This window comes from Pseudomonas saudiphocaensis (assembly GCF_000756775.1).
GTDB lineage: Bacteria > Pseudomonadota > Gammaproteobacteria > Pseudomonadales > Pseudomonadaceae > Stutzerimonas > Stutzerimonas saudiphocaensis.
In genome coordinates this window covers 1,477,816-1,706,922 of sequence record NZ_CCSF01000001.1, presented here as the reverse complement: position 1 = coordinate 1,706,922, position 229,107 = coordinate 1,477,816, and the positions used below count along the sequence as shown (strand labels likewise).

Here is a 229,107-nt window from a genome sequence, read left to right as displayed (position 1 = left end):
TAGTTCTTCAGCTCTTCGCTGTACAACGGGTTGAGCGGCAGCAGCTCCTTGATCGCATTGATCAGCGCCATGCCGTAGGCCTTTACCTCGTCGCGCGGATCCTCGTCGCTCTGGGGATAGTCCACTTCCACCAGATAAGGCGGCTTGCGTCGCAACCAGCCGCGGATACGCACGCGGGCCATGCCCTGGGCCACGAACTGCAGCTTGCCGCCCTCGCGCGAGGCGTGATGTACGCGCACCATGGTGCCGTGTTCTGGCAGGCTGTCGGGGTCGAAGCTGGCCGCGTCTTGTGCCGGGTTTTCCATGTAGAACAGCGCCAGACGCTGGTGTGGCGTCTTGCCAACCAGCTCCAGCGTCTGCGCCCAAGGCTCTTCATTGACGATGACCGGCAATACCTGGGCAGGGAAGAAAGGCCGGTTGTGGATCGGAATGATGTAGAGCTTATCTGGCAGGTTTTGGTCAGGCAGCACCAAGCCGGTGGCGTTCTGCTCGAAGTCCTGAGTGATCTCGTCGTTCATGCGGCACCTAATCTCAATACATGACCCTTAGATAGGTCTTGTACGAATGATTTCAATCTTCGTCCTTGAGAGGTGGCCGCCCGCATGCTGATCCGTGCTGGCGAATCAGGCGCCAAGACTGTCAGTCGTCAGCGATGATGTTCTCGCGCTCATCAATGGCGCCGGCTGCAATCAGGTGCTCGGCCTGGTCCTCTGGCAGGTGAACACTGACGCTGTCGATATGCGCAACCGACATGCGTGCCTGCGGGTCGGTGGTGATTCGCACATCCATGATGGCGCTGCGATAGGTGGTGCCGTCGTGGGTGGCGGAGCAGGTGCCGGTGGCGGTGTCGATACTGACTGTCATGGTGCCTCCTGATGGTGTTCTAACAGCGTAGGCGAGTGAGCGAGACTGGCGGCAGCCGCAGGCGGCTGGCCAGGCCCTTGTCCGTACACGCGATGAGCGAATACACCCGACTTCATTCATCTGACCCGTTTCTGCCTCATACGTTGCTCAGCTAACGGCTCAAGCTCACGGGTTTCCGGCGAAAACTCGGTTGAGGCGCTATGCTTCGCAAACAGGCCGCTGAAAAACACCTGTGGTTTTTCAGCGGCTTGCCAATTTTTGATCACTCGTTGCAAGGGCTTGCCCGCATTTGGCCAGTGGATGCGTGATGCCAGGCAACATGAGGAAAGCCCCAATGAACACGAGCAACCCGACCCTGATCACTTTTGTGGTCTACATCCTGGCGATGATCCTCATCGGCTTCATCGCCTACCGCGCCACCAAGAATTTCGATGATTACATCCTTGGCGGTCGTAGCCTCGGAAGCCTGGTGACGGCTTTATCGGCAGGGGCTTCGGATATGAGCGGGTGGCTGCTGATGGGCCTGCCAGGTGCGATTTTTATCGCCGGACTCTCGGAAAGCTGGATTGCCATAGGCCTGATCATTGGCGCCTGGCTCAACTGGCTGTTCGTCGCCGGACGTCTTCGCGTGCACACCGAGCACAACCATAACGCGCTGACGCTGCCGGACTATTTCTCCCATCGCTTTGAAGACAACAGCCGCCTGTTGCGCATCTTCTCGGCGCTGGTGATCCTGGTGTTCTTCACCATTTACTGCGCCTCGGGCGTGGTAGCGGGGGCGCGGTTGTTCGAGTCGACCTTCGGCCTGGAGTACGGGACGGCGCTCTGGGTCGGGGCGGCTGCGACCATTCTCTACGTGTTTATCGGGGGCTTCCTTGCGGTGAGCTGGACCGACACCGTTCAGGCCACGCTGATGATCTTCGCGCTGCTGGTCACCCCCGTGTTCGTGATACTCGCCCTCGGCGACGTCGGCACGACGCTGGCCACCATCGAGGCGCAGAACCCGGCCAACTTCGACATGTTCCGCGGCCTGTCCTTTGTAGCGATCATCTCGCTGCTGGCCTGGGGGCTGGGCTATTTTGGCCAGCCACACATCCTGGTGCGCTTTATGGCGGCGGATTCGGTCAGGACAATTCCCAACGCGCGCCGTATCGGCATGACCTGGATGATTCTCTGCCTGGCCGGTGCCGTGGCCGTAGGTTTCTTTGGCATCGCCTACTTCGCCGATCACCCGGATGTGGCAGGACCCGTTCGAGAAAACGGCGAGCGGGTGTTTCTGGAGCTGGTGAAAATCCTCTTCAACCCCTGGGTCGCCGGCTTGATTCTTTCAGGTATTTTGGCAGCAGTAATGAGCACCCTCAGCGCTCAGCTGCTGGTGAGTTCCAGTGCGCTGACCCAGGATTTCTACAAAGCCATCCTGCGCAAGAATGCATCGCAGAGTGAGCTGGTTTGGGTCGGCCGCGGCATGGTGCTGTTGATTGCGTTGATTGCCATCAGCATCGCTTCCAACCCCGACAGCAAAGTGCTGGGGCTGGTGTCCTATGCCTGGGCCGGCTTCGGCGCAGCCTTTGGCCCGGTGGTGCTGATCTCGCTGCTGTGGAAGCGCATGACCCGCAACGGCGCCCTGGTGGGCATGCTGGTCGGGGCCATCACCGTGGTGGTCTGGAAGGAATTCATCGGCCTCGGTCTGTACGAGATCATCCCCGGCTTCCTATTCGGAAGCATCGCCATCTATGTCGTCAGCTTGATGGGCAAGGAGCCCAGTGCAAGCATTCAGCAGCGCTTCGAGAAGGCGGATGCGGAATATCGCGCGGGCTGATAGCTAGCCGCGACCAACTGCATTAGCCGGATCGTTGACGTCCGGCTGACTCCGACAAGGCCCCTCGCGGGCCTTGTTTCGTTGTACTCATACATCGTGAACCTGGGCCGGGTCACTGCTATGCGGGGCCGGGTGAATCTCAAATCAAGTATTTAATTGTTATGATATAACATGATAGATTCTCCGCCGCTTTTTCGGATCGCCTTTTTTGCGCGGTCGTCATTTTTGGAGAATCACATGACACAGAAGCCTCATTCCCTGGCCTGGGCCGTCAGCCTGGCATTGATCCCGAGCGCCTGGGCCGCCGACCCTGTGGAGCTCGATTCGGTAGTGGTCAGCTCCAGCGCCCTTGGTCGGCAAAGTCACGAGATGACGCTGCCGGTGTCCGTTCTGGAAGGCGACGAGCTGGTGCAGCGTCGCGAAGCAACCCTTGGTGAAACCTTGCAAAACTTGCCTGGCGTACATGCCAGCGGCTTCGGTGCGGGTGCTTCACGGCCAGTGATTCGCGGCCTCGATGGCGCCCGGGTGAAGGTGTTGAGCGATGGCGTGGAATTGCTCGATGCATCGACCATTAGCCCGGACCACGCGGTGGCCAGCGAGCCTCTGCTGGCCGAACGTATCGAGGTGTTAAAGGGCCCGGCGACATTGCTGTACGGCGGTGGTGCCATTGGCGGAGTGGTCAATGTGATCGACCGCAAGGTGCCGACTCGGGTACCCGAGAAGGGCTATGAGGGTGAACTGGAGCTGCGTGCCAACAGTGCCGCCAACGAAGGCGCAGGCCTGTTTGGTCTTACAGCGGGCAGCGGCAACTTTGCCGTGCGTGCTGAAGGCGTGAAGCGCCAGGCCGACGAATACGAGATCCCCGGCTCGCCGGACAAGCAGGTCGGCTCCTATAACGACACAGATACCTTCACCCTCGGTGCCAGTTTCATCGGTGAGCGCGGTTACCTCGGCGCAGCCTATACCGAGCAGAACAATCGCTACGGGCTGCTGGCCCATGAACATGCCGACTGCCACACCCATGGCAGCGACTGGCACTGCGGCGGCCACGGCCATGCTCACGACCATGACCACGAAGACGAAGGTGTGCCCTATGTGGATATGCAGCAGAAACGCTGGGATTTGCGCGGGGAGCTGAACGATCCGCTGCCGGGCTTCGAGCTGGCGCGCTTGCGCGTGGGGCACAGCAACTATCAGCACCAGGAAATCGAAGGCGGCGAGGTAGGGACGCGCTTCGACAACGATGCCACCGACGCCCGCCTGGAAATGACTCACCAGCCGCTGTTCGGCTGGCGTGGCCTGCTCGGTGCGCAAACCCTGCGTCGCGATTTCGAGGCGACCGGCGAAGAGGCCTATGTACCACCGACCCTGACCCGCAACCACGGCCTGTTTCTGCTGGAGGAATACACCGCAGGCGCCTGGCGTTATGAGATAGGGCTGCGCCACGAATGGCAGGATATCGACGCCGACGGCCCGCGCGATACCAGCCACAGCGGTACTTCGGTTTCCGCTGGTGCAGTCTGGACCTTCGCCCCGCAATACTCGATTGGCTTCTCGCTGTCACGCTCCCAGCGCCTGCCCACCGCCGAAGAGTTGTACGCCTACGGCCCCCACGCCGCCAGCCGCACGGTGGAACTGGGCAACATCGAACTGGACGAGGAAACCTCGCACAACGCCGAGCTCACCCTGCGCAAATTCGCCGGCCGCACGACATTTACCTTCAGCCTGTTCCGCAATCAGGTCGATGACTTCATCTACGCCGCAGACACCGGCAACGATATTGGTGGCGGCTATCGGGAAATCGAATACCGCCAGCAGGACGCGGTACTTACCGGAGCCGAGGGTGAAGTACGCTTCCAGGTGACCGACGCCACCGCCTTTACTCTGTTCGGTGACCACGTGCGCGGCAAACTGCGCAATGGCGGCGGCGATCTTCCCCGGATTCCGGCGGACCGTCTGGGCGTGCGCCTCGATCAGAGCTTCTCACCTGCGCTCAACGGCCAACTCGAGTTCTACCGGGTACAGCGCCAGGACGAACTGGCCGTCTACGAAACCGAAACCGGTGGCTACAACATGCTTGGCGCGGGGCTGAGCTATGCCGGCTCGCTGAAGCAGACGGATTACCTGATCTACCTCAAGGGCAACAACCTGCTGGATGAGAAGGCTCGTCAGCACACCTCCTTTATCAAGGATGAAGTGTTGCTGCCGGGGCGTAATCTGACGGTGGGGGTGCGGCTGGCGTTCTGATAGCGCGTGCGTAGGGTGGACAACGCGAAGCTTGTCCACCGTTTATAACCGGACGACCAGCTGCGCCACGGTGGATGTAAAAAACGACATCCACCCTACGACGGCACACCGACAATTACGCTGGAGGCCTTGAAGATCGCCGTGACGCTTTCCCCCTCGGCCAATTCAAGCGTGCGGCGGCTTTCATTGGTAACGATGGCCGCCAGCGTGGCGCCGCCGGGCAGATCCAGCACCACCTCGGTATTCACCGCGCCGGGGTGGATACGTGCGATGCGGCCGGTGAGGCGGTTGCGTGCGGAGAAACGCACGCCGTCTCCGTCGCGGACAAGGATGACCGATGACGACTTCACCAAGGCCAAGGCTTCCGCACCGGGCTGCAAGCCCAGCTCCAGCGTGCTTTCGTGGGTAACGGTAGCGATGACGGTTTGTCCGCCGGCAATCTCCAGCTCGATCTCATCGTTGACCGCCCCGGTTGTCACCCGGACCACTTGGCCGTGGAACTGGTTACGTGCGCTGGTCTTCATAGCCATCCTGCGGATCAATAGGTAGTCATCGGCAATGCCCGTGGCCTGCCGGCTCAGTTGCTCGACGAAGCGCAGATGCTCGCGCTCGATCAGGCGAAAGTTCTCCACCAACTGTTCTCCGCGCCGGGTCAGCCGTGTGCCGCCGCCGCCCTTGCCACCGGCAAGGCGCTCCATCAGCGGTTCGCCGGCCAGGTTGTTCATCGCGTCGATGGCATCCCAGGCGGCCTTGTAACTCATGCCGATGGCCTTGGCGGCCCGGGTGATGGAACCGCATTCGGCGATCTTGGCGAGCAGGGCGATACGCTGTTCACCGCCGAAGCGTTCACCATCGACGCTCAGCCAGAGCGAGCCGTGCAGTTCCATGGAATGGTTGGTCGGTGTCATCGCTTCAGCTCCCGCTCAGGTTGTCGAGGCGGCCCTCGTTGATATGAAGCACCTGGTCGCCAAAGACCTCGGCGTCCTCCCGATCATGGGTGATCAGCAGCATGGGTACCTGCAGGCGTCGCTGTAACTCGTCCAGTTCGCGGCGCATATGGCTGCGCAGCATGGAGTCCAGCGCGGAGAAGGGTTCATCCAGTAATAGCGCTCTAGGCTTTGCAACCAGAGCCCGGGCGAGGGCGGTGCGCTGGCGCTGGCCACCGGAGAGCTCTTCGGGCAACTGGTCGGCGACCGGGCGCAGCTGGAAGGCATCCAGCCAGTAGTCAACCTTGTCGTTATGCTGGCTTGCACGTGGATTGAACAGTCCGTGGTTCAGGCCAAACGCAATGTTCTGCCGCACGCTCAGGTGCGGGAACAGCGCGTAATCCTGAAACACGTAAGCCATTTTGCGTTGCTGTGGCGCCAGGTTGATCTTCGCGGTGGTATCGAACATCGTCGTGCCATCCAGGCGGATATGCCCGCGATCAGGCCGCATCAGGCCCGCAATGGATTTCAGCAGCAGGCTCTTGCCCGAGCCGGACGGCCCGAGGATGACCAGCCGCTGGCTGCTGCTGCGAAAGCCCAGCTTCAGCTCAAAGCTGCGCTTGCCGGAGGTCAGGGTCTTGGCGATATCGATATCAAGCAGCACGGGCAGCCTCCGTCAGCGATTGGCAATACGGCCGGGTGCAAGGCGACCGGCTGCCAGCAGGACGGTCACGCAGACCAGTGAAGTAATCAGCACCAGGGTGTTGGCCACATCGTCCTGACCGGCCTGTACGGCTTCGTATACGGCAATCGACAGTGTCTGCGTCTTGCCGGGAATACTGCCCGCTACCATCAGGGTTGCGCCAAACTCGCCCAGCGCACGGGCGAACGCGAGCAGTACGCCGGCCAGAATCCCGCGCCAGGCCAGCGGCAAGGTCACCCGAAAGAAGATCGCCAGCTCCGAAACCCCCAGCACTCGTGCGGCGTTTTCCAGTTGCCCGTCCACGCCCTCGAACGCAGCGCGCGCGGGCTTGAACACCAACGGAAAGGCCACGATGGCAGCGGCGACCACCGCCCCCTGCCAGGTGAAGATCAGGCTGATGCCGAATGTGTCCTGCAGCCATGCGCCGAAGGCGCTGCGCCGTCCCAGCAATACCAGCAGGTAATAGCCGAGCACGGTGGGCGGCAGCACCATTGGCAGCGTCAGCAGGGTGTCGAGCAGATCCCGACCGGGAAAGCGCACACGCGCCAGCAAAAAGCCGGTGGCGGTGCCTAGTATCAGGCTGATCACCGTGGCAAAGCCGGCCACCTTGAGCGAGAGGGCGAGTGCGATCCAGGCCTGTTCCATCCGTTATCTCGTCTCGTGCTCAGGGTTTCAGAAAGCCGTGCCGGGCCAGGATTGCCTGGCCGGCGGCGGACTGCACGTAGGCGATAAAGCGCTGGGCTTCCTGGCTGTTGTCGCTGTCGCTCAGCTGCGCGATGGGATAGGCGATGGCGCTCTTCAGCGGAACGCTGAAGGCAAGCTTAACCTTGTCTTTCATCAGCTGAGCATCGGTGGCGTAAACAAGTGCTGCTTCGACTTCACCCCGCGCCACATAATCCAGAGCCTGGCGAACGCTCTGGGTGGTGATCGCCTTGGCCTGCACAACCTGCCACAGGCTGGCCGCTTCCAGCGCCTCCCGGCTGTAGCGCCCCACGGGCACGCTGGCCGGATTGCCAATGGCGACCCGCTCGACGCCAGGCTGCTGCAAGTCAGTTAGCTGCTTGAGCTTGATATCGCTGTCATGTGGCGTGATCACCACCAGCGTGTTGCGCGCAAAATCCTGGCGGCTGCCTGTCTCGATCAGTTGGCGCTCGGCGGCAATATCCATCGTCTGTTGATCGGCCGAGGCAAACACATCCACCGGCGCACCCTTGGTCATCTGTTGGAGCAGGGCACCCGAAGCCCCGAAGTTCAGCAGGACTGTCGCGCCCGCATGTTCGGCTTCGTAAGCACGCGCGACTTCCTGGAAAGCGTTAGTCAGGCTGGATGCAGCTGAAACCGTCACCTCGCCCGCCTGGGCCATGCTGGAGAGCAGAAAGAAAAGAGCGCTGAGTCGCTTGATCAGTGAAAGGCGCATAAGCGCTCCGAAGTGAAGAAAAGCTCGCGTTATATAAGCATGTATATAGCGCAATGGAAATCAGGCTCTGGAGGGCGGTTTGGCATGGCTTGCGCGATTTTGAGCGTGCAGAACTCCACGTCTGAAACGAAAAAGCCCTGTCAGGGACAGGGCTTTACTTGCGATCTGGAGCGGGCGATGGGAATCGAACCCACGGCTCTAGCTTGGGAAGCTAGGGTATTACCATTATACGACGCCCGCGCAGGGAGGCTTTGTACCAGAAGGTCGGTCGGAACTGAAGCGCTTTCCGATTGGGCGGCGAAGATTCAGATCATGGCGGTTTCGGCTGAGGTCAGTGAGCGGTAGCGGCCGGGCTGCAGATCGTCATCCAGGATCAGTGGCCCCATGCGCTCGCGGTGCAAGCGGGTGACCTTGTTGTTGAAGTGGCCGAACATCCGTTTGACCTGATGGTAGCGGCCTTCGTGCAGGGTCAGTCGGGCCTGGCGCGGGCCGAGCAGCTCGAGCTGGGCAGGGCGAGTGGTGAGGTTTTCGAAGCGGAAATACAGACCTTCGGCGAAACGTTCGACGCAGGCGGGATCGATCGGGCCTTCGGTTTCCACATGATAGGTCTTGCCCAGCAGGCTTTCGGGTTGGGTCAGGCGACGGGACCATAGGCCGTCGTTGGTGATGATCAACAAACCTGTGGTGTTGAAGTCCAGGCGGCCGGCGATGTGCAGTTCGTCCTTGTCGGGTTCGTCGAGCAGATCCAGGACGGTGGGGTGCTGCGGATCGGAAGTGGCGCTGACGCAACCGGCGGGTTTGTGCAGCATAAAGAAGCGTGCGGGTTTGCCGGCCTGCAGCGTCTGGCCATCAAGCGCCACATGGTCGAACACGCGGATATCGCAGGTGCCGTCACGCACCATCTGGCCATTCACCTCGACCCGGCCTGACGCGACCAGCAGGCGTGCCTGGCGATGGCTACGGTCGGGCAGGCTGGCGATAAAGCGGTCGAGGCGCATCAGGTAGTTTCAGGTGGCTCGGCGCGAGCGCAACGGGCGCAAAGGCAGGCTTTGCCCCGTTCACTGGATGGAATGCGTTCCAGGCTTTGCGTGTCGATCTCGACCCCGAAGCACCAGCACGGCTGATCGGCGGTTGTCGGATCGCTCTGCCCGCACTGGTTTGACTGCCAGCAGAGCGGGCAGCGTGTCGGGTCGAGAGCATCGCTCATGGCGGACGTTACTTGACCCGCTGGCCCGGTTTGGCACCGCTGTCCGGGCTGAGCAGGTAGATTTCTTCGCCGCCGGGGCCGGCTGCCAGCACCATCCCTTCGGATACGCCAAACTTCATCTTGCGTGCCGCCAAGTTGGCGACATACAGGGTCAGGCGGCCTTCCAGCTTGCTCGGGTCGGGGTAGGCACTCTTGATGCCGGAGAAGACGTTGCGCTTGGCGTCGCCGATATCCAGGGTCAGACGCAGCAGCTTGTCAGCGCCTTCGACGAATTCGCACTTCTCGATCAGGGCGATACGCAGATCGACCGCTGCGAACTGGTCGAAGGTGATCTCGGCAGCCAATGGCTCTTTGGTCAATTCGCCATTCCCCGCGGGTGCTGTGCTTTCGCTGGCGGCCAGGTCTTCCTTGGAGGCTTCCACCATGGCTTCGATCTTGGCTGGCTCGATACGGGTCAGCAGTGGGGTGAATGCGTTCAGCTGATGGTTGCTCAGCAGCGTCTGGTGATCATTCCAGCGCAGCGGTTCGACATTGAGGAAACGCTCGGCATCTGCCGCAAGGTTCGGCAGTACCGGCTTGAGGAAAATCACCAACTGGCGGAACAGGTTGATGCCGGTGGCGCAGATCGCCTGAACCTCGGCCTGCTTGCCTTCCTGCTTGTTCAGCGCCCAGGGCGCCTTGTCGGCGATCCAGGCGTTGGCGCGGTCGGCCAGGGCCATGATTTCACGCATGGCGCGGGCGAAGTCGCGGCTCTCGTAGGCTTCGGCGATGGACGGCGCGGCGGCGCGGAAGGCCTCGGTCAGCTCCGGCGCAGCGTTATCCGCAACCATCACGCCAGCGTTGCCCTTGTGGATGAATCCGGCGCAACGGCTGGCGATATTGACCACCTTGCCGACCAGGTCCGAGTTGACCTTCTGCACGAAGTCTTCGAGATTGAGGTCCAGGTCATCGACGCCGCGGCCCAGCTTGGCTGCATAGTAGTAGCGCAGGTACTCGGGGTTCAGGTGATCGAGATAGGTGCGCGCCTTGATAAATGTGCCGCGCGACTTGGACATCTTCTGCCCGTTCACCGTCAGGTAGCCGTGCACGTTCACCGCAGTGGGCTTGCGGTAGCCGGCGCCTTCGAGCATCGCCGGCCAGAACAGGGTGTGGAAGTTGATGATGTCCTTGCCGATGAAGTGGTACAGCTCGGCACTGGAATCCTTGTTCCAGAACGCATCGAAGTCCAGCTCCGGGCGGCGTGAGCAAAGGTTCTTGAAACTGGCCATGTAGCCGATGGGCGCGTCCAGCCACACGTAGAAATACTTGCCCGGCTCGTCGGGAATTTCGAAGCCGAAGTAGGGCGCATCGCGGGAGATGTCCCACTCGTGCAGGCCGCCGTCGAGCCATTCGGCGATCTTGTTGGCCACCGAGTCCTGCAGGGTACCGCTGCGGGTCCACTCCTTGAGCATGGCCTCGAAGTCAGGCAGCTTGAAGAAGAAGTGCTTGGAGTCGCGCAGCACCGGAGTCGCGCCGGAGATGGCCGAGCGCGGGTCCTTGAGGTCCGTGGGCTCGTAGGTGGCGCCGCATTTCTCGCAGTTGTCGCCGTACTGATCCTCGGCGGCGCATTTCGGGCAGGTGCCCTTGATGAACCGGTCGGCCAGGAACATGCCTTTCTCGGGATCGTAATACTGGGTCACCGAGCGAGTGGCGATATGGCCGGCGTCACGCAGCTTGCCGTAGATCAGTTCCGACAGTTCGCGGTTCTCTTCCGAATGGGTGGAGTGGAAATTGTCGAAATCCACCAGGAAATCGGCGAAGTCGGCGCTGTGTTCGGCCTGTACATTGGCGATCAGCTGCTCGGGCGTGATGCCTTCTTTTTCCGCGCGCAGCATGATCGCCGAGCCGTGGGCATCGTCGGCGCAGACGTAGATGCACTGGTTGCCGCGCAGCTTCTGGAAGCGCACCCACATGTCGGTCTGGATATATTCCAGCATGTGGCCAAGGTGAATAGATCCATTGGCATACGGCAGGGCGCTGGTAACTAGAATCTGACGAACTTCGGACATGGGAATGGCTGCACCGGTAAAACGAGGGTCCGCAACTATAAAGGATGCGACCTCATGCAGGCCACCGCCGGCGGTACGGTACGAGTTGTCGCAAGGCGCGCGCCGCTCATGTCCCTGCTGTTAACATAGCCGCCTGTTTTACTCGGTCTTTCCTGTGGAGTAGTCATGTCCGTCACCCGTGAAGCTGTGGAAGCGGTACTGCGTCAATACACCGATCCCCATTTGAACCAGGATCCGGTCAGTGCCGGATGCGTGCGTTCGGTCGAAATCCAGGGCGAGCGCGTCAGTGTGCAGCTCGAACTTGGCTATGCGGCCGGGCTGTTTCGCGGTGGCTGGGCGCAGACGCTGGCTATGGCCATTGAGCAGCTCGACGGCGTGAGCCGCGCGGACGTGCAGGTCGATTGCGTGATCAGGGCGCACAAGGCGCAGGATCAGGTTCCTGCGCTGGCCAACGTGAAGAACATCATCGCGGTCTCTTCAGGCAAGGGCGGCGTGGGCAAGTCCACCACGGCCGCCAACCTGGCGCTGGCGCTGGCCCGTGAAGGCGCCCGAGTGGGCGTGCTGGATGCCGATATCTACGGGCCGAGCCAGGGCATCATGTTCGGCATTCCCGAGGGCACCAAGCCGGAGATCCGTGACCAGAAGTGGTTCGTGCCGCTGGAAGCGCACGGCGTGCAGCTGATGTCCATGGCATTCCTGGCTGACGACAAGACCCCCATGGTCTGGCGTGGGCCAATGGTGTCGGGTGCCTTGCTGCAGCTGATCACCCAAACCGCGTGGAAGGATCTCGACTATCTGGTTGTGGACATGCCGCCGGGCACTGGTGATATCCAGCTGACCCTGGCGCAGAAAGTGCCGGTGACCGGCTCGGTAATTGTCACCACGCCGCAAGACATCGCGCTGCTGGACGCCAAAAAAGGCGTCGAGATGTTCCGCAAGGTGAACATTCCGGTATTGGGTGTGGTGGAGAACATGGCCGTGCACATCTGCTCCAACTGCGGCCATGCCGAGCACCTGTTCGGCGAAGGCGGCGGAGAGAAGCTGGCGGATCAGTACAACGTTGAGCTGCTGGCATCGCTGCCGCTGTCCATGGCCATCCGCAGCCAGGCCGATGCGGGCAAGCCGACGGCGATTGCCGATCCGGAAAGCCAGATTGCCATGATCTATCAGGAAGTGGCTCGTACCGTTGGGGCGCGGATCTCCCAGAGCGGGCAGATCATCGCCCAGTCGATGCCGAATATCGTGGTGTCCGACGACTGATCGAGACACGTTGGCGTAGGGTGGATAACGCGAAGCTTATCCACCGCTTCATCGGGCCCCGATACTGTGAGGGGCTCACGCCCGGCTGGAGCGTGCTGCAAGGCTCCGCTGAACCCAAATCGCAGACACAAAAAACCCCGCCGAAGCGGGGTTTTTTCAGAGAAGACTCAGGTTAGATAACCTGAACTTCCTCAGCTTGCATGCCTTTCTGGCCGCGGGTAGCGACGAAGGAGACTTGCTGGCCTTCTTTCAGGCTCTTGAAGCCGTCACCTTGAATGGCACGGAAGTGAACGAAGAGGTCGTCACCGGATTGCGGAGTGATGAAGCCGAAGCCTTTTTCATCGTTGAACCACTTAACGGTACCGGTTTGGCGATTGGACATTTGAAATGTCTCCTTGAACAAGGTGTAGAGATAATTTGAACGGGCAAATACCCCGAACGGTGACTGTGTGCAAGGAGTTAAAGGAGTCGTAGCAATGATCGGATCGAAATCTAAACATGTAGCGATTCACGGTGACACATGCAGCAGCAGCCAATGCAAGATACCGCATTTACGTAGCAATGCGAGGATTATTTTCAGTTTCTGCCCAACGCCCGGCGCAAGCGGTGTACGGACATGGCTTGCGGGCTTGGAACCAGCTGCGCAGGGCCGGTAATATGCACGCCTTTACTCATTGATCAATCAGCACAGTCAGGACGCCCGCCATGAGCATCAAATCGGACAAGTGGATACGCCGGATGGCCCTTGAGCAGGGCATGATCGAGCCCTTCGTCGAGCGCCAGGTGCGCAACGAAGGCAATGAACGCCTGATTTCCTACGGCGTCTCCAGCTATGGCTACGACGTACGCTGCGCCGATGAATTCAAGGTGTTCACCAATATCAACTCGGCGACAGTCGACCCGAAGAACTTCGACGAAAAGAGCTTCGTCGACATCAAGAGCGACGTTTGCATCATTCCGCCGAACTCCTTCGCCTTGGCGCGCACGGTCGAGTACTTCCGGATTCCGCGCAACGTGCTGACCGTCTGCCTGGGCAAGAGCACCTATGCCCGTTGCGGCATCATCGTAAACGTCACGCCGCTGGAGCCGGAATGGGAAGGGCACGTGACGCTGGAGTTCTCCAATACCACCACGCTGCCAGCCAAGATTTACGCCAACGAGGGCGTCGCGCAGATGCTGTTCTTCGAATCGGACGAGGAATGCGAAGTGTCCTACCGCGACCGGGGCGGCAAGTATCAGGGTCAGCGCGGCGTGACCTTGCCCAGAGCCTGATTGGCGATCTGATCACTATCGATGCGGGTGGCTGCCGAAGGGCACCACCCGCATCGTCGTTTCAGGGCCTCTTACCAGGGAAGTGCTTCGCCCTGATAGTCGATAAAACGATGCCCGCGTTGGCCGGCTGCTTTTGTAACCTGTTCAACCATTCCTCGGCAGCTGGTCTCGACATCCAGCGGTGCCTGGTCGCCGCCCATCTCGGTCCTTACCCAGCCCGGATGCATCGAGAGCACCGTCAGGCCGGTTTCTTCGCCAAGGCTGGCGACAAAGTTGCGAGTCAGGTGGTTTAGCGCTGCCTTGCTGGCGCCATACAGCGGCATGCCCATTGCGGGTCCAGTCTCGACGCTGCCCATGATCGAACTCATAAAGGTGATTACGCCATTACGCGGCTCTACCAGCGGTAGCAGGCGTTCGGCCAGGCGAATCGGTGCCACGCTGTTGGTCAGGAAGAGCGCGGTGATGTCTTCCGCTGCTGCGTTACTGGCCGAGGCATCGCGCGGGCCGGAAATGCCGGCGTTGACGAAGAGCAGATCCAGTCGGCTGCCAGCCAGACGCTGATTCAGCGCATCGACGCTTGCCATATCGTCGATATCCAATGTTTCGACGCGAACGCCAGCCAGGCTGGTGAGCGTCTCGGCGCGTTGCGGATCACGGACCGTGGCGATTACCTGCCAGCCTTCGGCCTGTAGCTGTTTGACCAGCCCGAGACCAAGGCCACGGGATGCGCCAATCACAAGTGCGGTTTTGGACATGGAAGTGGACTCCATACGCGTTGCAGAAACAAAAATGCCCGACTCACGAGGAGTCGGGCATTGCGATACATGCGGCACGGGGGATGGCCAGGCCTTCTACCCGTGCGGTGCATGAGGCGACTTAGCCGGCGAAGTTCTTCGCGACGAAGTCCCAGTTGACGACGTTCCAGAACGCCTCAACGAACTTCGGACGAGCGTTGCGGTAGTCGATGTAGTAAGCGTGCTCCCAGACGTCGCAGGTCAGCAGCGGCTTGTCACCAGCGGTCATCGGGTTGCCGGCACCGATGGTGCTGGCCAGACCGACGCTACCGTCGGATTTCTTCACCAGCCAGGCCCAGCCGGAGCCGAAGGTGCCGATGGCGGTCTTGGTGAACTCTTCCTTGAACTTGTCGAAGTCGCCGAAGGCGGCGTTAATGGCGTCAGCCAGAGCGCCGGTCGGCTGGCCACCGGCGTTCGGCGCCATGCAGTTCCAGAAGAAGGTGTGGTTCCAGACTTGCGCGGCATTGTTGAAGATGCCACCGGAGGAAGTCTTGATGATGGTTTCCAGATCCTTGCCTTCGAACTCGGTGCCCGGAATCAGGTTGTTCAGGTTGGTCACGTAGGCCTGGTGATGCTTGCCGTGGTGATACTCGAAGGTCTCTGCGGAAATGTGCGGTTCGAGGGCGTTCTTTTCAAACGGAAGCGGCGGCAATTCGAAAGCCATGATGTATCTCCTGCTCAGGTGTCGAGGTTGCTGCAGCTCGCGAAAACGATCTACGCCGGAGTCTGGCGTCTGATGCTGCGGCAGGACCGCAAGGCTGTTCGTCCTGCCTGTCTCGCCTTTCGCTCACTGCAACGTGCGTAATTTCTGGCCGTTCACGGGCGGCCGGGTGGCGGACTGCAACATTCCACTGCATGCCCGCGAACCGAGGATCATAGCACACAGATCCTGCGGCAAAACCACGCGGCATTTGTATGGAAAAGCCCGTCGCAAGGCCTTTTTAAGCCATGTTTTTTACAGGGGTATGCCACTGGCGCTTTCCATTGACCGCAGGCGAAGTCGGCTGTTCCTCAGGCGCTGAGAACCAGCTGGGCAGCAATGGCGAACATCATGCCGGCGACGCCCAGATCGATCAGGCGCCAAGTGAGTGGGCGGGCCAGCCAAGGAGCCAGCCAGGCGCCGCCGAGCGCCAATAGCATGAACCACAAAGTCGATGCGCTGGCTGCCCCCAGCGTATAGGCGCCGGGTTCGGGTTGCTGTGCGCCGACCGAGCCGATTAGTAGCACGGTGTCGAGGTACACGTGCGGGTTGAGCAGGGTGACGGCCAGTGCCGCCAGCAACACGCTGCCCACGGAGCGCGGGCTGCGTTGCGCATCTTCGTGTAGCGCCTGCGGATTGGCAGCACGGCGCAGGGCGACGACGCCATAGAAGGTCAGAAAGGCCACGCCACCCCAGCGGGTAATGGATAGAAGCAGCGGGTTGGCGACCAGTACCGCCGCCAGGCCGAACACGCCAACCGTTATCAGCACGATATCGCAGAGGATGCACAGCGCGGCGACTGGCAGATGGTGTTCGCGACGCAAACTCTGGGCGAGCACGAACGCATTCTGCGCGCCGATGGCGATGATCAGGCCCGCTGTTACCAGCAGCCCGTTGAAATAGCTTTGCCACATGGCGTTGCACCTGTTTGCGCCGCGGAAGTGGTCGCAGTTTCGGCTGTCTCCGCGTATAAGAAAAACGAAATATTGTAATGCTGCATAAGGAAAAGTGATGTTCGATTACAAATTGCTGTCGGCTTTGGCGGCAGTGGTCGAGCAGGCCGGTTTCGACCGGGCGGCGCAGGCGTTGGGGTTGTCTCAGTCGGCGATCTCGCAGCGCATCAAGCTGCTGGAAGCGCGACTGGGGCAGCCGGTTCTGTTACGTGCGAGCCCGCCGCAACCGACCGAGGTCGGCCGGCGTCTGCTCAACCATGTGCAGCAGGTGCGCTTGCTGGAGCGTGACCTGCAGACTCAGGTACCGGGGATGAATGCTAGTCGACTGCCCGAGAGGCTGCGCATTGCGCTCAATGCCGACAGCCTGTCGACCTGGTGGGCGCCTGCGGTGGCGCCGTTCTGTGCCGAGTATGGAGTGGTGCTCGATCATGTGCTGGAGGATCAGGCCGTCGGCCTCAAGCGTATGCGTGCTGGCGAAGTGGCCGCCTGCGTGTGTGCCGTTGAGCGGCCTTTGGCGGGCGCGCGCAGTGAGTTTCTTGGGGCGATGCGCTATCGCGCACTGGCCAGCCCGACGTTCATCGAGCGGCATTTGAGCAGCGGTTCGATCGAGGACTTGTTGCGTGCGCCGGCAATCGTCTTTGGCCCGGATGATCAACTGCAGCATCGCTATCTGGCCTCGCTGGGTCTGAATGGCGCCTTCAGTCACCACCTGTGCCCGTCATCCGAGGGTTTTGTACGTCTGTTGCAGAGCAACCTCGGCTGGGGGCTGGTGCCGGAGTTGCAGGTGCGTGCAGAACTGGCCAGTGGTGCGCTGGTCGACGTGGCCGGCGGCCCGCCCATTGATGTACCGCTTTACTGGCATCACTGGCGCAACGGCGGTGAATTGCTGGCTGAGTTGACCCGGGCGCTGGGGCAGTCGGCACGGCAGTGGCTGGTGGTTTAGGTTGTTTTCAACCCGTTACTCGCTGGCCACGATAGATACGCACCGAGCTAAGGTTTTCTTTAGCTGCGGGGGGAGGCGGCGTATTAATGGTGGCAGGTGCGCTATCGCTGTAGGCTGCCAGCTGTTTGCCCAGGTCCCGAGTCAGTTCGTCGCTGGAAGACAGGCATGCAGCCAACATGGCCGGAATGGCGTCAGGCTGGCTGAGCCGAATATGAAGCTGTTGTTCCTCACGCAGACGACGGCGCAGGGTCTGCATGCAGTCGAGCAGCGCCTTGTTGAACTCCATGTCGATCCACTCCTCTGAGGCGTTGATCAGGCCCGACATCCATGTCGGAGATGCCATCCGGGCTGCCAAGGCTTTCAAAGCAACAGCCGTACCAATTATGTGAACTGGGTGGCAAAGCGCGGTAGCACTGGCGTTGATCACGTAGACGCGCTCCCGAGGCACCGCTGTACACATTGAGAAACGCACGAGCTTGGGGCGCAAGCGGCACATTTGTTTGATGGTGGTGCGCTCTGAAGCAGTTTCACCGAATCGTTATACTGCGCGATATTTCCCGATACGCGCCTTTGAAGGTATGCCATGCGCAACGACGCTCACGACGAACTGGACGATATCCCCAGTCTGACCGCCACTCGCGAAAGACCCTATCCGGAGCCGGAGTTGGAGCCCCTGCATAAGCCGGCTGACAGCAGCCTGGCGCCCGAGCGTGTCCGTAAGAAACGCCGCAGCGCCAATGTCGCGCCGCTGTGGATCATGATTGTGCTGCTGTGCGGCGCCTTGCTGGCGCTGGGCTGGTGGGGCAAGGGGCAGATCGAGCGGCTGGAGGCTCAACTGGTGGCCACTCAGGATAGCTTTGCCCGCATCAGTGAAGATGCGGCGGGACGGTTGCAGGATATCTCCGGAAAAATGGTCGCGACCGAATCCAATGTCACCACCGAGGGTGAAGCGCTGAAGTTGCGCATCAAGCAGCTGGAGGGGCAGGTTCTTGAGCTGCTCGAGCAACAGCGCGCCTTGGCTACTCAGCAGCAAAGCCTGGTGGGCAGGCAGGGTAACCAGGATCAGCGTCTGCAGGAGCAGGCCGGGCGTGTCGAAACTGTGGCGGGCGAGCTGAGCAAGCAGCAGGCCGCGACGGCCACGCTTACCCAGAGCCTGGAGGGGCTGAGCAGCGAGCAGAGCAGGTTGAATACTGCAGTGAATGGCCTGAAAGGCTCGCTCGATGGTCTGGATAAGGTTCCTGCCCGTATCGATGGCATCGACAAGGAGATCGCTGCGCTGAAGCGTCAGAGCGACCCCGCCCAGGCCATCAGCCGTCTGGAGCAGGATATATTGATTCTACGCAGCGAACTGGATAATCGTCCTGCCCCCGCGCCAGGTGTAAAAACCGCCGAATTCGATACCTTCCGCGCGCAGATGACACGCAGCTTCAATACCTTGCAAAGCCAGATTGCCAATCTCCAGGAACAGATCGACCGCCGCTAGCCGGTCGTGAAGCCATCGGTTACAAAGCCGTGCTTGGAGTGAGCGCGGCTTTCCTGGCTGAGAGACTGGCGCGCTGCGGCGACTGCAGCGTATTGCAGAGAAGCCAGCGATGATGCAGATGCTTGCTCTCAGTCAATTAAATTCGCTGGTGTCAAGGTGCTACCATCCGGCCGATTGAGACAAGGGCGGGATGTCCACCACCCTTCAAGTTCGGATGACAACAATAAATGCCATCGTTGATCGATCTTCTTCTGAGCCGCCTGGCTACTTTGTTGCCCAGTGAACTGAAGGCAAGCGAGCTTAAGCAACTCCTGTTACCGCACCGCCATTCAATGCTGCTGACACAGCGCCGGGCGACGATGATCGTCAATCGCGTGCGCCTGTTCGCCTTTCTCTTTGCAGTGCTTACGCCGGTATGGGGCATCATTGACCTGGTGGTGTTCAGCTATCCCTTGTGGCTGGGGCTGGCATCGTTTCGCCTTCTTGCGTGCGCGGCCTTTGCCTGCCTGTTGCTGCTGTATAGGCCTAGCGGCAACCTCTTCGATGCCTACCGGGCGATTGCCATCCTGTTTGCGATTCCCACGGTGTTCTACATCGCCTCGCACACATTGCTGGGTGGCTACCAGCTGACCCAGTTATCGGCGGTGGTGGCCACGGGATACGCCTTTCTGCCTTTCGTATTGATGGCCGGTCTGGCGATCTTTCCGCTTACGCTGGTGGAGAATCTGGTCCTGGCCAGCATTCTCTTGCTGGCCCAGGGGCTGGCGGGTTATCTGAGCTGGTCGACCTTGAACTGGCCTTCGTTTGCCGGCGCTTTCTGGCTGCTGATTCTGATTGCCGGAGTTACCGCCCTGGCCAGCCTTAGTCAGCTGGCATTTATGATTGCGCTGGTGCGCCAAGCTATTCGTGATCCGCTGACAGGGGTTTTCTCCCGTGGCAGTGGTCAGGAAATCATGCAGCTGCAATGGGACACCTCGTGGCGTCATGAGAGCGGCCTGGCTGTAGCTTTCGTCGATCTGGATCACTTCAAGTCAATCAACGATGCCTTCGGCCACGATGCGGGCGACCAGGCGCTGCGCGACTGTGCTCGGCATATTCTGGACAACCTGCGTAGCACCGATAGCCTGGTGCGCTGGGGCGGAGAGGAGTTCGTGGTGATCATGCCCGACACCGACAAGGAGCAGGCACGCCTGGCGCTGGGGCGAATGGTTCAGAAAGGCTTCGGCATGCGCCCGGACGGTTTGCCGCTTACGGCCAGCATTGGTCTGGCCGAGCGCTTCGCCGATCACATCGAAAGTCCCCAGCAGCTGTTGGAGTTGGCTGATAAACGCATGTATCTGGCCAAAACCAGCGGTCGTAACCGGCTCTGTGCCGAGGCGGGCGATGAGCTTGATACCTTCACAGTGAGGCAGGAAAGGTCGTCAGGCCGTGGAAATCGGGTAGGCCGCAGCCGCTCTAAGTTTTCTGTCTGAAACTTTGGAAGAGAATAATAACCTTCGGTCGGGTTAGGGCTCTTTCCCTTCTCTTGAGTGTTGTTCAGAAGGCGCAAGAAAATTGCGGCGCAGAACATTGGCTGTTGATGGAAAGTTGAAAGTGAATATATAAAGTGCTGGTTGCGCCTTTTAATCCGTGTATTCGTTTTTAGTGCCTTGGGTAAAAGAAAAAGGGCAAGGGTTGTAAGCCCTTGCCCTTCTCGGCACACCGCATCAGCTGTTGCTGCTGCGACCACCGCCATGGCTGTTCTGACCGCCCTTGCGGCCTGCTTCCGAGGCCTTCTCACGGTCGTTGGCGAAGTTGCCGCCGCTGTTCTGACCGCCTTTCTTGCCTGCTTCCGAGGCCTTCTCGCGATCGTTTGCAAAGTTGCCGGGATTCTTGTTTGCCATCTTCACTTCTCCTGAATGGAAATTGAGACTGCTAAAGGGCTGAACGACTTCATCAGCCTTCAGAGTTTCAGAGCCGGGCGACTGTCAGGAGTTTCCCTTTAATACAAGCGGCAGACGAGTGGTTTCCAATAGTAATAGTAAGGCTATGGCTAAATGAAAGCACAACGAAGCGGTAGTTATAAAATCATACTCCTGCCGTAATAACCGCTTGTATTAAAGGGCGAGCCTGCTTACAGGCTCGCCCCGGCTCACTGCAGCGCCGAGGCCGGGCCGAAGAATTCGTGGCGCAGCTGTTGCTCCGGTACGCCCAGAGCTTTCAGCTGCCGACGGATTGCCGCCATGAAGGGCTTGGGGCCGAGGTAATAGGCGTCCAAATCGCGATTTTCCGGTAGCCAGGAATCGAGCTGCTCGGCGGTCATCAGACCAACGGCGTCCGGCTGGGCTTCGCTGTCGTCATGTTCGTCGTAGCAATAAAAGCGTTTGAGCTGAGTATGACGCTCGGCCAATCCGTCAACCCATTCGCGGAAGGCGTGGACCCCGGCGTTGCGTGCGCAGTGGATGAAATGCACGGGACGTGAGGTTTGCAGCGCTTCTTCGAGCATGGCCAGGGTCGGTGTGATGCCCACGCCGCCGCTGATCAGCACCAGCGGCTTGTCGCTCGGCTCCAGGGTGAAATCGCCGGCCGGTGCGAACAGCTCCAGGATTTCGCCCTCACTCATGCCGTGCAGGGTATTGGAGGCCACGCCACCTTCCTCGCGCTTGACGCTGATGCGGTACTCGCTGCCGTTGCTGGCGGCGGAAAGGGAATAGTTGCGGCGCACCTCTTCGCCATCGACGAGCAGGCGCAGGCCGATGTACTGGCCGGGCTTGTGAGCGACTACCGGGCCGCCGTCTTCAGGTTGCAGGTAGAAAGAGGTGATTTCATCGCTTTCGGCCACCTTGCGGGCGATACGGAAGCGTCTTGCGCCACGCCAGCCTCCAGTGGCTTCTGCGGTGGTGCGGTAGGTCTGCTCTTCGGCGTCGATAAGAATGTCTGCCAGTTGCTGGTAGGCGGCGGCCCAGGCGGCGATCACCTCATCGGTGGCGATCTCGGTACCGAGCACTTCGCGGATGGCGCGCAACAGGCAGGAACCTACGATGGGGTAATGCTCCGGCAGTACCTGCAGGGCAACATGCTTGTTGACGATTTGCGATACCAACCCGCCGAGCTGCTCCAGCTGGTCGATATGTTTGGCGTACATCAGCACGCCGTTGGCCAATGCCCGTGGCTGGTCGCCACTGGCCTGGTGGGCCTGGTTGAAAAGCGGGCGAACCTCGGGGTGCTCGGCCAGCATCAGACGATAGAAATGAGTGGTCAGGGCTTCGCCACCGCTTTCCAGCAGGGGGACGGTGGCTTTGATCAGGGCACGTTGTTCAGCGCAAAGCATGGATTACTCCGTTGGTTATAGATCCGTCTCTGATGCGACTCGCTGAGGGCGAGTCGTCGGACAGCTGCTTTCTGTACTTCAATAATCGTTCCAGCCTGTTATTGACCGAAATCAAGGGCGTACAGCAGAGGCCGGGTAGATAGAACCCTGGAAAAAAGGGTCTTTTTGACTATTTTGGGTGATAGCTACCGTGGTGGTTCTGGTAGAAGCGGCGAACCACGGCGCTGGCGATAACTCCAAGACATACCATTTGATTCGGCCCAGGAGGCAGCATGGAGAACTACCACATCACTCATGAAGATGATCGCTGGGTTTTGCGCGAGGAAGGCGACAAACGCGCGTTGCTTGAGGCGCTGACTCGAGAAGATATCCTCAGCGAGACCCGGGACTACATGAAGCTGCGCACCGCTTCGGTAAAGATCCACAACGAGAACGGGGCAGTGGAGGAGGAGCGTCGTTACCCGCGTGATCAGGATCCGCGGGCGACGGGGGGCTAAGCGCGCTCCAGGCGATACCAGCGACTGCCCAGCGCAACCAGCCAGCAGGCGAGGATGAACGGCATGGTCAGTGGCGGCAGGCCCAACTGGTCGAATATCAGCCTGAGCACTGCGGCCGTGATGATTGCCAACAAGGGTGCCAGCCAGGAGCGCTGCACCTGGCTGACCGCCAGTGCAGCCAGTGCCGGGTTATAGCCGGTCAGCCCGGCCAGTACCTGTTGTTCTGGCGCGCCTGTCGCCAACCCAATCGCCACGCCGGCCACCGAGCCGCAGAGCATCCAGGCGGCCCCCTTGCGGTCTGCCAGCCACACGGCGGCCAACAGCAGAAGACCAGCCAGCGGTTGCGCGAGAAAGATTACCTGCCCAATGCCGGAGCCGACTGCCAAGAGCAGTCCCGTGCCATTCAATGCCAGCGGCGTTTCAGACCACACCGGCGCTGCAGGGGCCAGCGCGCCAACCAAGGCCAATGCAAACCAGCCGAAGAGTATGAACGGCAGGGTAAATCCGGGCAGCCAGTTGCGTTCGCGCATGGCGGTTAAAAGGCGGACCTGCAGTAGGTTGGAGATGGCGGCACCAAGCGCGATCAGCCCTAGCGAAAGCGCCGACAGCCCCAGCAGCAAACTCAGCAGCAGGCCCAGTAGTGCCCCGTTGTAACCGTAGAGGCCGATATCGATATCGGCCTGAGGATAGCCCAGTGCCGCGGCGCCTAAGGTGCTGGCTAACACCCCGAGCATCGCTCCGATCATCAGCTCGGGGGCATGCAGTCCCATGGCCAGCAGGATCAGAAATCCACAGACGGGGTGAGCCTGGAGAAGTATCTGACTGAAGCCGTTCAGAGCGGCAATGGCATAGCGCGGTGGCTTAAGACTGGGCATGTACGGCAGAAGTGGCTGCGCTGCTTAGATCAACGAGAAACGGCGAGCCTGGGCTCGCCGTACGGGGGGATCGCAACCGCCATATGCGGTGGCAACAGTCAGTGCAGTGTTTCGATCCGCAGCGAGTTGGTGCTTCCCGGCTGGCCCAGGGGCACGCCGGCGGTGACGATGACCGTATCGCCGGTACCGGCCATGCCTTGTGCGCGGGCCAGTTCCAGTGCGTTGGCGCAGACCTGCTCCATATCGTACATACGCGCATCGACTACTGAGTAGACGCCCCAGGCCACCGTCAGCTTGCGTGCCGTGGTAATGCTCGGTGTGAGGCTGAGGATCGGCGTGCTTGGCCGCTCGCGCGAGGCGCGTAGGCTGGAGCGACCGGATTCGGTGTAGTTGACCAGCACGGCCACCGGCAGGATGCCGCTGATCCGGCGGATCGCACAGCTGATGGCATCGGACAACGTCGCCTCGGCGGTTGGACGATTCACATCCAGTTGCGCCTGGAAGTCCGGGCCGCTTTCCACCTGACGGATGATCTTGCTCATCATGCTCACGGCTTCCAGCGGGTAGTCGCCCGAGGCGGTTTCCGCCGAGAGCATCACCGCATCCGCGCCTTCGGCCACCGCGTTGGCCACGTCGGTCACTTCGGCGCGGGTCGGGGCAGGGGAGAAGCGCATGGATTCCAGCATCTGCGTGGCCACCACCACCGGCCGACCCAGCTCGCGGCAGGTGCGGACAATGTTTTTCTGGATGCGCGGTACGTTTTCCGCAGGTACCTCCACACCCAGGTCGCCGCGGGCCACCATGATCGCGTCGCTTAGACGGGCGATCTCGCGCAGGTGCTGCACCGCGGACGGCTTCTCGATCTTCGCCATAAGGAATGCGCGGTCGCCGATCAGCTCGCGGGCTTCGTGGATGTCCTGCGGGCGCTGGACGAACGACAGCGCCACCCAGTCGACGCCCAGCTCCAGGCCGAAGGTCAGGTCGCGGCGGTCCTTCTCGGTCAGCGGGCTTAGCTCCAGCACCGCCTCAGGCACGTTCACTCCCTTGCGATCGGACAGCTCGCCGCCAGCAACCACGCGTGTTTCGATGGCGTCGGCATGCTTGGCGATCACGCTCAGGTGCAGGCGGCCGTCATCCACCAGCAGGCTCATGCCCGGCTCCAGCGCCTTGATGATCTCCGGGTGCGGCAGGTTGACCCGCGTGCTGTCACCCGGTGTCGGGTCGAGATCCAGGCGCAGGGTCTGGCCACGCTCCAGCTGCACCTTGCCCTCGGAAAACCGACCGACACGTAGCTTCGGACCCTGCAGATCCATCAGGATCCCGATGGGCTGGTTCAGCTCGTGCTCGACCTGGCGAATCCAGTTGAAGCGCTCGGCGTGGTCGGCATGCTCGCCGTGGCTGAAGTTAAGGCGAAACAGGTTGACGCCGTTCTCCACCAGCTGACGCACATCATCGATGGTGCGCGTGGCAGGGCCCAGCGTGGCGAGAATCTTGACCTTCTTGTCGGGTGTCATGGCAGCCTCTGTTGGCGGTTATCGTTATAAATGGCAGGCATCGGCAACGAGTGTCAGGTCGCGCTTCAGGCCGGCGGCAACACCAGAATTGCGCGGAAGTCGTTGACGTTGGTGCGAGTCGGGCCGGTCATCAGCAGGGCATCGAGCGCCTGGAAATAGCCGTAGCCGTTATTGTTGGCCAGCTCCCCGGCAGCGCTCAGGCCCAGGGCTTCGGCGCGGGCGTAGCTGTCCGGCGTCATCAGGGCGCCGGCATTGTCTTCGGAGCCGTCGATGCCATCGGTGTCGCCCGCCAGCGCATAGACGCCAGGCAGGCCCTTGAGGCTTTCGGTCAGGCTCAGGAGGAATTCAGCGTTGCGTCCGCCGCGGCCATCTCCGCGTACCGTTACCGTGGTTTCACCACCGGAAAGGATCACGCAGGGCGCTGCGAGGGGCTGGCCGTGCTGGGCAATCTGCCGTGCAATGCCGGCGTGCACTTTGGCCACTTCCCGCGCCTCGCCTTCCAGGTCGCCGAGGATCAGCGGCGAGAATCCGGCAGCGCGGGCTTTTACCGCGGCGGCTTCCAGCGATTGCTGCGGCTTGGCGATCAGCTGGAAATGACTGCGCGACAGGCAGGGGTCATCGGCCTTGACCGTCTCAGAACGCGGATCTTCCAGCCAGGCGCGTACGTTGGCCGGGATCTCGATGTTGTAGCGGGTAAGGATTTCCAGCGCCTGGGCGGAGGTGGTCGGGTCCGCTACCGTCGGCCCGGAGGCAATTACTGTGGCTTCATCGCCGGGTACATCGGAAATTGCGTAGGTGTAGACGCTGGCCGGCCAGCAGGCCTTGGCCAGGCGACCGCCCTTGATAGCGGAAAGGTGCTTACGCACGCAGTTCATCTCGCCGATATGGGCGCCGGAGCGCAGCAGCGCCTTGTTGATCGCCTGCTTGTCCGCCAGGCTGATGCCTTCGGCCGGCAGCGCCAGCAGGGAGGATCCGCCGCCGGACAGCAGGAAAATCACCCGATCGCTTTCATTGAGGTTGCTGACCATCTCCAGCACGCGGCGGGCGACGCGTTCGCCGGCATCGTCCGGGACCGGGTGCGCGGCTTCCACTACCTCGATCTTGCGGCAGTCGGCACCGTGGCCGTAGCGGGTGACCACCAGACCGGATATCTCGCCTTCCCAGGCGGCTTCGATGGCTTCGGCCATGGCCGCCGCGGCTTTGCCGGCACCAATGACGATGGCGCGGCCCGTGCGGTCGGCGGGCAGGTGATCGGCCAGTACCTGGCGGGGGTGGGCGGCGTCGATGGCGGCGCTGAACAGTTCGCGCAGGAGCGCTTGGGGATCGCGGTTCATGTGGGGCTCCTTGTATGAGGAATGGCGCCGATTTCAGACCTTAGACCTCGCGGGGGCAAGCGCTAAGGTATGAAATCGACCCACCCGGCTGTCGGGCCGTGACTCCTTTTGCCGGGTGAATCGAAAAGGGTGCCGCCCTGAGGCGACCGTTGAATCAGCGAATAGCCAGACCCGGTCGTGGGGGACTTGATGATTCCAGCCTGGCTATCCGTGACTCAACTCTCGTAGCGTCGCTGCGCAAAACGCCCTGGTTGCCCACCACCCTGGGTCTGTCTGTCCTGAAGGTGGGCGTGGACGTTGTGCTCAGCGAGCTCGGAGCTTTTCACAGGCCGCTGAAAACACGTTGGCGGTTTCAGCGGCCTGCTGTTTTTCTTATTTCTTGCGGATCGAGAAGTTGGCCATGTGCTCCAACCCCTTGATCAGCGCCGAGTGGTCCCAGCCGCTGCCGCCGAGGGAGGCGCAGGTGCTGAATACCTGCTGCGCGTTGGCGGTGTTGGGCAGGTTCAGGCCCAGCTCGCGCGCGCCGGTCAGGGCCAGGTTGAGGTCCTTCTGGTGCAGGTTGATACGGAAGCCAGGATCGAAGGTGCCCTTGATCATGCGCTCGCCGTGTACTTCGAGGATCTTCGAGCCGGCGAAGCCGCCCATCAGTGCTTCACGCACCTTGGCTGGATCTGCGCCGTTCTTGGCTGCGAACAGCAGGGCCTCGGCCACCGCCTGGATGTTCAGCGCAACGATGATCTGGTTGGCCACCTTGGCGGTCTGGCCGTCGCCGTTGCCGCCGACGCGGGTGATGTTCTTGCCCATGGCTTCGAACAGCGGCAGGGCGCGGGCGAAGCTCTCTTCGCTGCCGCCGACCATGATCGACAGGGTGCCGGCCTTGGCGCCGACCTCACCGCCGGAAACCGGGGCGTCGAGGTACTGCGCGCCAGTGGCGTTGATCTTCTCGGCGAACTGCTTGGTAGCCGAGGGGGAGATCGAGCTCATGTCGATCACGATCTTGTTCTGGCCGACACCTTCGGCAACGCCGTTAACGCGGAACAGGACGTCTTCGACCTGGGGCGTATCCGGCACCATGATGATGATGAACTCGGCTTCCTGAGCGACTTCCTTCGGGTTGGCCAGGGCGACGGCGCCGCCTTCCAGCAATGCGGCCGGGGCCTTGTCGTGGTGCTCGGACAGGAAGATGTCGTGACCGGCTTTCTGCAGGTTCTGAGCCATGGGCAGGCCCATGATGCCGGTGCCGATAAATCCGATTTTAGCCATGAGTTTTCTCCTCTTAATTCTTCTGGTTCGCGTCAGTTCAGATCGCGTTATGTGCTTTCATCCAGCCCAGGCCGGCTTCGGTGGTGGTGGCCGGCTTGTATTCGCAGCCGACCCAGCCCTGGTAGCCGATGCGGTCCAGATGCTCGAACAGGAAGCGGTAGTTGATCTCGCCAGTGCCCGGCTCGTTGCGGCCGGGGTTGTCGGCCAGCTGCACGTGGTTGATCACCGCCAGGTTGCTTTCCATGGTGCGGGCCAGATCACCCTCCATGATCTGCATGTGATAGATGTCGTATTGCAGGTACAGGTTGCTGCTACCGACCTTTTCGCGAATTTCCAGGGCCTGAGCGGTGTTATTCAGGAAGAAACGCGGGATGTCGCGGGTGTTGATCATCTCCATGACCAGACGGATGCCCGCTTCCTCGAGCTTGGCCGCGGCGTAACGCAGGTTCTCCACCAGAGTCGCTTCCAGCTTGGAGAGGTCGGCGCCCTTGGGTGCGATCCCCGCCAGGCAGTTGACTTGGGTATTGCCCAGCACCTTGGCATAGGCGATGGCCTTGTCGACGCCGGCGCGGAATTCCTCGACCCGCTCGGGATCGCAGGCGATACCACGGTCACCACCCGCCCAGTCACCGGCCGGCAGGTTGAACAGCACCTGGGTCAGGCCGTTGGCGTCCAGTTGCGCCTTGATCTCCTCGGCCGGGTAGTCGTAGGGGAAGAGGTACTCGACCCCGGCGAAGCCGGCCTTGGCGGCAGCGGCGAAACGGTCCATGAAGTCCAGCTCGGTGAAGAGCATGGAGAGGTTGGCGGCAAAACGTGGCATGGGTTACTCCTGTGTCTGTACGGACAGTTGGTGTTGCATGTGGTGGTGCGATACCACCCGCGGTGTTGCGTTGTGGTGGATATGCTTCGCGATATCCACCCTACGTTCAGTTCGGTGCCGTCGCGGATTTCGCCGACGGTTGGCCTTGCGTAGGACGGGTGGCCGCCCCGTGGAAGACCGCGAAGCGTCTTCCACGCGTTTGGTTACGGTTGCCTCAATCCAACAATGCGACAGCCGTCGGTGCATCTTCCCGGCCTTCGGCCAGCGGTTCGAACTCGTTGATGGCATCGATCTCGGTGCCCATGGCGATGTTGGTCACGCGCTCCAGGATCACTTCGATCACCACCGGTACCTGGTGCTCGGCCATCCAGGCCTGGGCCTGTTCGATGGCCGGGCGCAGATCTTCCTGCTTGAACACGCGGATCGCCTTGCAGCCCAGGCCCTCGACCACCGCGACGTGGTCGACGCCGTAGCCTTCCATGCCGCTCTGGTCGGCATTGATGTTCTCGAAGCCCAGCTGCACGCAGTAATCCATCTCGAAGCCGCGCTGCGCCTGGCGAATCAGGCCCAGGTAGGCGTTGTTCACCAGGATGTGGATGTAGGGCAGCTTGAACTGCGCACCCACCGCCAGCTCCTCGATCATGAACTGGAAGTCATAGTCGCCCGAGAGCGCCACGACCTTGCGCGACGGGTCCGCCGCAACCACGCCGAGCGCCGCCGGAATGGTCCAGCCGAGCGGGCCGGCCTGGCCGCAGTTGATCCAGTGGCGCGGCTTGTAGACGTGCAGGAACTGCGCGGCGGCGATCTGCGACAGGCCGATGGTGCTGACGTAGCAGGCATCGCGACCGAACGCATTGTTCATGCACTGATACACCCGCTGCGGCTTCATCGGCACGCTGTCGAAGTGGGTCTTGCGCAGCATGGTGCGCTTGCGCTCATGGCAGTCGGCAGCCCAGCTGCTGCGATCCGGCAGCTGGCCGGCAGCCTTGCGCTCCTTGGCGACTTCAACGAACAGCTTCAGCGCCGCGCCCGCATCGGAGGTGATGCCGTAGTCTGGCGAGAACACCCGGCCGATCTGGGTCGGTTCGATATCCACGTGTACGAACTTGCGGTCCTTGGTGTAGACATCGATCGAACCGGTGTGGCGGTTGGCCCAGCGGTTGCCGATGCCGAGCACGAAGTCCGAAGCCAGCATGTTGGCATTGCCATAGCGGTGGCTGGTCTGCAGACCGCACATGCCCGCCATCAGCGGATGGTCATCGGGAATCGAGCCCCAGCCCATCAGCGTTGGGATCACCGGCACGCCGACGGTCTCGGCGAACTCCACCAGCAACTCTTCGGCACCGGCGTTGTAGATGCCGCCACCGGCGACGATCAGCGGACGCTCAGCGGCGCAGAGCATGTCGATGGCTTTCTCGATCTGCTTGCGGCTGGCCGTAGGCTTGTAGACGGAGAGCGGTTCGTAGGTCTCGATATCGAACTCGATCTCGGCCATCTGCACGTCGAACGGCAGGTCGATCAGCACCGGGCCGGGGCGGCCGGAGCGCATTACGTGGAAGGCCTGCTGGAATACGCGCGGTACCAGCGCCGGCTCAAGTACGGTGACCGCCCACTTGGTGACCGGCTTGGCGATGGATTCGATATCCACCGCCTGGAAGTCTTCCTTGTGCAGACGGGCGCGGGGCGCCTGGCCGGTGATGCAGAGTATCGGAATGGAGTCAGCCCAGGCCGAGTAGAGGCCGGTGATCATGTCGGTACCGGCCGGGCCCGAGGTGCCGATGCACACGCCGATGTTGCCTGCCTTGGTGCGGGTGTAGCCCTCGGCCATGTGCGAAGCGCCTTCGACGTGGCGCGCCAGGATGTGACGGATGCCGCCGTCAGCACGCAGGGCGGAATACAGTGGATTGATCGCGGCACCGGGGATGCCGAAGGCGGTGTCGATGCCTTCTTTGCGCATTACCGCCACAGCGGCATCGATTGCTCTCATTCGTGCCATGGGTGATTCCTCCTGACGCTTAGAAATTTTGTCCGCGATCTGCTGCGCGTCGGCCCGCTGCGTTAGAAGCAGTTTCCTGGCTCGCTAGATCGTGGCTCTTTTGTTGTTCGATAGTTTTTATACGTGGCCCAAGGATGCAGGGCTGGAATCGAAGGGGGAATTGGTCGAAACTTCATTTCTGTCGATATCAGGAGTATCGAATGGATCGTTACACCGCTGTACATAGCTTCGTTTTGGTAGCGGAAGCGGGCAGTTTCGCTGCCGCTGCATTGAAGGAAGGGGTGACGCCCGTAGTGATGGGGCGCCGCCTGGATGCCCTGGAGCGTCACCTGGGCGTCAAGCTGATGCATCGCTCCACCCGCGGGCTGGCGCTGACCGACCTCGGTGAGCAGTACCTGGAGCGCGCCCGCGCCTTGCTCAAGGATTTCGATGAGGCCGATGCCAGCATCGCCAAGGATCGCACCTCGGTACGCGGCCATCTGGTGATCTCGGCGCCCGCAGCCTTCGGTCGCAAGCACATCGGCCCCCATGCGCCGGCCTTCCAGGCGCGCTTCCCGGACCTGCAGCTGTCGTTCAACTTCACCGACAGCGTGGTCGATCTGGTGCGCCATGGCTACGACATGGGCATCCGCATCGGCGAGGTGACCGACCCCAACTACGTGGCGGTCAAGCTGTTCCCCAATCGTCGGGTAGTCTGCGGCGCGCCGGACTATTTCGAACGGCAGGGCGTACCGCGGGTGCTGGAAGACCTGGCGCGGCACAACTGCCTGGCGTTCAACCTGCAGGGCGGGCAGCAGCGTGGCTGGACCTTTCTGCGCGACGGCAAGCAGGTGGCAGTGCGGGTGGCCGGCAATCTCGACTGCAACGATGGCGAGCTGCTGTTCGACTGGGTCAAGCAGGGCCTGGGCATCGGCTGGCGCTCCACCTGGGAAATCCAGGCCGAGCTCAAGCGCGGCGAGCTGGTGACCGTGCTCGACGAGTACGCGCTGCCTGCCTACGACATCCAGGCGGTTTACCCGCAGCAGCGTTACCTGCCGGCCAAAGTGCGTTTCTTCATCGACTACCTGAAGGGTATCTACAACGCGCCCGGTTACTGGGAAAACCGCTGAGCCGAACCACGTGATGTCGCTGCAGGTCGTACGGTAGATGTCGCGCAGCACATCCACGTGCGGCGGCTACTGCAAACGCAGCCTTCGCACATGAGGTGTCTCGTGGATCGTCTGAAAATCGCCACCTTCAACATCAACGGCATCCGCGCACGTCGGACCAACCTGCTCGAATGGCTGGAGCGTGAGCAGCCCGACGTGGTGTGTCTGCAGGAACTCAAGGCACAGAACGCGGACTTTCCCATCGACGACATTCGTGCGCTTGGCTACGGCGCGATCTGGCATGGTCAGAAGTCCTGGAACGGCGTGGCGATCCTGGCCAAGGGCAACGACCCGCTGGAAATCCGCCGCGGTCTGCCGGGCGATCCCGACGAAAGCCAAAGTCGCTACATCGAGGCAGCGGCCCATGGGGTGATCGTCGCCTGTCTCTACCTGCCCAACGGCAACCCGCAGCCGGGGCCGAAGTTCGATTACAAACTGACCTGGTTCGAGCGACTGATCGAGCACGCCGAGGGCCTGCTTGCCAGCGGCCACCCGGTGGTGCTGGCTGGCGACTACAACGTGATACCCACCGATGAGGACATCTACAACCCGCGCTCCTGGCAAAAGGATGCGCTACTGCAGCCGGAGAGCCGCGAGTGCTATCGACGTTGCTCGCCCAAGGCTGGACCGATGCGCTGCGCGCCCTGTACCCCGAGGAGCGCATCTACACATTCTGGGACTATTTCCGCCAGCACTGGCAGAAGAATTCCGGCCTGCGCATCGATCATCTGTTGCTTAGCCGGGACCTGGCTCCGCGCCTGAAGGAGGCGGGCGTGGACCGTTGGGTGCGAGGGCAGGAGCACGCCAGCGACCATGCGCCAACCTGGATCGAGCTGGATATGACCTCCGCTCAGCGGAACGGCTGAACCTTCGTTCCTGCGGTGCAGTCGACTTTGACGGGAGGCAGCGCGCATGCACTGCCGTTAATTCGATTGCCAGGAGAGCAGAATGGACACGAAAGAAACGATTTCGGTACTCAACGATTTGATCGAAACCAGCAAAGACGGCGAGAAAGGCTTTCGCGAATGCGCTGAAGACCTCAAGAATCCGCAGCTGAAAACCACCATGGTCCAGCGTGCGCAGGATTGCGCGACCGCAGTGGCCGAATTGCAGCAACTGGTGCGCTCCTTGGGCGGTGATCCTGAAACCAGCGGCAGCGTGGCCGGCGATCTGCATCGGCGCTGGGTCGATCTCAAATCTCTGGTTACTGGCAAGGATGATGAAGCCATCCTCAACGAGTGCGAGCGTGGCGAGGATGTGGCCTTGAAGAGCTATCGCAAGGCGCTCGACAAAGACTTGCCGGCCGATATCCGCGTGGTGGTCCAGCGCCAGTTCCAGGGCGTGCAGCGCAACCATGACCAGGTCAAGGCACTGCGCGATGCAGAGCGTGCCCGCAGCTGATAGTTGATAGCTGATAGCTGATAGCTGAAGCTTGAACGAACAAACGCCAGCGTGATGCTGGCGTTTTTTTTGTGCGTGCCGAATAGGCAGATGCTCTGGAGTTGGGGGGATGGTCGGAGCTTTCCAGGCACTCGGTTTGGCTCGATACGGACGCGTGGAAGATGCTTCGCAGTCTTCCACCCTACGCCGGGTTCTGCCCCGGTGTTTACCGCTGCGTCTTGAGATACGCGGCAGCATTTTCGTGGGGTGGATGTCGCTTTCTACATCCACCGCGTCTCCGTGCGTTGGGACGCGGCGCGCCATGATCCAGCCTACGCCGGTTCCTGCACCTCGCAGCCCTTGAGCACCATGCGGATGATGGTCTCGGCCGCTGCCTCGTAGTCAGCGTCATCCAGTTTGTCCTTTCCGGTCACGACTGATATCTGCCAATCGAAGTCGGCGTAGGTCTGGGTCGCCGCCCAGATGCTGAACAGCAGATGGCTGGGGTCGACCTTGGCCATCAGGCCCTGATCGATCCAGCTCTGGATGCAGGCGATGTTATGTGCGGCCTGGGCGTTGAGCTGCTCGGTGCGCTCGGCGGACAGGTGCGGGGCGCCGTGCATGATTTCGCTGGCGAATACCTTTGAGGCACAGGCGTGCTCGCGCGAGATACGGATCTTGGTGCGGATATAAGCGCGCAGCACCTCGGCAGGGTGGCCCGGCTGATTGAACGGCGCCGAAGCTTCGAGCAGGGGTTCGACGATGCTTTCCAGCACCTCTCGATAGAGGTTTTCCTTGCTCTTGAAGTAGTAGTAGACGTTGGGCTTGGGTAGGCCTGCACGGTCGGCGATATCGCTGGTCTTGCAGGCGGCGAAGCCCTTTTCGGCAAACTCTTCGCTGGCAGCGCGCAGAATCAACTCTTTGTTGCGCTCTCGGATGCTGGACATTGGGCCTATTCGATTTGCTACGAGGAGGCCGGCTGGCCTGGTCCGGAATGCTAGCACCTGCGTCAGATGCCGCTCAAGCCGAGGCCGTGGGCTCAAGGGCGCTACCGAGCCGGCCGGTTCAGCCGCGCCGAATCAGCCATACGCCGACGAACACCAGCACGATGCCGCCAACCTTGCTCAGGCTGATCGACGCCTGGCGATAGCCAGCCCAGCCGTAGTGATCGAGCATCAGCGCCATCAGCAATTGCCCGGCCAGCAACAGGGCCATAAACAGCGAAGCTCCCACACGCGGAGCCGCGAAAGCCGCGGTAGCGATCAGGAAGACGCCAAGCAGGCCACTGCTCCAGTGCCACCAGGTAATTCCGCGCAGGCCCTGCAGGCTCGGCAGATCACGCTGGACCAGCACGATAACGAGCAGCGCCAGCGTGCCGACTGCGAAGGAGACCAGCGCGGCATTCATCACGCTGGACAGATGGCGCGCGACTTCGCCATTCATGCCGGCCTGCAGGGGCAACATCGCTCCGGCAATCAGGGGTAATGCGAGCAACCACCAGGCAACTGTGGGCATGAATTCCTCCGTTAAGACAGGTATGCAGGCGGCACCTGCGAATGTGCCGGAATTCTTCCCATTGTATACAAGATTGAACTAATTTTTGTTCCATGGGACCGGGTGATCAGGTTCTCGGCGCTGCAGGTCAGCCAATCGAAAGACGCGGCTGTAGCGGAAAGCCGCCGCGCCGACGGATGGAATTAAGGATATTTTTAAGCCTGCCGATAGCGATCTGGCTGTTCCCGTTTTGTATACAAAAAATAATCGACAAGACCGAGGTAAGCACCATGGGCTTTATGAATCGCAGCATCCAGTGGCAGCTGATTGTCAGCATGGGCGCAGCCCTGTTGACCAGCATCCTGATTGTCATCCTGGTGTATTCCTCGGCGGTCAATCGCCTGGCTGAGCGATATCTGGTCGGCGAAGCGTTGCCGGCCAATGTCACCGCCATCCGCAACGATATCGAGCGCACCTTGACCGCTCCGATCACGGCCGCGGCGGGAATAGCCGGAAATACGCTGGTCCAAGACTGGCTGCTCAATGGCGAGAGTGCTGAGCAGGCGGAAACCATGAGCCGTTATCTTGAGGGGGTGCGCGCGCAGCAGGGGGCGCTGACTACCTCCATCGCCGTTCTCGCCAGCGGTCATTACCACACCGAAAGTGGACTGACGCGGGTGCTCGACCGCAGCAACCCGAGCGAGGGCTGGTTCTATAGCTTGATCGATGGCAACCGGGACAGCCGTGTCGACATCGATATCGACAAAGCCACGCGCCAGCCGACGATGTTCATCAACCAGCGCATCGTCGCCGACGGTCGCAAGCTGGGTGCCGTCGGGCTGGGCTACAGCCTGCAGACGATGTCCGAGCTGATCAGCGGGTTTCGCTTCGGCGAGCGGGGTGAGGTCTATCTCGTCAATGCCGCCGGACGCGTCATGGTCCACCCGAACAGCGACTACAACGACAGCGCGGAACTGGCCAGGCTTATGGGCGGCGAGGCGGCCGGACGACTGCTGGGCGGCGAGAAGCAGACGGTTCGTTTTGAGCGCGACGGCGAAGCTTTCATGGCGCTGGCACAGCCGATACAGAGTCTCGGTTGGATGCTTGTCAGCGAAGTGCCGGAAACTCAGATCTTTGGTGAAGCGCGGCAGACGCTGTGGAGCACCAGCCTGATCGGTCTGGGGGTGGCGCTGTTTTTCCTCTTCCTGGTGGTGTTGCTGGCGCGCGGACTGGTCAGACCGATCCGCCAGGTCACCAGCGCCCTGGTGGAGATCGGTGGCGGCGGTGGTGATCTCACTCGGCGGCTGGACGAGAGCAGGGCCGATGAGCTGGGTGATCTTGCCCGTGGGTTCAATCGTTTTATCGCCAGCCTGCGCGTTTTGATTGGCGATGTGCTGACCACCAGCGAGCAGCTGCGCGAGGCGGTGGTACAGGTGTCTCAGGTGGTGGACAACACTGCCGGGCGCGCTGGCCGGCAGAATGAGATGACCGACATGGTCGCTACGGCTGTGCATGAGATGGGGCTGACCGTACAGGAGATCGCCCGTAATGCCAGCAACGCGGCGCAGGCATCCCAGGGCGCGCGTGGAGAAGCGCTGCAGGCGCGCACGGTGGTGGGTGAGTCCATCGCGCATATAGAGCGCATGTCCGGCGACATCGGCGATGCCGCAGAGGCCGTGACAGATCTGGCGCAACAGGTGGCTGATATCGACAAGGTGCTGGCAGTGATTCGCAGCATTTCCGAACAGACCAACCTGCTGGCGCTCAACGCTGCCATCGAGGCGGCCCGAGCCGGTGAAATGGGGCGTGGTTTTGCGGTGGTGGCCGATGAAGTCCGCACACTCGCCAGCCGGACCCAGGCCTCCACCGACGAGATTCAGCAGATGATCCAGGGGCTCAAGAGTGGCGCGGAGAACGCGGTCACCTCGATGCATGCCGGGCAGGCGGCAACCGGCACCGGTGTGCAGGCCAGCCAGCGCACCGGCACCTCTTTGGCGACCATCACCGAGCAGATCGAAGCGATCAGCGATATGAACACCCAGGTGGCGGCCGCGACCGAGGAGCAAAGCAGCGTTACCGAAGAGATCACTCACAACGTCCAGGGAATCGCCGATCTGGCCCAGAGCACAGCGAGCGAAGTCCAGGGTTGCCTGGAGCGATGCCGGGAGCTGAGCCGCTTGGCCGAGGATCTGCAGCGCAAGATGGGTAGTTTCCGGCTGTAGGAAACCTAGGACGACCACGGAGGCCGAGCAGTTGCTCGGCCTCCGTGGGGGTGGGCCTTGGCCGCGAGCCTGCTCTTGTGGTTCTGCGCTGTGGTTGGCCTGCGAGAGTTCGCGAACAAGTTCGCTCCTACAGAAAAGCTGGGCACTCGGCTGGACTGTATAGGAGTAGCCCTGGTCACGAGCTTTTATGCGGGCTCGTGAAAAGCTCGCAAATAAATTCGGTTTTACAAAAAGCGCAGATCTGCCCTGACTAGAGGACAAACAAAAATGCCAGTCAGGTTGACTGACTGGCATTAGGCCTAACGGCTTTTTCTCATCTCCGGCGCGATGAAAACTTAGAAGTAGTGCGCCTTGACGATAAAGTTGACGACGTTGTTATCGGTGTTGAAGGCGCTGCTGTCTTCGATGCCGTACTTGTTGCTCCAGTAGTCGTATTCGATACCGACGTAGAGCATGCCCGCCTTCTTGTCCAGGGCCTTGCCCAGGTCGTACTTGATCTGCGGGTTGATGTGCAGGTTCTTCGCCACGTAGTCGGGGCTGTTCTTCGAGCCGGCGTCGTTGACCACCCAGTCGATGTAGCCGTCGAAGAGGATGTCGGACTTGCCTACCGGAATGGTCATGGCCCAGGTCGGGGTGATCTGCCATTGGCCGCTGGCCTTGCCGGTGGCGCCGTCGGGCTTGCGGTAGTAAGTGTTGATGGCGAAGCGGTCGAAGCCGGGCACTTCCAGGTCCACCGCCGGGCCGAGCAGGTAATTCTGGTTCGGCGTGCCGTCGGCCTGGCTTTCACCGCGCTCATAGGTGGCGGAGATCAGCACATCCTTGATCGGGCCGAAGGACAGATCCTTGCCGGTGACCTTGCCCAGCGACAGGCGCGGGCTGAACTCGCCGTAGTAAGTACGGCCGTCCTTGCCCGAATGGCCGTTGAACCACTTGTGATCGACGAACAGGAACATGTCGCCCCAGTTCCAGCCACTGGCGTGCTCGAAGGTAATGGTCTGCTGAATGTCGGCTTCACGGCCGTCCTGGCCAGAGTCAACGGCGAAGTTCTTGCCGTACAGATAGGTCAGGCTGTTGTTCTGCCAATGCATTTCAGCAAAGGCCGGAGCAGCGAGCAGAGAGCCGGCCAGGGCGAGGGAGAGCGGAGCGAGTTTGAAGTTCATCTGAGTACCCTTGGTTTTTTATTGTGGCTTTGACGGTAATTTCACTGCGCAGTCACATGCCGCAGCAAAAGGGGGCGGGGTCAGCCTGATCGGGCAATGAAAACAGTGAAGACGCCGGCGTAGGCTCGGTGCAGGCCCGTCTTGTTATCGCTGATGAGGGAGGAGTCAGAAGACTCCGGAATTCGCTTGGGAGCATGGTTCAGCCTGCCTGTTATTTATTGTTCGTCATGGCTTAGGACTGGTGCCTGATCTGCCGAATTGTTGTCCGGGCGGTCAGTTATTTTAACTATAGCAATTGTAGACAAGTTGCCAAACAAATAATTTTCCTATTGTACACAATGTCTGGAACTGTCGATTGGCCATCAGATAGCAAGCAGCCCGCACATGGCGGGCTGCAGTTGCAGCGTTCAGAGCGCTGCTGGCGAAGGCCTTCAGCCCTCAGTTGATCTGCGCTCCCTGAGCAATCCAGGTGGCCAGCAGATCACGCTCTTCCTGAGTCATCTGCGTGATGTTGCCCAGCGGCATGATCTGGCTGGCAATCGTCTGCGCATGGATCTTGGCCGCCATCTGCTGGATCTGTTCGGGGGTGTCGAACATCACGCCGGCTGGCGCTGCGCTGAACAGAGGGCTGGTGGGCTTGGCCGAATGGCACACCGTGCAACGTTCTTCGATCACGCTGCTGACCTTGCTGAACTGGCTATGGCTTTCAGCGTTGTTCTGCTGCTCGCTGATGCTGGCTTGCTCCGGTGTGGTCGGCGCAAGGTTCTGCGGCACCGGCTGGCGGTTCGGCGACAGCACGAAGGCCAGGCAGATCATGCCGACCGCTGCGGCAGGCAGCGCCCAGGCGAAGCGGTTGCTGTCGTGGCGGGTGTTGAAGTAGTGACGTACCAGTACCGACAACGCGCCGAGTGCAGCCAGGATCAGCCAGTTGTATTCGCTGCCGTAGGTGCTCGGGAAGTGGTTGCTGATCATGATGAACAGCACCGGCAGGGTGAAGTAGTTGTTGTGGCGCGAGCGCAGCAGGCCCTTGGCCGGCAGTACCGGGTCCGGGGTACGGTTCTCTTCGATCGCCTTCACCAGCGCACGCTGGGCCGGCATGATGATGCGGAACACGTTGCCGACCATGATGGTGCCGATCAGCGCACCGGTATGGATGTAGGCAGCACGGCCGCTGAAGATCTGCGAATAGCCCCAGCAAGCGGCGATTACCAGAACGAACAGGACCAGGCCGAGCAGCGCCGGGGTCTTGCCCAGACCGGAGTCGCAAAGCAGGTCATAGACGAACCAGCCGACGATCAGCGAACCGAAGCCGATGGCCACCGCGGCTGCAGGGGACAGGTCACTGCCCGGCAGGACAAGGTACAGGCCGGGATTGAGGTAGTAGACCACCATCAGTAGGGCGACGCCCGACAGCCAGGTGGTGTAGGCCTCCCACTTGAACCAGTGCAGGTTTTCCGGCATTTGCGGCGGGGCGAGCTTGTACTTCTCCAGGTGGTAGATGCCGCCACCGTGAATTGCCCATAGATCGCCCGACAGGCCTTCCCGCGGATTGCTGCGGTTGAGGTTGTTCTCCAGCCAGACGAAGTAGAAGGAGGCACCGATCCAGGCGATGCCGACGATCATGTGAATCCAGCGAATACCCAGGTTCAGCCATTCGGTGAGATGTGCGTCCACGATTTTTACCTCTCGCGCGGTCGGCGAACCGACCGTTGTTTCTTGTTATTCGACTCGTAGCGGAAAGCCTGTGTTGCGCTCACTGCGAGTCCCGGTGGGGGTCGAGGTACAGCTCATCCTCGCTAAAGAAATGCTCGTCGCAGTTGTTGCCAGAACCGCTGCGATCGACCACCAGGAATTCATCCCGCTTTTCGATCGTCAGCACCGGGTGGTGCCAGACGCCGCGGTGGTAATTGACGCCCTGCCTTCCGTTGCTACGGAAGGCGCGGACAGCACCTGGTACAGGTTCATCGCCAGCAGGCGCGACCACGACCAGAAAGGGATGGCCGAGCAGCGGGATAAACGCCTGGCTGCCCAGCGGATGACGTTCCAGCATCTTGATCACACGCGGCATTTCCAGGGCGTCAGCCGCGAAAATGCTGATGATGGCCTGATCTTCCGGCTGCGCCGTCTCGACCGTCGCCAGCTTGTGATAGCGGCGGGTGGAGCCGTTGTTGATCATGAAATACTCACTGCCTTCGGTTTCGATCACGTCACCGAACGGGGCGAAAGCTTCCTTGGTCAACGGCTCTATCTTGAGTGTGCGCATGGCTGGTTACTCTTCAATTCGTTGTTATTAGATGACCGGCTTACATCGCCTGCAGGCGGAACAGCGCGATCTTGTTGATCTCGTTTACAGCGCGGGTGAATTCCTCTTCCGGGGTGTTGTGCAGGCGTTCCTCGAAGGCCGCGAGGATCTGGTGCCGGTTGCTGCCCTTTACCGCCATGATGAAGATGAAGCCGAACTTCTCCTTGTAGGCCGCGTTGAGTTCGGTGAAGCGGGCGAATTCTTCGGCAGTGCATTCGTGAATGCCGGCGCCGGCCTGCTCCGAGGTGCTGGACGCAGTCAGTTCGCCGCGTACGGCAGCCTTGCCGGCCAGGTCCGGGTGCGCGTTGATCAGCGCCAGCTGGGTTTCGCGCGGTGCCTTGAGCAGGATCTGCGACATGCGCTGGTGCAGTACCTCGATGATGTCCAGGGTCTCATCGACGCCCAGGTCATAGGCCTGCTCCGCGACCCAGGGCGAATGCTCGTAGATGTCGGCGAAGGCGGCGACAAAGGTGTCGCGGTCCATGCTGGACGGCTTGATCGTCTGGAAGCGGCTCATTTCGCGCTCTCCTGCTTGAAGGGGTGGGTGGCATGCCAGTGGCGGGCGATATCGACGCGGCGGGCGAACCATACCTGCTCATGACCCTGCACGTATTCGATGAATCGCTGCAGTGATGCCAAGCGCGCAGGGCGGCCGAGCAGGCGGCAGTGCATGCCGATGGTGAGCATCTTCGGCGCTTCGGCGCCCTCGGCGTAGAGCACGTCAAAGGCGTCTTTCAGGTAGGTGAAGAAGTCGTCGCCGCTGTTGAAGCCCTGCACCTGGGTAAAGCGCATGTCGTTGGTGTCCAGGGTGTAGGGGATCACCAGGTGCGGCTTTTTCGGGGTGCTTTCCGGGTCCCAATAGGGCAGGTCGTCGTCGTAGGTGTCGCTGTCGTAGAGGAAGCCGCCTTCCTCGCGCACCAGCCGGCGGGTGTTCGGGCCGGTGCGGCCGGTGTACCAGCCCAGCGGACGCTCACCGGTGATCTCGGTGAGGATGCGGATGGCTTCGAGCATGTGCTCGCGTTCCTGCGCCTCGTCCATGTACTGGTAGTCGATCCAGCGATAGCCGTGGCTGCAGATCTCATGACCTTCGGCGACCATCGTCTTGATCACTTCAGGATGGCGCTGTGCAGCCATGGCGACGGCGAAGATGGTCAGCGGAATATCGTGTTTCTTGAACAGCTTGAGCAGGCGCCAGACGCCGGCGCGACTGCCATATTCGTAGAGCGATTCCATGCTCATGTTGCGCACGCCCTGCAGTGGCTGGGCGGCGACCATCTCGGAGAGAAACGCCTCCGACTCTTTGTCGCCATGCAGAATGCAGCGCTCGCCGCCTTCTTCATAGTTGAGGACGAACGACAACGCGATGCGCGCATTGCCCGGCCACTTGGGATGGGGTGGGTTGCCGGCATAGCCGATGAGGTCACGAGGATAGTCGGCGCTCATTTATTGTTCTTTTCCTTCGGTTGTTTACGAGGTCGCTGGTAGCTGATTGAAACTGGCAACCTGATGATTTGATTGTATACAAAAGCTTTTTCGGTTTGTAAATCAAAACCCCATGAAAAAGTGATGGGTGGTACGCCTGCTATCTTGTCGATCCGTGGCGCCAGCCCTCTATGCCGCGGTTTACGTGGGTCGAGTAAGCATCAATCGCCGACCCGGAACAACCGCTTGTAAGTTTGTGTACAATTTTGCTTGTAAACTGTCTTTAAAGCTTTGGTGCACATGCTATGCTCCAGGCAGTCCACAACATCGAATAAGAGGAGGCGGGCGCCTGCGGCCGTTGGTTACCGCGGTGCCGGAAAACTATGGGACGTTTGACTACTCACGTACTGGACGCCGCTCATGGCTGTCCTGGCAGCGACATCAAGATCGAACTCTATCGCGTGGAGGGCGAGCAGCTTGAGCTGGTAGCCAGCCAGCAAACCAATTCCGATGGCCGCTGCAATACTCCGTTGCTCGAGGGCGACGACTACCGTTCCGGCGTTTACCAACTGCAGTTCAGTGCGGGCGACTACTACCGCGCACGGGGCGTGAAGCTGGCCGAGCCGGCTTTCCTCGATGTGGTTGTGTTGCGCTTTGGTATCGACGCTGAGCAGGATCATTACCATGTACCCCTGCTGATTTCTCCGTACAGCTATTCGACGTATCGCGGCAGCTAAGAACGCTCGGCCAGAGCCTGCTCTGGCTCCGCTGGTAATCCCACCACCCGCCCTTAGAGGCGGGTGTTTTTTTGCCTGGAGAAAGACGGCCTTGTTGAGGTGTGCCCCGTATAGGATCGGTATGGCGTCTGATCCTGATGCCGCCGGCTAGAAGGCTTCGCGTCCGGTGCGCCCACAAAGAAGCCCCCGAGGCATACGCATCGGGGGCTTTGAGTGGCCGCCTGCTATCTATTTATAGAAAGGCGAACTTGGCGATGAACACGATGCACAGCACATAGAGGCTGACCGACACCTTGCTGGCCTGGCCGGTCAGCAGTTTCAGCGTCGCGTAGGTCAGGAAGCCCAGCGCGATGCCGTTGGCGATAGAGAAGGTCAGCGGCATCATCACCACGGTGACGATGGCGGGGATGGTATCGGTGTGGTCCTTCCAGTCGATATGCGCCATGCCGCTCATCATCAGCATCGCTACATAGATCAAGGCGCCGGCGGTGGCGTAGGCGGGGATCATCCCGGCCAGTGGGGCGAAGAACATGGCAGCGAGGAACAGCACGCCGACGGTGATGGCGGTGAGGCCGGTACGGCCACCGGCGGCCACACCCGAAGCACTTTCCACGTAGCTGGTCACGGGCGGGCAGCCGACGAAGGCACCGACCACGCTCGAGGTACTGTCGGCTTTCAGAGCGCGGGAAAGGTTCTGGATCTTGCCATCCTCATCCACCAGGTTCGCGCGGTGTGCGACGCCCATCAGGGTGCCGGCGGTGTCGAACATGTTGACGAAGAGGAAGGCCAGGATGACGCTGATCATCGCCACGTTGAAGGCGCCGGCGACGTCCATGGCAAGAAAGGTGGGTGCCAGGCTCGGCGGCATCGATACCATGCCGTTGTATTCCACCAGTCCCATGGCCAGGCCGATGCCGGTAACGACGAGCATGCTTACCAGAATGGCGCCGAACACGTTGCGATGGCTGAGCACGGCAATCATCAGGAAGCAGATCGCCGCCAGCAGTGCATTGGGTTCACCGAAGGAGCCCATGGACAGCAGCGTGGCCGGATTGTCGACGACGATGCCGGCGGTTTTCAGACCGATCAGCCCGAGGAATAACCCGACCCCGGCGCCCATGGCAAAGCGCAGGCTCATGGGAATGCTGTTGAGCAGCCATTCGCGTAGCCGCGACAGGCTCATGATCATGAACAGGATGCCCGAGAGGAACACCGCGCCCAGCGCGACCTCCCAGCTGTAGCCCATTTCACCAACGACTGTATAGGTGAAGAAGGCGTTCAACCCCATGCCGGGCGCCAGACCGACCGGCCAGTTGGCGTACAGCCCCATGAGCATGCAGCCCAGCGCGGCGCCGACGCAGGTCGCGACGAAGGCAGCGCCGTGGTCGATACCGGCGGCGGCCATGATGTTCGGGTTGACGAAGATGATGTAGGCCATGGTGACGAATGTCGTCAGGCCGGCGAGCAGTTCCGTTCTAACGCTGGTGCGGTGTTCGCTTAGTTTGAAGAATCGATCGAGCAGTCCGGGTTTGTCCGGCTGCACGGCAAGGGCCTGTTGTTCCTGCTTGGTGCTTTCCAAGGGATGTTCCTCATCGTTCTTGTTGTCGATCACCCAGAGTCGGGACAACTCTCGAGGCAGGTGACGGTTAAGGGCTCAGGCTGCCTCATTTTTGACTTCGAGGTCAGGATGGCCTGGCCCGATTATGCTTTTGTATACAAGAAATGCAACTGCGTTTTGTGGCGAAGCATCAAATAACTGCGTCATTACGACGCATGGTCATCTGAAGTGCAGGAAATTCACGGGAAAGCGCGCTTTAATTGCTTAGCTAAGCAACGGTTTGTACACAATTCTTGGCGAAATATTGCGTCTATAACCAATGGCTACTCCAGTCAGATAGCGAAACCAAGTACAGTTCGCTGTGCCGAAACCTCCGATGCGAGCCATCATGAACGAACAGCTGCAGCCTCTGAAAAAGCCGTCCCGCAATGGCAAGGTGCGTACTGGGACGCAGGACGACATCGTCTACGCCCACATCTTCGACGCCATCCTCGAGCAACGTCTGGCGCCAAGCACCAAGCTCAGCGAAGAAGCCTTGGGGGAAATCTTCGGAGTCAGTCGCACCATCATTCGCCGCGCATTGTCACGGTTGGCCCATGAGGGGGTGGTGTTGCTGCGACCGAATCGTGGTGCGGTGGTCGCATGTCCAAGCGTTGAGGAGGCTCGGCAGGTCTTTTTTGCACGGCGCCTGGTAGAGCGTGCGATCACCGAATTGGCGGTGCAGCACGCCACAGATGAGCAACTGGCCGAGTTGCGGCAGATGGTGCAGGACGAGCAGGACTGCTTTGCCCGTGGCGATCGTGGCGCCGGCATCCGACTGTCCGGCGAGTTTCACCTGAAACTGGCAGAGACCGCGAAGAATGCACCTCTGGTAAGTTTCCAGCGCAGCCTGGTCTCCCAGACCTCACTGATCATCGCCCAATATGAAAGCAGCAACCGCTCCCATTGTTCTTACGATGAACACAACCAGCTGATTGACGCCATCGCCGCCCGTGACAGTGACAAGGCGGTAAGTCTGATGATGCATCACATGGACCACGTCGACAGCAAGCTCGACCTCGACGAAGACAGCGCCTCGCGCGACCTGCACGCGGTGTTTTCCCACATCTTGGGCAAGAATGGAAAGAGCGCGAAAAAGCGCTGACGCCGTAGGGTGGATGGCCGAAGCCATCCACGCGGATGTTTGTTCAGGCTATAGCTGGGCGTATCCCGCCAAAGTCGCTGGGTTCCCATACGAAGCGTAGGAACGGTCAAAGTACGTCGGGGTTGAGTCCGAGTGTGCGATCAGGAATGACCCAAGACCTGTGGGAGCGAGTCATGCTCGCGAAAACCTGGTTTTGGCAAGCTTCGCGGGCATGGCCCGCTCCCACGAAGCGGTGACGTTACGCTTCCTTCCTGTGCACCGAAACGCCGCCGCGTAGGTTTCCTTCACCGCGCGGTCGTCGCCGAGGATGGTCAGTGCGAAGAGTTTTTCCGCTAGCGTCGTGGCGATGCTCAGGCGGTAGTCGGTCAGCAACGTGGCCTTGTAGCACCGTAGGGTGGATGGCCGAAGCCATCCACGCGGATGTTTGCTCAGGTTATAGCTGGGCGTATCCAGGCGAGATCGCTGGGTTCCCATGCGAAGCGTAGGTACGGTCAAAGTACGTCGGGGTTAAGTCCGAGTGTTTGATCTGGAATGACCCAGGACCTGTGGGAGCGAGCCATGCTCGCGAAAACCCTGGTTATGCCATGCTTCGCGGGCATGGCCCGCTCCCACGAAGCTGTGACGTTACGCTTCCTTCCTGTGCACCGAAACGCCGGCGGCGTAGGTTTCCTTCACCGCACGGTCGTCGCCGAGGATCGTCAGCGCGAAGAGTTTTTCTTCCAGCGTCGTAGCCTGGCTCAGGCGGAAGTCGATCAGCGGCGTCGCCTTGTAATCAAGCACCACGAAGTCCGCTTCCTTGCCCGGCTGCAGGTTGCCGATCCGGTCGTCCAGGTAGAGCGCGCGGGCGCCGCCCAGGGTGGCCAGGTACAGCGACTTGAACGGGTCGAGCTTCTTGCCCTGCAGCTGCATCACCTTGTACGCCTCGTTCAGCGACTGCAGCTGGGAAAAACTGGTGCCCGCGCCGACGTCGGTGCCCAGGCCAACCCGCACACCATAGCCTTCCACTTTTTCCAGGTCGAACAGACCGCTGCCCAGGAACAGGTTGGACGTCGGGCAGAAGGCCACCGCCGAACCGGTTTCGCCCAGGCGCTGGCATTCGTCGTCACACAGGTGCACGCCGTGGGCGAATACCGAGCGTGCGCCGATCAGGCCGTGGTGGTCGTAGACGTCCAAGTAGCCCTTGCGCTCGGGGAACAGCTCGCGCACCCATTCGATCTCCTGGCGGTTCTCCGACAGGTGCGTGTGCATGTAGAGGTCCGGGTATTCCTGAAACAGCTTGCCGGCCAGGGTCAGCTGCTCGGGCGTGCTGGTCGGCGCAAAGCGTGGGGTGACGGCGTAATGCAGGCGGCCCTTGCCGTGCCAGCGCTCGATCAGCGCCTTGCTGTCGGCGTAGCCGGATTCGGCGGTGTCGGTCAGGTAGCCCGGCGCGTTGCGGTCCATCAGTACCTTGCCGGCGATCATCCGCAGGTTGCGCTTTTCGCAGGCTTCGAAGAAGGCGTCCACCGATTCCTTGTGCACGCTGCCGAACACCAGCGCGGTAGTGGTGCCGTTGCGAAGCAGTTCCTTGAGGAACACCTCGGCGACTTCGCCGGCGTGCGCTGCGTCGCCGAAGGCGCGCTCGGTGGGGAAGGTGTAGGTATTGAGCCAGTCCAGCAGCTGCTCGCCATAGGAGGCGATCATGCCGGTCTGCGGATAGTGGATATGGGTATCGATGAAACCGGGCGTGATCAGCGCGTCCGGGTACTCGGTCACCTCGGTGCCCGCCGGCAGGCTGGCCAGCAGCTCGGCCGCCGCGCCGATCTGCGCGACCTTGCCGTCCTCGACGACCAGCAGGCCGTCTTCGAAGTATTCGTAGGACGCCTCGATGCCCACCTCGCGAGGGTCGGCAAGGCTGTGGAGCAGGGCGGCACGGAAGGCTTTGGCTTGGGGCATGACAGTTCTCGGAATCGTTGTATGAGTGCGGTGCAGCACTGTGGGAGGCCCGACCTCGGGGCGAGCTTTTCAGCCCGTTTCGCCGCGAGGGCACGCCTCCCACAGGAAGGAGAATGGCCGGGTGATCAGCTGGCCTGCGAGCGACGCGAGGCAGGCACCAGCATCGGTACCGGCTTTTCGCCGTCGGCGCTCTTCTCACCGAAGTTGGCGTTATAGGTGGCGATCACCTCGCCGGCAATGGAAACCGCAATTTCCACCGGCAGTTTGCCCTTCACTTCGGCGATGCCCATGGGGCAGCGCATGCGTTGCACGGTTTCCGGCTTGAAGCCGCGGTCGCGCAGGCGATGCTCGAACTTGGCGCGCTTGCTCTGCGAGCCGATCAGGCCGTAGTAGGTGAAATCGTTGCGTTCGAGGATCGCCGCGGTGAGCTCCAGATCCAGCTGGTGATTATGCGTCATCACGATGAAGTAGCTGCCGGCTGGCATGTTATCCACTTCATCGACCACATCATCATTGACCACCTTTTCCACGCCAGCGGGAATCTGCTCGGGGAATTCGTTATCCCGCGAATCGATCCAGCGCACCTTGCACGGCAGGCTGGCCAGCAGGGGCACCAGCGCGCGGCCGACGTGACCGGCGCCGAATACGGCGATGTGCGCCTGGGGCTGGCCCATGGGCTCGAACAGCAGCACCGTGGCGCCACCGCAGCATTGACCCAGGCTGGCGCCGAGGGAGAAGCGCTCCAGGCGGGTTTCGCGCACGCGGTTCTCCAACATCTCGCGAGCGATGGCCTGCGCCTTGTATTCCAGGTGGCCGCCGCCGATGGTGTCGTACAGGCGCTCGCGGCTGACGACCATCTTCGAGCCGGCATTACGCGGCGTCGAGCCACGTTCCTCGATGATGGTCACCAGCACGCAGGGTTCGCCTTGCTGTTGCAGCTCGGCGAGTGCGTTGATCCAGACCGTGTTGCTCATGTTCAGTCCTCGCAGCTGGAAGACCGTGAAGCGTCTTCCACCAATACGTTCGTGTTGCGCCAATGGTGCACAAGCGGAGCGTTGTCCACCCTACGTCAGGCCGGTGTCGTTTCTGTTGCTGTAGGCGCAGCGGCCTGTTGTTTCAGCTTGCGCATCTGCTCGACGCCCCAAAGCACGCGCTCCGGTGTCGCCGGCGCGTCGATCTTCGGCTGCACCTTGTAGTCAGCGAGGCTGGCCACGGCATCCTTGATCGCACACCACACCGAGATGCCGAGCATGAACGGCGGCTCGCCCACGGCCTTGGAGTGGAACACCGTGTCCTCGGGGTTCTTGCGGTTCTCCACCAGCTTGACCCGCAGATCCAGGGGCATGTCGGCCACCGCCGGCACCTTGTAGCTGGCCGGGCCGCTGGTCATCAGCTTGCCCTTGTCGTTCCACACCAGCTCTTCCATGGTCAGCCAGCCCATGCCCTGGACGAAGCCGCCCTCGACCTGGCCGATGTCGATGGCCGGGTTCAGCGAGGCGCCGACGTCATGCAGGATGTCGCTGCGCAGCATGCGGTATTCGCCGGTTAGGGTGTCAACCAGCACTTCCGAGCAGGCTGCGCCGTAGGCGTAGTAGTAGAAGGGCCGGCCGCGCGCCTGATCGCGGTCGTAGTAGATCTTCGGCGTACGGTAGAAGCCGGTGGACGACAGCGACACCTGGCCGAAGTAGGCTTGCTGGATCAGCTCCTCGAAGGTGATAAAGCGATCGCGGATACGCACCTGACCATTCTTGAACTGCACGTCTTCTTCGGTGACGTTGTAGTGCCGGGCAGCGAATTCGATCAAACGCTGTTTGATGGTCAGCGCCGCATTCTGCGCTGCCTTGCCGTTGAGGTCGGTGCCGCTGGACGCCGCAGTCGGCGAGGTGTTGGGTACCTTGTCGGTGTTGGTGGCGGTGATCTGGATGCGTTCGATATCCACTTGGAACACCTCGGCCACCACTTGGGCAACCTTGATGTTCAAGCCCTGGCCCATCTCGGTGCCGCCGTGGTTGAGGTGGATGCTGCCGTCGGTATAGACGTGCACCAGCGCACCGGCCTGGTTCAGGAAGCTGGCGGTGAAGCTGATGCCGAACTTAACCGGCGTCAGCGACAGGCCCTTCTTCAGAATCGGGCTGCTGGCGTTGAACGCGCGGATTTCTTCGCGGCGGCGGGCGTACTCGCTGCTGGCCTCCAGTTCGGCAGTCATCTCGGCGAGCATGTTGTGCTCCACGGTCTGATAGTACGGCGTGACGTTGCACTCGGTCTTGCCGTAGTAGTTGCGCTTGCGGATCTCCAGCGGGTCCTTGCCCAGCTCGCGGGCGATGGCGTCCATGATCTCTTCGATGGCAACCATGCCCTGTGGGCCGCCGAAACCGCGGTAGGCGGTGTTGGAAGCGGTGTTGGTCTTGCAGCGATGGCCGTTGATGGTGACGTCGCCCAGGTAATAGGCATTGTCGGAGTGGAACATGGCGCGGTCGACGATGGAGCCTGACAGGTCCGGCGAATAGCCGCAGTTGCCGGCCAGGTCGATCTGAATGCCATGGAGCATGCCGTCGTCATCGAAGCCCACGTCGTATTCGACGTAAAAGGGGTGGCGCTTGCCGGTCATGGTCATGTCTTCCATGCGCGGCAGGCGCATCTTGGTCGGCCGGCCGGTCAGATGCGCGATCACCGCGCACATGCAGGCCGGGCCCGCGGCCTGGGTTTCCTTGCCGCCGAAACCACCGCCCATGCGGCGCATGTCGATGACGATCTTGTTCATCGAAACGCCCAGCACCTCGGCCACCAGCTTCTGCACCTCGGTGGGGTTCTGCGTGGAGGTGTAAACGATCATGCCGCCGTCTTCGGTGGGCATTACCGAGCTGATCTGGGTTTCCAGGTAGAAGTGTTCCTGGCCACCGATATGCAGCGTGCCCTGCAGGCGGCGCGGTGCCGTCGCCAGCGCGCCGGCGGAGTCGCCGCGCTTGTGGGTGTGGCTGTCGAGCACGAAATGCTGCTTGCGCAGCGCCTCGACCACGTCGAGTACCGGCTCCAGATCCTCGTATTCGATGATCGCGGCCATCGCCGCCTTGCGGGCGGTTTCCAGGCTGTCGGCGGCGACGGCGATCACCGGCTGGCCAACGAACTCCACCTTGCCGTCTGCCAGCAGCGGGTCGCCGGGCATGACGGCACCGATGTCCAGCTGGCCGGGTACGTCCTTGGCCGTGATGGCGATGGCCACGCCGGGAATTTGGTAGCACGGCGAGGTATCGATGCTGACAATACGGGCATGGGCGCGGTCGCTCATACGGGCGTAAACGTGCAGTTGGTTGGGAAATTCCAGACGGTCGTCGACGTAGACCGCTTCGCCGGACACATGCTTGTCCGCGCTGTCGTGCTTGACGCTGCGACCGACGCCGGTGACCAGGTCCTGCGTGAACAGGGCGGCGATTTCGTCCTGGGTCTTGGCAAGGCTGTGGTTAGACATAAGCGGTCACCCTCGTTTCGGTTTTCGGCGCGTGCTGCTCCAGGAAGCACTTGCGCAGCAGGTTCTGTGCAACCAGCAGGCGGTATTCGCGGCTGGCGCGGAAGTCGGTCAATGGCGTGAAGTCATCGGCCAGGGCCTCGCAGGCGCGTTCGGCCGTTTCCAGCGTGAAGGCCTTGCCCACCAGGGCGGCCTCGCAGGCGGCCGCCCGCTTGGGGATGGCGGCCATGCCGCCAAAGGCGACGCGCGCCTGCTGGATGGTGCCGTTGGCAACACGCAGGTCGAAGGCTGCACACACCGCGGAGATATCGTCGTCCAGTCGCTTGGACACCTTGTAGGCGCGGAACACCTGATCCGGTTGCGCGCGTGGGACCAGGACTTTCTCGATGAACTCGCCGGGCTCGCGGGCGGTGACCTTGTAATCGATGAAGTAATCCTGCAGGGGCAGGGTGCGGCTGCGTTCGCCCTTGCGCAGCACCAGCTCGGCACCAAGTGCGATCAGCAGCGGCGGCGAGTCGCCGATGGGCGAGGCGTTGCCGATGTTGCCGCCCAGGGTGCCCTGGTTGCGGATCTGCAGGGAGGCGAAGCGGTGCAGCAGCTCGCCGAAGTCGGGGTATTCGGCGGCCAGTGCTTCGTAGCAGTCGGTCAGCGCGGCGGCGGCACCGAGCTCGATGTGGCTGTCGCTGACTTCTACTTTCTTCATCTCGGCGATCTGGCCGACGTAAATCATCATCGGCAATTCGCGGTGGAACTGGGTGACTTCCAAGGCCAGGTCGGTGCCACCGGCCAGCAGGCGGGCGTCTGGGTTGGCAATGTAGATATCGGCAAGATCGGCCACTGTCAGCGGCGACAGGCAGCGTTTGATGCCGTCGTTCAGCTCGGCGGTTTCACGCGGCGTGATGGCTTTCAACTGGGCGATGGTTTCCGCTTCGCGGGCGTCGAACTGATCCGGCTGCTTGTCGCCACAGGCCTGTTCGGCGGCTTCGAGAATCGGCCGGTAGCCGGTGCAGCGGCAGAGGTTGCCAGCCAGGGCTTCGTGGGTCTGGGCGGGATCGTATTCCTGGACGGCGCTGGCGGCGCGATTTTTTTGCAGGGCGAACAGGCTCATGACGAAGCCCGGCGTGCAGAAACCGCATTGCGAGCCGTGGCAGTCAACCATCGCCTGCTGGACGCTGTGCAGCTGGCCGCGATCTTTCAGGTCTTCGACGGCGATCAGCTGCTTGCCGTGCAGTGCGGAGACGAAGGTCAGGCAGGAGTTCAGGGTGCGATAGCGCAGCCGGTCGCCAACCAGTTCGCCTACCACCACGGTGCAGGCACCGCAGTCGCCGGAGGCACAACCTTCTTTGGTACCGGTCTTGCCACGGTGCTCGCGCAGGTACTGCAGTACCGTGGTGTTGGGGTCGAGATTCTGCTCGCTGCGCAGCTCTCGATTCAGTAGGAACTGGATCACGGGGCCTCCTGGGATTCTTGTTCTGGGCTCTGACGTCAGAAGCTAGCGGTATTTGACTTTATGGTCAAGAAATAGCTGACTCAAAAGTCAGGGGCGCCGACAAGCGTATTCGCCGACGGACCCCAGCGCTCCGTCGGCAAGGGCATGTGTAATAAGTAAAGCCTGTTCAGGTCGCCTTGGCGTCGGCTTCGCGGCGGTAGGCGTAGGTTTCGGCAAAGCGCGACAGCATGTAGGCCTCGCAGGTGGTTGCCGGATACTTAGGCGGGTTGCTTGCGTCGTGGCAGCCGGGCAGGCAGCTGATGACGGTATCCGGATGCGGTTCGGCGAAGAACGGCATGGAGTAGCGATCCACGCCCAGCGGGCTGATGACGCGGTGCGGGGTGGACTTGTAGCGGTCGTTGCTCCAGCGCGCCATCATGTCGCCGATGTTGACCACGAAGGTGCCCTCGATAGGCGGTGCGTCGATCCACTCGCCACGCACGTTCTGCACTTGCAGGCCACCGGCCTGATCCTGATGCAGCAGGGTGATGCAACCGTAGTCGGTATGCGCGCCGGCACCCTGCTGATCGGGTCGGGTTGCCGTCAGCCGTGGCGGGTAATGGATCATGCGGAACACGCTGATAGGCTCGGCGAAACAGCGATCAAAAAAATCCCGCTCGATGCCTAGGGCCAGTGCAATGGCACGCAGCAGCGTGCTGGCCAGGTCATGCATGTCGCGGTAATGGCCTTCCATTAGCTCGGCCCAGCCGGGAATTTGCGGCGGGTGCCGATTGGGGCCTCGCAAGGGCTTGCCGGCGAGAACGTCCGGATGTTCGGCGCTCATATGGAAGCCCATGTCGAAGGTTTCCTTGAGGTCGGCCGGCTGCTGCGGGTCCAGCTGCTCGGTGGCAATGGCGCCGTAGCCGCGGTGATGCCGGCTGCGGGTGATGTCGATCTCCAGCTTTTGCTCGGCCGGCAACGCGAAGAAGCGCCGGGCATGGTCGCTCAGCTTGGCGACGCGCGCTGCGCTGATGGGGTGCCCTTCGATATAGAAGAAGCCCCATTCGCGGCAGGCGCTGTCGATCTGCCGGGCGACCTCCAGATGCGCGTGCTCGTGGCCCGAGTAAAGCGGGGAAATGTCGATGATGGGTAATTGATTCATCTGTGATCTCATTCGATGACTGGAAGCCGTGGCCCATGCGAGGCCCGCGGTGCGCTATCCGACTTCCAGCGCTTTTGTTACTTCGGCAACTCGGCCTTCACGCCTTCGACGTAGAAGTTCATCGACGCCAAGTCCTTGATGGTCGCGGTCTGGCCTTCGGCGATGCGCACCTGACCGGACTGGTCCTTGATTGGGCCGGTGAAGGGGTGGAAGGCACCGCTGCGAATGCTGGCGATGATTTCCTCGGCTTCGCTCTTGACTTCAGCGGGCACCAGGTCGCTGATCGGCAGGCTGATGCTGTCCTCGGCCAGGCCACCCCAGAAATCCTCGGACTTCCAGGTGCCGGCGGCGACGGCTTCGGCAGCCTTCACGTAGTGCGGGCCCCAGTCGTTGACGATGGAGGTCAGCACGGCCTTGGGCCCGAAGTGCTGCATGTCCGAGGCGTAACCGATGGAGTAGACACCTCGGCGCTCAGCGGCCTGGATGGGGGCCGGGCTGTCGGTGTGCTGGAATACCACGTCGACACCCTGATCGATCAGCGCGTTGGCAGCGTCGGCTTCCTTGCCCGGATCGAACCAGGTGTTGACCCAGACGACCTTGATTTCGGTGCCAGGGTTGTACTTGTCCAAGGCCAGCTGGATCGCGTTGATGTCGCGGATCACTTCCGGAATCGGGAAGGAGGCGATGTAGCCGACCTTCTTGGTCTTGGTCATTTTTGCGGCGAGGAAGCCACCGACGTAGCGGCCCTCGTACGAGCGGGAAAGATAGGTGCCGACGTTGTCGGCCTGCTTGTAACCCGTGGCATGCTCGAAAGTGACCTTCGGGTGCTGCTTGGCGACCTTCAGCGTGGGGTTCATGTAACCGAAGGATGTGGTGAAGATCAGATCGTAGCCACCCTTGGCCATGTTGCGGATCACGCGCTCAGAGTCGGCGCCTTCGGCCACGTTCTCGACGAAGCTGGTCTGCACCTTGTCGCCGAGCTTGTCCACCAGGTACTGGCGGCCCTGCTCGTGTTGGTAGGTCCAGCCGTGATCGCCGATTGGGCCGATGTAGACGAATCCGACCTTCAGCGGATCGGCCGCAGAAGCGCAGAACGCGGTGGTCAGGCCGATGGCTGCGGCCAGGGTACGCAGTAGGGGTTTCCTTCTCTTGACTTGCATGGGTGAAGCTCCTTTTGTCGTGATGCGAAAAGCCCGTATGGCTGGGGCGGAAAGTGCAAAAAGCTGACCAAGTGGACAGTTCGCCTTGGGCAACGCTAGAAACCTGAGGGCGCGAGCCGCGCGCCCGGAAAACCGGGGCGCGACTGGTGCGTGCTGGGCGGCGAATGCTCCGTGACAGTGCAGTTCGTCGAACGTGATCGCGCTTGTATTGGCGGACCTGCTCAATGGCCGGCTTTCCAGGGCTGCCCCAGCGACACCGGCGCGTACAGGCGGGTGCGGATGGCGTCGCGCGACAGCAGCACCAGCACCAGGATGGTTGCGACATAAGGCAGCATTGCCAGCAGGTTGCCGGGAATCGCCAGGCCGACGCCCTGGACCACCAGATGCAGGATGCTGGCGAGTCCGAACAGATAGGCGCCAAGCAATACACGGCAGACCCGCCAGCTGGCGAATACCACCAGCGCCAGGGCGATCCAGCCGCGCCCGGCTGTCATGTTTTCCGCCCACATCGGCGTGTAGGCCAGCGACAGGTAGCCACCGGCCAGGCCGGCCATGGCGCCACCGAACATCACCGCCAGGGTGCGCACGCGCATCACTGGCAAACCCATGGCGCTGGCGGCGCTCGGGTTTTCGCCGACGGCCTGGATGATCAGGCCGATGCGGCTTTTCAGCAGCACCCAGGCAATCGCGGCGAACAGCGCGAACGACAGGTAGACCAGCAGGTCCTGGGCGAACAGCATGCGACCAATGATCGGGATATCCGCCAGCAACGGGATGGCGATGGGCTCGAAACCGGCCAGCGGCTTGCCGACCCAGGTGGAGCCGATGAAGGACGACAGGCCAACCCCGAAAATGGTCAACGCCAACCCGGTAGCGACCTGATTGGCCGCCAGCCCCAGGGCGACGAAGGCGAACAGCAGCGAAAGCAGCACGCCGGCCAGGCAGGCCAGCAGCACGCCCAGCCAGAGGTTGCCGGTGGCGTAGGCGACGATGAAGCCGATCACCGCGCCGAACAGCATCATGCCTTCCTGGCCGAGGTTGAGTACGCCGGTCTTCTCGCAGACCAGCTCGCCGAGCGCGACCAGCAGCAGCGGCGTGCCGGTACGGATCATGGCGTAGAAGATGTTGGTGAGCAGATCGATGTCCATCAGCGGGGATCCTTGGCTGTCATTCGGGTGCTGGAAGAAGAAGCGCTCATGGCTGCGCCGACGGCTTGAGGCTTGCCACGCCTGGCTTCGCGCGGCGCGCCAGATGTGGCCGGTAGTAAATCAGCACGTCGCAGGCCAGCAGGAAGAACAGCACCATGCCTTGGAACAACATGGTGATGGACTGCGGCAGGTTGGCAGCCATCTGCGCGTTCTCCCCGCCCAGGTAGAGCAGCGCCATCAACAGGCTGGCAAAGAGGATGCCGACCGGGTGCAGGCGCCCCAGGAAGGCGACGGTGATCGCCGCATAGCCATAGCCCGGTGATATCTGCGGCACCAGTTGGCCGATAGGGCCGGTAACTTCCGCTACGCCGGCGAGCCCGGCCAGGCCACCGCTGATCAGCAGCGCGACCCAGACCAGCCGGCGCTCGCGAAAGCCGACCAGGCCGGCGGCGCGGCGGTCCAGGCCGAGCACCTTGATCTGGAAGCCCAGGAAGCTACGCTGCAGCAGTACCCAGACGGCTACCAGTGCCAGCAGCGCGAACCAGAAGCCGGCATGCACGCGCAGCCCCTCGAGCAGCTCCGGCAGGCGGCTAGCATCGCCGAACATCGCCGACTCGGGGAAGTTGTAGCCTTCCGGATCCTTCAGCGGGCCATGTACGGCGAACAGCAGCAGGTTCAACGCGATGTAGTTGAGCATGATGCTGGTGAGGATTTCGTTGGCATTGAAGGCCGTTTTCAGCCATGCACAGAGGCCGGCCCAGGCGGCGCCGCCTAGAATGCCTGCGCCCAGGACCAGCAGCAGTGCCAGACGAGAATCCCAGTCGATCAGGTTGATCGCCAGTGCACTGCCGGCCAGAGCGCCGACCAGCAGCTGGCCTTCGGCGCCGATGTTCCAGATGCGGGCGTGGTAGACCACCGCCAGCCCCAAGGCGCACAGCAGGATGGGCAGGGCTTTGACCATCAGCTCGGACAGCCCGTAGAGGTCGCTGACCGGGTCGATCAGCAGCACCTTCAGCGTTTGCAGTGGCGGATGGCCGAGCAGGGCGAAGAGCATGGCGCCGCTGATCAGCGTCAGCAGCGCGGCGAGTACTGGCGAAAGCCAGAGCATTGCGCGGGACTCGGCCCCGCGAGGTTTCAGTGTGAACAGCATGGCGAGGCTCGTCAGGCAGCGGTGGAAAGGGAGGGGGCATCGAACTGGCCAGCCATCCAGCGGCCAACATCGCTGGCGGCACAGGCCTCGGTCCGGTGCTGCGGCGAGAGCCGACCGTCACAGAGCGCAGCGAGGCGGTCACTGATTTGGAACAGCTCGTCCAGGTCTTCAGAAATCACCAAGATCGCCGCGCCCGCGTCACGCAGCTCGATCAGCGCCCGGTGAATGGCCGCCGCCGCGCCGACATCCACGCCCCATGTGGGGTGCGCCGCCACCAGCAGCCGGGGTTGCTGCAGAATTTCGCGGCCCAGGATGAATTTCTGCAGGTTGCCGCCGGAAAGGCTGGCCGCGGCTGCCGCGGTACCTGGGGTTTTCACTGCGAAACGGCGGATCACGTCCGCTGCGAAGGCTTCCACGCGGCTGCGCTGGATTAGGCGGCCACGAAGCATGCCCGGCTGCTGATAGGCGGTGAGCAAGCCATTGTTGGCCAGGCTCATGTCGGGCACCGCGCCATGGCCGAGGCGTTCGGCGGGCACGAAGGCCAATCCGAGCCGACGGCGCGCGTCAGGGCGCAGGTTCGCTACCGGCTCGCCGAGAAAGCGGATGCGCTCGGCGTCGTGCCCCTGCAGGGTGCGTTCGCCCGAGAGCAGCGCCAGCAGCTCGTCCTGCCCGTTGCCGGCCACCCCGGCGATGCCGACAATCTCGCCGGCTCGCACCTCAAGATTGAGATTCTCGAGCGAAACGCCAAACGGATCGGCATTGCGCCAGGACAAGCCCTCGACCTGTAGGAAGGGCGTACCGCCCTCGGCTTTGTCGTATCGGGCTTCCAGGCCTTCGGCGTCCCCCACCATCAGCTGCGCCAGTTCAAGGTCACTGCACTGGCTGGGCACGCAGGTGCCGGACACCTTGCCCGCACGCAGCACTGTGGCCTTCTGGCACAGAGCACGGACTTCGTTCAGCTTGTGGCTGATGAACAGCACGCTGCAGCCCTCGTCCGCGAGGCGGCGCAGCACCGCGAACAGCTCGTCGGCCTCCTGAGGGGTCAGCACCGAGGTGGGTTCGTCGAGAATCAGCAGGCGGATGTCCTGCATCAGGCACCGCACGATCTCCACCCGCTGACGCTCACCGATGGAAAGGCTGTGCACCAGGCGCTGCGGCTCGAGCGGCATGCCGTAGCGCTGGGAAACCTCGCGGATGCGCGGCTCCAGCTGCTTTGGCGTGCCGGCGCCGGCGCCCAGTGCCAGGGCGATGTTCTCCGCTACCGAAAGCGTTTCGAACAGCGAGAAGTGCTGAAACACCATGCCTACGCCGCGCTCGCGGGCCTGGGCCGGGTCGCGCATCTGCACCGGCCGTCCTTCCCAGATGATGCGCCCGGCATCGGGCTGGACCACACCGAAGATGATCTTCATCAGCGTGCTCTTGCCCGCACCGTTCTCGCCGAGCAGCGCGTGTATTTCGCCAGGGGCGATGGTCAGGTCGATGCCATCGTTGGCGACGGTTCCGGCGTAGCGCTTGGTGATGCCGCGCAATGCAAGACGGGTATGAGGAGAGGGTGTGGCCATGGCAATCGCTCATCGGTAGGTTGCCCGTGAGGTAGCAAAAATCTGGCCACTTGGTCAGGAATACCCTGGGAATCCGCCTTTCCCGCCTTTGTCTGCCAAGGCTTGCGCATGCGACGGGCGCGCGCTGCGGTGTAGTGGTGCATGAAGGCGCGCTGCGCTGAGGACGGTGCACTGAGAAGGTGCCGTCTGTGGGGCATGGAAAGGAGTAGGTTTTCGCTTGGCGCGCCGTCAGATGGCTTTTTCAGTGGCGCGCCACGGCATTTGCAGCGGGTCAGCGCACGTGTGCAGGACGAAGGGAGGCAGTGCTAGCTGGGGTGAGCAGAATTTGCTGGGGGCTTCAGCCCGCACCCTTTGAGGATGATCCGCACCAGGTTATCGCTTGCCTGGGCGAATTCGACCTTGGTCATGCGCTTGCCGTTGATGCGCAGGATCTGGTCGGAGAAGTCGGCGTAGTGCTGGGTGCCCGCCCAGATGAGGAAGATCAGGTGCATCGGGTCGACCGGGTCCATTTTGCCGGCGGCGATCCATGCCCCGAACACTGCGGCACGGCCCTGGAACCAGCTGCGGTAGTCCTGATTGAAATGCTCAGACAGACACTCGCAACCGCTGATGACCTCCATCGCGAAGATCTTCGAGGCCTGCGGGTGGCGCCGGGAAAATTCCATCTTCAGCCGGATGTAGCGCGCCAGCGCCGCCGCCGGATCGTCTTCCACCGTCACGTCATCGAACGCCGTATCCCAGAGTTCGAGCATGTGCCGCATTACCTCGACGTAGAGACCAAGCTTGCTGGCGAAGTAGTAGTGCAGGTTCGCCTTGGGCAGGCCGGCGCGCTGTGCGATGGCATTCATGCTGGTGCCTTTGAAACCGTAGCGGGCGAATTCCTCGGCTGCAGCAGTGAGGATAATTTCCTCATTCTTCTGGCGAATGCGCCCGGTGGGTTTGCCATCGGCATTGTAGAGCGGCGCGTAAGCGTTGCTGTGGCTCATCGGTCCTTGCTCCCAGAACCGGCAGGGCCGGCCCGTCAATGTGAAAAAACCGCCAGCCCAACGGGCATGGCGGTCGACTTCAACAGGCTTCGCCCGTCACGCTCGTTGGATCGGCGCTTTTCTCGACTCAGAAATGCGCCTTGACGATGAAGTTGGTCACGTTGTTGTCGGTGTTGAAGGCGCTGCTGTCTTCGATACCGTACTTGTTCGACCAGTAGTCGTACTCGATACCCACATAGAGCTTGCCGGGGGTGTAGTCCAGCGCCTTGCCCAGGTCGTACTTCACCTGCGGGTTGATATGCAGGTTTTTGGCGATGTAATCGCCTCGGGACTTGGAACCGGCGTCATTGACCACCCAGTCGATGAAACCGTCGAAGAGGATGTCCGACTTGCCTACCGGAATGGTAATAGCCCAGGTTGGAGTGATCTGCCACTGGCCACCGGGTTGGCCAGTGATGCCGTCGGGTTTGCGGTAGTAGGTATTGATGGACATCCGGTCGAAGCCGGGCACCTTGAGGTCGACCGCGGGGCCGAGCAGGTAGTTGCGGTTGCGACCTTCGCCACGCTCGTAGGTGGCGGACAGCAGTACATCGGTCACCGGGCCAAACGACAGGTCCTTGCCGGTGATCTTGCCCAGCGACAGGCGCGGGCTGAACTCGCCGTAGTAGGTGTGACCGTCGCTGCCAGAGATGCCGTTGTACCACTTGTTGTCGACGAACAGGAACATGTCGCCCCAGGTCCAGCCGCTGGCATGCTCGAAGGTGATGGTCTGCTGAATTTCACCAGCATCGACGGCGAAATTCTTGCCGTACAGATAGGTCAGGCTGTTGTCCTGCCACAGCATCGGGGACGCCAGGGTCTGGCCGGCAAACAACAGGCCGGTGGCAAGGCCAGCCAGGGTAGGGCTTACTTTCATTGATCTCTCCTTGAGGTGTGTCCGCCGCCTTGGAAAAGTTGGCCGAGCGGTCAGGCAAGGATGCTTAGCAAAGGATGAGCCAGCTTCTCGTCGGCTCATTTATCCATTGCTAAATCATTGAAAGTAAGAACATATTTATGATTGTGGAGGCTGCTTTAAGCTCCGCCCGAGCCCGGCAAGCTGACCAGTTGATCAGACTTTCCCATCTGCGGCGCGCCGTTGCGGTGCGCTGGCGCAGGTCGGTGCTGCGGCGGTGCACAGGAGGAAGGCACACAGAATGCGCCTTCCTCCCACGGGTGCTTCAGCCGGCGATCAACTGCGCCGCTGCCTGACGGTGATCGGCGATCAGGCCGGCCACATCCAGACCTTCGATCTGGCCATCGATCACCTGCCAGCGTCCGCCGATCATCACGCGGTCGGCCCGATCAGCGCCGCAGAGCAGCATTGCCGAGAGTGGGTCATGGCTGCCGGAAAAGCGCAGCTCGTCCAGTTTGAACAACGCCAGGTCGGCTTGCATGCCGACTGCCAGCTGGCCGAGGTCGTCGCGCCCAAGCAGCTTGGCCGAACCTTTGGTGGCCCAGCCCAGCGCCAGCTCCGGGGTGATCTTCTCCGCGCCGTAGCGCAGACGCTGCAGATAAAGTGCCTGACGAGCTTCGAGAATCATGTTGGAGGCATCGTTGGAAGCCGAGCCATCCACGCCCAGACCGATGGGCGCGCCGGCGGCTTCCAGCTCCAGCGTCGGGCAGATGCCGGAGGCCAGACGCATGTTGGAGCTTGGGCAATGGGTAATGCCGGTGCCGGCCTGGCCGAGGCGGGCGATCTCGTCTTCGTTGAAGTGGATGCCGTGGGCCAGCCAGGTGCGGTCGGACAGCCAGCCGACGCTGTCGAGGTAATCCACGGTGCGCAGGCCGAAGCGCTGCAGGCAGAAGTCTTCCTCATCGAGGGTTTCCGCCAGGTGGGTGTGCAGACGCACATCCAGCCGTTCGGCCATGGCAGCGCTGGCGCGCATGATTTCCGGGGTGACCGAGAAGGGCGAGCAGGGCGCCAGGGCTATCTGAATCTGCGCGCCGGCGCCGCGTTCATGGTAGCGGCCGATCAGGCGCTCACTGTCAGTCAGGATCACTTCGGCTTCCTGCACCGTCTGTTGCGGCGGCAGGCCGCCATCGGCCTCGCCAAGGCTCATGGAGCCGCGGGTGAGCATGGCGCGCATGCCCAGTTCGCGCACGGCGTGAACCTGCACGTCGATGGCTTCTTCCAGCCCTTGCGGGAACAGGTAGTGGTGATCAGCGGCGGTGGTGCAGCCCGACAGCAGCAGCTCGGCCAGCGCGACCTTGCTCGCCAGTTCGAGCTTTTCCGGCGTCAGCCGTGCCCAGACCGGATACAGCGTCTTCAACCAGGGAAACAGCGGCTGGTTGACCACCGGGCCCCAGGCGCGGGTAAGGGTCTGGTAGAAATGATGATGGGTGTTGATCAGCCCCGGCAGCACCACGTGCTCGCGGGCGTCGAAGGTGCTGTCGACGGGCGAGGCGGGCGCCTGGCCGGCAGCGAGCAGTTCGGTAATCACGCCGTTTTCGATAACCAGCCCGCCGGAAGCGTCCTGATCATTGGCAGTGAAGATGGCGAGGGGAGTTTTAATCCAAGTGCGGGTGACAGCCATTGCCGGCTCCTCCTGAAGGACCCGTTGAAAACTGGCTGCGTTGCCTTCGCTGCGTTGAAAGCAGGCTCAAAATGCTCATTTACAACTTGTAAACTGCGCTTTTTCGCCTGATTCGCCTTGCGCTGGCTGCCTCGCCTACGTTTTCAGAAGTGTCCTGAAATGTTGGGTTCAGAAAAGCCAGCTCAGTTATGCCCTGTCTGCTGATCCAGGGGCGTTCTCGCGAGGGGCAACATACGACTTCGGCGCGGCGCTGTCACCCCTGAAGAAAGCGTATGTAGTTTCAGCCGCCTCGGAGTGGGGCGGCTGAAGTGGTTCGTTACGAGCGGTGGTTGTACTTGCCCAGATCCATATGACGATTCACATCCTTGTACAGCAAGTAACGGAACTTGCCGGGGCCACCGGAATAGCAGGCCTGCGGGCAGAAAGCGCGCAGCCACATATAGTCGCCGGCTTCCACTTCAACCCAGTCCTGGTTCAGGCGATACACCGCCTTGCCTTCCAGCACATACAGGCCGTGTTCCATCACGTGGGTTTCGGCGAAGGGAATCACGCCGCCCGGCTCGAAGGTCACGATGTTGACATGCATGTCGTGGCGCATGTCGCTCATGTCGACGAAGCGGGTAGTGACCCAGGCGCCGTTGGTGCCCGGCATCGGAATCGGCTCGATGTCCTGCTCGTTGGTGACGAAGGCTTCCGGATGCGCCAGCCCTTCGACGGCCTGGTAGTACTTGCGGATCCAGTGGAAGCGGGCGACCTGGCCGCTGTTGTTGCGCACCTTCCACTCCGAAGCTGGGGGGATGAAGGCATAGCTGCCGGGGCGCAGTTCATGGGTGCTGCCGTTGAGGGTCAGGGTGAACTCGCCTTCTACGACGAACAGCACCGCCTCGGCATTCTTGTCCTGCTCGGGCTTGTCGCTGCCGCCGCCGTCAGCCAGCTCCACGATGTACTGGGAGAAGGTCTCGGAGAAGCCGGACAGCGGACGGGACAGGACCCACATGCGCATGCTGTCCCAGAACGGCAGATGGCTGGTGACGATGTCACGCATCACGCCCTTGGGAATGACGGCATAGGCCTCGGTGAACATTGCGCGGTCGGTCAGCAGTTCGGTCTGCGCCGGATGCCCGCCCGTGGGGGCATAGTATTTGGTGTTTGCCATATAACTCCCGTCATCGGTTGTTGTTGCCGGTCGTCCTTGGGCCAGATCGCATGATGTCTGACTGGCGTTTTGGAGCGGCTGTTAGAGGAGCTGCTGATGTATTGTATACAGAATTGCTGATTGCATCCATAGATTGTATCCAATCTGAAGCTGAAGCGATCATCGGCGCTTCTGCGCCTCGCGATGGCCGGGTCAGGCTGAGGGAAGGCTTGTCGGCGCGTTGCGCTGCATGGCCCCTATCAATGCCTCGGCCAGTTCTTCAAGGTAATAAGGCTTGGCCAGGATGCTTACGCCCTGAGCTTGCGCGGTCGATTTCACCGCCTCGGCGTAGCCGCTGGTGAGCAGTACGGGAACGCCGAATTGTCGTAGACGGATTTCGCGCGCGAGATCCACGCCGTTCATCCCTCCAGGCATCATTACATCGGAGAAGACGAGGTTTGCCCGACCCCCGCTGGCCAGCCATTCCAGAGCCGCGGCAGCACTGGCGCAACGGCTTACCTGATAGCCAAGGTGCTCGAGCATCTGGGCAACCGTTGCAGCAACTTTTTCGTCGTCATCGACCAGCAGAATATGGCCGGCCGCTTTCTGCCGAGGGGCCTCCACAGGGCTGCGCTCGCTGGGCAGCTGGGCCGGGACCTGTTGTGAACGTGGCAGCAACATGACCACGCTGGTACCGCGCTCGCATTGTCCGTCGATCCATACCGTACCGCCGGACTGTCGGGCGAAACCGTAGACCTGAGCCAGTCCCAGCCCCGAACCTTTGCCAACTTCCTTGGTGGTGAAGAAGGGATCGAACACCCGTTCGCGCAGCTCGTCCGGAATGCCAGGCCCCGAGTCGGTCACCGTCAAGCGGACAAAATCACCTTCGCGGCCCAGTACCTGCTCGTTCGGTGCGTTGGCCGCCTGGAACAGAATGGAGCCGCCTTCAGGCATGGCATCACGGGCATTTACGGCGAGGTTGAGGATCACCAGCTCCAGTTCGCCGGGGTCGACCTCGACCGGCCACAGATCCGCAGCAAACTGCATCTGCACGTGAATATCGCCACGAAGGCTACGCTCGAGTAGCTCGTGCATTTGCCTGATGCGCTGGGCCAGGTCCACCGTTTCGGGCGCCAGTGACTGCCGGCGGGAAAACGCCAGGAGTTGACGGGTCAGGGCAGCACCGCGCTGTGTAGCCTGGCGCATGCCGTTCATCAGGCGTTGGCGGCGGGCCGGGTCGTCATGCCGATCGAGCATGTCGAGCCCGCCGGAAATGACCATCAGCAGGTTGTTGAAGTCATGCGCGACGCCGCCGGTGAGCTGGCCAAGGGCTTCGATCTTTTGCGCCTGACGCAGGGTTTCCTCGATACGGGCGCGTTCGGCAATCTGCGTGCGTAACTCGAGGTTGGTCTTTTCCAGTTCGCTGGTGCGCTCGATCACCAAGGCTTCGAGTTCCTGAGCAGCTTGCTCGCGCGCCTGTACCAGGGCGCGCACCTCGTACTGACGCAGGCGTCCGCGCACCGCCGCTTGCAAGGCACTGGTCAGGGTGATGCCCTGCACCGGGCGTTCGAGCAGTGAGACGTTACGCAGTGCCGCCACCATGCGCTTACGCCAGGTGACGACTGCCGGTTGCTGATGTTTGCTGGTCAGTATCACAAAAGGGAAATCGGACCAGGGCGGCTGTCGCGCCACCCAGCTGGCCAGCGAGTCGAGGTTTTCCCCGAAGAGGCCTTCTTCGGCGATGAGTACCGCGTCGGCATTGTTCTGCGCCTGCTTCAACACTTCATCGAGGTTATGACAGACGACGGCGTGCATGCCGCTGCGGCGGAGCAGGTCGGCGGAGGCGGGGCCGTCCCGGCCGATGGGGGCGTAGATGGCTACCAGCGGCTGTTGCTCAGACGGGGTCATGCGCGTCCATAAGGAGTGTGGCATCGCCGATGAACTCTGGAGTGCCTGAAAGGATGCCGCTGAACATCGTCAGAGGTGCTCCAACTCTGATGCCCGAGGCGCTGAGCTGAAACTCCCTGATGGCGTTTTCATGATAGCCGCTGCGTTTCTTGATCACTGACAGCGCGCGCCGCACGGTACCAGCGTGTTCGAAATAGCGCAGCATAATGACCGCGTCACTTAGATAGCTGAGGTCCAACGGCGTTTCCATCTGCTCGAGCAGGCCATGTTGTGCCAGGACCATGATACTGACCACGCCCTGCTGTCCCAGATAACTGAGCAGCTCATGCATTTGCAATGTCAGAAAGCGACCGTCCGGCATGGCGTTCAGGTAGCCGTTGAGGCTGTCCAACAACACCATTCGGGCGCCTTGTACCTCGACGCAATGGCGTACCGCAGCGGTGAACTCGCCAGGCGAAAGCTCGGCTGGGTCGATCTGGCGCAGGTGCAGCAGCCCCTTTTCCAGCCAGGGTTCGATATCCAGTCCCAGTGCTTTACCGCGTGCGAGAAGCGTACTGACGCCTTCATCAAATACGAACAAGCCGACCTGCTCGCCGCGTTTGCAAGCCGCTATGGCGTAACCCAGCACCAGCGACGACTTGCCCACCCCGGCAGCTCCGACCAGCAGCGCACTGCTGCCGCGTTCAAGTCCGCCGCCAAGCAGCCTGTCCAGCCCCTCGTTGCCGCTGGAGATCAGCTCATCGGAAAATGCGGTGTGATGCTCGGCAGCAATCAGACGTGGGTAAATCGACAATCCGCCTTTTCTGATACTGAAATCGTGATAGCCACCGCGGAACTTGATGCCGCGCATCTTGATCACCCGCAAGCGCCTTCTCTCGGCGCCATAGTCGACGGCTAGCTGCTCAAGCATCACCACGCCGTGGCAAATGGAGTGCAGCTGAAGGTCACCACTTTCCGAGGTCTGGTCGTCGATCAGGATGACGGTACTGTGCCGGGTAGTGAAAAAGTGCTTGAGCGCCAGCACCTGCCGGCGATAGCGCAGCGCGCTTTGGGCCAGCAGGCGCATCTCTGAAAGGCTATCGAAGACGATGCGGGTCGGATTGGTTTCACTGACGCGATCAAGCACCTGCCGGGTGGTCTCGCTCAGTTCCATCTCGGCCGGGTGCAGTACCGTCAGCTCCAGTTCCGGGTCCAGGCTTGTTTCGGGCGTCACCAGTTCAAATACATCAATGCCATCAAGCGTCCAGCCGTGGCGCTTGGCAACGAGCTCCAGTTCCTGGCTGGTTTCCGAAAGCGTCACAAAAAGTACACGCTCGCCCAGACGCACGCCTTCCAGCAGAAACTGCATGGCGAGGGTGGTTTTGCCCGAGCCGGGGCTGCCTTCGTACAGGTACATCCGATTGGAGTCCAGGCCGCCACCGAGGATGTCATCCAGGCCTTCGCTGCCGGTTGAGATGCGTGGTGATGAGCCGTCATCTGAAATTGTGTCGGGATGGGAGGAATCGGTCATTTCATACTCCGTGTGCTGTGATGGGCGAAATCGCCGCTTTCCCCTTTGTTGCAGTCCTGGCCTGCAAGAGCTCCCCGAGGGCAGTACGCTCGGGTTGCCTAAGCCCGGGCGTTTCCTCTGTGCAATCTGAGCAGCCGGGTCGGGCCTGATTTGGCTGACGGTTTCCAGCGGTGCGGTCATCCCATCCGACTCGGTTTTTATTCGGCTGTTCACATTGCAGCCTGTCGCTGCTCTTCTCTAGTGGCCTTTGGTCAAGCGAGTGCCTGGTCTGCGGCCTTTTCAAAACGCGTTTAGAATCCAGCGCCTTTTTAAATGCAAGACAACTCTATGCACCCTGAAGCCCTCGCTACGCTGCAGCAACACCTGACCATTGCGCTGGCGCAGCCTCCTGCCGAGGCGCGCAGGCTGTTCCATGGCCGTGGCCGCTGTTGGCCAGGGCTTGAACATGTCACCGTGGACTGGTTGCAGGGCGTGCTGCTGGTTTCGCTGTTTCGTGAGCCTGAAGCTGCGCAGCTGGATGCGCTGAGAGCAGTTCTGTTGGAGATCAGCCGCGGCGCCGAATGGCAGGCAAGCGGCGCTCACAGCCTTTTGCTGCAGCACCGCTACCTGCCGGACAGCCATATGGAACAGCTGCTGGGCGAGCCTGTGGAAGAGTGGACGATCAGCGAGAACGGACTGCGCTACAAGCTCGACCTGGGTACCAAGCAGAACAACGGACTGTTTCTCGACATGCGCTATGGCCGGCGCTGGGTACAGGAACAGGCGCAGGGCTTGCGCGTGCTCAATCTGTTTGCCTACACCTGCGGGTTTTCCGTGGCGGCGATTGCCGGTGGTGCCGAACATGTGGTCAATCTGGACATGGCTCGTGCAGCGCTCAATCGCGGGCGGGACAACCATCGACTCAATGACCATGATATGCGCAAGGTCAGCTTCCTTGGTCATGAGCTGTTCAAGTCATGGGGCCGGGTTCGCAAGAGCGGCCCCTACGATCTGGTAATCGTCGACCCGCCGTCCTTTCAGAAAGGCAGCTTCGCCCTGAATCGCGACTACCAGAAGATCCTCCGCCGCCTGCCCGAGTTGCTGACGCCAACTGGCAGGGTGCTGGCGTGCATCAACGATCCGGATACGGGGCCGGACTTTCTGATCGAAGGTGTCGCCGCCGAGGCGCCCGAACTGGTGTACTTGCAGCGCCTGGAAAACCCGCCGGAATTTCCCGACGTCAGCGCCGACAGCGGGTTGAAGGCACTGGTATTCGAGCGTGTGGCCCAGAACGGCGAAAAAACCTGAGCAGGCCGCCAGCAATCTGGATCCGCATATCGTGCGGGCGCTGGCCCTTTTTGCTCATGCCGGGGGCGCAGGCAGGCAGTCCAGTGAGCCCAGGTCGTTGCCCAGGCGTTGCAGGCGGTTGTCCAGATGGCGCCGCTGCTGTGCATCGGACAGCGCATACAGGTCACTGATCAGGGCGATGGTTGCGTTCTCGCTGTGGGCAAGGGCTGCCCGATAAGCGTCCGTTTCCATGGATTCCCGCTCCTGCAGCAGGCGGACGATATGCTGTTCGAATTCCGCCTCATGGCGATCGCTCAGGGCCTCCAACAGCGCCAGCTGCCAATGCCTGCGGTTTTCCAGCCAGAGGCGGTTCTGCTCACCCAGCGTATGGGCCCAAACCCGAATGCGTTGCCGCTGTGCAGCATCGAGCTTGCCAAGCCACTGCTCTACACGTTCGCCCATGCGCTCGGCGCGCTCACGAATCTGCTGCGGCAGTGGCGCGGCCAGGTATTTTTCCAGGTGTTCCTGATGGTCGCGAGCCAGGGCTTCGGCAAGCTGGCTCACCTGCCGCTCATCCAGCTCGCGCAACAGCTGCACGGTGGTCGGAGTGATCTCCACGGCCACCGATTGGATGGCTTGGCGGATATCCTCATAGTGGCTGCGGATGGCGCGCTCATCGAGTTCGCCCTGGCGGATCTGTTGGCGCACGCGCTGAAGGGCGTCGAGGTCGTCTGGCAACTGGGTACGACAGTGCCAGGCCAGATGCTCACGCAAGCGTTCCCGCAGGCGGGCCTGCTGTTGGCGGTTCAGGTCCAGATAATCGTCCAGCGACCAGGCCACCAACAGGTCGAGGTTGCGGTAGGCGAGGTTGATACGGCTGCAGCCGGCCAGCACCACGGCCATTGCCAGCAGCAATAGCCAAGTTTTGAGGCCGAGTGTCAGATTGATCCGCATTGCGCTCCCTCGTTGGTGATTCCGCGCTTCCGGTAGAGCCTATGGCGCTCTGCCAGTTCGGTCGGAAAAACTTCCTGTTAAACACTTGGCGCTGGCCGGTACGAGAACAACCCGGTTTGGTGTGGTCCCAAGACCATGGGCTGCGTCGCCCCATTGGCGGCGCAGCGGATCATGACTTCAGGCGAGGGAATCCATCATGCAGACCAGTATCAAACACCTGAGCGGAGACGAGGTACCCAAGAGCTGGCGCCCGACCTGGGTCACCTGCTGGGTTGTGGAGATGGACGGTACGACCATCGCCGGCCCCTACGCCACGCGAGAGGAAGCCCAGGCGGTTGTTGATGGCAAGCAGGAGCCGAAGATTTCCCAATCCCCCGCGCCTCGTTAGTCGAGGCTACCGACAATGACTGGGGCAGGGTGCAGGCCGTTCTTCGAGAGGAGGAGGCTCGATGAGATGTGAAACCAGCTCCAGAGCCTTTTCGAAGGAGGGATAACCACTCTGTGCGACGTCTAGCTGAGCATAGGCCCGGCGATAGGACTCGGCCTTTTCGGGTTGCTGCTCATCGACCAGAAAGGGTTGCTGGTAGATCGTGTAGAGCAGGGCTACCGCATGTGGATGGCCCTTGTCGGCGGCCCGTTCCAGCAGCTTCAGGACCTCATCCTGTTGCGGCCCCTGGCGTATCAGCAAGAGCGCTCGGTAAAACTCGGTTTCGCCCCGCTTATCCAGGCGGGCACTGCGCTTGAGCAGCGCGTGGGCGAGTTCGTAGCCGTCTTCGTTGGCCTGGGAAATGAGTATCTTGGCTTGCAGCAGATCGTTCTGATACAGCAGCCGCTCGGCCCTGCAGGCGCTGCCCGGCTCATCGTTACATGAGTACGAGGCGCAGCCACCCACGGCAAGCAGCATTCCGACCAGCAGTGCGTTCTTAATCAATTGCCTTGTTCTCTTCTCGTAGCAGTGCGTCGTGGTGTCAGGCCTGGGTTTCGGTGTTTCGTTCAATCATGGGCAGCCATGGACTGAAGGCCGTAGTGATTCAGGATGATCTGCCAGTGCGGATTGCTCGGCAAGGCAGCAAGAAAGCCATCCAGATAGTCGGAAGCGGCCTTGCCGAGATTGTTCGTGATCAGCAGGTGGCGAGTGAATTGATACAGCGGCTTTTCGGAAATGTACAGATCGCCGAGCTTTTCACTCTGACGGTAGTAGAGCAGCGTCGATTGCGCGATAAGCAGGGTATGGATGCGCCCGGACAAAAGCTTCTGCAGATTCTGCAGGTCGGTATGGACGTTCTGCCGGCGAATTGCGCCGCTGGCGATTTCCTTTTCCAGGCCTTCATAGCGATAGCCCAGCACACCTCCGAGGATGAGCCCCTTGAGTGAGCGTGGGCGGTCGTATTCGAATGCCAGGTCAGGCAGTGAGACGAAACTTTGTTGGTCGTGCAGAAGGGCTTGTGTCCATCGTGCGTTGGCGGTCAGCTCGGCGGTAAAAAACTGCGGCGTGGCCCAGAGCAGAACGCCGGGCGAGCCGCGCTCAAGTTGCAGGTCGAGGCGCTTTCGTGGCAGTTCAGTCAGCTGAAAGCGAAAGCGCCCGGCGTTGGCTGGATCGTTGTTGAGCAGGTCGACGAAGTCTTGGGAAAGCCCCTGTGAAGCATTGACCTTGAATGGTGGGGTGAGGTGATAGGTCCATACCTCGACAGGTTGTTGAGCAAGGCACAGCACGGGCAGCAGGCTGAGGAAGACCACCAGAAGGAATCTCGGCATGGCGCACCCTTTTCAGAGCAGGAAGGTGGCCGAGATTCGGCCCAGCCATGCCCGGTCGCGCAGGCGACAACTCAAGCATAGTGCGGCGCCGGGCCCGAAGCGAATTCGGCAGCGGCGATGTCGATGGCTGGAATCAGGTTGAGAAACCGCGATTCAAAAACGCTCGTGTTCGCCGAGAAAACGCCACTCGCCCAGTGGGAGCTTGGCCATGGACAGGCGGCCGATGCGGATACGCTTGGCGCTCAGCATGCGCAGCCCGATGGACTCGCAAAGCTGGCGCAGGTCACCGGGCTGCGGCGCCTTGATGACGATTCGCAGGCGGGTTTCGTTCTGCCAGCTGGCTTTGGCCTTGGGCAGAATCTTGCCGCGATGGCCGATGCCTCGGGCCAGCAGTTCAAGCCCGCCTTCCTCGGCATCGCCGGAGACTTCAACGACGAATTCCTGTTCGAGCTTGTCGCGTGGATCGCCCAGCTTGCGAATTACCTCGCGCTGCTGGCTGAACACCACCAGGCCGCTGTCGTCCGCTTCCAGCGGTAGCAGTGCCGTTTGCTGAACCAAGTGTCGCGCGCGGGGTTGCAGGCGTGCATCGTCGGCGCTCCAGTGCGTGGCCTGTGCAAGCTGTGCCTGGATGGTCGAAGGGTCTTCGGCAGGCAGTTGGCCGGCGGGTTTGTGCAGCAGCAGCGTGACCGGTGGCACCTCGGTAGCGGTGGCGCCGGGCAGTAGCTGGACCTGTTGTTCGGTGACCTTGAACCAGGGCGTTTCGATGACTTGGCCATCGACGCTAACCCAGCCGCCTTCGATATACAGCTCGGCTTCGCGCCGGGAGCAGCCGAGCTGTTCGGCGAGGTATTTAGACAGGCGTACGGGGTCGGTCATCGGGTGCTCGAGTGGCGCGGGAGGGGAGGTAACCTGGCGAGCCGCTGCGTTAGGGTGGCAGCTTAGGCTCGCTATGTAGGTTGGATGCTGCGGGTATTACTTCTTGCTGATGGTGATCTGGCGCGAAGGGCCCTGAGTCTGGCCGCTAACGCCGTTGGGGATCTTCTGCACTTCGCCGCCGGCCTTGATGAAGGCGGCCATTTGAGCGGCCAGGGACTGGCTGGTTTCGGTAGCAGGTTCAGGCTTGCGCTTGGCGGAGGTGGTCTTGGTAGCCATCGTCTTTCGGTTCCTTTAGTCAGTCGAACCGGGCATTGTACAGATTTTTTAAGACTTTTGTTGACTTTACCGGCGTGAAGGTATGGGGCATGGCTTATGGCTATTGAATCGGCCGGCTGGCACGAGCTTTTATTGAAGCGTTTTGCCGAGTCCATGGTCTTTTCTGAAAGCCTGTTCATCTGGAGGATACCCCATGCCGCACCTTGCTCCCCGCGCCCTGCTCTGTGGTTTGGCGCTTGCCTGTTCGTCCCTGGCTTTGGGCCAGGTGAACTACTACGACAGCGAGCTGGGCCGAATCAGCGTGGAGGAGGTTGCCAAGGGTCTGAAGTACCCCTGGGCGCTGGCATTCCTGCCTGGCGACGGCGGCATGCTGGTGACCGAACGGCCCGGCCGACTGCGTTTGATTGATGCCCAGGGGCGACTGTCCGAACCGCTCGAAGGTGTGCCGCAGGTGTTTGCTGAAGGCCAAGGTGGCCTGCTCGATGTGCAGTTGTCGCCCGATTTCGACAGCGACCGGCTGGTCTATCTCAGCTATGCGCAGAAAGGTGACGAGGGCAAGGCCGGCACGGCTGTGGGGCGAGGGTGGCTGGCGGATGACCGGCGCTCGCTGGAAGATTTCACTGTGATCTTCGAGCAGCAGCCGAAGCTTTCCACCGGTCTGCATTTCGGCGCGCGCCTGGTGTTTGACCGCGAGGGCCGGCTGTTCATTGCGCTCGGTGAGAACAACCAGCGACCTACCTCGCAAGACCTGGACAAGCACCAGGGCAAGGTGGTGCGGATCGAGCCTGACGGCAAGGTGCCACAGGACAACCCATTCGTGAACACCGACGGGGCGCTTCCGGAAATCTGGTCCTATGGCCACCGCAACCAGCAGGGTGCGGCGCTCAATCCCTGGAGCGGTGCCGTTTGGACCCACGAGCATGGCCCGCGTGGCGGCGATGAAATCAACATCCCACAACCAGGGCGAAATTACGGTTGGCCCCTGGCGACCCACGGCATCGACTACAGCGGGCGCGCCATTTCTGAGGCGGTAGGAGAGTCCGCCCCGAATACCGAGCCTCCGCATCATGTCTGGCGTCAGTCGCCGGCCGTAAGCGGAATGGCCTTCTATGACGCCGAGCGTTTCGAACCCTGGCAGCACAACCTGTTTGTTGGAGCCATGCTTGATCGCTCGCTGATTCGCCTGCAGCTTGACGGCGACAAGGTGGTTCACGATGAGCGCCTGCTCAAGGATATGGAGGAGCGCATTCGCGATGTGCGCCTTGGGCCGGACGGTTATCTCTATCTGCTGACGGATTCGTCGAAAGGCCGGTTGTTAAAGGTCGGCCTGGCAGACCGCTGAGTCTCAGCCGATACCGCGGCGGCCTGTTAGAATCGGCCGCCTCGACTCACAGGATACTTTTCACCATGGCCGCAATCGGGCGCTACAACAGCCTGCAAATCGTCAAACACACCGGCTTCGGTCTTTATCTGGACGGCGGCCCGGATGGCGAAATCCTGCTGCCCAATCGTTACATCCCCAAGGATACGTCTACCGAGGTAGACGACTGGCTCAACGTCTTCGTGTACCTCGACAGCGATGACAAGCTGATCGCCACCACCGAAAAGCCCAAGGTTCAAGTTGGTGAGTTTGCCAGCCTGAAGGTGGTGCAGATCAACCGCATCGGGCTGTTCCTCGACTGGGGTCTGCCCAAGGATCTTCTGCTGCCGCACTCCGAGGAAAAGCGCCCACTGCAGGAAGGAGACTACTGCGTCGTCTACGTCTACCTCGACAAGCACACCCGGCGCATTACCGCCACGGCGCGGCTGGACCGCTACCTGGACAAGACCCCGCCGCGTTATCAGGTAGGCGAGGCGGTCGATCTGCTGGTGGTGGAACGCACCGATCTGGGCCACAAGGCGATTATCAATGGCCAGCATTGGGGGCTGATTCACAAAAACGAGGCCTTCAAGTTTCTGCGCGGCGGTATGCGCGAGAAGGGCTACATCCGCGAGCTGCGTGCCGACGGCAAGATCAGCCTGAGTCTGCAGCCGCTGGGCAGCGAAGCCGTCGACAGCTTGCAGGCCCTGATCATGCAGAAGCTGCAGGAAAACCAGGGCAGTCTGCCGGTCAGCGACAAGACCCCCGCCGAGGAAATCGCACAGCTGTTCGGGGTCAGCAAGGGCAACTTCAAAAAGGCTATCGGCGGGCTCTACAAGCAGGGTCGCATTCTGATTCACCCGGACCGTATCGAACGCGTTTGAGCCCCTGCTTACCCCCGCGTGATTGAGGCCGACTCCGATCGGCCACTGCTGCCATCTCACTAAAACTCTCCGCAAGGCCGAGGCTGCTTGGCTTTGCGCGTATTCCCCTGCGGCCCCCCTTCTCCGAATTTCCCCCAGATCGATTGTGCAACTGTCACGGATATTTGCGGTCTGTTGCGTGTCTATGACTCCTCACAAGCCAAGTGAAGCGTAGCGGCTGGAATCGAGGCATGAACCAAAAATTCATCTCCGGGAAGGGATTCGTTATGAGGAAAATCACGCTCGCGGGGGCATCGCTTGTTTGCCTCGCAACCACTCAGGCATTGGCGGCGAACGATCCGCGATACGTTCGCATCGGTGGTTTCGAGTTCACGCCCACACTGGTGGTGCGCGAGAGCTACGACGACAACTACCGTGGTCTGTCGGAGAACGAACAGGCGTCCTGGGTTACGGGGATCAATCCGACCTTTCTACTCGCAACCGGCAACCGCAACAGCGAGTACGAGCTGGAGTACTCCCTCAATCACGACCACTTTCATTCCGACTCCGAAGCCACCAACACCGATCACCACCTGAGCTTTCGCAGCGCCATGGAGTTCAGTTCGCGGCATCGCCTGAACTGGGGCCTGGCCTACCACCGTGTCGAAGAGACAGCCGACACCGACGATATAACCGAGAACGACAAGTACAGCACCAAGGTTGCCCGTGCCGCCTACCGTTTCGGCGCCCGCACCGCTCGCAACCAGCTGGAGTTCGGCACTCGCTACGAAGAGCGGCGCTACCACAACAGCGGCACTCTGAACGAGTCGGAAGAGCGCGACAGCCTGATGTTCAACACCATCTGGTTCCATCGCCTCGGCGGCACTACCCATTCGCTGCTGGAACTGCGGCATACCGACCACGACTACGTCCAGTCCACCGCGCTGCGCGATAGCACCAACAAGGCGCTGCTCGGTGGGATTTCATGGGAAGCCGGCGGCAAGACTTCCGGCTCGGTCAAGCTGGGTGTGGAACGCAAGGATTTCGACAGCAGCCAGCGTGATGACTTCACCAGCCCAATGTGGGAGGCCGGTGTCACCTGGGAACCGCGCAGCTACTCCGTGTTCAAGCTCAACACCCGTCGGGCTTTCGACGAGGGCGACGACGGCGCCAGCACCATCAATGACTGGACCACCCTGGCAACCTGGGAACACGCCTGGACCTCCCGTGTCTCCACCGAGCTGCTCTATCGCTACTCCGATCGTGAGTACAAAGGATTGAACCGCGACGACGAGCGCACCTCTTATGGCGTGGGAATGACCTGGTCGCCGGATCGCTGGATCGACGTGACCCTGTCCTACCTGCGCACGGAAAACGATTCCACCTTCAGTTGGGAAACTTACGACAGAAATGTCTATCTGCTGAGTTTCGACATGAGCCTTTAAGGCCGGTCAGGAGTGCATTAGTGTCCAAGGAGAAGCAAAGCATGACCTTTCAGAACATCTTCAAATACCTCTCGCTTCTGGCGCTGCTGGCGTTCAGCGCCGTGGCCAGCGCCGCCCAGTATCAGCTGGGTTCGGGTGATGTAATCCGCGTCAGCGTCCACGGTGAGCCGGATCTTTCATTCGACGAAATACGCCTGACCGACGCCGGCACTTTCACTTTTCCCTTTATTGGTGAGGTGGACGCCAACGGGAAAACGCCGGGCCAGGTACGCAGCCTGCTGACCGATGCACTCAAGGACGGCTACCTGGTCGACCCGCGGGTGTCGGTGTCGGTGGTCAACTACCGCGAGTTCTACATCTCCGGCGAGGTCAAGCTGCCCGGCGGTTATCCCTATCAACCCGGTCTAACCCTGGACCGCGCGATTGCCCTGGCGGGCGGGCTGACCGAGCGCGCCTCGACCAAACGCATGACCATCGTGCGCGGCTCCGAGAATGGACGCAGCGCGGAAAAAGCCACGATGGATACCCTGGTTCGCCCCGGCGATACGATCAATATCGATGAAGGATTCTTCTGATCATGAATAGCCCCGTTCGCCCGGATCGACCATGGCAGCGCCCTGCCAATACTGCCGATAGCGATTTCATCGACCTCAAGAAAATCTGGCACGCCATCTGGTCGCGCAAGTGGGGCATCGCCCTGCTGGTGGCTGTGGTCGGGCTGCTGACCCTTGTTCTGGTCATGCGCATGACGCCCATCTACAAGGCCGTTGCTTCCGTGCTCATCGAGAACAAGGCCGCGCCCGTCGTTTCTTTCCAGCCCATGGTCGAGTCGCCGGAGCTCAGTGAATACCTGCAGACCCAGCTCAGCCTGATGCAGAGCCGTGGTGTTGCCGAGCGCGTGGTGCGCGACCTGAACCTGACCGAACATCCCGAGTTCGATCTGCGTCAGCAGCCCGGTCCGCTGATCGATTTCAGCGCTTTGATTGCAAAACTGACTGGTGAAGAGGTCGAACCGATCAGCGAAGCGCAAGTCATGGACTACGCCACCCAGCTGTTCATGGAGCGTACTTCGGTGTGGGTCGAGGGCAAGAGCCAGCTGGTCTACCTGTCGGTTGCCATGGCTGACAACTATACCGCCGCACAAGCCACCAATCAGTTGGCCCAGGCTTATATCGAGGCGCAGCTGGAAGCCAAGGTCGACATGTCGATGACGGCGGCCAGCTGGATGAATGATCGTCTGGTATCGCTGCGGGAGAAGCTGCAGGCTTCCGAGGATCAGCTGCAGGCCTACCTGGATGCCGAAGGTCTGGTGGACCTCAACGGTGTCGGCACCATCAGTGCCAGCGAACTGTCGCTCACCGGTGACCGCATGATCGATGCGCGCCGCCAGCGTGCCGAAGCCGAGAGCCAGTTCCGTCAGGTTGAGTCGATGCGCAGCCAGGGCTGGGAGCGTCTGTCCAGCGTGCCGGCCGTTCTGGGCCATCCATTGATCCAGCAATTCAAGGCCGACCAGGCGCATGCCCGCGCTCGTGTCGAGGACCTTTCACGTCGTTATGGCGACCGTCACCCCGCCATGGTTTCGGCGCGTTCGGACCTGAACGCTGCAACCGCCAGCCTGCGTCAGCAAGTTGAGCAGGTAGTGGCGAGCATCGAGCGCAACTATCAGCTGGCGGTAGCCAATGAGAACTCGCTGCGCTCCTCGTTCAACGAGAACAAGGACCGCATCCAGGATATTTCGCGCAAGGAGTTCAAGGTTCGTGACCTGCAGCGTCAGGTTGAAAGCGACCGCGCCCTGTACGACACCTTCATGACCCGTCTGCAGGAAACCACGGCGACGTCCGACCTGAGTTCCACCAATGCGCGGGTAGTCGACGCGGCGATTCCGCCGACCGAGCCCAGTGCACCCAACGTCAAGCTGATCATGGTGGTGGCCTTGTTCCTGGCGCTGGTGCTGGGCATCGCCCAGGCAATCATCCGCGAGATTCTCGACAACACCTTCAAGAGCTCCGAGGAGGTGGAAAACAAGCTGAACCTGCCGGTCATGGGCATCGTGCCGCAGGTGCCTCGCAAGCTCCGCAAGGAGGTCAGCCATCTGTTCGAGCGCAGCGGCGACAAGCGCTTCTGCGAGGCCGTGCGAACCATTCGTACCAACCTGCTGCTCAGCGAAGCCAACCATCCACGCCAGGTTCTCGTGGTTACCTCCACCGCACCGGGCGAGGGCAAGAGTTCGGTCTCGGCCAACCTGGCGTTCGCCATGGGGCAGCTGCATCGCGTCCTGTTGATCGACGCCGACCTGCGCCGCGCAACTCTGGAAAAGGCCTTCGAGCTGAAGCCCGGTACGCCAGGCCTGGTGAACCTGATCGGTGGCAATGCCCGTCTCGAAGACTGCATTCACAGCGTAGGCAACGTCGACATGATCGCCGCTGGCCCGGTGCCTTCCAATCCGCTGGAGCTGCTGTCATCGCCGCGCTTCGCCAAGTTGCTGGAAGTGCTCAAGGGGCGTTACGAGCGGATCATCATCGATTCGCCTCCGAGCCAGGCGGTCAGTGATGCGGCCGTTCTGTCGACCTTGGCTGATGCGGTGATCTATGTGGTCAAGTCCGACAGCACCCTGATCCCGCATGTCCAGAAGGGCGTGAGCCAGCTGCAGAACAGCAGCGCACCCGTCGCAGGTGTGGTGCTCAACCATGTGGACATCGAGAAGGCCAAGAAGAACGGCCAGTTCCGTGGCTACTACGACCACTACGGTTATAGCGAGCAAACGGTCTAACCGGCTCGCTCTTACCCTGTCCGGCCAGACGAGTCTGGCCGGACTCTTAATTTGCCAGCAAGACGATGTGCCAACGGCTCTTTATCAGGGGCGGGCACTGGCACGCCTGCATGAATGACTTTTCGAGGAAGCTGCTATGAACATCACCGTGGTTGGAAGCGGTTACGTGGGCCTGGTAACCGGCGCCTGTATCGCCGAGATGGGCAACCAGGTCTATTGCGTCGACGTCGATCAGACAAAGATCGAGAACCTGAAGCAGGGGATTCTGCCGATCTACGAACCGGGCCTTGAAGACATCGTACGCGACAACCATGCGTCCGAGCGGTTGATCTTCACTACTTCGCTGGCCGAGGCCGTGGAGCAGTCCGAGGTATTTTTCATCGCCGTCGGCACACCTCCTGGTGAGGATGGTTCAGCGGATCTGCGCTACGTGCTGGAGGTTGCCCGGCAGATTGGCGACACCCTGAGGGCTCCGGCGATCATCGTAAACAAGTCCACTGTGCCGGTGGGCACCGCCGATCTGGTGCGCGAGGCCATCAGCGAGCGGCTTGAAGCACGCGGTGTAGAGATCGAGTTTTCGGTGGTGTCGAATCCCGAATTCCTCAAGGAAGGCGCTGCAGTCAACGACTTCATGCACCCGGACCGTATCGTCATCGGTGCCGACAACGAGCATGCGCGACAGGTGATGAGCGCGCTCTATGCACCCTTTATCCGCAACCGCCCACGGACCCTGTTCATGGGGATCCGCGATGCGGAAATGACCAAATACGCCGCCAACGCGATGCTGGCAACGAAGATTTCCTTCATGAACGAAATCGCCGGCTTGTGCGAGCGGCTCGATGTGGACGTGGAGAACGTACGCGTGGGCATCGGCTCGGACGAGCGCATCGGTTACCACTTCATTTATGCCGGTTGCGGTTACGGCGGCTCCTGCTTCCCCAAGGACGTCAAGGCGCTGATCAGGATCGCCCATCAGAGCGACTTCGAGCCCAAACTGCTGCAAGCGGTCGAAGCGCGTAACGAGCAACAGAAGCACACGCTGTTCAACAAGCTGTCCAGCCATTTCAATGGCGATCTTGCCGGTCGCACCATTGCGGTCTGGGGCCTGGCGTTCAAGCCGGGCACCGATGATATGCGCGAGGCGCCCAGCGTGGTCCTGATCAACAGCCTGATCAATGCAGGCGCCAAGGTTCGCGCCTTCGACCCCATAGCCCGTGAGACAGCCCGCCGTGAATTCCCCGAGGCCTGGTTTGCAGACGGTCGTTTGGAGATCGTGGAAGGCCAGTACGAGGCAGCCATTGATGCCGATGCGCTGTGCCTGGTGACCGAGTGGAAGCCTTTCCGCCGTCCTGACTTCCGAGCTTTGAAGCGCCTGCTCAACACCCCGCTGATCGTCGACGGCCGCAATCAATACGACCGCGAGCAGCTCCAGCGTGAAGGCTTTGCCTACTACGGCATCGGCCGCCAGCCGGTGGCGGCGTAAGTGAGGATCGCTGAGTGAGCGTCATCGAGCAGAGCGGCGGCTCTTCCATGTTCCGTGAACGGCTGGCGGCGCTGGTGCAGGGCGGCCGCAACAGCCGGCTGCTGCGCAATATTCTCACCGTGGTCAGCGGTACTGCGGGTGCGCAGGCGCTGACGCTGGCGTTTATGCCGGTGATCACGCGCATTTACGGGCCGGAAGCTTACGGTGTTCTGGGCACTTTTCTCAGCGTAACCCTGATGTTGATCCCGGTTGCCGCGCTGACCTATCCCATCGCCATCGTACTGCCTCGGCGGGATGGCGATGCGCGAGGACTGGTGCGTCTGTCGCTGCTCACCGCTTTGCTGATGGCGCTACTTGTGGCGCTGCTGTTCTCTCTATTTGGTGATGCGCTGACGACCCGGCTGCAGATGCAGATCATCCAGCCCTACCTGATGCTGGTGCCGCTGGTCATGTTCAGTGGCGCTGCGCTGGAAATCTCTCAGCAGTGGCTGTTTCGTACCCAGCGTTTTCACATCACCGCCAGCGTTGCGGTAGGCCATTCGCTGCTGTTCAACTCGATTCGCACCCTGGCCGGACTGGTGCAGCCCTCGGCTCTGGTGCTGGTTTGCAGTACCGCGCTGCAGCAGGCGCTGCACGCGGCAATGCTTGGTCTGGCCATGCTGCGGGCCAAACCCCATGTCGACAATCACGAGCAGAGTACAGGCTCGGGCGAGAGTGTCGCAGCGCAGCCCGGCCTGCTTGCGCTGGCGCAGCGGCATCGCGACTTTCCGCTGTTCCGGGCGCCGGTGATGCTGATCAATGCGATGTCCCAGCATCTCCCGACCCTGGTCCTGGCGGTCTATTTCGGGCCAGCGGCGGCAGGCTTCTTCGCCTTGTGCCGGCAGGCGATGAGCATGCCCACCAACCTTATCGGCAAGTCAGTAGCCGACGTTTATTACCCGCGTATCAGTCGGGCGATCCATGACGGTGAACCAGTTGCCTCAATGTTGATCAAAGCGACTGCGGCGCTGGCCCTGGTCGGGTTGGTGCCGTTCAGCCTGGTGGTGGCGTTTGGCCCATGGCTGTTCGCGCTGGTGTTCGGCGAGCAGTGGCAGGTGGCTGGTGAGTTCGCCCGCTGGCTGGCATTGGCTGAGTATCTGGTGTTCGTCTCGCGGCCTTGCGTAGTGGCAGTGCCGGCGTTGTCGCTGCAGGGGCGGTTTCTGATATTCGAAATCTTTAGCACCAGCTTGCGAGTGCTGGCGCTGTTTGGCGGAGCGGTATTGATCGGAGATGCGCTGGCCACGGTCCAGGCATTTTCCGCCGCTGGCGTGCTGATTTATCTGAGCCTGGTAGTGATCGTGGTCTTCCAGGCACGGCGCTGGCATACGCGGCAAGGAGCTGCGGCATGAGCCAGTACGTAAATTCTTTGAGCGCTATGGATGCACACATGACAGCAAAGCTGCCCACCATCATCGTCATCGGCTACAACCGACCGAAGAGCCTGCAGCGCCTGCTGACCTCACTGAGCAAGGCACATTACCCCGAGGGCAATATCCGTCTGGTAATCAGCCTGGACAACTCCGGAACCCTGGAGCCGTTGCGCCTCGCCGAAGCCTATGACTGGCCCTATGGCGAAAAACGGGTGATTCACCACGAGCAGCGTCTCGGCTTGCGCAACCATGTGCTGGCCTGTGGGGATCTGACCGAGGAGTACGGTGACGTTCTGGTGCTCGAAGACGATCTGTTCGTCTCGCCATATTTCTACGAATACACTGCCCGGGCGCTGGCCTTCTACGAGAATGAACCGCGTGTGGCCGGCATCAGCCTCTACAGCCAGCAGTTCAACCAGACCGCCAACCTTCCGTTTACGCCCATCGACGATGGCAACTCGGATGTGTATTTCATGCAGCTGGCAGCATCCTGGGGGCAGGCCTGGTCACGCCGGCACTGGCAGGGTTTCCGTGAGTGGCTGTTGGGCAATGGGACCGATATCAGTCGTATCGACAACATTCCAGGTGATATCCGCAGCTGGCCGGAATCCTCGTGGTTGAAGCTGTACAACGCCTGGATCATCAGCAGCGACCGCTATTTCGTCTATCCCTACCGCTCGCTGACTACCAACTTCGGCGATCCCGGCCAGCATTTCTACATCGCCTCGTCGCGTTTCCAGGTTGCCATTCAGCAACAGCGGATCGACTACCATTTCCGCCATTTCGATGACAGCCTGGCGCGTTACGACGCTTTCTGCGAACTCTCTCCGCAGACCTTGAAAAAACTCAATCCAAAGCTGGCCGGGCATGACTTCCAGGTCAACCTGTTCGGTTGCAAGGACTGTCGCAGCGGCCTGCAGCTGACTCGCACCGACAAGCCGGGCCTGCACAGCTTCAGCCTGTCGATGAAGCCCATGGAGCTGAGCGTGCTGCATGACGTGGCGGGGCAGGGCATCGCTCTGATCGATACGGCCGAGGTCGACAGCGCCTCGTTGCGTGCGCCGCGAACTCAGTACGACACCTTCCGCTTCTTCTACAAATTTCCCTCCTTGCCGGTGATTTGTGTCGGCTTTTTCGAGCGAGTGCAAATGCTCCTTAAAAGCGCTCGTTCGAGCTGACTCACTGGATTGACTCAACCCCTCACTCATTCATGGAAAAGGTGAACACTATGGAACGTAAGAAAGCGTTGATCACAGGCGTCACAGGTCAGGACGGCTCCTATCTGGCAGAGCTGCTGCTGGAAAAAGGTTATGAGGTGCATGGCATCAAGCGCCGTGCATCGCTGTTCAATACCCAGCGGGTCGACCACCTCTATCAACACCATCAAGTAGAGGACAAGAACTTCGTCCTGCACTACGGCGACCTGACCGACTCCTCCAACCTGACCCGCATCATCCAGGAAGTGCAGCCCGACGAGGTCTACAACCTGGGCGCGCAATCCCATGTGGCGGTGAGCTTCGAGTCGCCCGAGTACACGGCTGATGTCGACGGCATGGGCACGCTGCGCATTCTCGAAGCCATCCGTCTGCTGGGGCTGGAGAAGAAGACCCGCTTCTACCAGGCCTCCACTTCCGAGCTCTACGGCCTGGTGCAGGAAATTCCGCAGAAGGAAACCACTCCATTCTACCCGCGCTCGCCCTACGCGGTGGCCAAGCTCTACGCCTACTGGATCACGGTGAACTACCGCGAGGCCTATGGCATGTACGCCTGCAACGGCATTCTCTTCAACCACGAGTCGCCGCGCCGGGGCGAAACCTTCGTTACCCGCAAGATCACCCGCGGCCTGGCCAATATTGCCCAGGGCCTGGAGCAGTGCCTGCATATGGGCAACCTGGACGCGCTGCGCGACTGGGGACACGCCAAGGATTACGTGCGCATGCAGTGGATGATGCTGCAGCAGGAGCAGGCCGAGGACTTCGTTATCGCCACCGGCGTGCAGTACTCGGTGCGTGAATTCATCCGCTGGTCGGCCGCCGAGTTGGGCGTTCAGCTGCGCTTCGAGGGCAGCGGCGTGGATGAGCGCGGCATTGTTGAAAGCATCGAAGGCGACATGGCACCGGCGTTGAAAGTCGGTGATGTGGTGGTGCGTGTCGATCCGCGTTATTTCCGCCCCGCCGAAGTGGAAACCCTGCTGGGTGACCCGTCCAAGGCCAAGGAAAAGCTCGGCTGGACGCCGGAAATCAGCGTGCAGGAGATGTGCGCCGAGATGGTCCGCGAAGACCTCAAGGTCGCCAGGCGCCACGCCTTGCTCAAAGAGCACGGCTTCGAGATCCCCGTTACGCTGGAGAGTTGAACCATGAATCGTGACGCTCGAGTTTTCGTCGCGGGGCACCGGGGGATGGTCGGCTCGGCCATCGTCCGGCGTCTACAAGCACTGGGTTACAAGAACATCCTCACGCGCGGGCGTGAGGATCTTGATCTGATCGACCAGGCGGCGGTGAATGGCTTCTTCGCCGAGAATCAGATCGATCAGGTCTATATGGCATCGGCCAAGGTCGGCGGTATACACGCGAACAACACCTACCCGGCCGAGTTCATCTACCAGAACCTCATGGTGCAGGCGAACATCATCCATGCGGCGCACTGCAACGATGTTCAGAAGCTGCTGTTTCTGGGTTCATCCTGTATTTACCCGAAGTTTGCTGCGCAGCCAATGAAGGAGGAGGCGTTGGTGACCGGTGTGCTGGAACCCACCAATGAACCCTACGCGGTGGCCAAGATTGCCGGGATCAAGCTTTGTGAAAGCTACAACCGGCAGTACGGCCGCGACTACCGTAGCGTGATGCCGACCAATCTCTACGGCCCCAACGACAACTTCCACCCGGAAAACAGCCATGTGGTGCCGGCTCTGCTCAAGCGCTTCCACGAAGCGACCCTGCGCGGTGATGACGAGGTGGTGATCTGGGGCAGTGGCAAGCCGCAGCGCGAGTTTCTTCACGTGGACGATATGGCTGCGGCCAGCGTGCACGTGATGGAGCTGGACGAGGCCACCTACCAGGCGCACACCCAGCCGATGCTGTCGCATATCAACGTCGGCACCGGCGTCGATTGCAGCATCCGCGAGCTGGCCGAGACCATCGCTCGGGTCACCGAGTACCAGGGACGGCTGATCTTCGACAGCAGCAAGCCGGACGGCACGCCACGCAAGCTAATGGATGTGTCTCGTCTGAAGGCGCTGGGCTGGCAGGCCAGCATCAGCCTGGAAGACGGTCTGCGGGATGCCTATCGCTGGTTCGTCGACAACCAGCACCAGATACGCCAGTAGCGGCACGTTTGCCATGCAGTGCCGTCGGACCTTCCCTTTTGCGCAACGCAGCGGCCGTGGGAGCGAATCATTCGCGCGCTCCTCACGGGCTGCGCAAGGCTGGTGAGCGTCAGAGGCTAGTTCATGCGTCATCGATCCGCTGAAGGGGAGATGGCGATATGCACCTATGGAAATGGACCTTTTCGCCGCAAGCGTTGTCCATCCATGGCACGTTTCCTCGTCGAGGTGTTCGTTCGCCGAGCCACGCCGGCTCGATTTTTGTGTCCGCCATCATTGGATATTGGGGATAGCGCTTGTTAAGGAAAGTTCTGGCGTACAAGAATCTGCTGATCGTCCTGTTGTTGCTGAATTCCGGGTGCTTCTTCCTGACGGATGACAAGCGTGCCGGTATTCCCTACTTCAGGGAGATGTTCCTGCTGCTGGTCGTGGCGTCCACCGTGTGCCTGTTCGTTGCCTGGAAGTGGGTCTATCAGTCGCGAACCAGCCTGTGGATCATCTTCATGGGCACCATGCTGCCCTTGATGTCAGCCGTGCTGGCCAACCTCAACTTCGGCCAGCCATTGGCCTTTGGCCTGTTCGAGGAGCGCCGTTTCCTCGAATACCTGGTGTTCTTCCCGGTGCTGTTCCTGCTGCTCATGGCGCAGCCCACCCAGGAAGAACTGGGCCGTTACTTCCTTTATATCGCGCTGTTCTGCGCCACCTTCGGCTTCTGCTACTACCTGGGCATCATCCCGCAGAACACCGTGGCCTCGTTCACCGTGGACGACTGGACGCAATACGAGGATCTGCTGCGGCCCGACCGGTATCGGATCGGCTCGGCATTCGTCAGCCTTGCGGCGTTCATGGTCATGTACAACATGCGCGACCGTGTAACCCTGCGCGGGTTGCTGATCCTGCTGTACTTCGTGGCCTATCTCTGGCTGGTCATGCAGACCCGGCAGACCATGCTGATCTGGGCCTTTGCCGGTCTGTGGATTTTCCGCAAGCGCATCGACTCGCTGATGAAGATGTCCGTGCTGGGCATCCTGATTCTCGGTGTGTCTTGGTTTCTCGTGCCGGAGTTCTATATCGAGCAGTACGAACGCTTCTACGCGCTGTTGTTCGAGGCCACTTCAGGGCCAGGTGTCCGGGAACGAACCGTCGACACCATCATCGAAGCGGTGAGTGCCAACAACTACATCGGTATGGGCGCGTTGTCGCTGCAGTGGAACGGCGGTTTCTCGAGAATATACAACTCGCACTTCTATCTTTCCGATGTCGGCATATTTGGCGTGTATTACCGCTACGGCTTTCTGATGCCGGTAGTGGTGCTGATCTTCTATGGCGGCTTTATCTGGATCATGCGCCAATGCCGGGACAAGGGCAGTTTGTTGGCAGCCATGCAGCTGTCATTCGTGTTCGGCATGATGAATTTCATGCTTTCCAATGCGTTGACGTTTGCCGGCGATGTGTATGGCATGGCGGCGGCCTTCTTCATTTATTACGCCAAGGTACAGTCGGCACATTCCTTTCACGCAGAAAATCCGGGGCAGATGAGTTATGGTCAACTTCAGTATCGTCACCATTAACTGGAATAATCTGGATGGACTCAAAGATACTTATCGGAGTCTGGTCGGGCAGACTTTCAGGAACTTCCGCTGGATTGTCATTGATGGCAATTCAACCGATGGCAGCGGTGAATGGCTGCGCAAACTGGATGACAAGCAGGCCGAAATAACCATAGAGCCAGACAGAGGTATCTATGACGCCATGGATAAAGGCCGGCAACGTGCAGTTCAAACCGAAGGTTATACACTGTTCCTCAATAGCGGGGACGCACTTGCCAGCCCTCATGTTCTGGCCAGAATCAATGACGAGTTATCAAAGGCTGCTATTGCGCCCAAGTTTATCTATGGCGACTTTTATCGTAAGGACGCCGGCGGCAGTCTAAAACCCGTAAATGCCCACCCAATCGAGCGTGCTCCGCTTGGTTTGCCGGCCAGTCACCAGACCATGTATTTTGAGAACGAACGGCTGCGCCAATACAAGTTTCGTCTTGATTACAAACTGTCTGCCGATTATTGCCTGTTATTGGAGTTCTTGCAGGGGCTGGATTTGCAGCGTGATGTCATGCAGTTGTCATTTCCCTTGTGCATCTTCGATACGACCGGCGTTTCTCATAAACGTCGATTTGAAGCAATCCGTGAGGATATGGATATTCGCAAACGCTTCCTGAACTTCTCGAGCCCCAATGCTTTTGCTCTGTATGTATTGCACTACCTGCATACGCACAGCAAGCAATTGCGCGCTGCTCTTGGGCGTTAATGAATGCAGGAAGAATGGTCGCAGGAGAGGATTCGATGAATTACCGCAGTTTGAGTCATCTATCGCAACTGAGCAACGAGTGTGCCGGCAAGATTCCCCATGATGTCGACCTGGTTGTCGGCATCCCCCGAAGTGGCATGCTGGTCGCCAGTATCGTTGCTCTGAAGCAGAACCTGCCGTTGACCGATCTGTATTCGTTCCTGCGCAACGACGACTTGAAGAAGGGCAGCACGCGCACTTACAAACATGCCGATTTGTGCAAGCCGAGAGATGCAAAGAAAGTGCTGCTGGTGGACGACAGTATCGCCAGCGCCAAGTCGATGCACGCCGCCTTAAAGCAAGTTAGGGCCGTGTATCAGGGCGAGGTGGTGACCATGGCTGCGTTCGCCGAAAAGAATAACTGCCATCTGGTGGATATGTATCTGGAGCTGGTCGAACAGCCCCGGGTGTTCGAGTGGAACATCATGCATCATCCATTCATGGCGCAGGCCTGCCTGGATATCGATGGCGTGCTCTGCCTCGACCCGACGGTTGAGCAGAACGATGACGGGCCGAACTACCGGGACTTTCTAAGTTGTACACGCCCGCTGTTCATTCCTTCACTCAAGGTCGCGCACCTGGTGACCAGCCGGCTGGAGAAATATCGCCCCGAAACCGAAGAGTGGCTGCAGAGAAACGGCGTGCAATACGGCACCCTGCATATGCTCGATCTGCCCTCGGCAGAGGAGCGGCGGCGGTTGAAGATCCATCACAAGTTCAAGGCCGAGGTCTATAGCAGGTATCCGCAGACTCGACTCTTCGTCGAGAGTGAGGAGCGCCAGGCTATCGAGATCATGAGGCTCAGCGGCAAGCCGGTGTTCTGCATCGAAACCAATGAGATGTATGTCCCGGGACACGTGCACAATCTGAAGGCCAGCACCTTGCGCAAGACCCATAGTTTGAAAGAGCGGCTGATCGGCAAGGCAAAGTCGATGGCCAAGTGGATGCCAATGCCGCAATCCAAAAGCTGAGCGCATAGCGCCCCGACAAGACGCCGGGGCGCAACGCAGGTGAATTCATGGACCGATACGCTTGCAGTCTCCCTTACCGACATACTTTTCGAGCACAGCCCACTGCGGACGTTCTTGGCCGTCGCGAGTCGGTTCGACCGATAACTTGTAATTTCCCCAGGAAGGGCCTGCGGCCCAATACGTCATGGGTATGCAGTGTTTCTGCAGATAAGCCAGCAGATTGTCCATCGCTTCCAGCAGGCGCGGATCCCCGGCCGGTATGCCGAATTCGCCAATATGGCCCTGCCTGTCATGTTTGATCAGCCAATCGATAAAGGGCTTGACCCGCTCCACACCCAGCATGGTGTCGAAGTCCTCTGCCAAAGGCTCGCGATATTGCCCGTTGCCATGTTTGTCGAGATAAAGATGTGCGGAGAATATCAACTTGTCGGCGGGGTCCTGCAGATTGAGAAGTGGGTCGTTGTATTTGGGCCAGAGATAACTGCTGGACCAAAAGTTGCCTTCGATAAGCAGCGGACGCTCATGGTCGTGTTTACGAATGGCATCGATTCCTGCTTGAGCGGCGGCAGGCCAGTATTTATCGACGCCATGGGGTTCATTCATGATGTCGTAAGCCCAGAGTCCTTCGTGGTCTTTCCAGCGCTTGGCAACGCGCTCCAGAAAGTCCGCATAGGCGGATATTGGAACAGCATCGGAGCCTATTTTCTTTTTTCGGTAACGGGCGTAATTGTGGATATCGAGGATGACGCGCATATCGTGGTCCGCAGCCTGTTGCATGAAATCTTCGATGCGTTGTGCATATTCCTCTTGCAGCTCGCCATTGAGTTCGGCTTGCAGGCGCTCCCACATGATCGGGAATCGGATGGTACGAATGCCGCGTTCTTTCCAGGTGGCAAGGTAATCTGGGGCGGGGAAGAAATAATTTGTATTGTATTTTCCAGGGATGGAATTGCCGGAAAATGCGGCTCCACCGATGTTCAGCCCGATCAAGTCGATTTTTTCTGCCGCATTTACGGCACTACCGAGCATAACTACGAGTCCGAGAAGTATTCCTTTCACCCGTTGCGATTTGCCGCGTGTCCCCATCATCTCCATCTCCTCTTTTTGCCATCGGAAAAAGTCGCAGCAGCGACTGCTTACTTTGGTCCGACGCTGACACGCATTGTTCAGTTTTTCTACGAATTGAGCCTGGGAAATAAATGCCCGGTTGGATGGCCTGCAAATCCAATAGCCCCAGAATTGAATGACAGACAGAGAAGATATTTATGAAAAAACCCCGCACCAGAAGGATGGATCCTTTGATCGGGAAGCTGAAGCTCCTGAATGAGGCCGAGACGGGCCCCTTCATCAGCACACTTCGGCAGCGCAAGTCGCCGACGATTCTTGGATTTCTAAATCAGCACGGCTACAACATTGCCCAGCGGCATGCCTCGGTCCGGGACAGCTTCATGCATGTGGACCATCTGCTGCGTGACGGCATTGGAATCAAGATTGCCTGCTTGTTCAACGGGCGAGAACCAAAGGCCAACCTGAACGGATCGGACTTCATACCCAGGCTGATCGAAGAGTTGGTGAGCGGCTCGGGCGACAATCATGAGCTTTTCGCCATGGGCACTCGTGAGCCTTGGCTAAGCGAGGGGGCGCGCAGTCTGTTCGGGGACCGTGACTTCCATGCAATCGATGGTTTCAAGAGTAGCGAGGAGTACCTGGAGTTCTACCGGAAGCACCATGTCCCAGGGCGCTATCCGATTATTGTGCTTGCCATGGGCATGCCAAAGCAGGAGCAGGTCGCTTTATATCTGCAGAACGAAATGGAGACGCCGGCGTTGCTGATCTGCGGCGGCGCCATTCTGGACTTTGCTGCCGAACGCTTTCCCCGCGCACCGTTGCTCTTCCGGCGCTTTGGTCTGGAATGGGCGTTCCGCATGCTGATAGAGCCAAGGCGCCTGTTCAAACGCTATGCGGTAGGGATCCCACTGTTTTTCTATTACCTGTCGCGCAGCCTTCTTGCACGCCCCCGCCATATAAGCAGTGCAAGCCGCAGCGGCAAGCGGCAGGCTACTAGTTACAAGTAAACGTACATCCTTCAACCCCGCCGCAAAGGCGGGGTCCAGCTCCTAAAACTCCCTTTTCCTTCCTCTGCGGTATTGCCTCCCTGGCAAGGCCCGAATTCGGCTTTTTTATTTTGCTTCGCCTCGGCAAATTCCCTCAATGCTTGATAGCCATTCGTCGGGAATGAAGGCCGCTTCGCTTGTTTGTGTGACTTGCCAGAATTCAAAAAAATGGCGCCGATTTCTATTGTTTTGAAGCATTAAGCACCGCTCTTTCAATAGCATTTAGCCATGTTCTAATAGCATATTACTGGCGATGCCAAAAAAGTGCCGATTATTTGGCGATGCTATTTCGTCGGCGGCGTTTTGACTAAATTTTGAAACCTATTATAAAGGCGCCACGCAACGGATTGCCGGATTCTCAAATGGTGATCCGGCCCTTGCATGCGGTTCGTTCGGTTGCGCGTCATGAGTGCTTCAGCTCCATAAAGCGCCGCACGAAAATCCTTTAACTCCCGCTACTTTTTTAAAGGCTCCGGCCTTTAGAAGTATTAAGTTCCGGAGAGACTGAATGTCTATGAATGTACTCACAAGTGCTCCCAAGGCGCTTGTACGCTCTATCGCTATGGCTGCGGTATTGAGTTCGCTGGTTGTCGGTGGCGAAGCCACAGCGGCCATCGATATCAGCGCAACTTCCGCGACCGCTTTCACTTCAGATATCAATCGCTTTACCAGTAATGACTGGCTCAATGGCGTCTGGCGCCGCGAAGCCGGCATCTCCGTACCGTTCTCGGCTGCCGCTCGTGATGCCTTCAAGCCGGGCGTGCAGATCAAGTTTGCTGACGGTCAAGTGCGCAAGATCACCAAGGTCTTCGTCGTTGGTGAACACCTCAGCGTCTATGTCGATGGGCCTCTGCTCGACGGCAACAAGGTTGGTGCGCCGAACAAGGTCAGCACCGTCGTTGCTTCCAGCACTGCGCCGGAAACTTCCGCGCCGGCGCCGACGCCTGCTCCGGAAACGGCTGTTGGCTTCACCAGCCAGATCAACCGCTTTACCAGCAGCGACTGGCTCAATGGCGTATGGCGCCGTGAAGCCGGTATCTCCGTGCCGAACTCCTCTGCTGCCCGCGATGCCTTCAAGCCGGGTGTTCAGGTGCGCTTTGCCGATGGTCAGGTGCGCAAGATCACCAAGGTCTTCAGCGTTGGCCAGCATCTCAGCGTCTATTTCGACGGACCTCTGCTTGATGGCGCCAAGGTCGGTGCGCCGAACACCGTCAGCACTGTGACCGTCTCCAATACTGCGCCGGGTACTTCTGCACCGAAGCCGACGCCGACTCCAGAGCCAACTCCAGAGCCAGCGCCCGCTCCCGAAGCATCAGTAGGCTTCACCAGCCAGATCAACCGCTTCACCAGCGGCGACTGGCTCAATGGTGTATGGCGTCGTGAGGCTGGCGTTTCGATCCCGCTTACCAATGGTGCCCGTGACGCCTTCAAGCCAGGCGTGCAAGTACGTTTTGCTGACGGCCAGGTACGCAAGATCAGCAAGGTCTTTGTAGTGGGCAGCAACCTCAGCGTCTACTTCGACGGCGGTCTGCTCGATGGCAACAAGGTCGGTGCTCCGCGCACCATCAGCACTTTGGGCAGCACCAGCAAGCCGAGCACGCCGACACCTGCACCACAGCCGAAGCCGGAACCTCAGCCGGACACCAAGCCTGCGCCAGAGGCTCCGAGCGAGAGCACCTATAGCACCGGCATGAACAGCTTCACCAACGAAGACTGGGAGAACGGCATCTATCGCAAGCAGGCCGGTTTCTCCATCCGCAACACGGCGGGTAACAAGGCAGCCTTCAAGCAGGGTGCCTCGGTACGCCTGGCCGATGGTCAGGTTCGCCAAGTCATCGCGGTCTATGACATCGGTGAGCACCTGACAGTCCTGCTCAGCGGCGACAAGCTGTCGCCAAGCAACGTCGGCTATCCGAAGACCCTGACCGTGGTTTCCAGCAGCACCGGTGGCCAGCCGCAGAACCCTGCGCCGACTCCGACTCCGACTCCGAAGCCGGGCAATGGCAAGGGTATCGATCTGGTGGGCGTGAACTTTGCGTCCGGCGTGTTCGACCCGGGCAGGGTTCCAGGTATCTACAACCAGGGCTACACCTATGCCGACGAGTCCTACTATAAGCGTCATAGTGAGCTGGGCTTCAAGCTGATCCGTCTGGGCTTCCTCTGGGAGCGTATCCAGCCCAAACTTGGCACCCCGCTGGATGCCGCCGAACTGTCGCGCATCAAGAAGTCGCTGGACCTGGCGCACAAGTACGGCATGAAAGTCGTCCTGGATATGCACAACTACTACCGTTACTACGGCAAGGTGATTAACTCTCCAGAGGTTCCGCGTTCCGCGTTTACCGAGACCTGGCGCAAGATCGCTCTGGAAGTTCACAACCACCCGGCTCTGTGGGGCTATGGTCTGATGAACGAGCCGTACAACACCGGTAACAACCTCTGGCCTGAGACTGCTCTGGAAGCGAGCAAGGCGATCCGCAAGATCGATCCGGAGACCTGGATCATGATCGCCGGCGACCGTTACTCCAGCGCGCTGTTCTGGGAGCAGGTCAACACCAAGCTGATCAGCGATCCGTGGATGCGCGATCCGAAGAACAACCTGGTCTTCGAAGCACACCAGTATTGGGATCACGACTACTCGGGCTCGTACCGCAACCGCAACGAAACCTTTGCACCGATGCGTGGTGTGGATCTGGTCAAGCCTTGGGTTGAGTGGCTGAAGAAGCACAAGCTGCGTGGCTACCTGGGTGAGCACGGTATCCCTGACTTCGCCCCCTCGGGTGTGGTCGCCACCGACAACATGCTGGCGTATCTGGCCGAGAACTGCATCCCGAGCACCTACTGGGCAGCCGGTCCTCGCTGGGGTGAAGACAGCATGTCGCTGGACGTACAGAGCGGCAAGTTCCGTCCGCAACTGGCGATGCTGCAGAAGCACGCAGCCACGAAGAAAACCTGCTCCACCATCGGTCCGATCCAGTAACGGAAACCGATAACAGAAAAACGGGCTGCGGCCCGTTTTTTTGTGCCCGCAAATTGATACGACTGTTCGTCGGTTGTGCCTGCCTCAGCCGTCCTCCAGCGGTTTCAAAACCCGGCGATGCAACACGACAGAGTGCCGTTTCGCTTGGCATTCATGGCGCTTCGCTTAAGGCCAGGGCATCCGCGGCTTGGGCGCCATTAGTGGGCAAGCCGCCATCACGCGAAGCGTCTAGCACAAGCCTTGGGGCCTGGGTTTTCGTGCCGGGAGGCGCTGGGCCGGTGAGGGGAACTCAAAAAATTGGCCCCGGTCACCTTACATGAGTGCTGCAACTTCAGCCTCGGCGAATCCCCGCCTTGACTGCCTCCGCAAGGCCTCGGCCCTGCGGCCAAGCCATATGAAAGGTGAACCCGATGACGACACCCGACGAAGAAATCACAGGTTACGGTGGCATGGGTAAAGCCAGCCCCGACTTTACCTCCCAGCCCGATAACACGACGGCTTCCGACTCGGTGGCACATCCGACTGCCGAAGATGTTCGTGCTACTGCCCGGCAGGCTACTGAAGAGATCAAGGCCAAAGGCAAGAGCCAGCTCGACGGCTACCGGGAAACCGCTGCTGACGAACTTGAAAAGGTCGCGCACAGTGCCGAAGCCGCTGCCCGGGAACTGGAAGGTCAGGACACACTGGGACTATCAGGCTATGTCTCCGATATGGCCCAGAGCATGGTTCGGCTCTCGGATAACTTGCGTGGCAAGAGCGTGGATGAACTCATCCACGACGTGAATCGACTCGCCCGCGACAACCCCGCGCTGTTCATTGCCGGGAGTATCGCGCTGGGCTTTGGGCTGACCCGTTTTGCCAAGGCTTCGGCCAGGCACAGCGAGGACGACTATCGGCACCGCCAGGCCTCCAGCAGCGCTGCCTCGCCGGATGCAAGCTCGTCCAGCCGCCATATCAGCGATCAGCAAGAGCTCAATCGGCGGCTCGACACTGGCGAACCCGGCACCGTTGGCAGCATCAGTAACGCCGGGGTTTCCTCAACCACTCAAACTGCCGGCATAGGTGCAACGGGCAGCGCTACTTCCCAGGTTGGCCACAACGGTAGAGGCACTGACGGAGGGCTCCATCCATGAGCGAGGCACATAAGACAACCACGACCATTAGCCCCGACACAGGCAAGCGTGCCGACTATGACGGCTCCGTAGGCGGGCTCCTGCGACAGCTGACCCATGAAGTTCCTGATCTGATCACCAAGGAGCTGGCGCTGGCCAAGGCGGAACTGAGCGAATCCATCCGCGCGACCAAGGCCGGCGCGGCGAGCGTCGCCACCGGCGGAGCGGTGCTGCTGGGTGGTTTTATTGTTCTGCTTATGTCAGCGGTATACGGCCTCAGCGAAATCATGGCGCCCTGGCTTGCGGCGCTGATCGTTGGCGGGGTGGTGGTGGTGATCGGCCTGATCATGGTCTCGGCCGGCAAGAAAAAGTTCGAGGCATCGTCGTTCAAGCCTGAACGCACCCTTCATTCCATGCATAAGGATAAAGAAGCCGTCAGGGGGCATACGTCATGAGCACAGGCAGCCAGATAAATATCGAAGCGCAGAAAGACCCCGCAGAGCTGGAGCGCGAGATCGATCAGAAGCGCGCCGAGATCGGCGATATCGTCCATGCACTGGAAAACAAGCTGTCACCCGGTGAACTCATCGATACCGCGCTGAGCTACGTGAAAGGCGGCGGTGGCGAGTTCTTCACCAACCTTAGCAACACCGCCAAAGCCAACCCGGTGCCTACCGTGCTGACGTCTATCGGTTTGCTTTGGCTGATGGCTGGGCAGAATCGTCAGCCGCCGGCGCCATCCAGCAGCAGTGGTCCATCGCTGGGCGACAAGCTTTCCAGCAAGGCTTCCGGCCTGAAACAGCAGGGTAGCGATTTACGTAACCGAACCAGTCAGGTGGGGCATGACGTATCCGCTTCCCTGGCCGATGCTCGACATCGTGTCAGCGATACCAGCCGGCATGCCGCAGAAAGCCTGCGCCAGCAGAGCGAGCGCGCACGTGGCGGCTTCAATCATCTGCTTAATGAGCAGCCACTGGCGCTGGGCGCGATTGGTATTGCGTTGGGTGCATTGCTGGCGGCCTCCGTTCCGCCTACACGTAAGGAAGATGAAATGCTGGGCCGAGCCAGCGACAGCGTGACCGACAGCCTTCGCCATAAGGCAGAGGAGGGATACCAGAAAGCTTCAGATATCGGCCAGCAGGTCGCCAGCGACGTCCGGCATGAGATCAAGCGTGATTCTGGCGAAAGCCGGCCGGAACCGACGCCGGGGCTATAAGCAAGCGACTGCCGGCCGTGCGGATTGTCGGGGGGCTTGAGCCTGGGACAGCAAGCCCCCGATAATCCGCTTATCGCCGGAGTAGCTCAGTCGGTAGAGCAGCGCACTCGTAACGCGAAGGTCGCAGGTTCGATTCCTGTCTCCGGCACCAATGATCAAGGCCCGCAAATGCGGGCCTTTTGTTTTCCGGGTCGATATTGGCTGCAAACAGCTGCCGAATGCAGATCGCCGCGCTGACTCAGGTGCGCGCCTGATGGGTCGGCCGGGGCATTCCCCCGGCGCGGCCTGGCTTGAGGGGGCTGCGCATGGGGTGCCGTCGATGGAACCGGTAGATGTCTGCGCCTCTTTTTATCGACGCTTTTTCGTACAGCCCGATCATGTGGTCGAGGTTGTCGCGTACGCGCTCCTTCAGCAGCGCCACCACTGTCTGTAGTTCCTTCTTCTGAGGCTCGCCGAACGAGGCGAGCAGGGCACTGGCTGTGTGGCTGATCTGATCGATTTCGGCGAACCCCGACGAGCGTCTGGGCGCCCAGGTTTCGAGGAAGCTGGACAGTTTGATCACCCGCTTGGGCAGCAGAGCGATCTGCGGAACCGCATAGGTCAAGGCAGTAATGGCGCCGTGCAGACTGGTACCGCAGTAGAGCTTGCTGGTGGCGATGCAGCGGATGATGTCCTGGATATGCCCGCTATCGACGCGAAAGGCGCGTTCGCCCAGTAGCGTCTGCAGCTTGTCCAATGGCGTGTCGTCAGAGTGGCCAGGGGCCTTGCCGATTGTGAGCAGGGCGATTTTCAGACCGGTGCTGTCGCTGAGTTCGCTCAGCTGTTCGGCAATGGCTTCGATGCGCCGTCTGGAATGGTGCTCGGAGATGTGGAAGACAATATGGCCGGCTTCACTCGGGGTCGGCTGCTGGGGAAATATGTCGGAAATCAACACGGCGCTGTCCGGTACCAGCCGGTGCTCGACGCCGAGTTTTTCCAGCTCGGCGGAAGTCTCGCGGTCGCGCACCGAAATGTAGGTGCAGTCCTTGAGGTTGCGTTTGATGGCGGCGTGGATCAGGGGTTTTTTGCGGCTGATTTCGTTACCGCCGACACTGTTGTACATCACCTGATAACCCGGCAGCTCGCGTTCGCCCAGCACCATGGGCATGTCGGATGGGATAGAGGTGAATTTGCGGCTCAGACGGATGAACTGATGATGGCCGATCACATAGGGGCTCGCCTTGATCGGGTAGTAGATGGCCTGAGGCGCCAGGTAGCCGATGATGCTTTCCCATTGCGCGGTCAGGCATTCGCCGCCAGCGACCACCAGCATGGTATTGCGCTGTTGGCGCGTGGCCCTTAGCGCCTCCTTCAGAGAAATGGTTGGTAGAGCGCCGAAGCGGGAGAGATCGGACTTCTTGGTAGCCGCGATCAGAACGTGAAAGCCTTTGTTGGCTTCCAGGTAGTGCTTGAGGACGATGGCGAAAAGCAGGTCGCCGTAGTTGTGTCTGTCGTAGGCGCCGTAGGCGATAACCTTCATCTTGTTGCTGGTTTCGTGCGAAGGCCCGTTGATGCGGATATTCATGAGAGCGAACTCCTTTCTATTTTCTTGAACTGCACATAGAGCAGGATGTTTTTCATGGCCAGCGCCACGGCAGTGGCGAAGCAGGCGCCGTTGACGCCGTAGCGCGGGATCAGAAGCAGGTTCAAAAGCACGTTGAGCGCACAGGTCGCGATGTTGTTGTGTAGGTATTGGCGATGGTGGCCGGTCATGGTCATGAAGATGCCCAGCGGTCCGGCGGCCAGGACAAAGAAGTAGCCGCTGGCCAGAACCAGTAGCGCGAATGCACCCTGTTCGCGGTATTGCTCGCCGAAGACAGCCAGGATGTAGTCATGCAGCAGGCCAATGCCGAGCAAAATCAGTGCAGCCAGACCCAGCATGAAGCGTGAGTACTTTCTAACCACGGCAAAGGCGCCCGCATGATCCTGGTGCGCCCAGCGTCGGGAAATTTCCGGTGCGACGGTGCCGTTGATGATGAACAGCAGGGTGGTGGACAGGGCAGCGACCTTGGCGCAGACGTAATAGATGCTGACCTCGCCAGCCGAACGCAGCATGCCCAGCAACAGGGTGTCGGATAGCTCGATCACGCTGTTCATCACTGCGATCAGCATCAGCGGTGTGCCCAGCATCAGCATGTCGCGCCAGGCGACTCGAGCCCGGCCCGTAGCTGGTTGCAGGCGCATCCGCGCCCGGCACGTCGAGCCCAGCATCGCCAGTACATGGCTAGCCGCGAAGCAGGCCACCACGATTTGCAGCTCACTGCCGAGCAATACGATCAGCGCCAGGGTCAAGGCTGGCTGGAAGACGGTCTGCCAGAACAGGCCCTCGCCGGTCCGGTGCCGCGCCTTGAGAGTTTCGCTGGCGATGTTGGTCAGCGACAGGCTCAGCGCGGCGATTGCGAATAGGGCAGTGGCGGCAGTGAGATCAGCCTGGGTGCTGGGGGAAAACTGCACCACCAGCGCCCCGATGATGATCGTCGGGATGTTCGCCAGCAGGGTGAGGATCAGAGCACGGTCGAGATAGCTGCGCTGCTGTTCTTCCGGCAGTGCGGAAATGTTCTTCAGACAGGCCACATCCAGCCCCATCCGCGAAACCAGCGAAGCAAAGGTGGCCAGTGCGATGCAGAAGAACAGCAGGCCTGAAAGGTCAGGTACCAGCAGGCGTGCCAGGAGGATGTTCAGGCCCAGCGCGGCTCCTGCACCACTACCCTTGGTGAGGATTAGTCGGACGTATTTGAGCAGATCGGTCTTCAGCCCAGCCTGCGGCACGCCCGTCGCGAAGGCGGATTTGAGTGTCATAAGCGGCGCGTTTCGTCCAAGGCCGATTGAATCGGGACTTCCTCAAGAGCCCAGGACAGGCCGTAAAGTTCCGGAAAAGGCGCCTAAGGATTAATTCACGTTGCTGCCTGGCGATGCATCGGTGTGCTCTGGACGAACTCTTGCTAAGGTCGGTCGTCACATTTTTATCGACTTCGATCTAGGGTGGGGATAAGCATGGCATTGCTGAATTTGCAGGGCGTTGGGGCTTTCGATCTGCTGAAACGCACCGTGAAGGAGTTCAGCAAAAATGACATGACTACCTACGCTTCGGCGCTGGCCTACCGCGCCATCTTCTCGCTATTTCCCTTCCTGTTGTTTCTCATCGCAATGCTGGGGATGTTGGATCTGCAGGAGTTCTTCACCTGGCTGCGTGAGCAGGTTTCGATGATGCTGCCGCCCGACGCGCTGAACCTGGTCAACCCGGTGATCGACGAGATGCAACACCAGAAAAGCGGACTGCTTTCGGTAGGTATCCTCGTGGCTCTGTGGTCGGCTTCCATCGGCGTGCGCTCACTGATGAACGCGATGAACAAGGCTTACCGGGTCGAGGAGGGGCGTCCGGCGTGGAAGCTGATGCTCCTTTCGGTGCTCTACACCATCGGCCTGGCAGTTATTTTGCTGATGCTGGCTGGGCTGATGATCATGGGCCCGCAGGTGATCGAGTGGCTGGCTTCCCAAGTGGGGCTGAAAGACATCGTGGTCATTCTCTGGACCTGGTTGCGCCTGCCGCTGGTGGTCTTTCTGATGATGCTGGTAGTAGCGGTGCTGTACTACGTCACCCCGGATGTGGAGCAGGATTTTCGCTTCATTACGCCTGGTTCGGTGCTCGCGGTGATCGTCTGGATCGCAGCTTCGATAGGCTTCGGCATCTACGTGAACAACTTTGGCAACTACGATGCCACCTACGGCAGTATCGGTGCGGTTATCGTGCTGCTGCTGTATTTCTATATTTCCGCAGCAGTCCTGCTGTTTGGCGCGGAGATGAATGCGGTGATCGAGCACGCCTCTCGCGAGGGCAAGGACGCCGGTGACAAGCGCATCGAAGAAACTGCCAACGACCGTTCCTCGGGCCAGTGAAACTAACTGCCGGTCTGTTTGCTCAACAGAATGTAACCCATGGAGAGTGAGAGGAAATCCTTATGAGCAGTACTACCGACAAGATGAAAGGCAACCTCAATGAAGCCGCCGGCAAGGCCAAGCAGGGCTTGGGCGAAGCGACTGACAACCAGCGCATGAAGAACGAAGGCAAGCGCCAGGAAGTCAAAGGCGAAGCGCAACAGGTCAAAGGTGATGTGAAAGACGCAGTCAAGCGCGGCGTCGACAAGGCCTGATGGCACGACACAAATAAAAATGCCCGTCTCGTGAGAGGCGGGCATTTTTTCAGCCATGGATTGGCTACTTGGCAGCGTTCGGAAAAACGCAATGGTTTTTCAGCAAACTGTTAACGCTCCAGGTACTGCAGCTTGTCCTTAACGCCATCCCACTCCTCGGCGTCGGGAAGCGCGTCCTTCTTCTCGGTGATGTTCGGCCAGACTTCAGCCAGGTCGGCGTTGAGCTCGATGTATTCCTGCTGATCGTCAGGCACTTCGTCTTCGGAGAAAATTGCCTGGGCTGGGCATTCCGGCTCGCAAAGGGCGCAGTCAATGCACTCGTCCGGGTGGATGACCAGGAAGTTGGGGCCTTCATAGAAACAGTCCACCGGACAGACTTCTACGCAATCGGTGTATTTGCACTTGATGCAGTTGTCGGTGACGACGAAGGTCATTTCTATTATCTCCTCAGGCGTTTCAGGTGGCGTTGCAATGACGCCTTGGCTCGGCAGGCTTCAGCGGCACCAGGCAAATGCCGCATCTGTCCAAAAATGCGCGCGATTCTAGCAGCTTTTTGCGGCTCGTCAGATCTGCGTTTTCAGCTTATATAGCAGTTCCAGCGCCTGACGCGGTGTCAGATCGTCTGGCTGGACCTTGCCCAGCGCCTCGATGACCGGGTGCGGCAGGCTGGCGAACAGGTCGTTCTGCATGGGCGGAGCCGGTTGGCCGGGTTCCATTTTCGGCATTTCATGGGGCAGGCTGGTGGTTTCCAGGCGCGACAGATGGTCGCGGGCACGCTGGATCACTTCGCCGGGCACGCCCGCCAGTTGCGCCACTGCCAGGCCGTAGCTCTGGCTGGCCGGGCCCGGTAGCACATGGTGCAGAAAGACGATGCGCTCGTTGTGCTCGGTGGCCGACAGGTGCACGTTGGCCACCACCGGCTCGCTTTCCGGCAACACCGTCAGCTCGAAGTAGTGGGTGGCGAACAGGGTGAAGGCCCGCAGCTTGGCCAGATGCTCGGCGGCGGCCCAGGCCAGCGATAGGCCATCGAAGGTGCTGGTGCCACGGCCGACTTCGTCCATCAGCACCAGGCTGCGATCACTGGCGTTATGCAGGATATTGGCGGTTTCGCTCATCTCCACCATAAAGGTGGAGCGGCCACCGGCCAGGTCATCGCTCGAGCCGATGCGGGTGAAGATGCGGTCCACCAGCGACAGCTCGCAGGCCTTGGCCGGCACGAAGCTGCCGATCTGCGCCAGCAGCACGATCAGCGCGGTCTGGCGCATATAGGTGGATTTACCGCCCATGTTCGGCCCGGTGATCACCAGCATGCGGGTGTCGTTGTCGAGGCTCAGGTCGTTGGCCACGAAAGGCGTCTGCAGCACCTGCTCCACCACCGGGTGGCGACCCTGCTCGATACGCAGGCAAGGCTGCTCGACGAAGCGTGGACGGTTCAGGTCGAGGGTCAGGGCGCGTTCGGCAAGGTTGCTCAGTACATCCAGTTCGGCCAGGGCCGCGGCGGATTCCTGCAATGGCGCCAGGTGGCCGATCAGCAACTCCAGCAGCTCGTCGTAGAGCTGCTTCTCGCGAGCCAGGGCGCGGCTCTTGGCCGACAGGGCCTTGTCTTCGAACTCCTTGAGCTCCGGGGTGATAAAACGCTCGGCGCCCTTCAGCGTCTGCCGGCGAATGTAGTCGGCCGGTGCTGACTCGGCCTGCTTGCTGGGCAGCTCGATGAAATAGCCGTGCACGCGGTTGTAGCCGACCTTGAGGTTGGCCAGCCCGGTGCGCGCCTTCTCGCGGGTTTCCAGGTCCATCAGGTACTGGCCGGCGTTTTCCGAGAGCGACTGCAGCTCGTCCAGCTCGGCGTCGTAGCCGGTCTTCAGCACGCCACCGTCGCGAATTACCGCCGGCGGGTTGTCGATGATCGCCCTGGCCAGAAGGTCGGCCAGCTCCGGATAGGTGCGGATGCTGGTGGCCAGCTCGATCAGGTGCGGTGCCACCAGCTCCTGCATGCCGGTCTGCAGTTGGGGCAGGGCGGCCAGGGCATCCCGCAGGCGCGCCAGGTCCCGTGGGCGGGCGTTGCGCAGGCCGATCCGGGCCAGGATGCGCTCCAGATCGCCGATCTCCTTGAGCTGCGGCTGGATTTGCTCGAAGCGGTAATGCTCCAGCAGACAGGTGATCGAGTCCTGGCGCGCTTCCAGCACCTGACGGTCACGCAGCGGGCGGTTCAGCCAGCGACTCAGCAAACGCGAACCCATGGCGGTCTGGCAGCGGTCGACCACCGACTGCAGGGTGTTGTCGCGGCCGCCGCCGAGGTTGATGTCCAGCTCCAGGTTGCGCCGGGTGGCGCCGTCGAGCACCACGCTGTCGTCGAGGCGCTCATGGCGCAGGCTGCGCAGGTGATGCAGGGCGGTGCGCTGGGTTTCCTTGGCGTAGGCCAGCAGGCAGCCCGCGGCGCCGATGGCCAGAGTCAGTTTCTCGCAGCCGAAGCCTTTCAGGTCCTGGGTCGCGAACTGCTGGCAGAGACTTTTGAAGGCGCTGTCACGATCGAAATCCCAGGGCGCACGCCGCCGCACGCCACGGCGTTTTTCCAGCGGTAACCCGGCTGGCCAGTCGTCGGGGATCATCAGCTCAGCGGGGTTCAGACGCTCGACTTCGGCCAGCAGGGTTTCCCAGCCGCCGAACTCCTGAACTGTAAAACGGCCACTGGTGATATCCAGTACCGAAAGGCCGAAGAGTTTTTCATCGCCCACCACGGCGGCCAGGAGATTGTCGCGGTGCTCGTCAAGCAGCGCTTCGTCGCTTACCGTGCCCGGGGTGATGATGCGCACCACCTGGCGTTCCACCGGCCCCTTGCTGGTAGCCGGGTCGCCGATCTGTTCGCAGATCACCACCGATTCGCCCAGCTTCACCAGGCGGCTGAGATAGCCTTCGGCCGAATGAAACGGAATTCCGGCCATGGGAACCGCATTCCCACCGGACTGGCCGCGGGCGGTAAGGGTGATATCCAGCAGTTTGGCGGCCTTCTTGGCGTCCTCGTAGAACAGCTCGTAGAAGTCCCCCATGCGGTAGAACATCAGCTGGTCCGGATGCTCGCGCTTGAGCCTCCAGTATTGCTGCATCATTGGCGTATGTTTGGAGAGGTCTTGAGTGTCTTTGGGCATGAGGCTGGTGTAATTCGACGTGGAGGTAGCCCGGGAAGCGGGGGCGGAAAAGAGCGCAAGGTTAGCATGCAGCCCGAACATCTCGCAGGCGGATAAGGATGGGGCGCACAACGACTCGATCCGGTGCCCCGCAAAACCGTCAGCGTCTGCGGTAGTCTCGGTTTCTGGAAATGAAAGGGAGTGGCGATCTTGAATCTCACCGAATTGGCTGCGCAGCTTGGCGAGCGGCTGTTACGACTGAATCAGCAGGTGACCACCGCCGAATCCTGTACCGGTGGTGGTATTGCTGAAGCCATTACTCGCATCGCCGGCAGTTCGGCATGGTTCGAGGCGGGCTTCGTCACCTATTCCAATGCACAGAAAACCAGTCAGCTGGGTGTGCCGGAGTATCTGTTCGAAGAAGTCGGGGCGGTCAGCCGGGAGGTGGTCGAGGCCATGGCCCGCGGCGCGCAACAAGGCAGTGGTGCGCGTTTTGCCGTGGCGGTCAGCGGCGTGGCGGGGCCGGGTGGCGGCTCGCCGCAGAAGCCGGTCGGCACCGTCTGGCTGGCCTGGGCGGCAGGCGGCCAGTTGTTTGCCCACTGTTTTCACTTCGCTGGCGACCGCCAGGCAGTGCGTGAACAGAGCGTGGAAGCGGCGTTGGTCGGATTGATCCGCCTGACGGATGGAGAAAATCCCTTCCAGGGCTAGGCGATCAAATTTGCCTATGCTCTAATACTGTCTACTTATACAGTTGTTGCGGCCTTTGGCCCTCTTGATCAAGTGAGGATTGTAATGGACGAGAACAAGAAGCGTGCCTTGGCCGCTGCCCTGGGCCAGATCGAAAAGCAGTTTGGCAAAGGCGCTGTCATGCGCATGGGCGACCATGATCGCCAGGCGATTCCTTCCATCTCCACCGGCTCACTCGGGCTGGATATCGCGCTGGGCATAGGTGGTCTGCCGAAAGGCCGGATTGTCGAAATCTACGGTCCGGAATCTTCGGGCAAGACCACCATGACCCTGTCGGTGATTGCAGAAGCGCAGAAGATGGGCGCCACCTGTGCCTTCGTCGATGCCGAGCATGCGCTGGACCCCGACTACGCCGGCAAGCTGGGCGTCAATGTCGACGACCTGCTGGTTTCCCAGCCCGACACCGGCGAGCAGGCACTGGAAATCACCGACATGCTGGTGCGCTCCAACGCGGTGGACGTGATTATTGTCGACTCCGTAGCGGCGCTGGTGCCCAAGGCGGAAATCGAAGGCGAAATGGGCGATGCCCACGTCGGCCTGCAGGCCCGCCTGATGTCTCAGGCGCTGCGCAAGATCACCGGTAACATCAAGAACGCCAACTGCCTGGTGATCTTCATCAACCAGATCCGCATGAAGATCGGTGTGATGTTCGGCTCGCCTGAAACCACCACCGGCGGTAATGCGCTGAAGTTCTACGCTTCGGTCCGTCTGGACATCCGCCGTACCGGCGCGGTGAAGGAAGGCGACGAGGTGGTGGGCAGCGAAACCCGCGTCAAGGTGGTGAAGAACAAGGTGGCCCCTCCGTTCCGCCAGGCCGAGTTCCAGATCCTTTATGGCAAGGGCATCTACCGCAACGGCGAGATCATCGACCTTGGCGTGCAGCAGGGCCTGGTCGAAAAATCTGGCGCCTGGTATGCCTACAAGGGCAGCAAGATCGGTCAGGGCAAGGCCAATGCAGCCAAGTACCTGGAAGAGAATCCGGAGATCGGTCGTGAGATCGAACAGCAGATTCGCGACAAGCTGCTGGTCACTTCTCCAGATACCAAAGCCAACCCGGCGGTAGAAAAGGATCTGGCTGACGCCGACCTTTGAGCCCATGGCCGCCGTGCTGGATAACCCCACCGCCGTGCGTCGGGCTGCAATGGATCTGCTGGCTCGGCGCGAGCACGGGCGCGTTGAGCTGACACGCAAGCTGCGCCAGCGTGGCGCCTCGCTCGAGCTGATCGAGCCGGCGCTCGATCGGCTTGCCGAGGAAGGGTTGCTCAGCGAGGCGCGTTATCTCGAAAGCTACGTTCGGATGCGTGCCAACGCCGGCTACGGTCCCCTGCGAATTCGCGAAGAGCTGTCCCAGCGCGGGTTGGCGCGTGGGGAAATAGAACAGGCATTGCGCGACAGCGGCTTCGATTGGAGCGAGCAGTTGCGCGAGGTCTGGCAGCGCAAGTTTTCCGGCATGCTGCCCAGCGAGCCGCGGGAGCGGGCCAAGCAGGGCCGCTTTCTCAGTTATCGTGGCTATCCGTTGGACATGATCGGTCGGTTGCTGCGTGGCGGCTCGCTCGACGACTGAACCCACCACGCTTTCTCTCTTCTCTCTCCTCTCTACAACGAAGCCAGTGTGCGGCCCGTTGCCTAGTCCTGAGGCCCCAATGGTGCAGCCCAGTTGCTGCTGTCGTTGATGAAGTCGATCAGTTCGCGTAGGCGGCCATGATCACGTCCATTGAATGCAAAGCTCAGGCGCGGCAGCGGCTGCAATTCGGGTTCATCGAGCTCCAGTTCACAGCAGGCCTGCTGTTCGAAGCCGTCTTGCAGGTATAGGTCGGCGAATTCCTGGTTCATGTGATCGAGCGCGGCATCGGTCAGCACATGGTTCATGCGCATGATGAAGCGGCTTTTCACCCAGCGGCTTGAGTGAAAGTTGCTGTAGAAGGTGTCGATCTCCTTGGCGGCATCCTCGGCATTGTCGACCAGGCGTACCAGGTTCAGGTCGCTGGGCAGGATGTAGCGGTTGTCCTGCAGCTGATGGCGCATGAAGCTCAGCGCGTCCTTCCAGAATGTACCGCCGGGTTCGTCCAGCAGCACGATAGGTACCAGCGGGCTCTTGCCAGTCTGAATCAGAGTCAGCACTTCCAGCGCTTCATCCAGCGTGCCGAAGCCGCCCGGGCAGAGAACCAGGGCATCGGCCTCCTTGATGAAGAAGAGCTTGCGAACGAAGAAGAAGTGAAAGGACAACAGGCGCTCGGTTCCGCCGACGATGGGGTTGGCGTGCTGCTCGAAGGGCAGGGTGATGTTCAATCCCAGGCTGTTGTCCGTGCCGGCTCCTTCATGCGCGGCGGCCATGATGCCTCCGCCTGCCCCCGTGATGACCATCAGTTCGTGGCGTGCCAGATGCGCGCCCAGCTCCCGCGCCAGCGCGTACATCGGATGTTCCACAGGCGTGCGCGCCGAGCCGAAGACGGTGACCTTGCGGCGTCGTTTGTAGCGGTCGAGCACGGCGAAGGCATGTTCCATTTCGCGCATGGTCTGCAGCAGGATCTTGGCGTCCCAGCGATTGCGATCGGCCTGTGCCATACGGATCACGGTGACCAGCATTTCCCGGTAAAGGGAAAGATTCTGGCTGGTGCTCGGGATGACCATCTCGACCAGTTCATCGATCTTCTTCGACAGGTCGGCGCCGCTGGTCTTGAAGTGGCGTGAGAGGTAATCGTCCGTTTCGAACGGCATGCAGGGCTCCTATACGTGCGCCGGCCCAATCAAGCCAGGCGGCTGGTTGCGAATGTTGGAGCGCTGCCCGAGTGGCATGCGCTCTGCGGTAATGGCGATGGGTCCGGCGCTCGGTCAGAGCGCGATGCGGTCGCCGGGTTCAGGAATATTGGCTTTCCAGCCCAGACGCTCGTCCAGCACTTTCTGCAGCACCTGCATTTTCTCCAGTTCGCCGTGAACCAGATACAGCTCGGGGCGGGACTTGAAATGGCTGACCCAATCGATCAGTTGGGATTGGCCCGCATGTGCGGAGAAGCCGCCGAGAGTATGCACCCGGGCTCGTACCGCGATGCGCTGATGCAGCAGCTTGACGGTCTCAGCACCGTCGACAATGGTCCGACCCAGAGTGCCGCGGGCCTGAAAGCCCGGAATGACCAGGTGACATTCCTCGCGCCAGAGGTTGTGCTTGAAGTGGTGCAGGATCCGTCCGCCGTTACACATGCCGCTACCGGCGATGATGATTGCGCCGCTTTTGAAGCGGTTGATGGTCATCGAGTCTTCCGCGCTGGGCGTGACCTTGAGGATTGGCAACCACTTTTCGATGCGCCTACTGTCACTGTTGGGCCCGCCGGGTTCGGCGCCGGTGATGTCCAGCTGCTCCTGGAACAGTGAGTAGATGGCGTTCGCACCTATGGCCATTGGGCTGTCGAGGAAGACTGCCTGCTGTGGCAGGCGACCCTGTTGGTAGAGCTGGCCAAGGTAGTAGATCAGGTCCTGGGTGCGTCCGACCGCGAACGAAGGCATCAGCACATTGCCGCCATCACGGTGAGCCTGCTGGAGGATGTCGGCCAGCTCTTCGACGGTTGCCTGATGGTCACGGTGATCGCGGTCGCCATAAGTGGATTCCATCAATATCACATCGGCTTCGTCCAGGGTGGCAGGCGCATGCATCAGCGGAGAGCAGGCATTGCCCAGGTCGCCGGAAAAAACCAGTCGGCGGCTGCGGCCAAAATCCTCAACGTCGGCCTGGACAATGGCAGAGCCGAGAATATGGCCGGCATCGTGAAAGGTTACGGTAACACCGGGCGCAGCCACGAAGGGCTCACCGTAGGTCTGAGCCTGGCGCTGCTTGAGCATCCGCTCGGTATCGATCCGGGTATAGAGAGGCTTGACCGGTGGCTTGCCCAGGCGTGCCCGCCATTTGTTTTCCCACTCGGCGTCTTTTTCCTGGATGTGCGCGGAATCGAGCAGCATCAGTTCCAGCAGCTTGCAGGTTGCATCGGTGGCATGGATCGGGCCCTTGAAGCCCTCGGCCACGAGCTTGGGCAGTAGCCCGCTGTGGTCGATATGGGCGTGAGACAGAACAACGGCGTTGAGAGTTTTGGGGTCGAAGGGGAAGCGTGCCCGGTTGCTTGCTTCATCCTGGCGTCGCCCCTGATGCATGCCGCAATCGAGCAGAACCCGAACGCCCTCATGGGTTTCCACCAGATAACATGACCCGGTGACCTGCTGAATGGCGCCTAAAAAGCTGAGCAAAGCCATGGCAACCTCCTGTCTACACATTGACTTCAAGAATGCCCGCTACCCTGTTGGTGCGTCTTGATGCATATCAGAGATAGCTGGACAGGCACCATCTAGACTACCGCAACCGCCAAGCTACGGAGCGACCTCATGAACCAATTACTGCCCAGCCTTGCTGAAATGGACCATCACGCCGAGCTGCAACCCCAGTTCGCAGCCTGGCGCGCGGGTTATGGTCCATTCGTGCATTCGCTGGAAACTCAGGCGGCAGTTTTTCGTCTGGCTCACCAGCTGGTCCAGGCTGGTTTGCAGGAAGACCTGGCCAGTGTCTATCGCCTCATGCAGGCCATCGATCGGTTGAGCTCGGCAGGGCTCTGGCTGGTGGTGCACATGACCTATGCACGCCAGGTTCGCCTCGATGGCGCGCCCCTGACAGCCGAGGACTTCAAAGCCAACCCTGAGGGGCATACCGGCGGTTCGCTGAACATGGTTCCAGCTTACGCCGGCTACCTGGGGCTCAACGCCCTTACCGGGACCACTCGCGCCTGGTTGATGGGGCAGGGCCACTGCGTGGCGGCTATCGAAGCGCTGAATCTGCTCACCGATAACCTGCATCCCGAGCAGGCCGAGGCCTATGGTGGAGGGGAGGCCGGGATCAATCGCCTGCTCCAGGATTTCTACGGTTATCAGCAGGCGGCTGATGGGAGTCCTGCCGCGCCCCTAGGTAGCCATGTCAACCCGCATACCGCTGGCGGCATAGCCGAAGGCGGCTACCTGGGCTTTGCCGAGCTGCAATATGCCCACATGCCGCTGCCGGGCGAAACGCTGGTGGCCTTTCTTTCTGACGGTGCGGCTGAGGAGCAGCGCGGCAGCGACTGGATTCCGCGCTGGTGGCGCGCGGAGGACAGTGGCGTGGTGCTGCCGATCATGATTGCCAACGGAAGGCGCATCGAGCAGCGCACCCAGCTCGGTACCGATGAGGGGCTGGCAGGGTTCCGCCAGCACCTGAGCGGTTGCGGCTTCGATCCGATTCTGTTCGATGGCCGCGACCCTGCAGCCTTTGTCTGCATGTTGTGGGAAATGGAGCAGCGTCTGGCCCGGCGTGTTGAGGAAAAGGAGCGGGGCATCCTCAATTACCCATTGCCGATTCCCTATGGTATTGCCGAGACAATCAAGGGCTTCGGCTTCTATGGCGCTGGCAGCAATGCCTCGCATAATCTGCCGCTGCCGGGTAATCCCTCGAAGGATGAGACTTCACGCAACCTGTTCAACGAGCATGTTGCGCCGCTGTTCGTTCCCCAGGATGAGCTGCGTGCCGCGCGCGAACTCCTGCTCAAGCACCGCCAGGGAAGACCGCTGGAGCGCGACAATGCTCTGGCGCTGCGTCGCCCGGATGAGCCGGTCGTGCCGGCGCTGAACTACCGCGATGACAGTTGCTCACCCATGGCGGCGGTCGACGATTTCTTCGTGGCGCTGACTCAGGCCAACCCGTCGCTGCGCCCCCGTGTAGGCAATCCCGATGAGCTGGCCAGTAACCGCCTGGGTGGTGTGCTCAAGGCGCTCAAGCATCGCGTGATCGAACCGGAGAGCGAGTTTGAGGCGGTGGATGGGCAGATCATTACCGCACTAAACGAAGAGGCTGTGGTTTCCGCCTGCCTGGCCAACCAGGGTGGGCTCAATCTGGTTGCCAGCTACGAAGCCTTCTGCGTGAAGATGCTCGGTGCGGTGCGTCAAACCCTGATTTTCGCGCGTCAGCAGAAGGAAGTCGGGCGACCGGCGGGCTGGCTCGGTTGGCCACTGATTGCGACATCGCATACCTGGGAAAACGGCAAGAACCAGCAATCGCACCAGGACACCACCTTTTGCGAGGCGCTGCTGGGAGAAATGAACGACATGGTGCGGGTGCTCTTCCCCGCTGACCACAACAGTGCCTTGGCATTGTTGCCGTCCATTTACCGCGCGCGGGGTGAGCTGGCCTGCATGGTCATGCCCAAGCGTGACCGGCCAGCATTCTTCAATCGCGAGCAGGCCGAGCAGCTTGCCAGGGATGGCGCCGTCATCGTTGCTGAGGAAGCTGGCGAAAGCCCAATGCTGTTGATCGCCAACGGCAGCTATCAACTGAGCGAAATGCTGCGCGCAACTGAGCGGCTGAAAGAGGCGCACATCGCCTACCGCCTGGTGTATCTGCAGGAACCGGGGCGTTTCCGAGCTCCGCGGGATCGCTGGGAAATCGATGCGTTGGCGGCCGATGGTGTGCGCGACCGTCTATTTCCCGAGCGGATGCCGCAGCGTGTGTTGCTGACTCATATGCGCCCTGAAGTACTGCGCGGCCATCTCTGGCCGATCCTGCCGGATGCAAACTGCAGCTCGGTGCTGGGCTATCGAAACCGTGGCGGTACGCTGGACGAAGCCGGCATGCAGTTCGCCAACCGTGCCTGTTGGGCGAACGTGCTGGCAGCCTGTGCGCGGTTACTGGACATGCCGCGCACGGCGTTGCTGAAGGCTGACGAGGCCGCCGCGGTGGCTGGCAAGGGTGACCCGGGCGTATTGCGCTGACAGGGGCGTGAGCGCGGGGTAGTTAGCGCTGCCCCGTGCTTGGCTTTTAGCAGTCGCTGGCGCGGTAGCGCTCGCTGGTGATGGGTTTCTTGCTTTGGTACTCCATGAACTCGAAGCGCAGCACGGCCCCCTGGGCCATCAGCTGGCGCAGGCCATCGTTATTGCACACGCTTGCCGCCAGCTGAGTGCGAACTTCCTTAGGGTTATCGCGCATCTGCGCGGCATGTCGAGGCCGAACGCTCAGATGGTTGACCAGCTCGTTGCCGTCGACGGTGTAGCCTTCATCAAGAAGATCTTCATTGATAGCGCGGGGCGTGCCGACGCTGCTTTGCTGGGCAACCTTTTCCAGCAGCTGAGTCAGTGACTGTTGCTCCTGTGCTGCTGCGATATGGCTGAAAGGCAGGGCAAGACAGAGTGTGAGTAGAGCGGTCGTGCGGTACATAGCGATCTCCTGGTGACTGCCGTCGTTCGACCTATGGCTGCCTGCGCGGTTCATTGTGCTTTGCTAGACTGCCGGCCTCTTGAAGCTGCCACCGACCCGTACCTCATGCCCCATGCTGTAGCTCGCCTGCGCGAGGCCCGCCTTGCGCGCAGCCTCAAGCCTTTTGTCGCCCGAGGCTCGCGTGCACCACGCTGCGCTCGTTGCCGTGTCCGCGACAGCCATTGCCTGTGTGGCTGGCTGCCGCAGGTGCCGGCGCGCAGTGCGGTATGCCTGATCATGCACGATATCGAGCCGCTGAAGCCGAGTAACACCGGTTGGTTGATTGCGGATCTCGTGGCCGATACCCATGCGTTCAGCTGGCAGCGGACGGCGGCGGACCCAGCTTTGCTCGCATTGCTGGAAGATCCGCAGTACCAGCCTTTTGTGGTATTTCCCGGCGAATACGCCGAGCCCGAGCGCGTGGTCGAGACGGTCCAGATTGATACGGGCAAGCGTCCGCTGTTCATTCTTCTCGACGCAACCTGGACTGAGGCGCGCAAGATGTTTCGTAAAAGTGCGTACCTGAACCGTCTGCCGGTGCTTAGCCTTCAGGCAGAAGTTTTGTCGCGCTATCGACTGAGACGCTCCACTCGCACAGAGCACCTGTGCACCGCCGAAGTAGCAGCGTTGTGTCTGGGGCTTGCGGGCGACGACCAGGCTGCGACTGCGCTGGATGCCTGGTTCGACGTTTTTACCGAGCACTATCTGGCTGCCAAGCATCAGCGAGCCCCAAGCCTGGATGATGAGGCCCATCGGACGCTGGCGTCTCTAAGCGTTTAGCCGGCCGCCGCGGCTGGGCTACAGTCGTCTGCGAGTCAGCGTTTCACCTCAGCCAGTTCACTGCCTGTCATCAAAGGTGCCGGCTGGCGTGGCCAGAGCTGGGCGGCGAGCATGCCTATGAACATCAGTGTGCAGCCGAGGTAGCCTCGCATGCTGAGGCTCTCATCGAGGAATAGTGCACCGGCAATCGCCGCGAACACCGCTTCCAGAGAAAGGATGATGGCGGCGTGCGAGGCAATCGCATGTTTCTGCGCGACGACCTGCAGGGTATAACCAACGCCGACGGCGAACACGCCGCCATAGATGACGGCCGGCATTGCCAGCCAGATGCTGTTGAGGCTGGTTTCTTCGAATACCGCCGCAAGGATCAGGCTGAGCACAGCACAGGTAACGAACTGTACGAACGCCAAACGAATAGCGTCGTGGCGGCCGACGAAAAAACTTACCAGCAGGACATGTACACCCCAGACGAATGCGCCGGCCAGCTGGATCCAGTCGCCCGAGGCCACGGTAAAGTCATCACCGATGCTCAGCAGCGCCATGCCAACGACTGCCAGGATCGCACCCATCCAGGTCCCCATGCCGGTTCTCTGGCCGATGATCAGCCCCAGCAAGGGCACAACGATGACATAAAGTCCGGTAATGAAGCCCGAGTTGGTGACGCTGGTGAACAGCAGGCCCACCTGCTGGAGGTTGATGCCCAAGGTCAGCGCCAGGCCCATGCACAAGCCGCCCAGCAGCATTCCGCGCTTTAGAAAGGGCTCGTGTCGTGCGGGTCCGCGTCCCTGCTGCAACAGCAGCGGCAGCAATACGATAGCGCCCAGGGCGAAGCGTAGCCCGGTGAAGAGGAATGGGCCGATGTTATCCATGCCGATCCGCTGTGCCACAAAACCGCTACCCCAGATCATGGCGGTAATCAGCATCAGTAAGTCGGCGCGAAGGGCTTGGTTGCGCATGTTTGGACTCGTCGACAAAAGGCGCGAACTTTGCCTCAAAACTCCGCACTTGACCACTTATACATGGGCCGGCATGCTTGCGCCGCCTGATTTATAATGCGCTGGCATTCGAATTCCGATTGATGGCGAGATATCATCGAGCCATCACGCCTCCGAAAATAAATTTCGGCTTCCCTGAGGTCAGTCTGTTGGATTCGGCTCAGGCCGATGAAAGCGCCAATAAAAACTATAGGTCTGCCAATGGCTGCTTACGAAATCCTTATCGCTGATGATCATCCGCTGTTCCGCAGCGCGCTCCAGCAAGCGCTGACAATAGGCTTGGGCAGTGAGGTGCGGCTTTGCGAAGCAGCCAGCATTGCCGAGCTGGAAACCCTGTTGAATCAGAGTGCCGACTGGGATCTGGTTCTGCTGGACCTGAACATGCCGGGCGCTTATGGCTTTTCCGGGCTGGTCCTGCTCAGGGGGCAGTATCCGCAGATACCTGTGGTAATGATCTCCGCGCAGGAAGATGCTGCCGTGGTTGCTCGCTCTCGCGAGTTCGGCGCCAGTGGCTTCATTCCCAAGTCCAGTTCGCTGGAGAGCATTCAGGAAGCGGTCCGAGCCGTGCTTGACGGTGATGCATGGTGGCCCAGCAATATCCAGGACGTTGCCCATGTCAGTCCCGAGGCGAAGGCGGCCAGCGAAGGTCTGGCCAGTCTCACGCCGCAGCAGTTCCGGGTGCTGACCATGGTTTGCGATGGGTTGCTGAACAAGCAGATCGCCTACGAGTTGAATGTCTCCGAGGCGACCATCAAGGCGCATGTGACGGCGATCTTTCGCAAGCTTGGGGTTCGCACCCGCACTCAGGCGGCGCTGCTGCTACAGCAGATGGGCTCCATTCCAGCTAGCTGACATCGGCCCGCTTAAGCATAATTTCACGGGATCGTCGGCAGCACGATCTCGTCGCTGCGCCTGATCCCCTTGGTAAGTGCCTGGCATAGCTCGGTGAACTCGCGCATGGCGGCTGTCTGGTATTTCTGCGCGTGCCAGATGAAGTTGAATTGCCGGGTCAGGTGCAGGTCCGGTGTCTCCAGGGCCACCAGGCTTCCGCGTCGGAAGGCATCGCGCAATGCCAGACGGGAAATACAGCTGATTCCCAGCCCTGACTCGACCGCACGCTTGATCGCTTCGGTGTGTTCCAGCTCAAGGCGGATATTGGGTCTGAGCGCGTGGCGGTCAACGGCGTGATCGAAGGTTCGGCGCGTGCCCGAGCCTTCTTCACGCAGGATCCAGGCCTCTCGGGAAAGGTCATCAAGGCCGATCAAGCCGCGCTTGGCCAACGGGTGTTGCGGTGCGCAGAACACGACCAGCTCGTCTTCGACCCAGGGCAACACCTCGATGTCCGGATGCTGACAATCGCCCTCGATCAAACCCAGATCAAGTTCATATTGCGCGACCTGCTGAACAATATGTGCGGTGTTGTGGACGTGCAGTTTCACCCGGCACTCTGGGTGGCGTTGCATAAAGCTGCCGATTAGCAGGGTCGCGAGATAGTTGCCGATGGTCAGGGTCGCACCCACATGCAGGGAGCCGAAACCTGTCTTGCCGGCCAACAGATCCTCGATGGCTTTGGCCTGATCAAGCAGGCTGACTGCTTGCGGTAGCAACTGGCGGCCCAGCGCATTGAGCCACAGGCGTTTGCCGGCTCGGTCGAACAACTGGCAGCCGGACTGACGCTCCAGTTCAGCCAGCGAAGTGCTGGCCGCAGACTGAGATAGCGCCAGGCTTTGCGCAGCGCGCGAGACGCTTCCTTGCCGGGCAACGGACACGAAAACCTGCAGCTGTCTCAACGTAAAATGCATATCTATATAACCGATAAGGTATATCGTTAATATTCATTTAACGAATATTAACGGTCTCGGTAGACTTGGTACAGAACGATGCGCCGTCGCGCACTAGAAGGGGTATTCGTACATGAGCAACCTGAACGTCGAGCGAGTCCTCAGTGTGCATCACTGGAATGACACGCTGTTCAGTTTCAAGACCACGCGTAACCAGGGGCTGCGTTTCGAGAACGGTCAGTTCGTCATGATCGGTCTGGAAGTCGAAGGGCGTCCGCTGATGCGTGCCTACAGTATCGCCAGCCCGAACTACGAGGAACATCTTGAGTTCTTCAGTATCAAGGTGCCGAATGGGCCGCTCACATCGCGTCTGCAGCATCTCAAGGAAGGCGACTCGCTGATGGTCAGCCGCAAGCCGACCGGCACGCTGGTGCTGGGCGATCTGCTGCCGGGCAAGCACCTTTACCTGCTCAGCACCGGCACTGGCCTCGCACCTTTCATGAGTGTGATTCAGGATCCGGAAGTCTACGAGCGCTTCGAAAAGGTCGTGCTCGTGCATGGTGTCCGCTACGTCAATGAAGTGGCCTACCGAGACTTCATCACTGGTCACCTGCCGCAGAACGAGTTCTTTGGCGAGGAGCTGAAGGAAAAGCTGATCTACTACCCGACAGTCACCCGCGAGCCCTTCGAAAATCAGGGTCGGCTGACCGATCTGATGCGCAGCGGCAAATTGTTCAGCGACATAGGCCTGCCGCCCATCAATCCCGAGGATGACCGCGCGATGATCTGCGGCAGCCCGAGCATGCTGAGCGAAACCAGCGAAGTGCTGGACAGTTTCGGGCTTAAGGCTTCACCGCGGATGGGCGATCCGGGGCACTACCTGATCGAGCGGGCGTTCGTGGAAAAGTAGGGTCCGTATCGGGGTTCAAAGGCCGGTCGGCGCGATGCGTCTGCCGGCTTTTTTATAGATAAGGCGCGCAGCATTTCTTGAACTTCTGCTCGCTGCCGCAGGGGCAGGGATCGTTGCGCCCGGCTTTAAGCGGGGTAGTCGGGTCGATGAAGTACCATCTGCCTTCGTGCTGTACGAACGCTGAGCGCTCCTGATGAGCATGTGCGCCGGCCTGGTCGTGCCAGCGCGCGGTAAAGGTCACCAGAGCATGTTCAGGTTGCCCGCCCAGTAGCTGGCTGTGTTCAACGTCAAGCCCAAGCCAGGTGCTTGCGGCGCTCCAGTCGCGCATCGCCTGCAAGTCCAGCGAAGCCTGCTGGGCGGGCAGGGTGGTGGCCTGCAGGTAATCAATCAGCCCCAGTACATAAGCGCTGTAGCGCGATCGCATCAGCCGCTCTGCGCTGGGCGCGGGCGCTCCGGCGTGGTAGCGGCCGCAGCAGGCATTGAGTAGGTCGCCGCTGCCACAAGGGCAGTGGGCATTGCCTGTAACTTGAGTCGTCATGTTAGTCACACTTGTCTGGTTTCGGCGGATGCAGCTCTGGCCTGCATATGAAGGTTTCGGAACCTGCTACTGCACAACCGGGTCACAGATTCAGTGAGCAAGGCCTGCTCATTGCTTTTGCGGCCTGCGCGTCTCTTTAGAGCCTGTTCGGTTTGAAGACTAGCGCGGCGGCGCTTGCCGGCCTAGTCTCGTTATAGCTGGAGCAATTTGTGCGTTGCTGCATGCGCTCCGGTCGATCTCATACCAGGAGGCTTTACCGATGAGTACTTTACGGACAGCAGTACCCGTGATTGTGATGACTACCTTTCTGGCCGGTTGTGCAGGGGTACAGAAACAGGATTGGCCCACCTGTGCGGCAGTAGGTGGTGTCACCGGTGCGGCGCTGGGTGCGATAGAGAGCAGCACCTATACGGGCTACGGTGCGCTGATCGGCGCCGGTGTGGCGGCGGCTTACTGCCTGGCCAACGGCACCGAAGAGCAGACCGTTGCCGTGGTCGAGACGGTTGAGCCCGCTCCGATGGCTGAAGAGCCAGAGCCTGTTGCCGAGCCGGTACGCGTTGAGCTTGACGTCAAGTTCGACTTCGACCGCGCTGTGGTCAAGCAGGACAGTATGGCCGACATCCAGAACCTGGCGGACTTTATGAAGCAGTACGGCCAGACTTCTACTGTCGTTGAAGGTCACACCGACTCGGTAGGTACCGATGCCTATAACCAGCGTCTGTCCGAGCGTCGAGCCAATGCCGTGCGCGACGTGCTGGTCAATCAGCATGGCCTGGACGCCAGTCGTGTTGACGCAGTCGGCTATGGTGAGTCCCGTCCGGTTGCCGACAACTCGACCGAGGAAGGCCGTGCCATCAACCGCCGCGTGGAAGCTGAGGTAGAAGCGCGTCCTTGACGGACTTGTTGAAACCTCGAAGCCGGGCGTTGCGCCCGGCTTTTTTATGGGCGGCTAAAAGGCCTTCTTATGAGTTAGGTAGTCCTTCCCTCAGAGCAGCGGGCGGGCACTGGCCAGTGCCACAACTACAATGCCCAGCAGCAGATTGATGCCTACCAGTCGGCGGATGCCGCCCAGTGTTGCGCCGCCTTCAGGCCAGTTTTGTGCGGCAATGGCGCGCTTGAGCCTGGGAAGCTGCAGCAGCTGGATGCGCAGGAACAGCGCAAGCATGACTAGGTACAGCCCGGCCATGACGTGCACATAGCGGGGTGCTGCCGCCAGGTTGTCGAAGCGCAAGTGCCAGAGGCCGATACCGCTGATCGGCAATACCAGCACTGCAAGCCAGACCCACTGGAAGAAGCGCCGAAACACCTCGGCCCAGAGTCGCAGGCGTTCCGGCGGCTGCAGCTCGGAAACCGCGGCGGGCCGCAGGATCATCCAGGCGAAAAACATGCCGCCTACCCAGATCACGGCGGCGAGCACATGCAGCGAGTAGAGCAGGGCGAAAGGGGTCATGCAGATCTCCTGTAATGTTTTCAGAGGTTCCCGAAGAGAACGCGCGCTATCATAGCCACCCCTCGAAGTACTGAAAATATATACAGCACCTACGCCCATGCTCAGCACCGAACTCAAAACCCAGATTCAGGGCGCCTATACCCGCTTTCTCGAAGCTAAAGGCCTTAAGCCTCGTTACGGCCAGCGCCTGATGATTGCCGAGGTCGCGAAAGTGCTGGGAGCAATCGAGGCCGACGACGAAGGCCGGCGAGACGGCGAGCCGGCCATCGTCACAGTCGAGGCGGGGACCGGAACCGGCAAGACGGTGGCCTACAGCTTGGCAGCGATACCGGCGGCCAAAGCGGCGGGGAAGCGGCTGGTCATCGCTACCGCCACGGTCGCGCTACAGGAGCAGATCGTGCACAAGGATCTGCCCGATCTGATGCGCAACAGTGGTTTGGACTTTTCCTTTTCACTGGCCAAGGGCCGCGGTCGTTATCTATGCCTGTCGCGACTCGACGCGCTGCTGCAGGAAGGCCAGGCGCAAAGTGCCACTGCTCAGCTGTTCGAGGATGAGGGCTTCCATATCGATGTGGACGAGCGCAGCCAGAAGCTCTACGGCAGCATGATCGAGAAGCTCGCCGGTAACCGTTGGGATGGTGACCGCGACAGCTGGCCCGAGGAGCTGGACGATAGCGACTGGGCGCGGTTGACGACCGATCACAGTCAGTGCACCAGCCGCCATTGCCCCAACTTCCAGCAGTGCGCCTTCTACAAGGCACGCGAAGGCATGACCAAGGTCGATGTCATCGTGACCAACCACGACATGGTGCTCGCCGACCTGGCGCTTGGCGGCGGCGCAGTGTTGCCCGATCCGCGTGACACGCTATACGTGTTTGACGAAGGTCATCACCTGCCGGACAAGGCGATCGGCCACTTCGCCCACTTCACCCGCTTGCGTTCTACGGCTGACTGGTTGGGGCAGGTGGAAAAGAACCTGACCAAGCTGCTCGCTCAGCACCCTTTACCGGGCGATCTGGGGCGCCTGATCGAAGCAGTGCCGGAAATCGCCCGCGATCTGCGTAGCCAGCAGCAGTTCATGTTCAGCGCCTGCGAACAGTTGGCTGATTTCAGGCCTGGCGAAGATATGGAAGGCCGAGAGCGGCCGCGTCACCGCTTTGTGGGCGGCGTAGTACCCGAGCACCTGCTGGAGATGGGGGGCGAGCTGAAAAAGGGCTTTGCCAAGCTGACCGACTTGTTCACGCGCCTGGCCGAGTTGCTCAAGGAAGCGATGGATACCGAGTCTGGCGTCGGCATTGCCAGTCATCAGGCGGAGGAGTGGTATCCGCTGTTCGGCAGTCTGCTGACTCGTGCTCAGGGTAACTGGGAGCTGTGGACCGCCTTCACCGCCGAGGACCCCGAGGACAGCCCGCCAATGGCGCGTTGGCTGACGCTGGCCGAGGGTGGTGCTCTGTTCGATATCGAGGTCAATGCCAGCCCAATCCTTGCGGCTGAAACCCTGCGACGCAATTTGTGGAATATCTGTTATGGCGCGCTGGTGACCTCCGCAACGCTCACGGCGCTTAACAGCTTCGACCGCTACCGCATGCGCGCCGGATTGCCGCGTTGCGCAGTGACTGCGGTAGTGCCGAGCCCCTTCCAGCACGCCGATGCCGGTGTGCTGCGGGTACCCGACCTGCAAGCCGATCCGCGTGATGCCACGGCCCACACGGCGGCCATCATTCGTGAGCTGCCGCAGCTTGTGGAGGGCTCGCGCGGAACCCTGGTGCTGTTTTCATCGCGTAAGCAGATGCAGGATGTATTCGACGGCCTGGAGCGGGACTGGCGCAAGCGGGTGCTGATCCAAGGCAACCTGTCCAAACAGGAAACCCTGAACAAGCACAAGGCGCGGGTGGACGAAGGCAAAGACAGTGTGCTCTTCGGGCTGGCCAGTTTTTCCGAGGGCGTCGATCTGCCCGGTGCCTATTGTGAGCACGTGGTGATCGCCAAGATTCCCTTCGCCGTCCCGGATGATCCGGTGGAGGCGGCGCTGGCGGAGTGGATCGAGGCGCGTGGCGGCAATCCGTTTATGGAAATTGCGGTTCCCGACGCCTCGCTGCGCCTGGTGCAGGCCTGCGGACGCTTGCTGCGTAGTGAAGAAGATCGCGGCACCATCACTCTGCTCGATCGCCGGGTGGTGACCCAGCGTTACGGCCGGGCCATTCTCAGTGCCCTGCCGCCGTTTCGTCGTGAGATTGACTAGAAAACAGGGGAGACCAGGCGTGGAGATTCAAGGCTATTTCGATCTGCGTTTCGAGGCGCTCAGGGAGTGCTTTCAGGAGCTCTTCGAAGAGGGTGGGCAGCGAGGCGCTGCGGTATGCGTGATGGTCGGCGGCGAGACAGTAGTCGATCTGTGGGCGGGCAGCGCTGACAACGCCGGCGAGCAGGCCTGGCATAGCGATACCCTGGTCAACCTGTTCTCCTGCACCAAAACCCTGACGGCCGTGGCAGCCATGCAGCTGGTCGACGAAGGCAAGCTGCAGCTCGATGCGCCGGTCGCGCGGCTCTGGCCTGAATTTGGCGCCAACGGCAAGCAGGACGTCACCCTGCGCCAGCTGCTCAGTCATCAGGCGGGGTTACCGGCGATTCGCCGACCACTGCCTGCCGAGGCGCTATATGACTGGGACACCATGACCGCCGCGTTGGCCGCCGAGCAGCCGTGGTGGACACCCGGTGAAGGCCATGGCTACGCCGCCATCACCTATGGCTGGCTACTGGGTGAGTTGATTCGCCGTGCCGACGGTCGCGAGCCAGGTGAGGCGATTGTTGCCCGTATCGCCGGCCCGCTGGACCTGGATCTGCACATTGGCCTCGATGCGGCCGAGGATCATCGTGTCGCCTACCTGACACGGCAGAAGAACAACTTTGGTGATGCGGCCAGTCAGCGTCTGCTCACAGCGATGATGGGCGATCCGCAATCGCTGACGGCGCGGGCCTTCAGCAATCCGCCGTCAGTCATGAACAGCGCCAACAAGCCGGAGTGGCGACGCATGACGCAGCCCGCAGCCAATGGGCATGGCAATGCGCGCTCGCTGGCCGGTTTCTATCAGGGGCTGCTAACTGGCGATTTGCTCGATCCGATGCTGCTTACCGAAATGGCGCGCGAACACAGTGTCGGAGAGGACCGCACTCTTTTGACGCGCACCCGCTTTGCGCTGGGGTGCTGGCTGGATCAGCCCGAGGTGCCCAATGCCACTTTCGGAATGGGGCCAGGTGCCTTCGGTCATCCCGGGGCGGGTGGCTGCATCGGGTTCGCTGACCCACAACGAGAACTGGCTTTCGGATTTGTCACCAATACTCTGGGACCCTACGTGTTGATGGATCCGCGGGCGCAGCGTCTGGCGCGCGTGGCAAGTGCGTGCTTGGGTTAAGCCGCTCGTCTGTTTGTCTCGACATCACTTTTCAGAACAAGGACCTGCGTCCACAATCTGAAGCAAATCCTTGCTTATGCTGTCTACCAGCTGCCCGCATCAATACTTACCCACGGAACTCGCAACATGAATCTGCTGAAAAGCTCCTTTCTGATCCTGCTTATGATTCTTGCCGGCTGTAGCAGCAAGGGTGAAAAGCCAACTGCTGCAGCGCCGCTGGAGCCGGTGATCGATCATGCCTGGCTGGATGACTACGAGCCTCGCCTGCGTGATGCTCTCAAGGAAAGCAGCTTTGAAGTCGAGCGCCGCAAGGGGCTGTTGGTGGTTACGGCGCCGGTAGACGCCAGCTTCAATCCGGATCGTCCGGGCATGCTGCTACCCGTAACGCTGGGCCCGATCAGTCGGGTGGCGAAACTGGTCGAGAATGATGAGAAGACCGCGGTCGTGGTTTTAGGGCATGCCGACAGCACGGGTTCGGTGGAAATCAACCGTACCATCAGCCGTCAGCGCGCCGGCGCGGTGGCAGCGATTTTCCGTCTCAGCGGGCTCAAGCATGACAGGTTGCGCATCCGTGGTATGGGTTCAGATATGCCTCGGGCCTCCAACGAGCATGAGGAAGGGCGTGCACTGAACCGCCGCGTCGAGATGATGCTGGCACCGCAAGCCACGCTGCTTGCGCTGATCAGTCAGTACAATACGCCGCCGACCCAGGTGGCCGCAGCCGAAGTGAGCAAAAAGGCCGAGTAAGCCTGCGCATGCAATCCGAGGCTCGGCCTCGGATAGTTTTGCGCTGAGTCAAGCGCGGGGCGGGGTCAAACCGATTAAGCTTAGACTTCGACTGATTCAGGAAGGCCCGCGATGACCCAGACCCTGGCTGATATGCGCCGCGACTACACGCGTGATGGACTCAGTGAAGCTCAAGCGCCGAATGAGCCTTTTTCCCTGTTCCGCCAGTGGTTTGATGACGCCCTGAAGACCGAAAAATTACCGGTCGAGCCCAACGCGATGACCGTGGCTACGGTTGATGCGCAAGGGCGTCCCCATTGCCGCGTGCTGTTGCTCAAGGCGCTCGATGAGCGCGGTTTCACCTTCTTCAGCAACTATGAAAGCGCCAAGGCCGAGCAGCTTGAGGCTTGCCCGTACGCGGCGATGACCTTCTTCTGGCCGGCCCTTGAGCGGCAGGTGCGCATCGAAGGGCGAGTCGAGAAGGTCAGTGCTGCCGATTCGGACGCCTACTTTCAGATAAGGCCGCTGGGTAGTCGCCTGGGAGCCTGGGCTTCGCCGCAAAGTCGGGTGATCCGTGACCGGGCGGAGCTCGAGCGTCTGCTTGCCGAAGCCGAATTGCGCTTTCTCGATAAGGCACCGCATTGCCCGCCGCATTGGGGCGGTTATCGACTGCTCCCGGAGCGGATCGAGTTCTGGCAAGGGCGAACCAGTCGCCTGCATGATCGGCTCAATTATCGACTCGTAGCCAACGATTGGCAGCGTGAGCGCCTCGCGCCCTGAGTCTATGCCCGCGGCTCCGGCGCAACGCCGGAGCATATGCCGGTTCGATCAGTTGTAACTTTCCAGTTCCCGCTCCAGCCAGCCTTGCAAATCCTTTCGTTTGACCTTGGCGGCTTTTGCCGCTGCCAGACGCTCCAATATCCAGGTACGTTTGTCCGGGTCGCTTCCTGCCAGAGAGAGCGCCAGATCCCGGTCTGCCCAGCGCCTGAAACGTACGAATAGCCAGGCATGAAATACCAGGCCGGCAATGGTGGTGACGGCTATGATGAAATAATCCATGGGGGTTCTCTTGTGTGGCCGGATGTGTTTCGCCTGTGCGTGACGGGATGGCGTCGGTTAAAGTAGAGACTTATCAAAGGTCTTCGTGTGTTCGCCACCGATAAAAACGGGCAAGGCATCCGGAACATGTTGAGTCAGGACGCGTCTGTTGCCAAGGGCTCTGCGCTGCAGGTCCTATCGGTGTCGAGGTCAATACCATCTAGGAGAGTACATATGCGCAACCCTGTATTAGTTGCTTCGTTCACCGTCATGGTTCTGATCGTGGGCGGTTGTACATCTAACCTAACTGGTGACTCCTATTCTCGTGACGAAGCCCGGACCGTGCAGACTGTTCGCTACGGCACCATCGAGTCTTTGCGCCCGGTCAAGATCGAGGGAACCAAGACGCCCATCGGCGGCGGCGCTGGTGCTGTTGTTGGTGGTATTGCCGGCAGTGGTGTTGGCGGCGGGCGTGGCAGCGCAGTGGCTGCCGTAATTGGCGCGGTGGCTGGCGGCATGCTGGGCGCCGCGGCAGAAGAAGGCATCACACGCACCCAGGGTGTGGAAATTACCCTGCGAGAGGACGATGGCAGCTTGCGTGCCTATGTGCAGCAGGTCGAGCCCAATCAGGTCTTTCGCGTGGGGCAGCGAGTGCGCGTTATGACCGTTAATGGCACCAGTCGTATCGCCCCCTGACGCGTCCTCCAGGCACGCCGGCTTTGCGTGCCCTTCAGTAAAAAATGAGCCCGCTATGTGGGTAAGCGCGGTCTGCTCTGGGCAGTCCGTGTTTTTTTTTCGAAATATATGAATCCATGACGTTACGGCAGTCGGTGTGGATAATCGTCGCACGCCGCCGTGCCTCTTTGGGCCAAATGCTGGCCTACCAAGGATTTAACTGCTGCGTACCCGCGCGGCTCAAGGGGTTTTACTCATGGCGCTTGCGCTAATAATCGCTTTGCCATTTCTAGGCATCTGCCTGCCGCTGCTATTTGCAAGGCTTGGTCGGTCTGCCTGCGCGTTTGCCGCAGGGTTGGGCCCTCTGGCGGCATTGATTCTCCTCATGTCCAAACGAGAAGCCGTATTTGCCGGTGAAGTCGAAGTGCAGATGTTGCCCTGGCTACCGGAGCTTGGCCTGAACCTGAGTCTCAGGCTGGATGGGCTGGGTTTCCTGTTTGCCTTGCTGATTCTCGGAATTGGCTTGCTGGTCATTCTGTATGCGCGTTACTACCTGTCGAAAAAAGATCCGATGGGGCGCTTTTATGGGTTCTTCCTGTTGTTCATGGGCGCCATGCTGGGCGTGGTGTTGTCCGAAAATCTATTGCTGATGATGATGTTCTGGGAGCTGACCAGCCTCTCTTCGTTCCTGCTGATCGGTTTCTGGAATCATCGCTCCGATGCGCGCCAGGGCGCTCGTATGGCGCTGGCAGTGACCGGCGGCGGCGGCCTGGCATTGCTGGCCGGTCTTCTGTTGATTGGTCATATCGTTGGCAGCTACGAGTTGACTACGGTGCTGGCCTCCGGCGACCTAATCCGGGCGCATACTCTTTACCCGCTGGCATTGATTTTGGTGTTGCTGGGAGTATTCACCAAGTCTGCACAGTTCCCGTTCCACTTCTGGCTGCCGCAGGCGATGGCAGCGCCGACTCCGGTTTCGGCCTTTCTGCATTCGGCCACCATGGTCAAGGCCGGCGTGTTCCTGTTGGCTCGGCTGTATCCGGCACTTTCGGACTCGGAATGGTGGTTCTACCTGGTCAGCATGACCGGGCTGGCGACACTGCTGTTTGGCGCGGTCATGGCGCTTTTCCAGCACGACCTCAAGGGCTTGCTGGCCTACTCGACGATTAGCCATCTGGGGCTTATCACTTTGCTCTTCGGCCTCGACTCGCGCCTGGCGGCAGTGGCGGCCATCTTCCACATCATCAACCACGCTACCTTCAAGGCCTCGCTGTTCATGGCCGCGGGCATCATCGATCATGAGACCGGAATCCGCGACATGCGGCGAATCAACGGTCTGATGAAATACATGCCCCACACGGCAGTGCTGGCAATGATTGCCTCGCTGGCCATGGCTGGCGTGCCCTTGCTCAATGGTTTCCTGAGTAAGGAAATGTTCTTTGCCGAAACCTTGGACCAGCATCTGCTGGGCAGCTTTTACTGGACCATACCGGCGCTGGCGACTCTGGCCGGTGCTTTTGCGGTGGCCTATTCGCTGCGCTTCGTGCACGACGTGTTCTTCAATGGCGAGCCTATTGACCTGCCCAAGTATCCCCCGCATGAGCCGGCGCGCTACATGAAGATTCCGGTGGAGATTCTGGTGCTGCTGTGCCTGATGGTGGGGATGGTTCCGGCGTACACCGTTGCGCCGCTCCTGGGAGCTGCGGTCTCGGGAACTCTCAATGGCACGGTGCCCGAATACAGCCTTTCGATATGGCACGGTTTCAACCTGCCGCTGTTGATGAGCTTTGTTGCACTGGTCGGTGGGGTACTGATCTATGCACTGCGCAAGTGGATATTTCAATGGTACGAAGGGCTTCCCCGCGTCGATTCGCTGGAGGTGTTCCGGCGTGTGATCAGCGAGATCACCAAAGGTGCACGTTGGATGACCGAGCGCCTGGATAACGGTTCACTGCAGCGCTATCTGGCGCTGGTGTTATTCAGTTCGCTGGTACTGGTGGTATATGCGCTGGCGCCGCTGCAGGCGCTTGGCGGAAAGGTTGCGCTGACCACGCCGGATGTCTTCACCGTCTTTGGCATGCTGATTCTTTGCCTGGCCTCGGTGCTGACGGTGCTCTTTCACCGCAGGCGGCTGGTGGCGCTGGTCATCCTCAGTGTCGTCGGAATGCTGGTGGCCCTTGCCTTTGCCCGCTTCTCGGCACCTGATCTGGCGCTGACTCAGCTGTCGGTTGAGGTAGTGACCATCATCCTTCTTATTCTGACGCTGTACTTTGTGCCAGATCGGACTCCCGCTGAGTCGAGCAGTCTGCGTGCACTCCGAGATCTGGTCCTGGCCGGCGGTTTTGGCACCATGATCGCCATGCTGACCTATGCCGTCTTGACGCGCCCTTACAACAGTATCGCGTCGTTTTTTCTGGAGAACAGCGTTTCGGGTGGCGGCGGCACCAACGTAGTCAACGTGATTCTGGTGGATTTCAGGGGTTTCGATACGTTCGGCGAAATATCGGTTCTGGCCATTGCCGGGATCGGTATCTATGGATTGCTGTTCGGATTGCACCTGCCTTATCCCCGCCGCGACTATGGTGGGCGGCTCTGGAGTACCGACAGTCATCCGATGGTGCTGGATGTACTATCGCGTACGGTATTGCCGATGGCCTTGTTGATCTCCGTGTTCATCTTCCTGCGCGGCCACAACATGCCGGGAGGCGGCTTCATTGCCGGCCTGATCACCGCAGTTGCATTGATCCTGCAATATATTTCCCATGGCGTGACCTGGGCGGAGCAACGCCAACCTTTCAGCTACCACGGCATCGCCGGGCTCGGCGTGCTGATCGCGGGGTTAACGGGCATAGGCAGCTGGCTGTTCGGCTATCCGTTTCTGACCTCGGCGTTCGATCACTTCCATCTTCCCTTTATTGGCGAGTTCGAACTGGCTACAGCCATGCTGTTTGATCTGGGCGTCTATCTGACGGTAGTCGGCGCCACCCTGCTGATCTTGTCCAATATGGGCCACGTCAGTCAGGACGAGTCATGCAAGGAGATCCTCTGATGGAAGCTGTATTAGCGATTACGCTGGGCATCATGATGGCCAGCGGTGTTTATCTGCTTTTGCGGGCACGAGTGTTTCCGGTGGTAATGGGGCTGACGCTCATTTCCTACGCGGTGAACCTGTTCATTTTTGCCATGGGTCGGCTGACCACGGGGGCGCCGGCCGTTATCGGCAAAAGCGCGGAATATGGCGATCCGCTTCCGCAGGCGTTGGTATTGACCGCCATTGTCATCGGTTTTGCCATGACCGCATTTGTCGTGGTGCTTTCTCTGCGCGCCTTGGGTGAGTTGAAAACCGATCATGTTGACGGCCAGGAGCCGCGCGAATGAATCATGTGTTAATCCTTCCGATTCTGCTGCCACTGCTGGTTGGCGCACTGCTGCTGATTACCCACAGACTGAGCAAACCCTTCAAGCGTACGGTGTCGCTGTTGGCAACCTGGCTGCTGGTGCCGCTGACGCTTGCGCTGCTGCTGCAAGCCAATAGCGGAACCCTGTTCGTTTACCAGCTGGGCAATTGGCTGCCGCCTTTCGGCATCATGCTGCTGCTCGATCGCCTGAGCGCGATGATGCTGCTGCTGACTGCGGTCCTGGCCGGCTTCGCCGTTCTCTATGCGTCGCGTGGGGGAGACGAAAAAGGGCCGAACTTCCATGCGTTGTTCCAGTTCCAGCTGGCCGGCATCAATGGCGCCTTCCTCACGGGCGATCTGTTCAACCTGTTCGTGTTCTTCGAGATTCTGCTGATCTCTTCCTACGGCTTGCTGGTCTACGGCAATGGCGCCCAGCGAGTGCGGGCCGGCATGCCCTACGTGGTTCTGAACCTCCTGGGCTCCGGGCTGTTCCTGATCGGCGTGAGCATGCTCTATGGACTGACCGGCACATTGAACATACCTGACCTGGCGATCCGGGTTGCAGCGGCCGATCCTGCCGATGCGCCACTGCTGGCGGCGGCGGGCTATTTGCTGCTGGTAGTGTTCGGTCTCAAGGGGGCGATCCTGCCGCTGTACTTCTGGCTTCCTCGCGCCTATGCCGCGGCACCGGCTGCAGTGGCGGCGCTGTTCGCGATCATGACCAAGCTTGGTCTCTATGCGATTGTCCGGGTGTTCACGCTGATCTTCGGCAGCGAGGCGGGCGTGCTCAACAATATGGTGCTCGACTGGTTGTGGCCACTGTCGATGCTGACCTTGGCCGCCGGTGTGCTGGGTGCGCTCGCGGCGCGCAATCTGCAGATTCTGCTCTCGTACCTGGTGGTGGTTTCGGTGGGAACCCTGCTGGCAGGCTATGCCCTTGGCACCGAGAGTGGGCTAAGTGCTGCACTCTACTACCTGATCCACAGCACACTGGTTGCTGGCGGCCTGTTCCTGCTGGCGGATCTGATTGCCCGTCAGAGGGGGGAGGCGGGTTCCGATCTGGCCTTAGCGCCAGCCCTGCGACAGCCATTGCTACTGGGGACGCTGTTTTTCGGCGGCGCCATCTCGGTAGCTGGGCTGCCGCCGTTTTCAGGTTTCCTGGGCAAGGTCATGTTGCTGCAGGCAGCATCGCCCGGTAACGGTGCGCTGGCGCTTTGGCCGGTGGTGTTAGTGGGTGGGCTTGGCATGGTGATCACTTTGAGCCGTGCCGGAAGCGCTATCTTCTGGCGGGTGAATGACGTTGCAGTTGAAGCTCCTGCCATGCCGGCCGATCCATTGCGCATGCTTGCGGTCACTGGGCTGTTGCTGGGCAGCGTATTGTTGGTTGTCGCTGCGCAGCCGGTGCAGGCTTATGTCCAGGCCACGGCTGCACAGTTATTCGATCTCGGTCCTTATCTGCAGATCATTCAGGGAGGTGGGGCATGAAGAGGTTTCGTTTGTTGCCCAATCCCGCGCTGACGTTGCTTCTAGCTGGGCTTTGGCTGCTCTTGAATAACACCCTGGGGGGCGGGCATATCGTGCTGGGGTTATTCCTCGGCTGGGCGATCCCCCTACTGGTTTCGGACTTCCTTATCGAAATTCCCCGTGTACGCAAGCCGCTCAAGCTGGTGCGGTTCATGCTGATGGTGCTTTGCGACATCGTGGTGGCCAATATCCATGTGGCCAAGCTGGTGCTTGGCCCGAAAGAGAAATTGCGGCCGGCGTTTATCTTGATGCCCATGCGGATCGAAAACGAGTTCGTTCTGGCAGTCCTGACCAGCATTGTCTCGCTGACCCCCGGTACGGTATCGGCTGGCCTGAGCCCCGATCACAAAAGCCTGTTGATGCATGCGCTGGACGCGCCTGATGTCGAGGCGGTCGTTGCTGAGGTAATGAACCGCTACGAAGCGCCGTTGCTGGAGATCTTCGAATGCTAGCCTACGTGATTCCCTTCTGCATGGGCCTGCTGTGCGTGGCGGTGGCGCTCAATATGGTTCGCCTGATCAAAGGGCCGGAGGTGCCGGACCGGGTCCTGGCGCTCGACACGTTGTATATCAATGCCCTGGCACTGATCGTGATTTTCGGCATCTGGCTGGCTTCAGATCTGCTCTTCGAGGCAGCGCTGCTGATTGCGGTAATGGGCTTTGTCAGTACCGTTGCGGTGGGCAAGCATCTGCTGCACGGCGACATCATCGATTGAGGAAAGTACATGCCGTTCTGGATTGAATTGCTGGTCAGCGCGTTTCTGATCATCGGCAGCATCTTTGCGCTGATCGGGGCGATAGGCCTGTATCGCCTGCCTGACTTTTATACCCGCCTGCACGGCCCGACCAAGGCAACCACTCTTGGAGTGGGAGGAGTCTTGGTCGCCTCGATGCTGTTCTTCAGCTATCACAACGACGGGTTAAGCCTGCACGAACTGCTGATCACTCTGTTCCTGTTTATCACCGCACCGGTGAGCGCCCATATGCTGGCCAAGGCGGCCATGCAGCAGAAACTGGAACGCATCGAGAAAACCCAGGGCAAGCCCTGGGACTGACAGCGCCCGGGCGATTACCTGTTAGATTTCGATGCTGCTGGGCGAGGCTTGGTGTTCGTTTTCCTGCGTCAGCTGCCTGACCAGAGCCTGCTGCAGCTCGATGCACAGCTGCGGATCTGACAACGGCTGATTGTCCGCATTGGTGACGAAGAACACGTCTTCGACGCGCTCGCCCATGGTGGCGATCTTGGCGTTCTGCACCGAGAGGTCGAAATCCAGGAACAGTTGGCCGATACGCGCCAGCAGACCGGGGCGATCCGGTGCGATGACCTCGATAATGGTCTGCAACCTTTGCGCATCGTTGTGGATGGTGACCTGCGGCGGAAAGGCGAAGTGCTTGAGCTGGCGGGGCACGTAGCGCTTGATGATCGTCAGGTATTCTTCCGGCCTGCGTAGTGCCTCGATCAGCCCTAGGCGGATTTCCTGGATGCGTTCGGAGTCGTTGCCAATGGGCGTGCCGTCGGCGTCCAGGACAATATAGGTGTCCAGAGTGAACTGGCTGCTCGAGGTGATGATGCGGGCATCGTGGATGTTCAGGTTGAGCTGATCCATGGCGGCAACGGTCACCGCGAAGAAGTCATGCTGGTCCGCTGCGTAGATGAAGATCTGCGTGCCGCCTTCGAACTCGCGTTGAGTGGTTTCCTGGATCAGTACCAGCGGCTCGCTGCTGTCGCCGTGTTGCAGGATGGCCTCGGTATGCCAGGCGACGTCGGACGAGGAGTGGCGCAGGAAGTAGTCATCACCCAGCTGTGCCCAGAGTTGTTCGGCATCATCCGGGTCGGTGCCGTTGCGCACCAGGCTGTCGAGCGCGGCGCGCTGGGTCTGGCGAATCTGTTCCTCGCGCTCCAGCGGATTTTCCAGGCCGCGGCGCAGGGCGCGTTGGGTTTCGCTGTGCAGCTGGCGCAGCAGGCTGGCGCGCCAAGAATTCCAGAGGCTCGGATTGGTGGCATTGATGTCCGCCACGGTGAGCACGTAGAGGTAGTCAAGGTGGGTCTCGTCACCGACCATCTGGGCGAAGTCGTTGATCACCTGTGGGTCGGACAGATCCTTGCGTTGCGCCGTGGTGGACATGATCAGGTGGTTGGCAACCAGCCAGACCACCAGGCGCGTATCCCATGCCGGTAACTTGTGACGTACGCAGAACGCCTGGGCATCTTCCGCTCCGAGTTCGGAGTGGTCGCCACCGCGGCCCTTGGCGATGTCGTGATACAGACCGGCAATGTAGATGAGCTCGGGCTTTGGCAGCAGCTCCACCAGCTTGCTCGCCAGCGGGTATTTTTCGGCGACGCCGGGTTTGCTCAGCTTGCGCAGGTATTTGATGACGTTGAGCGTGTGGGCATCGACGGTATAGATGTGGAAAAGGTCGTGCTGCATCTGCCCGACGATATGACCGAACTCCGGCAGGTAGCGGCCCAGGATGCCGTATCGATTCATCCTCCGCAGGTTGCGATGGATGCCTTCCCGGCACTTGAACAGCTCGATAAACAGGCTGGTGTTGCGGATGTCGCTGCGGAAATCGTCGTCGATCAGGTGGCGATGGTCGCGTAGCAACCGGATGGTTTCGGCGCGCACCCCTTTGATCTCCGGGTGCTGTGCAAGCAGCACGAATACTTCAAGCAGTGCGAACGGGCGTTGCACGAATACCGAATCCCTGGCTACTTCAAGGTAGTTGTCGCGTACCAGGAAGCGGCTGTTGAGCGGGACAGCCTCGCCGCTGTCGCCTTCCCAAAGGATCACTTCGGCAAAGTGCTGGCCGACCAGGTCGCTGAGCTCGGAGATGCTCATCACTACCCGGTAGTACTTCTGCATGAAACGCTCAATGGCCAGCTTGGCGTCGCTATCTTCGTAGCCGAACAGAGCGGCGAGGCTGCGCTGGTAGTCGAACAGCAGACGATCTTCGGCGCGGCCGGCGAGCATGTGCAGCCCGTAGCGGACCCGCCAGATAAAGGCCTGGCTGGATACCAGTAGTGAGTATTCGCCCTCGGTGAGAAAGCCCTGATCGAGAATGGCGCTCAGGTTCAGGCTGCCGAACTGGCGCCGGGCGATCCACAGGATCGTCTGGATGTCGCGCAGACCGCCGGGAGAACCCTTGACGTTGGGTTCCAGGTTGTACTCGGTGTTGTTGTACTTGGAGTGGCGGGCGTTCTGCTCGTTGCGCTTGGCGAGGAAGAACTCCTTGCTTGACCACATCTCGCTCGGGCTGGTGACCTTGAGCATGCTCTGACGCAGGTGCTCGGGGCCGGCAATGGTGCGACTTTCCATCAGGTTGGTAATGATGGTCAGGTCCGCGCGGGCCTCTTCGGCGCACTCGGCTATCGAGCGGACGCTTTGGCCCACCTCGAGCCCGATGTCCCAAAGCAGGGTCAGAAAGCCTTCGATGGGGTCACGGAACAGTTCCTGCTCGCTATCGTTGAGCAGGATCAGCAGGTCAATATCGGAGTAGGGATGTAACTCGCCGCGGCCGTAGCCGCCCACCGCGACCAGAGCGATATCGGCACCCTTGTCCCAGTCGAATCGGGACCAGGCGGCGCGCAGGATCTGATCGATGAACCAAGCGCGGTCAGTAATCAGCCGGCGGATATCGCGTCCGGCGAGAAACCGTTCGTCCAGGACCTGGCGAGCTTTGGCAATGACTTTCTTGAATGCCGGAATCGGGCTGGATTTGAGCGCCAATTCGGCCTGGAACTGGCTGCGGTCGAAAAGTTCGGGATCAACCTGTGGCATGCCAGTTCTCCGTCAGGGCGTTATCAGGGGCGGGTGCGGGGAATGGTGTCGTCACTGCGCAGAGTGAAGATCTCGTAGCCATCGGCGGTAACTACCAGCGTGTGCTCCCATTGGGCCGACAGCTTCCGATCCTTGGTGATGGCTGTCCAGCCGTCACCGAGCAGGCGGGTCTCCGCACGGCCCTGGTTGATCATCGGCTCGATGGTGAAGGTCATGCCTTCCTTCAGCTCAAGGCCGGTACCGGCGCGACCGTAATGCAGCACTTGAGGCTCTTCGTGGAATACCTTGCCGATGCCGTGACCGCAGTATTCGCGCACCACGGAAAAACCGTTCTTCTCTGCGTGCTTCTGGATCACTTCACCGATGTCGCCGAGGCGGGCGCCGGGACGCACGAGCTCGATACCTTTATAGAGACATTCCTGGGTCACTCGGCACAGGCGCTCAGCCCACTCTGGAACCTTGCCGACCATGAACATTCGGCTGGTGTCGCCGTGATAACCATCCTTGATGACGGTGATATCGACGTTGAGGATGTCGCCATCCTTTAGCGGCTTCTCATTGGGGATGCCGTGGCAGACCACATGGTTGATCGAGGTGCAGATCGACTTGGGGAAGCCTTTATAGTTGAGCGGCGCCGGGATGGCCTGCTGAACATTGACGATATGGTCGTGGCAAATACGGTCCAATTCATCGGTGGTGACGCCGGGCCGGATATGTTCTTCGAGCATTTCCAGCACTTCGGCGGCCAGGCGGCCTGCGATACGCATCTTCTCGATATCTTCAGGCGTCTTGATGTTGACAGTCATTAGGAACTCTCGGAGTGCGAAAAATAAAGGCGCTATCTTAACAGCTTGAGACTCTGCAGTGAGGATGGCTCGCGCGCCGAGTGTCGTTTCCGTACTCGCAGCCTATGGTGTCCGGCCTCGCCTTATGCTATAAAACGCGCCGCTCAACGGGGACCACCGTTTTGCTTTAATCCACACACGTGTCGACACGGTATCCTGGGTGCTCGAAAGAGTTGGATATCGGGGCGCGTGGAGGCCTAACCCGACTTATCCGAGGAAGTATCATGACTCAAGTCACCATGCGCGACATGCTGAAGGCCGGTGTGCACTTCGGCCACCAGACCCGTTACTGGAACCCGAAAATGAACAAGTACATTTTCGGCGCGCGCAACAAGATCCATATCATCAACCTCGAAAAAACCCTGCCGATGTTCAACGAAGCGCTGCAGTTCGTTGAAAAGCTGGCTGCGGGCAAGAACAAGATTCTGTTCGTCGGCACCAAGCGTTCCGCTGGCAAGATCGTTCGCGAAGAAGCTGCACGTTGCGGCTCGCCGTATGTCGATCATCGCTGGTTGGGCGGCATGCTGACCAACTACAAGACCATCCGTGCGTCGATCAAGCGCCTGCGCGAGCTGGAAACCCAGTCCCAGGACGGCACTTTCGACAAGCTGACCAAGAAAGAAGCTCTGATGCGTACCCGTGATCTGGAAAAACTGGATCGCAGCCTGGGCGGCATCAAGGATATGGGCGGTCTGCCGGATGCCATGTTCGTCGTCGACGTCGATCACGAGCGCATTGCAATCTCCGAAGCAAACAAGCTGGGCATCCCGGTCATCGGCATCGTCGATACCAACAGCAGCCCGGAAGGTATCGATTACATCATTCCCGGTAACGATGACGCCATCCGTGCCGTTCAGCTCTATCTGAGCGCGACAGCCGATGCTGTAATCCGTGGCCGTCAGAATGCCGGTGGTGGTACCGACGTATTCGTCGAAGAAGCTGCCTCCGAGGCCGCTGAAGGCTGATCGAGTAGCATCGCCTAGTTGAACCCGATGAACAAAAAGGGGGCTATGCCCCCTTTTTGCCACTTCCGAATTGATCGCCTCCATTGGAGGCGATAGTCGATAACGAATCGAGAGGATTTGCGAACATGGCAGAGATTACTGCAGCCCTGGTTAAAGAACTGCGCGAGCGCACTGGCCAAGGCATGATGGATTGCAAAAAGGCACTCACCGCTGCTGGTGGCGATATCGAGAAAGCCATTGACGACATGCGCGCCGCGGGTGCCATCAAGGCCGCCAAGAAGGCTGGCAACATCGCCGCCGAAGGCTCGATTGCGGTCAAGGTTGCTGATGATAACAAGCGTGCCGTAATCATCGAAGTCAACTCCCAGACCGACTTCCTAGCTCTGCAGGAAGACTTCAAGAAGTTCGTCAATGACAGCGTCGAGAAAGCTTTCGCTGAGAACATGACCGACGCTGCTCCGCTGATCGCCGCTCAGGAATCCGATCGCGAAGCGCTGGTTGCCAAATGCGGTGAGAACGTCAACATCCGTCGCCTGACCTCTGTTTCCGGCGATACCGTTGGTGCCTACCTGCACGGCCACCGTATCGGTGTTCTGGTTGTGCTGAACGGCGGCAACGAAGAGCTGGCCAAGCATGTTGCCATGCATGTGGCTGCTTCCAACCCGGCTGTTGTCACTCCGGATCAGGTCTCCGAAGAGCTGGTTGCCAAGGAGAAGGAAATCTTCCTGCAGCTGAACGCCGAGAAGATCGCTGGCAAGCCGGAAAACATCGTCGAGAACATGGTCAAGGGCCGCATCAACAAGTTCCTGGCCGAAGCCAGCCTGGTTGAGCAAGCTTTCATCATGGATCCGGAAGTCAAGGTCGGTGACCTGGTGAAGAAGGCCGGTGCCGAAATCGTTTCCTTTGTCCGCTATGAAGTGGGCGAAGGCATCGAGAAGGCCGAGGTCGACTTCGCCGCTGAAGTTGCAGCTCAGGTCGCTGCTACCAAGCAGTAAGAGCTTCCTGTTGACGTCAAAGAGGCTGCCCGCTCACGCGCGCGGCCTCTTTGTCGAACTGGGACAGAGAAATCGTTTTTGTCACTAGATGGTCAAAAACGCTTGGCACCAATACGCAGTTGCGCTGTCATAGCGCAGATATTTCGGGTTTGTGCGGCCTAAGCCGGTCATGCAGCCTGGTCATACAATGCCGCAGGAGAGACAACGCCAATGGCTCAGCAGATGAGTGCACGCAATCCACGCTATAAACGCATTCTGCTCAAATTAAGCGGCGAAGCCCTGATGGGGGCGGAAGATTTCGGCATCGACCCCAAGGTGCTCGACCGCATGGCTCTGGAAGTGGGGCAGTTGGTCGGGATTGGCGTTGAGGTGGGCCTGGTCATCGGTGGCGGCAACCTGTTCCGCGGCGCGGCACTCTCAGCGGCCGGTATGGACCGGGTCACCGGCGACCATATGGGTATGCTGGCAACTGTGATGAACGCACTGGCCCTGCGTGACGCGCTGGAGCGTTCCAATATTCCGGCGCTGGTGATGTCTGCCATTTCCATGGTCGGTGTGACCGACCATTACGACCGCCGCAAGGCGATGCGTCACCTCAAGAGCGGAGAGGTCGTGATCTTCTCGGCCGGTACCGGTAACCCGTTCTTTACTACCGACTCGGCCGCATGCCTGCGTGGCATCGAAATTCATGCCGACGTCGTGCTCAAGGCCACCAAGGTGGACGGCGTCTATACCGCCGACCCCTTCAAGGATCCAAATGCCGAGAAGTTCGAGGAGCTGACCTATGATGACGTCCTCGATCGCAAGCTCGGCGTGATGGACCTGACGGCCATCTGCCTGTGTCGCGATCACAAGATGCCGCTGCGGGTATTCAATATGAACAAGCCCGGCGCCCTGCTCAATATCGTGCTTGGCGGTGCCGAAGGAACACTGATCGAGGAACCGAATCAATGATCAACGAGATCAAGCAAGATGCGCAGGAGCGCATGAAGAAAAGCCTGGAGTCGCTGGCAGGCGCCTTTGCCAAGATCCGCACCGGTCGCGCTCACCCAAGCATTCTGGATGGCGTCATGGTGTCCTATTACGGCAGCGACACGCCGCTGCGTCAGGTTGCCAACATCACCGTCGAGGACTCGCGTACCCTGGCCCTGACCATTTTCGACAAGAGCATGATCCAGGCCGTTGAAAAAGCCATCATGACTTCGGATCTGGGGCTCAATCCGGCCACGGCCGGTACTACCATCCGCGTACCGATGCCGGCACTGACCGAAGAGACCCGCAAGGGCTTCACCAAGCAGGCGCGCGCCGAGGCCGAGAACGCTAGGGTTGCCGTACGCAACATTCGCCGTGACGCCCTCGCGCAGCTCAAGGATCTGGTGAAGGAAAAGGAAATCAGCGAAGACGAGGAACGTCGTGGTCAGGACGACGTTCAAAAGCTGACCGACAAATACGTTGCGGAAATCGACAAGGCGCTGGAAGTCAAGGAAAACGACCTGATGGCCGTTTGATCGCCGTGTTGAACGCCCGTACGGCTCACCTTGGCATCGCGCCAGGCCGTCCAGGTTCGGTGAGTGTGAGCTGCGACACCACATTCGGGAGTTGCAGCCGGGCGTTTCTTCTATTGTTTTGCAGCGTGACTGAGCGCAGGTAGTCGTTTCATGGAAAAGGTCAGGCCGATTGCCGGACGGAATGTACCCCGTCATGTCGCAATTATCATGGATGGCAATAATCGCTGGGCAAAACGGCGTCTCTTGCCCGGAGTGGCCGGACATAAGGCTGGCGTGGACGCGGTACGGGCCGTCATAGAGGTGTGTGCCGAAGAGGGCGTTGAGGTACTTACTCTGTTCGCCTTTTCCAGTGAGAACTGGCAAAGACCGGCTGATGAGGTGGGCGCCTTGATGGAGCTGTTCCTGACAGCTCTGCGTCGCGAGGCCCGCAAGCTCAATGAGAACGATATCAGTCTGCGCATTATCGGCGATCGTGAGCGTTTTCATCCTGAACTGCAGATAGCGATGGCCGAAGCCGAAGCCATGACCGCCGGTAGCGGTCGTTTTGTGCTGCAGGTGGCCGCCAACTACGGCGGGCAGTGGGACATCCTTCAGGCCACGCAGCGCATGGCGCGCGAGGTTCAGGCCGGTCAGCTTGGTGCCAGTGAAATCACCCCGGCACTTTTTCAAAGCTACCTGGCCACCGGCGATCTGCCATTGCCGGATCTATGCATCCGCACCGGAGGTGAGCGTCGCATCAGCAATTTTCTGCTGTGGCAGATGGCTTACGCCGAGCTCTATTTCTCTGACCTGTTCTGGCCAGATTTCAAGCATGAGGCAATGCGCGCCGCGCTGGCAGACTACTCCAGGCGACAGCGCCGCTTCGGCAAGACCGGCGACCAGCTCGAAACAGAGGTTCGTGCAGAATGTTGAAGCAACGCATCATCACAGCGGCGATTCTCCTGCCGGTTGCTCTGATCGGCTTTTTCCTGCTCGAAGGGCTGGCCTTTGCGCTATTTATCGGTGTGGTTGTAAGCCTTGGTGCCTGGGAGTGGGCGCGCATGGCCGGCTACACGGCTCAGCCGGCGCGTGTCGCTTATGCGCTGCTGGTGGTTGCACTGTTGGTCGTACTCTACAGCCTGCCGGCGCTGGCTCCCTGGCTGCTGGCGGCCAGCGTGCTCTGGTGGCTGGCGGCGACGGGGCTGGTTCTCAATTATCCGGATAGTCAGCGCCACTGGCGCGGGCGCGCAGGCAGCCTGGTTATCGGGCTGCTGATTCTGCTGCCAGCCTGGCAAGCACTGCTGGTGCTCAAGCGCTGGCCTGAAGGCAACTGGCTTATCGTCGCCGTTATGGTGCTGGTTTGGGTCGCTGATATCGGAGCCTATTTCTCCGGTCGGCGTTTCGGTCGGCGCAAGCTGGCACCGCAAGTCAGTCCCGGAAAGAGTTGGGAAGGGCTGGTGGGTGGTCTGCTGGCAAGCCTGCTGGTTACGCTCGGGGTTGGGCTGTATCGCGGTTGGTCTGCGCGTGAGCTGGTGCTGGCACTGCTCGGCGCTGCTGTAGTAGTGCTGATTTCGGTGGTGGGCGATCTAACCGAGAGCATGTTCAAGCGCAGCGCGGGGATCAAGGACAGCAGCCAGCTGCTGCCGGGTCACGGCGGCGTCATGGATCGAATCGATAGCCTGACTGCAGCCGTTCCTGTATTTGCCGTTCTGTTGTGGCTCGCCGGGTGGGGTGCCTGGTGAGCCATCCCTTGCAGATAACAGTGCTCGGAGCGACAGGCTCCATCGGGCTGAGTACGCTGGACGTTATTGCCCGCCATCCCGAGCGCTACCAAACCTTCGCCCTGACAGCGTTCAATCGCATTGCCGAGTTGCGCGGGCTGTGCCGCCAGCACCGTCCGCGATATGCCGTGGTGGCGAGCAGCGATCAGGCGCGGGTGCTGCAGGAGCAACTGATCGGCGATGGCCTGCAGACTCGTGTGCTGGTGGGAGAGGGCGGCTTGAGCGAAGTGGCAGCCCATCCGGAAACTGATGTGGTAATGGCAGCGATTGTCGGTGCGGCTGGTTTGCGTCCAACGCTGGCGGCGATTCAGGCCGACAAGCGTGTCTTGCTGGCGAACAAGGAAGCGCTGGTCATGTCCGGCGCGTTGTTCATGCAGGCGCTGCGCCAGAGCCGGGCGGTGCTGTTGCCCATCGATAGTGAACACAATGCGATTTTCCAGTGCCTTCCCGGCGACTATGCCCAAGGCCTTTCGGGTGTTGGCGTACGCCGCATACTGCTTACCGCATCTGGTGGGCCTTTTCGCGAGTGGCCGCTGGAGCAGTTGAGCGATGTCACTGTGGAGCAGGCCTGTACGCATCCCAATTGGTCTATGGGGCGCAAGATCTCGGTGGATTCGGCGAGCATGATGAACAAGGGGCTGGAGCTGATCGAGGCCTGCTGGTTATTCGATGCGCGGCCGGATCAGGTCGAGGTGGTGATTCATCCGCAGAGCGTCATTCACTCCATGGTCGATTATGTCGACGGTTCGGTGCTGGCGCAGCTGGGCAATCCCGACATGCGTACGCCAATTGCCCACGCCCTGGCCTGGCCTGAGCGTATCGACTCGGGCGTCTCGGCGCTGGATCTGGTGCGTATCGGGCATCTGGATTTCCATGCCCCGGATGAGCAGCGTTTTCCGTGCCTGCGCATGGCGCGTCAGGCAGCGCAGAATGGCGGTACGGCCCCCGCGATGCTTAATGCTGCCAATGAGGTGGCGGTGGACGCCTTCCTTGAAGGTCGGATTCGCTTCACGGAGATCGCGAGTATCATCGAGGACGTTCTGAACCGTGAAGCAAGCGTTGCGGTGCACTGCCTTGGTGATGTTCTGGGTGCCGATGCGCAGGCTCGCAGGTTGGCGTCGCACTGGCTAGAAGGGCACAACCGCTAACGGCCCGGCATCCGCCGACGCGGGCGGTGGTGCCCATTGCTGCAAAATGGCCTTTCGAGGCAGAGGAATTTATGAGCGCGCTGTACATGCTTGTCGGCACCCTGATCGCTCTGGGTGTTCTGGTGACCTTCCACGAATACGGGCATTTCTGGGTGGCGCGGCGTTGCGGCGTCAAGGTGCTGCGCTTCTCGGTGGGCTTCGGCAGCCCCCTGGTGCGCTGGCATGATCGCCACGGCACAGAGTTCGTTATCGCGGCCATTCCGCTCGGTGGCTATGTGAAGATGCTCGACGAGCGTGAAGGTGATGTACCGCCCGCGATGCTCGATCAGACGTTCAATCGCAAGACCGTCAAGCAGCGCTTCGCCATAGTGTCTGCGGGGCCTGTGGCCAACTTTCTGCTGGCGCTGGTGTTTTTTTGGGTGCTGGCGCTGCTGGGCAGCGAGCAGATTCGCCCAGTGGTTGGGGCGGTTGAGGTGGGCAGCCTGGCCGAAGAGGCCGGGCTGGTGTCCGGCCAAGAAATCATCGAAGTCAACGGCAAGCCCACTTCCGGCTGGGCCGAGGTCAATTTGCAGCTGATCCGTCGCCTGGGTGAAAGCGGCTCGCTGGAAATGCGCGTGCGCAACCTGGATAGCAGTCAGGAGCAGTCCATACAGTTGCAGCTGAACGACTGGCTCAGGGGGGCGGAAGACCCTGATCCCATCGGCTCGCTGGGTATCCGTCCCTGGCGGCCGGCTATCGTTCCGGTAGTCGCCCAGCTGGATCCAGAAGGTCCTGCTCAGGCCGCCGGTGTGCGTCTGGGAGATCGCCTGGTTAGCCTTGACGGCGAGCCGCTGCAGGAGTGGCAGGAAGTCATCGACAGAGTCCGAGTGCTCCCGGGCAAGTCCGCCTTGCTGGAAGTGGAGCGTGAAGGCCGCTACCTGGAGCTGCCCCTGACGCTGGCAGCGCGTGGCGAAGGAGACGACCTGCGAGGCTATCTGGGGGCCGGGGTTGCAGGCGGCGAATGGCCTGAAGAAATGCTGCGCACCGTCAGCTACGGGCCTTTGGAAGCCGTCGCTGAGGGGCTTCGGCGAACCTGGTCGATGAGCCTGCTGACCCTTGATTCCCTGAAGAAAATGCTCTTTGGTGAGCTCTCGGTAAAAAACTTGAGCGGCCCGATAACCATTGCTAAAGTGGCGGGCGCTTCTGCACAGTCCGGCCTGGGTGACTTTCTAAACTTCCTCGCCTACCTGAGCATCAGCCTTGGAATACTCAATCTTTTGCCTATTCCGGTTCTGGATGGCGGGCATTTGCTCTTCTATATGGTCGAGTGGGTCCGTGGACGTCCCCTTTCGGACAAGGTCCAGGGTTGGGGAGTACAGATTGGTATCAGCCTGGTCATTGGGGTGATGCTGCTTGCGTTGGTCAATGACATTGGCCGGCTTTAATTGCCCTACAACTTGATGACGCCTTGCCCAGCGCAGGTCCAACTTTCAGGTTAAATAAGAAAGGACTTCATGAAACGTCTGCTGCTACCTGCGGTTATTTCCGCACTGATGATTGCCGAAGTTCACGCCGAGTCCTTCACCATCTCCGATATACGCGTAAACGGCCTGCAACGGGTTTCCGCCGGTAGTGTCTTTGGCGCCCTGCCGCTGAACGTGGGCCAGCCTGCCGATGACCGTCGCCTGGTGGATGCGACCCGCGCATTGTTCCGCACTGGATTCTTCGAAGATATTCAGCTGGGCCGCGATGGCGATGTATTGGTTATCAGCGTAGTGGAGCGGCCCTCGATCTCAAGCATCGAGATTGAAGGCAACAAGGCGATCAAGACCGAAGATCTGCTCACCGGTCTGCAGCAGTCAGGTCTTGCTGAAGGCGAGATTTTCCAGCGTGCCACCCTGGAAGGCGTGCGCAATGAATTGCAGCGCCAGTACGTGGGGCAGGGCCGCTACTCGGCCACCATCGAAACCGAGGCCGTGCCCCAGCCGCGTAACCGTGTCGCCTTGAAGATCACCATCAACGAAGGTTCGGTCGCTGCGATCAAGCACATCAACGTGGTAGGCAACACCGTCTTTGCGGAAGAGGATCTGACCGACCTGTTCGAGCTGAAGACCACCAACTGGCTGTCGTTCTTCCGCAATGACGACAAGTATGCCCGCGAAAAACTCTCCGGCGACCTCGAGCGCCTGCGGTCTTATTACCTGGACCGTGGTTACATCAATATGGATATCACCTCCACCCAGGTATCCATCACGCCGGACAAGAAAGACGTCTACGTTACGGTCAATATCGACGAAGGCGAGCGCTATACCGTCAGCGACGTCAAGCTGAGGGGTGACCTGAAGGTTCCCCAGGAGGAGCTGCAGGCGCTGCTGCTGGCGAAGGAAGGCCAGGTCTTCTCGCGCAAGGTGATGACGACCACTTCGGAACTGATCACGCGGCGGCTGGGTAATGAGGGTTATACCTTCGCCAACGTCAACGGCATTCCTGAGGCCAACGACGAGGACAATACCGTTTCGATCACCTTCATGGTCGACCCCGGCAAGCGTGCCTACGTCAACCGTATCAACTTCCGTGGCAACACCAAGACCGAAGACGAAGTGTTGCGCCGCGAAATGCGGCAGATGGAAGGCGGCTGGGCTTCGACCTACCTGATCGACCAGTCCAAGACGCGTCTAGAGCGCCTCGGCTTCTTCAAGGAAGTTAACGTCGAGACCCCGCAGGTGCCGGGCACTGACGATCAGATCGACGTCAACTACAGTGTCGAGGAGCAACCTTCGGGCTCGATCATGGCCAGCATCGGTTTCGCTCAGAACGCTGGTTTGATCCTGGGTGGCTCCATCAGCCAGAACAACTTCCTGGGTACCGGTAACCGCGTCAGCATTGGCCTGACCCGCAGCGAATACCAGACGCGCTACAACTTCGGTTTTGTCGACCCCTACTGGACCGAAGACGGCGTCAGCCTTGGCTACAACGCTTTCTACCGCACTACCGACTACGACGAACTGGATTACGACGTATCCAGCTATTCCGTAGACAGCCTGGGCGGCGGTATCAATATTGGCTATCCGATCAGCGAGACTTCTCGCTTGTCCTTTGGCCTTTCTGCTCAGCAGGATGATCTGGACACCGGCCGTTACACCGTCGATGAAATTTATGACTTCATTGAAAAGGAAGGCGATAGCTTCCTGAACTTCAAGGCATCGGTGGGCTGGTCAGAGTCAACCCTCAACCGTGGTGTGCTGGCGACCCGAGGCCACTCTCAGAGCCTGGTGTTTGAAACCACCATTCCGGGTAGCGACCTGTCGTTCTATAAGATCGACTATAACGGCCAGCTATTCGTGCCCATGACGCAGAACTACACTTTGCGCATGCATACGCGCCTGGGTTACGGCGATGCCTACGGCTCGACCTCGGCCTTGCCGTTCTATGAGCACTATTACGCGGGTGGCTTTAACTCGGTACGCGGCTTCGAGGACAGTAGCCTTGGCCCGCGCAGTACTCCGAGCAGGGCCTATGATGCGGCTGGTAACCTTCTGCCGGAAGGGCGCTGTGATTCCACCGGACGCTGTACCGACGATCAGGATGAGCTGCCATTTGGTGGTAACGTGCTGGTCCAGGGTGGTCTGGAAGTGCTCTTCCCGATGCCGTTCGTCAAGGACCAGCGCTCACTGCGTACATCCCTGTTCTGGGACGTGGGTAATGTGTACAACACCAACTGCCCGTCTGGCTCGGGCAGCAAGTGCAGTGATATCGACTTTGGCGACATGGCCAGTTCAGTCGGTGTGGGGCTGACCTGGATCACCGCCATGGGGCCGTTGAGCTTCAGTCTGGCGATGCCGGTGGTCAAACCCGATGAATCCGATACCCAAGTATTCCAGTTCTCCCTGGGACAAACCTTTTAACGACCTGGGCGCTTCGCTCCAGGGTTTCTTGCAAGAGTGGTATATACCGTGCGTAAGTTGACCCAACTGCTTCTCGTTGCTGCTGCACTGGTGGCAGCCCCTGCATTCGCCGACGTCAAAATCGCAGTGCTGAACTATCAAATGGCGCTGCTCGAATCAGACGCAGCCAAGCGCTATTCGGTCGACGCGGAAAAGAAATTCGGCCCGCAGCTGGACAAGCTCAAGGGACTGGAAAACGATGCCAAGCGCATCCAGGATCGTCTCGGCAAGGACGGCGACAAGATGCAGCAGGCCGAGCGCGAGCGTCTTGAGCTTGAGTTCAAGCAGAAGGCCCGTGATTTCCAGTTCCTCTCCAAGGAGCTCAATGAGTCTAAGGCTTCGGCTGACCGCGACATGCTTAAGCAGCTCAAGCCGAAGCTGGACAAGGCCGTCGAGGAAGTGATCAAGAAAGGCGACTACGACCTGGTTCTTGAGCGCGGCGCGGTGGTCGATGTCAAACCTCAGCTTGATATCACCCGCCAGGTCATCGAGCGCATGAACCAACTGCGCTGATGAACGGCTCTGTCTATACGCTCGGTGAGCTTGCCGAGCAGCTGGGCGCCACCGTGCGTGGCGATGTCGGGCATAAGGTCTTGGGCCTGGCCACGCTTCAAGATGCGGGCCCGCAACAGCTCAGCTTTCTGGCCAACGCCCAGTATCGCAAGTATCTCGCCAGCACCCGTGCTGGCGCCGTACTGCTCAAGCCGAAGGATGCCGAAGGTTTCTCCGGCACCGCGCTGATCGTGGACAATCCCTATCTCGCCTATGCGCGCATCTCGCACCTGTTCGAGACGCGCCCCAAGGCGCTGCCTGGTGTCCACCCAAGTGCTGTCATTGATCCGACTGCGACGATCGACCCAAGCGCCAGTATTGGCGCTCAGGTGGTGATCGAGGCGGGCGCCTGGATAGGCCCGGACGTCGTGATCGGCGCCCATTCGTTCGTTGGCGCCCGTACTCGGGTGGGTGCGGGTGGCCGGCTCGCTTCGCGCGTCACCCTTTGTCATGACGTGAGCATCGGTGAGCGCGTAGTGATCCAGCCAGGTGCGGTCATTGGCGGCGAAGGCTTCGGGTTCGCCAATGAAAGCGGACACTGGGAGAAGATCGCTCAGCTCGGCGGCGTTCGTATTGGTGATGATGTAGAGATCGGCGCCAATACCACGATCGACCGCGGTGCGCTGTCCGACACAGTCATCGGCAATGGCGTGAAACTGGATAACCAGATCATGATCGCCCACAACGTGCAGATTGGCGAAAACACTGCCATAGCCGGTTGTGCAGGTATTTCCGGAAGCGCCAAGATCGGTCGCAACTGCATGCTGGCCGGCGGTGTTGGCCTGGTCGGGCATATTGAAGTGTGTGACAACGTATTCATCACCGGTATGACCATGGTGACCCGCTCGATCACCGAGCCAGGCAGTTATTCCTCGGGAACGGCCATGCAGCCGGCCGGCGAATGGCGCAAGAGCGCCGCGCGAATACGTCAGCTGGACGAGATGGCCCGCCGTCTGCAGCAGGTGGAAAAACGCCTGCCTGCCGTGACCCCGAGCGGGGATTTGTCTTCAGATGCCTGACTCTGTCCTCTGATTGCTCCGCCAGCCGTTATCGACGGTTGGCTGCACAGCCGTGATGGCGTGCTGCTCTCCTACTCTTTACAGGCTTTCCTTACATGATGGATATCAACGAAATTCGCGAATACCTTCCGCACCGCTACCCATTCCTTCTGGTTGATCGGGTGGTGGAGATGGATACGGAAAACAAGCGTGTTCGTGCATACAAGAACGTGACCATCAACGAGCCGTTCTTCAATGGTCACTTTCCGCGACACCCCATCATGCCAGGCGTGCTGATTATCGAGGCGATGGCTCAGGCAGCAGGGCTGCTGGGTTTCAAGATGATGGGCGTGAAGCCGGCTGACGGCACGCTCTACTATTTCGTCGGCTCGGACAAACTGCGCTTCCGCCAGCCTGTAGTGCCAGGCGACCAGCTTGTGCTTGAAGCGTCCTTTATCAGCGCCAAACGTGGCATCTGGAAGTTCGATTGCCGCGCCAGCGTTGATGGCAAACCTGTATGCTCGGCTGAAATCATCTGTGCGGAACAGAAGATATGAGCTTGATTGACCCTCGCGCCATCGTCGATCCGGCCGCACGGCTGGCCGACGACGTTCAGGTCGGACCCTGGTCGATCATCGGCCCGGACGTCGAGATCGGCGAGGGCACGGTGATTGCACCTCACGTAGTTATCAAGGGGCCGACTCGTATAGGTCGACACAACCGCATCTACCAGTTTTCTTCGGTAGGTGAGGATACGCCTGATCTCAAATACAAGGGTGAGCCGACGCGTCTGGTGATCGGCGATCACAACGTGATCCGGGAAGGGGTGACCATCCACCGGGGTACCGTGCAGGACCGTGCTGAAACCACCATCGGTGATCACAACCTGATCATGGCCTATGCACATATTGGCCATGACAGCGTCATTGCCAACCACTGCATTCTGGTCAACAACACGGCGCTTGCCGGTCACGTGCATGTCGGCGATTGGGCGATCCTTTCTGGCTATACGCTGGTGCACCAGTACTGCCATATCGGCGCCTTCAGCTTTTCCGGCATGGGCACCGCTATCGGCAAGGATGTACCGGCCTTTGTTACGGTGTTTGGCAATCCTGCAGCGGCGCGCAGCATGAATTTCGAAGGCATGCGCCGTCGGGGTTTCAGTGCCGAGACCATCACCGCCCTGCGTAACGCCTACAAGATCGTCTACCGCAAGGGGCTTACCGTCGAGCAGGCACTTGCCGAATTGGCTGGTGATGCCGAAGTGATCCCCGAAGTGGCGTTGTTCCGAGACTCGATCCAGGCATCCAGCCGTGGCATCACCCGCTGACGTGTCCCGGCCCCTGTTGGTAGCGCTGGTCGCCGGAGAGGCTTCCGGTGACATCCTCGGCTCGGGCCTGATGCAGGCACTCAAGACCCAGCATCCCGATGTCCGTTTCGTCGGAGTCGGGGGGCCGCGCATGGAGGCTGAGGGACTGAAGTCCTACTTTCCGATCGAACGCCTGTCGGTAATGGGGCTGGTGGAAGTGCTTGGGCGTCTGCCGGAGCTGCTGAAGCGGCGCAAGCGTCTGGTGCAGACGCTGAGTGAGCTGCGGCCCGATGTGTTCATCGGCATCGATGCGCCGGATTTCAACCTGGACCTGGCCCTGAAGCTGCGGCAGGCCGGCATCAAGACCGTTCATTACGTCAGCCCTTCGGTGTGGGCCTGGCGGCAGAAGCGTGTGTTGAAGATTCGCGCCGCCTGCGATCTGATGCTTACGCTGTTTCCCTTCGAAGCGAAGTTCTACGAGGAACATCAGGTAGCGGTCTGTTTCGTCGGTCATCCGCTGGCCGATGCTATTCCGCTGGAGTCTGACCGAGATCTGGCGCGTGATGCGCTCAATCTCCCCCGGGAAGGCCATGTCGTCGCCTTGATGCCCGGCAGCCGGGGAGGCGAGGTGGGCCGTCTGGGCGAGCTGTTCCTCGACGCAGCTGATCGTTTGCGGGCGATGCGCCCGGGCATTCATTTTGTGATGCCCTGCGCTGGCCCCGAGCGGCGTGCTCAGCTTGAGCAAATGCTGGTCGGGCGCGATCTGCCGCTGACTCTGCTCGATGGCCGCTCCCACGAAGCGCTCGCTGCCTGCAACGCAGTATTGATTGCTTCCGGTACGGCGACGCTCGAAGCGCTGCTGTACAAGCGTCCGATGGTGGTGGCCTACAGCGTTGCGCCGCTGACCTTCGCCATTCTCAAGCGACTGGTTAAAAGCCCCTACGTTGCGCTGCCCAATCTGCTTGCACAGCGCCTGCTGGTGCCCGAGCTATTGCAGGATGCGGCAACGCCAGAGGCCATGGCACAACTATTATCACCCTTGCTGAGCGATGGTGAGGTGCAGACGGAAGGTTTTGACGCCATTCACCGTACCTTGCGCCGTGATGCGTCGAACCGGGCTGCTCAGGCGGTGCTTGAGCTGGTCGAGGCAAACTGATGCAGATGGGGCTGGATTTCAGTCTGGTTGAGGAGCTGGTGGCCGGCGTCGACGAGGTGGGTCGCGGGCCGCTATGCGGGCCTGTGGTCACGGCTGCGGTGATTCTCGATCCTCTGCGTCCCATCAGCGGGCTCAATGACTCGAAGAAGCTCACTGAAGCGAAGCGCGAAGCGCTGTTCGACGAGATTTGCGAAAAGGCCCTGGCCTGGTGCATCGCCCGTGCCGAAGTTGAGGAGATCGACCGCCTCAATATCCTCCACGCAACCATGCTGGCCATGCAGCGCGCTGTAGAGGGGCTTGCTATCAGGCCGAAACTGGCGCTGATCGACGGTAACCGTTGTCCGCAGCTGTCGGTCCCCTGTGCGCCGGTCATTCAGGGCGATGCGCAGGTGCCGGCAATCGCGGCTGCGTCGATATTGGCCAAAGTCAGCCGTGACCGCGAAATGCAGGCGTTTGATCTGATCTATCCCGGCTACGGCCTGAGCGGCCACAAAGGCTACCCGACCCCCGTTCATCTTGAAGCTCTGCAGCGCCTTGGGGCCACGCCGATTCACCGTCGCAGCTTCGCGCCGGTGCGCAGGGTGCTGGAGCTGATGCTCGAAACGCCATAAGACTCTGCGGTCCGGCTCGCGCTGGGCCGATGCATGGTGACCTCTCTCGAGCTGCGGTTAGCGGCGCAGCAGGATCCTGGGTAGCGTCAGCCGGGCAGATGAACTCATCAGCTGCCGACCGTCCATCCTGAGGTGTTGCCCGACGCCCCGCAGCGACGCTTTCCGCTACAATCGCTGCCCTCCAGTAAGTCGCGTCCAGGTTCAGTCATGCCCGTTTCGTTCGTCCATCTTCGTCTGCACACCGAATACTCCCTGGTTGACGGTCTGGTGCGCGTAAAGCCTCTGATCAAGTCGGTGGCGGCGGCGGGGATGCCGGCGGTGGCAGTCACCGACATGAGCAACATGTGCTCCCTGGTGAAGTTCTACAAGGCGGCGCAAGGGGCGGGGATCAAGCCGATTTGCGGCGCCGATATCTGGCTGGCCAGTCGCGAGGAAGACGGCCCGTTGAGCCGGATGACCTTGCTGGCAATGAATACTCAGGGCTATCGCAACCTCACCGAGCTGATCTCCCGGGGCTGGACCGAGGGGCAGCGCAATGACCTGGTGATCATCGAGCGGGATTGGGTCAAGGCCGCCAGTGAGGGCTTGATTGCCCTGTCGGGTGCTCGGGAGGGTGAGGTCGGGCTTGCGCTGCTCAACGGCGATGAGGCGCTGGCAGAAACCTTGTTGCTTGAGTGGCAGTCGGTGTTTCCTGATCGCTTCTACCTGGAAGTGCAGCGAACCAGCCGGGTGAATGATGAGGAGTACCTGCATGCTGCCGTAGCGCTGGCCCAGCGCTGCCCGGCGCCGCTGGTGGCGACCAATGATGTGCGCTTCCTCAAGCAGGACGACTTCGAAGCCCATGAGACTCGCGTCTGCATTGGTGAAGGCCGGACCCTCGATGACTCCCGCCGGCCGCGCAATTATTCCGACCAGCAGTATCTGAAAACTCCCGAGGAAATGTACGAGCTGTTCAGCGACCTGCCCGAGGCGCTGGAAAATACCGTCGAAATCGCCAGGCGCTGCAATATCGAGGTGCAGTTGGGCACCTACTTCCTGCCCGACTTCCCGGTGCCGGAAGGCATGACCATCAATGAGTATTTCCGCAAGGTCTCTTTCGATGGTCTCGAAGAGCGGCTGAAGGTAGTGCTGCCCAGGGAAACGCCCGACTACGAAGCAAAGCGGCAGGTGTATGTCGACCGTCTGAACTTCGAGCTCGACATCATCATCCAGATGGGCTTCCCGGGTTACTTCCTGATCGTCATGGACTTTATCCAGTGGGCCAAGAATAACGGCGTACCGGTGGGGCCGGGGCGTGGTTCGGGTGCCGGTTCGCTGGTGGCCTATGTGCAGAAGATCACCGATCTTGACCCGCTGGCCTACGATCTGCTGTTCGAACGCTTCCTCAACCCCGAGCGGGTTTCCATGCCCGACTTCGACGTCGACTTCTGCATGGATGGCCGCGACCGGGTCATCGAGTATGTGGCCGAGAAGTATGGTCGAAACGCAGTCAGCCAGATCATTACCTTCGGCACCATGGCGGCCAAGGCGGTGGTACGCGACGTCGCGCGGGTGCAGGGCAAGTCCTACGGGCTGGCTGACCGTCTGTCGAAGATGATCCCCTTCGAAGTGGGTATGACCCTGGAAAAAGCCTACGAGATGGAGGAGCCGCTGCGCGATTTTCTTGCCGTCGATGAAGACGCCAAGGAAATCTGGGACATGGCGCTCAAGCTCGAAGGCATCACCCGTGGTACCGGCAAGCACGCCGGCGGCGTGGTGATCGCACCGACAAAGTTGACCGACTTTGCGCCTATCGCCTGCGATGATGAGGGTGGCAGCCTGGTCACCCAGTTCGACAAGGACGACGTCGAGGCCGCGGGGCTGGTCAAGTTCGACTTCCTTGGCCTGCGTACTCTGACCATCATCAAGTGGGCCATGGAGACGATCAACCGCGAGCAGGCCAAGAAGGGCCTGGAGCCGCTGAATATCGACTTCATCCCGCTGGACGACAAGCCCACCTTCTCGCTGTTGCAGAAGGCTGAAACCACAGCCGTTTTCCAGCTTGAATCGCGTGGCATGAAGGAGCTGATCAAGAAGCTCAAGCCCGACTGTCTGGAGGACCTGATCGCACTGGTGGCGCTGTTCCGTCCCGGCCCGCTGCAGTCGGGCATGGTCGACGACTTCATCAACCGCAAACACGGTCGCGCGGAAATCTCCTATCCGCACTCCGACTACCAGTACGAAGGCCTCAAGCCGGTACTGGCGCCTACCTACGGCATCATTCTGTATCAGGAACAGGTGATGCAGATTGCCCAGGTCATGGCTGGCTACACCCTCGGCGGTGCCGACATGCTGCGCCGTGCCATGGGTAAGAAGAAGCCCGAGGAAATGGCCAAGCAGCGCGGCGGCTTTATCGAGGGCTGCAAGAAGAACGGAATCGATGCCGATCTGGCAGGCAACATCTTTGACCTGGTGGAAAAGTTCGCCGGTTACGGTTTCAACAAGTCCCACTCGGCTGCCTATGGCCTGGTGTCCTATCAGACGGCCTGGTTGAAGGCGCATCATCCATCGCCATTCATGGCGGCGGTGCTCTCGGCGGATATGCACAACACCGACAAGGTGGTCACGCTGATCGAGGAATGCCGCAGCATGAAGCTGCGCATCGATGCGCCGGACGTGAACAATTCCGAATACAAGTTCACCGTCAGCGATGACGGGCGAATCGTCTATGGCCTTGGGGCGATCAAGGGCGTGGGCGAAGGGCCGGTGGAAGCCATCGTCGAATGCCGCAGCGAGGGTGGGCCGTTCAAGGACCTGTTCGACTTCTGCAGCCGAGTGGACCTCAAACGCATCAATAAACGCACTCTCGAAGCCTTGATCCGTGGTGGTGCGCTGGACCGACTGGGGCCGTACTTCTCCGATGACCCGAAGCTCTACCAAGCCGGCATCGACCAGAATCGCGCTGTATTGCTGTCGGCCATGGAGGAGGCGATCCAGGCCGCCGAGCAGACGGCGCGTAGCGAGGAAAGCGGTCATATGGATCTCTTCGGCGGCCTGTTCGCCGAGCCCGAGGCGGATGTCTATGCCAACCACCGCAAGGCGCGGGAACTGACGCTCAAGGAGCGCTTGAAGGGCGAGAAGGACACCCTGGGCCTGTACCTCACCGGCCACCCGATCGACGAATACGAAGGCGAAGTGCGTCGTTTCGCCCGTCAACGCATCATCGATCTGCGCCCGGCGCGTGATACCCAGACGGTTGCCGGCTTGATCGTCAACCTGCGAGTGATGAAGAACAAGAAGGGTGACAAGATGGGCTTCATCACCCTGGACGACCGCTCCGGGCGCATCGAAGCCTCGCTGTTCGCTGAGGCGTTCAATACGGCCCAGGCACTGCTGCAGACCGATGCGTTGGTAGTCGTGGAAGGTGAAGTCAGCAATGACGACTTCTCCGGAGGGCTGCGCCTGCGTGCCAAGCGCGTGATGAGCCTGGAAGAGGCGCGTACCGGGCTGGCCGAGAGCTTGCGGGTCAGGGTCGCCAGTGAGGCGCTCAAGGGTGATCGAGTGCGTTGGCTGGCCGACGTCTGTGGTCGTCATCGCGGCGCCTGTCCAATTACCCTGGAGTACACCGGCAGCGACGCGAAAGCGCTGCTGCAGTTTGGCGAGAGCTGGAGAATCGACCCGGCGGACAACCTGATTCAGGCATTGCGTGACCAGTTCGGGCGCGACAACGTCTTCCTGCAATACCGATAGCGGCCAGCATCGTGTCATCGCCAGAGAAACTGGCGCATGACCCGGCCGTTACCCAAGCGACCCGATCTCGATCGAGTCATGATTGCGAACATTTTTTGTTCGACCTGAATGCGTCCGTCCCGTAAGGTAGGGCGCAAAAAACGGAACAGCTTCCCGGCCCTTCTGGCCGTCGACGCATGACGGATGACTATGAACCCGAATTTTCTCGATTTCGAACAGCCGATCGCCGACCTGCAAGCCAAGATCGAAGAGTTGCGCTTGGTTGGTAATGACAATTCGCTGAACATTGGCGAAGAAATCACCCGCCTGCAGGACAAGAGCGAGTCGCTCACTGAGAGCATCTTCGGCAATCTGACCAGCTGGCAGATCGCTCGCCTGGCCCGCCACCCGCAGCGGCCCTACACCCTCGATTACATCAAGCATCTCTTCACCGAGTTCGAAGAGCTGCACGGCGATCGGCACTTTTCGGACGACGCTGCCATTGTTGGTGGTACCGCGCGCCTGAACGGCGAGCCGGTGATGATCATCGGCCATCAGAAGGGTCGCGAAGTGCGTGAGAAGGTGCGTCGCAACTTCGGCATGCCGCGTCCGGAAGGCTATCGCAAGGCCTGCCGCCTGATGGAGCTTGCCGAGCGCTTCAAGATGCCGATCCTGACCTTCATCGATACGCCCGGTGCCTATCCGGGAATCGACGCGGAAGAGCGCAACCAGAGCGAGGCCATCGCCTGGAACCTGCGGGTAATGTCACGGCTGAAAACGCCGATCATCGCCACCGTTATCGGTGAGGGTGGTTCCGGTGGTGCCCTGGCAATCGGTGTCTGTGATCAGCTGAACATGCTGCAGTACTCCACCTATGCCGTGATTTCGCCGGAAGGCTGTGCCTCGATTCTCTGGCGTACCGCCGAGAAGGCGCCGGAAGCTGCCGAAGCCATGGGTGTGACGGCTGAGCGCCTGAAGGATCTGGGCATTGTCGATCAGGTCATTCCGGAGCCGCTCGGTGGTGCGCATCGCAACCCGGCGGTAACCGCTGCATCCATTCGTGAGGCGTTGACCTCGCAACTGGATATGCTCAAGCGGTTCGATACCGATGCGCTGCTGGCCCGTCGTTACGAGCGTCTGATGAGTTACGGCCTTCAGCAGTAATCAGCGCAAGCGACACGCAAGGTGAGAGACAGGTGACTCTGGAATCCCGCCTTCTAGAAGCGCTTTCACAATGGCGCCAGGCTTCGGCCTGGCGCGTTGCGTTTTCAGGCGGGCTGGATTCCACAGTTCTGCTTCACGCCCTGGTAAAACTTGCCGAGCGACATCGGCTTCCGCCGATTTCCGCAATCCATATTCATCACGGTTTACAGCCTGCGGCTGATGCCTGGCCAGAGCACTGCCGGCAGTTCTGCGCGAAGCTCGGTGTGCCGTTGCAGATCATGCAGGTACAGGTCCGGCCAGGTGCAAGTCTGGAGCAGGCCGCGCGTGAGGCACGCTATGCGGCCTTCGCCTCCCGTCTGACGGACGGTGAGCTGTTGCTGACCGCGCAGCACCGCGATGATCAGGCGGAAACCCTGCTGTTTCGTCTTATGCGTGGAGCCGGTGTGCGCGGGCTTGCGGCAATGCCCGAGAGTCGAGCGCTGGGCTCGGGGCGTCTGCTGCGCCCATTGCTGATGGTGGCGCGTTCAGAGCTGGAGAACTGGGCGCTTGAGCATCAGCTGCAATGGGTCGAGGATCCCTCAAATCAATCCATCGAGCATTCGCGCAACTTCCTTCGCCATCAGGTAATGCCGGTGCTGGAACAGCGCTGGCCGCAGGCGTCGGGAAATATGGCGCGAGCCGCGGCGCACCTTGGCGAGGCGCAGTCGCTGCTTGATGAACTGGCGGAGATGGATCTCAAGGATGCGCAAGGTTCGCCGGAGTGGCCCTGGCTGCCATTGCATAGTCTCGATCTGTCCATGCTTCGTGCTTTGAGTCCGGCTCGCCAGCGCAACGCGCTGCGTCACTGGCTGAGTCCGCTAACCCGTCTGCCGGACACGGACCATTGGGCCGGCTGGCAGGCCCTGCGCGATGCTGCCGAGGCTGCGACGCCGTGCTGGCGCCTGGCGGGCGGTGAATTGCATCGCGCAGGAAACCGTTTGTGGTGGCTGTCCGGACCCTGGCTTGAGCCGGTTGCAGGCGAGTTGGCATGGCCAGATACGGCTGCTGCGTTGAGTCTGCCGGCGAACGGCAGCGTCAGCCTGGAAGGGGCGGGGCCGGGCGCATACAGGGTGGCTTACCGGAAGGGTGGCGAAGTAATGAGGTTGCCGGGTCGCGGCCGTCGTGATCTGAAGCGTCTGTTCAATGAGTCAGCCGTTCCCGGTTTTCTGCGCTCCCGATGGCCGCTTCTTTACTGTGAAGGAGAGCTGATCGCAGTGGCCAACCTGCCATATCTGAACGTGACGGCGGCGTCATTTGTCTGGACGCCTCCGGCGTGATGTGTGTTTGAGCTGATGGGGTCTTTCAAGTAGACTACGCTCCCGTCTCAATACAACTTCTGCGGTCTTCTTCGAATCCGCGGCAGTTGCGCTGTTGCCGCCTGGGGCGCAACGGCTTCTTTTGCTTTCCCCCGGCGGCGCTGACCGCTTAACGCAGACTTCTAGGGTTTTTCATGACGCGCTACATCTTCGTCACGGGCGGTGTTGTTTCTTCATTGGGGAAAGGCATCGCCTCGGCTTCATTGGCAGCCATCCTGGAGGCGCGGGGCCTGAAGGTCACGATGCTCAAGCTGGACCCTTACATCAACGTCGATCCGGGCACCATGAGCCCGTTCCAGCACGGTGAGGTGTTCGTCACCCACGACGGCGCCGAAACCGATCTCGACCTGGGCCATTACGAGCGTTTTATCCGCACGCGCATGACCCAGAACAACAACTTCACCACCGGTCGCGTCTATGAAGACGTGCTGCGCCGTGAGCGCCGTGGTGATTATCTGGGTGCGACCATTCAGGTCATTCCGCACATCACCGACGAGATCAAGCGTCGCGTCATCAAGGGTGCCGGCGATGCCGACGTGGCCCTGGTGGAAGTGGGCGGCACCGTGGGTGACATCGAGTCGCAGCCGTTCCTCGAAGCGATTCGCCAGTTGCGCGTGGAAGTGGGCGCCAAGCGCGCCATGCTGATGCACCTGACACTGGTGCCTTATATCGCCACCGCCGGCGAGACCAAGACCAAGCCGACCCAGCATTCGGTGAAGGAGCTGCGTTCCATCGGCCTGCAGCCGGATGTGCTGGTGTGCCGTTCCGAAGTGCCGATCGACCTGTCCTCGCGGCGCAAGATCGCGTTGTTCACCAACGTTGAAGAGCGCGCAGTGATCAGCCTGCCGGACGCCGACACCATCTACAAGATTCCCGGCATGCTGCATGCCCAGGGTCTGGACGACTATGTGGTCGAGCGCTTCGGCCTCGAATGCCGTGGTGCCGACCTTTCCGAGTGGGATCGCGTGGTGGATGCCAAGCTGAACCCGGAGAAAGAAGTCACCATCGCCATGGTCGGCAAGTACATGGAACTTCTGGATGCCTACAAATCTCTGATCGAGGCAATGAGCCACGCTGGCATCCAGAGCCGTACCAAAGTGAATCTCCGTTATATCGACTCCGAAGACATCGAAAACCAGGGTACCGGCCTGCTGGAAGGCATGGACGCGATTCTGGTTCCGGGTGGCTTCGGTTTGCGAGGCGTGGAAGGCAAGATCGCCACCGTTCAATACGCTCGCGAAAACAAGATCCCCTACCTTGGCATCTGCCTTGGCATGCAGGTGGCGGTAATCGAGTTCGCTCGCAATGTGCTGGGCTGGACTGATGCCAACTCCACCGAGTTCGACAAGGACAGCGAGCATCCGGTGGTCGGTCTTATCACCGAGTGGGCCGATGCCACTGGCGCCGTGGAAACCCGCAGCGACGCCTCCGATCTGGGTGGCACCATGCGTCTGGGCGCTCAGGAGTGCGGTCTGGAAGTTGGTTCCAAGGTGTACGACTGCTATCGCCAGGAGCGCATCGTCGAACGCCATCGCCATCGTTATGAAGTGAACAACAACCTGCTGCCGAAGCTGCAGGAAGCCGGCCTGAAGATCACCGGCCGTTCCAGTGATGGTGCGTTGGTGGAAGTGGTCGAGGCGCCGGATCATCCGTGGTTCGTGGCATGCCAGTTCCACCCGGAATTCACCTCCACGCCGCGCGATGGGCATCCGCTGTTCAGTGGTTTCGTTCAGGCAGCGCTGGATTACAAGGCGAGCAAGGCATGAGTCAGAAGATCATTCGCGTCGGCAATATCGAGATCGGCAACGACAAGCCGTTCGTCCTGTTCGGCGGCATGAACGTGTTGGAATCCCGCGATCTGGCGCTGCAGATCTGCGAGACCTACGTGAAGGTGACCGAAAAACTCGGTATTCCCTACGTGTTCAAGGCCAGCTTCGACAAGGCCAACCGCTCCTCCATCAACTCCTTCCGTGGCCCGGGACTGGAAGAAGGCATGCGGATTTTCGAGGACGTGAAGCAGGCCTTCGGCGTGCCGGTCATCACCGACGTGCACGAGCCCTATCAGGCGCAACCAGTGGCCGATGTCTGCGACATCATCCAGCTGCCAGCTTTCCTCTCGCGGCAAACCGATCTGGTGGTGGCCATGGCCCAGACCGGTGCGGCGATCAATATCAAGAAGGCTCAGTTCCTTGCGCCGCAGGAAATGAAGCACATCCTCACCAAGTGCGAGGAAGCAGGCAACGATCGCCTGATTCTCTGCGAGCGAGGCTCATCGTTCGGCTACAACAATCTGGTAGTCGACATGCTCGGCTTCGGCATCATGAAGCAGATGAACTACCCGGTATTCTTCGACGTGACCCATGCGTTGCAGATGCCCGGTGGTCGTGCCGACTCTGCCGGCGGTCGCCGTGCTCAGGTGACCGAACTGGCTCGCGCCGGTCTCAGCCAGGGGCTTGCCGGTTTGTTCCTCGAAGCCCATCCGGACCCGGACAACGCCAAGTGCGATGGCCCTTGTGCGCTGCGGCTAGACAAGCTCGAGCCTTTCCTTACCCAGCTCAAGCAGCTGGATGATCTGATCAAGAATTTTTCGCCAATCGAAACGGCTTGAAGCCTTGTAGCTATCTACGGAGTGTTAATAAAAAATGGCAAAGATCGTCGACATCAAAGGGCGTGAAGTTCTCGACTCCCGTGGCAACCCCACTGTGGAAGCGGACGTGATCCTCGACAACGGCATCGTCGGCAGCGCCTGTGCACCTTCCGGTGCGTCAACCGGTTCGCGCGAAGCGCTGGAACTGCGTGATGGCGACAAGAGCCGTTACATGGGCAAAGGCGTGTTGAAAGCTGTCGGCAACATCAACGGTCCCATCCGTGATCTGCTGCTGGGCAAGGACCCGGACGATCAGAAGGCTCTGGATCGCGCGATGATCGAACTGGACGGTACCGAGAACAAGGCCAAGCTGGGTGCCAACGCCATCCTCGCCGTATCCCTGGCTGCAGCCAAGGCTGCTGCGCAGGATCAGGATCTGCCGCTCTACGCGCATATCGCCAATCTCAACGGCACTCCTGGCCAGTACTCCATGCCGGTGCCGATGATGAACATCATCAATGGTGGCGAACATGCCGACAACAACGTCGACATTCAGGAGTTCATGGTTCAGCCGGTTGGCGCCAAGACCTTCTCCGATGCTCTGCGCATGGGCACCGAGATCTTCCACAACCTCAAGGCCGTACTGCAGGCCCGTGGCCTGAGCACCTCGGTGGGTGACGAAGGCGGTTTCGCACCGAACCTCGCCTCCAACGAAGATGCACTGGGCGCCATCGCCGAAGCGGTTGAGAAGGCCGGGTACAAGCTGGGCACTGACGTGACCCTGGCTCTGGACTGCGCTTCCAGCGAGTTCTACAAGGATGGCAAGTACGACCTGGCCGGTGAAGGTAAGGTGTTCGATGCGGCCGGCTTTGCTGACTACCTGGCAGGTCTGACTCAGCGTTACCCGATCATTTCCATTGAAGATGGCATGGACGAGTCCGACTGGGCTGGCTGGAAGGTGCTGACCGACAAGATCGGTGAGAAAGTCCAGCTGGTTGGCGACGATCTGTTCGTGACCAATACCAAGATCCTCAAGGAAGGCATCGAAAAGGGCATCGGTAACTCGATTCTGATCAAGTTCAACCAGATCGGCTCGCTGACCGAGACCCTGGAAGCCATCCAGATGGCCAAGGCCGCCGGCTACACGGCAGTGATCTCTCACCGTTCCGGTGAAACCGAAGATCACACCATCGCCGACCTGGCTGTTGGTACTGCCGCTGGTCAGATCAAGACCGGTTCGCTGTGCCGTTCGGATCGCGTGTCCAAGTACAACCAGCTGCTGCGCATCGAAGAGCAGCTGGGCGGGAAGGCTCCCTACAAGGGCCGCGCCGAGTTCCGCGGCTAAACTCGACGTGGTAGAAAGGGCGGCGTAAGCCGCCCTTTTTTGTGAGCCGAAGTCTGTTTCGATGTCAGCCCGGATCAATTGGCGATAGATGAGGTCGGACTATGTCGCCGCTGGCGTTTACATCATCATTGGAAACCACCCGAATTCATTTCATGCCGTCGATGCGTACTCCCTACTGGCTGTTCGTCGTTCTGATCCTGCTGCTGGGCGGCCTTCAGTATCGCCTCTGGGTGGGTGACGGCAGCATGGCTCAGGTCAGCGCTCTGAACCGGCAGATTGCCGAGCAGCAGGGGGAAAACCAGCGTCTGTTGGAGCGCAATCGCATTCTCGAAGCCGAAGTGATGGAGCTGAAGCAAGGTATGGAGACAGTCGAGGAACGCGCCCGCCAGGAGCTGGGCATGGTGAAAGAGGGCGAAACCCTCTATCAGCTCACCGAATGAGCCGGTCGCCGTCGTTCTGGGTAGTGATTCCGGCCGCCGGAGTAGGCAGTCGCATGCGCGCTGACCGACCCAAGCAATACCTGCAGCTGGGCGGGCGGACGATCCTCGAACACACGCTCGACTGTTTTCTCGGCCATCCGAACCTGCTTGGGTTGGTGGTCAGCTTGGCCGAGGATGATCCCTGGTGGCCATCCCTTGCATGCGCCAGCGATTCGCGAATTCATCGTGCTGCAGGCGGCGCCGAGCGTGCCGACTCGGTATTGAGCGGCTTACGCTTGCTCGGCAAGTTGGGGGCTGCTGCCGACGACTGGGTGCTGGTGCACGATGCGGCGCGTCCCAATCTGATCCGTGAAGATCTGGACCGGCTGTTGGCCGAGTTGGCGAACGACCCGGTGGGTGGCCTGCTCGCCGTACCGGTGCGCGATACGCTCAAGCGTGTAGGGCCTGATGGTCGAGTACGGGAGACCGTCGACCGTAGTGTGATCTGGCAGGCCTATACACCGCAGATGTTTCGCTTCGGTGCGCTTGAAGAGGCGCTTGCCGGTGCGCTGGCCAGGAAGGTGGCGATCACCGATGAAGCTTCAGCGCTTGAGTGGGCCGGGCAGTCGCCGCGCCTGGTCGAAGGCCGAGCGGATAATCTGAAGATCACCCGCCCGGAAGATCTGCAATGGCTGGCGCAGCGCTGGTCGAATAGGCCTGAAGCCTGACTCGCCGATTGCTGCCGGCCAGCTGCCCTCAATACCGGTAGATCGCTGCCGCACCACTCTGCGTAGGCATTCGCTCCGTCGGTACCACGATTACCTCGCCCCCTTGCTCGAGCGTCCAGATGGTCAGTTCGTCCAGCAGGTCGGGGGTTGTCGCTGCGTCGTCCGCAGCAGGTGTCGCCTTGCCCTCGGCCTTGTCGACATAGCCGGGTATCTGCCGCTCGGCTTCCACCAGCAGGGTTGCCACGCGGCCCTCTGTGGCGGCCTGGCCGATGTCCTCCAGTTGATCCGAGGCCAGCCCCTTGCCGTGAGAAGTGCCGAACTGATTGAGCAGGCCTTCCAGGCGCTTGAGGTAGCGCGGCTGCATCACCAGCCAGCTGTCTTCGCGTAATTCATTGAGGGTCAGCGCGCCCTGGCCGACTTCTATGCCCTCGGGCAGAAGGCATTCGTTGTGGCTGATGCGGCGGAAGTGCGACTGATGTTCCGGCAGCGCTGCCAGGATCAGCGGCAGGCCGCTGGGACGTGAGTGGTATTCGAGAATGGTCCGGTCAACTTCACGAAAAAAACGATCCCGGTCACGTTCAATTTCCGCCTGCTTGCCGGCCCCGCCGGCTTCGTTCTGCATCGGATCGCCTCGTTCACTGGCACGGCTGAAGCCTTGCGCAAAGCCACTCTGGCTCTTCTCGGTCAGTTCGGAGCCCAGTGCCTCGGCAAGGGTGCGGGGTACGTTTTCATGAAGCGTGATTTCGTCCAGCGCGTCGCGGTTGCCGCCTAGCAGCCGCACCGAATCCCGTGACAGGCAGAGGATCTGATAGCGGTCTGCAGACTGTGCGATGCGCACCAGAGGTTTGACATGCATGCGGTCGTTGGCCACCGCAAACTCCGGCACTCGACGCTGCAGTCGGAAGAACTGGAAGTAACCGGCGCAACCGAAGACGGCCAGCCCGTCAAGGTTATGGTTCCAGAACTCGGCATTATTGAGCAGTTCCTGAAAGGGTCGGAGTAGGGCTTCGGCGTGCTCAGCCCAGCCTTGTTGCTTGAGCGACTCTTCCAGCTGGCGAACCAGGTGCCTGAAGCGGATAGGGTCCTGCTGACGTTCAGGGAAGCTGCGGTGAGTAGGCTGATAAAGAGACAGGCACGGGGCCTCACGTTGGCTCAGCAGCTGATTCAGGGTCTTACTATCGAGCGGTCTGTTCATGCGCGTCCTCGTTCGTCCGGGTGGGTGGGGTCCTCGCGGGATATGCGATCGGTGCTCGGAAGCGGCTTCGATCAAAGAGGGGTAAAGGACTGGTTACTGATTACGACGTGGTTGCAGGTGGGGGGTTCCAGTCCTGGCCGGTAGTCGGACGCACGGGCAGTAAGACATTGTTTCAACGCGGCCTGGCTTAGGTGCGCAGGTATTCCGGGCGCCGAGCCAGCCCGTCCTTCAGCGCCTGGATCAGCAGGCGCACCTTGGGCAGCGGATAGCGTCGCTGCGGATAAACGGCCCAGACAGCGGTGTTGGGTGGTCGATTGGTTTCCAGCAGTGACACCAGCTCGCCACGACGCAGGGGCTCCTGGACGTAATAATCCGGCAGCTGGCAGAGGCCGAAGCCGCGCAGTGCCGCATCCAGCACAGCCTGGCCGCTATTGCAGCGCCAGTTGCCGCTGGGCTTGAACGGCTGCTCGCGGCCATCGTCCTGCAGCATCCAGGTATCGCTGGTGCCCACCAGGCAATTGTGCCGTGCCAGTTCGGAAAGCGTATGCGGCCGTCCATAGCGTTCGAGGTAGGTCGGTGCGGCACACAGATACATGGCACGCGGAGCGATGCGTGTCGCCACCATACGTGAGTCGCTGAGCCGGCCCAGGCGAATGGCCAGGTCATAGCCTTCCTGCACCAGATCCAGGGTTCGGTTGGACAGCTCGATCTCCACACGCAGCTGCGGATGCTGCGCCATGAACTCGTTTACCAGCGGCACTATAAAGCGCTCGCCGTACGCCACCGCAGCGGTCATGCGCAACAGTCCGGTGGGCGCGCTATGCAAGTCGCCGATGACATTGAAGGCCTCGTCACGCTCCTCGATCAGGCGCTGGCAGCGGGCAAGAAAGGTGTGGCCGGCTTCGGTCAGCGATACGCGGCGGGTGGTGCGATAGAGCAGGCGGGCCTGCAACCGCTCCTCCAGACGTGCCACCTGGCGGCTGACATGGGAGGAGGAAACCCGCAGATGTTCGGCTGCGCGCATAAAGCTGCCGCATTCGGCGACGGCAACGAACTCATCCAGTCCTTCCCAGCGACTCATTGTGTGGATCTCCTAGGCGAAGTGGCTGATTATCCCTGTGTAGCAATAATGTTTCCATGTTTGGCTTATTAACCCAGCAGCCAGATGAACCTACACTTCGTGTCATTCACCCAAGGAGGAGTTTTTCATGAGCATCAAATCACGCGCCGCTGTCGCCTTTGGCCCCAACCAGCCTCTGAAGATTGTTGAAGTCGACGTCGAGCCGCCTAAGGCAGGCGAGGTACTGGTGCGCATCGTTGCCACCGGCGTTTGCCATACCGATGCCTACACTCTGTCCGGTGAGGACTCCGAGGGTGTATTCCCCTGCATCCTCGGCCATGAGGGCGGCGGTATCGTCGAGGCCGTCGGTGAGGGCGTGACCTCGGTGGCAGTGGGCGATCATGTAATCCCGCTGTACACCGCCGAGTGCCGCGAGTGCAAATTCTGTAAGTCCGGCAAGACCAACCTGTGCAGCTCGGTGCGCGCCACCCAGGGCAGGGGCCTGATGCCGGACGGCACCACTCGCTTCAGCTATCAGGGCCAGCCGATCTACCACTACATGGGCTGCTCCACCTTCTCCGAGTACACGGTGCTGCCGGAAGTCTCGGTCGCCAAGATTCCCAAGGAAGCGCCGCTGGACAAGGTCTGCCTGCTGGGTTGCGGCGTGACCACTGGCATCGGGGCGGTGCTCAACACCGCCAAGGTTGAAGCAGGCGCCACCGTCGCCATTTTCGGCCTTGGCGGCATCGGTCTGGCGGCGATCATCGGCGCGAAGATGGCCGGTGCCAGCCGCATCATCGCCATCGACATCAACCCGTCCAAGTTCCCCATCGCCGAAGAGCTGGGCGCCACCGACTTCGTCAATCCCAAGGATCACGACAAGCCGATCCAGGATGTCATCATCGAAATGACCGATGGCGGCGTGGATTATTCCTTTGAATGCGTCGGTAACGTGCAGCTGATGCGCGCCGCCCTGGAGTGTGCCCACAAGGGCTGGGGCGAGTCGGTGATTATCGGCGTCGCCGGGGCAGGCCAGGAAATCAGCACCCGTCCGTTCCAGCTGGTCACCGGGCGCGTTTGGCGCGGCAGTGCCTTCGGCGGCGTCAAGGGGCGCACCGAGCTGCCTAGCTACGTAGAGAAGTCCCAGAGCGGCGAGATTCCGCTGGATACCTTCATTACCCACAACATGGGTCTGGAGGAGATCAACAAGGCCTTTGACCTGATGCACGAAGGCAAGAGCATTCGTACCGTCATTAACTTTTAAGGCCGCGGTTGCAGATATTTGAGCTGTGAGGGCGCGCCTCCCATAAGCAGTGTAATGCTTGTGGGGGCGCCGCCCTCGGCGCGAATTTTTGACCTCAAGTATCTCGGCAACAAATGCCCGGAACGGCTGGGACCTGCACGAGCGTTAGCTTCTGCGTGCAGTTTCAGCCTTTAGTGTTTTCGGCTTTACGGAGTTTTTTATGGAAAACATTTCCTGCAACAAGAGCTTCGGCGGCTGGCACAAGCGTTATCGCCACCGCTCCAGCAGCCTGAATTGCGACATGGTGTTCGCCGTATACCTGCCTCCGCAGGCGGAGCAGGGCGAGAAGCTGCCGGTGCTCTACTGGCTGTCGGGGCTGACCTGCACCGACGAGAACTTCATGCAGAAGGCCGCCGCACAGCAGCTGGCAGCGGAGCTCGGGCTGATCATCGTCGCGCCGGACACCAGCCCGCGCGGGGCCGATGTGCCGGACGATCCGGATGGCGCCTGGGATTTCGGCCTCGGTGCCGGCTTCTATCTCAACGCCACTCAAGAGCCGTGGGCGCAGCATTACCGCATGTACGACTACGTGGTCCATGAGCTGCCTGCGCTGATCGAGGCGAATTTCCCCGTCTCTGACAAGCGCGGTATCAGTGGGCATTCCATGGGCGGTCACGGTGCGCTGGTGTGCGCATTGAAGAATCCGGGGCGTTATCAGTCGGTTTCGGCTTTTTCGCCCATCACCAATCCCGTCAACTGCCCCTGGGGCGAGAAGGCTTTTACCCGCTATCTGGGTGAAGACCGCTCGCGTTGGCGCGAATGGGATGCCTGTGCCCTGCTGGCTGAAGCTAAAGAGAAATTGCCGATCCTGGTCGATCAGGGCGATCGCGATGACTTCATGGAAAACCAGCTCAAGCCCGAGGCGCTGGAAGCGGCGGCCAAGGCTGCGGGGCATCCGCTGACGTTGCGTATCCAGCCGGGTTACGACCACAGCTACTACTTCGTCGCCAGCTTTATCGACGACCACCTGTGGCATCACGCCAAGGCCCTGAGGGGCTGAGTCCTGGCTCCGGTAGGGGGGATGTCGCGAAGCACATCCACGCGTTCGGTTGGTCTGACACAGGCGCGTGGAAGATGCTTCGCAGTCTTCCACCCTACGATCTGCTCACTTGGCCTGCAGGTAGAAAGAGCTACGGGTTAGCTCACGCTTAACCACCAGCCAGCTGTAAGGCGGCCTGGCGGTGATCGGCCTTTAGCCGCTCCAGATCGAACCCTTCGATTTGACCGTCGATGACCCGCCAGCGTCCTCCGATCATTACCCTATCGGCCCTGTCGGCACCGCACAGCAGCAATGCGGCCAATGGGTCATGGCTACCGGAAAAACGCAGCTCGTCGAGCTTGAACAGTGCCAGGTCGGCCTGCTTGCCGGGCGCGATCTGGCCGATGTCGCTGCGCCCGAGCAGCCGTGCCGAGCCGCGAGTGGCCCAGCCGAGTACCTTGTGTGGGGTGATCTGCTCGGCACCGTAGCGCAGGCGCTGCAGCAGGAGCGCCTGGCGCGCTTCAAGCAGCATGTTGCAGGTGTCGTTGGAGGCTGCGCCATCGACGCCCAGGCCAATGGTCGCGCCTTCCTGTTCCAGCTGTAGGGCACGGCAGATGCCCGAGCCCAGGCGCATATTGGAACTGGGGCAATGGCAGATGCCAACGCCGGCCCTGCCCAGACTGGCAATTTCTATCTGGTTGAAATGGATGCCGTGGGCCAGCCAGGTCTGCGGACCCAGCCAGCCAACGCTTTTCAGGTAATCAATGCTTCGCATGCCGAAACGGCGGATGCTTGCCTGCTGTTCGTCAGGCGTTTCGCCCAGGTGCGTGTGCAGGCGTAAATCGTGCTTTCTGGCCAACTCGGAACTGTCACGCATTAGCTCGCGGGTTACCGAAAAGGGCGAGGAAGGTGCCAGAGCAATCCGGATCTGCGCGCCATCACTGCGCTCGTGATATTGCTCGGCCAGCCGCTGGCTGTCGGCCAGGATCGCCTCGGCGCTCTGTACACAGACACTGTTGTGCGCTGCAGCGAGATTGATCGAGCCGCGGCACAGGGTGGCGCGCATGCCCAGTTCGCGCACGGCGTCGATCTGGATATCGATGGCCTGCTCCAGGCCGGCGGGGAACAGGTAGTGATGGTCGGCGCTGGTGGTGCAGCCTGAAAGCAGCAGCTCGGCCAGAGCCAGGCGGCTGGCCAGCATCAGATGCTCTGGCGTCAGCCGGGACCAGAGCGGATACAGCGTCGGCAGCCAGTCGAGCACCGACATGTTGACTGCCGGTCCCCAGGCGCGGGTCAGCGTCTGGTGAAAATGCTGGTGCGTATTGACCAACCCCGGCAGCACCACATGCTCGCGGGCGTCGAAGGTTTCATCTACCGGGCTGGCCGGGGTGGCACCGGCGGCCAGCAGCTCGACAATCAGGTTGTCCTCGATCACCAGACCGCCAAGTGCCTGGTGATCATTGGCCGTGAACAGCGCCAGCGGATCCCTGATCCAGAGCCGCATGGCTAGCCACCCAGATAGGCGTCGCGAACCTTGGGGTTGCTCAGCAACTCTTCGCCACTGCCTTGCATCACGATATGGCCGTTCTCCAACACATAGCCGCGATCGGCAAGCTTCAGCGCCTGGTTGGCATTCTGCTCGACAAGGAAGATGGTCACGCCGTCCTCGCGCAGCTGTTCGATGATCTCGAAGATCTGCTGAATGATGATGGGCGCCAAGCCCAGCGAAGGCTCATCGAGCAGTAGCAGTCGAGGGTTGCTCATCAGCGCCCGGGCGATGGCCAGCATCTGCTGTTCGCCACCGGACATGGTGCCGCCGCGCTGCTGATAGCGCTCCTTGAGGCGCGGGAACAGCAGGAGCACCTTGTCCAGCTGTTCCTGGAAATCCGCCTTGCTGGTGAAGAAGCCACCCATGGCGAGGTTTTCCTCCACCGTCAGGCGGGAAAAGATGCGCCGGCCTTCAGGCACCACGGCGATATCCTTGCGCATGATGTCGCAGGTCTGCAGACCTACCAGCTCTTCGCCCTCGAAGCGGATGCTGCCTTCGGACGCTCTGGGCGAGCCGCACAGCGTCATCAGCAGGGTGGACTTTCCAGCGCCGTTGGCACCGATCAGGGTGACGATCTCGCCCTTGCGGATTTCAACGTTGACGCTGTGCAGCGCCTGGATCTTGCCGTAACAGGTGGAGACGTTCTCGAAATACAACATGCTTACGCCTCTCCCAGATAGGCTTTGATCACGTCCGGATTGTCGCGTACCTGCTCAGGTGTGCCATCGGCCAGCGGGCAGCCCTGATTGATCACGACGATATGGTCGGAAATGCTCATGACCAGTTTCATGTCGTGCTCGATCAGCAGCACCGTGACGTTGTGCGAGTCGCGCAGCAGGCTGATCAGCGCCTTCAGATCTTCGGTTTCCTTCGGGTTCAGGCCGGCAGCTGGCTCGTCGAGCATGAGGATGCGCGGGCGCGTCATCATGCAACGGGCAATCTCCAGGCGGCGCTGCTGGCCATAGGCAAGGGTGCCGGCCGGACGGTTGGCGACCTCGGTGAGGTTGACCTGCTCCAGCCAATGGGCAGCAAAGTCCATTGCCTCGCGCTCGCTTTTCCTAAAAGCGCTGGTTTTCAGCAGCCCGGACAGCAGGCCGGTATTCAAGTGCCGGTGCTGGGCCACCAGGAGGTTTTCCACCACGGTCATGTCCTTGAACAGCCGCACGTTCTGAAAGGTTCTGACCACACCCTTACGCGCGATCTTGTGCCCTGGAAGCCCCTGGATCGGTTCGCCGTCCAGCAGGATCTCCCCGGAGGTCGGCTGGTAGAAGCCGGTCAGGCAGTTGAAGACCGTAGTCTTGCCGGCCCCGTTGGGGCCGATCATCGAGACCACCTGCTTTTCCTGCACGCTCAGGCCCACTCCGTTTACCGCCAGCAGGCCGCCGAAGCGCATGGTCAGACCGCGTACTTCGAGAATCGGGCGACTCATTGCTTCAGCTCCATATGTGGGCGCTGCATGGGCAGCAGGCCCTGCGGACGCCAGATCATCATCAGCACCATCATGGCGCCGAACATCAACATGCGGTACTCACTGAATTCGCGCATCAGCTCGGGGAGCAGGATCATCACGATAGCCGCGAGGATTACCCCCAGCTGTGAACCCATGCCGCCCAGTACGACGATGGCGAGGATGATCGCCGACTCGATGAAGGTGAAGGACTCCGGCGACACCAGCCCCTGGCGCGCGGCGAAGAAGCTGCCGGCAAAACCGGCGAATGTCGCGCCGATCGTGAAGGCCGAGAGCTTGATCACCGTCGGGTTCATGCCCAGCGCGCGGCAGGCGATTTCGTCCTCGCGCAGGGCTTCCCAGGCTCGGCCGATGGGCATGCGCAGCAGGCGGTTGATCACGAACAGCGTCAACAGCACCAGCAGCAGGGCGATCAGATAGAGAAAGATCACCTTGTTGATGGAGTTGTAGGCGATGCCGAAGAACTCGTGGAAGGTCTGCATGCCCTCGGCGGCGCGGCGGTCGAAGGAAAGACCGAACAGCGTCGGTTTGTCGATGCCGCTGATGCCGTTGGGTCCGCCGGTGATCTCCGTCATGTTGCGTAGCAGCAGGCGGATGATTTCACCGAAGCCCAGGGTGACGATGGCCAGGTAGTCGCCGCGCAGGCGCAGCACCGGAAAGCCCAGCAGGAAGCCGAACAATGCTGCCATGGCACCGGCGATGGGCAGCGCGGTCCAGAAGCCGAAACCGTAATAGTGGGAGAGCAGCGCATAGGTATAGGCCCCCACGGCGTAGAAGCCGACGTAGCCCAGATCCAGCAGGCCAGCCAGGCCGACGACGATGTTCAGGCCCAGGCCCAGCATTACGTAGATCAGGATCAGCGTGGCAATGTCCACCGCGCCGCGCGAGGCATAGAACGGCCAGACCAGCGCCACCAGCACCAGTGCAATGATGATGTAGCGCTGGGTCGAGGGCAGGTTCAGGAAGTTGCCGGCGCCGGCAGGCACGGTGGGCAGGCTTGGGCTGGCCGCCCAGCCGGCGGCCAGGCGCGTGCGAAACAGTTGCCAGACGAACATGGCCACGGCGCAGGCGGCGATGACCCAGAAAGTCGAGGCGTCGGCGCCATGCACCTGGATGTTGATGCCTACCGTGGTGAGCTTCAGGCCAAATACCGGAACCGCCACTGCGATGACCAGCAGGGCGCTGAAGAAGGCTGTGCGCAGATTGCGAGTCATACCTTTTCCACCTCCGGGCGCCCGAGGATGCCGGTGGGGCGGAACAGCAACACCAGGATCAGCAGGGTAAAGGCCACCACGTCCTTGTACTGGTCGCCGAAGATATCGGCGCCGAAGGCTTCGGCCACGCCCAGTACCAGGCCGCCGAGCATGGCGCCTGGAATGCTGCCGATGCCGCCCAGTACCGCGGCGGTAAAGGCCTTGATGCCGGCAAGGAAGCCGATGTGCGGGTTGATGACCCCGTATTGCATGCTGATCAGCACTGCTGCAATCGCCGCCAGCGCCGCGCCGATGACGAAGGTCAGGGAGATGATGCTATTGGTGTTGATGCCCAGCAGGTTGGCCATTTTCAGATCTTCGGCGCAGGCGCGACAGGCGCGGCCCAGGCGCGAGCGGGAGATGAACAGCGTCAGGCCCATCATCGCGACGATAGTGACGACGAAGATCAGCACCTGCATATAGGAAATCACCACGCCGTTCATGACGCTTTCGCCGATCACGAAGTTGCCGGGCATTGGGTTGGGGATGGCCTTGTCCTTGGAATCCTGGGCCAGCAGCACCAGGTTCTGCAGGAAGATCGACATGCCGATGGCTGAGATCAGCGGGATCAGTCGATTGCTGCCGCGTAACGGTCGATAGGCGACCCGTTCGATGCTGTAACCATAGGCGCTGGTGACGATCATGGTGGCGATGAAGGCGCCGATCATCAGCAAAGGCAGGGCGTCGAGCCCCAGCATCGATAGACCGATCAGGGCGATGAAGGTCACGTAGGAACCGATCATGTACACCTCGCCGTGGGCGAAGTTGATCATGCCGATGATCCCGTAAACCATCGTATAGCCGATGGCGATCAGGGCGTAGGTACTGCCAACGGTCAGGCCGTTGATCAGCTGTTGAAAGTAATGATAAAGCTCAGGCATCACATCTCTCCTGAACACCCGCATCCAAAGCCATGCCGCTGAAAACCCCGGGTCCGATCAGGTTTCCAACATCATGTTTGCCTAACAGGGCAGGCCTGCTTCGAACACGCAGCATGGAGATGCGGCGCCAAGGGCTTGGTGCGGATCACGCACACGCCAGGTTCGAGGCGGGCCAGCTGTGCAGGCCACTCGCTTGGTTGAAGGTGTCGCTGGGGTGCCCGATGGCTTGTGGCCGGGGCCGCCCGATCAGCTGAAACGAAGCCCACGGCAATTACCGTGGGCTTCGCTCGGGTGGTTATCGACTTACTTGGCTTCGGACTTGGTACCGTCCTGGTGCCATTCGTAAACCACGAAGTTGAAGTCTTTCAGGTCACCCTTTTCATCGAAGGTCAGCTGACCGGTTGGGGTGTCGAAGGTATTGCTGCGCAGGGCCTCGGCCACCTTGTCGGTGTCGGTGCTGCCAGCTTTTTCGATACCTTCGGCGATGACCTGCACGGCCGCGTAGGAGGGGAATACGAAAGGACCGCTCGGATCCTGCTTCTTGGCCTTGAACGCCTCGACCAGCTCCTGGTTGCGTGGGTCCTGGTCGAAGGATTTCGGCAGGGTCACCAGCATGCCTTCCGAAGATGGCCCGGCGATGGCGGAGATTTCCGAGTTGCCGACGCCCTCGGGCCCCATGAAGCGCACGTTCAGGCCTTTTTCGCGCGACTGGCGCAGCAGCAGGCCCATCTCCGGGTGATAGCCGCCGTAGTAGACGAAGTCGACGCCTTCACGACGGAGCTTGGCAATCAGCGAGGAGAAGTCCTTGTCACCGGCGTTGATGCCCTCGAACAGGCCAACCTTGACGTTCTTGCTTTCCAGTACCTGCTTGACCGAAGTGGCGATGCCTTCGCCGTACTGCTGCTTGTCGTGGATGACCGCTACGTTGCTGGGCTTGATGTGGTCGGCGATGAAGTTCCCGGCGGTCGGGCCCTGCAGGCTGTCCAGGCCGATGGTGCGGAAGATCAGTTCGTAGCCGCGCGCGGTGATGTCCGGACTGGTGGACGCGGCGGTAATCATCAGGATGCCTTCGTCCTCGTAGATATCGGATGCCGGCTGGGTGGAGCTGGAGCACAGATGCCCAACCACGAAGTTGACGCCGTCATTGACGATCTTGTTGGCCACCGCGACCGCCTGCTTGGGGTCGCAGGCATCGTCGTAGACCACGCCCTGCAGTTGCTGGCCGTTGACGCCGCCCTTCTTGTTGATCTGCTCGATGGCCATCTGGGCGCCCATGAACTGCATATCCCCGTATTGGGCTACCGCTCCGGTGACCGGCCCGGCAAGCGCGATCTTGATGGTATCGGCGGCCAGGCTGTAACTCGCTGCGCCACTCAGGGCGATGGCCAGGAACAATTTGCAAAGAGGCTGCTTGGTCTTCATATGTGCTCCACTTTCATAATTATTGTTTGGAACCTGTGACTTGCGGCTTCAGCCGCACGGCAACTGTACCGGCACAGTGTAGAAGCGTCGCTACCTGTTTGCACAGTAGGCGAAGCCGCCCTTGATGGCGATTTTCCGGACGCTATCATGATGTTGCCCCCTTATTGAGCGAGTTCCATGAGCGACGAATCAAGCACTCTCTATGCCAAACTGCTGTCTGAAACCGCCTCCATTACCTGGGAAGAGCTGGAGCCCTTCTTCGCCCGTGGTGCCTTGTTGTGGGTTGCCGGGGATGCCGATCTGATTGCCGCGGCGCAGGCGGTGGCCGAAGACGACCGTGCGACGGTCGAGTCATGGCTTGGCGAAGGTCGCATGGCCCGGCTCGAAGCTGAGCAGGCGCAGGACTGGCTGGAGCGTGCCCCATCGCTCTGGGCCGTAGTAGTGGCACCTTGGGTGCTGGTGCAGGAGCGGGCAGCGAAGCCCAGCCTGCACTGATTCGGAACACGCAGCTGGCTGCCGGGTCGTCAGCTGCGCACCCAGCGTTGGCGCGCCCAGCCACTGAGCGCATCGACTGCCAGTACCATCAGCAGCATGGCCAGAATCACCGTCGAGGCCTGGGCTTCCTGGAACAGGCTCAGGCTCATGTAGAGCATCTGCCCCAGTCCGCCGGCGCCGACGAAACCGAGCACGCTGGCCATGCGGATATTGTTTTCCCAGCGATACAGCGTATAGGCCACCAATTGCGGCCAAAGCAGCGGCAGGGTGCCGTAGCAAAAGGCGCTGATGCGGCCGCTGCCGGACAGCTGCAAGGCTTCGGTAGGCGCCGGCGGCGTGTTTTCCAGCGCTTCGGCAAACAGCCGACCCAGAACGCCGGTGGTATGTAGCGCCAGTGCCAGGGTGCCGGCATTGGGGCCCAGGCCCGCCGCCAGCACCATCAGCGCCGCCCAGACCAGTTCGGGAATGGCGCGCAGGGCATTGAGCAGCAGCCGCGCGACACCCTTGGCGATCAGGCCGCAACGCCCCGCCGCAGGCAGCGCCAGCAGCAGGCCGAACAGCGCGGCGAGCAGCGTGCCGATCGCCGACATCGCCAGGGTTTCCAGCGCGCCATAGCCGATGGCGCGCAGATGGCCCGCGCTAAGATCCGGATTGAGGAAGCCCGAGGCATAGCTCCCCATCTGCCGCAGACCCTCACGACTGAACAGAGCACCGACTTCGAGCTGCAAATAGGCGAAGGCACTGATTACCGCAACGATCAGCAGTAGCGGCACAGCGTAGCGCGACAGCGACTTCATACGAACCTCCGGCGCAGCATCTGGCTGAGCAGGTCTGCCAGCAGCACCAGCAGGAGGAAGGTCAGCAGCATGCTGGCCACCTCGCCGCCAGCGAACATGCGCATCGACAGATCCATCTGCTGACCCAGGCCGCCGGCGCCGACAAAGCCCATGACCACCGAAGCGCGGATGGCGCATTCCCAGCGGTAGACCGTGTACGAGAGCATTTCCCCTGAGGCTTGGGGCAGCACCGCGTAGGCAAACGCCTGCAGTCGCGAGCTGCCGGCGCCGAGCAGGGCACGGGTTGGCAGCGGATCGACTGACTCGAAGATTTCCGCGTAGACCTTGCCCAGCATCCCGGCATAAGTGATGGCGATGGCCAGCACGCCGGCGGTGGGGCCGAGGCCGACGGCGCGCACGAACAGCAGTGCCCAGACGATTTCAGGCACGCTGCGCAGGACGATCAGCAGCCCGCGCACCGGCCAGCGCAGTGCCTGCGCCCAGCGGTGCGGTCGGCCGCCCCGGCTGAGTGCAGAAACCGACAGGGCGCGGGTGGCGATCAGCGCGCAGGGCAGTGCAACAGCCAGTGCCAAAGCCATGCCGGCGGTGGCAATGGCCAGGGTTTCCAGCGTTGCCGTCCAGAGCAGGGCGAGGAAGTCGCGACCATGCTCGGGTGGCCAGAACGCCGAGAGGAAGATGCCCATGGTGTCAGCGTTGCTGCCATCGAACAGCACGCCGATATCCAGCTCGCTTAGAGATAGCCCTGGCCACAGCAAGGCCAGCGCCAGCACGGTCAGCAGCAGGCGAGAGCGGGCAGCGGGGTCGCGCTGGGCGAGAGCGGAATTCAGCATCGCGGGATAAGCAGGGTCTGCTGCAGCGGGGGCTCAGCCACAGGTGTGCCGGTCAGCTGCTCGTTGGCATAAAGCGCGTCCAGTTCTGCCGGGCTGACTTGCGCCGTAGCCTTGTCGAACATGATGCGTCCATCGCGTACGCCAAGTACGCGCGGGAAGTGCTCCAGCGCCAGTTCCACAGCGTGCAGGCTGGCCAGTAGCGTCGTTTGGCGCCGAGCGGCTTCCTGATTGAGGATGTTCAGCGACCAGCTGGCCAGTACCGGGTCCATGGCGGAGACCGGTTCGTCGGCAAGGATCAGTTCCGGCTGCTGATACAGCACGCGCGCGATACCCACCCGCTGCAGCTGGCCGCCGGAGAGCTGGTCGCAGCGCTGATAGAGCTTGTCGGCCAGATCCAGCCGGTTAAGCACCGCGGCAGCGCCCTGGCGGTCCAGCGGATAGAGCAGGCTGAGCAAACTGCGGCCCAGCGACCATTGACCAAGGCGACCGGCCAGTACCGAGGTGACCACGCGCTGCCGCGGCGGCAGGGGTGGCGTCTGATGAATCAGACCAATACGTGCGCGCAGCCGCTGCCTGGTCCTGACGCTAAGCGACCATGGCTCGCAATCGAGCAGCGTGTATTGCCCATGATGCGGTTGCAGGTGAGTGGCCAGCAGGCGCAGCAGCGTCGTCTTGCCGGCCCCGGAAGGGCCGATAATGGCGACACGCTCGCCTTTGGCTATCTCAAGCTGGATGTCCTGCAGAGCCGCCTGGCCATCGGCGTGGGTATAACCCACGCCGGACAGGCGTAGCGTCACTTCAGCAGGCCGGCTGCGCGAGCGGCTTCTTCGATGCCTTCATAGTTCTCAGGCTTGGTCTCGATGAAGCGGCTGGCGGCCTGCAGGTCGAGGATCGCCTTGTGCTCGGGGTTGGCGGGGTCAAGGGCGAGGAAGGCGGCCTTGATCTTCTCGGTCAGCTCCGGGTCGAGGCTGCCGCGCACGGTCCAGTTGTAGTCGTAGTAGGGCGGGGTGGTGGAAATCACCCGAACCTTGTCGGTATTGACCTTGCCAGCTGCGACCAGCTTGTCCCAAACAGAGGCGTTGAGCACGCCGGCGTCGGCCTTGCCGGCCTCGACCCAGGCGACGGTGGCGTCATGCGCGCCGGAATAGGCGATGCGCTTGAAGAACTGCTCGGGATTGATGCCGTCCTTGAGCATGAAGTAACGCGGCATCAGGCTGCCGGAGGTGGAGGACACGGAGCCGAAGGCGAAGGTCTTGCCCTTCAGATCCTCCAGGGTCTTCACCTCGGGATCGGCGCTGATGAACTTGCTGGTGAACTGCTCGTCCTGCTCGCGCTGCACCAGCGGAATGGCGTCGCCGGTTTTCAGACGGGCCTGGACGAAGGTGAAACCACCCAGCCAGGCCAGGTCAAGGCGGTCGGCAGCCAGGGACTCGACCACGGCAGCGTAATCGGAAACCGGTGTGAATTTCACCGGCATGCCCAGTTCCTGCTCCAGGTATTTGCCCAGCGGCTCGAACTTGCGGATCAGTTCGGTCGGCGCTTCATCTGGGATAGCAGACACCCGCAGTGTTTCGGCGGCGTGGGAAGTGGCAATAGAGAAGGAAACGGCAAGGCCGACAACGGCTGCCAAGGTGCGCTTGATCATTGAGGTTCTCCGGTTCAATAGCGGAAAAAGCCCGGCGATTATAAGGGCTGCGGGATCGCGAGGGGCAAACGGCGTGACGTCCCGTGAAAGAAACTTCGGTAATACGAAACACTTGGCGGCAGATTCGATCACAACAGAACGCTTTCATTGGCGCAGGCGAGGCGCCTTGCAGAGGTAAGCAGCCATGTCCGCAGTACTGCCGCGCGGGTTTATTCCGCCTTACATTCTTGATCGAATTATTCGCAACGGCTCGCAGCACCAGCGCCAGTGCGCCCTGAGCACGCTGGCTCATGTGGAGCAGCTATTGCCCAATCCCGGCCCGCCGCGCCGGCAGGAGGAAAACACGCTGCTGCCGGGCCGGGGGCAGCCCGGCCAGCCACTGCGTAGCATTCACGATGCACAGCACCTGATGCAGCTGCCGGGCGTGGTGGTCCGAGCCGAGGGCCAGCCCGCCACTGGCGATGCCGCGGTGGATGAAGCCTACGATGCGCTGGGTGCAACCTATGAGTTCTTTTGGGAAGCGTTCGGGCGAGACTCGATCGACAATCAGGGCTTTGCCCTGATGGGGACGGTCCACTACGGCGATGGTTATGAAAACGCCTTCTGGAACGGCGCGCAGATGGTCTTCGGTGACGGTGATGGCGAGATCTTCCAGCGCTTCACCCGATCGCTGGATGTGGTCGCCCATGAGCTGGCCCATGGGGTCACGGAAAGCGAGGCCGGCCTGGTGTATTTCAATCAGCCGGGCGCGCTGAACGAGTCGCTATCGGATGTGTTCGGCGTCCTTACCCGGCAGTTCGCGCTCAAGCAGACGGCGGACCAGGCAGACTGGCTGATCGGCGCCGAGCTCTTGACCGATAAGGTGAGCGGGATTGCGCTGCGCTCGATGGCCAATCCCGGCAGCGCCTATGACGATCCGGTGCTGGGCAAGGACCCGCAGCCTGGGCATATGCGCGACTTTATCGTTACCCGCGATGACAACGGCGGGGTGCACCTGAATTCGGGGATTCCCAACCATGCGTTTTACCGCGCGGCAATGGCGCTGGGTGGGTTCGCCTGGGAGAAGGCCGGGCGCATCTGGTATGAGACCCTGTGTGACCGACGCCTGGCTAACGATGCCGATTTCAAAGGCTTTGCCAGCCTGACTATGGACACTGCCGAGCGCCTGTTTGGCGCTGCCAGTGACGAATGGACGGCAGTTAAACAGGCCTGGACAGACGTGGGTGTCGAGCCAGGCTGAGGAGGCTTCCATGAACATCAAGCAGTTGCCGAGGCTGGGTGACGATACCACCCTGAGGCTTTCGCGGCAGGGAGGTGTGGCTGCGATTCAGGCGCTCAGTCGTCCGCGCGAGATTGAGTTTTCGCAGTGCGACGAGCATCAACGCGGGCAGATCTGTTCGCTGCTGGAAGGGTGCCTGCCGCTGACAAGTCGCACCAGCGGGCGCGGCGATCAGCGTTATTACCAGATCGAGTTGCGCTATCGGCAACACGAGCAGGATGACGAGATGATCTTGCGCATACCCGAAGAGCAGGCGCCCGAGGAGCTGGTGCGGCTGTGGGACAAGGGCGAGGTGCCTTGAGCAAGAGCTCGCGGACGGTCTCACCACCTCGGCGTTAGTCGGCGCTAGAATCCATGGCTCTTTCCCCAAGGAGCCGCATTCAATGTCTGACCTGCCTTCCATTGCCTTTGCCGGTATCGGCCTTATGGGCCTGCGTATGTGCCGCCGGCTGTTGGCTGCCGGTTATCCCCTGACGGTCTGGAACCGCTCGCCGGACAAGTGTGCGCCTCTTGTCGAGGCCGGTGTGCGGCAGGCAAACAGCCCTGCCGAACTCTGCGCCGCGGCCGATATCGTGCTGCTCTGCCTGGCCGATACCGCCGTGGTGCGGGAAGTGGTGTTCGGCCCCGGCGGCATCGTCGAAGGTGCCCGGCAAGGGCAGCTCTTGGTGGATCACTCGAGCCTGGAGCCCGCCGCCACTCGTTCGATGGCCGCTGACCTGGAGGCGCGCTGCGGCATGCGCTGGATCGACGCGCCGGTTTCCGGTGGCACCGCGGGAGCCGAAGCAGGCAGCCTAGCGATCATGGCGGGCGGCAACTCCGAAGATATCGAGCGTGTTCGCCCTGTGCTGATGAATCTGGGCCAGCGGCTGACGCGCATGGGCGAGGTCGGTACCGGTCAGGTGACCAAGGCCTGCAATCAGATGATCGTCGCCTGCAATGCGCTGGTGATTGCCGAAGTGGTGGCGCTGGCCGAGCGCTCGGGAGTCGACGCCAGCCTGATCGCGCCAGCCCTGGCGGGTGGCTTTGCCGACTCGAAACCGCTGCAGATTCTTGCTCCGCAGATGGCAGCCAGCGAGTTCGAGCCCATCAAGTGGCACGTGCGTACCCTGCTCAAGGATCTGGACACCGCCGTGCAACTGTCCCGCGAAGAAGGCAGCGCCACGCCCATGACCGGCCTGGCGGCGCAACTGATGCGCCTGCACGGTAGCCAGGGGCATCTCGAACAGGACCCGGCCACGCTGGTAAAGATGTTCCGGGAGCAAAGTCGATGAAGATTGCCGCCAACCTTTCCATGCTGTTCGGTGAGCTGCCTCTGTCCGAACGTGTGCTTGCCGCCAAGGTGGCCGGTTTCGATGGCATCGAGATTCAGTTTCCCTACGAGCTGCCGGCCATTCGCCTGAAGGAATTGCTTGAGCGTGCCGGTCTGCCGCTGGTGCTGATCAACCTGCCGGCCGGCGACCTGATGCAGGGCGGCGCCGGCCTGGCGGCGGTGCCGGAGCGCCAGCAGGAATTCGATGAAGCTCTGCAGCAGGCACTGACCTACGCGGCCATGACCCGGCCGCAGTGGGTAAACGTATTGCCGGGCCGGTTGGCCGAAGGCGTCAGCCGCAAGCAGGCGCTGGACACTCTGGCCGACAACCTGTGCAAGAGTGCCGAGGCCTTCGCCCAGCTGGGTATCGGTGTGCTTTGCGAGGCCATCAATCCGCTGGATATGCCGGGTTTTCTCGTCAACACGCCTGAGCATCTGCATGCCCTGCTGCAGCGGGTCGACCACCCCAACTGCAAGGCCCAGCTGGATCTGTATCACATGGCGCGGCAACAGCTGGATATCGAGGCGGGTATCCGTCTGCTGGGTGAGCGTATTGGTCATGTGCAGTTTGCCGACTGCCCCGGACGTGGCGCCCCAGGCACCGGCGAGCTTGTTTTTGCGCCGTTGCTCAAAGCCTTGGAAGCGGTGGGTTACACGGGCTGGCTGGCTGCCGAGTACCGCCCGGGTGAGCAGAGCACCGAGGCGAGCCTGGGCTGGCTGGAGCAGTGGCGACTGGCCCCGACGGACAGCTGAAACCTGCCATTACGCGGCATCAGCCGGGCTGATTGTCACAGACAGCCCGGCAACTGCCCTCTAGAGTCACTCTCGACACCGACCCAATAACAATAAATCGAGAGCGACGTCATGCAGCAATCCTCCCAAGCCGCGAACGCCTGGCGCGTGTTGTTCCTGCTGTTCCTGGCGAACCTGTTCAATTTCTTCGACCGCACCATTCCCGCGATCATCAACGAGCCGCTGCGTCTGGAATGGGATCTCAGTGACTTCCAGCTGGGCCTGATCGGCACGGCCTTCACCCTCGTCTATGCCATTGCCGGCCTGCCGCTGGGGCGCATGGCCGACACCGGTTCGCGGCGCAAGATCATGGGTTGGGGGCTCACGGCGTGGAGTGGACTGACCGCGGTGAACGGTCTGGCGTGGAACTTCTGGAGCTTTCTGCTGGTGCGCATGGGCGTCGGTATCGGCGAAGCCAGCTACGCACCGGCTGCCAACTCGCTGATCGGCGACCTGTTTCCGGCACACAAGCGCTCCCGGGCGATGGGCATCTTTATGCTCGGTCTGCCGTTCGGTTTGCTGCTGGCCTTCTTTACCATCGGCTGGATGGTGCAGCTGTTCGATAGCTGGCGTGCACCTTTCTTCATCGCAGCGGTGCCGGGGCTGATCCTGGCGGTATTCATTTTCATGATCAAGGAGCCGGGACGGGGCGCGGCAGAAGCGGTGCGCGTCTCCCAGGAACCGGTCAGGAACCCGATACGCAAGGTGCTGGCGATACGCACCTTCTGGTGGCTGGTGCTGGCCGGCCTGGCGTTCAACTTTGCCACCTATGCCTGCAACGCCTTCATGGTGCCGATGCTGATGCGCTATTTCGCCGTGCCGCTGGTGGATGCCTCATTGGCGACCGGGGTTATCGTCGGCGTGACAGGCCTGTTCGGGCTGACTCTGGGCGGCTGGGTAGCCGACCGCATCCATGCCCGTTTCGAGCGCGGTCGCCTGCTGTTCGCCACGGCCAGCATGCTGGTGGCCACCTTGTGTACCGGCTATGCGTTGTTTGCCGGGCAGATCGCAGTGGGCCTGTTCATCGCGGTGTTCAGTATCGGTTGGCTGTTTGCCTACAACTTCTACACCTGCGTTTACACCGCGATTCAGGATGTGGTCGAGCCGCGTTTGCGGGCTACTGCCATGGCCCTGTTCTTCGCCGGTCTCTACCTGCTCGGCGGTGGTTTGGGCACTGTGGTGGTTGGGCTGCTTTCGGACCACTTTGCCCAGGCGGCAATGATAGCTGCCGGGGCCAGCCAGATGAGCGAGCCGTTCCGGGCTGTGGGTCTGCATGACGCCATGTACCTGATCCCGGCCACGCTGTTGCTTACGATGATATTTCTGTTTTGCGCGTCGCGTACCTTTGCGAACGACGCCAAACGAATGACTGCTGGCATGGCGCAGGGCGCCGAATAGGGGGCAGTCGGCTACATGACCAGGCAGGCGGCTGACTGAGCCGCCTGCCTGGCCCTCAGGCCGCCTTGCTGTTCACTTCGTGGATGTGCAGCATCTTTTCCAGCTCGCCGCGAATCAGCTCATCTTCGCAGCCGGGCAGGTATTCGCGCAGTTTGCGGATAACCCATTGCTGGCCCTTGTCGACAAAGGGCAGGCGTTCTTCCAACGACTCGATGGCCATCGCCTTGCCGTAGAAGGCGCCGGTTTCCCGGTTCGGTTCGATGCCCAGATGCTTGAGGCAATTGAGCACCAGCTTGCAGCTTTCGACTTCGCCCTGGCGAATCTGCTCCAGCAAGGCCTGCATTTTCGGATCGTCGCATTGCTGCAGGCTTTCACTGGCAACCCGGGCGCCGGCGCGCTCGGCGCTGAGCAGGTCCTGGAGCAGCTTTGCCTCGCCTTCGGGAGTGTTCAGGTAATTCTGTTCAGTCATTACGCGTCCTCCTGTTGCGATTCGTAGTGTTGGCGCACGTGGCCCCATGCGCCAATGCCGTGGAATTACAGCTTCTTCGCGGAGATGATCTTCACCGGTGTCAGGGGCACGTTCTGCATCATGCTGCGATTACCGGTCGGCACCTGGGCGATCTGGTCGACCACCTCCATGCCGCGTACGACCTTGCCGAATACCGCATAGCCGAAGTCACGGCTACCGTGATCGAGGAAGTCGTTGTCACGGTGGTTGATGAAGAACTGGCTGGTGGCGGAATTGATGTTCTGCGTACGGGCCATGGCCAGGGTGCCGCGAACGTTGTGCAGGCCATTGTCGGCCTCGTTCTTGATCGGCTCGCGGGTGGGCTTCTGGCCCAGGCCGTCGTTGAAACCGCCGCCCTGGATCATGAAACCAGGAATCACGCGGTGGAATACCGTGCCGTCGTAGAAGCCGCTTTCTACATACTCAAGGAAGTTCTTCACGCTGATTGGCGCTTTTTCAGCCTCCAGCTCGATTTCAATTTCGCCCATGCTGGTGTTCAGCAATACGTGCGGGTTATCCGCGGCGAGCAGATTTCCGGCGAGCAGCAATGAGCAGGCGGCAAGTACGAGTCGTTTCATGGTGTAGTCCTAGTGGGTTTGGAAACCAAGTTCAGGCGGTCCGGCGCAGATTGTGATTGCGCATCGTACGTCTTGATCAGCTCGATGAGAATCTGCGTCGCCGGCCCGAGCGGTTTGTCGGGGTTGGTGTACAGGGAGAAAAACGGGCGCCGGGTGCTGCCCTGGATCAAGGGCAGCGGTACCAGCAGGCCGTCCGCGAGTTCGCGCATGATCATGTGCCGCGGCAGCCAGGCGAAGCCCAGCCCGCTGCTGACGAAGGCCACCGAAGTGGCCAGGCTGCCGACGGTCCAGCGCTGCTCGGCCCCCAGCCAGCCTGCGTCACGAGGTTGACGCTGTCCGGAGTCGCGCACCACTACCTGCATCTGACCCTGCAGATCCTGCACGCTGAGCTTGCGCTGCATCTGGTGTAAAGGGTGCTCCGCATGGGCCACGGCAATGAACTCGACGGTGCTCAGTTCAGTACCAAGGTAGCCGTTGATCTCCAGTGCAGTGATGGCCAGGTCTGCGGTGCCATCCTTGAGTACCTCCTCAACGCCCGAAAGCACTTCCTCGCGCAGTCGCACCCGACAGCCGCGGCTGCAAGGCATGAATTCCTTCAGTGCTCGAAGCAGCGGAGCGTTGGGGTAGGCGGCATCTACCACCAGGCGTACCTCGGCCTCCCAACCCTGTTCCATGTGATGGGCCAGATCCTCCAGCTGACTGGCCTGGCTGACCAATTGCCGGGAGCGGCGCAACAGCACCTCGCCGGCTTCGGTGAGTACCGCCTTGCGTCCGTCGATGCGCAACAGCGGAATGCCGAGCTGCTCCTGCATGCGCGCGACGGTGTAGCTGACCGAGGATTGCGAGCGATGCAGGACTTCGGCGGCCTGGGCGAAGCCCCCGTGGTCGATCACTGCCTGCAGGGTTCGCCACTGATCGAGGGTTACACGAGGCGCTTTCATTCCGTTGTTTTCCTTCTGCTTCTGTCTGGTAGGCTGGCATCCGCCTGAATGAGGAGCTGCTTACCATGAAAAGAATCTGCCTGGCTGTGCTGGCCATCATCCCACTGAGTGTCCTGGCCGTCAGCTATCCGGTGGACATTCAGCAGCAGCTCAACGGCACCGAGGTCCTGGCCAATGCCTCGTCCATCGACCGTGATATGGCCGCGCTGCACCTGCACAATCTCGGCGCTGCGCCGGTGGATTGCAAAGCCGTGTTCCGCAACGGTCCCGAGGCGCCCCGCAGCCGTCGCACCACGTTGCAGGCCGGCGAGCAGAAGGCGCTGACCGCCAAGTTCAAGCGTGACGTGATCCGCCTGCGCATTCAGCTCGACTGCGAGCCGCAATGATCGTTTGAAGGCAGCCGGCCAAGGTCGTTGAAGCACCCGTACAGCAAGCTTGCTGGTCTTCCGCGAATCAATAGCCGAAGGAATTCGGCTCTACGGCAGGAAGGCTCTTGCCGAGATGCGGCGCCGATGCGGGGTAATACCGCAGCGGTGCTGGCTGCTGCGCTGCGAACGGCAATGACGACGCGCCTTTGCGAGGCAGACGGGTTAATCTATGCAGCGTTTTTTCCACCTGTTTCCAGACTTGCCTGAGGTAATGCCCCTTGTTTGACCAATTCGCCCTGCACGAACGCCTGCTCAAGGCAGTCGCCGAACTCAAATTCGTCGAGCCGACCCCGGTGCAGGCTGCGGCCATTCCTCCTGCGCTCGAGGGGCGCGACCTGCGGGTGACCGCGCAGACCGGCAGCGGCAAGACCGCGGCTTTCGTACTGCCAATGCTCAACCGTCTGATTGGCGATGCCGTGGTGCGCACCGATGTTCGTGCGCTGATCCTGCTGCCGACCCGTGAATTGGCCCAGCAGACGCTCAAGGAGGTCGAGCGTTTTTCGCAGTTCACCTTTATCAAGTCGGCGATCATCACCGGCGGTGAGGACTTCAAGGTCCAGGCAGCAATCATGCGCAAGGTGCCGGACATCCTGATCGGCACGCCGGGGCGAATGATCGAACACCTCAATGCCGGCAACCTGATCCTCAAGGATGTCGAGCTGCTGATCCTCGATGAAGCCGACCGCATGCTCGACATGGGCTTTGCCGATGACGTGCAGCGCCTGGTGAACGAGTGCGACAAGCGCCAGCAGACCCTGCTGTTCTCCGCTACCAGCGGTGGCGCCGCTTTGCGCGAGATGACCGCCAGCGTATTGCGCGATCCGCTGCACCTGCAGCTCAATCGCGTCAGCGAGCTGAACGAGGGTACCCGGCAGCAGATCATCACCGCTGAGAGCATCGAACATAAAGAGAAGCTGGTGCACTGGCTGCTGGCCAACGAGACCTACAAGAAAGCGGTGGTTTTCACCAACACCCGCGCCCAGGCCGATCGCCTCTACGGGCGGCTCGTGGCCGAAGGTGTGAAGGCCTACGTGCTGCATGGTGAAAAGGATCAGAAGGACCGCAAGCTGGCCATCGACCGCGTCAAGGAAGGCGGGATGAAGGTGCTGGTGGCCACCGACGTGGCCGCGCGCGGATTGGATATCGAAGGGCTGGATCTGGTGATCAACTTCGACATGCCGCGCTCCGGCGACGAATACGTGCACCGTATCGGTCGCACCGGCCGTGCCGGCGCCGACGGGCTGGCGATCTCGCTGATCTGCCACAACGACTGGAACCTGATGTCGAGCATCGAACGCTACCTCAAGCAGCGCTTCGAACATCGCGTGATCAAGGGGCTGAAGGGCAGCTACATGGGCCCGAAGAACCTCAAGGCGTCGGGAAAGGCCGCCGGTACCAAGAAGAAAAAGGAAGACAAGAAAAAGGCCGGGGACAAAAAAGCCAAATCGTCCAAGCCGACCGCCAAACGGCCGAGAAATGCCAAGCGCGAAGCGCCGGCTTCGCAGGTAGTCAGCAGCGACGGCATGGCGCCGTTGAAGCGCAAGAAGCCCGACGCTCAATAACAGGCCGTTGCTCTGCAGCTGCTCTGGCGAGTGTCTCTCGCGGCGCAAAAGCTCTGCCGGCAGGCAGATGCTTCGCCGAGAGGGCGCGGCTCTACGAAGGGGTTTGGCTTCGGGCAGGAAGGTGTAGGGTGGATATCGCTTTTTATATCCACCATGACTTCAGCTCGGCCCCGGATGCGCAGAAGGCACGTTGGGCCGGTAGCCTGCAGGCAATATTGACCAGCTGTTGTTGCTGGCCTATTTCAACGAGCGCCTGTTCACCCTCGAACCCAATGCCCATCGTTCGGTTGACCGGTAGATCGTTGGAGCGAGATGCGCTCTACGCCTCGCTCCAAGACGCGTAGGTTCAGCGCTCCTTGGCCGGCGGAATATCCGCGTCCTTTTCAGCCTGCTCAATATGCTGCAGGCGCCGCTCATACGCCTGGCACTCATCGCCCAGCTCGTCTGTAGTCCGCTTTACTTCCATCTCCTTTAATTCCTCGTTGATTTCGGCGGCCCGCTCAGGGTTGCGCTCGGTCAGCTGGCTTACGCGTTCGGCCAGTTCTTCCGCCTTGGCATTGATCATGTCCGTGGTGCACTGGGCAAATGCCGGCTGGCTTGCCAGCAGGGCGGCGGCGAGGGGAATCATCAGGTATTTCATGGCGGCGCTCCGTTGACCTTACATTCGTACGGTTGAGCATCCGGACGGCGTTTTGGTTCAGCCCGTGGTGATCGAACCAGGCTGGCCTTGGCAGGGTCCCTATGACAGAGCCGCTGCCCTTGAGCGGTGGCATGCAACGGGAGAATGCTCATGACTTACAACTGGAGCCTGATGCTGCGACTGCTTCGCGAAGCGCAGAAACCCGGCGCGGAGCCTTTTACGCCGCGTCAGTACGCTGAGGAACATGCGGTTGCGCTGGAGGATAGTGGCCAGACGATGCCCAACCTCGACTCCCTCAAGGCCGATGCGCAGAACTATGAGAGCTTGCTCTACGAGGGCGGGTTTCTGGAGTCGCGGCCCGAGGAGCAGGGCGGCAATGGAGAGAACTTCGTCCTGACCGAGCGTGGCCAGCGGCTGCTGGCAATGTTGGAAGATGAGACAGCCACCTCACGTCTCGACGAAAAGGGCCAGACCGCTCTGGTACCGGAAGTCTTCGACGAGCTGGGGCGCTGAGTCCGGTCCTCCCTCAAACGAGGCAACCGTTTTTGGCGCGGACTTGGCCGCGAGCTTGTGATGCTGGCTTCATGCCTGAGCCCAAAAGCAGAGCTCTCGGACAAGTCTGCTCCTGCCGTGGTCTGGGCAGGGAGGCTTTAAGCAAATCGCCCCGCGCAATGCGGGGCGATGCAGGGACGGCTAGAACGGCCCGATGCTGGTGCAGGAAGTGTTGCCCGTGTGCTTGCGCAGCATTGGCAGCTGCGGGCGTGGCTTGCCGCTTTTTACATCCAGCGACAGTGCGTACTCGCCCCACCAGGGGCCTGCTGCCCAGTAGGTACTGGGGATGCAGTTATCGCCCAGGTACTTCAGCAGGTTGTCGGTGGCGACGATTGCCGACGGTGAATAGTCCGGTGCGCCGTGCTCGCCGATAAAGCCCCGCAGCCCGTGCTTGCGTAGCCATTCGACAAAGGGCTTGGCGCGGTTGACACCTGTCATCGGGTCGTAAACGGCGTTGCGGTTGGCGTAGCTACCGGAGAAGTCGTGATCCAGATACAGGTGTGCCTCATACACCAGGTTGTTCTTCGGGTCGCGCATCCAGGGATCATTGACCAGGCGGGTGTTGTACGAAGGCCAGTGATAGGCGCTCGACCAGCGATCCCCGGCGACATAAATCCAGCGTGTGCGATCGATCTCGCGGATGGCCTTGGATGCAGCCAGTGCCGCCTCGGGCCATTTGCCGTTGGTGGAGTGCGGTTCGTTCATCAGGCCGTAGCCGTAAACTGCAGGGTGGTTGGCTACCTTCTGGGCGATACGCCGCCAGCTGTCGGCAAAGGTGCTGATCGGGACATCGTTCGAAGCGATCAGCTTGCCGTAGTAGCGGTAGTAGTTGTGCATATCCAGTATCACCTGGACGTTGTGCTTGCGCGCATGATCCAGGGTGGTCATCAGCCGGCCCAGCTCAGCTGCGTTCAACTCGGTGTTCAGCTTGGGCTGGATGCGCTCCCAACGGAAGGGCAGGCGAACCAGCTTCATGCCCAGGTCGGCATAACGCTTGAAGTCGGCTTCGCCCGGATAGATGTAATGGATCAGGTAGCGCCCGGGCAGGCTGTCGCTGGCGCTGTTGCCGGCGCTGAATTCGGCACCCGCAAGATTGACGCCCACCAGATTGATCGGGGTGCCTCCCGTGGAGCCGCCCTGCGAAGGCGAGCCGTTACCGGGACGCGGCTGGCTGAAGCCGGTGCTGCTCACCGAAATGGTGCGCGGGTAGCCCACGGCCTTGCCGTCAATGGCGCCGCCGTCTACCAGAACCGTCATGTTACCGCCGGAGCGGTATACGACTTTTACGGTACGAATCTGGCCGTCAGCGAACCTGACTTTAGCGCCCTTGTGGAAGGCGGCCTGGTTGGCCGGAGTGTCCTTGACGGAAAAGCCCGGTGAGGTGAGGTAGATACCACCGGTGAAGTCCTTGCCGTTAAAGGCGTTCAGGGTAACCGTCTGGCCCGAATCCGCTACAGGTGCAGGAGTAGGTGTCGGATTAGGAGCGGGCGTAGGAGTAGGCGCTGGCTTGGTTGGCGCAGGTGCCGGTGCCGGTGTGCTTGGAGTGGTTGGCGTGCTCGGCTGCGTAGTAGCGGTGGCGGCAAACAGCTTGTTGGGATGGCCCAGGTTGGCGCCGATGGTGGCACCGTTGAGCATCACGCTCATGTTGTTGCCGGAGATATAGATCGCCGTGACGGTGCGAACCTGGCCGTCGGCCAGGCGGACCGAGGCGCCGGGCTTGAACACGTCGCGGTTGGCTGCTGTGGTGGGCAGCGAGAAACCGGCGGACTTGCGCCACACGCCCTTGATCCAGTCGTTGTTGGTGTAGTCGTTGATGGCGCTGCTATGGGCGCCATTGTTATTGCCCGGTGTCGGAGCGGGTGCCGGCTGGCTCGGGGCTGGCGTAGCTGCGGAAGCCAGCGCAGTGACGCTCTTCGGATGCCCTACGCTGTTGGCGTTGAGCTGTGCACCGTCGAGCATGAGGCTCATGTGCGCGCCGGAAAAATAGATGGCCTTGATGGTGCGAATTTGCCCGTCGCCCAGCCGGATCTTGCCGTCTTTCTTGAACGCTGCCTTGTTTGCCGCAGTAGCGGGGATGGACACCCCAGGCGAGGCGCGCCAGGTACCCTTGTTCCAGTCGTTGCTGGTGAAGTTATTGAGCTGAGCCGCGTGCTGCGTACTTGCTGCCGTTTGAGCGGCTGCTGCGGTCGTACTCATCGGGGCGAGGCTGGCGAACCCGAACAATGCGCTCAGGGTGATAGCGCCGAGCAGGCTCTTTCGAGAGCCTGATAATGCGTTGAGGGACATGGAAAACTCCGGAACTTGATACGTCAAAAGATCTTTTGCAGATCCTTTAAAAAGTACGGAGGCAACTTGAGAGGAGATTCAGAACTACCCGTTGCTGCCTTTTAGGCTGAGCGAATCCGCTATTTCGACGGCTCGGCCATATGAAGGCGCTTTATATAGAAACGGTATAAGTTAATAAAATGAACATTGACGCCAGAAAGTCGACGAAAACTCTTCAGTCGATAGGGTGGCCATCAAAGTGATATTGAGAGCAATTTCAGGAGATTTTGGAGTTATTTACGCAAGTACTTGAAAGAGCTACTGCAAAGATCGTTCACGGAATGACGTAATACTGACGACGCAACTTTTCACAGCCGCCGCAAGTGCTGACGAACGGTTTCGCTAATTATGTCTTGATGTTTCTATCGGTTGTTACCGCTCCTGTTGCAGACTTTCCACCGTCAGCTCCAGTGCCTTGCGCATATCCAGCCGGGCCGAGCGACCGATATCCTCGTCGTCGAGTCGATAGGCTCGTTCCGAGGGAAGGATGGGAGCAGTCAAATCGTCGGCCTCGGATGGCTCGAAATCGCTGCCGCGGCCTATGGTCATGGCGCTACGGCGCAGCAGTTCGCGTACCTGTGACGGTTCCAGTTCCGGGTTGATCGACAACATCGCCGCGACAATGCCGGCCACCATCGGCGTGGCGTAGGACGTACCGCAATGCACATCGCCGCGCTTGCCGGGTTCAAGCGTCGCCGCACGGGTACAGGCAGAAGCGGTGATGTCCACGCGCATGTCGAGGTTGGATGAGGGGCGTCGCGTGGCGTATTCAGGGTCCTCCACGGCAACATCGTGCTTGTCGCTGCGCTGATGGCCGCCGACCACCAGCAGCTGGTCGGTAATAAAGGAGGAGGGCAGTCGGTAGTCGTCCTGGCCGGAGCGTGCCGAGCCGTTGCCGGCGGAGTTCACCACCAGCACATCGGGATGTTCGCGGCGCAGCCAGAGGAAGAATTCTTCCAACAGCTCCTCATAGCCGCTCATGGCAATGCCGGAACGGATCAGCGAATCGACTTCCTCGCCCTCGATATCCCGCGCCCCTATGCGATGGATGCCCCAGCTCCAGTTGAGAATGCGCACGCCGTCTTCCACCAGATTAACCGAGGCGGCGATATTGGCGGTGATGCCGGCATCCGAGTTGCGTTCGACGATCACCTGGTAGCCGGCGCTGACTGGTTCCACGGCGCTGAGGAACCCGCTGTCGGCAGGATCTTCGTTGCGTGCGGCGAGAATGCCAGTGACGGTGGTGCCATGCCCCGCTGGCGTTTCCGCATCCCTGGCGTAGACGCAGGTGCGCGGCTCGCGCGGGTTGCAGTCGTCGATATAGGGGGCGAACTCGGGCGAATCGAAATCGACGTCGCGCTCGATAATGCCAATCCGCACCGGATGGGGCTCTACAGGCGCCTCTTTGGACGGCAGCCGCTGCTGGTAGTAGTGCACGGCATCCAGAAAGCGATTGGCGACCCATTCGCTGTTGCGCGGCTTGTCTTCAGGATCGCTCTCGACGGGCGCTTCAGCGCCAGACTCCTCGACCACTACCGCGTCCACACTGACTTCATTGCCCAGGCGCAGCACCAGGGCGTCACGCTCGGTGAGGTTCTTCACCGGCAGGCGCAACTGGTAGGTATTCAGGGGCGCGATCATGCCGACCACCTTGGCGTCGTACTTTTTTGCCAGGCGTCGCGCCTCTTCGAGGCCGTCGTATTTCTCTTCGATGATCAGGCTGATCAGATCGACATAAGTGGTCAGCCCGTCCATGTTCTTTGCCACTTCGGCAGGACCTGCAGCGATGACGTGGCTGCCATTGAGTGTCAGCCAGACGGGATTGCTGCGTTGCTCGCCCTGTTCCAGCCAGAGCGGCCCGCTTTCATGGTCCGCCTTGCGCAGGGTCAGGCGAAGCCGCCCGTCGCCACGGCGTTCGGCCTTGAGCGGCTTGCCGTTGAGCAGCAGCTTCGGCTCTCCCTTGGCCAGGCCTTCGCCACGCAGGCAAAAGGTCAGCTCGTCACTGTTGAACAGGTCGCCACAGCGTTGCAGGTCCTTGAGCCTGAGCGGCTCTTCGCCAGTGCTGGCCAGGGTCGAGCCGAGCACGGCCAGCAGGCCGCCGAGGCAGATAAATGGCAGGCTTCTCATGGGCGGCGCTGTAGGTAATGCACGCTGAACAGTTGCCCGGCATCGGTCCAGAGCCCGCTGGAATCGAATCCGGCACTGTCGGCCAGCTCGATAAAACCCTGCACACTGTATTTGTAGGAGTTTTCGCTGTGCAGGCTTTCCCCAGCCCGAAAGCGAAACAGCTGGCCTTCGAGGGCCACGGTTTGCGAGATACGGCTGACCAAATGCATCTCGATGCGCGATTGATCCTCATTGAAAAACGCGCGGTGAACGAAGCGCGCCGGATCGATATCGCTGTGCAGTTCGCGGCGAATGCGGTGCAGCAGATTCAGATTGAAGGCCGCCGTGACCTGGGCGCGGTCATTGTAGGCAGCCTCCAGCGTGGCTTTGTCCTTGAGCAGGTCGACCCCGATCAATACGCCACCGCCGGTCGGCAGGATGTGGTGCAGATGGCCGAGCAGTCGGCGCGCCTGTTCCGGGGTGAAATTGCCAATGCTGGAGCCGGGGAAGAACACCAGCGGGTGCTCCAGGGCGAAGTCGTCGGGCAGTTGCAGGTGATCGGAGAAGTCGCTGCAGGCGGCATGCACGTCGAGCCAGGGATAATCGGCGGCCAGGCGGCGGGTGCTGTCCAGCAGAAAATCCTCGGAGATGTCGATACCCAGGTAGCTGGCTGGCCGCAGCCTTTCGAGCAGCAAACGCACCTTGCGGCTGGCGCCACTGCCCAGCTCGATCAGGTTGCTTTGCGGGCCGACGATCTGGCGAATCTCGTCCGCCGCGTCGGCGAGGATGGCTTCCTCAGTGCGGGTCAGGTAGTACTCCGGCTGCAGGCAGATCTGCTCGAACAGCTCCGAGCCGCGTCGGTCGTAGAAGAACTTGGGCGAGAGGTGCTTGGGCGAAGCGGCGAAGCCCGCCAGAGCTTCGTCGCGCAGGGAGCTATCCCTGGGTGGCAGGATGTTGTCGTGCAGCTGTACAGCCAATGCCATTCAGAACTCCCTGGCCAGGCGCAGCCCGGCGAACTGCCAGCGCATGGCCGGCTGGAAAAAGTTGCGGTAGGTGGCGCGGATATGGCGTTGCGGGGTGGCACAACAGCCGCCGCGCAGGACCATCTGCCCGGACATGAACTTGCCGTTGTACTCGCCCAGGCTGCCTTCGAGCGGGCGGAAGCCGGGGTAGGGGCGGTAGGCGCTGGCTGTCCATTCCCAAACATCACCGAACAGCTGCGAAGGCCCTTCTCCCGATTCGGCGGCGACAGGTTGCAGATGATCGCTTTCAAGGAAGTTGCCTTCAGGTTGCTGGTTGCAGGCAGCCAGCTCCCATTCCGCTTCGGTGGGCAGCCGGGCCCCAGCCCAGCGGGCATAGGCGTCGGCCTCGTAAAAACTGATGTGACAGACCGGTGCGTCGAGATCCAGCGGGCGTGGTCCGCCGAGCGTCATTTCGTGCCAGGTGTCTTCGTGGCGCGACCAGTACAGCGGAGCATTCCAGCCGTGCTGGCGGATGTGCGCCCAGCCATCGGAAAGCCAGAGCTCGCTGCGCGCGTAGCCGCCATCGACCATGAACGACAGGTAATCACGGTTGCTCACCGGGCGGCTGGCCAGCTGGTAATCCTCGACGAACTGTCTGTGCCGCGGTGTTTCGCAATCGAAGGCAAAGCCCTCGCCGCCATGGCCGATGCTGTGAATGCCGCCGTGGTAGTGATGCCATTGAAGGGCTTCGCTGGACAGCTTCGGTGCTTTTCTAAGGTCGGTGCGATAGGCCGGCTGCAGCGGGTTCTGCGCGAGGATGTGCTTGATATCCATCAACAGCAGTTCCTGGTGCTGCTGCTCGTGCTGCAGCCCGAGCTCGACGCGGCGCAGGATTTCCGCCGCATGTCGGGCAGGCAGGTTGCTAAGCAGTTCGCCCATGGCCTGATCTACGTGCTGGCGGAAACGGTAGACATCCGCCACGCCAGGGCGGGAGATCAACCCGCGGCTGGCGCGCGGGAAGGGCGTGCCGTGGGTTTCGTAGTAGGAATTGAACAGGTGGTCATAGGCCGGGTCCAGCGGGCGGTAGCCGCTCAGGAAGGGTTTGAGCAGGAAGGCTTCGAAGAACCAGCTGACGTGCGCCAGGTGCCATTTTGGCGGGCTGACGTCCGGCATGCTCTGGATGACATGGTCCTCGGTCTGCAGAGGCGCACAGATCGCTTCGGTGGTGGCGCGTACTTGCGCGAATTGCCGTAACGGACAATCCGTCTCGGCAAGGGTTGATTGCTCTGTCGGCTGTTCTGCCAGGTTGCCCATTCGAAACCCCCTCGCTCATGGGACGGCCGGCGTTTCTGCCTGCGGGCGCGCCGCAAGCCTGAAGTGAAACGGCTATCAGTAGTTAGGCGGGGTTTCGGGAATGCCGGTGTCGTCGTCAAGGGCTGGCATGGTCCAGGGCTCCAGGCGCTGGGCCTTGTCCTCTACCTCCAGGCGCGCCTGTTCGATCACGCTGCCCAGGTGCTGAGCGTGGCTGTATTCCTCGCGGGAAACGTTGGGCACGCGCAGCACTTCGCTGCCGCTGCCATCCATTACGGTAAAGCTGAAGCTGTCGTCGTCCGGGTTGGCACTTGTGACGCAACCGCACGGCAGGAAGGCCTCGGAAACGAGCTGCATGGCATCGTCGAGGGTCAGGGCTTGGTCGCTCATGGCGTCCTCCAACATCAGGCTGTGTGATGTTGACCGCTCAAACGCGATGCCGTTTCCCGAGAGGGTGCAGAAGACTGCAGCCTGCCTTGGTCGCAGGCATAGCGGGGGTGATGGAGGGGGTGAGGCTAACCGAATGCATCACCCTCGCTAGCATCTGGGCAGGCGCCTTGGGAGCCGCATTCGCCGCAAGGACGCAGCTCCCACTGGCTCGGTGCCTGGTGGGAGCCTAGCCCTCGCGCGGAGCTTTTCAGCGTTCAGGTTCAGCCAGCAACCAGCACCCGAATCGCTTCCAGACGCAACGCCGCTTTCTCCAGCGCCGCCAGGCCTTCTTCGCGCTGCTTGCGCAGGGCTTCGATCTCGCTGTCACGCACGCTGGGGTTGACCGCCTGCAAGGCGGTGAGGCGCGCCAGTTCCTCGTCCAGGCTGGCTTGCAGTTTGCGCTGGGCAGCGGCGACGCGTTCGGTGTGGCGCGGCGCAACTTTGGCTTCGGCACTGCTTATCTGGGCCGCCAGTACATCGCGCTGGGCCTGAACGAACTTGTTGGCGCTGGCCCGTGGCACGCTTTCCAGCTGGTCGTTGAGGGTCTCGAAGGCGACCTTTGCTGCCAGATCGTTGCCGTTGGCATCCAGCAGACAGCGTAGCGCCAGCGGCGGCAGGAAGCGGTTGAGCTGCAGCGCACGTGGCGCTACCACTTCACTGACGAACAGCAGTTCCAGCAACACGGTGCCTGGCTTGAGCGCCTTGTTCTTGATCAGCGCCACCGCGGTATTGCCCATGGAGCCGGACAGCACCAGGTCCATGCCGCCCTGCACCATGGGGTGTTCCCAGGTGAGGAACTGCATGTCTTCGCGGGCCAGGGCCTGTTCGCGGTCGTAGGTGATGGTCACGGCTTCGTCGTCACCCAGCGGGAAGCTGGCATCCAGCATCTTTTCGCTGGGGCGCAGGATCAGGGCGTTCTCGGAATGGTCTTCGCTGTCGATGCCGAAGGCGTCGAACAGCTCTTCCATGTAGATCGGCAGGGCGTACTGATCGTCCTGCTCCTCGATCGCCTCGACCAGGGCTGCGCCCTGCTCACCGCCGGCGGAGTTGAGTTCCAGCAGGCGATCACGGCCTGCATGCAGCTCGGCTTCCAGCCGTTCACGCTCGGCGCGGGCTTCGGTGATGAGCTTGTCGAACTCCTCGTCGTCACCTTCCTCCAGCTGAGTCAGCAGGCGCGTGCCGAACTGGTGCTGCAGCGCGTTGCCGGTGGGGCAGGTATTGAGGAAGGCATTCAGAGCCTGGTGGTACCACTGGAACAGGCGCTCCTGCGGGCTGGTTTCCAGATAGGGCACGTGCAGCTGAATGGTGTGCTTCTGGCCAATACGGTCAAGACGGCCGATGCGTTGTTCGAGCAGGTCTGGGTGCGCCGGCAGATCGAACAGCACCAGATGGTGTGCGAACTGGAAGTTGCGACCCTCACTGCCGATCTCCGAACAGATCAGCACCTGAGCGCCAAACTCTTCGTCGGCGAAATAGGCGGCGGCGCGGTCGCGTTCGAGGATGCTCATGCCCTCGTGGAATACCGTGGCCGGAATGCCGGAGCGCACGCGCAGGGCGTCTTCCAGGTCCAGCGCAGTTTCGGCATGGGCGCAGATGACCAGCACCTTGAATTTCTTCAGCATCTTCAGTGTGTCGATCAGCCATTCGACACGTGGATCGAAGGTCCACCAGCGATTCTGCGCATCGGCGTCGTCCTGCTGGCTCTGAAAGGTGACTTCCGGATACAGCTCTGCACGATCCCCCAGCGGCAGCTCCAGATATTCGTCCGGGCAGGGCAGCGGATAGGGATGCAGTTGGCGCTCGGGGAAACCACGCACGGCGGCGCGGGTGTTGCGGAACAGCAGGCGGCCGGTGCCGTGGCGGTCGAGCAGCTCGCGGATCAGTCGGCTGCTGGCGTCGATGTCACCGTCGGTGGCGGCAGCCAGCAGGGCCTCGCCCTCGGCGCCGAGGAATTCATGAATGGTCTGGTGCGCGCGCTCGGACAGACGACCCTCGTCCAGCAGTTCCTGCACCGCCTCGGCCACGGGCTGGTAGCTGGCGCTTTCGGCACGGAAGGCTTCAAGGTCGTGGAAGCGATGGGGATCGAGCAGGCGCAGGCGGGCGAAGTGGCTTTCCTGGCCGAGCTGCTCGGGTGTTGCGGTTAGCAGCAGTACGCCCGGAATGACCTCGGCCAGCTGTTCGACCAGCTGGTACTGGGGACTGGCGCCGTCCGGGTGCCAGACCAGGTGATGCGCCTCATCCACGACCAGCAGATCCCAGCCGGCGGCAAAGGCGGCGTCCTGAGCGCGCTCGTCTTCCTTCAGCCACTCCAGCGAGACCAGCGCCAGTTGGGTGTCCTCGAAGGGGTTGCTGGCATCGCTCTCGATAAAGCGCTCGTCGTCGAACAGGGCGACTTCCAGGTTGAAGCGGCGGCGCATTTCCACCAGCCACTGATGCTGGAGGTTTTCCGGTACCAGAATCAGTACGCGGCGAGCGCGGCCGGTGAGCAGTTGGCGGTGAATTACCAGGCCAGCTTCGATGGTCTTGCCCAGGCCGACTTCATCGGCCAGCAATACACGCGGGGCGATACGGTCAGCGACTTCGCGGGCGATATGCAGCTGATGCGCGATGGGTTGCGCACGTACGCCGCCCAGACCCCACAAGGAGGAGGTCAGTTGTTTGCTCTGGTTTTCCAGCGTGTGATAGCGCAGCTTGAACCAGTTCAGGGGATCAATCTGCCCGGCGAACAGGCGATCACTGGCCAGACGGAACTGGATGAAGTTGGAAAGCTGAGTCTCGGGCAGGGTACGGGCTTCGTTCTGCGCGGTCAGGCCGTGATAGACCAGCAGGCCGTCGACATCGTCGACCTCGCGGACGGTCATCTTCCAGCCTTCGAAGTGAGTCACCTCATCGCCAGGGACAAAGCGCACGCGGGTCAGCGGGGCACTGCGCGCCGCATACTGCCGGGTTTCACCGGTTGCCGGATAGAGCACGGTGAGCATTCGCCCGTCGAGCGTCAGGATGGTTCCCAGGCCAAGTTCAGCCTCGCTGTCGCTGATCCAGCGTTGCCCCGGTAGATACTGCTGCGCCATGCTGCCTCCCGCTGTGAAAAAAGCGCGCTATGGTAACGGAACAAGGTCGTCAGAGCGACGACAGATGCCCACAGAATCAAGGTAATGGCCCGTTTTAGTATTCGCAGCGGCGATGAAAACGGAAACGGCCCCAAAGCCAGTGTAGTCCCGCGGTTAAAGTCGTTGCCGGCTCGGCCGATCAACCGGTGCAGGCTATAGTCAGTAGGTCGGTCATGTCGCAAGGAGAGCGAAGATGCTGCCAGTCATCCCCGTCGGGGTCGTTCAGGTAAACGCCCAGCAGGACGTGGTCAAGCCGCGTCCCGATATCGTGCCTGTCGCGCCGGTAGAGCCGAGCGCCAAGGAAAGCGCTGTGGAGCTGGAGCGCAGGCAGCGCGAGGAAGCCGAGCAAATGCAGCGCGACAAGCAACGTCGGCGTCAGCGTCGTGGCTATACCGCAGAGGAACTGGCCGAAGGCGAAACTGCCGAAGAGGATCAGCAGGCGCTCGATGAACTGCCACGCCAGGGACTCTGGGTGGATGTGCAGGTCTGAAGCAGTATCATTGAAGGCACCTGGTAGCCGGAACGCGAGTCATCCCATGAGCAGTGAAGTGAAACTGATCGACTTCAGCGCAGAGCGTGAAAAGCGTATTCACGACATCAAGGACAAGCGCCTTGACCAGATGCGCCAGGCTTTCGAGCAGGCGTTGCCGCTGAGCAAGCCGAAGAAGAAGGCCAAGGGCAAGTCGAAGAAGCGCCCCTAGAGCATCATCCCCTCGCGACATCCCCTCGCCGATACCCCTGTTTTCTTGATCCAGGTCAGCTTGCGCAGCCCCCGTGCGCTCAGGGCTCGCGGCTATTGATATCGGTCAATTTTTTATTCGGTCAGCAAGGTACCTTGAAGCCATCAGACAGTACGACGGTTTGGAGGAAGGTAATCATGTTCGTCGATAATGTGGTGCTCGCTGGGGTTGTCACAGTCGGCCTGATGGTCGTCTTCCTTGGGGGCTTCGGATATTTCATCTGGCGGGATGCGCAAAAGAAGCGGTAATCCGGCTGGAGCAACAGAGCACGCAAGGCATTTGGGCGACTTAGGTCGCCCTTTTTTTTGCTCTTTTTCTGACCTGTGCGAAGCCTGCGGCATCGCGCGATAGACAGGGCTGTCAGAAAGCCCCCGCGGTTGAAGCGGCTTCAACCGCGATTGCGAGGCGCCGATCAGCCGAAGTTGATTGGCGGCAGTTCCTTCAATTCAACGCTTTGCGCGCGACGCGGCGCCAGGACCTCGGCCACGCCTTCGACCACCTGCTCGTCATTCTGATTGAACACGTTGGTGGCAATACGCACGCGATTCTTCGGCAGCTTTTCCAGGATTTCCAGGCGCACCGTGAGGGTGTCGCCGAGTTTTACCGGGCGGGTAAAATTCATGGTTTGGCCCAAGTAGATGGTGCCCGGCCCCGGCAGGGTGCAGGCGACCGCGGCGCTGATCAGCGCACCGCTGAACATGCCGTGGGCGATGCGCTCCTTGAACGGCGTTGCGGCGGCGTACTCGGCATCGAGATGCACCGGATTGCGGTCGCCCGACATGGCTGCGAACAGCTGGATATCCCGCTCCTCCACGGATTTTTCGAAGCTGGCTGTCTGGCCAACTTCCAGATCGGAGTAGGGCGTGTTGTTGATGGTGGTCATCAAGTTTCCTCAGATGTAGGGCGGTCGCTGGCGGCGGTTGCCCGCCGGTCCCGTAAGCCTGCGCGTGGCGTCGATGCGACCGCGGCACAAACTTGGCGGCGCATTCTATCAGGCCGTCGAAAAACTACCTGCGTTGCTAAGGCTGCATTCTCTACGACTTGCTAGAGGCCGGCTGCGATCTTGTCGCCAAACCGGCCCTGCAAATCCGCACCCGGGCTATCGGCAGCCGTGAGGCTGAGGCGGTTGCCGGGATGTCAGATCAGCCCTTCAGCCTGCATGGCTGCCCGAACCGCAGGTCGCTCGGCCACGCGTGCGGCGTAGGCCTGCAGTGGCGCCAGCCCCGATAGGTCTACACCCGCGCGAGGCGCCCAGGTAGTGGTGACAAACAGGTAGGCGTCGGCCACGGTGAAGTCATCGCCCGTTAGGTAGCGACGCCCATCAAGCTGGCTTGAAACCCAGCTGTACTTGCGCTCCAGCGTTGCGATGAATGCGGCCCGGGCCTTGTCATCCATTGCCTGGCTGAGCAGCGGGTTGAACAGCGGCACGAATGACTTGTGCAGTTCGGCGGAAGCGTAGTTCTGCCATTCCAGTACCCGGTAACGGGGCAGGCCCGTGGCGGGTAACAGATCTTCGCGCCCGGCTGTTTCCGCAATGTACTGCGCGATCACCGCGCCCTCGGATATCCGTGTGCCGTCCGCAAGCTCTAGTAGCGGTACGGCGCCTTTGCCATTGATGCCGTAGTAATCCCCGCCATCCTCCGTCTGATGCGTCATCAGGTCGACCTTGACCAGGCTGTAAGGCTGTTCGGTTTCGCAGAGCAGGATGTGCGGGGCCAGCGAGCAGGCGCCAGGCTTGTAGTACAGCTTCATGGGTATTCCTCGTCGATGGGGATGGTGACTCTATTACCTGGCACCAGGCGGATGAAGATTCGAATCTGCAGTTCAGCTTTCAATATTACGTATAGCTGAGGGAGCGGGAGGCAGCGTCAGGCTTGTTGAAAGATTCACGGCAGTGATTTGCCTACCGCGAGCCTGTCATGCCGTACCGCTTAGCTGCTAAGTTCGGTGTCGTCCACTTCAGGTAAAAGAGGCCAATAACAATGCAACCTGACTTCTGGAATGACAAACGCCCTGCTGGCGTGCCCAACGAGGTAGATATGGGCGGCTTTCGCTCAGTGGTGGAAGTGTTTGAGCGCTCCTGCAAGACCCACGCAAACCGCCCGGCGTTCAGCAATATGGGGGTGACGCTGACCTACGCCGAGCTGGATAGCTACTCCGCAGCCTTCGCCGCCTGGTTGCAGCAGCATACGGATCTGCAACCCGGTGATCGCATCGCTGTGCAAATGCCCAACCTGCTGCAGTATCCCATTGCGGTTTTCGGCGCCATGCGCGCGGGGTTGGTGGTGGTCAATACCAACCCGCTGTATACCGCCCGCGAGATGCGGCACCAGTTCAAGGATTCCGGTGTGCGCGGGCTCATTTACCTCAATACCTTCGGCAGGTTGGTGCAGGAGGTGCTGGCGGATACCGATATCGAGTATCTGATCGAGGCGCGTATCGGTGACATGCTGCCGGCGCTCAAGGGCGTGCTGGTCAACGCCGCCGTCAAGCACCTGAAGAAAATGGTGCCCGAATACAGCCTGCCGCAGGCTGTATCGTTCAAGCAGGCATTGCGCGAATGCGCGGGACAAAGCCCGGCTCCGGTTGCCCTCAGCCTGGAAGATATCGCCGTGCTGCAATATACCGGCGGGACTACCGGTGCGGCCAAGGGCGCCATGCTTACCCATGGCAATCTGGTGGGCAACATGCAGCAGGTGCATGCCGTCATGCAGCAACTGGACGAGCATGGCCAGGCCATCGTCAAGGATGGTGAGGAGATCATGATCGCGCCGCTGCCGCTCTATCATATCTACGCCTTCACGGTTAACTGCATGTGCATGATGGTGACGGGCAATCACAATGTGCTCATCACCAATCCGCGTGATATCGATGGTTTCGTCAAGGAGCTGCAGCGCTGGCAGTTCACCGCCTTTCTCGGCCTCAATACCTTGTTCGTGGCGCTGATGGCCCACCGCGATTTCAACAAGCTCGACTTCTCCCGGCTGAAGACCACCAACTCCGGTGGGACTGCTCTGGTCTCCGCTGTGGCCGAGCGCTGGCAGCGCATCACCGGGTGTCAGGTGCTCGAGGGTTATGGTTTGACCGAAACCTCGCCCGTGGCCTGTGCCAACCCCTATGGCGGCATGGCGCGCCTCGGGACTGTCGGTCTGCCGGTACCGGGTACGCTGCTCAAGGTGATCGATGACGATGGCCAGGAGCTGCCCCTTGGCGCCCGGGGCGAGCTCTGCATCAAGGGGCCCCAGGTCATGAAGGGCTACTGGCAGCGCCCGGAAGCCACTGCAGAAGTTCTCGATAGCGAAGGCTGGCTGAAGACCGGGGATATCGCGGTAATCGACGAGGATGGCTTCGTGCGTATTGTCGACCGCAAGAAGGATCTAATCATCGTCTCCGGCTTCAACGTCTACCCCAACGAGGTCGAGGATGTCGTCATGGCGCATGCCAAGGTCTCTGCCTGCGCGGCAATTGGAGTGCCGGACGAGAAAACCGGGGAGGCGGTCCGGCTGTTTGTGGTGCCCAGCGACAGCAGCCTGACCGTGGAGGAATTGCAGGCCTACTGCCGGGAAAATCTCACCAGCTACAAGGTGCCGAAACAGGTGGTTTTCCGTGACTCACTGCCGATGACCCCGGTGGGGAAGATCCTTCGTCGGGAGCTGCGAGACCAGGTTTGAAGACCTTTTACATGAGTGCCGGCCACCCGGAAAATGGGTGACCGGCTTCCTTTTAATGGTCACTTTATGTCGTTTTTCTCTGTTCCGGACGCTGTTCGGCCAGTTTTAAAGCTGCTAACCTCGCCCGACTTTTTGCCCGTTTTACCGGCGCAAAATTAACAAATCACAACAAAATTGCTGCCACGCGCAGAAAGCAGTCGCTTAGGAGTGGGGTCATGACCGATAACTTCTGGAAGGATAAATATCCTGTCGGAGTCGAAAGCGAAATCAATTCCGGCGAATACCAGAACATCCAGGCTGTGCTCAAACAGTCCTGCGAGCGCTTCGCTGAGAAACCGGCCTTCAGCAACCTCGGCAAGACCCTCACCTATGGTGAGTTGTATCGGTTGTCCGGCGAGTTCGCCGCCTACCTTCAGCAACATACCGATCTGCAGCCTGGCGATCGTATCGCCGTTCAGCTGCCCAACCTGCTGCAATACCCCGTCGTCGTATTCGGCGCCATGCGTGCAGGCCTGGTCGTGGTCAATACCAACCCGCTGTATACCGCGCGGGAGATGGAGCACCAGTTCAACGACTCCGGGGCCAAGGCGCTGATCTGCCTGGCCAATATGGCGCATCTGGCTGAAAGCATCCTGCCGAAAACCGGGGTCAGGCACGTCATCGTCACCGAAGTCGGCGACATGCTGGCGCCGCTCAAGCGCATGCTGGTCAATGCGGTGATCAAGCATGTGAAAAAGATGGTGCCGGCCTACAACCTGCCCAAAGCGGTCAAGCTCAACGACGCATTGGCGCTCGGGCGCGGCAAGACTCCGCAGGAAGCCAATCCGCACAATGACGATATCGCCGTTCTGCAATACACCGGCGGCACCACCGGCGTGGCCAAGGGCGCGATGCTGACACACCGCAACATCGTCGCGAACATGCTGCAGTGCCAGGCTTTGATGGCTGCCAACCTGAACGAGGGTAGCGAGATCCTTATCGCGCCGCTGCCGCTGTATCACATCTACGCCTTCACCTTTCATTGCATGGCGATGATGCTGATCGGTAACCACAACATTTTGATCACCAACCCGCGCGACTTGCCGGCAATGATCAAGGACCTCTCGAAGTACCGCTTCACCGGTTTCGTGGGCCTCAATACGCTGTTTGTGGCGCTGTGCAATAACCAGGACTTCCAGAAGCTGGATTTCTCCGGGCTCAAAGTCACTCTCTCGGGCGGCATGGCACTGCAACTGGCGACTGCCGAGCGCTGGAAGCAGGTCACCGGCTGCGCCATCTGCGAAGGTTACGGCCTGACCGAGACCAGCCCGGTAGCCTCGGTCAACCCGATCAAGAACATTCAGATCGGGACCATCGGCATTCCGGTGCCGTCGACCCGCTTCAAGGTCATCAGCGATGACGGTCAGGAGCTGCCGCAGGGTGAGATTGGCGAGTTGTGCATCCAAGGTCCGCAGGTGATGAAGGGCTACTGGCAGCGCCCTGAAGACACTGCCGAAGTGCTTGATGCCGACGGTTGGTTCAAGACCGGCGATATTGGCCTGATTCAGGAAGACGGCTATATCCGCATCGTCGACCGCAAGAAAGACATGATTCTGGTGTCCGGTTTCAACGTCTACCCGAACGAGCTGGAAGATGTGCTGGCAACGCTGCCAGGTGTTCTGCAATGCGCAGCCATCGGCGTGCCGGACGAGAAGTCGGGTGAAGCAATCAAGGTGTTTATCGTGGTCAAGCCGGGTGAAAGCCTGACCAAGGAGCAAGTCATGCAGCACATGCACGACAACCTGACCGGTTACAAGCGACCCAAGCTCGTCGAGTTCCGCGACAGCCTGCCCACCACCAACGTCGGCAAGATCCTGCGTCGCGAACTGCGTGATCAGGAACTGAAAAAGCTGGCCGCAGCCAGCTGATCTGTCCGGCTGAATACAAGGCCCCGCTTATGCGGGGCTTTTTATTGGCCGAACATTGCATTACTGGCTGAGCATTGCCGCAGCACCCCTCGAAACATCTCTGCGAGCGCCATTACAGGCAAGCAAACCGGTGGTCATTTTTTGCTTGGCCGGGGTAAATAAGCGCAGCCGCTTGCCGAAAACTTAAGCAGTCCCTCTTCGCCGTCGCTTTAACGGTGGCAGTGGCCCTAAATGTCAGGAATACAAGAAAATGCTGCTTAATCTGCGCCTACGTACAAAACTCTTTCTGCTGGCCCTTGGGCCGATCCTGTTGCTGGCGGTTCTGCTCAGTGGCATAACGGTCATGCGCCTGCAGCATCTGGCTGCGGAACAGGAAACCCAGACCCGGGAAAGCCTGATTCGAGATCGACAGGCTGAGCTCAAGCATTACGTGGACATCGGCTACAACGCCATCAAGCCGATCTACGAGGCCTCCGCCTCGATGGACTTTGCCGCCCGTGACGAGGCTGTCGCCCTGCTGCAGGAGTTGAACTACGGCAAGGAAGGCTACTTCTTTGGCTATGACACCAAGACGGTACGCCTTTTCCAGGGCAACACCGGTGATCGCATCGGCGAAAGCTTCTACGACTTCAAGGACGCCGAGGGCCGCTACCCCATTCGCGATCTGGCGCGTGCGGCCATGGACGGTAGCCACTACGTTCACTACAGCTTCGTGCTAGGCGCCGAAAAGACCATCGTGCCCAAGGTGGGTTATGCACTGCACCTGCCCAAGTGGGACATGTTCTTCGGCACCGCGCTGAACCTCGACGGCGTCGAGCGCGACGTGCAGGCCGCGCGCGCTGAATTTCAGGAGCGCATCGACGCCCTGGTCATGATCATGCTCGGCTCTGCCATCGCGCTGCTGGTACTGATGGGCGTGCTGGCGATGATGGTGGGTAATGCACTGTTGCGTCCGCTGATGCTGATCAAGACCAACCTGGACGACATGGCCCAGGGTGATGGCGACCTGACCCATCGTCTGCCGCTGTACGGCAACGACGAGCTGACCGATCTGGCCCGTTCCTTCAACCGTTTCGTTGAGAAGATTCACTCGCTGGTGCAGCAGGTGGCAGGTACCACCAGCCAGCTCGGCGGTCTGGTCAGCGCGGTCGCCAGCCAGGCGCAGCGCTCGGAGCAGGCCATGGCCGGCCAGCGCAGCGAAACCGACCAGGTGGCCACCGCCATCAACGAAATGTCCGCCGCTGCCGGTGAAGTGGCCATGAGCGCACAGCGGGCGGCCGAAGCGGCGCGCGAGACCGATCAGCAGGGCCAGCAGGCCAAGCAGGTGGTTGACCAGAGCGTCCGTCAGATCCACGAACTGGTGGGCGAACTGCGTGGTAGCAGCGAATCGCTGGAAGGCTTGCAGCAGGACGTGAAGGGTATCGTCGGCGTACTGGACGTGATCCGCGCCATTGCCGAGCAGACCAACCTGCTGGCGCTCAACGCTGCCATCGAAGCTGCTCGGGCAGGCGAGGCAGGACGTGGCTTTGCCGTGGTGGCCGACGAGGTCCGTGCATTGGCCAGCCGCACCCAGCAGAGCACCGGCGAGATCCAGGGCATGATCGACCGGCTGCAAGGCGCCACTTCCAACACCGTGGCGACAATGCTGCGGGCCGGCGAGAAAGGCGAGAGCACTCAGCAGCAGGCCAACCAGGCCGGCGAATCGCTGGATGCCATCGCCGCCCTGATCGGCACCATCAACTCGATGAACGCGCAGATTGCCAGCGCTGCCGAAGAGCAGACTGCTGTGGCCGAAGAGATTAACCGCAGCGTGCACCAGATCGCCGACGGGGTGGATGTTGTCGCCCGAGATGCGGAGCAGGGTGCGCAGACCGCACGTGACCTCAACGCGCTCACCGAGCGCCTGCAGGGTCTGGTCGGCCAGTTCCGCGTCTGATGCAAACCGCAGCGGCGCCGTCCGCTGCGTGATTCTCCGCTGCTACAGGCCAGGTCTTTAGCGCCTGGCTTGTAGTACCGCCGCCAATCTCACGCTGTCTGCGTTGGCCGGGCAAATCTGCGACAATCGCGCCCTTCACGAATTGCCCCACGGCTGTCCATGACCGACGCAACGCCCGCCTTCGACACCCTGTTCAAAAATCTCGATCAGGCCTTCAACGCCGACCGCCACCGGCTGCGCCGTCAGCTGCATGAGCTGAGAAAGAAGCCGGACGAGGCCAAGCTGGCGCAGTGGCTCGAGCGCTTCCAGGCCTCGGCGGCCAAAGTCGAGGCGCGCCGGCAGAATGTGCCCGCCATCCGTTACGACGATGCCTTGCCGATTGCCGCCAAGCGTGACGAGATCAAGGCGGCGCTGGAAAAGCACCAGGTGCTGGTGATCGCCGGCGAAACCGGCTCGGGCAAGACCACCCAGTTGCCGAAGATCTGCCTGGAAATCGGCCGCGGCGTGCATGGGTTGATCGGTCATACGCAGCCGCGCCGCCTGGCCGCACGCAGCGTCGCCACACGGGTGGCCGAGGAAATCGGTACGCCGTTGGGCGAGCTGGTGGGCTATCAGGTGCGCTTCGAGGATCAGAGCACCGACCGCACCCTGATCAAGCTGATGACCGACGGCATTTTGCTGGCGGAAACCCAGCACGACCGCTTTCTGGAAAAGTACGACACCATCATCGTCGACGAGGCCCATGAGCGCTCGCTGAACATCGACTTCCTGCTGGGTTTCCTCAAGACCCTGCTGCCGCGCCGGCCGGATCTCAAGGTGATCATCACCTCGGCGACCATCGATCTGGAGCGCTTTTCCAAACACTTTAATGGGGCCGGCCTTCCGGATGCGCCCATCATCGAAGTTTCTGGCCGCACCTATCCGGTGGAGACCTGGTACCGCCCGCTGGCCGCCGAGACCGACGAGGACGGCAACCGCGTCGAGGACGACCTGACCGTGGATCAAGGCATCCTAGCCGCGCTGGACGAGATCGAGGCGCACGAGAAATCCGTCGGCAAGCGCCCCGGTGACGTGCTGGTGTTCCTGCCCGGCGAGCGCGAGATTCGCGATGCCGCCGAGATGCTGCGCAAGGCCAATCTGCGCCTGACCGAGGTGCTGCCGCTGTACGCGCGCCTGACGCCCGCCGAGCAGCAAAAGATCTTTCGCCCGGCAGCCGGCCGCAAGATCGTGCTGGCCACCAACGTTGCGGAAACCTCGCTGACCGTGCCGGGCATTCGCTACGTGATCGACTCCGGCACCGCGCGCATCAGCCGCTACAGCTACCGCGCCAAGGTCCAGCGCCTGCCCATCGAGGCGATTTCCCAGGCCAGTGCCAACCAGCGCAAGGGCCGCTGCGGGCGGGTCGAGCCGGGCATCTGCATCCGCCTCTACAGCGAAGAAGATTTCCTCTCCCGGCCCGAATTCACCGATCCGGAGATCCTGCGCACCAACCTCGCCGCGGTGATCCTGCAGATGCTGCACCTGCGTCTGGGCGACATTCAGGATTTCCCCTTTATCGAGCCGCCGGATGGCAAGGCTATCAGCGACGGCTTCAACCTGTTGCAGGAGCTGTCGGCGGTCAACCGCGAGAACCAGTTGACGCCGCTCGGCCGCCAGCTGGCGCGCCTGCCGATCGATCCAAGATTGGGCCGCATGCTGCTAGAAGCGGCGCAGCAAGGCAGCCTGGCGGAAGTGCTGATCGTCGCCAGTGCGCTCTCGGTGCAGGACGTGCGCGAGCGCCCGGCCGATCGCCAGCAGCAGGCCGACCAGGCCCACGCGCAGTGGAAGGACCCCGATTCGGACTTCGCCGCGCTGATCAACCTCTGGCGCGGCTTCGAGGAAAAGCGTCAGGAGCTGGGTTCGAACGCCCTGCGCAGCTGGTGCCGGAAGAACTTTCTCAACTACCTGCGCCTGCGCGAGTGGAGGGATGCCCACCGGCAGCTGCTGCTGATCGCGCGTGAGCTTCAGCTGGGTGCACACAAAAAGGTGGATGGCTCCGGCCATCCACCCTACGAAAAACGTGGCGCCCGTAGGGTGGAAGACGGCGAAGCCTCTTCCACGCGTCCATCCAAGGCCGCCTCCCAGCCAGCCCCGACGAAGGACACCAAGGTCAACGTCATCCTCCGGCAACAGGCCGAGGCCAGCGAAGCCGCGCAGAAGGCCAAGGGCTATGCCGCGGTGCACAAGGCGATCCTTTCCGGTTTGCTCAGCCAGATCGGCCACAAGACCGAGGAGGGTGACTTCCTCGGTGCTCGTCAGCGGCGCTTCTGGGTGCATCCTTCCAGCGTCATCGGCCGCAAGAAGCCCAACTGGCTGATGGCCGCCGAACTGGTGGAGACCACCAAGCTCTTTGCGCGCATGGTCGCCAAGATCGAGCCGGACTGGATCGAGCCTTTGGCCGGCCATCTGATCAAGAAGAACCACTTCGAACCGCACTGGGAGAAGAAGCGCGGGCAGGTGGTGGCCTATGAACAGGTCACGCTCTACGGACTGATGGTGGTGGGCAAGCGCCCGGTGCATTACGGCCCCATCGACCCGTCGGCGGCGCGCGAGCTGTTTATCCGAGAAGGTCTGGTGCGAGGCGAAATCACCAGCCGCGCCCGTGCACTCTCGGCCAACCGCCAACTCTTGGAACGCATGGATGAGCTGGAAGCCAAGGCGCGCCGTCGGGACATTCTCGCCGATGAGGAAACCCTCTACGGCTATTACGAGGCGCGCCTACCGGCGGATATCTACCAGACCGCCAGCTTCGAGAACTGGTACAAGCGCGAGAGCGCCAAGAACGCGCAGCTGCTGATCATGCGTGAGGAGGATGTACTGGCCCGCGAGGCCAGCGAAGTCACCGCTGCGCAGTACCCGGACAGCCTGCGCATCGGCGAGCTGCAACTGCCGCTAGACTACCACTTCGAGCCCAACCACCCGCGCGATGGCGTCACCCTGCGCGTGCCGGCGCCCTTGCTGCCGCAGCTGCGCGCCGAGCGGCTCGACTGGCTGGTGCCGGGTCTGATCGAAGCTAAGGCCGTGGCGCTGGTGCGCAACCTGCCCAAGGCGATTCGCAAGAATTTCGTCCCGGTGCCTGATTTCGTTGGCGCCGCGCTGGCCAAGATCAGCTTCGGCGAAGGCTCCCTGCCGGAAGCCTTGGGACGCGAGCTGCTGCGCATGACCGGCGCCCGCGTACCGGAGGAGGCCTGGCGCGATGCCGCGGCCGGGTTGGACAGCCATCTCAAGATGAACATCGAAGTGGTGGATGCCCGCGGCAAGTTCCTCGGCGAGGGCCGCGACCTGGCCGAACTGACAGCACGCTTCAACGAGGCCAGCCAGGCCGCACTGGCGCCGCCCCAGCAGAAGGCCGAACAGAAACCGGTCGAGGCCAAGGGCTTTGCCCAAGTGGCGGAGAAGGCCCAGGCGAAGATGGCCGGGCTGTCCATGACGGTGTATCCGGCGTTGGTGGAAGAGGGCGGTGTGGTCAAGGAGGGGCGCTTCCCGACCCAGGCCGAAGCCGACTACCAGCATCGCCGCGCCCTGCAGCGGCTGCTCTTGCAGCAATTGGCCGAGCCGGCGAAATACCTGCGCAACAAACTGCCGGGCCTGACCGAACTGGGGCTGCTCTATCGCGACCTGGGCAAGGTCGATGCGCTGGTAGAGGACATCCTGCTGGCGAGCCTGGACAGTTGCATCCTCGACGGCGAAGCCCCATTGCCGCGCGACGGAGCCGCCCTGGCTTCGCTGGCGGAAAGGAAGCGCGGCGACTGGGCCGCCCATGCCGAGCGCCTTGCGCGGCTGACGCTGGAGATCCTCAAGCATTGGCACGGCATGCAGAAGCGCTTCAAAGGCAAGATCGACCTGGCCCAGGCAGTGGCGCTCAACGACATCAAGGCGCAGCTGGCGGGGCTCGTCTATCCCGGTTTCGTGCGTGAAACGCCGGCCGAGTGGCTGAAGGAGTACCCGCGCTACCTGAAAGCCGTCGAACAGCGCTTCGAGAAGATCGGCGCGCAGCTGCAACGCGATCGCGTCTGGTCAGGCGAGCTGGCCGGCTACTGGGAGCAGTACCAGGCACGCCTGAAGAAGCACCAGCAGGAGGGCAAGCGCGATCCGGAGCTGACGCTCTACCGCTGGATGCTGGAGGAATACCGCGTCTCGCTCTGGGCGCAGCAACTCGGAACGAAAATGCCAGTGTCGGACAAACGCCTGAACAAGCAGTGGAGTCAGGTCGAGGCTTGATCGGAGTGTCCAGCCGCCGCTGTGCGCGCGGTGACGCTTTTGCAGAAAGCCGAGCGTGATGGCATATCAGGTCGCATTGAACTATTAGCTAGCCCACTGCCGTCTTGCTAATCCGCGCTTCTGATCGCGAGGGGTAGGGAGGCATGACCTTTCAGCTTACACTGACGGGGCGGTACACCCAGGGCTGTTCAGCTAGGCCTTCCAGCTGCGGGCGAGCCGATACTGTCCATGGAACTATGTGACACGCTGCTGGACCGCCTCGCCTACGCTCAGAGGTGGGTAGCCGCCGAAATCGCTAGCGCTTGTATTGCCATCGAACAGGCCCAGAGTATTCGGCTACCAGGGTGTCTGGCACGCGCGTTGAGATGGTCCAAAACAGCGCATGTTGGCCTGGACCCTCGAAGCGACTTGGTCGATCATTGGCAGCATCGCCACGCTGGTCCGATTCACAGCCTCTCCTCAGCAGGGGCGATCGAAGGTCCGACCAGATAGCCTGCCCATCGTCTGTTCCTCAATGTCCACCCCCCTGGAGCCTTTATGCAAAGCCGGAACAGTCTGCCGGGCGTAGCCAGTTCGCTCGCGGCGTCGGTACTGTTCGCCACGCTGTACTACTACACCACGCTGCTCGAACCGCTGTCCGGCCAGCAGATCTATGGCTGGCGCATCCTGTTGACTGCACCTTGCCTGGCGGTGCTGTTGCTCGGGTTCGGCCGTTGGGGCGAGGTTCGCCAGATTCTCTCCCGGTTGAGCACAGAGCCGTGGCTGTGGTTGGCGCTGCCGGTGTCTTCGGCGCTGGTAGGGCTGCAGCTCTGGTTGTTCATGTGGGCGCCGATCAATGGCCATGGGCTGAATGTCTCGCTTGGTTACTTTCTGCTGCCGCTGACCCTCGTGTTCACGGGGTGGCTGGTGTTCGGCGAGGCTATCAGCCGTCTGCAGCGGCTGGCCTGCGTACTGGCGGCAGTGGGCGTGGCCAACGAGGTGCTGCTGGCCGCGTCACTTTCCTGGCCGGTACTGGCGGTCGCACTTGGCTATCCTTGCTATTTCGTTCTGCGTCGCCGAATGCAGACTGCGAGCCTCGGCGGTCTGTGGCTGGACCTGGTCATCAGCCTGCCGGTGGCTGCGACCTTCGCCCTGACCGATGGCGCCACACTGCAGCACGTTATTGATAGCCTTCGACTGCAGCTGCTGATTTTCGGGCTCGGTGCCTTTAGCGCCTTGGCGCTGGCACTGATGATCATCGCCACGCGCCTGAATCTCGCCCTCTTCGGCTTGCTCAGCTACGTGGAGCCGGTGTTACTGGTAGTCGTGTCGCTGATCCTTGGCGAAAGCATCGCACCCGAGCAGTGGCTGACTTACGGCGCGATCTGGCTGGCGATTCTGGTGCTGGTGTTCGAAGGTATGAACGCGCTACGCAGGGGACGGGGATAATCAGCGGAGCCTGCTACCGTTTTGCTGGATACGGATTTGCTCCGGTTCAGTGCGGTCGGCTCACCGCCTGGATACTTCGGCAGCTTTCTTTTTCTTTCTTCAGTGCAGGCCAGCGCTTGATTACAAAGGAAATTCCTTAGTCAGCGTTCACTGGTGAAACCGTGTCACAAACTGTAAGACATAACCGCTCGTCGCCAGCATTTACTCGTCGCTGCCTGGCAGCCCGCGCCGTAAAGCGTAATAGCTACGTGCTATCATCGCATTGCAATTTTTAATTTATCTCGGGCCTGAGCAAACCGCTAGTATCCCGGCGCTATTGTCTGCAGTAGCCTCCGCGCGGGGCCTAGAAGAAAACATGTATCGGATTTTCAGCTGCATCACTGAACTGCACCACCCCGGGTTCGTGATCATGGCTGCGTTGTTGTGCGTCGTGGGGGCGGCCATTACTCTGCGGTTGTATCGCCGCGCCCGCGAAACCCAAGGCATTCAGCAGGTGGGGTGGTGTGTGCTTGCCGCCGGCACCGCGGGTTCGACGATCTGGTCGACGCACTTCATTGCCATGCTTGGCTATCGTCCGAGTGTTCCCATCGAACTCGACCCCGGGTTGACCTCGTTATCGTTGCTGGTGGCCATGGTTGGGGCATCGGCAGGTTTGATGCTGGCAATCTTGCCGCGTTGGCGGCTGGCGCCAGCCATTGGCGGTGCGGTGTGCGGACTGGGTATTTCAGCGATGCACTATCTTGGCATGCTGGCGTACCGCGTGCAGGGGCTGGTGAGCTGGGATCATGGCTACATTTTCGCATCGATCCTGCTCGCGGCTGGCCTCAGCGCGTTCGCTTTCCAGCTGGCCCATAAGAGCAGGCCTAAGTGGTATCGCCACCCGGCCCTGTTTCTTTCTCTGGCTATCGTCTCGCTGCACTTCACCGGTATGGCTGGCTTCGGTGTCTCGCCGGTGTTGCTGGAGCATGCCGTAACCAATCCTCCGGTGCTACAGGCTTTGGCCTTTGCTGTGGGTGGAGTGACGCTGCTTATCTTTGGCGCTGGCGTAGCCAGCTACCTGATTGATGACAGCGTCCGGCTGGAGTCGCTCACACGCTTCAAATACCTGGCCATGTATGACGGGCTCACCGGCCTACCCAACCGCGAGAGCTTCAGTCGCAATCTGGAGCTGGCCCTAAGCCAGGCGCGGAAAAGCGGAGAACAGGTGGGCTTGCTGTTCATCGACCTGGACGGCTTCAAGGCAGTCAACGATCTGCATGGGCACGCGGCTGGCGACCAGGTGCTGCAGCAACTTGGCCAGCGTTTCAGTGCCCTGAGTGATGAGCGTGTCTATCCGGTGCGCCTCTCCGGTGACGAATTTGCGGTGGTGTTGCGCCTGCAGAGCAAGGCTGCGCTAGAGGCGTTCGTCGAGCAGTTGCAGGCGTCGATTGGCGAGCCAATGGAAACCTCGTTCGGGCTGTTCAACCTGGGTGCAAGCATCGGTGGCGCCATTTACCCACAGGATGCGAACTCGAAGGAAAGCCTGCTCAGCAACGCTGATCTGGCCATGTATCGGGCCAAAAGCGAGCTCAGCCGCCAGGTGTGTTTCTATGAGCCTGAGATGGATGAGCGAATTCGTCTACGCAAGTCGCTTGCGAACGACTTGCGTATTGCCATCGAGGAGAACCAGCTGCAAGTGCACTACCAATTGCAGACTGACCTAGCCAGCGGGGGTGTCCGCGGCTATGAGGCTCTGCTGCGCTGGAAGCACTCGACGCGCGGCGACATCTCTCCCGTTGAGTTCATTCCGCTTGCCGAACGTGATACGACCATTCTCGCCTTGGGCGAATGGGTGCTGCGCAGGGCCTGCCAGGATGCCGCATCCTGGACGCAGCCCTTAAGTGTCGCGGTCAATGTATCGCCCATGCAGTTCATTCATGACGACCTTGCGAGCCTGGTGCAGCGGGTCCTGGATGACACCGGTTTGCCGCCGGAGCGTCTGGAGCTGGAACTGACCGAGTCGAGCATTTTCGCCGACCGTGACAAGGCCTTGGCGATGCTGACCCGCATCAAGGAGATGGGCGTCAGCATCGCCCTGGATGACTTCGGTACCGGTTATTCATCGCTGGATATCCTTCGCGCCTTCCCGTTCGACAAGATCAAGACCGACCGCTCCTTTATGCCGACCATCGAGGAAAACCCTCAAGCTCAGGCGATCATTTCCGCCGTGTTGGCGCTGGGGCGCAGCCTGAATATCCCGGTCCTGGCAGAAGGTATCGAAACGCCCGGTCAGCTCGAACTGTTGCGCAACATGGGCTGTGCAGCGGTTCAGGGCTTTTATCTTGGTCGGCCCAAGCCGATGTCGGCGCTAGTCGAGGCGGGGCAGCTCTCATTGTTGGGCGCGATGCAGCCGGCTTGAAGCACGGCGTCGGCTGGGTGCGCCGACGCGCTCTTTTGGGGTTGAAGGGCCACGACAACCTGCCGTGCTGGGACAAATATTCTGTAGAGGCCGCTTGTCTATCTAGGCCTCGTCCAGAAATTTCCGGCAGCGCGTGACCAATGCGCTGACATCGCCGGCGCGGCGGCTGAAAATCATCGGGCTGCAGGCGCGGGTATCCAGCAAGCGCACGTATTCGATATCGGTGCGGTGCTGCTGCTGTACCGATGCCGGTACCAGGGTGACACCCACTCCGGCAGCCACCAGACCGATAGCGGTCTGCAGTTCGTTGGCCCACTGGCTGACTTTCAGGCTCATGCCATGGTGGGCGAACAGGCCCAGAACGTGGTCGGCATAGCTGGGCCGGGGCTGAGCGGGATAGAGCACGAATTCCTCTGTTCCCAATTGCTCAAGCCTTACAGGTTGACCAACGAGGGCGTGACCTTTAGGAAGCACGGCCACCAGCGGGTCCTGGCTCAGCACTTCCTGCTCGATGGCCGGGTCGTCGATGCGTATGCGGCCGAAGCCGATGTCAATGCGACCATTCTTCAGCGCCTCCACCTGTTCCAGAGTGGTCATCTCGCTAAGGATCAGTTCCAAGCTACGGTCCTGGCGCAATTCTCGGATCAGCAAGGGCAGGCTGGTGTAGAGCGTCGAGGGTGCAAAACCGATTCCCAGGCAGTACTTCTGGCTCTGGCCGATGCGCCTTGTGCTGTCGATGGTCGCTTCCAGTTGATGCAGCTGGCTGCAGATCTGCTTGTAGAAGAAACTTCCGGCCTCGGTGAGGCGGATGGGACGTTCGCGCACCACCAATGGCGTACCCAGTTCTTCTTCCAGCTGGCTGATCTGCCGACTCAGCGGAGGCTGGGCGATGTGCAGGATCTCCGCCGCTCGGGTGAAATTCAGCGTCTCGGCCAGGACCTTGAAATAGCGAAGGTGGCGCAGCTCCATCATACCTCCTGGGTATCGTGGGACATTTCTTTGATATTGGACGCCTGCAGGGGCTTGCGCAATGCTTGCCCATACGCCGCCCTGCGTTGGCTCGCAACGCAGGTGTCTGAAGTCAAAGGAATCGCATATGACTCAAGCACTGATTGAACGTGTCCAGGCTGTCATCGTCGATCTGCCGACCATCCGCCCGCACAAGCTGGCCATGCATACCATGCAGCGCCAGACCCTGGTGATACTGCGGATCACCTGCAGCGATGGTGTCGAAGGTATCGGCGAGGCGACCACCATCGGTGGCCTGGCCTACGGCAACGAAAGCCCGGAAAGCATGAAGACCAACATCGATATTCATCTGGCGCCAGCGCTGGTGGGTATGGATGCCGGCAACATCAATGCCGCCATGCTCAAGCTCGACAAGATCGCCAAGGGCAATACCTTCGCCAAGTCCGGCATCGAAAGCGCGTTGCTCGACGCCCAGGGCAAGCGCCTCGGATTGCCGGTTTCCGAACTCCTCGGTGGCCGGGTGCGCGATAGCCTGGAGGTGGCCTGGACCCTGGCCAGCGGCAATACCGCCCAGGACATTGCCGAAGCCGAGCAGATGTTGGAGATCCGTCGCCACCGCGTGTTCAAGCTGAAGATCGGTGCCAACCCGCTGGAACAGGACCTCAGGCACGTAATCGCCATCAAGCGCGCGCTGGGCGACCGTGCCAGCGTTCGGGTCGACGTCAACCAGTATTGGGACGAGTCCCAGGCGCTTTATGCCTGCCGGGTGCTGGGTGAAAACGGTGTCGATCTGATCGAGCAGCCGATTGCCCGCACCAACCGAGGTGGCCAGGTGCGGCTGAACCAGCGCAGTCCGGCGCCGATCATGGCCGACGAGTCCATCGAAAGCGTCGAGGATGCTTTCAGCCTCGCCGCAGACGGTGCGGCCAGCATCTTTGCGCTGAAGATCGCCAAGAACGGTGGGCCGCGGGCCGTGCTGCGTACCGCTCATATCGCTCAGGCCGCCGGTATCGCCCTGTATGGCGGCACCATGCTCGAGGGCTCGGTGGGCACACTTGCCTCGGCCCACGCCTTCCTCACCCTCAACCAGCTCACCTGGGGCACCGAGTTGTTCGGGCCGCTGCTGCTGACCGAGGAGATCGTTACCCAAGCGCCTGAGTACCGGGATTTCCAGTTGCATGTGCCGCGCACGCCGGGGCTGGGTCTGCGCCTGGATGAGCAGCAATTGGCGCGTTTCGCTCGCCGCTAAAAGCAATTTTCAGAGTAAGGAGAGACCATGCTTTTCCACGTGAAAATGACCGTCAACCTGCCGGTCGACATGAACCCGGAAAAGGCCGCGCAGCTGAAGGCCGACGAGAAGGCTTTGGCCCAGCGCCTGCAGCGCGAGGGCGTGTGGCGTCACCTGTGGCGCATTGCCGGCCACTACGCCAACTACAGCGTATTCGACGTGCCCAGTATGGAAGCACTGCATGACACGCTGATGCAGCTGCCGCTGTTCCCTTACATGGACATCGAGATCGACGGGCTATGCCGCCATCCTTCCTCGATCCATGACGATGATCGCTAAGGCCTGAAACCCTATAAGAACAAGATTCGAGGATCGAAAATGACTGTAAGAATCTCCCACACTGCCGAAGTCACCGCGTTTTTCGAGCAGGCCGCCGGCCTGGGCCAGGAGCAGGGCAACCCGCGCGTCAAGCAGATCGTCCTGCGCCTTGTGCAGGATCTCGCGCGTATTGTCGAAGACCTGGAAATCACCGAAAGCGAATTCTGGAAGTCAGTTGACTACCTCAACCGCCTGGGTGCGCGCGGTGAAGCAGGCCTGCTGGCCGCAGGCCTTGGCATCGAGCATTTCCTCGATCTGCTGCAGGATGCCAAGGATGCGCAACAGGGCCTGGTCGGTGGCACGCCGCGTACAATCGAGGGGCCGTTGTACGTTGCCGGTGCGCCTATGGCCGAAGGCGAAGTGCGCATGGATGACGGTACCGATCCGGGTACCGTGATGTTTCTCCAGGGCCGGGTGCTCGACGAGCAGGGCAAGCCGCTGGCGGGCGCCATAGTCGACCTGTGGCATGCCAATACCAAGGGCAATTACTCCTACTTCGACAGCAGCCAGTCCGAGTACAACCTGCGCCGGCGCATCGTTACCGACGCTGAAGGCTGCTATCGCGCACGTACCATCGTGCCCTCGGGCTACGGTTGCGATCCGCAAGGTCCGACCCAGGAATGCCTGGATTTGCTCGGCCGCCATGGCCAGCGTCCGGCCCATGTGCACTTTTTCATCTCGGCACCTGGCTATCGTCATCTGACCACCCAGATCAACTTCGAGGGTGACAAGTACCTGTGGGACGACTTTGCCTACGCCACCCGTGATGGGCTGATTGGACAGCTGCGCATCATCGAGGATGCGGAAGCCGCACGCAGCCGTGGAGTTGCCAGTGACCGATTCGCTGTCATGGATTTCGACTTTCAGCTGCAGCCTGCTGCTTGCGCCCAGGCCGAGGTTCGCAGCGAGCGTCCGCGCGCGTTGCAGGGCGCCTGAGAGGCCGAATCCTGACAACTAAACTAGCGTGGTTGGTGATGGCACACCCTCAAAGGGGTGTGCCATTTTTTTGCGTAGCCGAAAACTGGTCGATCCACACCGTGCAGCTGACGGGGTAGGTCAGAGCCGGGTCGTGCTGTGCCGGGGCGTGGCTGCACCACCCCGATGCTTGATGAAGCTCGCTAAGGGCTTCAGCCGCTGTCCAATGGTTCTTCGACCTGCGGCTCGTGCGGTCAGGAGGGGCGGTCGGTCGCCTTGCGCTGGGTCGCCTTGGTGGCTGCAAGTGATAGCAAGGCGCAACCGAAGATTACGCAGAGCATGGGCATTGCTGTGCCGTCGTGCAGGGTGGCCACCAGGGCGGAGGCGAACGCGGCCAGGGCAAATTGCAGGCAGCCCATGAGGGCCGAGGCGCTGCCGGCGATGCGACCGTGGGTCGCCATGGCGCCGACCATGGCATTGGGGGTCAGGAGTCCGAGGGCAGAGAGAGCCAGCGTCAGGCTGAGCAGGATGGGCCAGAAATTGTCGGGCATCAGCAGCACACTGACCAGGGGCGTGGCGGTGCAGAAGATGAATACCCAGACCACCCGGATCAGCCAGTAGTCGGGCGACTGGTAGTTGAGCAGCCTGGCATTGAGCTGTGCGCCGACGACGAAGCCTATCGCGTTGAGGCCGAACAGCCAGCCGTACTGCTCGGGACTCAAGCCGAACAGCTGGATGAAGACGAAGGGCGAGCCGGAGATGTAGGCGAATTTCGCCGCCAGGGCCATGCCGCCGCTGAATACATAGCCCATGAACGCTTTGTCGCAGAGCAGGGTGCCGTAGGCTTTCAGCGCGCCCGACAGGGGCGCGGGAGGCTCGTTGGGGTCGCGGGTTTCTGGCAGCCCTACCAGTACCGCTACCCAGCACAGCGCGCTGAAGATCGCCAGGCAGATGAATATCGATTCCCAACCAAAGCTTTCCAGTAGCAAGGCTCCGCCCAAGGGAGCCAGCATAGGCGCTACGCCCATGATGAGCATCAGCTGTGAAAATACCTTGGCCGAGTTGATCGGGTCGCACAGGTCGCGGGTGACGGCCCGCCCGATGACCATCCCCGCGCAGCCGCCGAGCGCCTGGAGAAAGCGCAGGCCGATCAGCCATTCCAGGCTGGTGGCCAGGGCGCAGGCCACCGAGGTCAGAGTAAAGATGCCGACCCCTACTAGCATGGGAATACGCCGGCCAAAGCGATCCGACAGCGAGCCGTAGATGATCTGGCCGATAGCCAGGCCGATGAAATAGGACGACAGCGAATGCTGGATATTCTCCACGTCTGTGGAGAAGGCTGTGGCCATGGCGGGAAAGCTGGGCAGGTAGAAATCCACCGCCAAGGGTCCGAAGGCGCTCAATGCCGCGATGATGAACAGAATGCTGTTGGTCATTGATAGATGCCCACGGACCTTGATTGGCTAGGCCCGATCACAGAGAGTCAGGAGGCCAGCAAGGAGCCGTAGCCGGAGCTGCGTTCGGTGATGCCCAGCTGCCTCAGGCAATGCCAGAGCAGGGCCTGGTTGCTGGCGATCACGGGCAGTTGCAGACGCTCTTCGATGCGCTGCAGCTGGGCAGCGACCTGTATGCCGGAACAGCTGATCAGCAGGCCGTCGATTGGCTGGCCGGCGAATTTCTCGGCCATTTCGAACCAATGCTGCGAGCTGAGGCTGCCTTGCTCGATGGGGCTGTGGCAGGGCGTGGCATGCTCGACCACCACTTCGATTCCACGGCGCGCCAGGTAGGCGATCTCGGCCTGCCGGACTTCCAGCGGGTAGGGCGTCAGCAGACCGATGCGTTGCATGTTCTGATGCGGCAGCGCTTCAAGTACCGCGTCGATGGTGGTGACGGCCGGCTTGGCGGTGGCGCTGAGCAGCCGGCGGCGCAGGCGTTCCGGACCGGCCATCATGGTGACCGCGGTGCAGTTGACGGCAATCAGGTCGACCCCGGCGTCTGCCAGCAGGTAGGCGTGTTGCTCCAGGTGCGCGCAGAAGGCGTGGTGCTGATTGATGTCGGTTTTCTTGAACGGCACGCGGGTGGTTAGAAACTGCACGCCTTCGGGTGCCATCAGTTGTATTTCGTAATCGCACAGACCCGCTGATGGATAGAGTTGACCGATTCTGGCGCGTGTTCCAAATCCCAGGCTCATGTTAAGGCTCTCGACATACATCTGGACCCTGTCGGGCTGTCTGATGGAAACGGGCCGAAACGGCCCGTTAGAGGTTGCGCGCTACAGCAGCATCGAGGGCAGCCAACTGGTGATGATCGGGAAGGCCATGATCAATCCCAGTACCAGCATCTCGAGCAGGATGAAGGGCGTCACCGATGCGTAGATGGTCGACAGTTTGGTACCGCTGGAAGCGATCCCCTGCATGACGAAGATCAACAGCCCCAGAGGCGGAGTGCAGAGGCTCATTTCCAGCACGATCAGCAACATCACGCCGAACCACACCGGCTCGATGCCGGCGCTCAGGGCGATGGGCATGAAGATCGGCAGGGTCAGCATCATCATGCTCACCTGCTCCATGAAGCAACCCAGCAACAGCAGGATGCCCAGCATCGCCAGCAGCAGGACGAAGGGCGAAAGCCCCAGTTCGGCAACGAACATCGAGATCGAGTGGGTGGCGCCGGAGAAGGCGAGGATCTGCGAGAAGGTGGACGAGGCGCAGATGACGAACAGGATCATGGCCGAGAACTTCATGGTCTCGGTGATCGAGTCGATCAATGCCCTGAGGCTCAGGGAGCGATACAGGGCGGCGGCCAGGATGCTGGCCAGCGAACCCAGTGCTGCGGATTCGGTCGGCGTGGCAATACCGGCAACCATGCTGCCGACCACTGCGACGAAAATGCCACCCAGGGGCACGACGTACTTGAAGAAGGGCAGCAGGCGATCGGACCAGGAGCGCTCTTCCACTTCATAGGCCGGGGCCAGGCTTGGGTTGATCATGCAGCGGGCAATGATGTAGACGAAGAACAGCACCGCCATCATCGCCGCCGGCACAATGGCCGCAATCAGCAGCTGATTGATCGAGATCTTGCCCAGGCTGCCCAGCAGTACGGCCAGGCCCGATGGTGGAATCAGCATGGCGATGCCACCCACCGCCATGATCGGACCCATGGATATGCCCGGCGCGTAACCCCGCTCTTTCATTTCCGGCAGCAGGGTCTTGCCCAGCACCGCGGTGTTGGCCAGCGTTGAGCCGGACAGGGTGGCGAACACGGTGCCACCGGTAACGGCGATAAGCGACAGACGCCCGGGGACGCGGCTGAACAGCCGGTCCACGGCGTCGATCGCCCGGGCTGCAATTCTGGTGTGCAGCATGATCTCGCCCATGAACACGAACAGCACGATGGGCGCCAGGGCATATTGCGCCACCGAGCCTTGCATGTTGCGCACCATCTGCATGATGCCCACGTCGCCACCCATGACGAAGAAGGCGCCTATCAGGTTGACGACAAGAAAGGAGAAAACGATGGGCAGGCCCAGCAACAGGAAAAATATGACGCCGCCGAACATCAGAATCAGCGTTGTTACCCAATCCATACTCAGGCCTCCACGTTAGGCAGGTTGGCGAGGGCTTCTGCCTCGAGCTTCATGATGTAAGCGTCACGCTCAACCTTGGCCATGCGCAGAACCACTTCGATAAACATCAGCAGCATGCTCAGCGGCACCTGCCACTGCAGCCACCAGTCAGGGAATTCCAGTTCCTTGTAGATGTACTCGTCGCGCATGAAGGACTCGCCCAGCACGATCAGCGAGTAGTAGAAAATCACCCCGCAAATGAACAGCATCAGCAGGTTGACGATAAGTTGCGCGCCACTCTTGGAGGCGCCCTTGAGGTTGGAGGAGAGGAAGTCCACCTTGATGTGCTTGTTGCGCGCCAGGAGCCAGGGAGCGCCCAGCACGGCGATGACGAACAGGCCGTACTCGGACAGGTCGATGACGCCTGGAAACAATCCCCAGCCCAGGGAGCGGAAGATGGCTTCGGCACCAATGATGATGATCAGTAGCGCAACACAGATGGCCGCCAGTACCGCGCAGGTGTTGACGAGGAAATAGAAGCTTCGCAGAAAGAGGTGCATAGATAGTTCTCTTGCCGGTAATGGCAGGGCGGAACAAGGCTGCCCCAAGGCGGGGCAGCCTCAGTCTTACTTGACCAGCAGGGATTTCAGCCTGGGGATATTGTCGGGGCTGAGTCTTTCCAGTTCCGCCCAGTAAACATCCGAAGCCTGTTGTGCGAACTCGGGACCCAGGTCCACCACCTTGATGCCTCGCTCTTCGTGGAGGGCACGCGTGCGGGCATTTTCCTCTTCGGTGTAAATCAGCAACTCCTTCTCGAACCATGCGACTGCGTCCTGAAGCACCGCTTGATGCTCAGGTGACAGACTCTTCCACTTGCGATCGTTGACCAGGACGTTGATCACTACGTTGTAGAAGCCTGGCTCGACGCGGGTCTTGGTCATCTCGTCCCAGCTGAAGTCTTCGATACCCCAGAGGCCGAAGCCGTAACCCTGCACAACGTTACGCTCCAGCGCGGTGTAGAGCTCCGGGACTGAAACGGTGGCCGAACTCATGCCGAGCGAAGTGAAGAAGGGCACATGGATCGGCTGGGTGCGCGCCCGCAGTCCCTTGAGTTCTTCTGCGCTGGAGATTTCCTTGTTCAGGAACAGATGGAAGGGTACGCCCGTGCCGTAGGTGGTCAGGGCAAAGCCGTTCATGCGCTTTACGAGAATTTCGTTCAGGGCATCATAACCGCCCGAGGCGCGCTGCTCGGCCAGGGTCATGTTGGACAAATCCTGGGCGTTCACTTCAACCATCGCCGACTTGTAGGTGCCTGGCGGAGTCACCAGCATGTCGACCATGCCCGAACGCAGTGCATTGGGCTGCTCGGATGCGGGCAACGCCTCGGGGCCGATCAGGCGAATTTTCACTTTGCCGGACTGGTTGACGCGGTCGGCAAACATCTCGAAAGGTTTGCTCCACTTGGTGTTCACAGGGACGAACACCGCTGCCCGCAGCTCAATCTCTGACGCACTCGCGAAAGGAGTGCCCAAGGCAAAGGAGCTGATGACAGCGGCACACAGGGTGCCTTTGAGCTTTCGGACTAATGCGTTCTTTTTCAGGCTCATTTTTTTCTTCTCGGTAGTAGTGCCGCAAGGCTGGTTCACTTCCCGCCTGACGAGGCCTGAGCGGCGCCTCGTAGGCAACTGATTCTGGCTTTGATCAGGCAAGAAACGAACCACATTCGCTTAAGTCATTTCAAAGAATATTGATTGGGTAGTCGACCATGACGCGTAGCTCGTTCATGTCCTCACGAGCCTCGTTGCCGTTACCCCTGTGCACTGCGTGGCGAACCCTGAAACTGAGGTCCTTCGCAGCACCGCTCTGCACCACGTAGCGCGCCTCCAGGTTGTGCTCCCAGTGCTTGGCGCCTGCAGGGTAGCGTCCGAAGTACATGCTGTCGGCTTCGATATGGCTGCCATCACCGCCGGTGCCGCGAATGTAGCGGGCCATCAGCGTCAGGCCCGGCACGCCGAACGCTGCCATGTCTACGTCGTAACGCAGCTGCCAGGACTTTTCGTTGGGCGCATTGAAGTCATGAATCTGAACGTTGTTGGCCAGCTGGGGCAGGGTGGTCAGGCCGTCGCTGAAGCCCAGGTAGTCGAACGGCGAGTCGCCTTCGACCGACTGATGTGCCACGGAGAAGGTATGCGCACCGGTCTTGTAGCCAAGCATCAGCGACCAGGTGGTGTTGTCGATCTTGCCGCCGCGCTCGGCCCCGCTTTCGTGGGTGTCGTAGAGCACAAAACTGGTGCGCAGGCTCCTGGTTGCATCAAGCTGGTGCACGTATTGCGCCATCCCCAGGTACTGCTGCCAGAGGTCCTCGGCCTTCATGCCGTACAGGCTGGTCTTGAAGCCGCCGGCGGCGTAGTTGACGCCGTAAATATTCAGCGAATCGGTAGCTGGTCGGGATCCGTACTGGCTGTGGATAGTGGAGGTGTGGTCGTTCTGTGCGGCCGAGCGACCGGAGGTTACGCGGGAGGCTTCGAAAGTGAAGTTGTCCAGCTCGCGGCTGACGATATTCCAGCCGCGGACGGTGGAATTAAACAGGCGAATGGCGCCCTGATCGGTCATGAAGATGGGTGAGGTGAGTTCCATGTCGCCGTACTTGAGCACGGTATTGGAAACTCGAGCCTTGGCGGCGAGGCCGGCGACGGAGTAGTCGTCGTGCGGTTCACCGTCCTTGTCCGTTGGCAACAGGCCGGTATTGGTCTTGCCAGTACCGCTGTCGAGTTTGACGCCCAGAAAGGCATGGGCGTCGATACCAAATCCGACGATACCTTGGGTAAAGCCTGAGCTGTAGTAGCTCATGAAGCCTTGCGCCCATTCTCCCCGATAGCCATTGGTGGTGCCGGCGGCGCGGTTCACGTTGGAGGTGCCGTTGCGGTAGTCACGGTTGAAGTAGTAATTGCGCACCAGCAGCTTTAGCGAACTATCTTCGATAAAGCCTGAGCTCTGGCTCTGTGCCGAAGAAGCGGTCGCGTTGGTGCTTGCTCCGGCCACGGCTGCCGCCAAGGCACAGTAATACAATGCAGATCTGCTCATTCCTTTTTTCACCTTGTCGTAAGTTCATGCATCTCAGCCCGGTGCGATCGTCTTCGCTTCGCCTGGGCATGCGGTTTCTTGTTGTTAGGGCAGGAAGTACTAAGTGGTGGGGGTGCCTTTTGTTGTTATTGATCTTGCTGAGGCGGCGCATGTGCGCCACTCGGAATGCGCTTCGGCTTAGCCAGCCAGCAGCCAGTGCTGTAGCTGGACGGGATCTTTGGTTTGAGTCAGGGCGAGCATCACCAGGATGCGTAGCTTGTGTGGGCTGAGGTCGCCGCCGGCGAGCACGCCTGCTCGCAGCAGGAAGTCCTGTACCGGTACATTGCCGCGCATGGCGCGGGTGGACTGCACGACCACCACGCCCTGGCGCACGGCTTCGGCCAGCGCTGCCGCTTCGCCGGATGCCGGACGTCCCGGCGCCAGCCCGGCACTGATGATGGCCTGGCTACCGGCAGCTACCAGGGCCTGGATCGGCACGCCGTCGCAACCGGCATAGGAGGTGACGATGTCTACGCGTGGCAGGCTCTGCACGCGGGCCAGGTCGAACTGTCTGCGCCAGGCATTGGCCGGCAGCAGGCGCCGCCAGTGCACCTGGGCATTGGCGTCGACCTGGGCAAGCGGGCCGAACGGCACCGCCTCGAAAGCGGCCAGGTCGAAGCTCGAACTCTTGGTAACGTCGCGTGCGCTGTAGACCTTGTTGTCCATCACCACCAGCGCGCCACATTCGCGCGCCTGCGGGCTGGCTGCGACGGCGAGCGCCGCCCGCAGGTTGGCTGGGACATCTGTACCGGCGGTATTGGAGGGCCGCTGTGCACCGGTGATGACTAGGCCCATGTCCAGGTTCAGCGCCAAATCGAGGAAGTAAGCGGTTTCTTCCAGGGTGGCGGTGCCGTGGGTGATGACGAAGCCATCGATGTCCGGGTGTTCCAGGGCGGTCTGTTCGATCAGGCGCGCCAGTTCCAGCCAGTCTGTCGGGGTGATGGATACGCTGCCTAGCGCGCGAAAGGCGATGGGGAAGAGGTCGACGTGGGGAGCCAGTCCGCCCAATTCATCGAGCAGGGTGTCGATCGGGAGAACGACCTGGCTTTCACCGTATTCGACCCAGTCGAAACGATGACGGGCCTGCATGGCAAAGGTGCCGCCAGTGCCTATGACTGCAATCTTGGGACGCGCGTTTTCCAGGCTCATAGGCTGCTCCTTACAGGTTCAGTTGGACAAATACGACGCCGTCTTCGACGCGTACGTTGTGCACGCGGGTGTCCTTGATCAGCGGGCTGCACAGTGCCTTGCCGTCGCGCACGTCGAAGGCGCCGGCGTGCAGAGGGCATTCGATTTCATGGCCTTCCAGGTCGCCTTCGCTGAGCAGGGCGTTACCATGGGTGCATATGTCATCGACGCAGTACACCTGGTCGTCGACGTAGAACAGGCCGATCTTCAGGCCGTTGATCACGGTGCCGTAGCACTGACCGTCGTCGAACAGTTCATCCAGCGCGCCCAGTTCAATCCAGGCATCAGCTGCAGGGGCGGTGGTGTAAATCAGGTTTTCCGATGCGCTCATGGTTCGTAGCTCTTACTGACCGGTCGATGAGGCCGGTTCGGGGTCGTTGAGAGGGGGGCGCGCCTTGTCCAGGCTGGGCAGGTCCGGGTACAGAGGCATGCAGCCCAGGTTGGCCGGCATCACGTGCAGCCCGGTGAAACGCATGGAGCCGATCAGCCAGCCCTGTTCGTGGCAGCGAGTGTAGGTTTCGTGGGTGGTGGCAGTGAGGAATATGGCTTCGCCGTTGTCTTCGCGCAGGGCCAGCTGCCAGAGCTGCCAGGTGGCCGAGGCATGCGTCAGGTCGTCGGCGATGGTGATCTGCGGGCTCAGGTAGTAGTGGGCTGCCCAGCACCAGGGCGAGCTTTCAAACCATTGCGCCAGGGCTATGCGACCAGTCCGGTCGCCGCCGAATTCGCCGCCGAACCACACTGCCTGCTCGGTGAAGCAGGCAGCCTGCTGCTGCGCCAGTTCACGCATGAGAGCGGCTGGCTGGCGCTGGTAGTTGCCGGTGTACTTGGCATCGGCCAGCGCGCTGTAATGCGCCTTGAGGCCACGAATGGCCTCGATGGCTTCCAGACGCAGCACGCGCTGCAGCAGGTCCGTGCTCATGCTGCCAGCTTCTTCAGGGTGAGGTTGCTGTCGGCCAGCAACTCGCGGTCGATCAGTGCGCGGGAATTGATCAGGGCTTCCAGAGGCTTGCGGTCCTTGGCCTGGTTGATCATCACCCCGCCGACTACGCGGCCTTCCTTAAGCAGTAACCAGGTGGCCTGGTGTTCCGCTGGATTGCCGCGCAGCACCTGCTGGTCGAAGCCTTCGATGGTGCCGACCACCTGAATGTTGTGGCCGAACTGATCACTCCACATCCAGGGGATCTCGTGGTACGGCTCGCTCTTGCCTGTGATCTGCAGGGCTACGGCACGCGCCTGGTTCTCGGCGTTGCGCCAGGTTTCCTGACGCATGTGCCGGCCGTAGAACGGACTGAAGGTATTGGCCACATCGCCAACGGCGTAGCACCAGGGCTCCGAAGGGCTGCGGCAGAATTCGTCGACCACGATGCCGTTGTCGCACTGGATACCGGCGGCCTGGGCAAAGTGGACCTCGCATTCGATTCCCACGGCCACCAGCATCTGGTCCGCCCAGACCTGGACCTTGCTGCCATCCTCGCGCTTTGCCTGGATGGCGTACTGACCGTTGACTTCGGCGATCGCCTGCGGACGGACTGAAGACTCCAGGCTCACGCCCGCGTCGAGGTGGAGCTGGCGAAGCCAGGCCGAGGCATCCGGAGGCAGGCAGCGGCGCATGACGCGATCGCCAACATCCAGCACCGTGACCTTAAGGCCCAACTGGGTGGCGCTGGCGGCCACTTCCATGCCGATAACCCCGGCGCCGATGATGGCAATGCTCTCTGCGCCTTGAAGCGCTTCGGCCAACTGATGGCAGTCGGGGATGGTACGCAGCACATGCAGGCCTGGCAGGTCTCCGCCGCGTATATCCAGGGTACGCGCGGCGCCGCCGGTGGCGATGACCAGCTCGTCAAAAGCAATCTGGCTGCCATCGCTCAGGGTGACGCTGCGTGCAATCCGATCAAGTTCAACCACGCGACCGACCACGCGCTGAAGGCGCGTGGTTTCGCTCCAGAACCCGACCGGTCCCAGGGTCAGTTCGTCGCTGCTCTGCTTGCCGAGCAGCACGTCCTTGGACAGCGCTGGACGTTCATAGGGGGCGTAAGCCTCCTCGCCGACCAGGATGACCTGACAGTGCTCGTCCAGTGCGATCAGATGTTGCGCCACGCGGCCCCCCGCATGGCCGGCGCCCACGATCAGGACGCGCTTGCCGCTCATGCCGAGGCCTGCTCGGTCAGGCGCACCACGGCGCGATACAGCACGCCGGTGGCACTAAGGCAGCGCCATTGGCGCGGCTCGTTGGGCGGAATCACGATGGCTTCGCCGGCGCTGAGCTCGTAGTGCTCGCCCGCGGCGTCGACGGCAAAGCTGCCTTCGAGAATTGCGCCGACTTCTTCACCGAGATTCGGCAGGCCGCCCTCGACGATTTCACCCTCGGCGAAGGTGCGCAGCTGCAGTTCGAACTTGTCGCCACTCAGGCCGGTCGTGCCGCTTTCGACTTCGGTCAGCGGCGGGGTTACCAGGCAATGATCCAGGCTGCTCATGCGCGCGCCTCCCGATCCTTCAGGGGGTAGTAGGGCACGCTGTCTTCCGGGCCGAATTCGGGGCGTGGAGGGGTTACCACGTTCAGGCGCATGCTCACGCCCTCGGCGCCGAAGCGGTTGCTGCCGTAATGATCCAACTCGGCAGGAATGATCATGGCGCTGCGTTGCGCCATCTTCACTTCCGGGTCGCCTGTTTGGCCCTGGCCTTCGAAGACCGAGCACTCGCCAACGATCTGCAGCGATGCTTCTTCACCATGGTGGTGCGATTTGGCCGGCAGGTTGTGGCCGACCTTTTCAACGAATTTGACGATGGAAACACTGATGTTCTGACCGAACAGGTGCTTCATGTACAGGCCGTCGGCAACCACTTCCTTCAGCCCGTCGTCGATTCCAAATACTCTGCATTTAGGCATCTGCGGCTCCTTAAAACTTGGGCTTCATGTTGAAGTCTTCTTCAGCCACGAAGCGGCGCGGGTCGAAGCCCCATACCACTTCCTGCTGGCCGTAAAACTCCACCGCAGGCGCGACTTCGGCGAGGGAAAGCAGCAGCTTGAGCAGGGTTTCGTCGACCTCGTCGAACTCGCTCATGGGCTTGCGGTTCACGAAGGCGATCAGCTCGTCCATGTTCGCCAGCATGGTGTCGGCAAAAGCACGGATGGCTTCCATGGGCTGCGCATGACGCTGGATATTGCGAGCGGTCTCGGTGTCCAGCGCCCACAGGCTGACGAAGGGCTGCAGGCTGGCAAAGGCTTCGGGCAGTTGCACGACCGGGTTGTCGAGATTGAGGGTGGCGATCAGGTTCATGCGATTTACTCCGCGCTAGCCTTGGGCTGGTTTTTGTTCAACATGCGCTCGACGGCGTGATAGGAGTGGCGCACCAGAATCTCGCTGTCTTGCAGCAGCATGACTTTCTTGGCACCGGTCTCGGCGGCCTTCTGGGTGCGCTCGACGGTGCTCATGTCTTCGAGAAGTACGTCGCGCAGTGCGACCTTCATGTACTCCAGGAAGAAGCGGCCGCCGGCGGTAGTCATTTCCGGGTAGAACACGCGGCACTCGATGCGGGTCTTGTTGTGCGCGGTGGGGCGGAAGGTGTAGCACTGGAAATAGTTCGGACGCAGCGACAGATACAGGTCCGGGAAGACCACGTTGATGTCGAACAGCCAGTTCGGGCTCTTGGTCCAGTTCATGCCCTCTGGCAGAGCGTCGAGCGGGAAGTCATGCTTGGCGCTGCCGATCGCGGCGCGCAGTGCGGCGGCCGAAATCGGACGGGTCTTGGCGGCTTCGGAAAGGGCTTCTTCTGCGGCAGCGCCACCTTCGGTGACGGCTTTCGGGTTGCCGTAGACCGACTTCTGGTTGCCGCCCAGGGACAGTCGACGGTGGTATTCGCCGCAGAGCGCATCGAGCGGCGGCATGGTGCCGTTCTCGGACTTTTCGACGGCGTCGGCGATCGACAGGCCGTGGATGTAGGCGACGTGGTAGGCCTCCTGGAAGGCGTCCAGCGCCAGTTTCCAGTTGCAGTTCACGTCCGAAACCCAGGAGAAGCCCTCGGTCATCTTCTCGAAGGGGTAGCCCTCGATGCAGCCGAACATGGGCTTGAGGTATTCATCCAGCGATTCGCTTGGGTTCGGGTCCAGGTTGATGAAGATGAAGCCTTGCCAGACCTGGCAGGCCACACGCTCGAGGCCGTGTTCTTTCTTGTCGAGATCGAAGAAGCACTCTTCTTCCGGAACACCGGTCAGGTTGCCGTCCAGATCGAAGGCCCAGCCATGGAACTTGCAGGCGAACTTGCGCGTGTTGCCGCATTTCTCGTAGGCAATCTGGTTCAGGCGGTGCGAGCACACGTTGTGCATCGCATTGATCTCACCCTTCTTGTTGCGAACGATGATGATCGAGGCATTGGCGCAGTCCAGGTCCTTGACGATGTAGTCGCCAGCCTTGGGGATTTCTTCCACCCGGCCGACATGCAGCCAGGTCTTCTTGAAGATCGCCTCTTTCTCGCGCTCGTAGTACTCGGGCGAAATGTAGGGAGCTGAAGGGACTGGCCCTTTCCCTAGCTCGGGGTAGCGATCGGTGATAAAGCGCAAGGTGTTGTCAGTCATGGAAATCCCTTCAGGCGATGGAGGACGTCATTAATGAACATGATTCTCTAATCGCAAAAAAAGATTGTCAATCGCTTTTGTTGTTGATTTGGATCAATGCGCTTTAACCCATGAGCTATCTGGGTTGTAGCTGTTTGTTATGGGGCCGGGTTGCTCTTACTTGGTGCGGAAAGGCCCGCTGGTTGAGCAAAAAAGGTGCAAAAAAGTATCACTTTTAATTTTATGAGCGGGATAGGCGGTCGCTCAGGTCGGCGCATGCTGGCGGCCCGAGCATCTCAGACTGGATCTGGCCGCAACGCTACAGGGCGGCAGGCAGCAGGGGATGGTCGGTCGGTATCGCAGAGGAGGGGGCGCGCCTGTTCCAGGCGGTGCACTAGGCCGGTGGGGATAGGCGCTGGGACGCCTGCGGCGGGATCACGGATGCGCGAATGGGCTGGGCTGACCGGCGAGCGCGGCAGCCGGCGGTAAACCGCTAGGGTTGGTGTTCCAAGCCCAGGAGCATATCGACGAAGAGATCGGCAATGCGTTCGATATCGCGCAAGTCGCCTATGCGCTGGTTGACGACGAAGCCGTCAAAGGCCATCCAGAGCACGTGGGCGTACAGGTTGTCTTCGATCAGCGCGTGTCGGTGGGGAGGGAGGCTCTCGCGCAGCAGATCGGTTATCTGCTGTTCAGACCAGACCAGAATGTTGTCGGGCTTACCCATGTTGCGGGGGGCGCTGGCCAAGGCTTCGATCATGCAGTTGGCGAACGCCTGATCAGCCGTAGGGATATCGCCCCATATACCGATCAAGATACGTTTAAGACGCGTACGGGGGTGCGTGAGTTTGCTTACCGAATCGCGCAAACGCCCGACTTGTTCCACTAGCCAGGGACTGTAGATCTCGTAGAGGATCAGGAGCTTAGAATCGAAATACACATACAGGTTGGACACCGTCATTCCCGCCTCACGGGCGATGGCGCTCATTGTCGTTGCGGTGTAACCCTTGTGCTTGAATAGAGTGAACGCCGATTCGACTATGGCTTGTCGCACTTCTGCCTTCTTTATCTGCGCCATCCAGCCTCCTTCTGATTTGCCTGACGTGATCGGGTCAAAAACAAATGATACTACCACTTATCGCAGCGCAGCTTGGATGACCAAGGCGCGGAAAATCCGTCGCTGCGCATGGCTGCAGGACTACCGCTCATGCCTGCGTGATGGCGTGCCGACCCGGCTACAGACGAAAACGGGCGCCTCGAGCTAATCGGTATTGACCAAGGCGTTGACGTGCGACACCAGAGCGTCCAAGGCGAACGGTTTGGTGAGCACGCCCGTCGAGGGCTGCAGGTGACTATCCCCGAGTACGTTGCTCTGGGCGTATCCGGTGATGAACAGTACCGGCAAGCCAGGCTTGGACTGGCGGGCGATATCAGCCATCTGCCGGCCATTGATGGTCCCGGGAAGGCCCACATCGGTAATCAGCAAATGGATGGGCGCGCTGGAGTTCAACAGCAGCAGGCCGGCGTTGCTGTCGGCGGCTTCTATCACTTCATACCCAAGGCCGGTCAGTAGCTCGACCACCAGCTGCCGGATCGAGGTTTCGTCTTCTACGACCAGAACCGTCTTGCCCGGTGCAACCTGTGTCGTGTTGGATGCAGCCTCTACGAAGGCCTCGTCCGGAAGCTCTACCGCATGATGGGGCAGGTACAGGCACACCGTGCTGCCCTTGCCGACCTCAGAGCGAATCTTCAGTTGCCCACCCGATTGCTGGGCAAAGCCGTAGATCATCGACAGCCCCAGCCCGGAACCAGCCCCCACCGGTTTGGTAGAAAAGAATGGCTCGAACGCACGCGCCATAACTTCCGGACTCATGCCAAACCCGGTGTCGGAAATACAGATCGCCAGATACTCACCGGCAGCAAGTTCTCCATCCAGCTCACCAGCTTTTAGATGCGTGTTGAAGGTTTCGATAAGGATGCTGCCGCCATCGGGCATGGCGTCGCGCGAGTTGATGCACAGGTTCAGTAATGCATTCTCTACCTGCGCCGGGTCCAGCAGCGAGGGCCAAAGGTCACTGGCCAACCGGAGTTTGATGTCTACCGAAGGGCCTACTGATTGGCGAAGCAGCTCTTCCATTCCTCTGATCAGTTCATTGACGTCGGTGGGAACCGGAGCCAGGTTCTGCCGGCGGGAAAAGGCCAGCAACCGATGCGTCAGCGCCGCAGCTCGTTGCGTCGCGCCCTGGGCAATCAACAGATAGCGCTCGATATCCGCGTGCCTTCCCTGGGCAAGGCGCATCTTCGCCAGCTCCAGGCTGCCGCTGATGCCGGCAAGAAGGTTGTTGAAATCATGCGCAATGCCGCCGGTCAGTTGCCCCACGGCTTCCATCTTCTGTGATTGGCGCATGGCGGCTTCAGCCGCCTCGCGTTCGGCGATGGCGTCGGCGACGCGCTCTTCTAGCGTGCGGTTCAGCTCTTGAAGAGCCGCTTCCGCGTCCTTGCGAGCGGTTACGTCGATAGATGATCCGATCAGGCCGATCACTTCCCCCGATTCATCCAGCAACGGTGCTTTGACAGAAAGCCACACGGCGGTGGTGCCGTCAGGTTTGCTGACGTATTCCTCGATCTGTTCGACTTTGCCGCCGCGCATGATGCGCTGGTCAGTCTCCATGACCTTGCGCGCCTGGGCCTTGTCATCGAGAAATTCCAGATCGGTTTTGCCGATATAGAAGCTGGGCGGCTTGCCGATCAGCTGTGTGGTGCCAGTGTTGGCCACCAGCATGCGACCTTCCAGATCCTTCGCATAGACGACACCAGGTACGGCTGCTGAAAAGTTCTTCAGCAGGCTGGAGATCCGATCGCGTTCGGCTTCAGCCGATTTGCGTTGCTCGATATCCAGAAGTACGCCGGGAAAGCGAACGGCATTGCCTGCGGAATCCAACTCGACCCGGCCATTGGCTTCGATCCAGCGGTAGATGCCATCGCTCTGTAAAACCCGGTATTCGCATCGATAAGGCCCGCCGCGCCTAATGGCCTCGACGATGTTGGCCTGAACTCGTTCCTGGTCTTGAGGGTGTATCGAGGTGGCCGCCTGGGCGAGGGAGAACCCGTTCGTGCATTGCTCAAACGGCACGCTGAAGGTTCGAGCGAAGCGCTCATCGGCAAAGATGGTGTCGTTAGGAACGTCCCAGACCCAGGTGCCCACTATCGCGCCGGCATCCAGCGCCAATTGAAGACGCTCGGCTTCATCGAGAACGGCTGCCGTCGGCTGCGCCGGATTACCTTTCGCTGGAAAAACGTTCATAGAGCGATCAATACATCAATAAGCGGCCAGAACTCAACTAGCGGCGGTATGGGCAACGTTTCATATTGCTGAGAAGGTAAGACGGCCGGCGACTTGAATAGTGCGGATCGGTCGACGAGGCGGATGAAATAAAGGTCCGCTCGCCGGAAGCGCACATTCTGCTTGATTAGCTGGCTTGCCCGGTAGGTGCGGAAATCTTTTGATACCGCGCGGCATCGGGAGCCAAGTGTGCTGATACCGCGGAGACGGACTCTTAAGCGCTGGGCGCGTTGGCGCGGTCCTAAGCGCTGTGGTGCCTATCGGCGGCGAGATGGCCTTTCTGGCCATCAGCAGCTTCTTCCAGCAACCGCTCATGTTTTGTAGTCACTTTGCGAAGGGCGGCTATCGGACCGAAAGCAGCCCCAGGCCTGAACTTCCGCCTAGTTCAAATCCAATATTCAACACTTACCACCAAGCGCTCCATCGGTAAGGTCAACGAAGTCAGCTCATGCACAATCCCAGCGCGGGGCTGCTGGCGCTATGCTTGCCCAAGCCATATCGCCGCCGCCCCGCTGTGCCGGATCTGCTAGCCGTTCGCTGACTGCCTCACTTCCAAGG

At 60.9% G+C, this 229,107-nt stretch carries 206 protein-coding genes, 2 tRNA genes and 5 pseudogenes (2 of these 213 cut by a window edge); 104 read left to right on the top strand and 109 right to left on the bottom strand.

Features of this window, described 5'->3' with window-relative positions; translation table 11 throughout:
- Positions 1-518 carry the start of an endopeptidase La gene (gene lon, locus BN1079_RS07930; RefSeq protein ID WP_037023504.1) on the bottom strand. 1,858 nt of this gene lie to the left of the window's left edge, so 518 of the gene's 2,376 nt are visible here — the first part of the coding sequence; its start codon is at positions 516-518; the stop codon falls past the left edge of the window.
- Between the two features lie 121 nt (positions 519-639).
- Entirely contained in the window at positions 640-864 is a 225-nt protein-coding gene (locus BN1079_RS07925) for a DUF3203 family protein (RefSeq protein ID WP_037023503.1), read from the bottom strand.
- Between the two features lie 334 nt (positions 865-1,198).
- Between BN1079_RS07925 and putP the strand changes: the two genes are divergently transcribed.
- Together putP and BN1079_RS07915 are read left to right on the top strand one after the other, a co-directional pair.
- On the top strand, positions 1,199-2,683 hold the full coding sequence (gene putP / locus BN1079_RS07920) for a sodium/proline symporter PutP (protein ID WP_037023501.1): 1,485 nt from the start codon (positions 1,199-1,201) through the stop codon (positions 2,681-2,683).
- Positions 2,684-2,920: 237 nt separating this feature from the next.
- Entirely contained in the window at positions 2,921-4,930 is a 2,010-nt protein-coding gene (locus BN1079_RS07915; RefSeq protein WP_037023499.1) for a TonB-dependent receptor, read from the top strand.
- A 95-nt stretch (positions 4,931-5,025) separates the two neighbouring features.
- Here BN1079_RS07915 and BN1079_RS07910 read toward each other — a convergent pair whose 3' ends face one another.
- The 8 genes from BN1079_RS07910 to metG all read right to left on the bottom strand — a co-directional run bounded on the left by BN1079_RS07910 (position 5,026) and on the right by metG (position 11,231).
- Complete coding sequence (locus BN1079_RS07910) at positions 5,026-5,838, bottom strand: TOBE domain-containing protein (RefSeq protein WP_037023498.1); 813 nt, start codon at positions 5,836-5,838, stop codon at positions 5,026-5,028.
- Between the two features lie 4 nt (positions 5,839-5,842).
- Complete coding sequence (locus BN1079_RS07905; RefSeq protein WP_037023497.1) at positions 5,843-6,520, bottom strand: sulfate/molybdate ABC transporter ATP-binding protein; 678 nt, start codon at positions 6,518-6,520, stop codon at positions 5,843-5,845.
- A 12-nt stretch (positions 6,521-6,532) separates the two neighbouring features.
- Positions 6,533-7,204: a molybdate ABC transporter permease subunit gene (gene modB / locus BN1079_RS07900; RefSeq protein ID WP_037023496.1), complete on the bottom strand. Its 672-nt coding sequence runs from the start codon at positions 7,202-7,204 to the stop codon at positions 6,533-6,535.
- Between the two features lie 19 nt (positions 7,205-7,223).
- The gene (modA, locus tag BN1079_RS07895; protein ID WP_037023495.1) at positions 7,224-7,976 is read right to left on the bottom strand and encodes a molybdate ABC transporter substrate-binding protein; all 753 of its coding nucleotides are present in this window, start codon (positions 7,974-7,976) and stop codon (positions 7,224-7,226) included.
- 166 nt (positions 7,977-8,142) lie between these two features.
- Positions 8,143-8,216 (bottom strand) — tRNA-Gly (locus BN1079_RS07890).
- 65 nt (positions 8,217-8,281) lie between these two features.
- Positions 8,282-8,974, bottom strand: coding sequence for a pseudouridine synthase (locus tag BN1079_RS07885; RefSeq protein ID WP_037023494.1), 693 nt, complete (start codon positions 8,972-8,974; stop codon positions 8,282-8,284).
- Positions 8,974-9,183: a cysteine-rich CWC family protein gene (locus BN1079_RS17330; protein WP_074436830.1), complete on the bottom strand. Its 210-nt coding sequence runs from the start codon at positions 9,181-9,183 to the stop codon at positions 8,974-8,976. The genes BN1079_RS07885 and BN1079_RS17330 overlap by 1 nt, the downstream gene beginning before the upstream one ends.
- 8 nt (positions 9,184-9,191) lie before the next feature.
- The gene (gene metG / locus BN1079_RS07880) at positions 9,192-11,231 is read right to left on the bottom strand and encodes a methionine--tRNA ligase (protein WP_037023493.1); all 2,040 of its coding nucleotides are present in this window, start codon (positions 11,229-11,231) and stop codon (positions 9,192-9,194) included.
- Between the two features lie 165 nt (positions 11,232-11,396).
- Between metG and apbC the strand changes: the two genes are divergently transcribed.
- Positions 11,397-12,491 (top strand): iron-sulfur cluster carrier protein ApbC, encoded by a 1,095-nt coding sequence (gene apbC / locus BN1079_RS07875; RefSeq protein WP_037023492.1) that lies wholly within the window; start codon positions 11,397-11,399, stop codon positions 12,489-12,491.
- A gap of 172 nt (positions 12,492-12,663) precedes the next feature.
- Here apbC and BN1079_RS07870 read toward each other — a convergent pair whose 3' ends face one another.
- Entirely contained in the window at positions 12,664-12,873 is a 210-nt protein-coding gene (locus BN1079_RS07870) for a cold-shock protein (RefSeq protein ID WP_003282211.1), read from the bottom strand.
- A gap of 323 nt (positions 12,874-13,196) precedes the next feature.
- Here BN1079_RS07870 and dcd point away from each other — a divergent pair, with 323 nt between their 5' ends.
- Positions 13,197-13,763, top strand: a complete 567-nt coding sequence (gene dcd / locus BN1079_RS07865) for a dCTP deaminase (RefSeq protein WP_037023491.1) — start codon at positions 13,197-13,199, stop codon at positions 13,761-13,763.
- Positions 13,764-13,834: 71 nt separating this feature from the next.
- Here dcd and BN1079_RS07860 read toward each other — a convergent pair whose 3' ends face one another.
- From BN1079_RS07860 to BN1079_RS07850, 3 genes are all read right to left on the bottom strand, one after another.
- Positions 13,835-14,518, bottom strand: coding sequence for an SDR family oxidoreductase (locus BN1079_RS07860; protein WP_037023490.1), 684 nt, complete (start codon positions 14,516-14,518; stop codon positions 13,835-13,837).
- Positions 14,519-14,639: 121 nt separating this feature from the next.
- Positions 14,640-15,221, bottom strand: coding sequence for a superoxide dismutase (locus BN1079_RS07855; RefSeq protein WP_037023489.1), 582 nt, complete (start codon positions 15,219-15,221; stop codon positions 14,640-14,642).
- A gap of 347 nt (positions 15,222-15,568) precedes the next feature.
- Positions 15,569-16,171: a LysE/ArgO family amino acid transporter gene (locus BN1079_RS07850; protein WP_037023488.1), complete on the bottom strand. Its 603-nt coding sequence runs from the start codon at positions 16,169-16,171 to the stop codon at positions 15,569-15,571.
- Between the two features lie 97 nt (positions 16,172-16,268).
- Between BN1079_RS07850 and BN1079_RS07845 the strand changes: the two genes are divergently transcribed.
- Positions 16,269-17,153, top strand: a complete 885-nt coding sequence (locus BN1079_RS07845; protein WP_037023487.1) for a LysR family transcriptional regulator ArgP — start codon at positions 16,269-16,271, stop codon at positions 17,151-17,153.
- Between the two features lie 7 nt (positions 17,154-17,160).
- Here the strand turns inward: BN1079_RS07845 and BN1079_RS07840 are convergent, their stop codons facing one another.
- Complete coding sequence (locus tag BN1079_RS07840) at positions 17,161-17,439, bottom strand: hypothetical protein (protein ID WP_037026702.1); 279 nt, start codon at positions 17,437-17,439, stop codon at positions 17,161-17,163.
- 297 nt (positions 17,440-17,736) lie between these two features.
- Between BN1079_RS07840 and BN1079_RS07835 the strand changes: the two genes are divergently transcribed.
- Together BN1079_RS07835 and BN1079_RS07830 are read left to right on the top strand one after the other, a co-directional pair.
- Entirely contained in the window at positions 17,737-18,636 is a 900-nt protein-coding gene (locus tag BN1079_RS07835; RefSeq protein WP_037023486.1) for a hypothetical protein, read from the top strand.
- Between the two features lie 227 nt (positions 18,637-18,863).
- Positions 18,864-20,108 carry a GGDEF domain-containing protein gene (locus BN1079_RS07830; RefSeq protein WP_081950818.1) on the top strand — a complete coding sequence of 415 codons (1,245 nt, stop codon included), beginning with the start codon at positions 18,864-18,866 and terminating at the stop codon, positions 20,106-20,108.
- Positions 20,109-20,342: 234 nt separating this feature from the next.
- On the opposite strand, the gene BN1079_RS07825 is transcribed toward BN1079_RS07830, so the two are convergent.
- Positions 20,343-20,519: a con-10 family general stress protein gene (locus BN1079_RS07825; RefSeq protein ID WP_037023485.1), complete on the bottom strand. Its 177-nt coding sequence runs from the start codon at positions 20,517-20,519 to the stop codon at positions 20,343-20,345.
- 248 nt (positions 20,520-20,767) lie between these two features.
- Positions 20,768-21,946 (bottom strand): NO-inducible flavohemoprotein, encoded by a 1,179-nt coding sequence (hmpA, locus tag BN1079_RS07820; RefSeq protein ID WP_037023484.1) that lies wholly within the window; start codon positions 21,944-21,946, stop codon positions 20,768-20,770.
- A 272-nt stretch (positions 21,947-22,218) separates the two neighbouring features.
- Between hmpA and BN1079_RS07815 the strand changes: the two genes are divergently transcribed.
- Positions 22,219-22,443, top strand: coding sequence for a DUF2188 domain-containing protein (locus BN1079_RS07815; RefSeq protein WP_037023483.1), 225 nt, complete (start codon positions 22,219-22,221; stop codon positions 22,441-22,443).
- Here BN1079_RS07815 and BN1079_RS07810 read toward each other — a convergent pair.
- The 6 genes from BN1079_RS07810 to gcl all read right to left on the bottom strand — a co-directional run bounded on the left by BN1079_RS07810 (position 22,440) and on the right by gcl (position 30,245).
- On the bottom strand, positions 22,440-23,318 hold the full coding sequence (locus tag BN1079_RS07810; RefSeq protein WP_081950817.1) for an urea transporter: 879 nt from the start codon (positions 23,316-23,318) through the stop codon (positions 22,440-22,442). The two genes, BN1079_RS07815 and BN1079_RS07810, sit on opposite strands and share 4 nt — an antisense overlap.
- Positions 23,319-23,416: 98 nt before the next feature.
- Positions 23,417-24,832 carry a pyruvate kinase gene (gene pyk / locus BN1079_RS07805; protein WP_037023481.1) on the bottom strand — a complete coding sequence of 472 codons (1,416 nt, stop codon included), beginning with the start codon at positions 24,830-24,832 and terminating at the stop codon, positions 23,417-23,419.
- A 65-nt stretch (positions 24,833-24,897) separates the two neighbouring features.
- Positions 24,898-26,166: a glycerate kinase type-2 family protein gene (locus tag BN1079_RS07800; protein ID WP_037023480.1), complete on the bottom strand. Its 1,269-nt coding sequence runs from the start codon at positions 26,164-26,166 to the stop codon at positions 24,898-24,900.
- Positions 26,167-26,538: 372 nt separating this feature from the next.
- Positions 26,539-27,429, bottom strand: coding sequence for a 2-hydroxy-3-oxopropionate reductase (locus tag BN1079_RS07795; protein WP_037023479.1), 891 nt, complete (start codon positions 27,427-27,429; stop codon positions 26,539-26,541).
- Positions 27,430-27,466: 37 nt separating this feature from the next.
- Positions 27,467-28,249, bottom strand: a complete 783-nt coding sequence (gene hyi / locus BN1079_RS07790; protein ID WP_037023478.1) for a hydroxypyruvate isomerase — start codon at positions 28,247-28,249, stop codon at positions 27,467-27,469.
- Positions 28,250-28,463: 214 nt separating this feature from the next.
- Positions 28,464-30,245 (bottom strand): glyoxylate carboligase, encoded by a 1,782-nt coding sequence (gene gcl / locus BN1079_RS07785; RefSeq protein WP_037023477.1) that lies wholly within the window; start codon positions 30,243-30,245, stop codon positions 28,464-28,466.
- Positions 30,246-30,445: 200 nt separating this feature from the next.
- Here gcl and BN1079_RS07780 point away from each other — a divergent pair, with 200 nt between their 5' ends.
- The 3 genes and pseudogenes from BN1079_RS07780 (at position 30,446) to BN1079_RS07770 (ending at position 32,794) form a co-directional block, all read left to right on the top strand.
- Entirely contained in the window at positions 30,446-31,354 is a 909-nt protein-coding gene (locus tag BN1079_RS07780; RefSeq protein ID WP_037023476.1) for a LysR substrate-binding domain-containing protein, read from the top strand.
- Positions 31,355-31,444: 90 nt separating this feature from the next.
- Positions 31,445-32,259: pseudogene (xth, locus tag BN1079_RS07775) on the top strand (exodeoxyribonuclease III).
- 82 nt (positions 32,260-32,341) lie between these two features.
- Positions 32,342-32,794, top strand: coding sequence for a PA2169 family four-helix-bundle protein (locus tag BN1079_RS07770; RefSeq protein ID WP_037023475.1), 453 nt, complete (start codon positions 32,342-32,344; stop codon positions 32,792-32,794).
- 311 nt (positions 32,795-33,105) lie between these two features.
- On the opposite strand, the gene BN1079_RS07765 is transcribed toward BN1079_RS07770, so the two are convergent.
- Complete coding sequence (locus BN1079_RS07765) at positions 33,106-33,720, bottom strand: TetR/AcrR family transcriptional regulator (protein ID WP_037023474.1); 615 nt, start codon at positions 33,718-33,720, stop codon at positions 33,106-33,108.
- A 118-nt stretch (positions 33,721-33,838) separates the two neighbouring features.
- A complete protein-coding gene (locus BN1079_RS07760; protein ID WP_037023473.1) occupies positions 33,839-34,288 on the bottom strand; it encodes a DMT family transporter in 450 nt (149 codons plus the stop codon).
- A gap of 92 nt (positions 34,289-34,380) precedes the next feature.
- Between BN1079_RS07760 and BN1079_RS17970 the strand changes: the two are divergent.
- Both BN1079_RS17970 and BN1079_RS17965 read left to right on the top strand, forming a co-directional pair.
- Positions 34,381-35,631 (top strand): annotated as a pseudogene (locus BN1079_RS17970) (HAMP domain-containing protein); the annotation flags it as partial.
- 120 nt (positions 35,632-35,751) lie between these two features.
- Positions 35,752-36,489: a methyl-accepting chemotaxis protein gene (locus BN1079_RS17965; RefSeq protein ID WP_408581880.1), complete on the top strand. Its 738-nt coding sequence runs from the start codon at positions 35,752-35,754 to the stop codon at positions 36,487-36,489.
- 335 nt (positions 36,490-36,824) lie between these two features.
- Here BN1079_RS17965 and BN1079_RS07750 read toward each other — a convergent pair whose 3' ends face one another.
- The 5 genes from BN1079_RS07750 to puuE all read right to left on the bottom strand — a co-directional run bounded on the left by BN1079_RS07750 (position 36,825) and on the right by puuE (position 41,394).
- Positions 36,825-37,649 (bottom strand): outer membrane protein OmpK, encoded by an 825-nt coding sequence (locus tag BN1079_RS07750; protein WP_037023471.1) that lies wholly within the window; start codon positions 37,647-37,649, stop codon positions 36,825-36,827.
- 438 nt (positions 37,650-38,087) lie between these two features.
- A complete protein-coding gene (locus tag BN1079_RS07745) occupies positions 38,088-39,323 on the bottom strand; it encodes a urate hydroxylase PuuD (protein WP_037023470.1) in 1,236 nt (411 codons plus the stop codon).
- Between the two features lie 79 nt (positions 39,324-39,402).
- The gene (locus BN1079_RS07740; protein ID WP_037023469.1) at positions 39,403-39,912 is read right to left on the bottom strand and encodes an ureidoglycolate lyase; all 510 of its coding nucleotides are present in this window, start codon (positions 39,910-39,912) and stop codon (positions 39,403-39,405) included.
- Between the two features lie 40 nt (positions 39,913-39,952).
- A complete protein-coding gene (uraD, locus tag BN1079_RS07735; protein WP_037023468.1) occupies positions 39,953-40,468 on the bottom strand; it encodes a 2-oxo-4-hydroxy-4-carboxy-5-ureidoimidazoline decarboxylase in 516 nt (171 codons plus the stop codon).
- Complete coding sequence (gene puuE / locus BN1079_RS07730; protein ID WP_037023467.1) at positions 40,465-41,394, bottom strand: allantoinase PuuE; 930 nt, start codon at positions 41,392-41,394, stop codon at positions 40,465-40,467. Before puuE ends, uraD begins: the two co-directional genes overlap by 4 nt.
- 362 nt (positions 41,395-41,756) lie before the next feature.
- Between puuE and uraH the strand changes: the two genes are divergently transcribed.
- Entirely contained in the window at positions 41,757-42,110 is a 354-nt protein-coding gene (gene uraH, locus BN1079_RS07725; protein ID WP_037023466.1) for a hydroxyisourate hydrolase, read from the top strand.
- A 232-nt stretch (positions 42,111-42,342) separates the two neighbouring features.
- Here the strand turns inward: uraH and BN1079_RS07720 are convergent, their stop codons facing one another.
- Entirely contained in the window at positions 42,343-43,689 is a 1,347-nt protein-coding gene (locus BN1079_RS07720; protein ID WP_037026700.1) for an NCS2 family permease, read from the bottom strand.
- A 367-nt stretch (positions 43,690-44,056) separates the two neighbouring features.
- Here BN1079_RS07720 and BN1079_RS07715 point away from each other — a divergent pair, with 367 nt between their 5' ends.
- A complete protein-coding gene (locus BN1079_RS07715) occupies positions 44,057-44,812 on the top strand; it encodes a GntR family transcriptional regulator (RefSeq protein ID WP_037026698.1) in 756 nt (251 codons plus the stop codon).
- A gap of 238 nt (positions 44,813-45,050) precedes the next feature.
- Here the strand turns inward: BN1079_RS07715 and BN1079_RS07710 are convergent.
- From BN1079_RS07710 to BN1079_RS07635, 16 genes and pseudogenes are all read right to left on the bottom strand, one after another.
- A pseudogene (locus BN1079_RS07710) lies at positions 45,051-45,196 on the bottom strand (guanine deaminase); the annotation flags it as partial.
- A 240-nt stretch (positions 45,197-45,436) separates the two neighbouring features.
- Positions 45,437-46,744, bottom strand: a complete 1,308-nt coding sequence (guaD, locus tag BN1079_RS07705) for a guanine deaminase (protein WP_037023460.1) — start codon at positions 46,742-46,744, stop codon at positions 45,437-45,439.
- A 125-nt stretch (positions 46,745-46,869) separates the two neighbouring features.
- Entirely contained in the window at positions 46,870-47,718 is an 849-nt protein-coding gene (gene xdhC / locus BN1079_RS07700) for a xanthine dehydrogenase accessory protein XdhC (protein WP_037023458.1), read from the bottom strand.
- A gap of 95 nt (positions 47,719-47,813) precedes the next feature.
- Positions 47,814-50,210, bottom strand: a complete 2,397-nt coding sequence (gene xdhB, locus BN1079_RS07695; protein ID WP_037023457.1) for a xanthine dehydrogenase molybdopterin binding subunit — start codon at positions 50,208-50,210, stop codon at positions 47,814-47,816.
- Complete coding sequence (gene xdhA, locus BN1079_RS07690; RefSeq protein WP_037023454.1) at positions 50,203-51,657, bottom strand: xanthine dehydrogenase small subunit; 1,455 nt, start codon at positions 51,655-51,657, stop codon at positions 50,203-50,205. Before xdhA ends, xdhB begins: the two co-directional genes overlap by 8 nt.
- Positions 51,658-51,823: 166 nt before the next feature.
- Positions 51,824-52,798, bottom strand: a complete 975-nt coding sequence (locus BN1079_RS07685; protein ID WP_037023451.1) for a 2-oxoglutarate and iron-dependent oxygenase domain-containing protein — start codon at positions 52,796-52,798, stop codon at positions 51,824-51,826.
- A gap of 77 nt (positions 52,799-52,875) precedes the next feature.
- Positions 52,876-53,958, bottom strand: a complete 1,083-nt coding sequence (locus BN1079_RS07680; protein WP_037023449.1) for a BMP family ABC transporter substrate-binding protein — start codon at positions 53,956-53,958, stop codon at positions 52,876-52,878.
- A 221-nt stretch (positions 53,959-54,179) separates the two neighbouring features.
- Positions 54,180-55,106, bottom strand: coding sequence for an ABC transporter permease (locus tag BN1079_RS07675; protein ID WP_037023446.1), 927 nt, complete (start codon positions 55,104-55,106; stop codon positions 54,180-54,182).
- A 46-nt stretch (positions 55,107-55,152) separates the two neighbouring features.
- On the bottom strand, positions 55,153-56,256 hold the full coding sequence (locus BN1079_RS07670) for an ABC transporter permease (RefSeq protein WP_037023444.1): 1,104 nt from the start codon (positions 56,254-56,256) through the stop codon (positions 55,153-55,155).
- An 11-nt stretch (positions 56,257-56,267) separates the two neighbouring features.
- Positions 56,268-57,818 carry an ABC transporter ATP-binding protein gene (locus BN1079_RS07665; protein WP_037023442.1) on the bottom strand — a complete coding sequence of 517 codons (1,551 nt, stop codon included), beginning with the start codon at positions 57,816-57,818 and terminating at the stop codon, positions 56,268-56,270.
- A 305-nt stretch (positions 57,819-58,123) separates the two neighbouring features.
- Entirely contained in the window at positions 58,124-58,804 is a 681-nt protein-coding gene (locus BN1079_RS07660; protein WP_037023440.1) for a TetR/AcrR family transcriptional regulator, read from the bottom strand.
- A 127-nt stretch (positions 58,805-58,931) separates the two neighbouring features.
- Positions 58,932-59,720, bottom strand: a complete 789-nt coding sequence (locus tag BN1079_RS07655) for an outer membrane protein OmpK (RefSeq protein WP_037023438.1) — start codon at positions 59,718-59,720, stop codon at positions 58,932-58,934.
- 301 nt (positions 59,721-60,021) lie between these two features.
- Complete coding sequence (locus BN1079_RS07650) at positions 60,022-61,377, bottom strand: 8-oxoguanine deaminase (protein ID WP_037023435.1); 1,356 nt, start codon at positions 61,375-61,377, stop codon at positions 60,022-60,024.
- Between the two features lie 316 nt (positions 61,378-61,693).
- The gene (locus BN1079_RS07645) at positions 61,694-62,533 is read right to left on the bottom strand and encodes a bifunctional allantoicase/(S)-ureidoglycine aminohydrolase (RefSeq protein WP_037023433.1); all 840 of its coding nucleotides are present in this window, start codon (positions 62,531-62,533) and stop codon (positions 61,694-61,696) included.
- Positions 62,534-62,725: 192 nt separating this feature from the next.
- Positions 62,726-64,327: an ATP-binding protein gene (locus BN1079_RS07640; protein ID WP_037026697.1), complete on the bottom strand. Its 1,602-nt coding sequence runs from the start codon at positions 64,325-64,327 to the stop codon at positions 62,726-62,728.
- 79 nt (positions 64,328-64,406) lie between these two features.
- Complete coding sequence (locus BN1079_RS07635; protein ID WP_037023431.1) at positions 64,407-65,930, bottom strand: ATPase domain-containing protein; 1,524 nt, start codon at positions 65,928-65,930, stop codon at positions 64,407-64,409.
- A gap of 327 nt (positions 65,931-66,257) precedes the next feature.
- Here BN1079_RS07635 and BN1079_RS07630 point away from each other — a divergent pair, with 327 nt between their 5' ends.
- On the top strand, positions 66,258-67,217 hold the full coding sequence (locus BN1079_RS07630) for a class I SAM-dependent methyltransferase (protein ID WP_037023429.1): 960 nt from the start codon (positions 66,258-66,260) through the stop codon (positions 67,215-67,217).
- A 54-nt stretch (positions 67,218-67,271) separates the two neighbouring features.
- On the opposite strand, the gene BN1079_RS07625 is transcribed toward BN1079_RS07630, so the two are convergent.
- A complete protein-coding gene (locus BN1079_RS07625) occupies positions 67,272-68,150 on the bottom strand; it encodes a DUF6279 family lipoprotein (RefSeq protein WP_037023427.1) in 879 nt (292 codons plus the stop codon).
- A gap of 196 nt (positions 68,151-68,346) precedes the next feature.
- On the opposite strand from BN1079_RS07625, the gene BN1079_RS07620 reads away from it, so the two are divergent.
- Positions 68,347-68,538, top strand: a complete 192-nt coding sequence (locus BN1079_RS07620) for a hypothetical protein (protein WP_037023424.1) — start codon at positions 68,347-68,349, stop codon at positions 68,536-68,538.
- 6 nt (positions 68,539-68,544) lie between these two features.
- Here the strand turns inward: BN1079_RS07620 and BN1079_RS07615 are convergent, their stop codons facing one another.
- The 4 genes from BN1079_RS07615 to BN1079_RS07600 form a co-directional block, all read right to left on the bottom strand.
- On the bottom strand, positions 68,545-69,078 hold the full coding sequence (locus BN1079_RS07615) for a hypothetical protein (RefSeq protein WP_037026696.1): 534 nt from the start codon (positions 69,076-69,078) through the stop codon (positions 68,545-68,547).
- A 65-nt stretch (positions 69,079-69,143) separates the two neighbouring features.
- Complete coding sequence (locus BN1079_RS07610) at positions 69,144-69,905, bottom strand: substrate-binding periplasmic protein (RefSeq protein ID WP_037023422.1); 762 nt, start codon at positions 69,903-69,905, stop codon at positions 69,144-69,146.
- Between the two features lie 153 nt (positions 69,906-70,058).
- Positions 70,059-70,781, bottom strand: coding sequence for an RNA pseudouridine synthase (locus tag BN1079_RS07605; protein WP_037023419.1), 723 nt, complete (start codon positions 70,779-70,781; stop codon positions 70,059-70,061).
- A 96-nt stretch (positions 70,782-70,877) separates the two neighbouring features.
- Positions 70,878-71,057 (bottom strand): hypothetical protein, encoded by a 180-nt coding sequence (locus BN1079_RS07600; protein WP_037023417.1) that lies wholly within the window; start codon positions 71,055-71,057, stop codon positions 70,878-70,880.
- A gap of 193 nt (positions 71,058-71,250) precedes the next feature.
- Here BN1079_RS07600 and BN1079_RS07595 point away from each other — a divergent pair, with 193 nt between their 5' ends.
- The 13 genes from BN1079_RS07595 (at position 71,251) to BN1079_RS07535 (ending at position 87,026) form a co-directional block, all read left to right on the top strand.
- On the top strand, positions 71,251-72,399 hold the full coding sequence (locus BN1079_RS07595) for a PQQ-dependent sugar dehydrogenase (RefSeq protein ID WP_037023414.1): 1,149 nt from the start codon (positions 71,251-71,253) through the stop codon (positions 72,397-72,399).
- A gap of 65 nt (positions 72,400-72,464) precedes the next feature.
- The gene (locus BN1079_RS07590) at positions 72,465-73,301 is read left to right on the top strand and encodes a CvfB family protein (protein WP_037023412.1); all 837 of its coding nucleotides are present in this window, start codon (positions 72,465-72,467) and stop codon (positions 73,299-73,301) included.
- Positions 73,302-73,567: 266 nt separating this feature from the next.
- Complete coding sequence (locus BN1079_RS07585) at positions 73,568-74,725, top strand: outer membrane beta-barrel protein (RefSeq protein ID WP_037026694.1); 1,158 nt, start codon at positions 73,568-73,570, stop codon at positions 74,723-74,725.
- Between the two features lie 41 nt (positions 74,726-74,766).
- Positions 74,767-75,300, top strand: a complete 534-nt coding sequence (locus tag BN1079_RS07580) for a polysaccharide biosynthesis/export family protein (protein ID WP_037026693.1) — start codon at positions 74,767-74,769, stop codon at positions 75,298-75,300.
- Positions 75,301-75,302: 2 nt separating this feature from the next.
- Entirely contained in the window at positions 75,303-77,495 is a 2,193-nt protein-coding gene (locus BN1079_RS07575; protein ID WP_037023409.1) for a GumC family protein, read from the top strand.
- 136 nt (positions 77,496-77,631) lie between these two features.
- Positions 77,632-78,978, top strand: a complete 1,347-nt coding sequence (locus BN1079_RS07570) for a UDP-glucose dehydrogenase family protein (protein ID WP_037023407.1) — start codon at positions 77,632-77,634, stop codon at positions 78,976-78,978.
- Positions 78,979-78,992: 14 nt separating this feature from the next.
- Positions 78,993-80,366: a lipopolysaccharide biosynthesis protein gene (locus BN1079_RS07565; RefSeq protein ID WP_037023405.1), complete on the top strand. Its 1,374-nt coding sequence runs from the start codon at positions 78,993-78,995 to the stop codon at positions 80,364-80,366.
- Positions 80,367-80,404: 38 nt separating this feature from the next.
- The gene (locus tag BN1079_RS07560) at positions 80,405-81,565 is read left to right on the top strand and encodes a glycosyltransferase (RefSeq protein ID WP_037026692.1); all 1,161 of its coding nucleotides are present in this window, start codon (positions 80,405-80,407) and stop codon (positions 81,563-81,565) included.
- A gap of 50 nt (positions 81,566-81,615) precedes the next feature.
- A complete protein-coding gene (gmd, locus tag BN1079_RS07555) occupies positions 81,616-82,740 on the top strand; it encodes a GDP-mannose 4,6-dehydratase (RefSeq protein WP_037023403.1) in 1,125 nt (374 codons plus the stop codon).
- A 3-nt stretch (positions 82,741-82,743) separates the two neighbouring features.
- Complete coding sequence (fcl, locus tag BN1079_RS07550; RefSeq protein ID WP_037023395.1) at positions 82,744-83,712, top strand: GDP-L-fucose synthase; 969 nt, start codon at positions 82,744-82,746, stop codon at positions 83,710-83,712.
- Positions 83,713-84,005: 293 nt separating this feature from the next.
- Entirely contained in the window at positions 84,006-85,280 is a 1,275-nt protein-coding gene (locus BN1079_RS07545; protein ID WP_231850770.1) for a hypothetical protein, read from the top strand.
- On the top strand, positions 85,252-86,016 hold the full coding sequence (locus BN1079_RS07540; RefSeq protein WP_037023393.1) for a glycosyltransferase: 765 nt from the start codon (positions 85,252-85,254) through the stop codon (positions 86,014-86,016). The genes BN1079_RS07545 and BN1079_RS07540 overlap by 29 nt, the downstream gene beginning before the upstream one ends.
- Positions 86,017-86,051: 35 nt before the next feature.
- Entirely contained in the window at positions 86,052-87,026 is a 975-nt protein-coding gene (locus BN1079_RS07535) for a phosphoribosyltransferase family protein (protein ID WP_037023384.1), read from the top strand.
- 45 nt (positions 87,027-87,071) lie between these two features.
- Here BN1079_RS07535 and BN1079_RS07530 read toward each other — a convergent pair whose 3' ends face one another.
- Positions 87,072-88,115, bottom strand: a complete 1,044-nt coding sequence (locus BN1079_RS07530; protein ID WP_037023382.1) for a glycoside hydrolase family 5 protein — start codon at positions 88,113-88,115, stop codon at positions 87,072-87,074.
- A gap of 176 nt (positions 88,116-88,291) precedes the next feature.
- Between BN1079_RS07530 and BN1079_RS07525 the strand changes: the two genes are divergently transcribed.
- From BN1079_RS07525 to BN1079_RS07500, 6 genes are all read left to right on the top strand, one after another.
- Entirely contained in the window at positions 88,292-89,101 is an 810-nt protein-coding gene (locus tag BN1079_RS07525) for a WecB/TagA/CpsF family glycosyltransferase (protein ID WP_231850769.1), read from the top strand.
- 547 nt (positions 89,102-89,648) lie between these two features.
- A complete protein-coding gene (locus BN1079_RS07520) occupies positions 89,649-92,117 on the top strand; it encodes a glycoside hydrolase family 5 protein (protein ID WP_231850768.1) in 2,469 nt (822 codons plus the stop codon).
- 410 nt (positions 92,118-92,527) lie between these two features.
- Positions 92,528-93,250, top strand: coding sequence for a hypothetical protein (locus BN1079_RS07515; RefSeq protein WP_037023379.1), 723 nt, complete (start codon positions 92,528-92,530; stop codon positions 93,248-93,250).
- Positions 93,247-93,684 (top strand): phage holin family protein, encoded by a 438-nt coding sequence (locus BN1079_RS07510; protein WP_052114450.1) that lies wholly within the window; start codon positions 93,247-93,249, stop codon positions 93,682-93,684. Before BN1079_RS07515 ends, BN1079_RS07510 begins: the two co-directional genes overlap by 4 nt.
- On the top strand, positions 93,681-94,445 hold the full coding sequence (locus BN1079_RS07505) for a DUF3618 domain-containing protein (protein ID WP_037023377.1): 765 nt from the start codon (positions 93,681-93,683) through the stop codon (positions 94,443-94,445). The genes BN1079_RS07510 and BN1079_RS07505 overlap by 4 nt, the downstream gene beginning before the upstream one ends.
- Before the next feature lie 75 nt (positions 94,446-94,520).
- A tRNA-Thr gene (locus BN1079_RS07500) sits at positions 94,521-94,596 on the top strand.
- An 87-nt stretch (positions 94,597-94,683) separates the two neighbouring features.
- Here BN1079_RS07500 and BN1079_RS07495 read toward each other — a convergent pair.
- Both BN1079_RS07495 and BN1079_RS07490 read right to left on the bottom strand, forming a co-directional pair.
- A complete protein-coding gene (locus tag BN1079_RS07495; RefSeq protein ID WP_081950815.1) occupies positions 94,684-96,009 on the bottom strand; it encodes a polysaccharide pyruvyl transferase family protein in 1,326 nt (441 codons plus the stop codon).
- Positions 96,006-97,283 carry a lipopolysaccharide biosynthesis protein gene (locus BN1079_RS07490; protein ID WP_037023375.1) on the bottom strand — a complete coding sequence of 426 codons (1,278 nt, stop codon included), beginning with the start codon at positions 97,281-97,283 and terminating at the stop codon, positions 96,006-96,008. The genes BN1079_RS07495 and BN1079_RS07490 overlap by 4 nt, the downstream gene beginning before the upstream one ends.
- 195 nt (positions 97,284-97,478) lie before the next feature.
- Here BN1079_RS07490 and BN1079_RS07485 point away from each other — a divergent pair, with 195 nt between their 5' ends.
- Both BN1079_RS07485 and BN1079_RS07480 read left to right on the top strand, forming a co-directional pair.
- Positions 97,479-98,381 (top strand): YihY/virulence factor BrkB family protein, encoded by a 903-nt coding sequence (locus BN1079_RS07485; RefSeq protein WP_037023374.1) that lies wholly within the window; start codon positions 97,479-97,481, stop codon positions 98,379-98,381.
- A 62-nt stretch (positions 98,382-98,443) separates the two neighbouring features.
- Positions 98,444-98,635: a CsbD family protein gene (locus BN1079_RS07480; RefSeq protein WP_037023373.1), complete on the top strand. Its 192-nt coding sequence runs from the start codon at positions 98,444-98,446 to the stop codon at positions 98,633-98,635.
- 110 nt (positions 98,636-98,745) lie between these two features.
- Here the strand turns inward: BN1079_RS07480 and fdxA are convergent, their stop codons facing one another.
- Positions 98,746-99,069 carry a ferredoxin FdxA gene (gene fdxA, locus BN1079_RS07475; protein ID WP_037023371.1) on the bottom strand — a complete coding sequence of 108 codons (324 nt, stop codon included), beginning with the start codon at positions 99,067-99,069 and terminating at the stop codon, positions 98,746-98,748.
- Between the two features lie 129 nt (positions 99,070-99,198).
- Positions 99,199-101,778, bottom strand: a complete 2,580-nt coding sequence (gene mutS / locus BN1079_RS07470; protein WP_037023369.1) for a DNA mismatch repair protein MutS — start codon at positions 101,776-101,778, stop codon at positions 99,199-99,201.
- A gap of 189 nt (positions 101,779-101,967) precedes the next feature.
- Between mutS and BN1079_RS07465 the strand changes: the two genes are divergently transcribed.
- The 3 genes from BN1079_RS07465 to recX all read left to right on the top strand — a co-directional run bounded on the left by BN1079_RS07465 (position 101,968) and on the right by recX (position 104,068).
- Positions 101,968-102,465, top strand: a complete 498-nt coding sequence (locus BN1079_RS07465) for a CinA family protein (RefSeq protein WP_037026684.1) — start codon at positions 101,968-101,970, stop codon at positions 102,463-102,465.
- An 84-nt stretch (positions 102,466-102,549) separates the two neighbouring features.
- Positions 102,550-103,596, top strand: coding sequence for a recombinase RecA (gene recA, locus BN1079_RS07460; protein ID WP_037023366.1), 1,047 nt, complete (start codon positions 102,550-102,552; stop codon positions 103,594-103,596).
- A gap of 4 nt (positions 103,597-103,600) precedes the next feature.
- On the top strand, positions 103,601-104,068 hold the full coding sequence (recX, locus tag BN1079_RS07455; RefSeq protein WP_037023365.1) for a recombination regulator RecX: 468 nt from the start codon (positions 103,601-103,603) through the stop codon (positions 104,066-104,068).
- A gap of 62 nt (positions 104,069-104,130) precedes the next feature.
- Here recX and BN1079_RS07450 read toward each other — a convergent pair whose 3' ends face one another.
- Both BN1079_RS07450 and BN1079_RS07445 read right to left on the bottom strand, forming a co-directional pair.
- Positions 104,131-105,222, bottom strand: a complete 1,092-nt coding sequence (locus BN1079_RS07450) for an LOG family protein (RefSeq protein ID WP_037023363.1) — start codon at positions 105,220-105,222, stop codon at positions 104,131-104,133.
- Between the two features lie 114 nt (positions 105,223-105,336).
- Entirely contained in the window at positions 105,337-106,743 is a 1,407-nt protein-coding gene (locus BN1079_RS07445) for an MBL fold metallo-hydrolase RNA specificity domain-containing protein (RefSeq protein WP_037023362.1), read from the bottom strand.
- Positions 106,744-106,872: 129 nt separating this feature from the next.
- Between BN1079_RS07445 and BN1079_RS07440 the strand changes: the two genes are divergently transcribed.
- Complete coding sequence (locus tag BN1079_RS07440; protein WP_037023360.1) at positions 106,873-109,278, top strand: phosphoketolase family protein; 2,406 nt, start codon at positions 106,873-106,875, stop codon at positions 109,276-109,278.
- 46 nt (positions 109,279-109,324) lie between these two features.
- Here the strand turns inward: BN1079_RS07440 and BN1079_RS07435 are convergent, their stop codons facing one another.
- Positions 109,325-109,720: a PA3611 family quorum-sensing-regulated virulence factor gene (locus tag BN1079_RS07435; RefSeq protein ID WP_037023359.1), complete on the bottom strand. Its 396-nt coding sequence runs from the start codon at positions 109,718-109,720 to the stop codon at positions 109,325-109,327.
- Between the two features lie 105 nt (positions 109,721-109,825).
- On the opposite strand from BN1079_RS07435, the gene BN1079_RS07430 reads away from it, so the two are divergent.
- On the top strand, positions 109,826-110,539 hold the full coding sequence (locus BN1079_RS07430; RefSeq protein WP_037023356.1) for a tRNA-uridine aminocarboxypropyltransferase: 714 nt from the start codon (positions 109,826-109,828) through the stop codon (positions 110,537-110,539).
- Positions 110,540-110,574: 35 nt separating this feature from the next.
- On the opposite strand, the gene BN1079_RS07425 is transcribed toward BN1079_RS07430, so the two are convergent.
- Entirely contained in the window at positions 110,575-111,495 is a 921-nt protein-coding gene (locus tag BN1079_RS07425; RefSeq protein ID WP_037023354.1) for a DMT family transporter, read from the bottom strand.
- 240 nt (positions 111,496-111,735) lie between these two features.
- Here BN1079_RS07425 and erdR point away from each other — a divergent pair, with 240 nt between their 5' ends.
- The gene (gene erdR, locus BN1079_RS07420) at positions 111,736-112,386 is read left to right on the top strand and encodes a response regulator transcription factor ErdR (protein WP_037023353.1); all 651 of its coding nucleotides are present in this window, start codon (positions 111,736-111,738) and stop codon (positions 112,384-112,386) included.
- A 23-nt stretch (positions 112,387-112,409) separates the two neighbouring features.
- Here erdR and BN1079_RS07415 read toward each other — a convergent pair whose 3' ends face one another.
- Positions 112,410-113,336, bottom strand: a complete 927-nt coding sequence (locus tag BN1079_RS07415) for a LysR family transcriptional regulator (protein WP_037023352.1) — start codon at positions 113,334-113,336, stop codon at positions 112,410-112,412.
- A gap of 112 nt (positions 113,337-113,448) precedes the next feature.
- On the opposite strand from BN1079_RS07415, the gene fpr reads away from it, so the two are divergent.
- Positions 113,449-114,225, top strand: coding sequence for a ferredoxin-NADP reductase (gene fpr, locus BN1079_RS07410; protein ID WP_037023350.1), 777 nt, complete (start codon positions 113,449-113,451; stop codon positions 114,223-114,225).
- A gap of 52 nt (positions 114,226-114,277) precedes the next feature.
- Here fpr and BN1079_RS07405 read toward each other — a convergent pair whose 3' ends face one another.
- Positions 114,278-114,763 (bottom strand): YchJ family protein, encoded by a 486-nt coding sequence (locus BN1079_RS07405; RefSeq protein ID WP_037023348.1) that lies wholly within the window; start codon positions 114,761-114,763, stop codon positions 114,278-114,280.
- A 538-nt stretch (positions 114,764-115,301) separates the two neighbouring features.
- Between BN1079_RS07405 and BN1079_RS17805 the strand changes: the two are divergent.
- Positions 115,302-115,658 (top strand): annotated as a pseudogene (locus BN1079_RS17805) (OmpA family protein); the annotation flags it as partial.
- A 90-nt stretch (positions 115,659-115,748) separates the two neighbouring features.
- Here the strand turns inward: BN1079_RS17805 and BN1079_RS07395 are convergent.
- A complete protein-coding gene (locus tag BN1079_RS07395; RefSeq protein WP_037023346.1) occupies positions 115,749-116,213 on the bottom strand; it encodes a CopD family protein in 465 nt (154 codons plus the stop codon).
- Between the two features lie 97 nt (positions 116,214-116,310).
- Here BN1079_RS07395 and dinG point away from each other — a divergent pair, with 97 nt between their 5' ends.
- The 4 genes from dinG to pdxH all read left to right on the top strand — a co-directional run bounded on the left by dinG (position 116,311) and on the right by pdxH (position 121,129).
- Positions 116,311-118,455 carry an ATP-dependent DNA helicase DinG gene (dinG, locus tag BN1079_RS07390; RefSeq protein WP_037023345.1) on the top strand — a complete coding sequence of 715 codons (2,145 nt, stop codon included), beginning with the start codon at positions 116,311-116,313 and terminating at the stop codon, positions 118,453-118,455.
- A gap of 19 nt (positions 118,456-118,474) precedes the next feature.
- Entirely contained in the window at positions 118,475-119,623 is a 1,149-nt protein-coding gene (locus BN1079_RS07385; protein WP_037023344.1) for an EstA family serine hydrolase, read from the top strand.
- 126 nt (positions 119,624-119,749) lie between these two features.
- The gene (locus BN1079_RS07380; protein ID WP_037023342.1) at positions 119,750-120,370 is read left to right on the top strand and encodes an OmpA family protein; all 621 of its coding nucleotides are present in this window, start codon (positions 119,750-119,752) and stop codon (positions 120,368-120,370) included.
- Positions 120,371-120,481: 111 nt separating this feature from the next.
- The gene (gene pdxH / locus BN1079_RS07375; RefSeq protein ID WP_037023340.1) at positions 120,482-121,129 is read left to right on the top strand and encodes a pyridoxamine 5'-phosphate oxidase; all 648 of its coding nucleotides are present in this window, start codon (positions 120,482-120,484) and stop codon (positions 121,127-121,129) included.
- Positions 121,130-121,177: 48 nt separating this feature from the next.
- On the opposite strand, the gene BN1079_RS07370 is transcribed toward pdxH, so the two are convergent.
- Positions 121,178-121,408 carry a hypothetical protein gene (locus BN1079_RS07370; protein WP_037023339.1) on the bottom strand — a complete coding sequence of 77 codons (231 nt, stop codon included), beginning with the start codon at positions 121,406-121,408 and terminating at the stop codon, positions 121,178-121,180.
- A 213-nt stretch (positions 121,409-121,621) separates the two neighbouring features.
- Here BN1079_RS07370 and BN1079_RS07365 point away from each other — a divergent pair, with 213 nt between their 5' ends.
- From BN1079_RS07365 to BN1079_RS07335, 7 genes are all read left to right on the top strand, one after another.
- The gene (locus BN1079_RS07365) at positions 121,622-122,083 is read left to right on the top strand and encodes an outer membrane lipoprotein (RefSeq protein ID WP_037023338.1); all 462 of its coding nucleotides are present in this window, start codon (positions 121,622-121,624) and stop codon (positions 122,081-122,083) included.
- 235 nt (positions 122,084-122,318) lie between these two features.
- Positions 122,319-125,111 carry a monovalent cation/H+ antiporter subunit A gene (locus BN1079_RS07360; protein ID WP_037023337.1) on the top strand — a complete coding sequence of 931 codons (2,793 nt, stop codon included), beginning with the start codon at positions 122,319-122,321 and terminating at the stop codon, positions 125,109-125,111.
- Positions 125,111-125,440, top strand: a complete 330-nt coding sequence (locus BN1079_RS07355; protein ID WP_037023335.1) for a Na+/H+ antiporter subunit C — start codon at positions 125,111-125,113, stop codon at positions 125,438-125,440. The genes BN1079_RS07360 and BN1079_RS07355 overlap by 1 nt, the downstream gene beginning before the upstream one ends.
- Positions 125,437-126,945 (top strand): monovalent cation/H+ antiporter subunit D, encoded by a 1,509-nt coding sequence (locus tag BN1079_RS07350; protein ID WP_037023334.1) that lies wholly within the window; start codon positions 125,437-125,439, stop codon positions 126,943-126,945. The genes BN1079_RS07355 and BN1079_RS07350 overlap by 4 nt, the downstream gene beginning before the upstream one ends.
- Positions 126,942-127,436: a Na+/H+ antiporter subunit E gene (locus tag BN1079_RS07345; protein ID WP_037023333.1), complete on the top strand. Its 495-nt coding sequence runs from the start codon at positions 126,942-126,944 to the stop codon at positions 127,434-127,436. The genes BN1079_RS07350 and BN1079_RS07345 overlap by 4 nt, the downstream gene beginning before the upstream one ends.
- Complete coding sequence (locus BN1079_RS07340; protein ID WP_037023331.1) at positions 127,430-127,699, top strand: K+/H+ antiporter subunit F; 270 nt, start codon at positions 127,430-127,432, stop codon at positions 127,697-127,699. Before BN1079_RS07345 ends, BN1079_RS07340 begins: the two co-directional genes overlap by 7 nt.
- Positions 127,700-127,708: 9 nt before the next feature.
- Positions 127,709-128,038: a Na+/H+ antiporter subunit G gene (locus BN1079_RS07335; protein WP_037023330.1), complete on the top strand. Its 330-nt coding sequence runs from the start codon at positions 127,709-127,711 to the stop codon at positions 128,036-128,038.
- Positions 128,039-128,059: 21 nt separating this feature from the next.
- Here BN1079_RS07335 and BN1079_RS07330 read toward each other — a convergent pair whose 3' ends face one another.
- Together BN1079_RS07330 and map are read right to left on the bottom strand one after the other, a co-directional pair.
- Complete coding sequence (locus BN1079_RS07330; protein WP_037023328.1) at positions 128,060-130,762, bottom strand: [protein-PII] uridylyltransferase; 2,703 nt, start codon at positions 130,760-130,762, stop codon at positions 128,060-128,062.
- 23 nt (positions 130,763-130,785) lie between these two features.
- Positions 130,786-131,568: a type I methionyl aminopeptidase gene (map, locus tag BN1079_RS07325; protein ID WP_037023327.1), complete on the bottom strand. Its 783-nt coding sequence runs from the start codon at positions 131,566-131,568 to the stop codon at positions 130,786-130,788.
- A 263-nt stretch (positions 131,569-131,831) separates the two neighbouring features.
- On the opposite strand from map, the gene rpsB reads away from it, so the two are divergent.
- The 23 genes from rpsB (at position 131,832) to ispD (ending at position 157,838) form a co-directional block, all read left to right on the top strand.
- Complete coding sequence (gene rpsB, locus BN1079_RS07320) at positions 131,832-132,572, top strand: 30S ribosomal protein S2 (RefSeq protein ID WP_037023326.1); 741 nt, start codon at positions 131,832-131,834, stop codon at positions 132,570-132,572.
- A 125-nt stretch (positions 132,573-132,697) separates the two neighbouring features.
- Entirely contained in the window at positions 132,698-133,567 is an 870-nt protein-coding gene (gene tsf, locus BN1079_RS07315) for a translation elongation factor Ts (RefSeq protein WP_037023324.1), read from the top strand.
- 210 nt (positions 133,568-133,777) lie between these two features.
- On the top strand, positions 133,778-134,521 hold the full coding sequence (gene pyrH, locus BN1079_RS07310; protein WP_037023322.1) for a UMP kinase: 744 nt from the start codon (positions 133,778-133,780) through the stop codon (positions 134,519-134,521).
- Complete coding sequence (gene frr, locus BN1079_RS07305; RefSeq protein WP_037023321.1) at positions 134,518-135,075, top strand: ribosome recycling factor; 558 nt, start codon at positions 134,518-134,520, stop codon at positions 135,073-135,075. The genes pyrH and frr overlap by 4 nt, the downstream gene beginning before the upstream one ends.
- 150 nt (positions 135,076-135,225) lie before the next feature.
- The gene (uppS, locus tag BN1079_RS07300; RefSeq protein ID WP_037023318.1) at positions 135,226-135,987 is read left to right on the top strand and encodes a polyprenyl diphosphate synthase; all 762 of its coding nucleotides are present in this window, start codon (positions 135,226-135,228) and stop codon (positions 135,985-135,987) included.
- Positions 135,981-136,796 carry a phosphatidate cytidylyltransferase gene (locus BN1079_RS07295; protein ID WP_037023316.1) on the top strand — a complete coding sequence of 272 codons (816 nt, stop codon included), beginning with the start codon at positions 135,981-135,983 and terminating at the stop codon, positions 136,794-136,796. The genes uppS and BN1079_RS07295 overlap by 7 nt, the downstream gene beginning before the upstream one ends.
- Positions 136,793-137,983: a 1-deoxy-D-xylulose-5-phosphate reductoisomerase gene (gene ispC, locus BN1079_RS07290; RefSeq protein ID WP_037023313.1), complete on the top strand. Its 1,191-nt coding sequence runs from the start codon at positions 136,793-136,795 to the stop codon at positions 137,981-137,983. The genes BN1079_RS07295 and ispC overlap by 4 nt, the downstream gene beginning before the upstream one ends.
- A gap of 71 nt (positions 137,984-138,054) precedes the next feature.
- Positions 138,055-139,407 carry an RIP metalloprotease RseP gene (gene rseP / locus BN1079_RS07285; RefSeq protein WP_037023312.1) on the top strand — a complete coding sequence of 451 codons (1,353 nt, stop codon included), beginning with the start codon at positions 138,055-138,057 and terminating at the stop codon, positions 139,405-139,407.
- Positions 139,408-139,476: 69 nt separating this feature from the next.
- Positions 139,477-141,867 (top strand): outer membrane protein assembly factor BamA, encoded by a 2,391-nt coding sequence (bamA, locus tag BN1079_RS07280; RefSeq protein ID WP_037023311.1) that lies wholly within the window; start codon positions 139,477-139,479, stop codon positions 141,865-141,867.
- A 48-nt stretch (positions 141,868-141,915) separates the two neighbouring features.
- Positions 141,916-142,419 (top strand): OmpH family outer membrane protein, encoded by a 504-nt coding sequence (locus BN1079_RS07275; RefSeq protein ID WP_037023309.1) that lies wholly within the window; start codon positions 141,916-141,918, stop codon positions 142,417-142,419.
- Complete coding sequence (gene lpxD / locus BN1079_RS07270) at positions 142,419-143,477, top strand: UDP-3-O-(3-hydroxymyristoyl)glucosamine N-acyltransferase (protein ID WP_037023306.1); 1,059 nt, start codon at positions 142,419-142,421, stop codon at positions 143,475-143,477. Before BN1079_RS07275 ends, lpxD begins: the two co-directional genes overlap by 1 nt.
- Positions 143,478-143,572: 95 nt before the next feature.
- Entirely contained in the window at positions 143,573-144,013 is a 441-nt protein-coding gene (fabZ, locus tag BN1079_RS07265) for a 3-hydroxyacyl-ACP dehydratase FabZ (protein WP_037023304.1), read from the top strand.
- Positions 144,010-144,786: an acyl-ACP--UDP-N-acetylglucosamine O-acyltransferase gene (gene lpxA / locus BN1079_RS07260; RefSeq protein ID WP_037023303.1), complete on the top strand. Its 777-nt coding sequence runs from the start codon at positions 144,010-144,012 to the stop codon at positions 144,784-144,786. Before fabZ ends, lpxA begins: the two co-directional genes overlap by 4 nt.
- Before the next feature lies 1 nt (position 144,787).
- Positions 144,788-145,921 carry a lipid-A-disaccharide synthase gene (lpxB, locus tag BN1079_RS07255; protein ID WP_037023302.1) on the top strand — a complete coding sequence of 378 codons (1,134 nt, stop codon included), beginning with the start codon at positions 144,788-144,790 and terminating at the stop codon, positions 145,919-145,921.
- Positions 145,921-146,532, top strand: coding sequence for a ribonuclease HII (gene rnhB, locus BN1079_RS07250; RefSeq protein WP_037023300.1), 612 nt, complete (start codon positions 145,921-145,923; stop codon positions 146,530-146,532). The genes lpxB and rnhB overlap by 1 nt, the downstream gene beginning before the upstream one ends.
- A 207-nt stretch (positions 146,533-146,739) precedes the next feature.
- Positions 146,740-150,261 (top strand): DNA polymerase III subunit alpha, encoded by a 3,522-nt coding sequence (gene dnaE, locus BN1079_RS07245; RefSeq protein ID WP_037023298.1) that lies wholly within the window; start codon positions 146,740-146,742, stop codon positions 150,259-150,261.
- A gap of 189 nt (positions 150,262-150,450) precedes the next feature.
- Positions 150,451-151,404, top strand: coding sequence for an acetyl-CoA carboxylase carboxyltransferase subunit alpha (locus tag BN1079_RS07240; protein WP_037023297.1), 954 nt, complete (start codon positions 150,451-150,453; stop codon positions 151,402-151,404).
- Between the two features lie 32 nt (positions 151,405-151,436).
- Positions 151,437-152,720 (top strand): tRNA lysidine(34) synthetase TilS, encoded by a 1,284-nt coding sequence (gene tilS / locus BN1079_RS07235; protein WP_037023296.1) that lies wholly within the window; start codon positions 151,437-151,439, stop codon positions 152,718-152,720.
- 173 nt (positions 152,721-152,893) lie between these two features.
- Complete coding sequence (locus tag BN1079_RS07230) at positions 152,894-154,525, top strand: CTP synthase (RefSeq protein WP_037023295.1); 1,632 nt, start codon at positions 152,894-152,896, stop codon at positions 154,523-154,525.
- A complete protein-coding gene (gene kdsA, locus BN1079_RS07225; protein ID WP_037023294.1) occupies positions 154,522-155,367 on the top strand; it encodes a 3-deoxy-8-phosphooctulonate synthase in 846 nt (281 codons plus the stop codon). Before BN1079_RS07230 ends, kdsA begins: the two co-directional genes overlap by 4 nt.
- A gap of 34 nt (positions 155,368-155,401) precedes the next feature.
- Complete coding sequence (gene eno, locus BN1079_RS07220) at positions 155,402-156,691, top strand: phosphopyruvate hydratase (protein ID WP_037023293.1); 1,290 nt, start codon at positions 155,402-155,404, stop codon at positions 156,689-156,691.
- Positions 156,692-156,852: 161 nt separating this feature from the next.
- Positions 156,853-157,131: a cell division protein FtsB gene (ftsB, locus tag BN1079_RS07215; protein WP_037026683.1), complete on the top strand. Its 279-nt coding sequence runs from the start codon at positions 156,853-156,855 to the stop codon at positions 157,129-157,131.
- Positions 157,128-157,838 carry a 2-C-methyl-D-erythritol 4-phosphate cytidylyltransferase gene (gene ispD, locus BN1079_RS07210; protein ID WP_037023292.1) on the top strand — a complete coding sequence of 237 codons (711 nt, stop codon included), beginning with the start codon at positions 157,128-157,130 and terminating at the stop codon, positions 157,836-157,838. The genes ftsB and ispD overlap by 4 nt, the downstream gene beginning before the upstream one ends.
- A gap of 28 nt (positions 157,839-157,866) precedes the next feature.
- Here the strand turns inward: ispD and BN1079_RS07205 are convergent, their stop codons facing one another.
- Together BN1079_RS07205 and BN1079_RS07200 are read right to left on the bottom strand one after the other, a co-directional pair.
- Positions 157,867-159,033, bottom strand: a complete 1,167-nt coding sequence (locus tag BN1079_RS07205) for a baeRF3 domain-containing protein (protein ID WP_037023291.1) — start codon at positions 159,031-159,033, stop codon at positions 157,867-157,869.
- Positions 159,034-159,220: 187 nt separating this feature from the next.
- Complete coding sequence (locus tag BN1079_RS07200; protein ID WP_037023290.1) at positions 159,221-160,114, bottom strand: LysR family transcriptional regulator; 894 nt, start codon at positions 160,112-160,114, stop codon at positions 159,221-159,223.
- 127 nt (positions 160,115-160,241) lie between these two features.
- Here BN1079_RS07200 and BN1079_RS07195 point away from each other — a divergent pair, with 127 nt between their 5' ends.
- Positions 160,242-161,357, top strand: coding sequence for an S-(hydroxymethyl)glutathione dehydrogenase/class III alcohol dehydrogenase (locus tag BN1079_RS07195; RefSeq protein WP_037023289.1), 1,116 nt, complete (start codon positions 160,242-160,244; stop codon positions 161,355-161,357).
- 199 nt (positions 161,358-161,556) lie between these two features.
- Positions 161,557-162,396 (top strand): S-formylglutathione hydrolase, encoded by an 840-nt coding sequence (gene fghA / locus BN1079_RS07190; RefSeq protein ID WP_037023288.1) that lies wholly within the window; start codon positions 161,557-161,559, stop codon positions 162,394-162,396.
- A gap of 148 nt (positions 162,397-162,544) precedes the next feature.
- Here the strand turns inward: fghA and BN1079_RS07185 are convergent, their stop codons facing one another.
- From BN1079_RS07185 to BN1079_RS07160, 6 genes are all read right to left on the bottom strand, one after another.
- The gene (locus BN1079_RS07185; protein ID WP_037023287.1) at positions 162,545-163,879 is read right to left on the bottom strand and encodes an 8-oxoguanine deaminase; all 1,335 of its coding nucleotides are present in this window, start codon (positions 163,877-163,879) and stop codon (positions 162,545-162,547) included.
- A gap of 2 nt (positions 163,880-163,881) precedes the next feature.
- The gene (locus BN1079_RS07180) at positions 163,882-164,583 is read right to left on the bottom strand and encodes an ABC transporter ATP-binding protein (protein ID WP_037023286.1); all 702 of its coding nucleotides are present in this window, start codon (positions 164,581-164,583) and stop codon (positions 163,882-163,884) included.
- A 2-nt stretch (positions 164,584-164,585) separates the two neighbouring features.
- A complete protein-coding gene (gene livG / locus BN1079_RS07175) occupies positions 164,586-165,353 on the bottom strand; it encodes a high-affinity branched-chain amino acid ABC transporter ATP-binding protein LivG (protein ID WP_037023285.1) in 768 nt (255 codons plus the stop codon).
- Positions 165,350-166,606: a high-affinity branched-chain amino acid ABC transporter permease LivM gene (locus BN1079_RS07170; protein WP_037023284.1), complete on the bottom strand. Its 1,257-nt coding sequence runs from the start codon at positions 166,604-166,606 to the stop codon at positions 165,350-165,352. Before BN1079_RS07170 ends, livG begins: the two co-directional genes overlap by 4 nt.
- Positions 166,603-167,526, bottom strand: coding sequence for a high-affinity branched-chain amino acid ABC transporter permease LivH (gene livH, locus BN1079_RS07165; RefSeq protein ID WP_037023283.1), 924 nt, complete (start codon positions 167,524-167,526; stop codon positions 166,603-166,605). Before livH ends, BN1079_RS07170 begins: the two co-directional genes overlap by 4 nt.
- Positions 167,527-167,829: 303 nt before the next feature.
- Positions 167,830-168,948 carry a branched-chain amino acid ABC transporter substrate-binding protein gene (locus BN1079_RS07160; RefSeq protein WP_037023282.1) on the bottom strand — a complete coding sequence of 373 codons (1,119 nt, stop codon included), beginning with the start codon at positions 168,946-168,948 and terminating at the stop codon, positions 167,830-167,832.
- 177 nt (positions 168,949-169,125) lie between these two features.
- On the opposite strand from BN1079_RS07160, the gene BN1079_RS07155 reads away from it, so the two are divergent.
- A complete protein-coding gene (locus BN1079_RS07155; protein WP_037023281.1) occupies positions 169,126-169,443 on the top strand; it encodes a DUF2288 domain-containing protein in 318 nt (105 codons plus the stop codon).
- Between the two features lie 29 nt (positions 169,444-169,472).
- On the opposite strand, the gene phnE is transcribed toward BN1079_RS07155, so the two are convergent.
- The 4 genes from phnE to BN1079_RS07135 are packed head-to-tail and all read right to left on the bottom strand — an operon-like array spanning position 169,473 to position 172,715.
- Entirely contained in the window at positions 169,473-170,240 is a 768-nt protein-coding gene (gene phnE, locus BN1079_RS07150) for a phosphonate ABC transporter, permease protein PhnE (protein WP_037023280.1), read from the bottom strand.
- Entirely contained in the window at positions 170,237-171,070 is an 834-nt protein-coding gene (locus tag BN1079_RS07145; RefSeq protein WP_037023279.1) for a PhnE/PtxC family ABC transporter permease, read from the bottom strand. Before BN1079_RS07145 ends, phnE begins: the two co-directional genes overlap by 4 nt.
- The gene (locus BN1079_RS07140) at positions 171,064-171,867 is read right to left on the bottom strand and encodes a phosphonate ABC transporter ATP-binding protein (RefSeq protein WP_037023278.1); all 804 of its coding nucleotides are present in this window, start codon (positions 171,865-171,867) and stop codon (positions 171,064-171,066) included. The genes BN1079_RS07145 and BN1079_RS07140 overlap by 7 nt, the downstream gene beginning before the upstream one ends.
- The gene (locus BN1079_RS07135) at positions 171,864-172,715 is read right to left on the bottom strand and encodes a putative selenate ABC transporter substrate-binding protein (RefSeq protein ID WP_037023277.1); all 852 of its coding nucleotides are present in this window, start codon (positions 172,713-172,715) and stop codon (positions 171,864-171,866) included. The genes BN1079_RS07140 and BN1079_RS07135 overlap by 4 nt, the downstream gene beginning before the upstream one ends.
- A gap of 184 nt (positions 172,716-172,899) precedes the next feature.
- Here BN1079_RS07135 and BN1079_RS07130 point away from each other — a divergent pair, with 184 nt between their 5' ends.
- The 5 genes from BN1079_RS07130 to BN1079_RS07110 all read left to right on the top strand — a co-directional run bounded on the left by BN1079_RS07130 (position 172,900) and on the right by BN1079_RS07110 (position 177,493).
- The gene (locus BN1079_RS07130; protein WP_171819292.1) at positions 172,900-173,955 is read left to right on the top strand and encodes a M4 family metallopeptidase; all 1,056 of its coding nucleotides are present in this window, start codon (positions 172,900-172,902) and stop codon (positions 173,953-173,955) included.
- A 16-nt stretch (positions 173,956-173,971) separates the two neighbouring features.
- Positions 173,972-174,295, top strand: coding sequence for a protealysin inhibitor emfourin (locus BN1079_RS07125; protein WP_037026681.1), 324 nt, complete (start codon positions 173,972-173,974; stop codon positions 174,293-174,295).
- Positions 174,296-174,377: 82 nt separating this feature from the next.
- Positions 174,378-175,265 (top strand): NAD(P)-dependent oxidoreductase, encoded by an 888-nt coding sequence (locus BN1079_RS07120; RefSeq protein WP_037023276.1) that lies wholly within the window; start codon positions 174,378-174,380, stop codon positions 175,263-175,265.
- Complete coding sequence (locus BN1079_RS07115) at positions 175,262-176,056, top strand: hydroxypyruvate isomerase family protein (RefSeq protein WP_037023275.1); 795 nt, start codon at positions 175,262-175,264, stop codon at positions 176,054-176,056. The genes BN1079_RS07120 and BN1079_RS07115 overlap by 4 nt, the downstream gene beginning before the upstream one ends.
- Positions 176,057-176,167: 111 nt before the next feature.
- Positions 176,168-177,493 carry a spinster family MFS transporter gene (locus BN1079_RS07110; protein ID WP_037023274.1) on the top strand — a complete coding sequence of 442 codons (1,326 nt, stop codon included), beginning with the start codon at positions 176,168-176,170 and terminating at the stop codon, positions 177,491-177,493.
- Positions 177,494-177,548: 55 nt separating this feature from the next.
- Here the strand turns inward: BN1079_RS07110 and BN1079_RS07105 are convergent, their stop codons facing one another.
- From BN1079_RS07105 to BN1079_RS07095, 3 genes are all read right to left on the bottom strand, one after another.
- Positions 177,549-177,962, bottom strand: coding sequence for a DUF6306 domain-containing protein (locus BN1079_RS07105; RefSeq protein ID WP_037023273.1), 414 nt, complete (start codon positions 177,960-177,962; stop codon positions 177,549-177,551).
- Between the two features lie 65 nt (positions 177,963-178,027).
- Positions 178,028-178,579, bottom strand: coding sequence for a peptidylprolyl isomerase (locus tag BN1079_RS07100; RefSeq protein WP_037023272.1), 552 nt, complete (start codon positions 178,577-178,579; stop codon positions 178,028-178,030).
- Positions 178,576-179,520 (bottom strand): LysR family transcriptional regulator, encoded by a 945-nt coding sequence (locus BN1079_RS07095; RefSeq protein WP_037023271.1) that lies wholly within the window; start codon positions 179,518-179,520, stop codon positions 178,576-178,578. Before BN1079_RS07095 ends, BN1079_RS07100 begins: the two co-directional genes overlap by 4 nt.
- 65 nt (positions 179,521-179,585) lie before the next feature.
- On the opposite strand from BN1079_RS07095, the gene BN1079_RS07090 reads away from it, so the two are divergent.
- Both BN1079_RS07090 and BN1079_RS07085 read left to right on the top strand, forming a co-directional pair.
- Positions 179,586-179,906 (top strand): hypothetical protein, encoded by a 321-nt coding sequence (locus BN1079_RS07090; RefSeq protein ID WP_037023270.1) that lies wholly within the window; start codon positions 179,586-179,588, stop codon positions 179,904-179,906.
- A gap of 260 nt (positions 179,907-180,166) precedes the next feature.
- Positions 180,167-181,510 carry a DEAD/DEAH box helicase gene (locus BN1079_RS07085; protein WP_037023269.1) on the top strand — a complete coding sequence of 448 codons (1,344 nt, stop codon included), beginning with the start codon at positions 180,167-180,169 and terminating at the stop codon, positions 181,508-181,510.
- Positions 181,511-181,856: 346 nt separating this feature from the next.
- Here the strand turns inward: BN1079_RS07085 and BN1079_RS07080 are convergent, their stop codons facing one another.
- The gene (locus tag BN1079_RS07080) at positions 181,857-182,150 is read right to left on the bottom strand and encodes a hypothetical protein (RefSeq protein ID WP_037023268.1); all 294 of its coding nucleotides are present in this window, start codon (positions 182,148-182,150) and stop codon (positions 181,857-181,859) included.
- 150 nt (positions 182,151-182,300) lie between these two features.
- Here BN1079_RS07080 and BN1079_RS07075 point away from each other — a divergent pair, with 150 nt between their 5' ends.
- The gene (locus BN1079_RS07075; protein WP_037023267.1) at positions 182,301-182,663 is read left to right on the top strand and encodes a hypothetical protein; all 363 of its coding nucleotides are present in this window, start codon (positions 182,301-182,303) and stop codon (positions 182,661-182,663) included.
- A gap of 180 nt (positions 182,664-182,843) precedes the next feature.
- Here the strand turns inward: BN1079_RS07075 and BN1079_RS07070 are convergent, their stop codons facing one another.
- From BN1079_RS07070 to rapA, 6 genes are all read right to left on the bottom strand, one after another.
- Positions 182,844-184,988, bottom strand: coding sequence for a glycoside hydrolase family 5 protein (locus BN1079_RS07070; RefSeq protein ID WP_037023266.1), 2,145 nt, complete (start codon positions 184,986-184,988; stop codon positions 182,844-182,846).
- Positions 184,989-185,399: 411 nt separating this feature from the next.
- A complete protein-coding gene (locus tag BN1079_RS07065; RefSeq protein ID WP_037023265.1) occupies positions 185,400-187,154 on the bottom strand; it encodes a S8/S53 family peptidase in 1,755 nt (584 codons plus the stop codon).
- Positions 187,151-188,116: an L-histidine N(alpha)-methyltransferase gene (egtD, locus tag BN1079_RS07060; RefSeq protein ID WP_037023264.1), complete on the bottom strand. Its 966-nt coding sequence runs from the start codon at positions 188,114-188,116 to the stop codon at positions 187,151-187,153. The genes BN1079_RS07065 and egtD overlap by 4 nt, the downstream gene beginning before the upstream one ends.
- Complete coding sequence (gene egtB, locus BN1079_RS07055; RefSeq protein ID WP_037023263.1) at positions 188,117-189,409, bottom strand: ergothioneine biosynthesis protein EgtB; 1,293 nt, start codon at positions 189,407-189,409, stop codon at positions 188,117-188,119.
- 75 nt (positions 189,410-189,484) lie between these two features.
- The gene (locus BN1079_RS07050; RefSeq protein ID WP_037023262.1) at positions 189,485-189,796 is read right to left on the bottom strand and encodes a hypothetical protein; all 312 of its coding nucleotides are present in this window, start codon (positions 189,794-189,796) and stop codon (positions 189,485-189,487) included.
- A 260-nt stretch (positions 189,797-190,056) separates the two neighbouring features.
- Positions 190,057-192,906: an RNA polymerase-associated protein RapA gene (gene rapA, locus BN1079_RS07045; RefSeq protein WP_037023261.1), complete on the bottom strand. Its 2,850-nt coding sequence runs from the start codon at positions 192,904-192,906 to the stop codon at positions 190,057-190,059.
- Positions 192,907-193,138: 232 nt separating this feature from the next.
- On the opposite strand from rapA, the gene BN1079_RS07040 reads away from it, so the two are divergent.
- The 3 genes from BN1079_RS07040 to ccoM all read left to right on the top strand — a co-directional run bounded on the left by BN1079_RS07040 (position 193,139) and on the right by ccoM (position 193,933).
- Positions 193,139-193,435, top strand: a complete 297-nt coding sequence (locus tag BN1079_RS07040; RefSeq protein WP_037023260.1) for a hypothetical protein — start codon at positions 193,139-193,141, stop codon at positions 193,433-193,435.
- A 46-nt stretch (positions 193,436-193,481) separates the two neighbouring features.
- Complete coding sequence (locus tag BN1079_RS17710) at positions 193,482-193,646, top strand: hypothetical protein (protein WP_171819291.1); 165 nt, start codon at positions 193,482-193,484, stop codon at positions 193,644-193,646.
- Between the two features lie 176 nt (positions 193,647-193,822).
- Positions 193,823-193,933, top strand: coding sequence for a cytochrome c oxidase subunit CcoM (gene ccoM, locus BN1079_RS17905; RefSeq protein ID WP_037023259.1), 111 nt, complete (start codon positions 193,823-193,825; stop codon positions 193,931-193,933).
- A gap of 164 nt (positions 193,934-194,097) precedes the next feature.
- On the opposite strand, the gene BN1079_RS07030 is transcribed toward ccoM, so the two are convergent.
- Together BN1079_RS07030 and gstA are read right to left on the bottom strand one after the other, a co-directional pair.
- Positions 194,098-194,568, bottom strand: a complete 471-nt coding sequence (locus BN1079_RS07030; protein ID WP_037023258.1) for a MaoC family dehydratase — start codon at positions 194,566-194,568, stop codon at positions 194,098-194,100.
- A 254-nt stretch (positions 194,569-194,822) separates the two neighbouring features.
- Positions 194,823-195,437 carry a glutathione transferase GstA gene (gene gstA / locus BN1079_RS07025; RefSeq protein WP_037023257.1) on the bottom strand — a complete coding sequence of 205 codons (615 nt, stop codon included), beginning with the start codon at positions 195,435-195,437 and terminating at the stop codon, positions 194,823-194,825.
- Positions 195,438-195,667: 230 nt separating this feature from the next.
- Between gstA and fadD2 the strand changes: the two genes are divergently transcribed.
- The 7 genes and pseudogenes from fadD2 to BN1079_RS06995 all read left to right on the top strand — a co-directional run bounded on the left by fadD2 (position 195,668) and on the right by BN1079_RS06995 (position 209,285).
- Positions 195,668-197,356 (top strand): long-chain-fatty-acid--CoA ligase FadD2, encoded by a 1,689-nt coding sequence (fadD2, locus tag BN1079_RS07020; RefSeq protein WP_037023256.1) that lies wholly within the window; start codon positions 195,668-195,670, stop codon positions 197,354-197,356.
- A gap of 215 nt (positions 197,357-197,571) precedes the next feature.
- Complete coding sequence (gene fadD1, locus BN1079_RS07015) at positions 197,572-199,263, top strand: long-chain-fatty-acid--CoA ligase FadD1 (RefSeq protein ID WP_037023255.1); 1,692 nt, start codon at positions 197,572-197,574, stop codon at positions 199,261-199,263.
- Positions 199,264-199,513: 250 nt separating this feature from the next.
- Positions 199,514-200,341: pseudogene (locus BN1079_RS17960) on the top strand (cache domain-containing protein); the annotation flags it as partial.
- 102 nt (positions 200,342-200,443) lie between these two features.
- A complete protein-coding gene (locus BN1079_RS17955; protein WP_408581879.1) occupies positions 200,444-201,199 on the top strand; it encodes a methyl-accepting chemotaxis protein in 756 nt (251 codons plus the stop codon).
- Between the two features lie 159 nt (positions 201,200-201,358).
- Positions 201,359-205,459, top strand: coding sequence for an ATP-dependent RNA helicase HrpA (gene hrpA, locus BN1079_RS07005; RefSeq protein ID WP_037023253.1), 4,101 nt, complete (start codon positions 201,359-201,361; stop codon positions 205,457-205,459).
- Positions 205,460-205,996: 537 nt separating this feature from the next.
- On the top strand, positions 205,997-206,887 hold the full coding sequence (gene rarD, locus BN1079_RS07000; RefSeq protein WP_037023252.1) for an EamA family transporter RarD: 891 nt from the start codon (positions 205,997-205,999) through the stop codon (positions 206,885-206,887).
- Positions 206,888-207,242: 355 nt separating this feature from the next.
- On the top strand, positions 207,243-209,285 hold the full coding sequence (locus tag BN1079_RS06995; RefSeq protein WP_052114448.1) for a putative bifunctional diguanylate cyclase/phosphodiesterase: 2,043 nt from the start codon (positions 207,243-207,245) through the stop codon (positions 209,283-209,285).
- 102 nt (positions 209,286-209,387) lie between these two features.
- Here the strand turns inward: BN1079_RS06995 and BN1079_RS06990 are convergent, their stop codons facing one another.
- Positions 209,388-210,254: a LysR family transcriptional regulator gene (locus tag BN1079_RS06990; protein WP_037023251.1), complete on the bottom strand. Its 867-nt coding sequence runs from the start codon at positions 210,252-210,254 to the stop codon at positions 209,388-209,390.
- Positions 210,255-210,381: 127 nt separating this feature from the next.
- Here BN1079_RS06990 and BN1079_RS06985 point away from each other — a divergent pair, with 127 nt between their 5' ends.
- From BN1079_RS06985 to catA, 3 genes are read left to right on the top strand one after another with little or no spacing between them, the layout of a single operon-like run.
- Complete coding sequence (locus BN1079_RS06985) at positions 210,382-211,503, top strand: muconate cycloisomerase family protein (RefSeq protein WP_037023250.1); 1,122 nt, start codon at positions 210,382-210,384, stop codon at positions 211,501-211,503.
- Positions 211,504-211,530: 27 nt separating this feature from the next.
- Entirely contained in the window at positions 211,531-211,821 is a 291-nt protein-coding gene (catC, locus tag BN1079_RS06980) for a muconolactone Delta-isomerase (protein ID WP_037023249.1), read from the top strand.
- Between the two features lie 39 nt (positions 211,822-211,860).
- Complete coding sequence (catA, locus tag BN1079_RS06975; RefSeq protein ID WP_037023248.1) at positions 211,861-212,796, top strand: catechol 1,2-dioxygenase; 936 nt, start codon at positions 211,861-211,863, stop codon at positions 212,794-212,796.
- A gap of 233 nt (positions 212,797-213,029) precedes the next feature.
- Here the strand turns inward: catA and BN1079_RS06970 are convergent, their stop codons facing one another.
- From BN1079_RS06970 to BN1079_RS06890, 17 genes are all read right to left on the bottom strand, one after another.
- Positions 213,030-214,211: a multidrug effflux MFS transporter gene (locus BN1079_RS06970; RefSeq protein ID WP_037023247.1), complete on the bottom strand. Its 1,182-nt coding sequence runs from the start codon at positions 214,209-214,211 to the stop codon at positions 213,030-213,032.
- A 47-nt stretch (positions 214,212-214,258) separates the two neighbouring features.
- Positions 214,259-214,966, bottom strand: a complete 708-nt coding sequence (locus BN1079_RS06965; protein WP_037023246.1) for a maleate cis-trans isomerase family protein — start codon at positions 214,964-214,966, stop codon at positions 214,259-214,261.
- An 81-nt stretch (positions 214,967-215,047) separates the two neighbouring features.
- Entirely contained in the window at positions 215,048-216,361 is a 1,314-nt protein-coding gene (locus tag BN1079_RS06960; RefSeq protein WP_037023245.1) for a TRAP transporter large permease, read from the bottom strand.
- A gap of 2 nt (positions 216,362-216,363) precedes the next feature.
- A complete protein-coding gene (locus BN1079_RS06955) occupies positions 216,364-216,900 on the bottom strand; it encodes a TRAP transporter small permease (protein WP_037023244.1) in 537 nt (178 codons plus the stop codon).
- 66 nt (positions 216,901-216,966) lie between these two features.
- The gene (gene dctP / locus BN1079_RS06950; RefSeq protein WP_171819290.1) at positions 216,967-217,812 is read right to left on the bottom strand and encodes a TRAP transporter substrate-binding protein DctP; all 846 of its coding nucleotides are present in this window, start codon (positions 217,810-217,812) and stop codon (positions 216,967-216,969) included.
- 265 nt (positions 217,813-218,077) lie between these two features.
- On the bottom strand, positions 218,078-219,424 hold the full coding sequence (locus tag BN1079_RS06945) for an OprD family porin (protein WP_037023242.1): 1,347 nt from the start codon (positions 219,422-219,424) through the stop codon (positions 218,078-218,080).
- A gap of 177 nt (positions 219,425-219,601) precedes the next feature.
- Positions 219,602-220,612: an asparaginase gene (locus BN1079_RS06940; protein WP_037023241.1), complete on the bottom strand. Its 1,011-nt coding sequence runs from the start codon at positions 220,610-220,612 to the stop codon at positions 219,602-219,604.
- 10 nt (positions 220,613-220,622) lie between these two features.
- The gene (locus tag BN1079_RS06935) at positions 220,623-220,982 is read right to left on the bottom strand and encodes a non-heme iron oxygenase ferredoxin subunit (protein ID WP_037023240.1); all 360 of its coding nucleotides are present in this window, start codon (positions 220,980-220,982) and stop codon (positions 220,623-220,625) included.
- 12 nt (positions 220,983-220,994) lie between these two features.
- Positions 220,995-221,570, bottom strand: a complete 576-nt coding sequence (locus BN1079_RS06930) for a nuclear transport factor 2 family protein (protein ID WP_052114446.1) — start codon at positions 221,568-221,570, stop codon at positions 220,995-220,997.
- Positions 221,567-222,802, bottom strand: a complete 1,236-nt coding sequence (locus BN1079_RS06925) for an NAD(P)/FAD-dependent oxidoreductase (protein WP_037023239.1) — start codon at positions 222,800-222,802, stop codon at positions 221,567-221,569. Before BN1079_RS06925 ends, BN1079_RS06930 begins: the two co-directional genes overlap by 4 nt.
- Complete coding sequence (locus BN1079_RS06920) at positions 222,799-223,128, bottom strand: cupin domain-containing protein (RefSeq protein ID WP_081950813.1); 330 nt, start codon at positions 223,126-223,128, stop codon at positions 222,799-222,801. The genes BN1079_RS06925 and BN1079_RS06920 overlap by 4 nt, the downstream gene beginning before the upstream one ends.
- Positions 223,125-223,541: a hypothetical protein gene (locus BN1079_RS06915; protein WP_037023238.1), complete on the bottom strand. Its 417-nt coding sequence runs from the start codon at positions 223,539-223,541 to the stop codon at positions 223,125-223,127. Before BN1079_RS06915 ends, BN1079_RS06920 begins: the two co-directional genes overlap by 4 nt.
- A gap of 10 nt (positions 223,542-223,551) precedes the next feature.
- Entirely contained in the window at positions 223,552-223,932 is a 381-nt protein-coding gene (locus BN1079_RS06910; RefSeq protein WP_037023237.1) for a hypothetical protein, read from the bottom strand.
- Positions 223,933-223,937: 5 nt separating this feature from the next.
- Positions 223,938-225,227, bottom strand: coding sequence for an aromatic ring-hydroxylating oxygenase subunit alpha (locus BN1079_RS06905; RefSeq protein ID WP_037023236.1), 1,290 nt, complete (start codon positions 225,225-225,227; stop codon positions 223,938-223,940).
- A gap of 472 nt (positions 225,228-225,699) precedes the next feature.
- Positions 225,700-226,284: a TetR/AcrR family transcriptional regulator gene (locus BN1079_RS06900; RefSeq protein ID WP_037023235.1), complete on the bottom strand. Its 585-nt coding sequence runs from the start codon at positions 226,282-226,284 to the stop codon at positions 225,700-225,702.
- A gap of 183 nt (positions 226,285-226,467) precedes the next feature.
- Positions 226,468-228,510 (bottom strand): hybrid sensor histidine kinase/response regulator, encoded by a 2,043-nt coding sequence (locus tag BN1079_RS06895; protein WP_037023234.1) that lies wholly within the window; start codon positions 228,508-228,510, stop codon positions 226,468-226,470.
- A 585-nt stretch (positions 228,511-229,095) separates the two neighbouring features.
- A protein-coding gene (locus BN1079_RS06890; RefSeq protein WP_037023233.1) for a cupin domain-containing protein crosses the window boundary here: on the bottom strand, positions 229,096-229,107 show its 3' end. The gene runs 423 nt beyond the window's last position; the window shows 12 of its 435 coding nt (coding positions 424-435); its start codon lies off the right edge, out of view; its stop codon occupies positions 229,096-229,098.

Coding starts and splice junctions, on each gene's coding strand:
- BN1079_RS07925 (WP_037023503.1), bottom strand. CDS start 864: ATGACAGTCAGTATCGACACCGCCACCGGCACCTGCTCCGCCACCCAC.
- putP (WP_037023501.1), top strand. CDS start 1,199: ATGAACACGAGCAACCCGACCCTGATCACTTTTGTGGTCTACATCCTG.
- BN1079_RS07915 (WP_037023499.1), top strand. CDS start 2,921: ATGACACAGAAGCCTCATTCCCTGGCCTGGGCCGTCAGCCTGGCATTG.
- BN1079_RS07910 (WP_037023498.1), bottom strand. CDS start 5,838: ATGACACCGACCAACCATTCCATGGAACTGCACGGCTCGCTCTGGCTG.
- modB (WP_037023496.1), bottom strand. CDS start 7,204: ATGGAACAGGCCTGGATCGCACTCGCCCTCTCGCTCAAGGTGGCCGGC.
- modA (WP_037023495.1), bottom strand. CDS start 7,976: ATGCGCCTTTCACTGATCAAGCGACTCAGCGCTCTTTTCTTTCTGCTC.
- BN1079_RS07885 (WP_037023494.1), bottom strand. CDS start 8,974: ATGCGCCTCGACCGCTTTATCGCCAGCCTGCCCGACCGTAGCCATCGC.
- BN1079_RS17330 (WP_074436830.1), bottom strand. CDS start 9,183: ATGAGCGATGCTCTCGACCCGACACGCTGCCCGCTCTGCTGGCAGTCA.
- metG (WP_037023493.1), bottom strand. CDS start 11,231: ATGTCCGAAGTTCGTCAGATTCTAGTTACCAGCGCCCTGCCGTATGCC.
- apbC (WP_037023492.1), top strand. CDS start 11,397: ATGTCCGTCACCCGTGAAGCTGTGGAAGCGGTACTGCGTCAATACACC.
- BN1079_RS07870 (WP_003282211.1), bottom strand. CDS start 12,873: ATGTCCAATCGCCAAACCGGTACCGTTAAGTGGTTCAACGATGAAAAA.
- dcd (WP_037023491.1), top strand. CDS start 13,197: ATGAGCATCAAATCGGACAAGTGGATACGCCGGATGGCCCTTGAGCAG.
- BN1079_RS07860 (WP_037023490.1), bottom strand. CDS start 14,518: ATGTCCAAAACCGCACTTGTGATTGGCGCATCCCGTGGCCTTGGTCTC.
- BN1079_RS07855 (WP_037023489.1), bottom strand. CDS start 15,221: ATGGCTTTCGAATTGCCGCCGCTTCCGTTTGAAAAGAACGCCCTCGAA.
- BN1079_RS07850 (WP_037023488.1), bottom strand. CDS start 16,171: ATGTGGCAAAGCTATTTCAACGGGCTGCTGGTAACAGCGGGCCTGATC.
- BN1079_RS07845 (WP_037023487.1), top strand. CDS start 16,269: ATGTTCGATTACAAATTGCTGTCGGCTTTGGCGGCAGTGGTCGAGCAG.
- BN1079_RS07840 (WP_037026702.1), bottom strand. CDS start 17,439: ATGGAGTTCAACAAGGCGCTGCTCGACTGCATGCAGACCCTGCGCCGT.
- BN1079_RS07835 (WP_037023486.1), top strand. CDS start 17,737: ATGCGCAACGACGCTCACGACGAACTGGACGATATCCCCAGTCTGACC.
- BN1079_RS07830 (WP_081950818.1), top strand. CDS start 18,864: ATGCCATCGTTGATCGATCTTCTTCTGAGCCGCCTGGCTACTTTGTTG.
- BN1079_RS07825 (WP_037023485.1), bottom strand. CDS start 20,519: ATGGCAAACAAGAATCCCGGCAACTTTGCAAACGATCGCGAGAAGGCC.
- hmpA (WP_037023484.1), bottom strand. CDS start 21,946: ATGCTTTGCGCTGAACAACGTGCCCTGATCAAAGCCACCGTCCCCCTG.
- BN1079_RS07815 (WP_037023483.1), top strand. CDS start 22,219: ATGGAGAACTACCACATCACTCATGAAGATGATCGCTGGGTTTTGCGC.
- BN1079_RS07810 (WP_081950817.1), bottom strand. CDS start 23,318: ATGCCCAGTCTTAAGCCACCGCGCTATGCCATTGCCGCTCTGAACGGC.
- pyk (WP_037023481.1), bottom strand. CDS start 24,832: ATGACACCCGACAAGAAGGTCAAGATTCTCGCCACGCTGGGCCCTGCC.
- BN1079_RS07800 (WP_037023480.1), bottom strand. CDS start 26,166: ATGAACCGCGATCCCCAAGCGCTCCTGCGCGAACTGTTCAGCGCCGCC.
- BN1079_RS07795 (WP_037023479.1), bottom strand. CDS start 27,429: ATGGCTAAAATCGGATTTATCGGCACCGGCATCATGGGCCTGCCCATG.
- hyi (WP_037023478.1), bottom strand. CDS start 28,249: ATGCCACGTTTTGCCGCCAACCTCTCCATGCTCTTCACCGAGCTGGAC.
- gcl (WP_037023477.1), bottom strand. CDS start 30,245: ATGGCACGAATGAGAGCAATCGATGCCGCTGTGGCGGTAATGCGCAAA.
- BN1079_RS07780 (WP_037023476.1), top strand. CDS start 30,446: ATGGATCGTTACACCGCTGTACATAGCTTCGTTTTGGTAGCGGAAGCG.
- BN1079_RS07770 (WP_037023475.1), top strand. CDS start 32,342: ATGGACACGAAAGAAACGATTTCGGTACTCAACGATTTGATCGAAACC.
- BN1079_RS07765 (WP_037023474.1), bottom strand. CDS start 33,720: ATGTCCAGCATCCGAGAGCGCAACAAAGAGTTGATTCTGCGCGCTGCC.
- BN1079_RS07760 (WP_037023473.1), bottom strand. CDS start 34,288: ATGCCCACAGTTGCCTGGTGGTTGCTCGCATTACCCCTGATTGCCGGA.
- BN1079_RS17965 (WP_408581880.1), top strand. CDS start 35,752: ATGACCGACATGGTCGCTACGGCTGTGCATGAGATGGGGCTGACCGTA.
- BN1079_RS07750 (WP_037023471.1), bottom strand. CDS start 37,649: ATGAACTTCAAACTCGCTCCGCTCTCCCTCGCCCTGGCCGGCTCTCTG.
- BN1079_RS07740 (WP_037023469.1), bottom strand. CDS start 39,912: ATGCGCACACTCAAGATAGAGCCGTTGACCAAGGAAGCTTTCGCCCCG.
- uraD (WP_037023468.1), bottom strand. CDS start 40,468: ATGAGCCGCTTCCAGACGATCAAGCCGTCCAGCATGGACCGCGACACC.
- puuE (WP_037023467.1), bottom strand. CDS start 41,394: ATGAGCGCCGACTATCCTCGTGACCTCATCGGCTATGCCGGCAACCCA.
- uraH (WP_037023466.1), top strand. CDS start 41,757: ATGGGACGTTTGACTACTCACGTACTGGACGCCGCTCATGGCTGTCCT.
- BN1079_RS07715 (WP_037026698.1), top strand. CDS start 44,057: ATGAACGAACAGCTGCAGCCTCTGAAAAAGCCGTCCCGCAATGGCAAG.
- guaD (WP_037023460.1), bottom strand. CDS start 46,744: ATGCCCCAAGCCAAAGCCTTCCGTGCCGCCCTGCTCCACAGCCTTGCC.
- xdhC (WP_037023458.1), bottom strand. CDS start 47,718: ATGAGCAACACGGTCTGGATCAACGCACTCGCCGAGCTGCAACAGCAA.
- xdhB (WP_037023457.1), bottom strand. CDS start 50,210: ATGTCTAACCACAGCCTTGCCAAGACCCAGGACGAAATCGCCGCCCTG.
- BN1079_RS07685 (WP_037023451.1), bottom strand. CDS start 52,798: ATGAATCAATTACCCATCATCGACATTTCCCCGCTTTACTCGGGCCAC.
- BN1079_RS07680 (WP_037023449.1), bottom strand. CDS start 53,958: ATGCAAGTCAAGAGAAGGAAACCCCTACTGCGTACCCTGGCCGCAGCC.
- BN1079_RS07675 (WP_037023446.1), bottom strand. CDS start 55,106: ATGGACATCGATCTGCTCACCAACATCTTCTACGCCATGATCCGTACC.
- BN1079_RS07670 (WP_037023444.1), bottom strand. CDS start 56,256: ATGCTGTTCACACTGAAACCTCGCGGGGCCGAGTCCCGCGCAATGCTC.
- BN1079_RS07665 (WP_037023442.1), bottom strand. CDS start 57,818: ATGGCCACACCCTCTCCTCATACCCGTCTTGCATTGCGCGGCATCACC.
- BN1079_RS07660 (WP_037023440.1), bottom strand. CDS start 58,804: ATGAGCCACAGCAACGCTTACGCGCCGCTCTACAATGCCGATGGCAAA.
- BN1079_RS07655 (WP_037023438.1), bottom strand. CDS start 59,720: ATGAAAGTAAGCCCTACCCTGGCTGGCCTTGCCACCGGCCTGTTGTTT.
- BN1079_RS07650 (WP_037023435.1), bottom strand. CDS start 61,377: ATGGCTGTCACCCGCACTTGGATTAAAACTCCCCTCGCCATCTTCACT.
- BN1079_RS07645 (WP_037023433.1), bottom strand. CDS start 62,533: ATGGCAAACACCAAATACTATGCCCCCACGGGCGGGCATCCGGCGCAG.
- BN1079_RS07640 (WP_037026697.1), bottom strand. CDS start 64,327: ATGCACGCCGTCGTCTGTCATAACCTCGATGAAGTGTTGAAGCAGGCG.
- BN1079_RS07635 (WP_037023431.1), bottom strand. CDS start 65,930: ATGACCGATTCCTCCCATCCCGACACAATTTCAGATGACGGCTCATCA.
- BN1079_RS07630 (WP_037023429.1), top strand. CDS start 66,258: ATGCACCCTGAAGCCCTCGCTACGCTGCAGCAACACCTGACCATTGCG.
- BN1079_RS07625 (WP_037023427.1), bottom strand. CDS start 68,150: ATGCGGATCAATCTGACACTCGGCCTCAAAACTTGGCTATTGCTGCTG.
- BN1079_RS07620 (WP_037023424.1), top strand. CDS start 68,347: ATGCAGACCAGTATCAAACACCTGAGCGGAGACGAGGTACCCAAGAGC.
- BN1079_RS07610 (WP_037023422.1), bottom strand. CDS start 69,905: ATGCCGAGATTCCTTCTGGTGGTCTTCCTCAGCCTGCTGCCCGTGCTG.
- BN1079_RS07605 (WP_037023419.1), bottom strand. CDS start 70,781: ATGACCGACCCCGTACGCCTGTCTAAATACCTCGCCGAACAGCTCGGC.
- BN1079_RS07600 (WP_037023417.1), bottom strand. CDS start 71,057: ATGGCTACCAAGACCACCTCCGCCAAGCGCAAGCCTGAACCTGCTACC.
- BN1079_RS07595 (WP_037023414.1), top strand. CDS start 71,251: ATGCCGCACCTTGCTCCCCGCGCCCTGCTCTGTGGTTTGGCGCTTGCC.
- BN1079_RS07590 (WP_037023412.1), top strand. CDS start 72,465: ATGGCCGCAATCGGGCGCTACAACAGCCTGCAAATCGTCAAACACACC.
- BN1079_RS07585 (WP_037026694.1), top strand. CDS start 73,568: ATGAGGAAAATCACGCTCGCGGGGGCATCGCTTGTTTGCCTCGCAACC.
- BN1079_RS07580 (WP_037026693.1), top strand. CDS start 74,767: ATGACCTTTCAGAACATCTTCAAATACCTCTCGCTTCTGGCGCTGCTG.
- BN1079_RS07575 (WP_037023409.1), top strand. CDS start 75,303: ATGAATAGCCCCGTTCGCCCGGATCGACCATGGCAGCGCCCTGCCAAT.
- BN1079_RS07570 (WP_037023407.1), top strand. CDS start 77,632: ATGAACATCACCGTGGTTGGAAGCGGTTACGTGGGCCTGGTAACCGGC.
- BN1079_RS07560 (WP_037026692.1), top strand. CDS start 80,405: ATGACAGCAAAGCTGCCCACCATCATCGTCATCGGCTACAACCGACCG.
- gmd (WP_037023403.1), top strand. CDS start 81,616: ATGGAACGTAAGAAAGCGTTGATCACAGGCGTCACAGGTCAGGACGGC.
- fcl (WP_037023395.1), top strand. CDS start 82,744: ATGAATCGTGACGCTCGAGTTTTCGTCGCGGGGCACCGGGGGATGGTC.
- BN1079_RS07540 (WP_037023393.1), top strand. CDS start 85,252: ATGGTCAACTTCAGTATCGTCACCATTAACTGGAATAATCTGGATGGA.
- BN1079_RS07535 (WP_037023384.1), top strand. CDS start 86,052: ATGAATTACCGCAGTTTGAGTCATCTATCGCAACTGAGCAACGAGTGT.
- BN1079_RS07530 (WP_037023382.1), bottom strand. CDS start 88,115: ATGATGGGGACACGCGGCAAATCGCAACGGGTGAAAGGAATACTTCTC.
- BN1079_RS07525 (WP_231850769.1), top strand. CDS start 88,292: ATGAAAAAACCCCGCACCAGAAGGATGGATCCTTTGATCGGGAAGCTG.
- BN1079_RS07520 (WP_231850768.1), top strand. CDS start 89,649: ATGTCTATGAATGTACTCACAAGTGCTCCCAAGGCGCTTGTACGCTCT.
- BN1079_RS07515 (WP_037023379.1), top strand. CDS start 92,528: ATGACGACACCCGACGAAGAAATCACAGGTTACGGTGGCATGGGTAAA.
- BN1079_RS07510 (WP_052114450.1), top strand. CDS start 93,247: ATGAGCGAGGCACATAAGACAACCACGACCATTAGCCCCGACACAGGC.
- BN1079_RS07505 (WP_037023377.1), top strand. CDS start 93,681: ATGAGCACAGGCAGCCAGATAAATATCGAAGCGCAGAAAGACCCCGCA.
- BN1079_RS07495 (WP_081950815.1), bottom strand. CDS start 96,009: ATGAATATCCGCATCAACGGGCCTTCGCACGAAACCAGCAACAAGATG.
- BN1079_RS07490 (WP_037023375.1), bottom strand. CDS start 97,283: ATGACACTCAAATCCGCCTTCGCGACGGGCGTGCCGCAGGCTGGGCTG.
- BN1079_RS07485 (WP_037023374.1), top strand. CDS start 97,479: ATGGCATTGCTGAATTTGCAGGGCGTTGGGGCTTTCGATCTGCTGAAA.
- BN1079_RS07480 (WP_037023373.1), top strand. CDS start 98,444: ATGAGCAGTACTACCGACAAGATGAAAGGCAACCTCAATGAAGCCGCC.
- fdxA (WP_037023371.1), bottom strand. CDS start 99,069: ATGACCTTCGTCGTCACCGACAACTGCATCAAGTGCAAATACACCGAT.
- mutS (WP_037023369.1), bottom strand. CDS start 101,778: ATGCCCAAAGACACTCAAGACCTCTCCAAACATACGCCAATGATGCAG.
- recA (WP_037023366.1), top strand. CDS start 102,550: ATGGACGAGAACAAGAAGCGTGCCTTGGCCGCTGCCCTGGGCCAGATC.
- recX (WP_037023365.1), top strand. CDS start 103,601: ATGGCCGCCGTGCTGGATAACCCCACCGCCGTGCGTCGGGCTGCAATG.
- BN1079_RS07450 (WP_037023363.1), bottom strand. CDS start 105,222: ATGCCGTTCGAAACGGACGATTACCTCTCACGCCACTTCAAGACCAGC.
- BN1079_RS07445 (WP_037023362.1), bottom strand. CDS start 106,743: ATGGCTTTGCTCAGCTTTTTAGGCGCCATTCAGCAGGTCACCGGGTCA.
- BN1079_RS07440 (WP_037023360.1), top strand. CDS start 106,873: ATGAACCAATTACTGCCCAGCCTTGCTGAAATGGACCATCACGCCGAG.
- BN1079_RS07435 (WP_037023359.1), bottom strand. CDS start 109,720: ATGTACCGCACGACCGCTCTACTCACACTCTGTCTTGCCCTGCCTTTC.
- BN1079_RS07430 (WP_037023356.1), top strand. CDS start 109,826: ATGCCCCATGCTGTAGCTCGCCTGCGCGAGGCCCGCCTTGCGCGCAGC.
- BN1079_RS07425 (WP_037023354.1), bottom strand. CDS start 111,495: ATGCGCAACCAAGCCCTTCGCGCCGACTTACTGATGCTGATTACCGCC.
- erdR (WP_037023353.1), top strand. CDS start 111,736: ATGGCTGCTTACGAAATCCTTATCGCTGATGATCATCCGCTGTTCCGC.
- BN1079_RS07415 (WP_037023352.1), bottom strand. CDS start 113,336: ATGCATTTTACGTTGAGACAGCTGCAGGTTTTCGTGTCCGTTGCCCGG.
- fpr (WP_037023350.1), top strand. CDS start 113,449: ATGAGCAACCTGAACGTCGAGCGAGTCCTCAGTGTGCATCACTGGAAT.
- BN1079_RS07405 (WP_037023348.1), bottom strand. CDS start 114,763: ATGACGACTCAAGTTACAGGCAATGCCCACTGCCCTTGTGGCAGCGGC.
- BN1079_RS07395 (WP_037023346.1), bottom strand. CDS start 116,213: ATGACCCCTTTCGCCCTGCTCTACTCGCTGCATGTGCTCGCCGCCGTG.
- dinG (WP_037023345.1), top strand. CDS start 116,311: ATGCTCAGCACCGAACTCAAAACCCAGATTCAGGGCGCCTATACCCGC.
- BN1079_RS07380 (WP_037023342.1), top strand. CDS start 119,750: ATGAATCTGCTGAAAAGCTCCTTTCTGATCCTGCTTATGATTCTTGCC.
- pdxH (WP_037023340.1), top strand. CDS start 120,482: ATGACCCAGACCCTGGCTGATATGCGCCGCGACTACACGCGTGATGGA.
- BN1079_RS07370 (WP_037023339.1), bottom strand. CDS start 121,408: ATGGATTATTTCATCATAGCCGTCACCACCATTGCCGGCCTGGTATTT.
- BN1079_RS07365 (WP_037023338.1), top strand. CDS start 121,622: ATGCGCAACCCTGTATTAGTTGCTTCGTTCACCGTCATGGTTCTGATC.
- BN1079_RS07360 (WP_037023337.1), top strand. CDS start 122,319: ATGGCGCTTGCGCTAATAATCGCTTTGCCATTTCTAGGCATCTGCCTG.
- BN1079_RS07355 (WP_037023335.1), top strand. CDS start 125,111: ATGGAAGCTGTATTAGCGATTACGCTGGGCATCATGATGGCCAGCGGT.
- BN1079_RS07350 (WP_037023334.1), top strand. CDS start 125,437: ATGAATCATGTGTTAATCCTTCCGATTCTGCTGCCACTGCTGGTTGGC.
- BN1079_RS07345 (WP_037023333.1), top strand. CDS start 126,942: ATGAAGAGGTTTCGTTTGTTGCCCAATCCCGCGCTGACGTTGCTTCTA.
- BN1079_RS07340 (WP_037023331.1), top strand. CDS start 127,430: ATGCTAGCCTACGTGATTCCCTTCTGCATGGGCCTGCTGTGCGTGGCG.
- BN1079_RS07335 (WP_037023330.1), top strand. CDS start 127,709: ATGCCGTTCTGGATTGAATTGCTGGTCAGCGCGTTTCTGATCATCGGC.
- BN1079_RS07330 (WP_037023328.1), bottom strand. CDS start 130,762: ATGCCACAGGTTGATCCCGAACTTTTCGACCGCAGCCAGTTCCAGGCC.
- map (WP_037023327.1), bottom strand. CDS start 131,568: ATGACTGTCAACATCAAGACGCCTGAAGATATCGAGAAGATGCGTATC.
- rpsB (WP_037023326.1), top strand. CDS start 131,832: ATGACTCAAGTCACCATGCGCGACATGCTGAAGGCCGGTGTGCACTTC.
- tsf (WP_037023324.1), top strand. CDS start 132,698: ATGGCAGAGATTACTGCAGCCCTGGTTAAAGAACTGCGCGAGCGCACT.
- pyrH (WP_037023322.1), top strand. CDS start 133,778: ATGGCTCAGCAGATGAGTGCACGCAATCCACGCTATAAACGCATTCTG.
- frr (WP_037023321.1), top strand. CDS start 134,518: ATGATCAACGAGATCAAGCAAGATGCGCAGGAGCGCATGAAGAAAAGC.
- uppS (WP_037023318.1), top strand. CDS start 135,226: ATGGAAAAGGTCAGGCCGATTGCCGGACGGAATGTACCCCGTCATGTC.
- BN1079_RS07295 (WP_037023316.1), top strand. CDS start 135,981: ATGTTGAAGCAACGCATCATCACAGCGGCGATTCTCCTGCCGGTTGCT.
- rseP (WP_037023312.1), top strand. CDS start 138,055: ATGAGCGCGCTGTACATGCTTGTCGGCACCCTGATCGCTCTGGGTGTT.
- bamA (WP_037023311.1), top strand. CDS start 139,477: ATGAAACGTCTGCTGCTACCTGCGGTTATTTCCGCACTGATGATTGCC.
- lpxD (WP_037023306.1), top strand. CDS start 142,419: ATGAACGGCTCTGTCTATACGCTCGGTGAGCTTGCCGAGCAGCTGGGC.
- fabZ (WP_037023304.1), top strand. CDS start 143,573: ATGATGGATATCAACGAAATTCGCGAATACCTTCCGCACCGCTACCCA.
- lpxA (WP_037023303.1), top strand. CDS start 144,010: ATGAGCTTGATTGACCCTCGCGCCATCGTCGATCCGGCCGCACGGCTG.
- rnhB (WP_037023300.1), top strand. CDS start 145,921: ATGCAGATGGGGCTGGATTTCAGTCTGGTTGAGGAGCTGGTGGCCGGC.
- dnaE (WP_037023298.1), top strand. CDS start 146,740: ATGCCCGTTTCGTTCGTCCATCTTCGTCTGCACACCGAATACTCCCTG.
- BN1079_RS07240 (WP_037023297.1), top strand. CDS start 150,451: ATGAACCCGAATTTTCTCGATTTCGAACAGCCGATCGCCGACCTGCAA.
- BN1079_RS07230 (WP_037023295.1), top strand. CDS start 152,894: ATGACGCGCTACATCTTCGTCACGGGCGGTGTTGTTTCTTCATTGGGG.
- kdsA (WP_037023294.1), top strand. CDS start 154,522: ATGAGTCAGAAGATCATTCGCGTCGGCAATATCGAGATCGGCAACGAC.
- eno (WP_037023293.1), top strand. CDS start 155,402: ATGGCAAAGATCGTCGACATCAAAGGGCGTGAAGTTCTCGACTCCCGT.
- ftsB (WP_037026683.1), top strand. CDS start 156,853: ATGCGTACTCCCTACTGGCTGTTCGTCGTTCTGATCCTGCTGCTGGGC.
- ispD (WP_037023292.1), top strand. CDS start 157,128: ATGAGCCGGTCGCCGTCGTTCTGGGTAGTGATTCCGGCCGCCGGAGTA.
- BN1079_RS07205 (WP_037023291.1), bottom strand. CDS start 159,033: ATGAACAGACCGCTCGATAGTAAGACCCTGAATCAGCTGCTGAGCCAA.
- BN1079_RS07200 (WP_037023290.1), bottom strand. CDS start 160,114: ATGAGTCGCTGGGAAGGACTGGATGAGTTCGTTGCCGTCGCCGAATGC.
- BN1079_RS07195 (WP_037023289.1), top strand. CDS start 160,242: ATGAGCATCAAATCACGCGCCGCTGTCGCCTTTGGCCCCAACCAGCCT.
- fghA (WP_037023288.1), top strand. CDS start 161,557: ATGGAAAACATTTCCTGCAACAAGAGCTTCGGCGGCTGGCACAAGCGT.
- BN1079_RS07185 (WP_037023287.1), bottom strand. CDS start 163,879: ATGCGGCTCTGGATCAGGGATCCGCTGGCGCTGTTCACGGCCAATGAT.
- BN1079_RS07180 (WP_037023286.1), bottom strand. CDS start 164,583: ATGTTGTATTTCGAGAACGTCTCCACCTGTTACGGCAAGATCCAGGCG.
- livG (WP_037023285.1), bottom strand. CDS start 165,353: ATGAGTCGCCCGATTCTCGAAGTACGCGGTCTGACCATGCGCTTCGGC.
- BN1079_RS07170 (WP_037023284.1), bottom strand. CDS start 166,606: ATGACTCGCAATCTGCGCACAGCCTTCTTCAGCGCCCTGCTGGTCATC.
- livH (WP_037023283.1), bottom strand. CDS start 167,526: ATGCCTGAGCTTTATCATTACTTTCAACAGCTGATCAACGGCCTGACC.
- BN1079_RS07160 (WP_037023282.1), bottom strand. CDS start 168,948: ATGAAGACCAAGCAGCCTCTTTGCAAATTGTTCCTGGCCATCGCCCTG.
- BN1079_RS07155 (WP_037023281.1), top strand. CDS start 169,126: ATGAGCGACGAATCAAGCACTCTCTATGCCAAACTGCTGTCTGAAACC.
- phnE (WP_037023280.1), bottom strand. CDS start 170,240: ATGAAGTCGCTGTCGCGCTACGCTGTGCCGCTACTGCTGATCGTTGCG.
- BN1079_RS07145 (WP_037023279.1), bottom strand. CDS start 171,070: ATGCTGAATTCCGCTCTCGCCCAGCGCGACCCCGCTGCCCGCTCTCGC.
- BN1079_RS07135 (WP_037023277.1), bottom strand. CDS start 172,715: ATGATCAAGCGCACCTTGGCAGCCGTTGTCGGCCTTGCCGTTTCCTTC.
- BN1079_RS07130 (WP_171819292.1), top strand. CDS start 172,900: ATGTCCGCAGTACTGCCGCGCGGGTTTATTCCGCCTTACATTCTTGAT.
- BN1079_RS07120 (WP_037023276.1), top strand. CDS start 174,378: ATGTCTGACCTGCCTTCCATTGCCTTTGCCGGTATCGGCCTTATGGGC.
- BN1079_RS07115 (WP_037023275.1), top strand. CDS start 175,262: ATGAAGATTGCCGCCAACCTTTCCATGCTGTTCGGTGAGCTGCCTCTG.
- BN1079_RS07110 (WP_037023274.1), top strand. CDS start 176,168: ATGCAGCAATCCTCCCAAGCCGCGAACGCCTGGCGCGTGTTGTTCCTG.
- BN1079_RS07105 (WP_037023273.1), bottom strand. CDS start 177,962: ATGACTGAACAGAATTACCTGAACACTCCCGAAGGCGAGGCAAAGCTG.
- BN1079_RS07100 (WP_037023272.1), bottom strand. CDS start 178,579: ATGAAACGACTCGTACTTGCCGCCTGCTCATTGCTGCTCGCCGGAAAT.
- BN1079_RS07095 (WP_037023271.1), bottom strand. CDS start 179,520: ATGAAAGCGCCTCGTGTAACCCTCGATCAGTGGCGAACCCTGCAGGCA.
- BN1079_RS07090 (WP_037023270.1), top strand. CDS start 179,586: ATGAAAAGAATCTGCCTGGCTGTGCTGGCCATCATCCCACTGAGTGTC.
- BN1079_RS07080 (WP_037023268.1), bottom strand. CDS start 182,150: ATGAAATACCTGATGATTCCCCTCGCCGCCGCCCTGCTGGCAAGCCAG.
- BN1079_RS07075 (WP_037023267.1), top strand. CDS start 182,301: ATGACTTACAACTGGAGCCTGATGCTGCGACTGCTTCGCGAAGCGCAG.
- BN1079_RS07070 (WP_037023266.1), bottom strand. CDS start 184,988: ATGTCCCTCAACGCATTATCAGGCTCTCGAAAGAGCCTGCTCGGCGCT.
- BN1079_RS07065 (WP_037023265.1), bottom strand. CDS start 187,154: ATGAGAAGCCTGCCATTTATCTGCCTCGGCGGCCTGCTGGCCGTGCTC.
- egtD (WP_037023264.1), bottom strand. CDS start 188,116: ATGGCATTGGCTGTACAGCTGCACGACAACATCCTGCCACCCAGGGAT.
- egtB (WP_037023263.1), bottom strand. CDS start 189,409: ATGGGCAACCTGGCAGAACAGCCGACAGAGCAATCAACCCTTGCCGAG.
- BN1079_RS07050 (WP_037023262.1), bottom strand. CDS start 189,796: ATGAGCGACCAAGCCCTGACCCTCGACGATGCCATGCAGCTCGTTTCC.
- rapA (WP_037023261.1), bottom strand. CDS start 192,906: ATGGCGCAGCAGTATCTACCGGGGCAACGCTGGATCAGCGACAGCGAG.
- BN1079_RS07040 (WP_037023260.1), top strand. CDS start 193,139: ATGCTGCCAGTCATCCCCGTCGGGGTCGTTCAGGTAAACGCCCAGCAG.
- BN1079_RS17710 (WP_171819291.1), top strand. CDS start 193,482: ATGAGCAGTGAAGTGAAACTGATCGACTTCAGCGCAGAGCGTGAAAAG.
- ccoM (WP_037023259.1), top strand. CDS start 193,823: ATGTTCGTCGATAATGTGGTGCTCGCTGGGGTTGTCACAGTCGGCCTG.
- BN1079_RS07030 (WP_037023258.1), bottom strand. CDS start 194,568: ATGACCACCATCAACAACACGCCCTACTCCGATCTGGAAGTTGGCCAG.
- gstA (WP_037023257.1), bottom strand. CDS start 195,437: ATGAAGCTGTACTACAAGCCTGGCGCCTGCTCGCTGGCCCCGCACATC.
- fadD2 (WP_037023256.1), top strand. CDS start 195,668: ATGCAACCTGACTTCTGGAATGACAAACGCCCTGCTGGCGTGCCCAAC.
- fadD1 (WP_037023255.1), top strand. CDS start 197,572: ATGACCGATAACTTCTGGAAGGATAAATATCCTGTCGGAGTCGAAAGC.
- BN1079_RS17955 (WP_408581879.1), top strand. CDS start 200,444: ATGGCCGGCCAGCGCAGCGAAACCGACCAGGTGGCCACCGCCATCAAC.
- hrpA (WP_037023253.1), top strand. CDS start 201,359: ATGACCGACGCAACGCCCGCCTTCGACACCCTGTTCAAAAATCTCGAT.
- rarD (WP_037023252.1), top strand. CDS start 205,997: ATGCAAAGCCGGAACAGTCTGCCGGGCGTAGCCAGTTCGCTCGCGGCG.
- BN1079_RS06995 (WP_052114448.1), top strand. CDS start 207,243: ATGTATCGGATTTTCAGCTGCATCACTGAACTGCACCACCCCGGGTTC.
- BN1079_RS06990 (WP_037023251.1), bottom strand. CDS start 210,254: ATGGAGCTGCGCCACCTTCGCTATTTCAAGGTCCTGGCCGAGACGCTG.
- BN1079_RS06985 (WP_037023250.1), top strand. CDS start 210,382: ATGACTCAAGCACTGATTGAACGTGTCCAGGCTGTCATCGTCGATCTG.
- catC (WP_037023249.1), top strand. CDS start 211,531: ATGCTTTTCCACGTGAAAATGACCGTCAACCTGCCGGTCGACATGAAC.
- catA (WP_037023248.1), top strand. CDS start 211,861: ATGACTGTAAGAATCTCCCACACTGCCGAAGTCACCGCGTTTTTCGAG.
- BN1079_RS06970 (WP_037023247.1), bottom strand. CDS start 214,211: ATGACCAACAGCATTCTGTTCATCATCGCGGCATTGAGCGCCTTCGGA.
- BN1079_RS06965 (WP_037023246.1), bottom strand. CDS start 214,966: ATGAGCCTGGGATTTGGAACACGCGCCAGAATCGGTCAACTCTATCCA.
- BN1079_RS06960 (WP_037023245.1), bottom strand. CDS start 216,361: ATGGATTGGGTAACAACGCTGATTCTGATGTTCGGCGGCGTCATATTT.
- BN1079_RS06955 (WP_037023244.1), bottom strand. CDS start 216,900: ATGCACCTCTTTCTGCGAAGCTTCTATTTCCTCGTCAACACCTGCGCG.
- BN1079_RS06945 (WP_037023242.1), bottom strand. CDS start 219,424: ATGAGCAGATCTGCATTGTATTACTGTGCCTTGGCGGCAGCCGTGGCC.
- BN1079_RS06940 (WP_037023241.1), bottom strand. CDS start 220,612: ATGAGCCTGGAAAACGCGCGTCCCAAGATTGCAGTCATAGGCACTGGC.
- BN1079_RS06935 (WP_037023240.1), bottom strand. CDS start 220,982: ATGAGCGCATCGGAAAACCTGATTTACACCACCGCCCCTGCAGCTGAT.
- BN1079_RS06930 (WP_052114446.1), bottom strand. CDS start 221,570: ATGAGCACGGACCTGCTGCAGCGCGTGCTGCGTCTGGAAGCCATCGAG.
- BN1079_RS06925 (WP_037023239.1), bottom strand. CDS start 222,802: ATGAGCGGCAAGCGCGTCCTGATCGTGGGCGCCGGCCATGCGGGGGGC.
- BN1079_RS06920 (WP_081950813.1), bottom strand. CDS start 223,128: ATGAGCAGCCTGGATCATTGCCTGGTAACCCCGCCGCTGACCGAAGTC.
- BN1079_RS06915 (WP_037023238.1), bottom strand. CDS start 223,541: ATGCCTAAATGCAGAGTATTTGGAATCGACGACGGGCTGAAGGAAGTG.
- BN1079_RS06910 (WP_037023237.1), bottom strand. CDS start 223,932: ATGAACCTGATCGCCACCCTCAATCTCGACAACCCGGTCGTGCAACTG.
- BN1079_RS06905 (WP_037023236.1), bottom strand. CDS start 225,227: ATGACTGACAACACCTTGCGCTTTATCACCGATCGCTACCCCGAGCTA.
- BN1079_RS06900 (WP_037023235.1), bottom strand. CDS start 226,284: ATGGCGCAGATAAAGAAGGCAGAAGTGCGACAAGCCATAGTCGAATCG.
- BN1079_RS06895 (WP_037023234.1), bottom strand. CDS start 228,510: ATGAACGTTTTTCCAGCGAAAGGTAATCCGGCGCAGCCGACGGCAGCC.